Genomic DNA, 225156 nt, shown 5'->3' with positions numbered 1-225156 from the left:
ACGGCAGCGCCAGCCCGAAGCCGGCCGTCAGCAGCGCGTACAGCACGGCGCCGGTCGCGTTGCCGGACCACGCCCCCGCGACCATGACCGGCAGCACGACGACGCCCTCGGCGAGCACGAGGAACCCGACCGCGGTCCGCCGGCCCAGCCGGGTCGCCGCGTAGTACGCCGCGACGGGTAGCGGCACCCAGACGCTCAGCGCCCACCAGAGCACGGCCGCGCACAGGTAGAGCTGCCCGAGCCGGCGCCGGGCGCGGTGGGTGGACCACGTCACCCAGCAGGCGGCGGCGATCATCACCCCGGCGACCAGCCAGCCGGCGGCGGCGTTGCGGTCCTCCCCCCACGGCGTGTCCTGGAACCAGCGCAGCGGCGACACCGCCACGGTCAGGAAGGTCGAGAAGAACACCGCCGGCAGGGTTACCCACATCGCCAGGCGCCGCGACCAGCGGGCGACGGCCGGGTAGATCGGCGGGTAGATCACCTCGCTCCCGGCGCGCGTCCCCGTCATGGCCCGAGCGTACGGCGCGGGCTCCCGGTGCCGGTGCGACGTTCGGCGGCCGGACCACCGACGAAAGTCGGGGGTGGCGATCGACTCCGGCCGGATCCCGGCCGGCGCCGCGGCCCCCAGCATCGTCGGCATGGAGATCACCGTACGAGGCACCGGCCTCACCAAGACCTACGGCAGCGGGGACGCGACGGTCACCGCGCTGGCCGGCGTGGACGTGGCGATCAGCCGCGGCGAGTTCTGCGCCGTCATGGGGCCGTCGGGCTCCGGCAAGTCGACCCTGATGCACTGCCTGGCCGGCCTGGACACCCCGTCCGGCGGCGAGGTGCACATCGGCGGCACCAGCCTGGCGGGCCTGCGCGACGACGCGCTGACCGCGCTGCGCCGGGACCGCGTCGGCTTCGTGTTCCAGGCGTTCAACCTGCTGCCCACCCTGACGGCCGCCGAGAACATCACCCTCCCGCTGGACCTGGCGGGCCGCCGCCCCGACCCGCGCCACTTCGACACGATCGTCGACGCCGTCGGGCTGCGCGACCGGCTCGGCCACCGGCCCTCCCAGCTCTCCGGGGGGCAGCAGCAGCGCGTCGCCTGCGCGCGGGCGCTGATCACCCGGCCCGCGGTCGTGTTCGCCGACGAGCCGACCGGCGCGCTGGACTCGCGCGCCTCCGGCGAGGTCCTGGACCTGCTGCGGCGCAGCGTGGACGAGCTGGGGCAGACGGTGGTCATGGTCACCCACGAGCCGTCCGCCGCCGCGTACGCCGACCGGGTGCTGTTCCTGGCCGACGGCCGGCTGGTCGCCGCGCGCACCGGGGCGAGCGCCGAGGACATCCTCGACGCGCTCAAGTCGCTGGACGGCGTCCCGTGCTGAGGTCGATGCTGCGCGACCTGCGCGCGCACCCCGGGCGCCTGGCCATGACCCTGCTGGCGGTCGTCCTGTCGGTGGCGTTCGTGGTGGCGAGCTGGGTCTTCGCCGACTCCCTGGGCCGGACCGCCGCCGAGGGCCGCGCCCGCGACGACGTCGCCGTGCTCGTGTCCGCGCCGGACCGGCCGTTCACCCCCGCCCAGCGCGACCGGCTCGCCGCGCTGCCCGGGGTCACCGCCGCCCGCGGCGTCGTCACGGGCCGGGCCGGGTTCGTCCAGGACAACGGCAAGATCGGCGAGATCTACGACATGCACCGCGGCGGCACCGACTGGGACGACACCCGCCGGTTCAGCCTCGTCGCCGGGCGGGCGCCGGCCGGCGACGGCCAGGTCGCGCTGGAGGAGGAGGCCGCCAGGCTCGGCGGCAAGCGCGTCGGCGACCGGGTGCGGGTCCACCTGGCCGGCGGCCGGACCCGGGACCTGACCGTCACCGGGCTGTTCACCTACCGCATGTTGACCGGCGGCGTCCCCGCGCTCGCCCTGCCGGAGCCGGCCGCGCTGACGCTGCTCGGCGGCGGCTTCGCCGAGGTCGAGCTGGACGGGCCGGACGCGGCCGCGATCGCCGCCGCGGTCCGCGCGGCGGTGCCCGGCCTGCCCGCCGCCGCGGTCGCCCGGGGCGCCGACCTCGCCGCCGCGCAGCGGGCCTCCGCCCGGGAGGGCGCCGAGGACATCCGGCTGCTGCTGCTGGCCTTCGCCGCCGTGGCGGTCCTGGTCGGAACCCTCGTCATCGCCAACACGTTCACCATCCTCGTCGCGCAGCGCACCCGGCAGTTCGCGCTGCTGCGGGCCGTCGGCGCCGGCCGCCGCCAGATCCGCCGCGCGATCCTCGCCGAGGCCGGCGTCGTGGGCCTGCTCGGCGCCACGCTCGGGACGGCCGGCGGCATCGGCCTCGCCCACGGCGGCCTGGTCCTGCTGCGCCACGCGGGCGAGGCGATGACCTTCGAGCTGACGCCGGAGGCCGTCGCCGCGGGGTACGCCATCGGGGTGCTCGTCACCGTCCTCGCCGCCTACGGCTCGGCCCGCCGCGCGGCCACCGTCGCGCCCGTCGCGGCGCTGCGCACCGACGCCGCCGTGCGCCGCCGCTCGCTCGTCCTGCGCGGTACCGCCGGGGCGCTGGCCGCCGCGGCCGGCGCCGGGGCGGTCCTGGCCACGGTCGGCGACCACCCCACGAACACCGACCGCGTGCTCGGCATCGGCGGGGTCCTCGCCGTCTGGCTGGGGGTCATGCTCGCCGCCCCGCTGCTGGTCGGGCTGGTCCTGCGCCCGCTCGCGGCGCTGACCCGGCACGTCGGCGGCACCGGGCTGCGGCTGGCGGTCCGCAACGCGGCCCGCGACCCGCGCCGGACCGCCGCCACGGCCTCGGCGCTGATGATCGGCGTCGCGCTGGTCTGCGCGTACGCCACCATCGGCGCCAGCGCCGAGCAGCGGCTCGTCGGCGACATCGCCCGGACCGTGCCGGCCGGGACGACCATCCTGCGGGCGCCCGGCTTCGCCGGCAGCCTGGACCCGGGCGTCACGGCGGCCGCCCGCGCGACCGCCGGGGTCACCCGGACGGCCGTCCTGCGCCCCGTGCCCGGCACCCTCGACGGCGCGCCCGCGCACCTGCGCGCCGTCGACCCCGGGACCCTGGGCGGGCTGGTGCACCTGGACGTCGCGGCCGGTGCGGCCGACCCCCGCGGCGGCGCCCTGACGACGTACGACCCGCTGGCCGCCGACCGGCACCGCGTCGGCGACACCCTGCCGGTCACCCTGGCGGACGGCACGCGCCTGTCCGTGCCGGTGGTCGGCCGGTACCGCGCCAACCAGGCCGTGTCCGGCATCCTGCTGGACGCCACGCTGGTCCCCGGCGCCGCCGCGCTGGCGCCGAACCTCATCCTGGCCACCGGCGACGACCCCGGAGCCGCCCGGGCGGGCCTGCGGACCGCCTTCGCGGCCCGGCCCGACGTCCTCGTCGAGGACCGCGAGGTGAACATGAAGATCCTGCGCCAGGCGTTCGCCCTGACCCTCCAGATCCTCGTCGTCCTGCTCGGCATGGGCGTGATCATCGCCGTCTTCGGGGTGGTCAACACGCTGGCGCTGTCAGTGCTGGAGCGGACCCGGGAAATCGGCGTGGCCCGGGCGGTCGGGGCCAGCCGGCGGCTCGTGCGAAGGACGGTCCGCGGCGAGAGCACCGTCATCGCCGGCTACGGCGCGGTGCTGGGCGTCGCCGTGGGGCTGGGCGTGGGCGCGGTGATCCAGCACCTGATCCTGGAGGTGCCGGTCACCGACGCGGTGGTTCCGGTCGGTACCGTCGCCGCCGCGCTGGGCGGGCTGGTGCTCGCCGGGGTGCTGGCCGCCTGGTGGCCGGCCCGCCGCGCCGCCCGCACGGAGGTGCTGGCCGCCATCGCGGCGCAGTGACCGGCCGCGACGGCGGCGCGGTGCCCGGTACCGGCCGGCGGCCCGGTACCACGCGACATTGACGGCCGTCGCTTGCTCACCGACACTGGCGGTGCCCGCGCCCACCCGCGGGCACCGCCGGTCGAAGGGACCTCCCGTGACGTACCGCTCCCGCGCGGCCGCCGCCGCGGCCGTCGGCGCGCTGACCGCATCCGCGCTGACCGCCCCTGCCGCGGCCGCACCCCGGATCATCGACGGCCGGGTCGCCGACACGAACCCCGGCGCCGTCGCGCTGCTCGACCAGACCGGCGACCAGTACTGCACCGCCACGCAGATCAGCGCCGAGTGGGTCCTCACCGCCTGGCACTGCATCTACCGCAGGAACCCCGACGACGCGAACGGCCCCCGCGTCCCCCGCCCGCCGACCAGCCTGCGCGTCGGCAGCCTCCAGTTCGGCAGCGGCGGCAGGCAGGTCACCCACGCCTCGTACGTCGTCCACGACCAGGCCGACCTGGCCCTGATCAGACTCGCCGCGCCGAGCGCCGACACGCCCCTGATGAAGCTGGCCGCCGCCGAGGTGGCCGAGAAGGACCAGCCGCTGGTGTGGGGCTGGGGCCGGACCGCGGCCGGCAACGGACCGTCCTCGCCCGACCTCAAGCTCGCCACCACGAAGGTCCACGGGGTGACCGGCACCGACGGGCACGGCGGCCAGGCGGTGCGCCTGTCCAGGGGCGACGGCAAGCCCGCCCCCGGCGACTCGGGCGGGCCGGCGACGGTGAACGGCCAGCAGGTGGGCGTGTGCTCGCAGTCGCTCATGCTCGGCCGCCTGTTCACCTACACGAAGATCTCGGCGTACCGCGACTGGATCCGCCAGAAGTCCGGCGTCTGACCCGCCCGCGCCCGCCTGGACCACAACCCGGTCGAGGCGGGACGGCCCCGCCGCTACCGTGGGGCCGTGGACGACACCCGGCTCAGCAAGCGGCTCTCCTACGTCCTGCGACACGCGCCGCAGACCGTGGGCCTGACCCTCGGCCCCGGCGGATGGGTCGACGTCGACGCCCTCGTGTCCGCCTTCCGCGCCCACGGCGTGCCGATCGACCGGGACCGGCTCGCGCGCGTGGTCGAGGGCAACGACAAGCGGCGGTTCGCCGTGGACGGCGACCGGATCCGCGCCAGCCAGGGCCACTCCGTGGCTGTGGACCTCGACCTCCCCGCGGTCGCGCCGCCGCCGGTGCTCCACCACGGCACCGCGGCGCGGCACCTGCCCTCCATCACGCGCGACGGACTGGTGCGGGGGCGCCGGCACCACGTGCACCTCAGCGCCGACCCCGACACGGCCCGCGCCGTCGGCGCCCGGCACGGCCCCCCGGTGGTCCTCCGGGTGGACGCCGCCGGGATGGCCGCCGACGGGCACGCGTTCTTCCGCAGCGCCAACGGCGTCTGGCTCACGGCCGCCGTCCCGCCGCGCTATCTCGGCGCGACCACGGGCGCCTGAGGCCCCAGGCGTACCCCTGATTCCGCGGGGCCGGATGGCGGATGGCTGACGGATGCTCCACCGTTGGCGGCTCGGTCGACGCGGACCGGACGCCCGCCGCGCAACCGCTCAGAGGCCGGCCGCGTCGTCGACCGCGAGTACTGCTCGCAACGGGATCCTGGTCCGCCAACCCGCCGGAAGGCGGTCGTAGTTGTGGAGCACTAGGTCGACGAGTTCCTCACCATTGACGAGCCGCAGCCCCTGACGGCTTCGCTCGATCGAGAGCGCCTCCCGCGAATACGCGCCCAAGGTTAGGAGAAGGCTCAGCTCCTCGGCCGCCTGCGTGCCGATCAACTGCTGTACGACCGGTGCGCCGACCGTGGCTGTCGTGTGTTTGCACTGAACCTTGATCAGGGGAGGCTCTATACCAAGCGGATCACGGTGGGCGACGACATCGACGCCGCCATCCCCGGCGTAAGCAGTGACACGCGCCTCGTACCCCATCGCACGCAGAAGGTCGGCGCTGAACTCCTCGAACTCCCGGTGGCTCAGGTCGTGCTTCAACCGCTCCAGGAGGAAGTCCCTCGTGTGCCGTTCGATCCGCGAGGCGCGCGGCTCGTCAACCACCGCCGCCTCGTCGACCTCGGTGGTCTCGGCAGGCGCCTGGGCGGCGGTCGACTCGTCGCTCTCGTCGCTGGCGCGGAGTGCGGCGAGGAATTCGGAAGCGTACTTGCGAATTCCGAAAACCGTGAGCAGCGAACCGATCTCGTACAAGGCGGCCTGCGAAAACAAGGTCCGGGAGAGACCGAGCTTCTGCCACTGCACCGACCGCCGGTGTCGGTGATTCGGGGCGTCGAGCGCGATCTCGTACGGACCGGTGACAACGCCGATGTTGATCGTGCTGTCAGGCCGGTACGGAGCCACGACGACGTCGCCTACGCTGATTTCCTTCGCGAAGCGCAGGAGAATGCCCGCCCAGCCCGCGACAGCGCGCGGTTTGGCGTCGGGATATGCCTCGGTCAGGGCAGCCTTCAGCTTCTCGCGGGTGAGGCCGATGTCACGGAGGTCGCCCAGCCTGTTCCAGCCGATACTGACGAACCCGCCGTCGACGAGTTCGGTGGAAAGTGAATCGTTGCGTATGCCCCAAACAGCCATGACGGTTACTTTGGCAGAGGATCGCTACTGGGTGGGCTCTTCTCAGCCGAGGCCCTTGAGGAGTTGGCGGGCCATGACGATGCGCTGGACCTGGTTGGTCCCCTCGTAGATCTGGGTGATCTTCGCGTCGCGCATCATCCGCTCGACCGGGTAGTCCTTCGTGTAGCCGTACCCGCCCAGCACCTGCACCGCGTCGGTGGTGATCTCCATGGCCACGTCCGAGGCGAAGCACTTGGCGGCCGCGCCGAAGTACGTCAGGTCCGCGTCCGACCGCTCCGACTTCGCCGCCGCCGCGTAGGTGAGCTGCCGGGCGGCCTCCAGCTTCATCCCCATGTCGGCGAGCATGAACTGGATGCCCTGGAAGTCGGCGATGGCCTTGCCGAACTGCTGCCGCTCCTTGGCGTACCCGAGCGCGTAGTCCAGCGCCCCCTGGGCGATGCCGAGCGCCTGCGCGGCGATCGTCACCCGGGTGTGGTCCAGGGTCCGCATGGCGGTGGCGAAGCCGGTACCGGGCTCGCCGATGATCCGGTCGGCGGGGATGCGGACGTTGTCGAGGTACACCTCGCGGGTGGGTGAACCCTTGATGCCCAGCTTGCGCTCCGGCGCGCCGAAGCTGACACCCTCGTCGGCCCGCTCGACCACGAACGCCGAGATGCCGCGGGAGCGGGCGCCGGGGTCGGTGACCGCGAAGACCGTGTAGTACGCCGACTCGCCCGCGTTGGTGATCCACCGCTTCACGCCGTTGAGGACGTAGTGGTCGCCGTCGAGGGTGGCCTTGGTGGTCATCGAGACCGCGTCGCTGCCGGCCTCGGGCTCGGAGAGGCAGTACGAGAACATCGCGTCGCCGCGGGCGACCGGGGGCAGGTACTTCGCCTTCAGGTCGGCGGAGCCGGCCAGCAGCAGCGGCATGGTGCCGAGCTTGTTGACGGCGGGGATGAGCGAGGACGCCGCGCAGGCGCGGGCCACCTCCTCGATGACGATGGCCGTGGCCAGGGCGTCGGCCCCGGCGCCGCCGTACTCCTCGGGGACGTGCGGGGCGTGGAAGTCCGCGGCGCGGAGGGCGTCGTACGACGCCTGGGGGAATTGACTGTTTTCATCCGCTTCGGCAGCATGAGGGGCGACTTTGGCGTCACAGACAGCCCGCACCGCCTGCCGGATCTCCTGATGCTCTTCCGGCAATTGGTACAGACTCTCACCCTGAACCGCCGTCATCGCCAGCCCTCACTTTCCTCCGCCGTACGCCGGATGTGAGGATACCCAGCAGCCAACCAGCGGCGACGCGCCGCGGCCCCACGGCAGCGCCCGGGCCGACCGGCGCGGCGCGCGGCACGACACGTGAGTGGAGTACAAGCGTGACGATCCCGTACCCGAGCAGCCAGTCGATGCCGCCCATCCCCCCGGTCTCGCCACCGTCGGGCAGCGCCCGGCCGCGGCTGACGTTCCTCGGTACGGGCTACCTCGGCGCCACCTACGCCATCTGCTTCGCCGAGCTGGGCTACGAGGTGGTCGGGTACGACGTCGACGCCGACAAGATCAGTCGGCTCGCCGCGGGCGAGGTGCCGTTCCACGAGCCCGGCCTGCCCGAGCTGCTGCGCCGCAACCTGGCCGCCGGGCGGCTGCGCTTCACCACCGACATGGGCACCGTGGCCGAGCACGGCGACGTGCACTTCATCTGCGTGGGTACCCCGCAGCAGGCCGACGGCCTCGGCGCCGACCTCACCTACGTCGAGCAGTCCGTCACCGACCTGGCCCGGGAGCTGCGGCGCAAGGCCCTGATCGTGGGCAAGTCCACCGTCCCGGTGGGCACCGCGGAGTGGGTCGAGCAGCTCGTCTCCCGCAACGCCGACCCGGCGCTGGACGTCGAGGTGGCGTGGAGCCCCGAGTTCCTCCAGGAGGGCTTCGCCGTCGAGGACGTGCTGCGCCCCAACCGGATCGTCGTCGGCGTGAAGAGCGACTGGGCCAACGCGATGCTGTACGCCGCGCACAAGGGCGTCTTCGACCTCGCCGCCACCGAGGACCGCGAGGTCCCCGTCGTCGTCACCGACTTCGCCACCGCGGAGCTGGTCAAGGTCGCGGCCAACGCGTTCCTCGCCACCAAGATCTCCTTCATCAACGCGATGGCCGAGGTGTGCGAGGTGGCCGGCGGCGACGTCACGCAGCTCGCCCGCGCGATCGGGTACGACCCGCGGATCGGCAACCGCTTCCTCCAGGCCGGCGTCGGCTTCGGCGGCGGCTGCCTGCCCAAGGACATCCGGGCGTTCCAGGCCCGGGCCGGGGAGCTGGGGGCCGGCGAGGCGCTGCGGTTCCTGCACGAGGTCGACCTGATCAACCTGCGCCGCCGCACCCGGGTCCTCCAGCTCGCCGCCGAACTCCTCGACCGCCGCGTCGGGCCGGCCGGGCCGGACCTGTTCAACACCCGCATCGCGGTACTCGGGGCCACCTTCAAGCCGAACTCCGACGACGTCCGCGACGCGCCCGCCCTGGCCGTCGCCGCGATGCTGGCCAAGGCCGGCGCCGAGGTGCACGTGTACGACCCGCAGGGCACCGACAACGCCCGCGCGGTCCAGCCGGAGCTGGCGTACGCCAAGAGCGTCAACGAGGCCGTCGAGCGCGCCGACCTGGTCTGCGTCCTGACCGAGTGGGCCGACTTCCGCAACGCCGACCCCGCGGCACTGGGCGAACTGGTCGCCGCGCGCCGCGTGATCGACGGCCGGAACTGCCTCGACCCGGCACTGTGGACCCAGGCCGGCTGGAAGTACCGCGGGATGGGCCGCCCCTGACCTGCGCCTTCCCGCGGGTGAGCTACCGCACCGCGGCTGGGGGCTGTTCATTGTCGTACCGGTTGGGCATGCTCATGGGGTGACGCGAACCCGCGTCGCCCCAGGGAGCGCGTCGACCCCCACCGGCGGCGCGGCCGGCCGGGGCGTCCGGGCGCGCGCCCGCGAGATGCGACACGACAGACCCATCCGCCGCTGCGCCCAGCGGCACCCGCGCGACGGACCGGCTGCCACCCCGGCACCGCCACCTCGGGGACGCCGCCTCCCGGGCGCCGGCCAGGAACGAGGTGCGATGCGTACCGGGACCTGCCCCACCTGCGGCGGTGCCGCCGACCCCACGCGCGCGTGCCCGCACTGCGGCGCGGTGCCGGGCACCGTCGCCACCGCGCTGGCCGACCTGGAGCGGGAGATCGCCGAACTCGCCGCCCGCGACGTGTCCATCCAGGAGCAGCGCACCGCGCTGAGCCAGCGGATGCAGGCGGCGATGCACCGGCGCGCGCTGCTCGCCAACGCCCAGGACCTGCGCCGGCGGCACCCGGTCGCGCCCACGCAGGTCAGCCGCCGCCGGCGGCTGGTCGTCCCGGCCCCCGGCGCGCGCCCGGCCCCCGGCGACCCCGGGGCCGCCCCGACGCCGTCGTGGACGACGCGAGCCGCGCCGCGGGTCGCCCCGCTGGGCGGGCGGCCGGGCCGGTCCCCCGCCCCCGCCGCGCCGCCGGAGGCGTCCTCCGGCTCTGTGCAGAACGTCCTGCTGGTCATCGGCGCGCTGCTGCTCGGGGTCTCCGCGACGGTGTACGCCGGGCTGGCGATCGACAGCCTCGGCGGTGCCGCCCGCGCGGTCGTCCTCGCCGCCGTGTCGGCGCTGACGCTCACCCTGCCGCCCCGGCTCGCCGCGCGCGGCCTGGTCGCCACCGCCGAGACCGTGGCCGGGGTCGGCCTGCTGCTGGTACCGCTGGTCGGCGCGGCGCTGTGGGGCGTCGACGGGCCGTGGACCGGGATCGTGTCCGGCCACGTGTACGCCGCCGCGGTGTTCGCCGTCAGCGCCGCGGTCGCCGCCGCCTACGCCGCCGCGGGCGGGCTCGCCGCGCCGCGGTTCGCCACGCTGCTGGCGGTCCAGCCGGTGCTGCCGCTGGCCGCGTACCCCGTGGTCACCGGCGACGCCGGCTGGGCGCTCGTGCTGGCGGCCGTCGCCGCGCTGGACCTGCTCCTGGCCCGCGCGCTGCCGACCCGCCTGGCCGGCTGGGCGCGGGTGCACCACCGGCCGCGCGCCCAGCAGCCGGCCGGGCCGGCCGCCCGCGACGTTGCCCGCCCCGGAGCACCGCGGCCGGAAGCGGCCGCCGAAGAGCCGGACGCCGTCCTCGGCGACCCCCCGCCGCGCCCGGCCGACGCGGCGGCCCGGCCCCGCCCGGCGCCGCGGCCCGACGCCGCCCGGCCGGTGGCCAACCGGCTGCTGTGCCGGCTCGGCTGGCTGCTCGTACTGGTGGCCCTCGGCGCCGCGCTCGCCAGCGCCGTCTCCGCCCTGGTCCTCGCCAGCACCGTCCTCGCCGCGGGCGGGGCGCTGCTCGCCGGTACCGCCGCCGCCCTCGTGGCGGTGGTCGGCGCGCACGTGACCCGCCCGCGCTCCAGCCTGCCGGACCTCGCGCACGGGCTGCTCACCCTCGTCCTGGTCGGCGGCGCCGCGCGGACGGCCGCGGTCGCCCGGCCGGACGCCGCGCTGGTCGCGGCGGCCGCGATCCTGGCGGTCGCCGCGGTGGCGCTCGCGTTCGTGCCCGCCCGGCGGCGGCGCGGTCCGCGATACGGGGCCGCCGTGGCGCTGGTCGCCGTCGGCGGGCCGGTCGCCGCGGCTGCCCTGCGCGCCGCCGCCGCGGCCCTGGCCGCCGCGCGCCCGGCCTGGCACGCCGACCTGGACGCCTACGCCGCGCGGCTGGCGGCCGGGGCGCCGCTGGGCTCGGGCCTGCTGGTGGCCGCCCTGCTCCTCGTGGTGGCCACCGTCCTGGTCGCGCCGGCCGGGTGGCGCCGGGAGTGGAGCACGGTGCCGGTGGTGCTGGCGGCGTTCGCCGCGCCGGCCGCGCTCGGCCTGCCGTGGCCGGTGACGCCGTGGCCCGCGGCGGTGGCGGCGGTGCTGCTCGCCGCGGCGGCCCGCGTGGCGCCGCGGCCCCGCGCCGCGTACGCGCAGGTGGGCGGCGCCGGGCTGGCGGCCGCCTTCGCGGCGGGCACGGCGCTGGCCCGGCCGGACCTGTCGACGGCGGTCCTCGGCACGCTGGCCTGCGCGGGGATCGTCCTGCTGGCCACCGCCCGCCCGCTGCGCGCCGGGGAGCACCCGGTCGGCGCCGCGCTGCGGCGGGCCGCGCCCGGCGACGCGGCGGAGTGGATCGCCGGGGCGACCGTCCTGTGCGTCGTCGGCGCGGTCGCCTCGATCCTCACGGCCGGCGGCGCCAGCGCCCCGGCCCGGCTGGCGGGGGCGGCCCTGGCGGTGTGCGGCGGCCTGGTCCTGGCGGCGTTCCGGCAGGTGCGGCGGCGCACCGTCAGCGTGCCGTTCAGCGTGGCCGGCGCGGTCGGCGGCCTCGGGGTGACGGTGGCGGCGTTCCGGCTCGACGGCGCCGGCGGCGTCGACATCGCCCTGGGCGTGCTGCTCGTCGCCGCGGCCGCGGCGCTGCCGCTCGCGCCGGCCATGGACGAGCGGATCCGCAGCGACCGCAGCTACGACGGCGCCGACCTCGCGGCGGCCGCCGCGATCGCCGCCACGGTCGCGGTCCTGGCCCGGACCGCCGCCCTGGCGGCGCCGCACGCCCCGCTGCTCGCCGCGGCCGGGTTCGTGCTGCTGCTGGCCTGCCTCGTGCGGACCGTCCCGCAGCGGTGGCGGCGCGGCCCGGCGCTCGGGCTGGGGATCGCCGGCGGCGTCATCGCACTCTGGGTGGCGGCAGCGACGCTCTACAGCGGACTGCGGGTGCTCGCCGCACCGGGGCCGGTCTGGCACAGCGACCTCGGCGCGTGGCCCCAGCCCGGCCCGGACCACTGGCAGGCGCCGCTGGCGGCGGTCCTGCTGGCCGCCGCGGCCGCGCTGGCGCTGCCCACGCCCGCGCGGTACGACGCCGCGGCGGGGCTGGTCGGCCTCGCCACGATCGCCACCCCGGCGGCGTTCGGTCTGGTGTGGTGGTCCCCGATCGTCATCGACGGCCTCGTCGCCGTTGCCTACGCCCTCGCCGCCGTGGTCGCCCGCGACCCGCGGGCGGGCCGCGCCCGCGCCGTCGTCGGTACCGCCGTCGCCCTGCACGCGGTGGCCGCGGGCCTGGTCCGGCCGTGGACGACCGCGGCGGCGCTCGCACTGGTGGTGGTCCTCGGCCTGGTGGTGGCCGTACTCAGCCGCGACGACCCGCGCCGCCGCCTGCTGGCCGGCGGCGGCCTGGCCGCCGCGCTGCTGGCCGCGCCCGGGGCGGTCGCGTGCGCCGCGGCGAGCGCCCGGCTGCCCGTACCCGCGACGCTGGGGCTGGGCCTGGCCGCCTCCGCGTGCTGCCTGCTGGCCGTCGCCGCCGCGCGGCGCCCGGTGGCGCACCTCCTGCCGTACGCCTCGGCCGGCGTCGCCGGGGGTGCCACGGCGCTGGCGCTCGCCGCCCTGCCGACCGGCCGCGTCGCCCTGTACGCCGCGTGTGCCGTCCTGCTCGGCGTGGCCGCCGAACTGCTGCGCCACCGCACCCCGGCCCTGCCCACCGGGGTGTACCGGTCGTCCCGGCGCTGGCTGCTGCGGCCGCCGATGGGGGCGCTCGCCGCCGCGGCGCTGCCCGGGCTCCTCGTCGTCGCCGCCCTGGCCCCGCCGCTGTGGGCGGCGCTCGCCGGCCCCGTCGCCGTCCTCGACGGCGTCTGGCAGGGTCCGCCGCCCGCCCTGCTCGCGCTGGCCGACCGCCCGGACGTGGGCCCCGCCGACGTCCTGGCGATGCTGATCGTGACGGCGACGGCCGCCGCCGCGGCGGTCGGGTTCAGCGACGGCCACCCGGCCCAGGCCGCGCCCGTGGTCCTGCCCGGCCTCGGCCTGACGCTGCTGGTCGCGCCCCTGGGCCTGCACCTGGCCTGGCCCGCGACGACCCTGGCCGCGCTGGCGGTCTTCGCGCTGCTGATGCTCGGGGTCGCGCTGCTGCCCCCGCCCCCGCCGGTGGCGGCGGCGCAGCCGGTCCGGGCCAGCCGGGTGGCCGCGTTCGTGCTCGGGCTGGCGGCCGGCGGCGCGGGCCTGGCCGGCAGCCTCGCCACCCGGCCGCTCACCCTGACCACGCTCGTCGGGGCGGTGGCGGTCGGGGCGGCCGCCGGCTTCGGCGGCCGCACGTCGCTGGCCCGGATCCTCGGCTGGCTGTTCGCGGCGGCGGCGGCGCAGGCGCTGGCGCTCACGGCCGGGCTGGCGGCCGGGTGGCCGCCGCACTGGTCGGCGTTCGGGGTGCTGGCCGCCGGTGCCGGGCTCCTGGTCGTCGCGGCGACGCTGCCGCGGCTGGCCCGGCCGCAGGCGCGCGCCGAGGCGGCGACCGTCGAGTGGTCGGCGTACGTCGCCGCCGTCCTGGCCTTCGCGCTCGCCGCGGGGGCGACCGGGCACCTGGCCGCGCTGCTGGCGGCGTGGGGCGCGGTCCTGGGCCTGGCCGCCACGCGCCGCGGGCGCCCCGAGAGCGAGCGCCGCACCCTGTTCTGGCTCGCCATCGGCTGCGAGGTCGTGGCGTGGTGGCTGCTGATGTGGGTCGGCGGCGTCGCGGCGGTGGAGGCGTACACGCTGCCGTTCGCCGCGGTGGCGCTGCTGGTCGGCGCCCTGGAGGCGCGCCAGCGCCCCGACCTGGATAGCTGGCTCGCCTACGGGCCGGCCCTGGTCGCGGCGTTCGTCCCGTCGCTGGTCCTGGTGCTGACGACCACGAGCCCGATCCGCCAGGTGCTGCTGCTGCTGGCGGCGGTGGCGACGCTGATCCTCGGCTCGGTCCGGCAGAAGAAGGCGCCGGTCGTGGTGGGCGCCGTGGTGACCACCGTCGCCGCGCTGCACGCGCTGGTCCAGATCGGGCCGTGGCTGGTGCTGCTGCCGGTCGGGGTGCTGCTGCTGTGGTTCGGCGCGGCGAACGAGAAGCGGCGCCGCGACATCCGCCGGCTGCGCGGCGCCGTCCGCCGGATGTCGTGAGGCGCGGCCGGTGGGGAGGTCAGCCGGCGAGGGAGGCGTGCAGGGCCGCCTCCTTGGCGGCGACCAGGTCGACGAGTTCCCGCTGGTAGGCCGCCATGGCCTCGCGCAGCCGCGCCGCCTCCGGGCCCTCGCCCGAGGCGAGCATCCTGACCGCGAGCAGGCCGGCGTTGCGGGCGCCGCCGATCGACACCGTCGCCACCGGGATCCCGGCGGGCATCTGGACGATGGACATCAGCGAGTCCATGCCGTCGAGGTGCTTGAGCGGCACCGGTACGCCCACCACCGGCAGGGGGGTGCAGCTTGCGACCATGCCCGGCAGGGCCGCCGCGCCGCCGGCCCCGGCGATGAGGACCCGCAGCCCCCGGCCGGCCGCCGCGGTCGCGTACTCGACCATCAGGTTGGGCGTCCGGTGGGCCGAGACCACCCGCACCTCGTGCGGCACGCCGAACTCGTCCAGCGCCGCCGCGGCCGCCCGCATGGTGGCCCAGTCGGAGTCGCTACCCATGATCACGCCGACGACGGTCATGCCGTCCCCTCCTGAAGCCATCGGGCGGCCCGGGCGGCCCGCGCCCGGACCGTTGCCAGGTCGTCGCCGAGGACCGTCACGTGCCCGATCTTGCGACCGGGGCGGACCCCCTTGCCGTACAGGTGGACCTTCGCGCCCGGGTCCGCGGCGAACAGGTGGTGCAGCCGCTCGTCGATGGACCGGCCGCCGTCCGGGCCGCCGAGCACGTTGGCCATGACGACCACCGGCGCGGTCAGCGCGGTGTCGCCCATCGGGTAGTCGAGGACGGCGCGCAGGTGCTGCTCGAACTGCGAGGTGCGGGAGCCCTCGATCGACCAGTGGCCGGAGTTGTGCGGCCGCATCGCCAGCTCGTTGACGTACAGGCCGTCGGCCGTCTCGAACAGCTCCACCGCCAGCACCCCGACCACACCCAGCGCCCCGGCGACGTCGATCGCCAGCCGCTGCGCGGCGACCGCCCGCTCCTGCGGCAGGTCCGGCGCCGGGGCGACCACCTCGACGCAGACGCCGTCGCGCTGGACGGTCTCCACGACGGGGTACGCCGCCACCTGGCCGTGCGGGGACCGGGCCACCATGACCGCCAGCTCGCGGCGCAGCGGCATCCGCTCCTCGACGATCAGCGCCGTACCGGTGGCGACGAGCGCGCCGGCCGCCGCGGCGTCGGGCAGGACCCAGACGCCCTTGCCGTCGTACCCGCCGCGGGTGGCCTTGGCGACCACCGGCCAGCCGACCTCGGCGGCGAAGGCGGCCACGTCGGCGGCGGTGTGCACGGGCGCCCAGCGGGGCGCCGGTGCGCCGAGGTCGGCCAGGCGCTCGCGCATGGCCTGCTTGTCCTGGGCGAAGTGGAGGGCGTCGGCGGGCGGGTACACGGTGATGCCCTCGGCGGCCAGCGCGCGGATGTGCTCGCCCGGCACGTGCTCGTGGTCGAACGTCACGACGTCGCAGCCCTTGGCGAACGTCCGCAGCGCGGCGAGGTCGGTGTGCGCACCGATCTCCACGTCGGCCGCCACCCGGGCCGCCCCGTCCTCGGGTGACGCGGCGAGCACCTTGAGTGATTGTCCGAGGGCGATCGCCGCCTGGTGGGTCATCCGGGCGAGCTGCCCGCCGCCCACCATGCCGACCACGGGAAGTCCGGTACGCGTATCCATCTCACCGCACACCTTAGACGAGGCCCGACCGCGCTCCCGCCGACGGCCTGACCGCCCGCGACGGCCCGCCGCAGGCCAGGTCGCGGCCGCGCGCGGACCAGGTCGCAGCCGGGCACAGGTCAGGTCCCGGCCAGGCGCGGGTCAGGTCGCGGGCGGGGCGAGGCTGGCGGCGAGGGCGTCGGGGGTGGTCACCGGGGCGGCGCAGGTGAAGGCGCGGCAGACGTACGCCGTGGGGGCGCCGTCCACCAGCGGGCGCCCGGCCAGGAGGGGGACGCCGGGGGCGTCGGGCGGGCCGGCGACGACGACGGCGCCCGGCGGGGCGTGCCGGCGGGCCGCCGCCGCCAGTTCGGCGCCGGACCGGCCGGCCGGGGTAGGCAGGGCCACCGCGATCTCCACCGGCCCCGCGAGCAGGGCCTCGCCCGTCGCGGCGCTGTACCCGGTCGCGCGCGGGTGCCGCGCCACCGCCGGGGCGACCGTCGCCAGCGCCGCCTCGGCGGCCTCCCGGTAGCGGGTCCGGCCGGTCAGCGCCGCGTACGCCACGAGCGCCGCGCACAGCGACGACAGCCCCGACGGCGTGGCGTTGTCCGTCGGGTCGGCCGGGCGGGTGATGAGCGCATCGGCGTCGTCCGCGGTGTCGAAGTAGTGGCCGTCCTTGCCGGCGAAGTGGGTGAGCGCGGCGTCCAGCAGCGTGCCGGCGCGGGTCAGCCAGGCCCCGTCCGCGGTGAGCTGGTGCAGCGCGGCGAACCCCTCGGCGACGCAGCCGTAGTCCTCCAGCACCCCGGCGGGCGCGCCGACCACGCCGTCGCGCGACACCCGGCGCAGCCGCCCGTCGACCAGGTGCGTGCCGGCCAGCAGCCGGCCGGCCGCCACGGCGGCGTCCGCCGCGTCGGCCGCCTCGGGCAGCCCGAGCATCGCGTACTCGGCCAGCGCCGTCACGACGAGCCCGTTCCACGCGGCGACCACCTTGTCGTCGCGGGCCGGCTGCGGCCGGCGGGCGCGGACCGACAGCAGCCCGTCGCGCACCCGCGTCCACCGCCCGAGGAGGTCCGGGTGGGCGTCGTCGATGTCGCGGGCGAGCCGCAGGACGCTGGTACCGCCCTCGAAGGTGCCCTCCGCCGTCACCCCGAACAGGTCCGCCGCCCACGCGCCGTCGTCCTCGCCGAGGGCCTCGACGAGCTGCCGCGGCGTCCACGCGTACGTCAGGCCCTCGACGCCGTCGGTGTCGGCGTCCAGCGCGGAGGCGAACCCGCCGGCCGCGGTCCCCAGGTCGCGGCGCAGGAAGGTGGCCGTCTCGTGGGCGACCCGGGCGGCCAGCGGGTCGCCGCCGACCCGCCAGAGCTGGGTGTACGCCCGCAGCAGCAGCGCGTTGTCGTACAGCATCTTCTCGAAGTGCGGCACCGTCCACGCGGCGTCGACGCTGTACCGGGCGAACCCGCCGCCGAGCTGGTCGTACAGCCCCCCGCGGGCCATCGACTCGGCGGTGTGCCGGACCATCTCCAGCGCCTCGGCGCTGCCCGTGCGCTGGTGGTGCCGGATCAGGAACGGGAGGTCCATGGAGGGCGGGAACTTCGGCGCGCCGCCGAACCCGCCGCGCACCCGGTCGTACTGGCCGGCGAGCGTGGCCACGGCCCCGTCCAGCAGGTCGGCGGTCAGCGGCTGCGGCCGGCCGGCGACCGCCTGGGCGCCCGCGACGGCCTCGACCAGCGCGGCGCCCTGGGCGAGGACCGCCTCCCGCTGGTCCTGCCACGCCTGGCCGATCGCGGTGAGGAGCTGGGCGAACTGCTCCCGCGGGAGGTACGTGCCGCAGAAGAACGGCTGCCCGTCCGGGGTGGCGAACACCGTCATCGGCCAGCCGCCCTGGCCGGTCATCGCCTGGGTGGCGGTCATGTACACGGCGTCGACGTCCGGGTGCTCCTCGCGGTCGACCTTGACCGCCACGAACCCGCCGTCGAGCAGCGCGCCGATCCCGTCGTCCTCGAACGACTCGTGCGCCATCACGTGGCACCAGTGGCAGGCCGCGTACCCGATCGAGATCAGCACCGGGACGTCGCGCCGGCGGGCCTCCGCGAACGCCTCGGCGCCCCAGGGCCACCAGGCGACCGGGTTGTCCGCGTGCTGGAGCAGGTACGGGGAGGTCGCCGCGCCGAGCCGGTTCATACTCCGAGCCTAGCCCCCGGACCCCCGCCGCGGTGCCGCGCTCAGGAGGCGCCGGCGTCGCGCAGGGGCAGGATCCGGGCCTGGGCCCGGTCGCGCAGCGACCGCAGGACGGTCAGCACCTTGTCCGGCGGCATCGGGCGGAAGAAGTGGTACCCCTGCGCCGTCGTACAGCCCAGCTCCACCAGCGCCGCCCGCTGGTCGGCGGTCTCCACGCCCTCGGCGACCACCCGCAGCCCGAGCTGCCGCGCCAGCTCGACGGTGGCCCGGACGATCGCGGCGGCCTCCGGCGAGTCGACCATTCCGGCCACGAACTCGCGGTCCACCTTCAGCTCGTCCACGGCGATCCGGGTGAGGAAGGTCAGCGACGAGAACCCGGTGCCGAAGTCGTCCACGGCCAGGCCCACGCCGAGCGCCCGCAGCCCGCCCAGCACCTCGTCGATGATCTCCAGCTCGCTCATCACCACGGTCTCGGTGATCTCCAGGACCAGCCGCCGGGCGGGCATGGCGTGCCGGCGCAGCAGCTCGGCGACGTCGGCGGGCAGGCCGGGGTCGAGCAGGCTGCGGGCGGAGATGTTGACCGAGATGGGCAGGTGTACGCCGTGGCAGGCCCACTCCGCGGCGGTGACCAGCGCCCGGTCGACGACGTACCGGGTGAAGTCGGCGAGCAGGTCACTGCCCTCGACCACCGGCACGAACTCGTCGGGCGGCAGCATCCCCCGCCGCGGGTGCCGCCAGCGGATCAGCGCCTCGACCCCGGTGGCGGCGCCGGTGGACAGGTCGACGGCCGGCTGGAGCGCCAGGACGAGCTGGTCGTCGACCTGGAGCGCATCGCGCAGCTCGGCCAGCAGGGCGAGCTGGTCGGTGCTGGCGGCGTCGCGGGCACTGTCGTACCAGGCGATCCCGCCCCCGGCCGCCTTGGCCTGGTGCATCGCCCGGTCGGCCCGCCGGACCAGCTCGCACATCGTCGCGGTACCGGCCGGGGCCAGCACCACCCCGACGGCCGCCTCGACCGACAGCGTCACCCCGGCCACCTCCAGCGGCACGGCGAGCTGCTCGGCGATCTGGCGCGCCCGCTCCAGGGTCGCCGCCCGCGGCGCGCCCCGCTCGCCGTCGGCGGCGCGGCGGCGCAGCGCCGTCGGCGGCACGCCGGGTCCCGGGGCGACCAGCAGGGCGAACTCGTCCCCGCCGAGCCGGGCGACCAGCTCGCCGGGGCGGGTCAGGTCCCGCAGCCGGCTGGCGACCAGGCGCAGCAGCTCGTCGCCGGCCCGGTGGCCGAGGGCGTCGTTGACGTCGTGGAAGTCGTTGACGTCCAGCAGCAGCAGCCCGACCGACTGGTCGACCGGGAGGCGGCGCAGCGCGCTGTCGCCGTCGGCGAGCAGCGCGCTGCGGTTGATCAGACCGGTGAGCGGGTCGTGGTCGGCGGCGTAGCTCGACCGCTCCTCGGCCAGGCGTAGCTGCCGGTGGGTGGCGGCGTGCTGGAGGGCCGCGGCGAGCGCGTCGCCGTACGCCCGCAGCATCAGCTCCTCGCGGGCCGAGGGCGCCGGGCCGTCGCGGTGGATGCGGAGCTGGGCGATCTCGCCGCCGGCCCCGCCCAGCGGGCGGACGATGGCGGCGGTGCGGAACGGGTCCGGCGGCTGGTGGCCGGCGATGTACCGGCGCCGCAGCCCGTACGGCCGGGCGACGTCCAGCTCGACCCACCGGGCGCCGAACACGTCCCGGGCGCCGCGGACACCGGCGCGGGCCACGCTGGGCTCGTCGGCCGAGGTCAGCCGGCCGGCGGCCTCGGCCAGCGCCTGCCAGGACCGCCGCTCGTCGGCGGCCCGCAGCCGGTGGGCGTACGTCTGGTGCAGCAGGATCACCACCGGCGGCAGCAGCACCAGCCACTGCGGCTGCGCCGCCCCCACGGCCAGCGCGCCGACGGCCAGCGCGGTACCGCAGGTGGTCACCGGCCCGGTCGCCCGCCACGCCCGGCCGGTCAGGACGACCAGCCGCCGGCCCGTCCGCCCGGTGGTGCCGGCGACGGCGACGGCGGTGCCGGCGAGGTGCAGCAGGACGCCCGCGGCCAGCAGTACCGCCACGCGGGCGGGCGACCAGCCGCGGCCCAGGTGCGCGGCCACCAATGCGTAGCCGGCCGCGACGGCGGCGGTGGCCAGCACCAGCGCGGCGGCCGGCCGGCCGGCCGGGGATCCGCGCGGCCCGCCGAGCGTGCGCAGCCCGCTGCCGGCGGCCGCCCCGGCGGCGACGGCGAAGACGAGCCAGCCCCAGGGCAGCAGGTGCAGCCCGATGACGACGACGGCCTCGACCCAGCCCACGGTCACGGTCGCGGGGCCGACCCGCAGCCGCAGCGCGCTGGCCTGCGCGGCGCCGGTGAAGGCGAGTACCAGCGCCAGCTCCCACAGCGGCAGGGCGGCGCCGGCCGGATGCGTGAGGCACGCGGCAACGGCGGCGCACGCCGCTACGACCGCTCCGCCGATCAGCACCATCGCGACCGCCCGGCCCTACGGTGGCGGCGGCCGGCGTGGCGCCGGATGCCGCGGCCAGTGGCCGGTGCCTCCTTCCGAGTCCGGATCGGAGGACAGTTCCCTCCCCGCCGGAAGGCTAAGCCAATCAGGTTTCCGACAACAGAGGCACCCCGGAGTAACTCACTCCACAGTCGGCGGTGCGCCCGGGACGGGTCGGGCCTCGCCGAACTCGCGCGGCAGCCGGCGCAGCCGGCCGTTCATGTTGCGGACCAGCAGGACGGTGGCGACGGCGAGGAGGACGACGATGAGCAGGCCGATCGGGCCGGCCAGCCCGCCGGAGCGGGTGTCGCCGAAGTTGTTCACCTGCGGCCGCGGGGCCGGGGTGGCGACCGCGACGCCGACGGTCGCGGCGGCGGGGGCGGTCGCGGCGGCGGGGGCGATGCCGGGGGTACCGGTCATGGCGGCCCTCCTTCCTTCCGCCCCACCGTACGCCGACACCCCCGCGCGGCGGGCGCAGGGGCGTCGGGGCGGGCGCTCAGCGCAGGCCGGCGAACAGGTCGTCCTCCGGCAGCGGACTGTCGATCCGGGTGAGGGCCAGCTCGTAGTCCTCGGTCGCCCAGTAGCGGCGCTGCACCTCCATCGGCGCCCGGAACCACATGCCGTCCGGGTCGACCTGGGTGGCGTGGGCGCGCAGCGCGTCGTCGCGCACCTCGAAGTACTTGCCGCACTCGACCCGGGTGGTGATGCGGTGGCCCTTGTCCCGTTCGGGGGTCAGCCACTTCTCCAGCATCTCGCCGTACGGCGACTCCAGCCCCTCGGCGATCATGCCCTCGTGCAGGGCGGTGATCTTCACGCGGGTGAAGGTGTGGTGGTAGTACAGCTTCGACGGCTGCCAGACCGGCCCGGCCTCCGGGAACTGCTCCGGGTCGCCCGCCGCCTCGAACGCCACGTAGCTGATCTTGTGGGTCATGATGTGGTCCGGGTGCGGGTAGCCGCCCTCCTCGTCGTAGGTGAGGATGACGTGCGGCCGCTCGCGGCGGATCAGCTCGACCAGCCGGCCCGCGGCGGCCTGGGTGTCCACCAGCGCGAAGCAGCCGTCGGGCAGCGGCGGCAGCGGGTCGCCCTCGGGCAGGCCGGAGTCGACGAAGCCGAGCCACTCCTGCCGCACCCCGAGGATGTCGCGCGCGCGGTCCATCTCCGCGCGGCGGATCTCGGTGATGTTCGCGCGCACCTCGGGGGTGTCCAGCTTGGCGTTCAGGACGCTCCCGCGCTCCCCGCCGGTGCAGGTCACGACGAGGACGTCGACCCCTTCCTGGACATAGCGCGCCATGGTGGCGGCGCCCTTGCTGGATTCGTCGTCCGGGTGCGCGTGCACCGCCATCAGCCGTAGTCGCTCGGCCACCGGCTCTCCTTCGTCGCTGATCGTCTTCGGTGCCATCATGGTCGTCGGACCGGATCCGGGGACCCGCTTTCCGGCGGCTGGCCGCCGACCGGCAGGATCGGCCCCGATCCGTCCCGTACTCCGATCCGTCCCGTTTCCGATGCCGCGGAGGATAACCACGGTGACCGACACCACCGGCTCCAACGCCCCGCCCGCCCCGGTATTCCCACCCGGGCGGTACGGCCGCCGACGTGAGGCGCGCCACGTCCGCCGGTCGCCGTGGGTGGCCGCGGGGCTCGCCTGCGTGGTCGCGGCCGGGGTGGCGCTGGCGGTGCGGGGCTACCGGGAGTTCGGCGACCCGGCGTTCACCCCGCAGGTGATCTCGTACACCGACGCCACGGACACCAGCATCACCATCCACTACCGGGTCCACCTGCGCTCCGGTGCCGGGGCGGTCTGCGCGGTGCGCGCGCGGTCCCGCGACGGTACGGTCGTCGGGCGCGCCGACGCCGCGGTACCGGCCGGGGCGCCTGTGCAGCGGTACGTGCTGCGCACGACGGGGCGCCCGTTCGTCGGCGAAGTGCTCCGCTGCCGACCGGCGTGAATCGAAACCCGCTGGTAGACTCGGGGATTCTACGCCGTTAGTCCGAATTCCGTCGCCGGACACGTCGCATGACGCTTCCGGTCCGGCGACACACCCGGCCCGCGTGGACAGCCCGACCCCCGAGTCCCTGCCCGCCGATCAGAGGCTGCCCGCCGATCAGAGGAGACGTCCGTGACCAAGCCCGACAATGCTGCCTGGCTCTCGCAGGACGCCTACGACCGCCTCCAGGCCGAGCTGGACGAGCTCATCGCCAACCGGCCGGCCATCGCCGCGGAGATCAACGCCCGCCGCGAGGAGGGCGACCTGCGCGAGAACGGCGGGTACCACGCCGCGCGCGAGGAGCAGGGCAAGCAGGAGGGCCAGATCCGGTACCTCCAGGAGCTGCTGCGCACGGCCAGGGTCGGCGAGGTGCCGTCCGCCGACGCGGTCGGCCCGGGCATGTTGGTCACCATCCACTTCGACGAGGACAAGTCCGACACCGAGACGTTCGTCCTGGGGTCCCGCGAGATCAGCTCGTCCACGGAGCACACCGTCTACAGCCCGGAGTCCGCGCTCGGCCAGGCGATCGTCGGCGCCACCAAGGGCCAGACCGTGTCGTACACCGCGCCCAGCGGCGCCGCCGTCGCGGTGACCGTCCTGGAGTTCGCGCCCTTCAGCGGCTGAGCCCGGGGCCGCGCCGCGGCCCAGCTCCCGGCCGCCTCGCCGGCTGAGCTTCCGGTCCACCCGCCTCGGCGGCTCAGCTCACGGTCCCCCCGCGGCTCAGCTCGCGGTCGCCTCGGTGTGCGGCGTGACGTCGTAGCCGGCGGCGCGCAGCAGCGCGATCAGCTCCGCCGAGTGCTCGGCCCCGCGGGTCTCCACCGACAGCACCACCTCGACCTCGCCGAAGGACAGGCGCGGGTCGTGCCGGCGGTGCTCGATGTCGGCGACGTTGGCCCGGGTGCCGCAGACCAGGCCCAGCATCGAGGCGAGCTGGCCCGGCCGGTCGGCGCAGCGGATCGTGATCCGCAGGTACCGGCCCGCGGCCGTGAGGCCGTGCTCGATCAGCTTCACCATGAGCAGCGGGTCGATGTTGCCGCCGGACAGGACCGCCACGGTCGGGGAGTCCACGCGCACCCGGCCGGTCAGCAGTGCCGCCGCGGCGGCCGCGCCGGCCGGCTCCGCGGCCAGCTTCGCCCGCTCCAGCAGCATCAGCAGCGCGCGGGAGATGTCCTCGTCGCTGACCGTCACGATGTCGTCGACCAGTTCGTCGACGTGCGCGTACGTCAGCCGGCCCGGCTGGCCGACGGCGATGCCGTCGGCGATCGTGTGGATGCCGGGCAGCCGCACGGGGGCGCCCGCCTTCAGCGAGGGCGGGAACGCCGCCGCCCCTTCGGCCTGGACGCCGATCACCGTGATGTCCGGCCGCAGCGCCTTGGCCGCCACCGCGACCCCGGAGACCAGCCCGCCGCCGCCGACGGAGGTGACGATCGTCCGGACCTCGGGCCGGGCGGCCAGGATCTCCAGGGCGACCGTGCCCTGGCCGGCGATCACGTCCCGGTGGTCGAAGGGGTGGATGAAGACCGCGCCGCGGCGGGCGGCGAACGACACCGCGGCGGCCAGCGCGTCGTCCACCGTGTCGCCGACCAGCTCCACCCGCGCGCCGTACGCCCGGGTGGCCGCGACCTTCGGCAGCGGCGCGCCCGTCGGCATGAACACCGTCGCCGTGGTACCCAGCAGGCCCGCGGCCAGCGCCACCCCCTGGGCGTGGTTGCCGGCGCTCGCCGCGACCACGCCGCGCTCCCGCTCGGCCGCGCTGAGCCCGGCGATCCGGTTGTACGCCCCGCGCACCTTGTAGGAGCCGGCGCGCTGCAGGTTCTCGCACTTGAGCCAGACTGGGCCGCCGACGGCCTCGGACAGCGGCGAGCTGTGCTCCAGCGGCGTGTCGCGCACCACGCCGACGAGCAACTTCGCCGCGGCCTCGACCTCCGCGAGCGTGACCAGATCTGACATGCGCCGAATCTTGCCACGACACGCCCGGTTGGCCCACCGGACGCCCGGCGCGCCCGCCGTGGGCCGAACGGCGGCGCGGTCAGGGGCCGGCCAGGCGGGCGTCCGTCCGCGGGAAGGTCGGGGCGTGCCGCCGCCAGGGCCGCAGCAGCTCCAACTGGCCGGCGACGGCGAGCAGGGTGCGCTCGCTGCCGGCCGGTCCGACGAGCTGGACGGCGCCCGGAATTCCGTCCGGGCGGATCCCGACGGGGACGCTGAGCGCCGGTAGGCCGGCGACGTTCCAGACCCCGGGGTACGGGGCCAGCCGCGCGCTCGCGGCCACGTTGGCCAGCCAGGACCGCCCGGCCCAGCCGGCGGCCGGGGGCGGGCTGCCGGCCAGCACCGGCGTCAGCAGGATGTCGAACCCGCCGCCGAAGAAGTCGGCGGCCCCGACCCGCCAGCGCCGCTGCGCGTCCTCCCCGGCCAGCCCCCAGCGCTCCAGCACCCCGCCGACGGCCGCGTGCCAGCGGCTGCGCGGCTGGAGGTGGGCGGGCGCGACGCCGAGCGCGGCGACGGCGCGGTGCGCGACGGCGGTCCACAGCGCGCCGGTGCGCAGGCTGCCGGGGTACGGCGGGTCGGCCAGCGCGGTGTCGTGGCCGGCATCGACCAGTGCCCGCGCGGCGTCGGCCAGGGCCGTCCGGTTGCCGGCGTCCGGCCACACCCCGACCGCCGGGGCGCGCATCGACACCGCCACCCGCAGCCGGCCGGGCTGGCGCAGCGGGGTCGGCCGGGCGCCGCTGAGCACGTCCAGCCCGAGGGCCGCGTCGGCGACCGTGGTGGCGAGCACGCCGTGCTCGACCAGGCCGTACCAGGCGTCGTCCTCCCGCGCGGGCAGCACCCCGTGGCCGGGCTTGACGCCCACGACGCCGCAGCAGGCGGCGGGGATCCGCACCGAGCCGAGCCCGTCGTTGCCCTGGGCCAGCGGCACGATCCCCGCGGCCACCGCCGCGGCGGCGCCGCCGGAGGAGCCGCCCGCGGTGCGGTCGGTGCGCCACGGATTGCGGACCGCGGCGTCGTCGGAGTCGGTGACCGCCCACAGCCCCAGCTCCGGCATCCGGGTGGTACCCACGATGACCGCCCCGGCGCCCCGCAGCCGCCGGACCACCTCGTCGTCGGCGTCGGCGACGCCCGCCGCGGCGGCCCGGGAGCCGTTGCCGGTGACCACCCCGGCCACGGCCGTGTTGTCCTTGACCGCCACCGGCACGCCGGCCAGCGGCAGGTTGCCCAGGTCGGGCTGCTGGTCGACCTTCTCCGCCTCCGCGGCGGCCGCGGCGGCCCGGACCACCCGGAACGCCGAGACCACGGAGTCGGCCCGGCCGAGGTGGTCGAGGTGGTCGGCGACGACCCGGGTGGCCGACGCGTCACCCCGCCGCACGGCGCGGGCGATCTCCTTGGCGGTCGCCCCCACCCGGGGTGACCCGAACTCCGCCATGCTGCCCTGCCTGTTCACTCGGGGGACGTCCGGGCGCGTCGGTCAGGAAAGCGCCTCGGCCAGATCGGCGACGAGATCGTCGATGTGCTCGATGCCGACCGACAGTCGCACGAGATCAGCCGGTACTTCAAGAGGCGACCCCGCCGTGCTCAGGTGGGTCATCCGACCGGGGTGCTCGATCAGCGACTCGATCCCGCCCAGGGACTCGGCCAGCAGGAAGACCTTGGTCCGCTCGCAGGCCGCGACCGCCCGCTCCTCGCTGCCGGTGCGGAAGGAGACCATCCCGCCGTACCGCCGCATCTGCTTGCCGGCCAGCTCGTGCCCGGCGTGGCTGGCCAGTCCGGGGTAGATCACCTCGGTGACGGCGGCGTGGCCGGCGAGGAACTCGGCGACCCGCTCGGCGTTGTCGCAGTGCCGGTCCATCCGCACGCCGAGGGTCTTGATCCCGCGCAGCGTCAGCCAGGCGTCGAAGGGGCCGTTGACCGCGCCCATCGCGTTCTGGTGGAACGCCACCTGCTCCCCCAGCTCGGCGTCGCCGAAGACCAGCGCGCCGCCGACGACGTCGGAGTGGCCGCCCAGGTACTTCGTCGTCGAGTGGACGACCACGTCGGCGCCGAGGGCCAGCGGCTGCTGGAGGTACGGCGAGGCGAAGGTGTTGTCCACGACGCACAGCGCCTCGCGCTCGTGGGCGAGCTGCGCCACCGCCCCGATGTCGGCGATGTTCAGCAGCGGGTTGGTCGGCGTCTCCAGCCAGACCACCCGGGTGTGCGCGGTGATGGCCGCGCGGACGGCCCCGACGTCGGTGATGTCGGCGGCGGTCCAGTCCAGTCCCCACTGCTCGCAGACGCGGGCGACCAGCCGGTAGGTGCCGCCGTAGGCGTCGTCGGGGATGACCACGTGGTCGCCGGGCCGGCAGACGCTGCGCAGCAGGGTGTCCTCGGCGGCGAGGCCGCTGGCGAAGGCCAGTGCCCGGGCGCCGCCCTCCAGCGCGGCGAGGCACTCCTGGAGCGCGTCGCGGGTGGGGTTCGCCGACCGGCTGTACTCGTACCCCTGGCGCGGGCGGCCGACGCCGTCCTGCACGTAGGTGGAGGTCTGGAAGATCGGCGGGATCACCGCCCCGGTGCGCGGGTCGGGCGCCTGGCCGGCGTGGATCGCGAGGGTCTCGAAGCCGTACGTCATGCGTCGAGGCTAGTCCCCGGGCCGGCCCGCCGTACACGATGCGGCCGCGGACCCGCCGCGCCGCGCGGCCGCGGGCGGCCGGCAGGGCTAGGGTGCGCGTTCGTGGGTGACTGTGTGTTCTGCGCCGTCGTCGCCGGGGCGGCGCCCGCCGACGTGGTGGCCGACGAGCCGGCCGGCGTGGCGTTCCTGGACGTGCGGCCGGTGTTCCCCGGGCACGTGCTCGTCGTACCCCGGCCGCACCTGGTGGTCCTCACCGACGTGCCGGTCGCCGACCTCGGCCCGTACTTCGCGCTCGTCCAGCGGGTCGCGGCGGCGGTGGAGTCGGGACTCGGCGCGGGCGGCACCTTCGTCGCCATGAACAACCGGGTCTCCCAGTCCGTGCCGCACCTGCACACCCACGTGGTACCCCGGACGAAGGGCGACGGCCTGCGCGGCTTCTTCTGGCCCCGCACCCGCTACCCCGACCCGGACGCCGCCCGCGCCTGCGCCGCACGCATCCGGCACGCCCTGGCCTGAGCCGCCAGAGCCGCCGGACCGGACCGGCGGTCGCGGGTCATCGGTCGATCTCGTCCCAGCCGCGGCCGACCAGCGGGGCGAGGGAGGCCAGGAGGTACGCCACCCCGACCGCCACCAGCACCGGCGTCGTTCCGAACGCGGTGACCGCCACCCCGGCGCCCAGCGCCCCCAGCGGCATCGCCGCCCAGCAGCCGGCCGTGGTCGCGCCGACGACGCGCGCCCGCAGCGCCGGCGGCACCCGCCGCAGCTCCGCCGTCTCCAGGATCGGGTTGATCAGCCCGGCCCCCAGGCCGCAGACCAGGTACACCCCGAGCAGGACCGGCAGCGGCCAGCCGGTGGCCAGCGCCAGCAGCGGCGCCGGTCCGCAGGTCAGGAACGCCGCCACGAGGGTCACCCGCCGGGGCAGCCGGTGCCCGACGGCGGCGAAGGCCAGCGACCCGACCAGCGCGCCGCCGCCCAGCGCGCCGACGAGCAGCCCGAAGGCCGCGGCGCCGCCCAGCCGGTCCTCGGCCACCACGGGCAGCAGCACACTGACCTTGGCGGCGTCGAAGACGTTGGTCACCACCACCATCAGGACGATCGCCCGCAGCAGCGGGTCCCGGGCCACGAACCGCAGCCCCGCGCGGAAGTCCTGCCAGTACCCCTGGCCGGGGGTGTGGTCCGCCTCGGCCGCCGGCCGCAGCGCCCGCGGGACGAGGAGCCCGACGATCAGCGCCGAGACGGCGAAGGTCGCCGCGTCCACGAACAGTGCGTTCACGCCGCCCAGGAGACCGACGAGCAGCCCGGCCAGCGGGGCGCCCACGAGCCGCGCGCCGCGCTCGACCGCGCCCATCAGGGCGACGCCGCGCTCCACCGGGACGCCGGCCAGCGCGGCGGCCTCGGGGACGAGCACCATCCGGGCGCTCTGGCCGGGGCTGTCCAGGACGCCGCTGGCGAAGACCAGCCCCAGCAGCAGCCACAGCGGCAGCGCGCCCGCCAGCGCGCACAGCGGGATGGCCAGCATGGTCGCCCCGGACACCGCGTCGGCGAGGACGCTGGCGCGGCGCGGCCCGATCCGGTCCACCACCACGCCGCCGAGGGCGCCGCCGATCACCATCGGGGCGAAGGCGAAGGCGCCGACCAGGCCGGTGCGGGCGGCCGAGCCGGTCTCGGTCAGGACATAGATCGGCAGCGCGACGAGGGTGACCATGTTGCCGGTGAGCGAGACGGCGCTGGCGGCGACCAGGGCGTACAGCGGCACCCGGCGCCGGGCGGCCGGCGGGGCGGCGACCGCGGCACTCACGGCGCCGTGCTCCCGTCCGCCGCGGGCGACGGGGTCGGCTCCCGCCGGACGGCCTGGTAGATGAACCAGACGGGCTCCGCCCCGGGCCGGCCGGCCGCGCCCCGGGCGTGCCAGCGGGCGGCCGTCGCCTCCAGCTCGGCGCGCAGCTCGGCGGCCTCCTCGACGGTGAGGTGCAGCAGCTCGTCGCCGCCGCCGGTCGCCGCGACCCACTCCGGGGGCAGGTGCCGCTCCTGGTCGAGCGCCCGCTCCAGGCCGCGGGCGTACCCGTGGATGATGCTGCGCCGCAGGGCGGCCATGGCCGCCTCCCCCTCGGGGTCGCCGCGCACGTCGGCCGGCGCGAAGCTGGTCGTCTCGTGCGCGGCCTGCCACCAGCGCTCCCGCCGGTCGCGGGCGTGGCCGGCGGCCTCGGTGACCAGACCGTGAGCGGCCAGGGTGCGCAGGTGGTAGCTGACGGAACCGACGGCCTGGCCGGTCCGGGTGGCGAGCCGGCCGACCGTCGCCGGCCCCCGGGCGCGCAGCTCGCCGAGCAGGCGCAGGCGGGTGGGGTGGGCGAGCGCCCACATGGTCGCGGAGTCGGTGAGTCGGATGTCGCTCATGGGTCGAGGCTAATTCAACAAGAGTTCTTGTGCAATGGCTCTTGTACGATACCGCCAGGGTGAGCGGCGACACTCTCCGACCCGTGCGGATCACGCCCGCGGTCGCGCAGAATGGAGCGCGACGGAGAGGAACGATCATGTTCGGACGCACGCCGCCCCCCAACCGGCAGACCCCCGTGCCCGTCGCCGGCCGCCACCTGGTTCTGGATGCCCCGATGGTGGGTCCGTGGCCCGCCGGGTACGGGGTCGCCGTCTTCGGCATGGGCTGCTTCTGGGGCGCCGAGGAGCTGTTCTGGCAGGTCCCCGGCGTGTACAGCACGGCTGTCGGCTACGCCGGGGGCGACGTGCCGCACCCGACGTACGAGCAGACCTGCACCGGGCGCACCGGGCACGCCGAGGTGGTCCAGGTTGTCCACGACCCCGCCGTCGTCCCGTACGAGGACCTGCTGCGGCTGTTCTGGGAGAACCACGACCCGACCCAGGGCGACCGGCAGGGCAACGACATCGGCTCGCAGTACCGGTCCGCGGTCTTCTGGACGACGGACGCCCAGGCCGCGGCGGCGGCGCGCACCCGGGACCGGTACGCGCCCGCGGTCCGCGCGGCCGGCTGGGGCGAGATCACCACGGAGATCGCGCCCCTGCGCGAGTTCTACTACGCCGAGGACTCCCACCAGCAGTACCTGTCGGCCGCGAAGAACCCGCACGGGTACCGCTGCCACGCCGCGACCGGCGTGGCCTACCCCCGCTGACCCGTCCCAGGTTGACGCACGGGCAGCGCGAAATGTGTCAGATTGCTGACACATTCCAGACGTAGCCAGCTTTTTGCCCCGCCCCCTATCGTTACGGCGGCGATCCACATCGGACGTCCGTGTACCGACCCATGGGGGACAACATGCGCATCACCTCCGCACTCATGTCAGGCGCGCTCGCCGCAGTGGCGGTGACCACCGCCCTCACCGCCGTCCCGGCCGCCGCCCAGGTCGCCGTACCCGGCCCGCCGACGGTCAAGGTGACCGACGTGAAGTTCGGCGGAAACGGCTGCCCCCGCAACGGGACGTCGGTCGTCATGTCCAACTCGAACCAGGCCGTCGACATCATCTTCAGCGACTTCGCGGCCAGCACCTCGGGCGTCCGGTCCAAGGACTGCCAGGTCAACTTCCTGCTGGAGTACCCCGCCGGCTGGAGCTACAGCCTCATCGGCGCGCAGTACCGCGGCTACACCGACGTCGGCGCGGGCTCCAGCGCCCAGATGGTGAACCAGTACTACTTCCAGGGCGACTCCCGGTACTCCGAGCTGAAGAAGACCTACTCCGGGCCGCGCGAGGGCACGTTCCAGGAGAACCACGAGGCCGATGTCACCCACGAGGCGCCCTGCAAGGAGAGGCGCTACCTCGCGACCCGGCACACGCTGGGCACGCAGGGCGCGTCCGCCACGATCAACCTCGACAGCATGAGCGTCGACGTATCGACCAAGGTCCTGCTCAACTGGAAGCCGTGCTGACAGTCATGCCGCCGTGCGCCGCGACCGCCGGAGTGCGGAGGTCGCGGCGCACGACTCATGACGACCCGCGCACCCCAGGACCGGAGTGAACGATGCGCACTGTCACCAGAACGGCGATCGTCCTGCTCGGCGCCAGCGCCGCGCTAGCCGGGGCCACCAGCTCCTCGGCCGCGACGCGCGCCCCGCGGGCCGACGAGATCGAGATCGATCTGGTCAACTTCGCGGGCAACGGCTGCAACCGCGGCAACACCACCGACTTCACCTCACCGGACAAGAAGGTCGTCAGCCTCCTCTTCGACGACTTCAAGGCGTACGCGCCCGCGGTCCCGGGGGAGCCGAACCACCGCTCGCGGGACTGCAAAATCATCTTCCGGGTCACCTACCCGAAAGGTCTCACCTTCGCCGTCGTCGACAGCATCTACCGCGGCTACCTCAACATGGAGCCGCAGAGCAGCGCGATGTTCAAGGCGACCTACCGCTTCACCGGCGAGCAGGACCACTCCTTCGTCGAGGAGACGTACAAGGGACCGCTCCTTGACCCTTTCCAGGTGGACAAACGCGTCGGTCGGGTGGTCTTTGCGCCGTGCGGCGGCCGGCAGACATTCGTGATCGACCAGGCGCTGCACATCACCCCGGGCCCCGCCCGCGAGCGCGGCGAGATATCGATGGTCTCCCAGGACCACCAGGCGAGCACGAAGTACCACCTGGAGTGGAAGACATGCTGAGCCTGCCAGGGACCGCGCGGCGCGCGGGCGGCGTCGGCACCAGCGCGGTGGCCCTGGCCGCCGCGCTGGGCGTTCTCGCCGCGGTTGCCGGCCCCGCCGCCGCGGCGCGGGCCGGCGACGGACTACGGTTCGGCACGGCGACCGTGGTGGGGGCGGACTGTACGCGCAACGGACCCCCGGCACCGGTCTACGACGTACCGAACAAGCGGTTCTCGGTGACGTTCAGCGGGTTCGAGGCGATCGCCGAGCGCCGGGGTGACATCGTCAACGCGGCGTGCGAGGTCATGGTGCCGGTGTTCCTCGCTCCCGGGTTCCGCCTGAAGGTCACCGACACCATCTTCGCGGGCAAGACCACGATGGGCCGCCTGGACACCGCCCACCTTCTCGGCGAGGTCCGCTTCCACGGCCTCTCGCGGGCGCCGGTGTACCGCGTGGACAAGAAGTTCGTCGACCACGCAGGGATCCTGAAGACCTTCGCCGAGAAAGGCGACGTCCAGACCGACTACAACACCTGCAAGGAGACCCAGGTCGTCGTCTCGATCCACACCCAGATCCAGAGCGAGAACTACGAGGGCGACGAGACCGCCATCCACCTCGACAGCATCGAGCACACCCTGCGCGGGGCGATCAACCTCGACCTCATGACGGAACGGTGCTGATCCGTGGGGATCAGACGGGCGCGAGCCCGGCGTCTGTGGTCAGCGCTGCTGATCGCCGCCGCGGTGGCCGCTAGCGCGCTGCCGGAGGCGGCCGCGGGCGCACCGCCCGCCCTCATCGGGACGGCCGCCCGGCCGACCAACGAGCGACCTGTCACCCTCGGGGCACCCCGGGTCTGGGGGGCCGACTGCACCGGGCGGACCCCCGAGGGCAAGGACCGCTCGGTCAGCGTGGTCCTGGAGGAGCCCAGGCAACTGCTCGCCATCGGCTTCGTGGGCTTCGAGGCCCTTTCCCGGACACCGGACGACTTCGTCACCGCCAGTTGCAACATCGATGTCCCGCTCCGCATCGCGCCCGGACACGACCTGGAGATCAGCAAGAGCTATCTGGTGGGCACTGCGCACCTGTGGGACGGCGACCAGGCCGTCGCGCTGGGGACGGTCAAGTATCTCGGTTTCCGGAACCCGGTGAAGATGGAGGCACGCAAAGTCCTGAACGGACCGCTGGACCTCAGCCGCTGGGACGTGGACGGAACCCTGAGGGACACGCTCCTCCCGTGCGCCCAGCGGGACCAGAGCCTGGTGATGCAGGTATCCATCGACCTACAGCTCACCCGCGGGGCCGGCACGAGGCCCAGTAGGGTCCGGATGGACAACTTCGTCAATGACGTGCAGGGCGCGACCCGGATCCAGATGATCGCCGAACCGTGTGGAGGTCGAAAGTAGATGGCAGGAGTGCGCTCCCTGGCGGCGCTGGCGGGCGTCGCGGTCGCGTTGGCGGGATCCCCGGCATCCGCCGGCCCCGTCCGCGCCGACCGGACCGGCATCACCCCCGCGCCCGCCGGCCCGGTCACGTTCCGGGTCCACGGTCTCAGTAACGACTGCGAGCAGGGTACGACCCACACGTCGAGCATGGGCGGCAGGAGGCTGGATTTCGACTTCACCACGATGACGTCGAAGACCGGTGACGGCGGGGCCGCGTGCACCGTGATCCTCCAGCTCCAGAATCGGCCGGACAAGATGAGGTTCGCGGTCGACCGGTTCGCCCTGGAGGGCACGACCAGGTTGGAGCGTGGCGACACGGCCACGGTGATGAGTGCGTACTTCTTCCAGTGGGGCGGAATGGCGCCGGTCGTGAAGACGACCTTCCACGGCAAGCGCCACGGGGACTGGACCGCGCGGCCCCGGTTCGGCACGGAGACCTCCTGGTCCAGGTGCGAGGCGACAGACGACAAGCTGTATCTGACCCTGACGGTGAACGCGGCGGACGACAACACCGCCCTCTCCTCCGTCGACATCGACGAACTTCGGTTCGACACCGGCGACCTGAACTGGACAGCCTGCTGAAGGGGTGGAATCGACCCGTGACGATACGCATACCTGGCGCCGCCCGCCGATCGGCCCATGCGTTGATGGCTCTTCCCGTACTGCTGATCGGGGCAGCCCCGGCCACGGCCGCCGGTGATCTGTCCGTCGGCCTCTCCGGCATGGCCGGATCGGGGTGCGGCAAGGACGACACCCGGGTGGTCATCTCACCGGACGGGCGCGAGGTCACCACGTTGTTCGACCGGCTGCGCGCCAGTCGCACACCGACATCCGACGCCGAACGCACGCGCGACTGCAAGCTGGCCTTGAAGGTCAGCTACCCGAAAGGCAACCGCCTCGCCGTCCGCGGGGGCCATTACCGCGGTTGGCACGCGTTGGGTCCGGGCGCCGTCGCCACGGTCAAGTTCAGTTTCCGATTCAGCGGTGACACCGAATTCACGGTCGCGGAGCGCACGATCAGCGGGCCCGACGACGGCCTGTGGGAGGTCGCCGACTCCACCGGGCGCCCCCTGCTGTCGCCGTGCGGCGGGGACGGGGCCACGCTGATGGTCGACCAGGCGCTGCATCTCGGCGGCAAGAACATCCAGCCATCCGACATCGCGATAACGGCCGAGGACCGGCTGTACCTCTCGCTGCAACCGTGCGCGGACAGCGACGGCTGAAGGAGGAGAAATGCTACTCAGGACCACGGTGGTCTCCGTTCTCGGCGCCTCGATCCTGACACCGGGAGCGGCCCACGCCGCACCGGTCGCTCCGGGCGGCCCGATCGCGTTCGCGGTACTGGCGCACGGCGGCAACGGCTGCCCTAAAGGATCCCTGAGCACCTCCACCGCGGACGACGGTGCGGTGCTGACCGCCGGCTTCACGAAACTGCGCGCGTCGGTCGCGGATCGTCGGACGGCAGACTGCCAGCTCGCACTCGAAGTGACCCACCCCGCCGGATGGACCTACGGCCTGCGCCGCGCAAGGGTCGAGGGCATCGCGGACGTGGACCAGGTCGGCGGCGGAAAAATCACCCTCCAGGCGTCACACCAGGGAGCCGGAACCGCGTCCCGGCTGTCGAGCGACGTGAAGAACACCATCGGCGCGTGGCGCGTCACCGACGAGTTCCCCAACGTCGTGTACGCGGAATGCGGCGCGGCCCGCGCTCTCCAGCTCAGGGTGACCCTCGCCGCGAGCAGCGGTGCCAGCGGCGGAGAGCCGACGCCCGTGGCCTATCTCGCCGCGGGTACGGCCACGGTGTCGGCCGCCGACCTTGTATGGAAGAAGTGTGACTGAAGCGGTAACGACCTCCCACCAAAAGGTGGATTTAGCCTAGTTTGATTGCTTTTGGTATGCCTGGTTGGCTGGGACCCACCACGTTCCCCGCCCGTCAGGAGCCTCCATGCGCCTCGCCCCCGTCACCGCCGTCGTCGTTGTCGGCGCCGCCGTGACCCTCACGCCCGTCGCCATGGCCGACGCCGCCGCCAACCAGGTACCGACGGTGACCCTCACGGGGGCGAGCTGCCGGCCCGACCGCCAGTCGGTCCTGATGCGGTTCGACGACGACCGCACCCACGGCTACGCCGTCCGTGCCCACATCTACCGCAACAGCGACCCGGCGCTGGTCACCGCGCAGATCATCGCCGCGCCGGCCTGGGAGCCGCGCGGCCGGTCGCTGGAGCTGCGCCCGGCCGCCGGGGCACGGGGCGTCGCCAAGCTGCTGATCCGGCTGACCGACGAGGACGGCGGGTCGACGTTCTTCCCGGTCAACTACCGCGTCGGGTACACCGGGATGACCGGCGACGCCGACACCGACGTCATCGTCGGCAACGCCAGCGCGAACACACTGCGCGGCCTGGGCGGCGCCGACGTCCTGTGCGGCCTCGGCGGCCACGACCAGATCCAGGGCGGGGAGGGCAATGACCTGGCGTACGGCGGCGACGGGCACGACAGCGTCGACGGCGGTACCGGCAACGACATCGTCTCCGGCGACCGCGACTCCGACCGGGTGATCGGCGGCGACGGTGACGACCGGCTGTTCGGCGGTACGGGCGGGGTGGAGAACGACATCGAGATGGGCGGCCCCGGCCGGGACACGATCGTGGATCCGGCCGGCGAGGACAGCGTCACCGGCGGCCCGGACCCGGACACGTTCGTGGTGTCCCGGCAGGCGCGGGTGGTCGACGGCGCCGCCGAGGACACGGTCGCGGTGATCCCGGTCCCGTAGTCCCTGAGCGCCCGCCCCGCCGGCCGGCTGCGACCGGGCGGCGGGGCGGGGCCAGGACTGGGTCACGGGACGGGGCCGGTCGTCGCGGGAGCGGGTGAAACCGGTTGCCGTCCCCGCGCCGGCCCGGTGGGATGGCCCGATGGAGATCCGTGAGGCCACCGCCGACGACTGGTCGCGCATCTGGCCGGTGCTGCGCGACATCGTGGCCGACGGCGAGTCGTACGCATTCCCCGCGGACGCGCCGGCCTGCGCGGCGATCTGGTACGAGGCGCCGCCCGGGCGCACCGTCGTCGCCGTCGACCGCGGCGGGGCGCTGCTGGGCTCGGCGAAGATGGGGCCGAACCGGCCCGGCCGCGGCGCGCACGTCGCCACCGCGAGTTTCCTGGTCGACCCCGCGGCCCGCGGCCGGGGGTGCGGTCGGGCGCTCGGCGAGTACGCGCTGGACTGGGCCCGCGCGGCCGGCTACCGCGGTATGCAGTTCAACGCGGTGGTCGAGACGAACACCGGCGCCGTGGCGCTGTGGCGGCGGCTGGGCTTCGCGGTGATCGGGACGGTGCCGGAGGCGTTCGACTCCCGCCGGTACGGCCTGGTGGGCCTGCACGTGATGTACCGCCGACTCGGGCCGGACGTCCCACCGCGGCCGTAGGCTGCGGCCATGGGCGCCTCCACGCCGGGCCGCGACCCGGACAAGACCACCCGCCGACCTGCCCCCCAGCCGACCACGCGCCGGCCGGCCGCCGGCCGGGCCGGCGGTGGCGCGACGCCGACGGTCACCCGGGCGCAGGTGCTGGCGTACCGCTGGCGGCGCCAGCAGCTCGCCGCCGACACCGCCGCCGCCGACCCGGACCTGCTCGACTTCGGGATCCAGGACACCGGGCCCGACGGCGCCGGCTGGGCCGTCCACCTGCGCGGCGGGACGGCGCCCGACGCCGCCGCGCACTTCCTGGCCTGGACGCTGCGCGGCGCCCCGCACCTGTACCGCCGCGCGGACGCCGCCGCCGTCACCACCGCCACCGCGCCGCTGTCGGAGCTGGACGCCGGCAAGCGCATCTTCGACGCGAACAGGGCGCTCAAAGCGGCGGGCATCCCCGCGCTGGAGGCCCTGGCCCGGGTCGCCGAGGCGGCGCGGGCGGTCGTCACGGCCGGTACGCCGAAGGGCCGGCTGTCGGCGACGCTGACCGACCGGCTGCCCGAGCCGTACCTGCGCGACTGCCGGCCCTGCCAGGCCGTGCACCCGGACGAGATGCTGTTCCGACTGGCCATGCTGCCGGCCGCGCTGGAGTTGACGGCCGACACCTCGCCGCCGGTCCTGCGGCGGATCCCGAAGCTGCGCGCCCGGCTGCTGGCCACCCTGGGCGACCAGGCGGCGCCGCGGGTCGACGTCATCCGCAACTACCTGCGCTTCTACGGGCCGGCGACGGCCAGGGAGGCGGCCGCCTTCACCGACTCCCCCGTCCGGGAGGTGCAGCGCTGCTGGCCGGCCGACGCCGTGGCGGTCCGCGTGCGCGACGATCCCCGCGCGGCGCTGTACGCCCTGGCCGGCGATCTGCCCGACCTGCTGGCGGCGGCGCCGACCCGCGGCGAGCTGCGCCTGGCCGGACCGTACGACGCGTTCCTCCAGGGCCGGGACCGCGACCTGCTCGTCCCCGACGGCAGCCGGCACCGGACGCTGTGGGCGGTGATCGGCCGGCCGGGCGGGATCCTGCTCGACGGCGAGGTGGCCGGCACGTGGCGGCCGCGGACCACCGGGCGGCGGCTGGCGCTGGCGGTCGACTGGTGGCGGCCGGCCACGCCGACGCTGCGCACCCTGCTGGCGGCCGAGGGCGAGCGGCTGGCGGCGTACCGCGGCGTGAGCTTCGCGGGCGCCGCGGGGTAGGGCGCCGGGGTGGGGTTCTGGCCGGGCGGGAGCGCACGCTGCGGAGTTTGCGGGGGAACCGCTGCGCGCACTCCCGCCCGCCGCTCCCGCCCGTGAACCGGGGAGAAACGCCTGGCCGGAGGCGTTGGATCGGCGGAGGCTTGCCGATCACCTGATCCTGGGCGGGTGTACGGGATGCCGGCGCTGGCGGGGCGCCGGGATCCCGCGGGAGGAGATGTCTGGAGTTGTCGTGTCCGTACCGTGGCGCCACCCGGACTAACGCGCGAGTGACGGCCCGAAAACGGACACCAGGTGCGACATCACCTCCCGTTCGTCACCTGATCAGGTGGCGGGGGTCGGATGGCCCAGGTGGGCGAGCAGGTCCTGCCGGGTCAGGACGCCCGCCGGCTTGCCCTCGACCAGCACCATCGCGGCGTCAGACTTTTCCAGCAGGGCCACCGCCTCGGCCACCGGCTGGCCGCCGCCGATCATCGGCAGCGCCTCGGCCATGTGCCGCTCCACCATGTCGTGGAGCTGCGCCTGTCCGGTGAACAGCGCGTCGAGCAGCGCCTTCTCCGACAGCGCGCCCGCGACCTCGCCGGTCACCACCGGCGGCTCGGCCTTGAGGACGGGGAGCTGGGAGACGCCGTACTCGCGCATGTAGTCGATCGCGTCCCGGACCGTCTCGGTCGGGTGCACGTGGACGAGCCGGGGCAGCCCGCCGTCCTTGCCGGCGAGGACGTCGGCGACCGTGGCGCCGCTGCCGCCGGTGGCGAGGAAGCCGTACCGGGCCATCCAGTCGTCGTTGAAGATCTTCGACAGGTAGCCGCGCCCGCCGTCGGGCAGCAGGACCACGACGACGGCCTCCGGCCCGCACTCCCGCGCCACCGCGACGGCCGCGGCGGCGGCCATGCCGCACGAGCCGCCGACGAGCAGGCCCTCCTCGCGGGCGAGCCGCCGGGTGACGTCGAAGGACTCGGTGTCGGAGACCTCGACGATCCGGTCGCAGACCGTCCGGTCGTACGTCTGGGGCCAGAAGTCCTCGCCGACGCCCTCGACCAGGTACGGCCGGCCCGTGCCGCCGGAGTACACCGAGCCCTCGGGGTCGGCGCCGATGATCTGTACGCGACCCTCGGAGACCTCCTTGAGGTACCGGCCGACGCCGGAGATCGTCCCGCCGGTGCCCACGCCCGCCACGAAGTGGGTGATCCGGCCCTCGGTCTGGGCCCAGATCTCCGGGCCGGTCGTCTCGTAGTGCGACTGCGGGTTGGCCGGGTTCGCGTACTGGTTCGGCTTCCAGGCGTCCGGGATCTCCCGCGCCAGCCGGTCGGAGACCTGGTAGTAGGACCGGGGGTCCTCCGGCGCGACCGCCGTCGGGCACACCACGACCTCGGCGCCGTACGCGCGCAGCACGTTGCGCTTGTCCTCGCTGACCTTGTCGGGGCAGACGAAGACGCACCGGTACCCGCGCTGCTGCGCCACCAGCGCCAGCCCGACGCCGGTGTTGCCGCTGGTCGGCTCCACGATGGTCCCGCCCGGGCGCAGCTCGCCGGACTTCTCGGCGGCGTCCACCATGCGGACGGCGATCCGGTCCTTGACCGACCCGCCGGGGTTGACGTACTCCACCTTCGCCAGGACGGTCGGCGCCGCCTCCCCGATGACATGGCGCAGCCGCACCAGCGGCGTGTTACCGATCGCGTCGACGATGTTCTCGAAGTAACGCACGACTCAGCTCCGTTCCGGCCCAGGACGGGCACCCACGACTACCGAGCGTCATCGTACGGCGATCACCCGAGCAGGTCCCCGTCGATGGTCGCCGCGCGTCGCCGCTCCCACTCCAGGAACCGCTCCGTCTCGGCCAGGACCGCCCCGGCCAGCCAGGTGACGACGAACGCGTCGTCGACCAGACCGACGACCATCAGCAGTGCCTCGGGGACCGCGTCGATGGGCGACACCACGTACGCCGCCGCGGCGGCCATCAGCAGGGTCCGGCCGCCGCCGTCGTACTCCCCGCGCATCGAGGCCCGCACCATCCGGGGCAGCGCCGCCAGCCGCGCCCCGATCGAGGGGCCGCCGCGGGATCCGGCGGTCAGCGCCCTCCACAGCGCCCGGAAGGCGGCCGTCCGCCGCAGAGCCCGACCTGTCGTACCCGCTGCCATCGCGCACCTCCGCCTCCATGGTGCCGCACGCGCGCCCGTACCGCCGCTCGGGCGTCGCCCGCCCGGCACCGGGACGCCCGGACGGGTCCGGCAGAAACGGCGCGGGACGCCCGGGCGGGGGTCCGGCAGGGCGGGGTGCCGAGACGGGCCGAACGGGGTCCGGCAGGGCCGGTCCCCCGTCCGGGCGATTCCGGCGTGGCGCCCGGCGGGCGGGGAACCGGGCACCCGGGCCGGGACGACGCGTCCGGGGCGACTCCGGGCGGGCCACCCAGCCAGCGGATTTCCCTGCTCACGACCGATTCCCCACCGGCTGTACGGCCCGTAGGCTGGACCTTCGTCAATGGAGATCCCCAGTGGAGTTCTAGGAACGGCAGACCTATGAAGCGGCAGTTGCCATGAAGCGGCTCGGACGGACCGTGGCCGTCACCATGATCGCCGGTACCGTCGGCGGGGCCGCCCTGCTGGGCGCGGAGGCCGTCCTGGCCCGCACCCGCCGGTACGCCCAGCCGGAGCTGGGCCTGACGCTGCGCGCGCAGCTCGGCGGGCCGGCCGCGCCGCCGCTGCGCCTGGTGCTGCTCGGCGACTCCACCGCGCTCGGCGTCGGCGTCGACCGGGTCGCCGACACCATCGGGGGCCAGCTCGCCCAGCTCCTGGCGGCCGGCGACCCGACCGCCGGCGGCGCCTGCGCCGCGCCCGGCGTGCCGACGCTGCCGCCGCGGCGGGTGCTGCTGTCCAGCGTGGGGGTCTCCGGCTCGCGGTCCACGGACCTGGCCACCCAGGTGGCCCGCGCCCTGCTGGGCGAGCGCCCCGACGTGGCGGTGATCCTCGTCGGCGCCAACGACGTGACCGGCCTGCGCCGCCGCGGCGAGTCCGCGACGTACCTCGGGGCGGCGGTACGGCGGCTGACCGACGCCGGTGTGCGCGTCGTGGTGGGGACCTGCCCGGACCTCGGGGCGGCCCGCGCGGTGGCGCCGCCGCTGCGTCAGGTCATCGGCTGGCAGGGCCGGCGGCTGGCCCGCGCGCAGGCCGGCGCGGTCCGCAAGGCCGGGGGTACGCCCGTCGACCTGGCCGCGCTGACCGGGCCGGTGTTCCGCGCCGACGCCGGGACGCTGTGCCGCGACGGCTACCACCCCTCCGCCGACGGGTACCGGGTGTGGGCCCACGCGATGGTGCCGGCGCTGTTCTCCGCGGTGGCACACCCCACGACCCCTCGGCACTGACGGCGTTTCCGTCCTACTGTTGACGGCATGGCAGAGGCTGTTGTCGTCGCGACCGCACGTACGCCGATCGGCCGGGCAGGGAAGGGGTCCCTGCGCGCGCTGAGACCGGACGACCTGGCCGTCGCCGCCGTCGAGGCGGCCCTGGCGAAGGTCCCGGAGCTGGACCCGGCCGCCATCGACGACCTGTACCTGGGCTGTGGGCTGCCCGGCGGGGAGCAGGGCTTCAACATGGCCCGCGTCGTCGCCACGCTGCTGGGCTACGACCGGCTGCCGGCGGCCACGGTGACCCGGTACTGCGCCTCGTCGCTGCAGACGACCCGGATGGCGTTCCACGCGATCCGGGCCGGCGAGGGCGACGTGTTCGTCTCGGCGGGGGTGGAGTGCGTGTCGCGGTACGCCCGCGGCAACTCCGACGCCCTGCCCCCGGAGGCGGCGGCGCTGGTCGGCGGCGGCTGGCAGAACCCAGCCTTCGGCGAGGCCCGCGCGCGCTCGGCCACCCGGGCGGCCGGCGCGGCGCCGACCTGGCGGGACCCCCGCGAGGACGGCGCCCTGCCCGACATCTACCTGGCCATGGGCCAGACGGCGGAGAACCTGGCCCAGGTCAAGGGCGTGACCCGCGAGGACATGGACGTGTTCGGGGTCCGCAGCCAGAACCTCGCCGAGAAGGCCATCGCCGACGGCTTCTGGGCGCGCGAGATCACCCCGGTGACCCTGCCCGACGGCACGGTCGTGCGCACCGACGACGGTCCGCGGGCGGGCGTGACGCTGGAGGGTACGGCCGCGCTCAAGCCGGTGTTCCGGCCCGACGGGCGGATCACCGCCGGCAACTGCTGCCCGCTCAACGACGGCGCGGCCGCGGTCGTGGTCATGAGCGACGTGCGCGCGCGGGAGCTGGGCATCGCGCCGCTGGCCCGGATCGTCAGCTCCGGGGTGACCGCCCTGTCCCCCGAGATCATGGGTCTGGGGCCGGTCGAGGCGTCGCGGCAGGCGCTGGCGCGGGCCGGGATGACCATCGACGACATCGACCTGGTGGAGATCAACGAGGCGTTCGCCGCGCAGGTCATCCCCTCGTACCGCGACCTGGGGATCCCGCTGGACAAGCTCAACGTCATGGGCGGCGCGATCGCGGTCGGGCACCCGTTCGGCATGACGGGCGCCCGGATCACGGGCACCCTGCTCAACGCGCTGGACTGGCACGACCGCAGCGTCGGCCTGGAGACGATGTGCGTCGGCGGCGGCCAGGGCATGGCGATGATCTTCGAACGGCTCTGACCGGTCCGGCGCCGGCCCGGTCGCGGGCGGCGCCGGTCAGAGGGTCGCGCGGACCTGGGCGACGTCGGCCGCCGCGGCGTGGGTGAGCCCGTCCGGGGCGCCCGCGGTGAGCAGGTCGCTGGCGACCACGCGGAGCTGGTCGGGCAGGGCGAGGTCGTTGGCCAGCCGGGGCAGGTCCCGCCGCGGTACGCCCTCGGTCTCCGCCGCGAGGTCCGCGAGCCGCTGCGCCAGCGCGTGCACCACCTCGGCCCGGGACGGCCCGCCCGGGGCGCTCGCGGCCGCCCAGCGGGCGGGCGTCCACTGTGCCACCTGGTTGACCAACAGATCGACGACCCGCGCCAGCTCCGCCCCACTCATGGCGGCAGCGTACTCCGGCGCGGCCGGCGCCGGGGCGACCCGGCCCGCCGACGGCGACAGGGGCGCCCGCGGTGCGCGGCGCCCCTGTCGAACGAACGGCGGGTCAGTCCCTGAAGTAGCTGATCAGGCGGAGGAACTCCAGGTACAGCCAGACCAGGCCGACGACGATGCCGAAGGCGCAGCTCCAGGCGAACTTGCGCGGCAGCCCGTACCGGACCGCCTCCTCCACCTGGTGGAAGTCCAGGACGAAGGTCAGCGCGGCGACCGCGATGCACACGACGCTGAACCCGATGGCGAGCGGGCCGCCGTCGCGCAGGCCGAGGTTGACCCCCGCGAAGCCGAGCAGCAGGTTGGCCAGCATGAGCCCGCAGACGCCGATGACAGCGCCAATCACGATCTTGGTGAAGCGCGGCGTCGCCCGCAGGAACCGCGCGCGGTACAGCGCGGCCATGAGGAAGAACGTGCCGAAGGTGCCGATCGCGGCCTGGACCACGATGCCGGGGTAGCTGGCCTCGAAGAGGCGGCTGACGACGCCGAGGAAGACGCCCTCACAGAGCGCGTACAGGCCGATCACCAGCGGATTGGTGATCCGTGCGAAGGAGATGACCAGGCCGAGTACCAGCCCGGCCACGGCGGCGCCGATCAGCCACGGCAGGGCACCGGCTCCGACGGGCACCGTCTGCCAGGCCACGCCGCCGGCCACGGCGACGAGCGCGAGCAGGCCGACGGTGCGGACCACCACGTCGTCGATCGACATCGGCGCGACCTGCGGCGGCGCGGCGCCGAAGCCCGCGCCGGTCGGGTACGCCTGACCGGCCTGCGGGGCGGTCCCGGCCAGCTCACGCTGCGCGGCCTCCCCCAGCCGGCTGAGCACCGGGTTACGACTCTCCACGTGCATCCTCCTCGACAGCGGGCCGGCTGCCCGGCCCTGGCGGCCCCCGGGCGCTGCGACGCCGGTGACGTGGGTCACGGCCGCCCGGCCGTGACCTCAAGGACAAGCGTAATGCCTGGTCGACACCCTGCCAGCGGCATAAATCCGACAGCACGCCGGGAATCGCCCGTTCCCCCGCCGCGCGCAGTGCCCGGAGCGGGGATCGAACCCGCACGCCTCTCGGCAGCCGCTTTTAAGGCGGCCGTGTCTGCCATTCCACCACCCGGGCCGGCGGTAGCCGGCACTCACCGTATCGGGCGCCGGCACCCCGCGCACACCCGCCGCGGGCGCCCCGGCGCCCCGGCCGCCGATCCGCCCCGCTGGACACCGGACCCCGCACCGTTAGGGTCTGTGGCGTGATGCAGCGCACCCCCCTCGACAGCGACGGAAATCCGCCCGGCGACGACGGCGCGACGCGCACCGCCGAGCCGGCCACCGCCGAGCCGGCCACCGCCCCGGTCGAGCCGGCCACCACTGCGGCCGAGCCGGCCACCGGTCCGGCCGGGCCGCCCGCGGACCCGCCGGCCGCGGACCCGCCCGACCGGCGGCCGCGGCGCCGGTCGGTGCTGGTCGACCTGGGGGTCTGCGTCGGCTACCTGCTGGCCGCCGCGGCCGTGCTCAGCCGGCTGTGGGTCGACCCGGCCGGCCGGATCCTGGCCCTCAACGCCGAGGACCAGACGCTGTACGAGTGGTTCCTGGCCAACGACACCCTGCTGTGGACCGGCGAGGTGGGCCTGCTCAGCGACCGCCTGAACGCCCCCGAGGGCTTCAACCTGATGGCCAACACCACGGTCATCGCGCTGGGGCTGATCGGTACCCCGGTCACGCTGGCCTTCGGGGCGGCCACGACGTTCGTGCTGTTCGCCACCCTCAACCTCGCGGGCACGGCGGCCGCCTGGTACTTCCTGCTCGCCCGGGGACTGCGGCTGCACCGACTCGCCGCGGCGGTCGCCGGGGCCTTCTGCGGCTTCGCGCCGGGGATGGTCTCGCAGAACATCTCCCACCTGCACATGAGCGCCCAGTGGCTCGTCCCCGCGATGGCCTGGTGCGTGATCCTGCTGGCCCGCGGCGGCGACCCGGCCGAGCCGCGCCGGGAGCGGACCTTCTGGCTGGCCTCGCTCGGCCTGGCCGCGCTCGTGTTCGTCCAGGTGTTCATCGGCGAGGAAGTGCTGTTCCTCACCACGTTCACGCTGCTGTTCGTGGCCCTCGGGTACGTGCTGGCGCGGCGCGGGTTCGCCCGGCGGGTGGCGCCCCGGTTCCTGGCCGCGATGGCCGTCACCGGCGTGGCGGCCGGGGCCGCGCTGGCGTACCCGCTGTGGTTCCAGTTCTTCGGCCCGCAGGGGGTCCGCGACGGCATCTTCCGGCCCGACGACTTCTCCGCCGACCTGGCGAGCTGGGTCGCCTTCTCGCCGCTGTCGCTGGCCGGCGGACCGGCCGCGGCGGAGCTGACCTCCGGGCCCTCGGAGTACAACACCTTCCTCGGCCTGCCGCTGCTGCTGGTGGCGCTCGGCTGCACGCTGTGGCTGATCCGCCGGCCCGCCGTCGTCGCGTGCGCGGTGGGGACGGTCACGATGGCGGCGCTGTCGATGGGGCCGCGCGTCGTCGTCGGCGGCGAGCGGACCGGGTTCTACGGCCCGTACATGGCGCTGAAGAACGTGCCGGTCGTGGACGGCGCGCTGCCGATGCGGTTCGCGCTCGCGGCGATCCCGCTGCTGGCGGTCATCCTGGCGCTGGCGATGGACCGGGCGCTGCGGCACGACCTGCGGGTACTGCGCTGGACGGTCGTCCCCCTCGTCGTCGCCGCCCTGGTGCCGGTGGCGCCGCTGCCGCTGCCGGTGAAGGAGCGGCCGCCGCTGCCGACGTTCATCGCCTCGGGGGCGTGGCGGCAGTGCGCGCCGCGGGGCGGGGTGCTGGTCACGCTGCCCCTGGCCACGCCGCCGCGGCCGGGGCCGATGCGGTACCCGACCGCGACCAACATCGACTTCGCGATCCCCGAGGGCTTCTTCATCGGGCCCTACGGCAAGGACGGCAGCGGGGCGATGGGCACCTCGCGGTTCCCCATCTCCCAGTGGCTGGACCGCGTCGGCCGCACCGGGGAGCTGGCGCCCGTGGCGCCGGGCGACCAGGAGGCGTGGCGGGTGGCGCTGGAGTTCTGGCGCGCGGACTGCGTCGCCGTCGCCGACATCGAGACCAACGCCGCGCCGCTCGCGCAGGCGCTGACCGACCTGTTCGGCCGCCCGGGGGTGCGGATCGCCGACGCGCTGGCGTGGCCGGTCACCCGGACCTAGCCGGGGCGCCGTCCGCCCGCGCGTCCGCGTGGTCGGCCGGGCAGGCGGCGGCCGGGCCGCCGCCGTGGGCGTCAGGCGCCGGTACGCGGGGCGTCGGCCTTCACCGGCACGGGCGGGGTGACCTCGGCGAAGCTGTCGCGCGGGTGCTCCAACTGGCCCAGGGCCACCACCTCGCGCCGGGTGAACAGCGCCAGGGTCCAGTCGACCACGACCCGGATCTTGCGGTTCAGCGACGGGATCCGGCTCATGTGGTACGTGCGGTGCATGAACCACGCCGGCAGGCCGGTGAGCTTGATGCCGTACACCTGGGCGACGCCCTTGTGCAGGCCCAGGCTGGCCACGCTGCCCACGTGCCGGTGCCGGTACTCCTTCGGCGGCCGGCCGCGCAGGACCGCGGCGATGTTGTCGGCGAGCTGCCGCGCCTGCCGCACGGCGTGCTGCGCGCTCGGCGAGCAGAGGGTGCCCGGCGCGCCGGTCAGGTCGGGGACGGCGGCGCAGTCCCCGGCGCTCCACGCGCCCGGCACGACCCGGCCGTCGGCGTCGACGACCTGGAGGGTGGCGGCGCAGGTGACCCGGCCCTTGTCGTCGCGCGGCAGGTCGGTCTGGTTCAGCATCGGCGACGGGCGCACGCCCGCGGTCCAGACGATCGTGTCGGCGGCGAAGCGCTCGCCGTCGCTGAGCACGACCTCGCCGTCGACGCAGGACTCCAGCCGGGTGCCGAGCCGGATGTCCAGGTTCCGCTTGAGCAGCTGCCGGACGGTGTACGCGCCCATGTCCCGGTCGACCTCGGGCAGCACCCGCTGGGTGGCCTCGACCAGCACCCACCGCATGTCCGCGGCGGTCAGCTCCGGGTAGTACCGCAGGGCGTCGCGGGCCATGTCCTCCATCTCCGCGAGCGCCTCGATGCCGGCGTACCCGCCGCCGACGAACACGAACGTCAGCGCGCGGGCGCGGACCCCGGGGTCGGCGGTGGCGGCGGCGACGTCGAGCCGTTCGAGGACCTGGTTGCGCAGGTAGATGGCCTCGCCGATGGTCTTGAAGCCGATGCCGTGCTCGCGCAGTCCGGGGATGGGCAGGGTGCGGGAGACCGAGCCGGGGGCGACGACGACGTGGTCGTAGGCGATCTCCATGGCCGGGCCGGAGATCGGCTCGACGGTGGCGGTCCGGGCGGCGTGCCGGATCCGGGCGACGTGGCCGTTGATCACCTTGCAGTGCCGCAGCTCGCGGCGCAGGGGCACGACGCTGTGCCGCGGGGAGATGTTGCCGGCCGCCGCCTCGGGCAGGAACGGCTGGTACGTCATGTGCGGCTGGGGGTCGACGACGATCACCTCGGCCTGACGCGCTCTCCTGGCCAGCCGCAGGGCCGCGTACAGCCCGACGTGGCCGGCTCCGACGACGAGGATCCGCTCGGCAGTCATGGGGTCATCGTGCCCCGCTGGGTCTGCGGCGGCCCCGGAATGTGACCCACGAGTCATGTGACGTACGAGTCAGGCGGCCCGGGTCAGGTGGCCGCGGGTCAAGTGGCCGCGGATCAGATGGCCGGAGGTCAGACGGTCGCGGGTCAGACGGTCGCGGGCGGGCCGGTCGGCGGGGGCGGGCCGAGACCGGCCCGGTCGCGGGCCTCCGCCAGGACGGCGTCCAGCATCGCCGGGGTCAGCCGGCCGGTGAAGGTGTTCTGCTGGCTGACGTGGTAGCAGCCGAGCAGGGCCGGCAGCGCCGGGTCGGCCGGCAGCCAGCGGGCGCCGTGGCCGAACGGCGGGCGCGGGGACGGGGGCCGGACGCCGTACACCGCCCGCAGCGCCGGCCAGAACGCCGCCCAGGCGAACGCGCCCAGCGCCACCACCACCCGGGCACTCGGCCGCAGCAGGGTCAGCTCGCGGTGCAGCCACGGGGCGCAGGTGTCGCGCTCGGCGGGCGTGGGGCGGTTGTCCGGCGGCGCGCACCGGACGGCGGCGGCGATCCGGGTGCCGGTCAGCGCGAGGCCGTCGGCGCGCCCGACGCTGGTCGGCTGGCTGGCCAGGCCGACCCGGTGCAGGGCGGCGAACAGGACGTCCCCGCTGCGGTCGCCGGTGAAGATGCGGCCGGTGCGGTTGCCGCCGTGCGCGGCCGGGGCGAGGCCGAGGATCACCAGCGGCGCGGCCTGGTCGCCGAAGCCGGGGACGGGGCGGCCCCAGTACACCTGGTCGCGGAAGGCCGCCCGCCGCTCGCGGGCGACCTGCGCCCGCCAGGCGACAAGCCGCGGGCAGGCGGCGCAGTCGACGACGGCCGCGTCGAGCGCGGCGAGGTCGGCGGCGGCCGGCGCCGCGGCCGGCGGGCCGGCGGGCCCGGACGGCACGGCCCGGGACTGCCGCACGCTGCCCTCCTGCCGCACGCTGCCCTCCCACCGGCCGGGGCCGGCGGCTACGGCGTGGCCGGCCCGAGGCAGAGAGCGTAGCCCTTGGCGTCCTTGCGGGCGGCGGCCTCCCAGAACGTGAACTCGGCCGTCGGGAAGGCGGCGCAGACGTTGCTGGCCTGGAACTGCCGCTCGGTGATCTGGTCGATCCGGCCCAGCACCCGCCACCGGGCGCCCGGCTCGGTGCAGCCCACCTTGCGCATGTGCTTGGGCTCGCCACCGTCGAGGCACTCGCCGATCGCGGCCCGCGCCGACGGCTCGTACGTCAGGTGGCGGGCCACCTGCCAGCCGACCGCCCCGGCCAGCGCCACGGCGGCCACGGCGATGAGCAGCATGATCTTGAAGAACGGACCTCGCGGCTTGGCGGCCGGCGCCGGGTCCGCGGCCGGCAGGCCCGGCGGCGGGTAGGTCGGCACCGGTGCGGGGGCCTGCGGTGGGTCGGCGGCCGGCGCCCGCTGGGCGGGCACGTGCGGCGCCTCCGGGCTGGCCGCGGGGGGCGGCGGGGCCGGGGTGCCGCGCCACTGCGCCGGGATGGGGGCGCTGTCGGTCGCGGCGTCGAACGGACCCGGTGACGGCGAATGAGGGGTGGTCACGGCCGGTTCCTTTCCGGGAGGTCTGCGGCAGTGTAGCGGTGCGGCCCGGCCGGCGGGGACGAGTGGACTGTCGGAAGCCCGACAGTCCACTCCCGCCGCCGCGGCGGCGGGAGTGGATCGACGTCGGTCAGCGCAGGCTGGCGGCGATGCCGTCGAGGATGTCGTGCTCGCTGACCGTCACCGCCGGGTGCCCGGTGCGCTCCAGCACCGTGCGCAGGACCAGCGCCCCGGCGGCGATGACGTCGGCGCGGCCGGGGTGCATCACCGGCCGCGCGCGGCGCGCGGCGACGGTACTGCCGAGCAGGTCCGCGGTCACCCGCGCCACGTCGTCCGCCGTCAGCACCGCGTGGTGGATCCGGTCCGGGTCGTACGCCGGCAGCCCCAGCGCCAGCGCCGCGACCGTGGTGACGCTGCCGGCCAGGCCCACGAAGGTCGCCGCCGTGCGCGCCGGTACCGCCGCCAGCGCCTCGTCCACGGCGGCGGCGATGTCGGCCTCGGCGGCAGCGACCTGCGCGGCCGTCGGCGGGTCGCCGTGCAGGTGCCGCTCGGTCATCCGGACGCAGCCGATGTCGACGGACCGGGCGTGCGTGACGCCGTCGGGTCCGCCGAGGACGAACTCGGTGGAGCCGCCGCCGATGTCGATGACCAGGTGCGGGCCGGGGGCGACCAGGCCGGCGACCGCGCCCGCGAAGGACAGCCGGGCCTCCTCGGTACCGGAGATCACCTCCGGCGGTACCCCGAGCGTGGCCGTCACCATGTCGCGGAAGTCGGCGGCGTTGCCGGCGTCGCGGGTGGCCGAGGTCGCGCACATCCGCACCCGGGCGCAGTCGTACTCACGGATCAGCGCCGCGTACCGGGCCAGCGCGGCGCGGGTGCGCTCCAGCGCCGCGGGGGCGAGCATCCCCGTCCGGTCGACACCCTGGCCCAGCCGGACGATCTCCATCTCCCGGACGAGCGGGCGGGCGCCGCCGGAGTGCAGGTCGGCGACGAGGAGCCGGATCGAGTTGGTGCCACAGTCCACCGCCGCCACCCGAGTCATCCGCCCACCCTAGTCGGCGGCCCCGGCCGGACCGGCGTCGGCGAGGCAGGGGCGGGACCAGTAGTCGCCGACCAGGTCGCGCACCTCGTCGCCGAACGGGTTGACCCCCGGGCCGGCGGCCAGCGCGTGGCCCAGGTGTACGTGCAGGCACTTGACCCGGCCCGGCATCCCGCCCGCCGAGATGCCGGCGATCTCCGGCACGTCGCCGATGGCCCCGCGGACCGCCAGGTAGTGGGCGTGGGCCTCCCGGTACCGGTCGGCCAGCTCCGGGTCCTGGGCGAGCCGCGCGGCCATCTCCTTCATCAGCCCGGCGGACTCCAGCCGGCTGCACGCCGCGGTCGCGTGCGGGCAGGTCAGGTAGAAGACGGTCGGGAACGGCGTGCCGTCGGCGAGCCGCGGCGTGGTCTCCACGACGTCGGGCCGGCCGCAGGGGCAGCGGTGCGCGACGGCGCGGGTGCCGCGGGGCGTGCGGCCGAGCTGCGCCGTCACCGACGCGAGGTCGGCCTCGGTGGCCGGCTCGCGGTGCGGCAGCGCGGGGGGTGCGGATTCCACTGTGTCGACACTCCGGTGCTCAGGGGTGGGGGGCGGCGTCGGCCGCGGTCACACTCGACCACAGCTTGTCCGACCAGCTCGGGGGGGCCGGGCGGCGCCCCGGGCCGGGCGTGGGCACCTCGCCGCGGTCGAAGACGACGTACGCCCTCTCCCCCGGCAGCACCATGTAGAAGCGGCGGCGGGCCTGGTTGACGACGTACGCGTCGTCGCTCCACAGCAGGTCCCGCTCGCGCAGTGCGCTGATGTTCTCCCGCTTGGCGGCGTTCGCCGCCTCCAGCCGCGCGATCTCGGCCTTCTGGTTGAGTAGCTGGCGGACCGGATAGGTGTACCCCAGCGCGAGCGCCAGCAGCAGCACCAGCAGCACCCCGGCCCGACCGGTGAGCCGCCGCGGGCGGCCGGCGGTGGTGCGGGTGGTGCCCGGTCGGGCGGCTGTCGCGCGGCGGGGACCGGCCGGGCGGGCGGTGCTGGCCCGCCGGGCCTCCGGGCGGGCGTCCCGCTCGCGGGCGGCACCGCGGGCGCCGTGGCGCCCCGCCCGGGCCGCGCCGCCGCGTCCCGGGCTCGACCTGCGGGCCGCGGCCGGACCGGACGGCTGACGACGCTGCATGGCACCGACTGTAGTGGGTCCGCCGCACCGATCGGGTGACCCGCCCCGCCCGGCGTCGCGCCACCGCCGGACCCCCGCGCGCGCCGCCGCCCGGCGCCCGTTCGCGGGTCACGCGTTCGGGTGCCGGGCGGATCGGCCGGCGGTCGCCCCGGCGGCCGCGGCGGGCGTCAGCCGCGCTGGTGGCGCGGGAAGGCGGCCGTGCCGGCGTACCGGGCGGCGTCGCCCAACTCCTCCTCGATGCGCAGGAGCTGGTTGTACTTGGCGACGCGGTCCGAGCGGGCCGGCGCGCCGGTCTTGATCTGGCCGCAGCCGGTGGCGACGGCCAGGTCGGCGATGGTGGTGTCCTCGGTCTCGCCCGAGCGGTGGCTCATCATGCACCGGAAGCCGCTGCGCTGGGCCAGCTCGACGGCGTCGAAGGTCTCGCTCAGCGAGCCGATCTGGTTGACCTTCACCAGGACCGCGTTGGCGCTGCGCTCGGCGATGCCGCGGGCGATCCGCTCGGGGTTGGTGACGAACAGGTCGTCGCCGACGAGCTGGGTCCGGTCGCCGAGGGCGGCGGTGATCGCGGCCCAGCCGGCCCAGTCGTCCTCGGCCAGCGGGTCCTCGATGGAGATGATCGGGTAGCTCTCCACGAGCTTGGCGTAGTAGGCGGCCATCTCGTCGGCGCTCTTGGCCGCGCCCTCGAACTGGTACGCGCCGTCGCGGTGGAACTCGGTGGCGGCCACGTCCAGCGCTAGCGCCACGTCGGTGCCCAGCGCGTAGCCGGCGTTGCCGACCGCCTCGGCGATGAGGTCCAGCGCGGCGGCGTTGGTGGGCAGGTCGGGGGCGAAGCCGCCCTCGTCGCCCAGGCCGGTGGACAGCCCCTGCCGGCGCAGGACGGCCTTGAGCGCGTGGTAGACCTCGGCGCCGCAGCGCAGCGCCTCGGCGAACGTCGGGGCGCCGATCGGGGCGACCATGAACTCCTGCACGTCGACGTTCGAGTCGGCGTGGGCGCCGCCGTTGAGGATGTTCATCATCGGCACGGGCAGCAGGTGGGCGTTGGGCCCGCCGAGGTACCGGAACAGGCTCAGCTCCGCCGAGCTGGCGGCGGCCTTGGCCACGGCGAGGGAGACGCCGAGAATGGCGTTGGCGCCCAGCTCCGACTTGTTCGGCGTACCGTCCAGGTCGATCATCACCTGGTCGATCGCCCGCTGGTCGCTGGCCTCGTACCCGACCAGCTCGTCGACGATCCGGTCCTCGATGTGGTCGACGGCGTCCCGCACGCCCCGGCCCAGGTACCGGCCGGTGTCGCCGTCGCGCAGCTCGACCGCCTCGAAGGCGCCGGTGGAGGCGCCGGAGGGGACCGCGGCGCGGCCGGTGGCGCCGTCGTCCAGGCCCACCTCGACCTCGACCGTCGGATTGCCTCGGGAGTCCAGGATCTCCCGAGCCACGATTGCCTCGATGGTGGCCATTGCTCCTCCTCGCGACGGTTCTGGGGCGGGTGTCCGGTCTGCGTCGGAGCACCCTCCGCGAGGGTAGCGAGCGCGGCCGGCCGCGGTACGCCGGGTCCGCCGGACTGGGGGCCGGCTCACCGGCCGCTCAGGTGGCGCGGCGCCCGTCCGATGGGACCGGCAGCAGTCCGTGGCGACCGGGAGGAGTACGCGTGAGCGCGAACCTGCCCGCCGTGGGCGCCCGCGTCCAGGTCGTCGTCGACGGGGACGCCCACCCCTGCCACGTGGAGGCCGCCGCCGGTGCCCGGCTGTCGGTCAACGCCCCGATCGGGCTGGCCGCGGCCCGGCTGCCGGCCCCCGGCGCCACCGTGCACCTGCGGTGGACCGACCGGCGCGGCCGCCACCACGTCGGGGCGCGGCTGGCCGGCCGGGACGCCCAGACCTGGGAGCTGGACGTCGTCGGCGACGTGGCGGTCAACCAGCAGCGGCTGTACGTGCGCGGCGGCGGCGGCGAGCCGATGCGGCTGCGCCGGCTGGACCCGGCCGGCCCGGCGCTCGACGGCGAGGTCGTGGACGTCGCCGAGCGCGGCCTGCGCGGGCGGTTCGCCCACGTGGACCTGGAGGCCGGCGACCGGGTGACGGTCGCGGTCACGCTCGACGGCGAGCCGGTCACCGTCCTGGGCACCGTACTGCGGGTGATCGAGCTGCGTGAGCTGCGCGGCCTGGAGGTGGTCGTGACCTTCGAGCCCTCGGAGACGCAGGCCACGCTGATCCGCCGGTACGTCCTGGCGGCACAGTTGCGCGCCCGCCAGCTCGCCGCGGCCGAAGGCCGGGCCGGGCACCGCTGACGGGGTACGGCGGTCAGCGCGGGCCGGCCGCCGCGGCGGTCTCGGCGGCGCGCAGGGTCGCCAGCCTGGCCAGCACCGCGCGCCGCAGGGCCGCCTCGGGATCCTGGCCGGCCGCGCGGGCGGCGGCCACCAGCGCCAGCAGGGCCGCGCCGAGCGCGTCCTCGTCGGGGTGCGCCGGAATGGGGCCGGCGGGGCCGGCGGGCAGCCCCGCGCGGGCGGCCCGGTCGTGGACCTGCGCGGCGAGCGCCAGGGCCGGCTGGCTGACCGCCACGCCGTCGAACGCCGACGTCCGCCCCTTCTCGGCGCGCTTGATCCGCTCCCACTGACCGGTGATCTCGGCCGGGTCGCTCACCCGCGCGTCGCCGAAGACGTGCGGACTGCGCCGGACCAGCTTGGCGGCCAGGTCGCCGGCCACGTCGTCCACCGTCCACGGCTGCGCCGCGGCCTCCGCCAGCCGGGCGTGCAGGACCACCTGGAGCAGCAGGTCGCCCAGCTCCTCGCGCAGCGCCGGCAGGTCGTCGGCCTCGATCGCGTCGTACGTCTCGTAGCACTCCTCGACCAGGTACGGCGCGAGGCTGCGGTGGGTCTGGCCGCGCTTCCACGGGTCGCCGCCGGGCGACAGCAGCCGGTCGACGACCGCGACCACGTCGAGCAGCCGCGCGCCGGGCGGGTCCCACGACCCCGGCAGCACCTCCAGCGTCGCCCGGCCGGGCTCGCGGGCGAGCAGCAGGCCGAGCCGGCGGGCCACCGCCTCGTCGCCGTCGGGGGCGGCCAGCCACACGGCGGTACCGGCCCGGTCGGCCGCCGCCAGCAGCGCGGCCACGGGCTCGCCCTCGGGTGACCCGACCGCCACGCCCTGCGCGCGTACCGCGGCGACCTGCGGCGACGGGGCGCCGGCCAGGACGGGGTGCGCACGCAGCAGGTCCCACGCCTGGGCGCTGAGCAGGCCGGCGGGCAGCCGGGGGGACGTGACGAGCAGGACGACGCGCGGCGCCACTAGTGGTCGTGCCCGCCGCCCGCCGCCGGCTCCTCGCGGGCCGGCGGGTCGGCCGGCGCGTCGGCCACGGCGACGCCCGCGCCGAGCGGGACCGTGAAGTACGACTGGGCACTCTGGATGTCGAAGGGCAGCCGGAACTCGCTGCCGTACTGCGGGTTGACGGTGACGTCGGCCTCGGCGACGGCCTCCGTGACCGCGGCACGGATCGCCAGCGGCTCGCCGATGCCCTTGGCGTCGAAGCTCTCCCGCAGGCGCGCGTACGGCTCGCTGACCGGGCGGCCCTGGACGGTCGTGTGCCGGTACGCCTCGCGGCGCTGCTCCTCGGTCGGGTCGACCGGCTTGACCGCCTGGCGCAGCGCGTCCTGGCCGGCCACGAACCGGGCGAACAGCGGCGTGAGCCTGATCTGCGGCGGCAGGTTCTGCGCGGTGGCGAACTCCGCCAGCGGCGTCTCCTTCACCGGGATCTGCCGCTTCTTCGCGTACGCGTCGACCGCCTCGCCGACGATCATCAGGCGGAGCACCTGGGCGCGCAGGTCGCCGCGGTTGATCTGGGCGCGGTTCTGCGGCGGCAGGCTGTTGACGTACTCGTCGGCGATGCGGGCCACCTCGGCGCCGGTGATCCGGTGCCCGCCGACGTACGCGGCGACGTCGGGGTCCGCGCGGCAGCCGGCCAGCCCGGTCAGTCCGATACCGACCACGGCGAACACTGCGACCATCCGAGCACGCTGCATGTCCCCCACCCTACCCACAGGCGCGCCCGCGCCGGCCGGCCCGCCCCGGACCAGGTGCCCGGGCGGCCGGTCCGCCCGGCGCCGCTACCGGGACACTCCCCCCGCAACGACCCGAACGGCGCGATCACGGCGTCGGCGGCTCCCCGAGGACGTCGCGCAGCAACTGGGCGACCCAGTCCAGCAGCGCCAGGTCCCGCAGCGGCGTGCCGCCGACCCGCCGGGTCTGCGGGTGCGGGACGCTGACCTGCCCGGCGGCGGCCTTGTACACCGAGTCGGGGTGGTACCGCTTGAGCCGCATCTGCCGGGAGTCCGGCAGCTCCAGCGGCGACAGCCGGACGTGCCGGCCCTGCAGCGACACGTCGGTCAGCCCGTAGGAGCGGACGCGCAGGCGGAACCGGGCCACCGCCAGCAGGTTGGCCACCTGGGCCGGCGGCTCGCCGTACCGGTCGGTCATCTCGGCCACGATCTCGTCGAGGGTGGCGGCGTCGCGGGCGTTGGCCAGCTTGCGGTACATCTCCAGGCGCAGCCGCTCGACCGCGATGTAGTCGTGCGGCAGGTGCGCGTCCACCGGGAGGTCGACCTTGACCTCGGGCTCCTCCTCGGCCCGCTCCCCCTTGAACTGCGACACCGCCTCGCCGACCATCCGCACGTACAGGTCGAACCCGACGCCCTCGACGTGCCCGGACTGCTCGCCGCCCAGCAGGTTGCCCGCGCCGCGGATCTCCAGGTCCTTCATGGCCACGTACATGCCGGCGCCCAGCTCGGTGTGCTGGGCGATGGTCGCCAGCCGCTCGTGCGCCTGCTCGGTCAGCGGCTTTCCCGGCGGGTACAGGAAGTAGGCGTAGGCCCGCTCCCGGCCGCGCCCGACCCGCCCGCGGATCTGGTGGAGCTGCGCCAGGCCCAGCAGGTCGGCCCGCTCGACGATCAGGGTGTTGGCGTTGGCGATGTCGATGCCGGACTCGACGATGGTGGTGCAGACCAGCACGTCGAACTCCTTCTCCCAGAAGCCGACCATCACCTGCTCCAGCGCGTCCTCGCCCATCTGGCCGTGCGCCACCGCCACCCGGGCCTCCGGGACGATCTCCCGGATCCGGCGGGCCGCCCGGTCGATCGACTCGACCCGGTTGTGCAGGTAGAAGACCTGGCCGTCGCGCAGCAGCTCCCGGTGGATGGCGGCGGCGACCTGCTTGTCGTCGTGCGCCCCCACGTAGGTCAGGACCGGGTGCCGCTCCTCCGGCGGCGTGGCGATCGTGGACATCTCCCGGATGCCGGTGATGGCCATCTCCAGCGTCCGCGGGATCGGGGTGGCCGACATGGTCAGCACGTCCACCGACGCCCGCAGCGTCTTGAGGTGCTCCTTGTGCTCGACGCCGAACCGCTGCTCCTCGTCGACGATCACCATGCCGAGCTGCTTGAACTGCGTCGCCCTCGACAGCAGCCGGTGGGTGCCGATGACGATGTCGGCGGTGCCGTCGCCGACCATCTCCATGGTCCGCTCGGCCTCCTTCGGCGTCTGGAACCGGGAGAGCTGGCGGATGGCGACGGGGAACTGGCCCATCCGCTCGGTGAACGTGTTGAAGTGCTGCTGGGCCAGCAGCGTGGTCGGCACGAGGACCGCGACCTGCTTGCCGTCCTGCACGGCCTTGAACGCCGCCCGGACCGCGATCTCGGTCTTGCCGTACCCGACGTCGCCGCAGATCAGCCTGTCCATCGGCGTCTGCTTCTCCATGTCGCCCTTGACCTCGTCGATCGCGGCGAGCTGGTCGGGCGTCTCGGTGTACGGGAAGGCGTCCTCCAGCTCGCGCTGCCAGGGCGTGTCCGCGCCGAACGCGTGCCCCTGGGACGCCTGGCGGGCGGCGTAGAGCTGGATGAGCTGGGCGGCGATCTCCTTGACCGCCTTGCGGGCGCGGGCCTTGGCCTTCTGCCAGTCGGCGCCGCCCATCTTGTGCAGGGTCGGCTGCTCGCCGCCGACGTACCGGGAGAGCTGGTCGAGCTGGTCGGTGGGCACGTACAGCCGGTCGCCGGGCTGGTTCTTCTTCGCCGCCGCGTACTCGATGACCAGGTACTCCCGGTCGGCGCCGTTGATCTTGCGCTGGACCAGCTCGACGTACCGGCCGATGCCGTGCTGCTCGTGCACCACGTGGTCGCCCGCGCGCAGCTCCAGCGGGTCGATGGTGTTGCGCCGCCGGCTGGGCATCCGGCGCATGTCGCGGGTGGTGGCGCCGCGGCCGCCGGTGATGTCCTCGCCCGTGACGACGACCAGCCGGTCGCCCAGCTCCAGGCCCTCGTGCAGCCCACCGCACGTCACGGTGATCTCGCCCGGCGGCGGCGCCGCGCGCAGGTCGTCGACGAGCGCGACGCCGAGGCCGGCGTCGCGCAGCACCTCGACGGCGCGCTGGGCGGGACCGTGCGCGGTGAACACCAGCACGACCGCCGCGCGCGCGGCCGTCCACCGGGTCAGGTCGGCGACGAGCTTCCCGGTCTCCCCGTGGTAACGCGGCGTGGCCGTGGCCGCGGGCGCCAGGCCGACCGCCGCGTCGGGCGTCACTCCGGCCTCGGGCAGCGGGTCCCGCCACGGCTCGTCGGCCGGCGCCGCCGCGGCGGCGCCGGCCAGGCCGAACGGCGCGAGCGTCCACCAGCCCAGGCCGAGCTTGTCGGCGTGCCCGCGGACCTCGGCGAGCGTGCGGAACGCCGCCGCGCCCAGGTCGACGGGCGCCCGGCCCTCGGCGCCGGCCGCGGCGGCCCAGCTCGCCTCCAGGAACTCGTCCGAGGTGCGGGTGAGGTCGTGGGCGCGGGCGCGGATGCGCTCGGGGTCGCAGAGCAGGACGTGGGTGTCGGGGGGTACGCAGTCGACGAGCAGTTCGAGCTGGTCGGCGCCGAGCAGCGCCGGAGCCAGCGACTCCATGCCCTCGACCGGGATGCCCTCGGCGACCTTGTCGAGCAGCTCGGCGAGCTGGGGCTGCTCGTGGGCGAGGGCCGCGGCCTTCGCGCGTACGTCCGGGGTGAGCAGCAGCTCGCGGCAGGGCGGCGCGTCGAGCCGGTCGACGGTGTCGATGGTGCGCTGGTCGGCGACGGCGAAGGTGCGGATCTCCTCGACGTCGTCGCCCCAGAACTCCACCCGCAGCGGGTGCTCGGCCGTCGGCGGGAAGACGTCCAGGATCCCGCCGCGCACCGCGAACTCGCCGCGCTTGGTGACCAGGTCGACGCGGGCGTACGCCAGGTCGCCCAGCCGGCGCGACACCGCCTCCAGGTCGGCCTCCGCGCCGCTGGTCAGCGTCACCGGCTCCAGGTCGCCCAGGCCCTTGAGCTGGGGTTGCAGCAGCGAGCGGACGGGCGCGACGACGACCCGCACCGGCCCGGCCGCGGCCGCCGCGGGGTGCGCCAGCCGGCGCAGCACCTCCAGCCGGCGGCCGACGGTGTCCGAGCGCGGCGACAGCCGCTCGTGCGGCAGGGTCTCCCACGCGGGGTACACGGCCACGCCCGCGGCCGGCAGCAGGCAGGCGGCGGCGTCGGCCAGGTCGTCGGCCTCGCGGGAGGTGGCGGTGACCGCGAGCACCGGGCGGCCGGCGCCCCCCTCGGCCGCCGCCAGCAACGCCACGAGGTACGGCCGCAGCGCCGCCGGGCCGGTCAGGTCCACGGCCTCGGGGCGCGCGGCGGCCACGTCGCGGGCGCGCGCCAGCGCGGCGTCGCCGAGGACGGCCGGCAGCAGACCGGCGAGCTTCATCGGTACCTCCGGGCGGTGGACGGACGACGGACCGGGCGGCGCCCGCCGACCGGGGACAGCCGGGTCCCGCGGTGCGGCGACGCGCGGGGTGGGCGGCCCTCCGACCCTAGCCGCCCCGTGACCGCTCCCCGGACCCTAGCCGCCGGCCGGGACGGCGCGGCGCTGCCGACCCGGCGCGGCGGCGGTGCCGTGCCAGGTCGGCCAGGCCGGTCCTCCCTCGCGCTGTAATCCGCGCCACACTGTCGGTTCCCCGACAGCCTCCTTGCCCCCGTCCGCGAACTGGCGTTCGATCGCAGGTCAGATGCGTCGCTCCGCGCGTCGGTGCGGCACGGGTCATCGACCACCCAGGTCCCGGGACATCGACCACCCAGGTCCCGGCGCATCGACCCGTAACCATTCGCCGCGACGGCGGGTTTCCCCCCACGACGGGCGGACATCGACCGACGGCCACCGCTCCCGCGGTCGCCGGACGGCACCGCTCCGCGACCGGCCGCCCCACACGGGCGCGCCGGCATTTCGCGTCGCACATTCTGTCCGTCGACACCGGACGAATCAGCGCGAGAATGCTCGGGCCTCATTATTCGTCCATTAAGGATTTACTCCACGTTCCGCCGGTCGGCCGCACTCCAGCGGCGGCCATCCCCGCGCGGCGGAGACGGCATCGTGGGCTGCCGTGATCACGGGACGCGAGGCGGCGAGAGGCCGACCATTCGCGGCCGGCCGTGGTGCTCAAAGGGGATGCAACATGCGACTGCTGCTGCTGGTTTCCGCGTTCAACGGACTCAGCCAACGGGTCTGGTGCGCGCTGCGGGAGGCCGGCCACGAAGTGGGCGTCCAGCTCGCCACCGGCGATCAGGCGATCATCGAGGCCGCGGGCGCGATGAACCCCGACCTGATCCTGTGCCCGTACCTGAAGGACCGGGTCCCCACCCAGGTCTGGCAGCGCTGGCGGACCGTGATCATCCATCCCGGCCCGGTGGGCGACCGCGGACCGTCGTCGCTGGACTGGGCGATCGCCGAGGCCCGCACGCGGTGGGGCGTGACGGCGCTCCAGGCGATCGACGAGCTGGACGCCGGACCGGTCTGGGCGGCGCGGACGTTCGACCTGCCGGCCGACCCGCCCCGCAAGTCGGCCCTCTACCACGGCCAGGTCGCCGACGCCGCGGTCGCCTGCGTCTTCGAGGTCGTGGAGAAGGCCGCGGACCCCGCCTTCCGGCCGGTGCCGCCGGGCCGGGCCGGTACGCCGCTGCCCGGCGCCCGCCTGCGGCCCGCGATGACCCAGGCCGACCGCGCCTTCGCCTGGGGCGAGGCCACCGCCCACGTCGTCCGGCGGATCCGCGCCGCCGACGGCTCCCCCGGCGTCCGGGCGACGCTGTCGGGGCGGCCGCTGCTGGTCTTCGACGCACACCCCGGCGCCCCCGCCGACGGCTACGCGCCCGGGACCGTGCTGGCGCAGCGCGACCACGCCGTACGGGTCGCCACCGGGGACGGCAGCGTGTGGCTGGGCCACCTCAAGCCGCCCGCGGGTGCCGTCGGGCCGCGGATCAAGCTGCCCGCGACCACGCTGCTCAGCCGCCGGCTGCGGGGCGTGCCGCGGACCCCCCGGGGCCTGGCCGAGCACGGCGACGGGCCGGCCGAGATCCGGTACCGGCGCGACGGCGCGGTGGGGTGGCTGCACTTCGACTTCTACAACGGCGCGATGTCCAGCGGGCACTGCCGCCGGATGCTGGCCGGGCTCCGGCACGCGGCGCAGCAGGAGACCCGGGTCCTGGTCCTGGTCAGCGGCCCGGAGGTGACCAGCAACGGCATCCACCTCAACGTCGTCGAGGCCGCCACCGACCCGGCCGCCACCGCGTGGACCAACATCAAGGCCCTCAACGCCGTGTGCCGGGCGATCACCGCGAACACCCGACAGGTGGTCATCGCCGGGTACGGCGGCCCCGCCGGTGCCGGCGGGGTGATGTTCGGCCTCGGCGCCGACGTCGTGGCCGCCCGCGCCGAGATCGTGCTCAACCCGTACTACGACATCGGGCTGTTCGGCTCGGAGCTGCACACCTACACGCTGCCGCGGCGGGTCGGCGCCACCCTGGCCCGGCAGCTTCTGGACGACCGGCTGCCGGTCAGCGCCACCGCGGCGCTGCGGATGGGCCTGGTCGACGAGGTCGGCCCCCGGGACTGGGCCGCCTACCTGGACTGGCTCGCGCAGTTGGCGGCGCGGGCCGCCGAGCCGGGGCGCGCCGAGGCCGTGCGCGCGGCCAAGACCGCGCGGCTGGCCGGCGAGCGGGTGCCGCTGGACGCCTACGAGGCGCGGGAGCTGGCCGAGATGACGATGGACATGTTCGACGACCGGAGCGACTTCGCGGGCGCGCGGTACGACTTCGTCCACAAGGTCCGGCCGCAGGTCACTCCAGCCCGGCTGACCTACCGGCCCCCGGCGGCGGTGCGGATCGTCCGGCCGCGCAAGCCGCTGCGGGCCGCCAGCCCCGCCTGAGCGGGCCGGTCGGCGGCACGTGCCGCGGCGACGCTGAAGGGCGGACCCCGACACGCGGTCCGCCCCCGAGCGGCACGCCGGGGCCCCGACGACCCGGCTGGCGTACAGGCCCCTCACCATGGAGCCACCACTGGCCCCCGAGGAGGTCACGCAGTCCCCCGTGGGGGCCGTATTCTCCCCGGTTCCCCCTTCAGGGGAGCCGGAATCAGTGAACACCAATCCGCGGAGTAATCGCAAGACATCGGTGTGTAACAGTAGCTACGACCTGAGGATTCCCCCGTCCGTGGACGGCGGTTCGGCCGGCGCCCCCCGTCGTTCGGGGGAGCGCCGGCGCGCCCGCGGCGCGGACCTAGATCTCGCCCCGCCAGGCGCCCGAGGCGGCGCCACGCTTCTCGATGTACTCCTTGAAGCGGGCCATGTCCGCCTTCACCCGGTGGTCGACCATGCCCAGCTTGTCCCCGACCTGCTCGACGGCACCCTCGGGCTCGAAGTCCATCTTCGCGGTCACCCGGGTGCGGTCCGCGCCCAGCGGCTCGAACGTCACCTCCCCGGCGTGCGTGACGCCCTGCGCCATCCAGGCCACCCGCTGGTCCGGCACCTGCTCCACGATCTCGGCGTCGAACTCGCGCTCGACCCCGGCGATCTTCGTCCGCCAGTGCGTGGTGCGGTCCGAGAGCTGCCGGACCTCCTCCACACCCGCCATGAACTCCGGGAACTCCTCGAACTGGGTCCACTGGTTGTAGGCCGTCCGCACCGGGACCGCCACCTCCACACTCTCCGTCACCGATGTCACGGCGCTCCCCTCTCCTGTACGACAGCCGACGCCGACCGGCGTCACTGAGCCGATTACCGGGCCGGTACCACCGCAAACCTCCGGGACAAACCTCCGACACGACGCGCGGCCGGGCATGGGTGGCGGCGGATCGGGTAACGGAGAGGGGGTCACATCCGCCACGACAACCGGAGGTCCGCATGGACGGCATCGTCCTGCTCCGCGAAGACCACAAGAAGGTCGAGACGCTGTTCAAGGAGTACGAGAAGAGCAGGGAGTCGGCGACCACCGCGCAGAAGCGGGCGCTGGTCGACCAGATCTGCGAGGCGCTGACGACCCACGCGTACATCGAGGAGCGGATCTTCTACCCGGCGGCGCGCGAGGCCGCGCCCGCGACCGGCGCGCACGTCCTGGAGTCCGTCGAGGAGCACCACGTGGTGGCCTGGCTGCTCTCCGAGGTGCGCACCCTCGACCCCGGCGACGAGACGTTCGACGCCAAGGTGGCGGTCCTCATGGAGAACGTGCGGCACCACGTCCAGGAGGAGGAGCAGGAGTGGTTCCCCGAGGTGCGCAAGGCGCTGGGCCGCAACGCGCTGGTCGAGCTGGGCGAGGAGATGGCCAAGGCCCGCTCCGACGCCCCCGCCGACCCGCTCGCGCTCCAGTCGGCCAGGAGCTGACCGCCGCGCGCCCACCCGGCCACCGCCGGGCGGGCCGCCGCGCGCACGGTCAGTAGCGGGCGCTGACGGTGCGGGCCGCGGGGTCGACCCGCACCGCCCCGCCGTAGGGCAGCACGAGCTGCGGACTGGTGTGTCCGAAGTCCACGTCGAGGACGACCGCCGACGACGGCGCGTACTCGCCCATCGCCCGCAGGACCGCCGCGTGCTGTGCGGCGACGTACTCGTGCCGCTGCGGCATCGCCCGGCGGTCGTGGACACTCCACGCCTTCGGACGCCCCATCAGCAGGGCGTCGCACCGCTGGAGCAGTCCGCGCTCGCCCATGGAGCGCATGATCCGGTACACCTCGCGCGCGGGGACCAGCTCCTCCGAGGTCTCCAGCAGCAGGACCGCGCCGTCGGGCAGCTCCGGCACCCGGCCCGCCATCAGCAGCCACGCCACGACCTCGACGCAGCCGCCCCAGGTCGGCCCCTCCACCGGCCCGGCGGCCGCGCCCGCCCACCGCCAGGGGGTCGCCGGGCGCACCGGCGGGGGCACCGCCGCGGGCTCGTGCCAGGGGGCGTCCTCGTCGGTGAACTCGGCCGGCGGCTCCAGCGTCCGCCACCCGGACTCGGACAGGGCGGTGCGCAGCCAGCGCATCGAGTACGGGTGCGGGCCGCCGACCCGCCCGAGGTGGGCCATGACGGACCCGCCGTACCAGCCGGCCACCCCGAGCCCGTGCAGGTGCTGCAGGAGGCAGGTGTTGTCGGAGTACCCGAAGAAGGGCTTGGGGTTGGCGGCCAGGACCTTGTCGTCCAGGTACGGCAGCACCGTGATCAGGTCCTCGCCGCCGACGGTGGCCATGACGGCGGCGACCGAGTCGTCGGCGAACGCCGCCATCAGGTCCGCCGCGCGCTCCGCGGGGGTACCGCCGGCCCGGGTGGTCGGGTACTCCACGGGGACGAGTCCCAGGTCCTCGCGCAGGACCCGCAGGCCGCGCTCGTACACGTGCGGGAAGGTTCCGGCGAGCGCCGCGGACGGGGACACGACCGCCACGCGGTCCCCGGGCGCCACCTTGCTGGGTGTGGTCATCGCCCCACGCTAGTCATCGCCCGGCGCCGCCGCACCGGCCTTTCCCCCGGGCCGCCGGGACGGCGTACCCCCGAGCCGCGCGACGGCGTCGGCGGCCGTGTCGGCGAACCACACGTGCCGGCCGCGGTTGGCCTCGCGGACGAAGTCGCGCAGCGCGCCGCTGGCCGCGGTGTGCGCGGAGATGTCGCCGACGACCAGCAGGCGCAGCCGGTAGTTGGCGCACTTCTGCACGATCTCGCCGGCCACGCCGGTGCGCAGCGCGAAGAAGTCGGCGCCCAGCCGCGCGACCGGCAGCACCACCCACTCCACGCCGACGCTGAACGCGGCGCCGACCAGGTCACCGGCCGCGCCGGCCCCGTCGAGCACCGCGCCGTCCCAGACCCCGACCGTCTCCGTCCCCCACCGCTCCACTCTCATTCCTGCACCTTGGTCGCGGCCCGGCCGCGGGGCAAGGCATTTCCCGACCGAAACCGTCGATCACGGTCGCGCGGACCGTGATCGACGCCGCAGTGCGGGCGGAGCGCGGCCGGGCATGGAAATGTAGCGGTCATGCGGAACGGTGGGGAGGCGCCGCGGTCCGGCGCCGCGGAAGCGGTCGGTGCGGAAGCGGCCAGCGCGGACGCAGTCGGTGCGGGCAGGGTCGGGGTGGTCGGCGCGGACGGGGCCGGGGCGGACGAGGTCGGGGCGGACGCGGGGCGGGCGGACGCGCTGCTGCGCGCCGACATCCGGCGGCTGGGCGAACTGCTGGGCGACACGCTCGCCCGGCAGGAGGGGCGCGGCCTGCTCACGCTGGTCGAGGAGGTGCGGGCGCTGGTGCGGGCCGACGACGAGGCCGCCGCCCACAAGCTCGCCGGGGTGGACGTCGGCACCGCCACGCTGCTGGCGCGGGCGTTCGCCACGTACTTCCACCTGGCCAACATCACCGAGCAGGCGCACCGCGCCCGGGCCCTGCGGCGGGCGCGCGCCGCGCGCGGCGGCTGGCTGGAGCGCGCCGGCAGCAGAATCGCGGCGGCCGGCGTGCCGACCGGGGCGGTGGCCGAGGCGGCGGCGCGGCTGGCCGTGCGCCCGGTCTTCACCGCCCACCCGACGGAGGCCGCGCGCCGGTCGATCCTGACCAAGCTGCGCGCGGTCGCCGACCACCTCGACGCCGAGGCGGCCGAGGCCGCGCTCACCGGCACCGCCCGCCGCGACGACGGCCGGCTGGCCGAGCTGATCGACCTGCTGTGGCTCACCGACGAACTGCGCGTGCACCGCCCCGAGCCGACCGACGAGGCGCGCAACGCGGTGTACTACCTGCGCGACCTCGCCCGCGGGCCGGTCGGCCTGGTCCTGGAGGACCTGCACGCGGCGCTGGGCGGGCTCGGCGTGGCGCTGCCGGCGACCGCGCGCCCGCTGACGTTCGGGAGCTGGATCGGCGGGGACCGCGACGGCAACCCGTACGTCACCCCCGAGGTCACCCGTGACGTCCTGCTGCTCCAGCACGAGTACGGCCTCCAGGCGGCGGAGGACCTGGTGGACGACCTGGTCGGGGCGCTGTCGGTCTCCGACCGGCTCCGCGAGGTCACGCCCGCCCTGCGGGCCAGCCTGGACGCGGACCTCGCGGCGCTGCCGGAGATCGAGGGCCGCCTGCGGCGCAACTACGACAGCGAGCCGTACCGGCTCAAGCTGCGCGCCGTGCGGGCCAAGCTCGCGCACACCCGCGACCGGCTGGCGGCCGGCCGCGCGCCGGCACCGGGGCGGGAGTACGCCGACGCCGCCGCGCTGTACGCCGACCTCGCCCTCGTCCGGGAGTCGCTGGCCGCCCACGGCGGCCGGCTGGCCGCCGACGGCCGGGTCGCCACGGCGCTGCGGACCGTGGCCGCCTGCGGTCTCGGTTTGGCCACCCTGGACATCCGCGAACACGCCGAGGCCCACCACGCGGTCCTCGCCCACCGGTACGCCGCGCTCGGCGAGGTGGACTACGCGGCGCTCGACCGGCCGGGGCGCACCGCGCTGCTGGGCGCGGAGCTGGCCGGGCGCCGGCCGCTGTGGGGGGCGGACCCGGACCTGCCGGCGGGGCCGGCGCGCACGCTGGCCACGTTCACCGCCGTGCGCCAGGCGCAGCGCCGGTTCGGGGCCGACGTCGTCGAGTCCTACATCGTCTCGATGACGCGCGGCGCCGACGACGTCCTCGCGGCGGCGGTCCTGGCCCGGGAGGCCGGCCTGGTGGACCCGCCGGCCGGCCGGGCGTCGATCGGGCTGGTGCCGCTGCTGGAGTCCTCGGCCGAGCTGGCCGCCGCCGGTCCGCTGCTGGACGAGCTGCTGTCGGTGCCGGCGTACCGGCGCGTGGTCGCCGCCCGGGGCGACGTGCAGGAGGTCATGCTCGGGTACTCCGACTCCAACAAGGACGCGGGGATCGCCAGCGCGCAGTGGGGCATCCACCGGGCGCAGCGGGCGCTGCGCGGCGCGGCGGCGCGGCACGGGGTGCGGCTGCGGCTGTTCCACGGGCGGGGCGGCACGATCGGCCGCGGCGGCGGCCCGACTCACGAGGCGATCCTGGCCCAGCCGTACGGGACGCTCGACGGTGCCATCAAGCTGACCGAGCAGGGCGAGGTGATCTCCGACAAGTACACGCTGCCGGGTCTCGCGCGGGAGAACCTGGAGCTGACGGTGGCCGCCGCGCTGGAGGCCACGGTCTTGCACCGGGAGCCGACGGTCCCGGCGGCGCAGGTGGCCCGCTGGGACGGGGCCATGGACGTCGTCGCGGCCGCCTCCTTCGAGGCGTACCGCGCGCTGGTCGACCACCCCGACCTGCCGGCGTACTTCTGGGCGACGACGCCGGCCTCGCTGCTGGGCGCCCTGAACATCGGCTCCCGGCCGGCGCGGCGGCCCGACGCGGGCGCGGGGCTGGGCGGGCTGCGGGCGATCCCGTGGGTGTTCGGCTGGACCCAGTCCCGGCAGGTGGTGCCCGGCTGGTTCGGGGTCGGGGCCGGGCTCGCCGCCGCGCGGGCCGCCGGGCTCGGGCCGGTCCTGCGGGAGATGTACGCCGACTGGCGCTTCTTCCGCACCTTCCTGTCCAACATGGAGATGACCCTGGCCAAAACCGACCTGACCATCGCCCGCCGGTACGTCGAGTCGCTGGCGCCGCCGTCGCTGTGGCCGGTCTTCGACACCGTCCGCGCCGAGTGCGAGCGGACGGTGGCCGAGGTGCTCGCGGTCACCGGCCAGGCGGCCCTGCTCGACGGGCAGCCGGCGCTGCGGCGGACCCTGGCGGTCCGCGACAGCTACCTGGAGCCGCTGCACCATCTTCAGGTGGCGCTGCTGAGCCAGCACCGGACGGTCGACCGCGCCGACGACGCGCGGGAACGCGCCCTGCTCACCACGGTCAACGGCATCGCGGCGGGCCTGCGCAACACCGGCTGAGCGCCGGGGAGCGCGCGGCCGCGGCCCGCGACCGGCGATCAGGCCGGCCGCAGAGCCGCGGGGCCGCTCAGGCGAGCGGGTCGGCGCTCCGGCGTCGCCGGGCCAGCACCCGCAGCAGGGCGCCGCCGACGACGATCACGGCGCCGCCGACGAGGATGCCGGCCAGGGAGCCGCCGGTCACCGGCAGGCCGGCGTCGTCCTGCTGTACCTGGGACACCGGGGTGGTGGGCGGCTGCGGGTCGGTCGGCCCGCCGCCGCCGGTACCGCCGCCGCCACCGCCGCTCCCCCCGCCCGGCAGGCCCGGAGCCTGGACCGTCACCCTGCGCGCCAGCAGCCGGGCGCGGCACCTGCGGTCCTCGCCGAAGGCCACGAGCACCTGGTCGCCCCGCAGCTCGGCCGGCAGGTCGACCTCCACCGAGATCCGGCCCCGGCCGTCGGCCCTGGCGGCCGCGACCAGCTTGTTGTCGGCCGGGTAGCGCAGGACGGCCACCTCGCTGCCCGGGCGGAAGCCCTCGCCGGTGACGGTGGTGGCCTTCGGCCCGGCCGTCAGCGCGTCGCCCTTGGCGCTGGCCAACTCCCCGGCGCGGACCGGGGCGCGACCCGGGATCGCCCACGCGTGCAGGATCTTCTCCGCGGTGGCCAGGCCCCGACGGCCGGGCTCGGGCGCGTCGGCGGCGCTGCGGACGGTCAGCTCGTGCAGGCCCAGCTCCCTGGCCCGGACCGTGAACCGGAACCTGCCCTCGCGGTCGGTCCTGGTCCGCTGGTCGAGGCCGCCCCTGCCGCGGCCGCCCGCGCCGGCCTTGCCGGACGCCTCTGCCACGCGGGCACCGTCCTGGCCGTCCACCCCGTCGACGCCGTCGCTCTTGCCCGGAGCGGCCCCGCCCTTGCCGTCAGACCCGCCGTCCTGGTCGCCGCGGCGGTCCTGACGGCCGCCGCGGCGGCAGCGGTCGGCGCAGCTCGTACCCAGCGCGACGGCGTGCCGGGCGACCGGCCTGCCCCGCTTGTCGGTGAGCTGGCCGCTGACCACGACTGTCCCGCCGGCGGAGACGACGGTCGGCGCGGCCTCGGCGGTCAGGGTGGGAGCCTCGCACGGCGCGGCGATCAGGGCGAAGCGGTTCCCGCCCGCGCTCCACTTCGGGTCGACCCAGGTCACGGCTCTGCCGCTGAGCTGCGCCTCGCCGGGTAGCCGGTAGACGCCCTGCCACTCGTCCGCCCGCACCGCGGCGACCGGCTGGCCGCGCAGCGACTTGGCGACGATGAACTTCGGCACCCGGACGCCGGTCCGCCCGCCGACGCCGTCGAGCCGGAACACCCAGCTCCCGTCGTCGCTGCAGTCCAGGTCGCGCGCGGGCGCGGCGAGAACCGCCCGGGCGCCGCGCAGGCCCCTGTCCTCGGCCAGCTCCGGGTGGTGCAGGTCCGGGTCCTTGACGGCCGGCCCGGCTCCGGCGACCGGCGGGGTCGCCGCGGCGGCGGCCGCGGGGGCCGCGACCGCGAGCGCGGCGGCGCCGACCGCCAGGCTGAGCCGGGTGGAGACGGCGCCGGCACGGCGACGCCCTGACTGACTACTCACGTGTGTGCACCTCGACATCGGATGGGTTCGCGACTGCACCCTGCGGAACGAGGTCGGCCGCGCCGCGGCTGTCGGTCGTCGGCCACTTCGGACCGAAGGCGCTGAACCGCTCACCGGTCGTCCACCGCCGCCCGGCCGCCAGCACCGACACACTCGAACCCGCGCCAAAGCGATGTTTCCGGCGATCCCCGTCCGGCGCCTCACCCGTCCCGGACCACCTCGACCGACCTCCCACGCGTCCGTCAGCCGGCAGTCGGACGGACCGGCGACCGCCCCGGACCGGCCCAGCCCTGCTCCTCATCCATCCTCATGACGCCCCCCAATTTTCGTCGTAGTGACGATAATTAGTCTCGTGATTGAATGTCAATGTGACGCAAAATGGTGCCGAGTTCCGGGTCGCGGTCGACCTCGTGGTCCTCACGGTGCGCGACGGCACGCTGGCCGTGCTCCTGGTCCGGCGGGGCATCCCCCCGTACCGCGGGCGGTGGGCGCTGCCCGGCGGCTTCGTCCTGCCGGACGAGGACCTGCCCGCCGCCGCCGCCCGCGAGCTGGCCGAGGAGACCGGGCTCGCCGGACCGGCGGGGCACCTGGAGCAGCTCGCCACCTACGGCCGCCCCGCCCGGGACCCGCGCGGGCGCGTGGTCAGCGTCGCCTACCTCGCGCTGCTGCCCGACCTGCCCGTCCCGGTCGCCGGCTCCGACGCGGCGGCGGCCCGCTGGGTACCGCGCGCGCGAATCGGTGCCCTGGCCTTCGATCACGCGCGGATCCTCGCCGACGGCGTGGAGCGCGCGCGGGCCAAATTGGAGTACACACCGCTGGCCACGGCCTTCTGCCCGCCGGAGTTCACCGTGGGCGCGCTGCGGGAGGTGTACGAGAGTGTGTGGGGCCGACCGCTGGACGCCCGCAACTTCCACCGCAAGGTCACCGGCACCCCGGGCTTCGTCGTACCCACCGGCGGCGCGGACGCCGGTGGGCGCGGCCGGCCGGCCCGGCGCTACCGGCGCGGCCCGGCCGCGCTCCTGCACCCGCCCATGCTCCGGGACCGCGGCGATCCGGCGGCGGACACAGTGTAGGGAGCTGCCCGATGCTGTCCGGGGCGACGCCGGAGTGGGATGGGGGCCACGTGCGGTCTGCTCGGCCCCGCAGGGTGCCGTCCGCACGCTGATCCGGAGGAAACCATGTCTCCTTTCGTCCGTCCACTGACCAGCGTCGTCGCGGCCCTGCTGGCCGCCGCGGCCGGCGGCGCCCCCGCCGCGGCCGCCTCGGCGCGGAGCTGGAAGTCGCTCAACGTCGTCGGCGTCAACGCCGCCGGCTGCCAGGAGTCCAGCGTGAAGCTGGGAAATCTCGGCGGCGGCCAGTTCGAGCTGGCCATGGCCGGCTACCAGATCAACACGTCCGCCTGGCCCGGCCTGTCCAAGGGCTGCAGCGCCGACATCAAGGTGGTGATGAACCCGAACTTCTCCCTCCAGCTCGACAAGCTGACAGCCCGGGCGCAGGTCCGGACCGGTCGCCAGGCCTCGGCGGAGGCCACCGTCGGGATCGTGAACCCCGTCGGGGCCGACGTCGAGCTGCACCGGAACTGGGGCGGCGGGGTCAACGTGCGCTGGGACGAGAGCCGGAGCCGGTCCACCGCGCTGGTCGGCTGCGGCGCCACCGACACGTTCACCCTGCGCACGAGCCTGAGCGCCATGCCCCAGGAGCAGGGCGACACCACCGTGACCATCGCGATGGGCGCGGCCGGCGTCCGGCCGGTCATCACCGTCAGGGCGGTCCCCTGCTGAGCCGCTGACCGTCGACCGGCGCACGGGCGACGGTCAGCGCCGCGGCTCCCGGCCGCCAACCACGCGCACGGCGAACACGGGGTCCTTGGCCAGGGCGCGGAAGGCGGCCAGGCCCGCCTTCGTCCGGGTCGGCCGGGAGTCGCGGGAGCGCTGGTCGGCGGGGGTGTCGAAGTAGACCATCGCCCGGATCCGCGGGAACCGCGGAAGCTGGCTGGCCACGCTGCGGAAGAACCGCTCGTGGTGGGCCGCGTTGCGCTCGGCGTGCCACACGCCCCATTCGGCGACCATCAGCGGCTTGCGGGGGTGCCGGCCGGCCGCCCAGGTGTAGAAGCCGGGCCAGGCGTACCGGCGGGACCGGCGGTTGACCAGCTCGGCGAAGTCGCCGTGGCCGTAGCCGGGTTCGCCGTACGCGTAGGTGTCGAAGCCGACCCAGTCGACCACGTCGTCGCCGGGGTACAGGTCGTCGAACCACGGCTGGCTGGTCAGCTTCGGGTACGCCAGGTGCACGACGACGCTGACCAGGTTGGCCACGCCCCGGGACCGGAGCCGGCGGACGACGTGCCGGTACATCGCCGCGTAGTCGGCGGCGGTGTGCCCCGAGCCCCTGCGGGGCCGGACGTCGTCCTCCGGTTCGTGGTGGACGGTGAAGAAGAACGGCGCCCGGTGGGTCCGGCGCAGGTGGGCGGCGAGGCGGTCGAGGTACGGGTCGCGCGCGCCGTCGGCGATGGCGGCCCAGGTGGCGCCGGTGGGCTTCCAGTTCAGGAACAGGACTCGGGGACGGCCCGGCTCGGTGGCGAGGCGGCGCTCGGCCGGGGTCGGGAAGAGGGCGCCCTGGCCGCGGTGGTACGCGTGGTAGATCGCCTGGGTCCGGCCCGTCGCGCGCTCGAAGGACGCGAGCGCCGTGGCGCCGCGCGCGGCGGTGAGCGCGCCGGGCGCCACTCCCCACAGGACGCCGCAGGTCGGCACGAGGCGCGGGCCGACCCGGCAGTCGGCGGGCCGGGCGCCGGGGCGGGGACCGGCGCCCGGCGCGGGCGCCTGGCCGATGCCGTCCTGGCCGGGCGCGCCGGTGGCCGGCCCGGCGGGGCTGGCCGGGGCCAGCGGCCGGCCGGCCTGGCGGGTGGGCTGCGGGCGGACGGCGTACCAGCCGGCCGCGGCGATGAGGGTCACCGTGACGGCGGCCGCCGCGACGCCGGTGCGCCACGGGATCGCGGACACCCGGCGGGACAGTTGTCGACCGGCGGGGCGCAGGCGCATCGGGATCCTCTCGCGCTGAACAAGAATATCGCCACAAAGTGGTTGAAAAGACTATAAACCTGTACAAGAGTCCAGCAACGGCGCAGGCACCTCGACCCCGCCCACGCCTCCTGACAGACTGGGCCGGTCGGTAGCGCCAACCGACGCCCGGGGGCGCCGAGGAGAGGCTCACGATGGGGAACGCACCGCTGCCCGAGAACGTCCTGCGCGACGCGCCCACCCACACGCCCCGCCCCCCCGAACTGGCCGACCTCGCACTCCTGCTGACCGGCGCCTACGCCCCGCTGACCGGGTTCCTCGGGCGGGCCGACCTCGACGCTGTCGCCCGCCGCGGGACGCTCGCCGACGGCACCCCGTGGCCCGTACCGGTGACCCTCGAACTGCCGGCGACCCTGACCGCCCACCTCGACGACACCCGGCGCACCGTCATCCTCACCGACCCCGAGGGCGCGCCCGTGGCGGCGCTGGCGGTGACCGACGTGTGGCCCGTGGCGCCCGGCGTGAGCGGCGTCGGCGGCACCGTCCGCCGGATCGGCGACGGGGACCACCGGCCGTTCCACCGGCTGCGGCGCACCCCGGCGCAGGTGCGCGCCGCGCTGCCGCTGGGCCGGGTGCTCGGCGTCCTGGCCGACCGGCCCCTGCACCGCCCGCAGCTCGCGCAGATCTCGCACGCCGCCCGGACCCTGTCGGCCCACGTGCTGGTGATGGTCCCGGCCGACGAGCCCGGGCCGGACGGCCTGGCCCCCGAGGTCCTCGTGCGCGCGGTCCTCGCCGCCGGGGACCGGCTGCCCGGCGCCACGGTCGTCGCGGTGCCGCTGAGCCGGCGGGGCGACGAGATCCGCACGGCCCTGCTGCGGGCGAAGGTGGCCGAGGCGTACGGCGTCACGCACCTGCTCTCGACCGGCGAGGCGATGATCTCCGGGGGCGGGCCGCGGGTCCTGGTCCCCCGCGAGCTGGCCTACGACAAGCGGGACGGCCAGTGGCGCTCGCAGGAGGACATCCCGCCGGGCGCCCGGCGGCAGGCCCTGCGGCCGGCGGAGATCGACGACACCCTGGAGCGCGGCTTCCCGCTGCCGGAGTGGCACACCCCGCCGGCCGTCGCCCGGGAGCTGGGGCGCGCCCGGCCGGCCCGCCGGCACCGCGGCCTGGTGCTGTTCCTCACCGGCCTGTCCGGCTCCGGCAAGTCGACCGTGGCCCGCGCGGTCGCCGACAGCCTGCGGGAGAGCGGGCAGCGGACGGTCACGCTGCTGGACGGCGACGTCGTGCGGCGCGAACTGTCCGCCGGCCTGGGCTTCGGCAAGGAGGACCGGGACACCAACATCCGCCGCATCGGCTGGGTCGCGGCCGAGGTGGCCCGGCACCGCGGGCTGGCGATCTGCTGCCCGATCGCGCCGTACGCGGCGGGGCGGGCGGGTGCCCGGCGGATGGCGGTCGAGGCCGGCGCCGGCTTCGTCCTGGTCTGGGTGGCCACGCCGCTGGAGGTGTGCGAGCGCCGGGACCGCAAGGGGATGTACGCCCGTGCCCGCGCGGGCCAACTTCCCCACTTCACAGGGATTGACGACCCGTACGAGGAGCCCGGTGACGCGGACGTGGTGCTCGACACGACCGGCCTGACGGTCGACGAGGCGGCCCAGACGCTGCTGGAGCACCTGATCGAGACCGGCTGGGTAGAACCCGCCTGAGGCGTCGTAGCGACACCCCGCGTTCACCCGGAAGCGGATCTCCCTCATATCCGCAAGGATGAAGCGGACAAATTAATAACTAACGGTGGTAAAGGGACGTTAGTTTCGAGGAAGCTGCCCGCCCGCCGCTGCCGCGCGGCGTCGCGGTCGATCCCGACCTCGGCCGTACGACGGGTACCCACCGAGCACGAAGGGGCCCGTATGCCCGCCTCCGCACCGGCACCCGCCACCGTGCCCGACTACATGGGACTGCTGCGCCGCCGCGGCTGGCTGGTCCTGCTGCTGACCTGCGCCGGGGTGCTCGGCGCCGACCTCGTCGCCCGCTCGGTCCCGGCCACGTACGCCGCCACCACCTCGGTCCTCGTCCAGCCTGCCGGCCAGGACGCCAATGTGGTCGGTGGCCGGACCAAGGACGCCATCAACCTGGACACCGAGGCGCAGGTGGTGCGCTCCGACGCGGTCGCCGTCGCGGCGACCGCGCTGCTCGGCGGTACCGTCGCCGCCGACCGGCTGGTGCCGGCCATCGCCGTCGAGGTGCCCGCCAACACCACCGTCCTGCGGATCACCGTCAGCGGGCCGACGCCGCAGCAGGCCCAGGCGCGCTCGCGCGCCATCGCCGCCGCGTACCTGACCAACCGGGAGGCCACCGCCCGCGCCGTGCTCGGCGGCCAGGGGCGCGCCTTCGGCGCCCGGCTGCACCAGCTCAACGTCGCGCTCAACCGGGTCAACCGGCGGCTGGCCGTCGTGCTCACCGGCGTCGGCCGGCCGCAGTTGGAGAGTCAGCGGCAGAGCCTGGTCAGCCAGATCAACGACCTCGCCGAGAAGAGCAACCAGCTCACCACCGCGACCGTCCGGGTCGGGCGGGTGATCAGCGACGCCGCGCTGCCGGGCCGGCCCACCGCGCCCGACCGGATGCTGTACCTGGCCTCGGGCGCCATGGCCGGCCTGCTCCTGGGCGCCGCGCTGGCCTTCGTCCGGGAGCGCTTCAGCCGGCGCATCCGGCGGCCTGGCGACCTGCTGCGCCGCAGCCCGCTCCCGCTGCTGGCGGTCCTGGACCGGCGCGCCGCCCCGGGCGGGATCCTGCCGCCGCAGGGTGCCGGCGCGCGCACCTTCCACCGGCTGCGCAACGAGGTCGTCGCCGGGCTCGACCCCGCCGCCCGCCTGATCGTGGTCACCAGCACCGTCGACGGCCGCGCCGGCGTCCTAGTCGCCGCGAACCTGGCCGCCGCGTTCGCCCGCAGCGGCGACGAGGTGGTGCTCGTCGCCGCCCACCAGGCCGCCAGCCGGGAGCTGACGGCGCTGCTCGGGCTGTCCGAGGGCCCCGGGATCGACGCGCTGGCCGCGGGCAAGGCGAGCCTGGCCGAGGCCGCCCGCGACTGCCCCGGCATCCCCGGCCTGCGGATCGTCACCGCGCCGGCCGGCAACGCCGACGCGCCGGCCGCGGCCACGCTGCGCGACGGGCTCGCCGCGGTCCGGGCCGGCGGCGGCTACGTCGTCGTCGCCGCGCCGTCGACCGCGGCCGGGGCGGAGGCGCAGGGCCTCGGCAGCCACGCCGACGCGGCGATCATCGCGGTACCCCTGCGGGTCACCCGGCACGCCCAGCTCGCCGACGCCGAGGAGCAGTTGCACCGCGTCGGCGTACCGCTGCTCGGGGCGGTGGTGCTGCCCCGGTCGGCGCGCCGCGCGCCCGCGCCGGCCCGGCCGGCCGGCGGCCCCCCGGCGCCGCGGCCGGCCGACGACGACGCGCCGGTCGCCGCCGCCGGCCGGCGATGACGCTGTCCGCGCCGGCCCCCGGCGCGGCCCCGCCGCCGACCCGCCGGCCCGTGGCGGTCCGGCGCCCGGCCCGGCGCGGGGCGCCCGCCCCGCTCCCGGCCTGGCCGGTCGTGGGACCGCTCGCGCTGCTGCCCCTGTGGTGGGCGCTGGGCCTGGGCGTCCTGGTCTTCTCGCTGGCCGCGGTCCCCATGCTGTACCTGCTGGTCCGCGCCCACCGCAGCGGCCGGGTCCTGCGCACCCCGCCGGGGTTCGGCCTCTGGCTGGTGTTCCTCGCGGCCGTCGTGCTCGGCGTGGCCATGCTGGACAGCGACCCCGCCGGCACCCTGCCCGGCGACTTCGCCGACCGGATGGTCGGCGCCGGCTTCCGGATCAGCCAGTACGGCGTCGCCACGGTGATCCTGCTGTACGCCGGCAACCTCACCGAGGCCGAACTGGCCCCGCGGCGGCTCGTCCGGCTGCTCGCCTGGCTGTTCGCCGTCACCGTCGCGGGCGGGTTCCTCGGGATGCTGGCCGGCGGGTTCGCGTTCACCTCCCCCGTCGAGCTGCTGCTGCCGGCGGGGGTGCGCGCGGACGCGTTCGTGCAGTCGCTGGTGCACCCGTACGCGGCGCAGATCATGGACCTGGTCGGCGGCGCGGCGCCGCGGCCCGCCGCGCCGTGGGGGTACACCAACACCTGGGGGCACAACTTCTGCCTGCTCGTCGGCTGGTTCGTCGCCGCCGCGTGGGGGTACCTGCGGCGGCCCGCCGCGCGGGTGTGCGCCGTCGCCGTCCTCGCCGCGAGCCTCGCCCCGGTGGTCGTCTCGCTCAACCGCGGCCTGTGGGTCGGGCTGGCGGCCGCCGCCGGGTACACCGCCCTGCGGCTGGCGCTGCGCGGCCGGCTCGGTGCCTTAGCCGCGCTGGGCGTCGCCGCGGCGCTGACCGCCGGGGTCGTCGCCAGCACCCCGCTCGGCCAGGTGGTCGAGGCCCGGCTGGACAACGGCAAGTCCAACGGGGTCCGCGGCTACCTCGCCGCCCGCGCCGTCGCCGGGGTGCTGGCCGCGCCGGCCGTCGGCTACGGCTCCACCCGCACCACCCTCGGCGGGCGCAACTCCATCGCCGTCGGCGAGAGCGCCGACTGCGCCCGCTGCGGCAACTTCACCATCGGCGGCACCGGCCAGCTCTGGCAGCTCCTGTACGCGCACGGGCTGGTCGGCACGGCCGGCTACCTCGGCTTCCTCGGCTACGGGCTGTGGCGGTTCCGCCGCGACCACTCCGCGGTCGGGCTGGCCGGCAGCGCCGCGCTGGTCGGCGCCCTGGTGGCCAGCCTCTGGTACAACGCGCTGGTCACGCCGCTGGTGTTCACGTTTCTCGGCTACGCGCTGCTCTGGCGCCGACACCTGCGAGGGGTACCCGCGTGAGTCCACTGTCCACCGCGCCGGCCGCGCTGACGGCCGGCGACCGCGAACGCCGCGCCGCCTACCTGGAGGAGGTCCTCGGGGTGCTCTACCCCGACACCCGGGCCACCGCCCGGGGCGGGGCGGGCGCCGTCGCCGCGTACGCGCTGGTGCCGCACGCCCGGCGTCCCGTACTGCTGGTGCCGCTGGCCTCCCGCCGGATCGCCGCCGCGGCCGTGCGCCGGTACGCCGAGCCCGGCTCGACGCTGGCCCGGCTGAAGCGGGAGGCCGTCGTCGCCGCCCTGCGCACCGGGGCCGACACGGTCCTGCTGCCCGACCGGCTCACGGTCACCGGCGACCCGGCCACCACGATCGACGGGTACCTGCGCGGCGCGCTGGGCACCGACCTGCACCTGAGCGTCCACCTCGGACCGGCCCGGGCCAACCGCAAGCCGGTCCTGCAACTGCTCACCCCGGCCGGCGACACCGTCGCCTACGCCAAGCTCGGGACCGGGCCGCTGACCCGCGCGCTGGTCCGGGACGAGGCAGCGGCGCTGACGGCGCTGTCCCGCGCCCCGCTGGCCGGGCTGCGGGTCCCCCGGGTGCTGCACCACGGCGTGTGGAACGGCCACGAGGTGCTCGTCCAGTCCGCGCTGCCGGTGTGGCTGCCGCGGGCGCCGCTGGCCGCGGGCCGGCTGGCCGCCGCGATGCGGGAGCTGGCCCACGCCGGCCCGGTGACCGCCGGGCCGCTGGGCGCCAGCGCCTACTGGCGCGAGCTGCGCGGCCGGCTCGCGCCGCTGGCCGGTACCGCCGACGGCCGGGCGCTCACCGACGCCGCCGCCGCCCTCGCGGCGCGGCACGCCGACCGGACCCTGCGCTACGGGGGTTGGCACGGCGACTGGGCGCCGTGGAACATGGCCAGCCTCGCCGACACCCTGCTCGTCTGGGACTGGGAGCGGTACCGCACCGGCGTCCCGGTCGGCTTCGACGCCGTGCACCACGCGCTCCAGGAGCGCGTCGCGGCGACCACCGACGCCGCCGCCGCGCTGCGCCGCACCCTCGACCGGGTGGACGCGCTGCTGGCGCCGTTCGACGTACCGCCGCCGGACCGGGAGCCCACCGCCCTGCTGTACCTGGTGGACCTCGCCGCGCGGTACCTCGCCGACCGGCAGGCCGAGGCCGGGGCGCGCCTGGGCGTACTCGGGACCTGGCTGCTGCCCGTGCTCGTGGACCGGGTGGCCGGCCGATGAGGATCACCGGCGCCCGCGTCCCGGCCCCGGTCAAGCGGGTCGCGCACGCCGGCTGGCGGACGTACGGGCGGCTGACGGCCGGGGACCGGATGCTGCCCTCGTTCCTCATCTGCGGCGGGCAGCGGTGCGGCACGACCTCGCTGTACCGGGCGCTCGCCGCCCACCCCGCCGTCCTCAAGGCGGTCCTGCACAAGGGCGTGCACTACTTCGACGTCGGCTACGACCGAGGGCCCGGCTGGTACCGCGGCCACTTCCCGTCCCAGCGCGCCGCCGCCCGCGTCGAGGCCGCCACCGGCGTGCCGGCGCAGACGTTCGAGTCCAGCCCGTACTACATGTACCACCCGCTGGCCGCCCGCCGGATCGCCGCGAGTCTGCCCCGGGTCCGGCTGCTCGTGCTCGTCCGCGACCCGGTCGAGCGCGCCTACTCCCAGCACGCCCACGAGGTCGCCCGCGGCTTCGAGACGCTGGAGTCGTTCCCCGACGCCCTCGCCGCCGAGCCCGCCCGGCTGGCCGGCGAGGAGGAGCGGCTGGCCACCGACCCGTCGCACTACAGCTTCAGCCACCAGCACCACGCGTACGTCAGCCGCGGCGAGTACGCGCCCCGGCTGGCCCGGCTCGCCGACGTGCTCGGCCGGGACCGGATCCACGTCGTGGAGAGCGAGCGCTTCTTCGCCACGCCGGAGAAGGTGTACGACGAGGTGCTCGGGTTCCTGGGCCTGCCCGCCCTGGGCCACCCGCCGTTCGCCCGGCACAACGCCCGGCCCCGGCCCGCGCCGATGGACCCCGGCCTGCGCGCGGCGCTGTGGGACTACTACGCGCCGTACGACGCGCACCTGGCGCAGTGGCTCGGGCGGCCGCCCATCTGGCGCCTGCGGTGACCAACCCGGCCGCCGCCGAGACCGCCGCCGTCGCGCGGGGCGGGGCGGCCAACCTGCTCGGCGGCGCCCTCGGCGCCGCGTGCGCCGTCGGGGTCACCTGGCTGGTCGCCCGCGGCCTGGGCCCGGCCGCGGCCGGCGGCTTCTTCGCCGCCACCGCCGCCTTCACCCTGGCCGGCGGCGTCGCCCGGCTCGGCACGGTGACCAGCCTGGTGTACTGGCCGGCCCGGCTGCGCGCCGCCGGCCGGCCGGCCCTGCTGGGCGCCTGCCTGCGCACCGGCCTGGCGCCGGTCGCCGCGGCGGCGGCGCTGCTGGCGGTCGCGCTGTGGTGCGGCGCCCCGGCGCTGGCCGCCGTCACCGCCGACGGGCACGACCCCGCCCTCGTCGTCGGCCCGCTGCGCGCGCTCGCCGTCTTCCTGCCCGGCCTCGCCCTGACCGAGGCGCTGCTCGCCGCCACCCGCGGCTACCGGGCGATGCGGCCGACCGTCCTGCTCGAACGGGTCGCCCGCCCCGCCCTGCAACTGGCCGGCGTCGGCGGCCTCGCGCTCGCGGCGCTGGCCCGGCCCGTGCCGGTGTGGGCGTACGCGGTGGCCTGGGCCGGGCCGTACCTGCCGACCGCGCTGGCCGCCGCGCACCAGCTCCGCCGGGTGCACCGGCGGGCGGCCGGCGGCGCGGTCCCGCCGGACCGGCCGGCGCTGCGGCGGCTGCGGCGCGACTTCTGGACCTTCGGCGGCCCGCGCGCGGTCGCCTCGGTCCTGCAGCTCGCGCTCCAGCGCGTGGACGTCCTGCTGGTCGCCGCCCTCGGCGGGCTCGGTACCGCCGCGGCCTACGCCGTGGCCGGCCGGTTCGTCATCGCCGGGCAGCTCGCCAACCAGGGCATCTCGGTCGCGGTCCAGCCGCGGCTGGCCGAGGCGCTCGCCGCGGGCGACCGGCCGCGGGCGCAGGCGCTGTACCGGACGGCGACCGGCTGGCTGGTCTTCACCACCTGGCCGCTGTACCTGCTGGTGGCCGTGTTCGCGCCGGTGTACCTGGGTCTGTTCGGCCCCGCCTACGCCGACGGGGGCGCCGTCGTCGCCGTCCTCGCCGCGGCGATGCTGCTGGCCACCGGCTGCGGGATGGTCGACATGGTCCTGGCCATGGGCGGGCGCACCCGGTGGAACCTGGTGAACGTCGCCGCCGCGCTGCTCGCGCTGCTGCTGGTCGGGACGCTGGCGATTCCCCGGCTGGGGGCGGTCGGGGCGGCGCTCGGGCTGGCCGCGGCCGTGGCTGTCAACAACCTGCTGCCGCTGGCGCAGGTCTGGCGCGAGCTGCGGATCCATCCGTTCGGACCCGGGACGCTGGCCGCGGCCGGCCTGGCGGCGGCGGCCTTCGGCGCGGTGCCCGCCGCGGCCGCCGCGACCCTGGGCCGCGGCCCGGCCGGCCTCGCCGCCGCGCTGCTGGCCGGCGGCGCGGCGTACGCGGCCGGCGGCTGGCTGCTGCGCGGCCCGCTGGGCTGGGCCGCGCTGCGCGCACTGCGACCGCGGCGCCGCCGCGGCCCCACCACCACAGAGGGGAACGAGGATGCCGACCGACTACGCCGAGGTGTTCCAGGACAGGCAGGCGGTGACCAAGTACGCCGAGGTGGTGTACGCGCCGGGTAGCTACGGCGCGATCGTCGGCGCGCGCCAGCGGCGCTACCTGCGCGCGCTCGTCGCCCGCGAGTTCCCGTACCGGCGGCCCGTGCAGCACGACTTCGCCTGCGGTACCGGGCGCGGGGTGCGGATGCTGGCCGGGCTGGTCCGCGGGGCGTTCGGGTACGACACGTCGGCGGCGATGCTGGCGCAGGCGCGCCGCGAGGGCACCGACGCCGACCTGCGGCTGGTCCCCGCCCACGGGCCGGCGCCCCTGCCGGCCGCCGCCGCCGGGCCGGCGCTGGTGACGGCGTTCCGGCTGCTGCTCAACGTGCCCGAGGCCGTCCGCGACCGCGCGGTGGCCTTCGCCGCCGCGGCCCTGCCGCACGCGCACGCCGGCCTGCTCGTCCTGGAGAACCACGGCAACCGCCACTCGCTGCGCCACCTGCGGCACCGCCGCCGCGCGGGCGACCGCTGGTACGCCGAGCTGTCCCACGCCGACGTCGCGGCGCTGCTGGACCGGCACGGCTTCGCGGTGGAGCGGCTGCGCGGCTGCGCGCTGTTCCCGCAGGGCTGGTACGGCCGCCGGTGGCTGCGGGCGCTGGTCCGGCCGGTGGACGCCGTGCTGACCCGGCTGTCGGTCGCCGACCGGTACGCCGCCACCGTCCTCTACGTCGCCCGCCGGACGCGGCCCGCGCCGCCGCCCGCTGTCCCGGTGCCGGCCGGCGAGGTCCTCGACGCCTCCCCACAGCCGGGTCGCGGGCGGGGCGGGCACGCCGGCTGACTAGGAGCGCGGGCGCGGGGCCGGGGCCGGCCGGTAGCGGGTGAGGGTGGCGCGGGCGAGCAGGCCGAGGGCGTACGGGGCGTCGTGGCCGAGGTACCGGCCGGCCAGCCGCCGGGGCTCCGCCGCCAGCCGGTGCGCCCACTCCAGCCCCGAGCGCTGCATCCAGGCCGGCGCCCGGTGCTGGTCGCCGGCCACGAAGTTGATCGCCGCGCCGCAGCCCAGGTACCACGCGCCCGGGCGGCGCCGGCGCAGGACCGAGATCACCGACTCCTGCTTCGGGAAGCCGACGCCGACGCAGACCAGGTCCGGCCGGGCCGCGGCGACGGCCGCGCAGACCGCGTCGAGGGCGGCGGGGTCCTTCTCGAACCCGTACGCCGGACTGTGCGCCCCCGCGATCCGCAGCCCCGGGTGGGCGTGGGCGAGGGTGGCCGCCGCGCGCAGCGCGCCGTCCGGGTCGCCGTCGGTGCCCGCGGTGGCGGGCGCGCCGCCGAGCAGGTACAGCGACCGCCGGTCGTGCGCCAGGCCCGCCGCCAGCGAGCGGACGAGGCTGGACCCGGCCACCCGCTCGGGCAGCGGCGTGCCGGCGAGCCGGCTGGCCCACACCAGCGGCATCCCGTCGGCGACGACCAGGCTCGCGTCGGCCAGGTACCCCCGGACCGCCGGGTCCCGCCGCGCCTGGCGCAGGATGTCGACGTTCGGGGTGATGATGCGGCCGCCGACGCCGCGCCGCAGCGCCGCCCGGACGGCGGACACGACCTCCACTTCCGTGCACGCGTGGAAGCGTCCCGCCCCGACCGCCACCTGCGCGAACGTGTCCTGCTGCGACAAAAACGCCCCCACTACTCTTTTCTGTCGTTGTATAGGCATAACGACTAGAAAAGGGTCAAAGTGGCTTCTGTCCTCTATTTAGGGGGCCTCGGGCGGAGCGGCACCACCCTGCTCGAACGCACCCTCGGCGAACTGCCCGGCGTCGTCGCCCTGGGCGAGGTCGTCCACCTGTGGCAGCGCGACGTCCGCGACAACGAGCGCTGCGGCTGCGGCACGCCGTTCGCCGACTGCGACTTCTGGGCCCGGGTGGGCGCCGAGGCGTTCGACGGCTGGGCGGGGGTGGACGTCGCGCGCGTCCTGCGGCTGCGCGCCGCCGTCGAGCGGACCCGGCACATTCCCGCCCTGGCCCGGCGCCGGCTCGGGGCGCGGCGCCAGGCCGACGTCCTGGCGTACGGCGCCTACTACGCGTCCGTCTACCGCGCGGCCGCCGCCGTCACCGGCGCCCGCGTGGTCGTGGACTCCTCCAAGCACAGCGCGCTGGCCCACTGCCTGCGCTGGATGCGGCCGGGCGCGATCGACCTGCGGGTCGTGCACATGGTCCGCGACCCGCGGGGCGTGGCCCACTCGTGGACCCGGCGCGTCGCCCGGCCGGAGGCCGCCGGGGAGGAGATGACGCGCTACTCCCCCGCCCGCAGCGCGCTGCTGTGGAGCGCGCACAACGCCGCCCTCGGCCTGCTGGCCCGGCGCGGCGTGCCGCTGACGCTGCTGCGGTACGAGGACTTCCTGGCCGACCCCGCGGCCGCCGTGGGGCGCATCGCCGACTTCGCCGGCCTCCCGCTGCGCGACGGGGACCTGGACTTCCTGGAGCCGGACGCCGTCCGGGTGGGCGTCGGCCACAGCGCCGCCGGCAACCCGATGCGTTTCGCCCTCGGACGGGTCGCGCTGCGCGGCGACGAGGCGTGGCGGACCGCGCTGCCGGCGGGGCAGCGCCGCCTGGTCACCGCGCTGAGCGCGCCGCTGCTGCGGCGGTACGGGTACCCGCTGCGGCCGGCCCCCGTCGCGCGACAGGCCCGCCACCGCGCCGACGCCCCACCGGCCCCGCGGCCGGCGGGCGACGCCACCGGTACCGGCCGCGGGGCCGCCGCGGCCGTGCGGGCGGGCCGGTGAGCGACGGCGGCGCCTGGCCCCCGGTCGGCGTCGTCGTGCCGACCCGGGACCGGCCGCTGCTGCTGCGCCGCACCCTGGCGGCGGTCGCCGCGCAGGACTACCCGGGCGCCCTGCGCACCGTAGTGGTGCACGACCGGACCGAGCCCGACCAGCGCGCGGCCGGCCCGGCGGTGCGGGTCCTGGCCAACACCCGCACGCCCGGCCTGGCCGGGGCGCGCAACACCGGCATCCTCGCCCTGGACACCGAACTGGTCGCCTTCTGCGACGACGACGACGTGTGGGCGCCGGACAAGCTGCGCCGGCAGGTCACGCTGCTGCGGCAGCGGCCGGCGGCGGAGTTCGCCACGTGCGCGATCGAGGTCGAGTTCCGGGACGCGGTCACCCCGCGGCTGGCCGGTACCGACCGGGTCACCGTCACCGACCTGGCCCGGTCGCGGATGGCGATGCTGCACGCGTCGACCTTCCTCGTCCGCCGAGACAGCCTGGTGGCCGGCCGCGGCCGCGGCATCGGCCTGGTGGCGGAGGACGCGCCGGGCTCCCAGAACGAGGACTGGGACCTGCTGCTGCGCGCCGCGCGCCGCGGGCCGGTGGCGCATGTGGACGCGCCGCTCGTGCGGGTCCTGTGGGGCCGGACGTCGCAGTTCGCGTACGAGTACGCCACCAAGATCTCGTCACTGGAGTGGATGATCGCGCGCCACCCCGAGATCCGGGCCAGCCGCCCTGGCGCGGCGCGGGTGTACGGGCAGCTCGCCTGCTGGTGCGCGGCGGCCGGGGACCGCCGCGGGGCGTGGCGGTGGACCCGGCGCACCCTGCGGCACAACTGGCGCGAGCCCCGGGCCGCCATCGCGGTCGCCGCCCTGTGCGCCGCGGTACCGGTCGAGAGGGTCCTGGCGGCCCTGCACCGGCGGGGCCACGGCATCTGACCGACACCCGAACCCGGGATTAATGTTTACCTTTGTACCATTTGCTCACTCCAGTGGCCCCCCGGCCGCCCTCCCCGTCGAAAGAAGCCGCTTCCCCATGCTCACGCACGACGCCGGCCCCGACGCCGACCGCTCCCCGCGCCGCGCCCTCCCGCTCGCCGCCCCGATCCTGTTCGCCGTCCCGATCCTGCTCGCGGCCCCGGCACTCCCGCTGTCGGCGGCCCCCGCCGTCGACCCGCCGCCGATCACCCTGACCGAGATCGGCGCCCTGCCGTGGGGCGCGCGCCCCACCGCCGTCGGCGACCTCGACCGCGACGGGCGCGCCGACCTGGTGACCGCCACCGGCGCCAACCGGCTGGACGTCGCCCGCGGCACCGGCGGCGGGGCGTTCGCCGCCGCCACCGCCGTCCCGCTCGGCCGCGGCGCCACCGAGGTCACCCTCGGCGACCTCAACGGCGACGGCGACCTCGACGCCGTGGTGTCGCACCGCGACGAGGCCAGCCTCACCGTCCTCTACGGCGGCGCCGGCGCGGCGCTGGGCGGCCCGGTCACACTCGCCGCGCACGCCGGTACCGGCAACAGCGTCGTCACCGACCTCAACCTCGACGGCCGCCCCGACATCGTCGCGCTGTCCGCGGGCACGGGCGGAATCTCGATCATCCTGGCCACCCCGACCGGTTTCGCCGCCGCCCGGCGGATGTTCATCGGCGCGTTCGGCGACGAGGTCGCCACCGCCGAACTCACCGGCGACAACCGGCCCGACCTCGTGGTGCGCAGCTCCGGCGGCCGGTTCGTGCGCATCCTGCGCGGCGACGGCGCGGGCGACTTCACGCCGGTCGGCGCGCTGGCCATCCAGGCCGGCGGTCCCGAGGGCATGGCACTGGCCGACTTCACCGGCGACGGCCGCACCGACATCGCCGTGGCCGCCATCCACGAGAACGAGGTCAGCGCCCTCGCGGTCCACGCGGGCGCCGGGGACGGCACGTTCGGGCCGGCGCAGGTCGTCAACCGCGGCGAGTTCACCTACGACGTACACGCGGGCGACTTCGACGGCGACGGCAGGGCCGACCTGCTGTACCTCAACAGCGGCTACCCCGATCCGGCCAACGCCGGCATCCGGATCACGTTCGGCACCGGCACCGGCCAGTTCGGCCGGACGCTGGTGCGCGCGGGCGACTACTCCGAGCCGCTGGTGGCCGGCGACCTGACCGGCGACGGCCGGCCGGACGTCCTGCTGCCCTCGCGGGGTAACACGACCGTCGTCCTGCGCAACGGCCCGGCCGGCGGCCCCACGCCGAGCCTGACGCTCACCGGCGGCACCTGCCTGGCCAACGACGGCGCGGTCCTGCGGCTGACGGTCGCCGACGCCGACACCCCGGTCGACCGGCTGACCGTGACGGCCGCCGCCGGCAACTCCGCCCTCATCCCCGCCGCGGGCCTCGCCGTCACCGGCACGGGGGCGCAGCGCGAGGTCGCCATCCGCGCCGCGGCCGGCCGCAAGGGCACCACCACGGTCCAGGTGGGGGTCGGCGACGGCGCCACGAGCATGGTCCTGGGCATCACCGTCCGGGTGGCCGGGGACAACGACGACACCGTCACCGGCGGGGCGGGCTACGACGTGCTGCTCGGCCAGCGCGGCAACGACGTCCTGACCGGCGGCGGGGCCGAGGACGTCCTGTGCGGCGGTACCGGCGACGACCGACTCGACGGCGGGGCGGGCGACGACGCGCTGGGCGGCGGCGTCGGCGGCGACCGGCTCACCGGCGGTCCCGGCGACGACCTGCTGGTCGGCGACACCGGCGACGACCGGCTCGACGGCGGTACCGGCGACGACCTGCTGTCGGCCGGCGAGGGCCGGGACCGGCTCACCGGCGGGCCGGGCCGCGACCGGTTCGACGGCGGCCCCGGGCCGGACACCGCCACCGACCACCGCCCCGCCGAGGGCGACAGCCTGGTGTCCGTCCCCTAGCCTGCCGCGACACACGTCGGGGGCCTCCCGCGCACCGAGCGGTGTCGCGGGAGGCCCCCGGTCGTCATCTCCGGCCCCGCGCGCCCCCGGATCCGGGGCGTCGCGGTCGCGGGGGGGGCGGTCAGGCCGACAGGCGGGCGGCCAGGTTGGTGTCGAGGGCGGCCATGAACTCGTCGGTCGTCAGCCACGGGGCGTCGCGCCCGATCAGCAGCGCGAGGTCCTTGGTCATCTGGCCGCCCTGGACGGTGTCGACGCACACCTGCTCCAGCGCCTCGGCGAAGCCGGTCACCGCGGGGGTGCCGTCGAGCTTGCCCCGGTGCGCCAGGCCGCGGGACCAGGCGAAGATCGAGGCGATCGGGTTCGTCGAGGTCTTCTCGCCCTTCTGCCACTGCCGGTAGTGCCGGGTGACGGTGCCGTGGGCGGCCTCGGCCTCGACGGTCCGGCCGTCCGGGGTCATCAGGACCGAGGTCATCAGGCCGAGCGAGCCGAAGCCCTGCGCCACGGTGTCGGACTGCACGTCGCCGTCGTAGTTCTTGCACGCCCAGACGTAGCCGCCCTCCCACTTCAGCGCGGCGGCGACCATGTCGTCGATCAGCCGGTGCTCGTAGGTGATGCCGGCGGCCTCGAACTGCGCGGCGAACTCCGCCTCGAAGACCTCGGCGAACAGGTCCTTGAACCGGCCGTCGTACGCCTTGAGGATCGTGTTCTTCGTCGACAGGTACACCGGGAAGTTGCGGGCCAGGCCGTAGCGGAACGAGGCGCGGGCGAAGTCCCGGATCGACTCGTCGTAGTTGTACATGCCCATCGCGATGCCGCCGCCGGGGAACTGCGCGACCTGGAACTCCATCGGCGCCGAGCCGTCCTCGGGCTGGAACGTCATGGTCAGCGTGCCCGGCCGGTCGACCACGAAGTCCGTGGCCTTGTACTGGTCGCCGTGGGCGTGCCGGCCGATGACGATCGGCCTGGTCCAGCCCGGCACCAGGCGCGGCACGTTCGCCATGATGATCGGCTCGCGGAAGATCACGCCGCCGAGGATGTTGCGGATGGTGCCGTTCGGCGAGCGCCACATCTTCTTCAGGCCGAACTCCTCGACCCGGGCCTCGTCCGGCGTGATGGTGGCGCACTTGACGCCGACGCCGTGCCGCCTGATCGCGTGCGCCGCGTCGACGGTGGCCTGGTCGTCGGTGGCGTCGCGGTGCTCGATGGAGAGGTCGTGGTACTCCAGCTCCACGTCGAGGTACGGCAGGATGAGCTGCTCCCGGATCTGCTTCCAGATGATCCGCGTCATCTCGTCGCCATCGAGTTCGACGACCGGGTTCTCGACCTTGATCTTCGCCATCCGCCGGCGCTCCCTTCATCCACGTCCTGTAAGCAGTACGAGCGTACTGTCCAGCCGGCGGCGCCGCGCCACGGGCCACCTCCGCCCCCGAGCCTAGGCGGACAATCCCGCTGATACCGGAACTCGCCCTCCGCCGACCCACCCGACCCGGCCCGGCCCGAGGCGCTCGGCTCGCGGGCCGACCGGGAGCACCCGCGCAGACTATCGTCCGGCCTCAGTGGAGCCGCGGGCGCGCCGCCCCGCCCGGTGCGCCCGGCCGGCACCGGGCCAATGCTCAGACATCCGCGGCGCGCGGCCCGGTCCGCGTAGCCGGCTGCCAAGCCACCGGCGCCCGTCTAGGCTCATCTTTGCCGCAATTCGGACACAGATGACGGGGGGCCGCCAGATGAGCGGACAGGTCGTGCACTTCGAGATCCCGGCCGACGACGTCGCGCGGGCGCGCAGCTTCTACGCGGACGTCTTCGGCTGGCAACTGGACACCATGCCGGACATGAACTACACCGTCGCCCGCACCACGCCCACGGACTCCGCCGGGATGCCGATCAGGCCGGGCGCGATCAACGGCGGCATCTTCACCCGCAGCGACCCGGTCCACCACCCGGTCATCACGATCGACGTCGCGGACGTCGACGCGGCGCTCGGCAAGGTCGAGCGGACCGGCGGCAAGACCGTCATGCCCAAGCAGGCCGTGGGCGAGATGGGGTACGTCGGGTACTTCGCCGACCCCGAGGGCAACATCGTCGGCCTCTGGCAGACCGCCACCTGAGCCCGGACGCGCGCAGGGGCCGGGTCCCGCGGACCCGGCCCCTGCCGCTGCGTCACATGTCGGCGACGTCGGCCTGCTTCGCGCGGACGGCCTCGGCGGCCTCCTTCAGCCCGGCCAGCTCCGGCGCCGTCAGGTCGGTCTCCACGACCCGGCGGACGCCGGCCGCGCCGATCTCCGCCTCGACCCCGAGGTAGACGCCCCCGATGCCGTACTCCCCGTCCACCCACGCGCAGACCGGCATGACCGCGCCCGAGTCCTCCGCGACCGCCCGGGCCATCCGGGCCGCGGCGGCCGACGGGGCGTAGAACGCCGACCCCGTCTTCAGCAGCGCCACCACCTCGGCGCCGCCGTTGCGCGTCCGCACCACCAGCTCCTCGACCTTCTCCGCGGGCAGCAGGTCGGCCAGCGGCTTGCCGTCGACCGTGCAGCGCGACGGGACCGGCACCATGGTGTCGCCGTGCGAGCCCAGCGTCAGCGTCCGCACGCTGGACACCGGCACCTTCAGCTCCTCGGCGACGAAGTTGGTGAACCGCGCCGTGTCGAGCATCCCCGCCTGGCCCATGACCCGGTTCTTCGGGAACTGGGTGGCGAGCTGCGCCAGCGCGGTCATCTCGTCCAGCGGGTTGGACACGACGATGACGACGGCGTGCGGCGCGTACTTGGCGACGTTCTCGGCCACGCCACGGACGATCTTGGCGTTGGTCTCCAGCAGGTCCATCCGGCTCATGCCCGGCTTGCGCGGCAGGCCGGCGGTGATGACCACGATGTCGGAGCCCTCGATGACCTCGTACCCGCTGCCGTCGACCCCGGTGGTCCGGCCGACGATCCGGGTCTCGAAGCCCTCGATCGGCCGCGACTGGCACAGGTCCAGCGCCAGGCCCTCGGGCTTGCCGTCGATGATGTCGGTCAGCACGACGGTCTCGAAGACGTCGTACTCGGCGAGGCGCTGCGCGGTGGTCGCCCCGTAGAAACCGGCGCCGACGACGGTGACCTTCTTGCCCATGACGTGACCTCACCTCTGACCAGGAGAATACGGATATCGAACATACGGATATCTGACACAGTGACCCGATGGCTCAGGGGAGAGCTTAGACCGCACCCGGGAGCCGCGGGACCGAGCACCGCGATCGCCGTCAGGGGCGTTCGGCGCGCTCCACGACGTTGGCCAGCAGCATCGCCCGGGTCATCGGCCCCACGCCGCCGGGCACCGGCGCCACGAAGCCGGCCACCTCGCGCACCTCCGGCGCGACGTCGCCGCTGTACACGCCCCTGCCGTCGGCGCCCACGACCCGGGTGATGCCCACGTCCACCACCGCCGCGCCCGGCCGCACCAGGTCGGCGGTGACCAGTCCGGGCACGCCGACCGCCGCGACCACGATGTCCGCGTCGCGGGTGTGCGCGGACAGGTCGCGGGTGCCGGTGTGGCACAGGGTGACCGTCGCGTTCTCGTCGCGCCGGGTCAGCAGCAGCCCCAGCGGGCGGCCGACGGTGGTGCCGCGGCCGATCACCACCACCCGCGCCCCCGCCAGCGGCACGCCGTACGCGCGCAGCAGGTGCACGATCCCGCGCGGCGTGCAGGGCAGCGGCCCCGGGTACCCCAGCACCAGCCGGCCCAGGTTGACGGGGTGCAGCCCGTCGGCGTCCTTGTCCGGGTCGATCGCCTCCAGCACCCGCTGCGTGTCCAGCCCGCGGGGCAGCGGCAACTGCACGATGTAGCCGTGGCAGGCCGGGTCGGCGTTCAGCTCCGCGACGGCGGCGTCCACGTCCGCCTGGGTCGCGGTGGCGGGCAGGTCGCGGCGCAGCGAGGCGATGCCGACCTCGGCGCAGTCGCGGTGCTTGCCGGCCACGTACGCGTGCGACCCCGGGTCGTCGCCGACCAGGACCGTGCCCAGGCCGGGGGTGATGCCCCGCGCGGCGAGCGCCTTCACCCGCTGCCGCAGGTCCTCCTTGACCGCCGCAGCCGTCGCCTTGCCGTCCAGCACCGTCGCCGTCACCGGGAACTCCCTTCGCCGCCGGACCGTACCGGCACGCCGCGGCGAGACCTCCGCCCGGCGCGCCGATTTTTCCATGCCCGCGCCGCGGCCCCGCCACCCGTACCGGCGGTCGGCGGCGTCAGTGGAAGAAGTGCCGGGTACCGGTCAGGTACATCGTCGCGCCGGCCTCCTTCGCGGCGGCGACGACCTCCTCGTCCCGGACCGAGCCGCCCGGCTGCACGACGGCCCGCACCCCGGCGTCGAGGAGGATCCGCAGCCCGTCGGCGAACGGGAAGAACGCGTCCGAGGCGGCCACCGAGCCGTGCGCCCGCTCGCCGGCCCGCGCGACGGCAAGCCGGGCCGAGTCGACCCGGTTGACCTGCCCCATCCCGACCCCGACCGTGGCGCCGCCGCGGGCGAGGACGATGGCGTTGGACTTCACCGACCGGCAGGCCCGCCAGGCGAACGCCAGGTCGGCGAGCAGCGCCGGGCCGGCGGCGTCGCCGCAGGCCAGGCGCCACCGGGCCGGGTCGTCGCCGACCGCGTCGACGCGGTCGGCGGTCTGCATGAGCAGGCCCCCGTCGATCGGGCGGATCTCCACCGGGTCGCGGTGGCCGTCGCCGACCGCGAGGATCCGCAGGTTCTTCCGGGCGCGCAGCAGCGCCAGCGCGTCGTCGTCGTACCCCGGCGCCGCCACGACCTCGGTGAACACCTCGGCGATCTGGGCGGCCATGGCGGCGGTGACGGTGCGGTTGGCCGCGACGATCCCGCCGTACGCCGACACCGGGTCGCACGCGTGGGCCTTGCGGTGGGCGTCGGCGACGTCGGTACCCACGGCGATCCCGCACGGGTTCGCGTGCTTGATGATCGCCACCGCGGGCGCGGCGAAGTCGTGCGCGGCCCGCCACGCGGCGTCGGTGTCGACGTAGTTGTTGTAGGACATCTCCTTGCCGTGTAGCTGGGTGGCGGCGGCCAGGCCGCCGCGCCAGTGCCGGTACAGGGCGGCCCGCTGGTGCGGGTTCTCGCCGTACCGGAGCACGGCCGCCCGCTCCCACGTGCCCGCGGTCCAGGCCGGGAAGCCCCCGTCGTCGCCCGCGACGACGTCGCCGAGCCAGGAGGCGACCGCCACGTCGTACTCGGCGGTGTGCCGGAAGGCGTCCACCGCGAGCGCCTGCCGCTGCGCCAGCGTGAAGCCGCCCCCGCCGAGCGCCGCGACGACGTCGGGGTACCGGTCGGGCGAGACGACGACGGCGACGCTCGCGTGGTTCTTGGCGGCACCGCGGACCATCGACGGACCGCCGATGTCGATCTGCTCGACGCACTCGTCCGGGGCGGCGCCGGAGGCGACGGTGGCCCGGAACGGGTACAGGTTGGCCACCAGCAGGTCGAACGGCGCGATGCCCCGCGCGTCGAGCTGGGCGGCGTGCGCCGCCAGCCGCAGGTCGGCGAGCAGGCCCGCGTGGACCGCCGGGTGCAGGGTCTTGACCCGGCCGTCGAGCATCTCGGGGAACCCGGTGAGCTGCTCCACCGCGGTCACCGGCACCCCGGCGGCGGCGATCGTCGCGGCCGTCGAACCCGTCGAGACGATCTCCACGCCGGCGGCGTGCAGCGCCTGGGCCAGCGCGGTCAGCCCCGTCTTGTCGTACACGCTGACCAGCGCGCGGCGGATCGGACGGCGGGCCTGCGCGGCGTCGCTCATGTGTGTGGTGCCCTTTCCTACGGTGTGGTGACCTTGCGGTCGCGGATCGTCCAGCCGCCCCGGACGAGCCGGCCGACGTACTCGACCAGTTGCGCCCGCTCGGCCACCTTGATGCGCTCGGTGAGCGCGGCCTCGTCGTCGCCGTCGCGGACCTCGACGGCGACCTGGGCGATGATCGGGCCGGTGTCGACCCCGGCGTCGACGAAGAACAGCGTGGCGCCGGCCACCTTCACCCCGTAGGCCAGGGCGTCGCGCGGGCCGTGGATGCCGGGGAAGGCGGGCAGCAGCGCGTTGTGGGTGTTGACGTACCGGTCGCCGAACGCGGCGAGGAAGTCGGGCCCGACGAGCTTGAGGAAGCCCGCCGAGATCACCAGGTCGGGGGTGTGCGCCCGGACCCGCGCGGTCAGCGCGGCGTCCCAGGCGGCCCGGTCCGGGTGGTCGGCGACCTTCTCCACGAACGTGGGAACCCCCGCCGCGGCGGCCCGGTCCAGGCCCGCCGCGGCGTCGCGGTCGGCGCCGACGGCGACCACCCGCGCGCCGTACCCGGGGTCGGCGCAGGCGTCGAGCAGGGCCGCCAGGTTGCTGCCGCCGCCCGAGACGAGGACGACCAGCCGGGCGCCGGGAACGGGCGGCCGGTGCGTGGCGGGGGCGGGGCCGGGGGCGGTCACCCGTGCACCCTACCGCCCGCCCGCGGGGCCGCCCGGAGGTGCCCGCGGGGCGGCCCCGGCGGGCGTTTACCGCACGCCGCGCCGCGCCGCGCCGCTTAGCCGGATTACCGGACCCCGGTCCGCCGCGAGGCGCTACGCTCCCGTCCGGTGGGCCGCCCGCGGCCGACCGTCAGCAGGGCGGGCACCCGCGCCCGCCCAGTCGAACCGCCGCTGCGACCGCCGCGGCGAACGGGAGGAACACGTGACCGCTCCGTACCCGCCGAGCGCTGCCGGCGCCAACGACAAGACCACGCTGTGGGGGGTGCTCGGCATCGTCTTCAGTCTCTGCTGCCCGCTGCTGGGGATCGTCTTCTCGGTGCTGTCCATGATGGAGGCGAAGAAGGTCCAGAAGCAGCCGACCCTGGCGTACGTCGGCTTCGCGGTGGCCGCGGTGGTCATCATCGGCGGCATCATCCTCAACGTCACCGGCGCGATCGCCGGCTTCAACAGCAACTGACCGCAGCCCGTGGTCCCCGGCGCCGCGCGCGTGCCGGGGACGTGCGTCGGCCCTCGCGGGTGTCGACGGCGCGGTTCCGCGGCGCGGGCGTCAGCGGCGGCGGCGCAGGAGCGCGCACGCCGCGGCGACGACGATCGCCCCGACCAGGCCGCCGCCGGCCGCCACGAGGGTGACCTGGAGAACCGGCGGGCCGACGTCCGCCAGCCGGCCGTCCCCGACCGCCCCGCGCGAGGCCAGCGCCGCCGCGCCGAGCAGGACCCCGGCCACCGGGCCGCTGAGCGCCGCGGCGCCGCAGACCCGGGACCAGTCCGGGCCGTCGGCCCCCGCCCGCCGGGCGGCCGCCCGGGCGAGCAGCCCGCCGCCCAGTCCCCCCGCCAGTACCGGCGCGGCCGCGACGAACAGGCCGAGGCCGGTGAGCCCGTCGGGCGGCAGGCCCGCGAACAGCGGCAGCGCCGGCAGCGCCCCCACGCTCACGTCGCCGACCGTGACCCCCGTGCCGGTGCCGAGCGCGAACCCGGGCCCGAGCAGGTACGCCGCCGCCCAGACGGCGACGTTGGGCGCGTACGCCACCGACAGCGCCGTGAGGCCGAGCTGCCCGGCGACGCCGGTGTCGTAGGCCGCGAGCATCGTGGACGCGTCGTGCCAGGACAGCGCCAGGCTCAGCCCCGCCGCCGCGGCGCCGGCGGCCAGCAGGGTCGCCGCGCCCAGCGCCCCGGCCCGCAGCGCGGCGCGGACCGGCTCGGGCAGCCAGCGGGCCACCCGGTCCAGGACGCCGCTGGCCCGCGCCGCGCCCAGTCCCCCGGCGACGGCGCCGAAGACCACCATCGTGGCGACGGCCCGCGGCGCCGTGACCCCGGGCACCCCGGCACCGACCACCAGCGCGGCGAAACCGCCGAGCAGGCCGTACACCAGAGCCAGCGCGCCGGTGACGGCCAGCGTGCGCCCGATCGCGCCGGTCCGGCGGGCGCCGACCGCCCGGACCGCGTGCAGCCCCGCCCGCTCCATCCGCCAGGCGGCGAGCAGGCCCACGGCCAGCGGAGCGAGGGTCAGCGCGCCGACCGGCGTCCGCACCGGTACGCCGTGCCCGAGCAGCCAGGCCGCCAGGCCGAGCCGCAGGCCGGCGCCGGCCCCTCCGGGCGCGGCCACGAGCGCGGCGGCCAGCGGCGGGGCGAGCGACGCGGCGGCCGCGAGGCCGACGGCGACGCACGCGGCGACGGCCAGCGGCGCCCGGCGCCGCCGCGGCCCGCGCCGCTGCCGGGGCAGTACGACGGTGGGGTGGTCCGCGGGCGCGTCCAGGTCCAGCAGGACCGTCTCCTGGGTACCGTCGACCTCCCGGGTACCGCCGTCCTCGCCGGCCCGCGCGCCGCCACCCGCGCGCAGGTCGCCGCCCGCCCGCGCGCGCTCCCGCCGCCCCGCGGCGGCGCGGCCCGGGTCGGTCTCGTCCCGCGTGGCTGCCATCTTCCCCACCTTGTCAGATGTGGTCCGCCGGTGGGGAGTGGACGCGGCAGGACCAACGGACCGGGGTGGACGCGACCGCGCCCACCCCGGTGTCGTACGGGTCCTGCTCAGCCCAGCCCGCGCATGACCTCGCGCATGAGGTTGGCCGTCTCCGTCGGCGTCTTGCCGACCTTCACGCCCGCCGCCTCCAGGGCCGTCTTCTTCGCCTCCGCGGTCCCCGAGGAGCCGGAGATGATCGCGCCCGCATGCCCCATGGTCTTGCCGGGGGGCGCGGTGAACCCGGCGATGTAGCCGACGACGGGCTTCGTCACGTACTGCTTGATGAAGTCCGCGGCCCGCTCCTCCGCGTCGCCGCCGATCTCACCGATCATGACGACGGCCTCGGTCTCCGGGTCGTCCTGGAACGCCGCCAGCGCGTCGATGTGCGTCGTGCCGATCACCGGGTCGCCGCCGATGCCCACGGCGGAGGAGAAGCCGAAGTCCCGCAGCTCGTACATGAGCTGGTAGGTCAGCGTGCCGCTCTTGGAGACCAGGCCGATCCGGCCGGCGCCGGTGATGTCGGCCGGGATGATGCCGGCGTTGGCGGCGCCGGGCGAGATGATGCCCGGGCAGTTCGGCCCGATGATCCGGGTCCGGTTGCCGGCGGCGTTGTTGTGCGCCCAGAACGCGGCGGTGTCGTGCACCGGGATGCCCTCGGTGATGACCACGCACAGCCCGATGCCCGCGTCGATGGCCTCGACGACCGCGCCCTTGCAGAAGGCCGGCGGCACGAAGACGACCGACACGTCGGCGCCGGTCTCCTTCATCGCCTCGGCGACCGAGCCGAAGACCGGCACGTCGGTACCGTCGACGTCGACCCTCGTACCGGCCTTGCGCGGGTTGACGCCGCCCACGATCTGCGTGCCCGAGGCCAGCATCCGCCGGGTGTGCTTCATGCCCTCGGAGCCGGTCATGCCCTGGACGACGACCTTGGAGTCCTTGGTGAGCCAGATAGCCATGTGTTCAGTCCTCCCGGCTCAGCGCGCGGCCAGCTCGGCGGCCCGGCGGGCCGCGCCGTCCATGGTGTCCACCCGCTGGACCAGCGGGTTGGCCGCGCCGTCGAGGATCGCCCGACCGGCCTCGGCGTTGTTGCCGTCCAGCCGGACGACCAGCGGCTTGCTGACGTCCTCGCCGCGCTCCTTCAGCAGGGCCAGCGCCTGGACGACGCCGTTGGCGACCTCGTCGCAGGCGGTGATGCCGCCGAAGACGTTGACGAAGACGCTCCGGACGGCCGGGTCGGACAGGACGATCTCCAGCCCGTTGGCCATCACGTCGGCGCTGGCGCCGCCGCCGATGTCGAGGAAGTTGGCCGGCTTGACGCCGCCGTACTCCTGCCCCGCGTAGGCGACGACGTCCAGGGTCGACATGACCAGGCCGGCGCCGTTGCCGATGATGCCGACCTCGCCGTCGAGCTTGACGTAGTTGAGGTCCTTGGCCTTGGCCGCCTGCTCCAGCGGGTCCACGGCGGCCTGGTCGACGTACGCCTCGTGCTCCGGCTGGCGGAAGTCGGCGTTGGCGTCGAAGGTGACCTTGGCGTCCAGGCACAGGACGGTGCCGTCGGCGGTCTTGGCCAGCGGGTTCACCTCGACCAGCGTGGCGTCCTCCTTGACGAAGGCCACCCAGAGCTGCCGCGCGATGGTCTCGATCTGGCCCGCCACGTCGACCGGGAACCTCGCCGCGGCGACGATCTCGCGGGCCTTGGCCTCGTCCACGCCCCGGTTGGCGTCGATCGAGATCTTGGCGACCTTCTCCGGGGTCTCGGCCGCGACGGCCTCGATGTCCATGCCGCCGGCGACACTGGCGATGCAGAGGAAGGTGCGGTTGGCGCGGTCGAGCAGGTAGGAGAGGTAGTACTCCTCGACGATGTCGGCGGTCACGGTGACCATGACCTTGTGGACCGTGTGGCCCTTGATGTCCATGCCGAGGATGTCGGTCGCGCGGGCCTGCGCCTCGTCGGCGCCCTCCGCGAGCTTGACGCCGCCGGCCTTGCCGCGACCGCCGACCTTGACCTGGGCCTTGACGACCACGCGCTCGCCGAGTCGCTCGGCGATGGCGCGGGCTTCGGTCGGGGTCGTCGCGACGCCGCCGGAAAGCACGGGCAGCCCGTGCTTTTCGAACAGGTCGCGCCCCTGGTACTCGTACAGGTCCACCTGCGCGTCCGTCCCGTTCTCTGGCGCGGCGCGCATCGGGAGCCCGCCGGCGAGGATGAGGTTGCCGCCCGCCGCTCCGGTCGGGGCGGGCCTACGGCCGCAGCCTATCCAGGATGGCGGCCCGGGTCCGGCGGCGGGGGCGGCGTGTGCGGTACCGCACAGCGCGGGTCCGGTGCGCCCCGCGCGCCACGCCCGACATTCACCCGTCCGGGGCCGACATCAGCCTCCGCCGGAGCGGCTCGAGAACCCGGGCAAATCGCCACAAACTTTCTGCGATCAGTACGTCACCTCGCCCGAGGGCCTTCGTTGAGCAGATTGTCGCGGGCGGCACACGCCGCGACACACCGGACCCGGGCGCCCACGGCGACAGCGGTCCGCGGAACGGCCGATGCCCTGTCGGTCGAGGGGTGGCGGCGGGGCGTCGTGCATGGAGGGGCCGGGCGTGTGAGGGGTGCGCCCGGTCCCTCATTTTTTGTGCCCTGACCGCACTACTCCCACGGCCGGGACCGCCCGCGGCGCGGCAGCACCGCCGGCCCACGCCGCGCGGGTGCCGGGTCCGCGGCGTCGGCACTCCCCGCCGGCCGGTGCCGGCACTCCCCCCGGGCTCAGGCGGCGGTGGCGACGTTCGCGCGGACCCACTCGACGATCGACGTCGTGGTCGCGCCCGGGGTGAACACCTTCGCCACGCCGATCCGGGTCAGCTCGGGCAGGTCGTCGTCGGGGATGATCCCGCCGCCGAACACCACGATGTCGCGGGCGTCCCGCTCGGTGAGCAGTTCCAGGACGCGGCGGAACAGCGTCATGTGGGCGCCGGAGAGGACCGAGAGGCCGACGGCGTCGGCGTCCTCCTGGATCGCCGTCTCCACGATCTGCTCCGGCGTCTGGTGCAGGCCCGTGTAGACGACCTCCATACCCGCGTCGCGCAGCGCGCGGGCGACCACCTTGGCGCCGCGGTCGTGCCCGTCGAGGCCGGGCTTGGCGACGACGACGCGAATCCGAGAGCTCATCGGTCTGTTCCTCTCCTGGCCCGTGCCGTGGCCGGCGCCGGAACCCCTGGTGGGCCGCCGCACCGTCCGGGCGCCCTGCCGCTGCCGGCGCCGGACCCGCCGGGCCGACACTCCGCTTGCCAGGCACGGTAACCGGTCGGGTGGATCCGCCGCGCGGCACCCCGGCCGCACCGGCGGCCCGCGCCCCCGGGCGGCCCGGTCGTGGTCAGCCGATCGGGTGACCACCCGACTCCTACCGGGCACACTACGTTCCGTAATGTGCTTGACTACCCAATGACGTGGGAGTTAATCGCCTTATATATTCCCAAAACTGGACGCTCCACAACGGACAACCACACCGCTGCGTCATTGTGACTCCGCAGTGACTTGTAACCGCCGGTAGGCGTTAGCTACGGTGTCGCGTGGCCAACTAACCGCTGGCCCCCCGGCATTTCCATCCGCGGCAGCACTTGCAGGGACGAAACTCCGGCAGCGCGCGGCGGATCGCTAACTGAAGAGCGCACGGACCTCACACCACCGCAACCCCCCGTGCGCACCCAAAGTACGTACGGCGCGATTGAACTGTTCAGCCGCTCCGGTGCGTACCCGTCCGTAGAACCGGTCCGCCACCGCACAGACGGCGGCCCGGCTCGGCCAGCGGGTCACTCCACCTTCGCCCGCCGACCACCATGGACACCGATTACGGAGGATATGCGTGCGTCAGCGTTTGTCGTCTGAGCCGGACAGGTACCGCGGCCGCCGCCGGGTGCCCACCCCACCGCGCAGCCGGTACGCCGCCGCGGTCACCGGTGCGTTCGTCGGCGCGGGCATGGTCGCCATGGGGGCCGGCGCGTTCCTGCCGGACGCCGGCAGCATCCCGGACGCCACCCTGGCCAAGGTCGCCGAGTCGTCCCAGATCGCCCAGAACCTGGCCGACCGCGACCAGAACACCCAGGTCGCCTCCCGGAACCGGGCCGCCCGCGAGGTCGCCCACTCGGTGGAGCAGCAGGCCGCCGACGCCTGGCTGCTCCCGGTCAAGGGGTACCGCTTCGTCGCCCCCTTCGGCGTCGTCGGCGACAAGCTGCACCCGGGCATCGACCTGGCCGCCCCCGAGGGCAGCGCCGTGCGCGCGGTCCACGCGGGTACGGTGAAGGTCGCCCGCTGGATGGGCGGCTACGGCTACACCGTGGTGATCGACCACGGCGACGGCCTGGAGACGATGTACGGCCACCAGGCCTCCCTGGAGGTCAGCGAGGGCCAGCAGGTCAAGGCCGGGGACAAGATCGGCCTGGTCGGCAACTCGGGCCTGGCCTACTCGCCGCAGCTCTACCTGGAGATCCGCTCGGCCGGCGAGGCCGTCGACCCCATCCCGTTCCTCGAAGCCAAGGGCGTCAACATCAAGCTTGAGGTCGAGGCGGTGTACGGCGGGATTGACTCCGCCGCGTAACCACCTGAATACGCATAGCTAACGGCAAATGCGTAGCGCGTGCTTCGTACCCGTTCGGCGGTTCTCGTCCGGCCATACGGACCATTTCCGACCGCCACATCGCCGAGCGGGCGCCCGCGGCGGACGACGCGCGCGAATCCCATCAACCCGGACTCTTGAGGGAGCCGCGTTGATGGGGAGGTCACGTGATCGAGCGTCCAGAGAACTACCAGGGTCGCCGCCGCGCCGAGCAGATGGGCGCCCACCGCGCCCCCGCGTTCGCCCGGGGCACCCACGGCGTACCGGCGTTCGCCCGCGGCGCCCACGCGGCACCCGTGAGCATCCAGGCCGGCCAGACCGCCACGGCCGCCGTCTTCGGCGTGGCGGCCGCGGCCGTCGCGCTCGGCTCCGCCGCCAGCGGCGCGGACAACATCGAGGCCACCGGCGAGCTGCCGCGCCTGGACAGCGCCGCCGACCACCAGGACGCCGCGCGCGCCGCCGACACTGCCCGGCAGGACCGGCACGCCGAGGACGTCGCCACCCGGCCGACCCCGCGCAACGAGGCCGTCCGCGCCCTCACCACCGCCGCGCCGCAGGTCACGGTCAAGAGCGCCCAGGCGCAGGCGGCCCGGCCGGTCGAGAAGGTCGTCGTCAAGACCGCCAGAGCCCAGGCCGCCAAGGTCGTCGCCGCCCGCAAGGCCGCCGCCCGGACCCGGACGTACAGCCACCCGATGCCCGGCGCGGCCGTCACCTCGTGCTTCGGCCAGCGCTGGGGCGCCCTGCACGCCGGCATCGACTTCGCCAAGCCCGCCGGTACCCACATCCGCGCCGTCCAGGCCGGCCGCGTCGTCGCCGCCGGCTGGAACTACGGCGGCTACGGCATCTCCGTCATGCTCCGGCACGCCGACGGCACCCTGACCCACTACGCCCACATGTCCAAGACGGCCGTCAAGGCCGGCGACCGCGTGGGCGCGGGCGACACCCTCGGCTACGAGGGCAGCACCGGCGACTCGACCGGGCCGCACCTGCACTTCGAGGTGCACAAGGGCATCTGGAACCAGGTCGACCCGGCCGGCTGGCTCGCCGCCCGCGGCGTCCGTACCTCCTGCTGAGCCGCCGCCCTACAGCTTGTCGATCGGCGCGTGCCGCAGGATCAGCCAGAGCGTCTGGTCGCCGAAGTCGATCTGCGCGCGGGCGCGCGGCCCCTCCCCCTCGACCGCGAGCACCCGGCCCAGCCCGTACCGCTGGTGGTTGACCCGGTCCCCGGCGGCCACGGCCGGCGCCGCGGTCAGCTCGCTCGCCGCGCGGAAGCGGCTGGCGTCCACCCCGATCCGCGCCGCCAGCTCCGCCGCCTTGGGGGTGCCGCCGACGAACGACGACCGCTCGGCCCGCCCGCCGTGCCCGCCCCCGCCGGACCAGCGCGTCACCGCCGCCTCGGTGCGCTCCCAGCGCACCAGCTCCGCGGGCAGCTCGTCGACGAACCGGGAGGCCGGCTGGTACTGCGGCTGCCCCCAGGCCGCCCGGGTGACCGCCCGGGAGACGTACAGCCGCTGCCGGGCGCGGGTGATCCCCACGTACGCCAGCCGCCGCTCCTCCTCCAGCTCCCGGGGGTCGCCGAGCGACCGCATGTGCGGGAAGGTGCCGTCCTCCAGGCCGGACAGGAAGACGACCGGGAACTCCAGGCCCTTCGCGGTGTGCAGGGTCATCAGCGTGACCACGCCGGTGTGCTCCGGGTCGTCGTCGGGGATCTGGTCGGCGTCGGCGACCAGCGACACCTGCTCCAGGAAGCCGTCGAGCGTACCGGCCGGCCGCGCGGCGGCCGCCCCCTCGGCGGCCTCGTCGCGGCGGGCCGCCCGCTCCGCCAGCGCCTCCTCCCCGTCCTCGCCGTCGGCCTCGGGGCCGGCCAGCAGCTCCGCCCGCTCCGAGTACTCGCGGGCGACGCTGACCAGCTCCTGCAGGTTGTCGACGCGGCCCTCGTCCTGCGGGTCCAGGCTCTCCTCCAGCAGTGCCAGGTACCCGGTGCGGCGCAGGACCTCCTCCAGCACCTGCTCGGGCGGGGCCGTCGCCGCCAGGTCGCGCAGCTCCTGCATGAGGCCGACGAACTCGGCGATCGCGTTCGCCGCCCGGGTGGAGATGCCCGGGGCGTCCGCCGCGCGGGCCAGGGCCGCCCCGAAGGAGAGCCGGTCCCGCGCGGCCAGCGCCTCGACGCACGCCTCGGCGCGCTCGCCGATGCCGCGCCGGGGGGTGTTCAGGACGCGGCGGACGCTGACGGTGTCGTCGGGGTTGGCCACCGCGCGCAGGTAGGCCAGCGCGTCGCGGACCTCGCGGCGCTCGTAGAAGCGCACCCCGCCGACGACCTTGTACGGCAGGCCGTGCCGGATGAACACCTCCTCGAACACCCGGGACTGCGCGTTGGTCCGGTAGAAGACCGCCACGTCGCCGTACCGCGCGTCGCCCGCGTCGACCAGCCGGTCGATCTCGCGGGCGGCCCAGTCGGCCTCGGCGTGCTCGGTGTCGGCGACGTACCCGGTGATCTGCTCACCGGCTCCGGCGTCGCTCCACAGCCGCTTGGGCTTGCGGCCGGCGTTGCGGTCGATGACGGCGTTGGCGGCGTTGAGGATGGTCTGGGTGGAGCGGTAGTTCTGCTCCAGCAGGACGGTCGTGGCGTCGGCGAAGTCGCGCTCGAACTCCAGGATGTTGCGGATCGTCGCCCCGCGGAAGGCGTAGATCGACTGGTCGGCGTCGCCGACCACGCACAGCTCCCCCGGCGGCAGGTCGGGGTCGTCGTCCGGACCCACCAGCTCCTTGATCAGCGTGTACTGGGCGTGGTTGGTGTCCTGGTACTCGTCGACCAGGACGTGCCGGAACCGCCGCCGGTAGACGCGGGCGACCTCGGGGTGGGACTGGAGCAGGTGCACCGTGCCCATGATCAGGTCGTCAAAGTCCAGGGCGTGCGCCTCGCGCAGGCGCCGCTGGTACAGCGCGTACGCCTCGGCCACCGCCCGCTCCTGCGGCCCCGTGGCGTCGGTACCGGCGCGGTCGGGGTCGACCAGCTCGTTCTTCAGGTTGGACACCTGGGCGCACAGTGCCCGGGCGCTGTACCGCTTCGGATCCAGGTCCAGCTCGCGGGCGACGAGCTGCATCAGCCGCCGGCTGTCGTCGGCGTCGTAGATGGTGAAGCTGGACTTCAGGCCCAGGGAGGCGTGCTCGCTGCGCAGGATCCGCACGCACGCGGAGTGGAACGTGGACACCCACATCATCCGGGCCCGCCGGCCGACCAGGGCGCCGACGCGCTCCTTCATCTCGGCGGCGGCCTTGTTCGTGAAGGTGATCGCCAGGATCTGGCCGGGGTGCACGTCGCGCGCCGCGAGCAGGTAGCCGATCCGGTGGGTGAGCACCCGGGTCTTGCCGGAGCCGGCCCCGGCCACGATCAGCAGGGGGGTGCCGGCGTGCGTGACGGCGGTCCGCTGGGCGTCGTTGAGCCCGTCCAGCAGGTCGGCGGGGTCCGGCCCGGAACCGTCCCGGCCACCCCCGCCGTCGCGGCGCTCCGGCTCGGGGCGCATTGGCGGGAGCGCGAACATCGGCGGTGTGGTCATCACGCGGGGCGCCCACTTCGGTAGGGGGTGGTCCGGGCCGCGACGACCGACGGCGGCCCGTGCGGCGGTGGCCCGGTGCGGCGGCGGCCCGGTGCGGGGCACGGGAGGGAGGGTCAACGGTGGCATCGCCGGTCAAGTGTAGGCGCCGCCTGTGACAGCGGCCCCGGTCGCCGGCTCAGTTGCCGCGGCGGCCGGGGCCGCTGTCCCGGTCCGCCCGCCGCCAGGTGGTGGCGGTCCGGCCGTCGCCGTGACGCGCCGCGGCGCCCGGGTTGTGCAGGGCCGCGTGCGCGTGCCCCCCGGGCTTGACGTCGACCTGGCGCAGGCTGCTCCAGTGGCCGCGCGACCGGTTCCACCCGGCGGCGAACCGGGTCTCCCGGTCATCGGCCGGGGCACTGCCCTCGCTCCGGCAGGTGCGCCCGGCCGCGGCGACGGCGGGCGCCGGGAACAGGACAGCGAACCCCAGCAGGCCGGCCGCCGCCAGCGCGAGCCGGGCGATGGACGTACGCGTTCCGGACAACGGATCCCCCGATCCCTCGGTGCCCGCGCCGGGAGGCGGGGCGGGCCGGTCGGCGTCGCGGCCCCTCGACCCGGCGCCGCGACCGGGCCGCCGGTACGGCCGCGCGCCGACGCGCGGCACCGCGCTCCCGCGCCGGCCGGACCTGGCCCACATTAGACGCGACCCGCCGGCAGATCGACGACCGTCAGGTAGATGCCCCGGTTGCCGTGACTTCGGTACGCTGCCGCCCCGGCCGCCGGTTCCGTCGACCGGCGGCGAAAACGACGTACCGCCGAAGCCTCGCCGCCCGGCCCGGCCGCGCGGCAGGATGGCGGCATGACGCGCCTCCCCGCCCCCGCGCCCCGACCCGCCCCCGCCGACCGCTCCCCGGGCCGCCGCGGCGCCCGCCGCCGCGGCGCGGCCGCGCTCGCGCTGGCCGCCCTCGCCGGGGCGGCGCTCCTCCTGGACCCGGCCGCGGCCGGCACGCCCGCCGCCGCCGCACCGGTGCTGTCCCGGGTCGCCGTCGACGGCCCGGCCGGCGCCGGCCGGGTGGCGTCCGGGCACCTGCTGGCGTACAACGACTTCCACGGCGCCATCGACCCGCCCGGCGGCAGCGGCGCGGCCGTGGCCGGCGTCCCGGCCGGCGGCGTCGAGTACCTGGCCACCTGGCTCCAGCGCCGCCGGTCCGCCGCCGCGGCGCAGGGCCAGCCCACGGTGACCGTCGGCGCTGGGGACCTCATCGGCGCCTCGCCCCTGGTGTCGGCGGCGTTCCACGACGAGCCGACGATCGCGTTGATGGACCTCGTCGGGCTGGACGTCAGCGCCGTCGGCAACCACGAGTTCGACGAGGGCGTCGCCGAGCTGCTCCGCATCGACCGCGGCGGCTGCCACCCGGTCGACGGGTGCGCCGACGGCGACGGGTACCCGGGCGCGCGCTTCCGGTACCTGGCGGCCAACACCGTCGACCGGCGGACCCGGCTGCCGATCCTGCCGCCGGTCAGCGTGCGGACGGTGCAGGGGGTGCCGGTCGGCTTCGTCGGCATGACGCTGAAGGGCACCCCGGGCATCGTCAACCCGGCCGGCGTCGCCGGGGTCGAGTTCCTGGACGAGGCGCGGACCGCCAACCGGTGGGCGGCGCGGCTGCGGCTGCTCGGCGTCCGGGCGCTCGTGCTGCTGCTGCACGAGGGCGGCGCCCAGCGCGGGCCGAACCCCTCCCCCTCCGGCTGCGCCGACTTCGCCGGGCCCGTCGTGGACATCGTGCGCAAGCTGGCGCCGGAGTTCGGCGCCGTGGTGTCGGGGCACACCCACCGGTACTACACCTGCACGCTGCCGAACGCCGCGGGCGCCCCGACGGTCGTCACCAGCGCCGGCAACAACGGGCAGCTCATCACCGACCTGGCGGTGCGGGTCGACCGGCGGACCGGCCGGTTCGCCGGGATCCGCGCCGAGAACCACGCCGTGGTCAACGGCGTCCCCGACGGCCAGGGCGGCTGGCAGCGGGACCCGGCCGGGGGGTACCTGCGCGACCCGGCCCTGGCGGACCCGGCCGCCCGGCGGCTGGCCGACTGGTACCGGGCCGCGGTCGCCCCGCTGGCCAACCGGGTCGTCGGCCGGATCACCGCGGACCTCGGCAACGTGGCCGGGCCCCACGGCGAGCAGCCGCTCGGCGACGTGATCGCCGACGCGCAGCTCGCCCGGACCCGGCCCGCCGGCGCGGAGCTGGCGCTGATGAACCCCGGCGGGGTGCGGGCGCCGCTGACCTTCGGCGCCTCGCCGGGCGGCGAGCCGCCCGGGCACGTGACCTACGGCGAGGCGTTCGCGGTCCAGCCGTTCAACAACCTCGTGGTCACCCAGACCCTCACCGGCGCGCAGGTGCGGGCCGTGCTGGAGCAGCAGTTCCCCGGCTTCGAGGGCCAGCAGGTCACCCGGATCCTCCAGCCCTCGGCGGGCCTGCGGTTCAGCTACGACACCCGGCGGGCCCCCGGCGACCGGATCGTCGCGGTCACCCTCGGCGGCGCCCCGCTGGACCCCGCGCGCGCCTACCGGGTCACGACCAACGACTTCCTGGCCAACGGCGGCGACGGGTTCACCGCCCTGACCCGGGGCACCGCCCGCGCGGTCGCGCCCGGCTTCGACCTCGACGCGCTGACCGCCTACCTGGGCGCCGGGGCGCCGGTCGCGCCCGGCCCGGGCGACCGGATCACCAAACTGGGGTGAGGTGCGCCGATGTGGTTGCCGGCCACCCGGGCGGGGCGCATACTGGCCCCGTGACCAGCGCACTGTTTACCGGCTTCCTCGGCTTTACCGGGCCGAGTCCGAAGCCGTGCCGCGCCTGATCCGCTCCGCCGCACAGAAGGCCCCGGGCTCGTCGAGCCCGGGGCCTTCTGCTGGTCCCGTGCCCGGCCGCCCGGCTCCCACGACCGCGCCGACCGAGGAGATTCGCGATGTCCGTACCGGCTACCGACACCCGCACCACGTCCCTGCGCGCCCGCATCGACGAGATCGACGACGCCATCCTGGACCTGTGGCGCGAACGGGCCGCGATCTCGCGCGAGGTCGGCCGCGCCCGCCTCGCCGACGGCGGTACCCGGCTGGTGCTCTCCCGGGAGCGGGAGATCCTCGCCCGGTTCTCCGCGGCACTGGGCGAGGACGGCGCGCAGCTCGCCCTGCTGCTGCTGCGCGCCGGCCGCGGACCGCTCTGAGCGCCCCTAGCGCAGCTCCACCGTCGCCAGGTCCAGCTCGCCCACCGGGGTCAGGCCGGCCCGGGCGATCCGGGGCGAGTACCCCGACTGCTGCATCGCGTAGAACACCGGGACCGTCGGCTGGTCGTCGCTGAGCAGCCGGCCCGCCTCGGCGAACCGGGCGTGCGCCGCGTCGATGTCCCGGCTGCGGACGCCCTCGCGGTACAGCGCGTCGACCCGCGGGTTGCTGTAGCCGGAGTCGTTGCCGGCGCCGCTGGTGGTGTAGTTCGGGCCGAGCCACAGCTCGACGTCGGGGTAGTCGGCCCGCCAGCCGGAGCGGTGCCCGCCGGTCATCTTCCGGTCGGTCACCAGCTTGCGCAGCGCCGCGAACGTCGGTACCGCCTCCGCGCGGGCGCGGATGCCCAGGGTCTGCTGGAGCTGTGCGGCCACGGCCTCCATCCAGTCCTTGTGGCCGGAGTCGGCGTTGTAGAACAGCGGCAGCTCGCCGGTGAAGCCGCCGGCCCGGGCCAGCGCCGCCTTCGCGGCCGCCGGGTCGTACCGGCAGTCGCGGCACTCCCCGGCGACGTACCCCCGCGCGGTGGGGTTGCTGAAGCTGTCGGCGGGCCTGCGGTGTCCGAAGAAGACCCGGTCGATCAGGAGCTGGCGGTCGATGGACAGCGAGACCGCCCGGCGCAGGTCCGCGCTGGCGAACCGCCGGTCGTACAGCGGAAACGTGATCATGTGGGTGGCCGGCAGGTCGAAGGTGATCCGCCGGTCGGCGAGGTCGGTCTCCCACTTGCGCCCCGCCAGGTTGGCGACGGGCACCTGCTCCATGAAGTCGAGGTTGCCCGAGAGCAGGTCGGCGTAGCCCGCGCTGTCCTGCTGGTACAGCCGGACGGTCACGTCCTTGACCTTGGAGCGGTCGACCAGGCGGTAGCCGTCGAAGCGGGTCAGCTTCACCGCCACGTCGGGCGCCCACGAGACGAACCGGACCGGCCCGTTGCCGACCGGGTTCCGGCCGAAGTCGTCCGGCCGGCCGCCGAAGAAGGCCCGCGGCAGCGGCATGAACGCCAGGTGCCCCAGCTTGACCGGCCAGATCGCCGACGGCGCGGCGAGGGTGGCCTCGAACGTCGTGTCGTCGACGACCCGCAGGCCCGACATCGCGCTGGCCCTGGGCGCGGGCGCCTTCTGCGGGCCGGCGCCGTCGGGGTCGGTGGGGTGCACGTCGGCAAAGCCGGCGATGTCGGCGTAGAAGGAGCTGTTGGCCGCGCCGTTGGGGGCGTGCGCGCCCCAGTTCCACGCGTCCACGAAGCTGGCCGCGGTCACCGGGCTGCCGTCGTGGAAGGTGGTGCCCGGGCGGATCCGCACCGTGTACTTCTGCGCGTCCGCCGACTCGATGGACTCGGCCAGCACGTTGCGGGGCGCCCCGCCGACGCCCTGGTAGTCCACGAGGCCGGTCCACAGCACGTTGACCAGCTTCCCGCCCCCGACCTCGGGAGTGTTGGCCGGGACGAGCGGGTTCTGCGGCTCCTGGCCGTAGATGGTGATGGCGCCGTCCGTGCCGGCACCGGGGCGGTCCCCGGCGCAGGCGGTCGCGGCCAGGGCGAGCGCGACCGTACCGACCCACGCCACGCCGCGCCGTGAGAGCTGTGACAACGGATTCTCCTCGCGAAGGGGGCGCCCCCGCCCGAGGCGGGCGGGGAACGGCACCACCCTCGCCGATCGGTCGCCGCCCGGGCAACCCCTTGCCGGCAGGACGGAAAACGCCGCGGCGGGAGGTCCCCGCCGCGGCGTGTCGTCCGGTGTGGACCGCGCTCAGCCCTCGTGCGTGGCGACGATCTCGCGGATCTCCGCGTAGTGGCACGCCGACGGGTGGTCGGTGCGCGCCCGCGTGGTCAGCAGCGGCTCCTGCTCGGCGCACAGGTCCTGCGCCTTCCAGCAGCGCGTGCGGAACCGGCAGCCCGAGGGCGGGTTGGCCGGCGACGGCACGTCGCCGGTGAGCCGGATGATCTGCTTGTGCTCGCGCACGGTCGGGTCCGGCACCGGCACCGCCGACAGCAGCGCCTGCGTGTACGGGTGGGTCGGCCGCTCGTAGATCTCCTCGTCGGTGCCCAGCTCCACCAGCTTGCCCAGGTACATGACGCCGACCCGGTCCGACAGGTGCCGGACCACGGACAGGTCGTGGGCGATGAAGATGTACGCCAGCCCCAGTTCGTTCTGGAGCTTCTCCAGCAGGTTCATCACCTGCGCCTGGATGGAGACGTCCAGCGCCGACACCGGCTCGTCGCAGACGACGATCTCCGGCTTGAGCGCCAGCGCCCGGGCGATGCCGATGCGCTGCCGCTGGCCGCCGGAGAACTGGTGCGGGTACCGGTTGAGGTGCTCCGGGTTGAGCCCGACCAGCTCCAGCAGCTCCTGGACCTTCCGCCGCCGGCTGCCCTTGGGCGCCACCTCGGTGTGGATCTCGAACGGCTCCCCGATCAGGTCGCCGACGGTCATCCGCGGGTTGAGCGAGGTGTACGGGTCCTGCATGACGAGCTGGATCTGGCGGCGCATCCGCTTGAGCCCCCGGCCGCGCAGGGTGGAGATGTCCCTGCCCCGGTACCGGACCAGGCCGGAGGTCGGGCGCTCCAGGTTCATCAGCACCCGCGACAGCGTGGACTTGCCGCAGCCCGACTCCCCCACGATGCCCAGGGTCTCGCCCGCCCGCAGCGCGAAGGAGACGCCGTCGACGGCCTTGACCTGGCCGATCGTCTTCTTGAACAGGACGCCCTGGGTCACCGGGTAGTGCTTGACGACGTTGTCGACCTCAAGGATGTTCTCAGCCACGACTCACCATCTCCTCCGCGAAGTGGCACGCGCTCGCCCTGGTCGGGCCGACCTGGAGCAGCGGCGGGAGCTGCTGCGTACAGACCTGCTCGGCCCGCGGGCAGCGGGGGTGGAACGGGCACCCCGACGGGATCCGCATCAGGTTCGGCGGCAGGCCCTTGATCGTGCGCAGCTCCTGGCCCTTCTCGTCGATCCGCGGGATCGAGTTGATCAGGCCGATGGTGTACGGGTGCCCCGGGTTGGCGTACAGCTCGTGGACGTTGGCCTGCTCCACGATCCGCCCCGCGTACATCACCGCGATCCGGTCCGCGACGTCGGCGACGACGCCGAGGTCGTGGGTGATCAGGATCATGCCCATCTGGCGGTCGCGCTGGAGCTCGGCGAGCAGGTCCATGATCTGGGCCTGCACCGTCACGTCGAGCGCCGTGGTGGGCTCGTCGGCGATCAGCACCTCGGGGTCCAGCGCCAGCGACATCGCGATCATCACGCGCTGCCGCATACCGCCGGAGAACTGGTGCGGGTACTCGGTGACCCGCTGCTTCGCGTTCGGGATCTTGACCTGGTCGAGGATCTCGATCGCGCGCCTCTTGGCCTCGCCGCGGCTCAGGCCGCGCCGGATCCGGTACTGCTCGGCGATCTGGAAGCCGACGGTGAAGGTCGGGTTGAGCGCCGACAGGGCGTCCTGGAACACCATGGCGATGCCCTCGCCGCGGATCTTGCGGCGCTCCTCGGCGGACATCGCGAGCATGTCCCGGCCGTGGAACCGGATCGAGCCACCGGCCACCCGCCCGGGCGGCATGTCCAGGATGCCCATGATCGTCTGCGCGGTCACGGACTTGCCGGAGCCGGACTCGCCGAGCACCGCCAGTGTCTCGCCGGCCCGCACGTCGTAGGTGACGCCGTTGATGACCTTGGCGACGCCCTCCCGCGTGTGGAACTCGACGAACAGGTTTTCGACCTCCAGCAGCGGTCGGGAGGCGCCGGCACCGGCGGTGTAGCCGGGCTCGGAGACGGAGAGATTCGACAACCTGATCACCTACCGCAGCTTCGGGTCGAGGGCTTCGCGGATGGACTCGCCGAGCATCACGAACGCGAGCACCGCCGTGACGAGGAAGGCCGCCGGGAAGAACAGCCACCCCGGGACGTCCCGCAGGAACTGCTGGGCCTCGTTGATCATGATGCCCCAGGACATGGCCGGCGACTTCAGGCCGACGCCGAGGTACGACAGGGTCGCCTCCGCGCCGATGAAGGAGCCGATCAGGATCGTGGAGTACACCAGCATCGAGGCCAGGCAGTTCGGGATCACGTGCCGCAGCACGATGCGGAACGGGCTGGCGCCCAGCGCGCGGGCGGCCACGATGTAGTCGGCCTCCTTCACGCTCAGGACCGCCGACCGCATGATCCGCATGGACACCGGCCAGGACAGGACCATCAGCGACACCGCCACCAGCGCCTCGACCTTCAGCTTGCTGGGCGCGGAGCCCGGCGGGTTGAAGGTGAACAGGATCAGCAGGGCGCCCAGCAGGAACGGCAGGCCGAAGAACACGTCCGCGATGCGGGACAGCAGCCCGTCCACCCAGCCGCCGATGTAGCCGGAGACCACGCCGATGAACCCGCCGATCAGCACCGTGCCGAGCGTGGCGATGACCGACACCACGATGGAGGCCTGGGCGCCGTAGATGGTCCGGGCGTAGATGTCGCGGCCCTGGATGTCCCGGCCGAACCACGCGTCCTTCGACGGCCCCTGCAGGTTGTCGCGCAGCGAGCCCTGGTCGGGGTCGATGCTGGTGAACAGGCTCGGGAACGCGGCCATCACCAGGAACACCAGGATCAGGAACGCCGAGATCCAGAACATCGGCTTGCGCCGCAGCTCCGCCCAGACGTCCGCGAACTGGCCGCGGGGCTTGCCGGTGGCGGGGGCGGGGACGGGCGTCTCGGCGGTGTGCAGGCCGCCGGGCGCGACGCCGGGCCGTACCGCGGCCTCGACGTTCTCACCAGGGTCACTCATAGCGAATCCTCGGGTCCAGCGCTGCGTACAGCAGGTCGATCAGCAGATTCATGAACAGATAGACGAGGACGAGGATCACCACGACGGAGACGACGGTACCGCCCTCTTTGGTGACGATTGCCCGGTACGCCGTCCGCCCGATTCCGTTGATTTGGAAGATGCCTTCGGTGACGATCGCGCCGCCCATCAGCGCACCCAGGTCGGTACCGAGGTAGGTGACGACGGGAATCAGCGAATTGCGCAGCAGGTGGATGCCGACGACCCGGCGCATCGGCAGGCCCTTGGCGATGGCGGTGCGGACGTAGTCGGAGCGGCGGTTCTCGGCGATGCTCGTGCGGGCGAGCCGGGCGACGTACGCCAGCGAGATGCTGCCCAGGACGAACCCGGGGACGATCAGTTCGGAGAAGTTCGCCTCCGCGGAGACCGTCGGCCGGATCACGCCCAGCTTGACGCCGAGGAACCACTGGAGCAGGAAGCCGGTCACGAAGGTGGGCAGCGCCAGCAGGAACAGCGTCGAGACCAGGACCAGGTTGTCCAGGAAACCGTTGCGGCGCAGGCCGCTGAGCACGCCGGCGGTGAGGCCGATGAGTGCCTCGACCAGCAGCGCGACCACGGCGAGCTTGGCGGTGTTCGGGTACGCGGCGGCGATCAGCGCGCCCACGTCCTGCCCGCCGAAGGTCGTGCCGAAATCGCCCTGGAGCAGGTTCGACATGTACTTGAAGTACTGGACCGGGAGCGGCTGGTCGAGGGAGTACAGCTCGGTCATCTTGTCGATGTAGGCGTCGGGGCAGCGGCGTTCGCCGCACTTTCCGGCGAACGGATCACCCGGAACCGCCCAGACGAGCCAATAAATCAGAAAAGTCGTGCCGACAAACACGGGGATGAGTTGTAGAAGCCGTCGCAGGACGTAACGGCCCATCGTTCCTCCAACTGACCAGAAGCGAATTCCGGTTCGGCGGATGCGGTCTGTTCACGCAATTCCACGCGCCGGGAGTGGGTGCACTGGGTCCGGCCCACCTTAGCGGTGGACCGGACCCAGTGCCTAGAGGGTGTTACTTGAGTTCGACCGCGGAGATGTCCAACTCGCCCACGTGGTCGACCTTCACGTTCGCCAGCCGCGTCCCGAAACCGGCCTGGCTCTTGTACACGTAGACCGGCACCGACGGCACGTCGGCGTCAACGATCTTCAGGGCCTCGGCGAACTTGGCGTGCGCGCCTTCGAGGTCCTTGGCCGAGGTGCCCTCCTTGTACAGGGCGTCGACCTGCTTGTTGCTGTAGTCGCCGTCGTTCGACGAGCCGCCGGTCACGTACAGCGGGCCGACCCAGTTCTCGACGTCCGGGTAGTCCTGCTGCCACGCGGCGCGGTACGGGCCCTTCATCTTGCGCTCGTCGATCATCTGGCGGAAGACGGCGAACGTCGGGACGCCCTCGGCGCGGGCCTTGATGCCCAGGCCGTCGCGGACCGAGTTGGCCACGGCCTCCATCCACTCCTTGTGGCTGGAGTCGGCGTTGTAGTAGAAGACCATCTCGTCGGAGAACCCGCCGGCCTTCTCCAGCAGCTTCTTCGCCTCGGCCGTGTCGTACTTGCAGACCGAGCAGCTAGCGGACGGGTTGCCCGGGGTGCTCGGGTTGGCCCAGCTATCGGCCGGCGGCCGGCTACCGAAGAAGATCTTGTCCGAGATGAGCTGCCGGTCGATGGCCAGCGAGACGGCCTTGCGCAGGTCGGCGTTCTGGAACCGCTTGTCGTACAGCGGGAACGCGATGATGCCGTTGGTCGGGATGTTGGTCTCGATCGCGCGGTCCGGCAGGTCCGACTTCCACTTCTGGCCGGCGAGCGCCGAGATCGGCACCTGCTCCATGAAGTCGAGGTTGCCGGCCTGCAGGTCGGCGTAGGCCGCGGAGTCCTGCTGGTACAGCTTGACCGTGACGTCCTTGACCTTGACCTTGTCGTCCAGGCTGTAGTCGGCGAACCGGGTCAGCTTGACCTCGACGTTGTCCTGCCAGCTCACGAAGCTGACCGGGCCGTTGCCGACCGGCTTCTTGCCGAAGGCCGCCGTGTCCTTGAAGAACGACTCGGGCAGCGGCATGAAGGCGGCGTAACCGGTCTTGGTCGGCCAGATCGAGAACGGCGCGGAGAGGGTGACCTCGAAGTTCAGGTCGTCGACGACCTTGAGGCCCTTCATCTCCTTGGCCGTGGGCGTCGGGGCCTTCTTGGGGCCCTCGCCGTCGGGGTCCTCGCCGTGGACGTCCTTGTAGCCGTCGATCTCGTTGAAGAATGTGCCGTTCGGGGCACCGTTCGGCGAGTACGCCGCCCAGTTCCACGCGTCGACGAAGCTCTTGGCGTTGACCGGCGTGCCGTCGTGGAACTTCATCCCCGACTTGAGCTTGATCTTGTAGACCTTGGAGTCGGTCGTCTCCATCGACTCCGCGGCGAGCTTCTCCGGGTTGCCGCCGCCGGCCGGGTAGCGCATGAGACCACTGAACATGTAGTCAATGATCTTGCCGCCGCCAGTCTCGGTGGTCATGCCCGGGATCAGCGGGTTCTGCGGCTGTACGCCGTGCATGCTGATCGCGCCGTCGGCGGTCTTGGCGCTGTCGCCACTGCCGCCGTCCTTGTTGTCGCCGCAGCCGGCAGCCGCCGCGACGATAGCTACTGCGGCCAGACCGGCCGCGACATTACGTGGGGTGCTCCCGCGCATGCGAATGCCTCCTCAGGGGCGCTCACGTGGGGATGTGAGGTTGGTGACACTGTGCACTGAAATGTGTGGAACGTGAAGATGCTGTTATCAAGCCGATACGCGTTGCGGCGGCACCCCACGAACACGATTCGGAGCAGCGGCGTCACCCTACCGGGGGACACCGCTGGTACGGACACCGCCTCGACGCCACACCGCACAGCGTGACACCGGGCGCGTACGCACCTTGCCCAAGCCTCCCGCGCCGAATCCACCACGCCGCGGGACGACGGCGAATGGTTATCCGACCGCAATGAAGGAGGTGTCCGAAAATCGATGAAACAACCCACGTGCGGCCGCTTCGGCCGCACCGGTCCTCCCCGTCCGGCCCCCGTCCGCCGAATATGCTGGACCGACCGCGGTCCGACGTGACCGGCCCGCCGTGCCCGCCGGTCCCCGCGCCCGTGGACCGCCCGGGGCCGGCGGCGGCGCACCGGCGCACCACCCGAACCCTAGGAGCCTCCATGACCCAGCAGCCCGGCCGCCGCCCCGCGGGGCCGCCCGCCGACGGCCCGCTCGGCGCGCCCGCCGCCGAGGTCCTCCTCTCCGAACTCAGCCGGCACGACGGGCCCAAGACCGGCCTGCTCGTGGACGCCGAGCCGGGCACCCCCGTCCTGGACGCGGCCCTCGACGCCGTCCGCCCCGGCGACACCCTGACCCTGGTCGCGGGGGTCGCCGGCGCCGAGACCCTGCGCGACCACCTCGCCGGCCTGGGCTCCTGGCTCACCGCGCAGGTGCGGGTGGTGGACACCCTGGCCGAGGCCGACCCCGTGGACGTCCTGGTCGTGGGCCGGCCGCTGACCGCCGCGGCCGACGACGTGCGGGCGCAGGTCGACGGGTACGCCAAGTACCTGCGCGACGGCGGCGTGCTCGTCGCCGCGGCGCCGCTGTTCGGCGCCGCGGCCGGCGACGAACTCCAGCGCCTGGCCGTCCTGTTCGGCGTCGGCTCCGACCTGGTCCTGCGCAACCGGCCGCCGGTGCGCGTGCACCGGCTGCGCTGGACCGCCGCCGACCCGGCCACCGCCGACCGGCTCACCGCCGCCCGGCGCTCGTCCAGCGTCGCGCTGACCCGGCACATGCACATCGACTCCAACGGCGTGGCTGCCGCCGGCATCGCCGTCGGCGCGGCGGCGCTGCTGCGCGCGGTCCACCCGCGGTCGCGGGGCTGGCTGGTGCCGGCGCTGGCCGCCCCGGCCGTCGCCGCCTTCTTCCGGGACCCCGAGCGGGACCTGCCCGGCGACGAGGCCGCGGTCGTGGCCCCGGCCGACGGCAAGGTGCTGTCGGTCGAGCGGATCGTCGACGAGCGCTTCGGCGAGGCCGCCGAGTGGCTGCGGGTGGCCGTCTTCCTGTCGGTCCTCGACGTGCACGTCAACCGGTCGCCGGTGGCCGGCCGGGTCGCCGACTACTTCGTGGTCGACGGCGGGTACGCCAACGCGATGACCGCGGCTGCCGAGCACAACGTCGCCGCGTACACGGTGCTGGACACCGCCCGCGGGCGGGTGGTGGTCGCCCAGCGCACCGGCCTCATCGCCCGCCGGATCGTGCACCGGGCGCCGGTCGGCGCGCTGCTGGCCCGCGGCGAGCGGTTCGGGCTGATCCGGTTCGGCTCCCGCACCGACGTCTACCTGCCGGTCGACGGCGCGGACGCCGCGGTCGCCCCGGGCGACCGGGTGATCGGCGGTACCACGCCGGTCGCCCGCTGGCGGTGACCCGCCGCCCGCGCGGCGCCTGACCGACGTGAGGCCCCGGACCTGGCGGTCCGGGGCCTCACGCGCACGATGCGTACCGGTCAGCCGGCGTAGACGTCGCGCCGCCCGTCGCGGTGGCGCCACCACAGCAGGGGCCCGCTGCCCAGGTACCCGACGACGATCAGCGCGAAGGTCAGCCGGGCGTCGACGAACGCGCCGGCCAGCGGTACCAGCCACAGCCACGGCGGCAGCGCCGCCAACCGGGCGAGCTTGGCGTACGGGAAGCTGGAGACCATCGCGAAGGCGAGCAGCGCCACCCCGCCGACCATGGCGATGCCGGGGACGGGCAGGCCGATGAGCACGGCGACCGCCAGGACCGCGGCGGCCATCGTCGTGGGTACGCCGCTGAAGAACCGGCCGTCGCGCGGCGAGACGTTGAACCGGGCCAGCCGGATCGCCGCGCAGCCGACCACCAGCGCGCAGGCCACGGCCGCGGCCGCGGGCGGGACGTCCCCGGCGAGCGAGGCGTAGACGACGACCGGGGTGGCCAGGCCGAACGAGCACATGTCGGCCAGCGAGTCCATCTGGGCGCCGAAGGGGCTGGCCACCCCGAGCCGGCGGGCGAGCGCCCCGTCGAGCCCGTCGAAGGCCACGCAGGCGACCAGGAGCGCCGCCGCGACGCGCGGCTCGCCGTTCATGGCCAGGAAGATCGCGCCGAGGCCCAGCGCGAGGCTGGCCAGGGTGCAGGCGTTGACCAGGGCGAACTTGACCCGGCGGGCGGGCGTGCGGTCGCCGGGCAGCAGCGGTACCGGGCGCGGCCCGGTCGAGCCCTCCGCCGGGGGGGCGGCGACCGGCGGCGCGGCGTGCGCGATCCGGGTGGCCGCCTGGCGGGGCAGCAGGCCCATCGCGCCGCGGGTGCGCAGCAGGGTGCCGTTGCTGCCGTCGCGGCGGTGGGGCACGCGGCTCAGCAGGACCCGGCGGGCGAGGCTGCCGCCGCGCCGCAGTCCGCCGGACCAGCGGCGGTGGCCGCCCGGCCGCGGACTGTCGCCGGCCCGACGCCGACGCCACAGGTTTCTGCGCACGTAGTCCTCCATTGGCCTGCCCATCGGCACGGCGGTGGGCGAGTTCACGGTTTCCGGTACCGCTCCCCCGTCGCCCGGATCTGGTTCCGCCGGCGCCATGCGCTCCCGGCCCTCTCCACCCAGTACCCCGTCGGGCCGATCGTGTCGGCCTGTTTGGCGGAGTGCTTTCCGTCTCTGTGTGTCCCGCGGAGTGCCGCTGCCGCTGGCCGGCGGGCCTTCCGTCCGTGTCTGCGCACGTCCGTCGGTCTCCGTGTGGGCCGACGCGGCGCGCCGGAGGGCTCCGGCGCGGCTTACACCATTGCACAGCGGCGCCAGCTTGGCGATACCGCGTTACGGCGATCGGCCTCGGAAATCCGCCCGCATCGGCACACCGCGGACTACCATGCGCCGGCATTCGTCAGCTTTTTCCGGTCTTCTCCCCGCTGTCCGACTCCGCGCTCACCGCCACCCGGCCAGGCCGGCCTCCGCGGCCGGCGTCAGCGGCAGGCCGGCGAGCTGCGGCCGGTCCCACCAGCGCGCCTCGGCGGTCGACCCGCCGCGGTCCCGGACGTGGGCCGGCGTGGGCGCGTCCACGGCGACCCGGTACAGGACCTGCACGACGTGCCAGTCCAGCGCCCGGCCCTCGGGGCCGTGGGCGCGCGGCGTGTGCCGGTGCCGGACGTCCAGCAGCGCGGTCACCCGCCCGTCCTGCCCGGTCTCCTCGGTCAGCTCGCGCAGCACCGCCGCCGCGGGCTGCTCGCCGAAGTCGGTGCCGCCGCCGGGCAGGTGCCACCGGCCGGCGTACGGGTAGCCCGGGGCGTTGCGGGTCAGCAGGACGCGCCCCCGCGGGTCCGTGGCCAGCGCGTACGCGCTGAACCGCTGGCCCCGGCCCCCCGCGCGCGGCCGCGCCTCGGCGAGCCCCCCGGAGTACCGGGGCGCCGCCGCCGGCGGCTCCAGCCCCAGCAGCGACCGGGCGTGCCGGTCCACCGGCGCGCCGGCCAGCGCCTCGTCGTCGTACCAGCACAGCCCCGCGGGCGCGGGCCCGCCGCCGGGAGCCGGTGGCGCGCACACGCGGTAGGCGATGCCGTCGACGTGGACGGCCACCCCGTCCCCGGCCGTCACGGACGAAGCCACGCCGGCCAGGCCCGTCACGGCGACGGCCAGGCCGGCCTGCGCGGCGAGGCCGCGGACGACGGCGTCCCGCGGGTCCTCGCCGTGCCGCAGGTCGGCGCCGGGCAGCACCCGGACGTCGGCGCCGGGCCGGCGGACCAGCAGCACGCGGCCCCGGTCGTCCCGGCACACGCCGTACGCCGCGATCCTGCGCAACCGCTCCACCGGGCCACCGTACCGACGGCCGCGCTAGCGCAGGCCGGCGGCGTGGATCGCCTCGGCGGTGACCTCGGTGAGGTCGTCGTCGGTCAGCGCCGCGAGGTCGCCGGGGGCGAACCAGCGCACGTCGCACGTCGAGCCGCCGATGTCGGTGACCTTCAGCGGGGTGGGGTGGTCGACCTCGACGCGGTAGAAGGCGCGCACGCCGTGCCAGTCGATCGGGTACCCCTCCGGGCCGAGCGAGGCGGCGTCGCGGTGGCTGGCCACGCCCAGCAGGTCGACGAGGCGGCCCTGCTGCCCGGTCTCCTCGACCAGTTCGCGGATCAGCGCGTTGCCGGGCTGCTCGCCGTAGTCGGTGCCGCCGCCGGGCAGGTGCCAGCGGCCGCCGCCGGGGTAGCGGGGCGAGATCTGGGTCAGCAGCAGCCGGCCGGCCGGGTCGGTGGCGACGGCGTACGCGGCGAACCGCTGCGCGCGGTGCAGGCCGTCGGGGCCCGGCGAGGCGTAGAACGACGGGAAGTCGGGCGCCTCCTCGGGGCGCAGGTCCACCGGCCCCGGCGGCAGGTTGATGGCCGAGGCGGTGAACGGGCGCAGCGGCAGCAGCTCGGCGTCGGCCGGGGCGAGCCAGCGGGCCAGGTCGGTCGGCTGGCCGACACGGTCGCAGAGGGTGCCGCCGCGCACGGTGCCGGTGTAGATGAGCCGGTCGGTGTGGATGGTGATCCCGCGGTGCGGGAGGGCGCGCATGTCGGCGAGGACGTGCCGCAGGCCGGTCACCGTGATGGAGAGCCCGGTCTCCGCCGCGGTCTCCCGGACGACGGTGTGGATCGGGTCCTCCCCGTGGTCGACGGCACCTCCCGGTAACGACCAGACGCCGGGCGTCCCGGCGCGGGCCGAGGCCCGGACGAGGAGGTACCGGCCGTTGACGTCGGTGCACACGGCGTAGGCGGCGATGCGGCGAAGTGGCTCAAGCGCGGGGGTCACGCCGTGAATCCTCGCGCAGGGCCCACCCGGCACTGCCAGAAAGTGTCAGATTCCTGACAGTTGGTTCACCCGTACGGGGTCGGTCGTGTATGCGAGATCATTCCCATTCGATCGTGCCGGGCGGCTTGCTCGTCACGTCGAGGGTCACGCGGTTGACCTCGGCGACCTCGTTGGTGATCCGGGTCGAGATGCGCGCGACGACGTCGTAGGGCAGCCGGGACCAGTCGGCGGTCATCGCGTCCTCGCTGGACACCGGCCGCAGGACCACCGGGTGCCCGTACGTGCGCCCGTCGCCCTGCACGCCGACGCTGCGCACGTCGGCCAGCAGGACGACCGGGAACTGCCACACCTCGCGGTCCAGGCCGGCGGCCGTCAGCTCCTCGCGGGCGATGAGGTCGGCCGCGCGCAGGGTCGCCAGCCGCTCCTCGTCCACCGCGCCGATGATCCGGATGGCCAGGCCCGGGCCGGGGAACGGGTGCCGCCACACCATCGCCTCGGGCAGGCCCAGCTCCAGGCCCAGCGCGCGGACCTCGTCCTTGAACAGCGTCCGCAGCGGCTCGACCAGGGCGAACCGGAGGTCGTCGGGCAGCCCGCCGACGTTGTGGTGGCTCTTGATGTTGGCGGTGCCGGTGCCGCCGCCGGACTCCACGACGTCGGGGTAGAGCGTGCCCTGCACCAGGAACTCGACGTCCCGCTCGGCGTCGACCTCGCGGGCCGCGGCCTCGAAGACCCGGATGAACTCCCGCCCGATGATCTTGCGCTTCTCCTCCGGGTCGGTCACCCCGGCCAGCGCCCCGAGGAACCGCTCCCGGGCATCGACGACCTTGAGCCGGATGCCGGTGGCGGCGACGTAGTCGTTCTCGACCTGCTCCGCCTCGCCGGCCCGCAGCAGCCCGTGGTCCACGAAGACGCAGGTGAGCTGGTCGCCGACGGCCCGGTGGACCAGTGCCGCCGCGACGGCCGAGTCCACGCCGCCGGACAGGCCGCAGATCACCTGCCGGTCGCCGACCAGCGCGCGGACCGCGGCGACCTGCTCCTCGATGATGTTCGCCGGGGTCCAGGTGGGGGCCAGGCCCGCGATGTCGTACAGGAACCGCGTCAGCACCGTCTGGCCGTGCACGGTGTGCAGGACCTCCGGGTGGAACTGCACCCCGGCCCGCCGGCCGGCGACGTCCTCGAACACCGCCACCGGGGCGGCCGAGGACGCGGTGACGGCGAAGCCGGCCGGGGCCGCGGCGCAGGCGTCGCCGTGGCTCATCCACACCTCGAACTCCGGCGCCAGCTCCCGCAGCAGGACGCCCGGGTCGGCGGCCACCCGCAGCGGGGTGCGGCCGTACTCGCGGGTGCCGGTGTGGGCGACCTCGCCGCCGAGCGCGCGGGCCATCGCCTGGAAGCCGTAGCAGATGCCGAAGACCGGCACGCCCGCGTCGAACAGCTTCGGGTCCACCTGGGGGGCGCCCTCGGCGTACACCGAGGAGGGCCCGCCGGACAGGATGATCGCGGCCGGGTCGCGGGCGAGCATCTCGGCCACCGGCATCGAGTGCGGCACGATCTCGGAGTACACCCGGGCCTCGCGGACGCGGCGCGCGATCAGTTGCGCGTACTGCGCGCCGAAGTCGACCACCAGCACCGGCCGGGCGGCCCCCGGTACCGGTCGGACAGGAACAGGCGGCGGCGTACTCATGCCGTGCAGCTTACCGAGCGGCGGCGGTCCGCCCGCCACCGCTGCCGCCCGCCCCGCGACACGCGCGCGGGACCTCCCGGGATCGCGGATGATGTCCAATTTGTCCTACCCCGGTCGGCCGTCCCGTCGAGCCGTTCCGGGGATGGGGCGCCGCCGCGCCCCCGGCCCAGGATGGGGACTTCGATCCTGGGAGGGACCCATGCCCGACGCGCCGCAGCCCGACGACACCACGGAGTTCCCGCGGATCGTCGACGGCCCGCCGCGCCCCGCCGGCCCGGCGCGCGGCGTCGCCGCGGTCCCCGGCCCGCCGGTCGCGTCCGCCCACCCAGCCGCGCCGCCGGCCGCCACCGCACCGGGGGCCGCCGCGCCCGCCCCGGAGCCGGCCGCTTCCGCTTCTGAGCCGGCCGCTCCCGCTACCGAGCCGACCGCCTCCGCTTCTGAGCCGGCCGTCCCGAAGCCGACCGGCTCGGCGCCCGGCACCGCCGCGCCCGACGTCGCGCGCCCGCGGCGCAGGACGCGGCGGGCGCTCGTCCTCGCCCTGGCCGGTGTCGCCGCCCTCGCGGTGGCCGTCGGCGGCACCGCCGCGGTGCGGGGTGTGTCGCGGGGCGTCCTGCCGCGCTCCGACCTGCTCGGCGGCACCTCCGGCGCCGACCCGTCCCCGCCCGCGGCGACCCCGGGGCTGACCGGCCGGCAACTGCGCGGCCCCCTCAACATCCTCATCGCGGGCGTCGACCCGCGGCAGGGCCAGCCGAACTGGCGCCCCAACGCCGACGCCGTCCTGCTGCTGCACGTACCGCGGACCCTCGACGCCGCCTACCTCTACTCCCTGCCCCGGGACCTCGTCGTCACCGTCCCGGCGTTCGGCAAGGCCGGCTTCGGGGGTACCCGGACCAAGCTCACCCACGCGATGAGCTTCGGCAGCGTGGTCCCCGGCACAGCGCGCCCCGACCGGGCACAGGGCTTCCAACTGCTCGCCCGCACGGTCAGTGCCTACTCCGGCATCCCCCGCTTCGACGCCGGTGCCGTGCTGGACTTCGGCGGGTTCGTCAAGCTCGTGGACGCCGTCGGCGGCGTCGACCTGCGGGTCGACCAGAAGGTCACCTCGATCCACCGCCAGCCCGACGGCGCGCACCGCAGGCCCGGCGCCAGCAGCACCGGCTACGTCGGGCCGCAGATGACCTACCTGCCCGGCGTCCGGCACTTCGCCGGCTGGCAGGCGCTGGACTACGGGCGCCAGCGGTACGTGGCCGGCTCCGACTACACCCGGCAGAAGCACCAGCAGCAGCTCGTCCGCGCGATCCTCGCCAAGCTGGCGAAGCTGGGCGCCCACCGCGACCCCGTCCGGCTCGCCCGGGTCCTGGCGGCCGTCCGCGAGTCGCTGACCTACGACGGGCGCGGCCACGAGGTCCAGGACTTCGCGTACACGCTGCGCCGAATCCCGCCCGCGAAGCTGACCCTGGTCAGCCTGCCGGGCGCGGCGCTGGGGCGCGGCAACGCGTACCAGGGGGAGGCGCTGACGCCGGTGGCGACCGGGTTCCTGCGGGCGGTCCGCGCCGGGGCGGTGGCCCCGTACCTGGCGAAGAACCCCTCCCTCGTCCACTCCCGGTAGCCGCCCGCCCGGCGCGGCGGCGGGCGGGCGCGGCGCCGTACCCTCTCGGCATGTCCGTTCCCCCCTCCCCCGCGGCGGCCGTCCTGCCCCCCGACGAATGGCGGGACCTGTTCGTCGCGGAGCTCCAGCAGCTCGGCGTCCGCAACGACCGGGTCAGCGCGGCGCTGGCCGAGGCCGACGCCCGCCGGGCCGACGGGACCGACGACGGGCCGTTCGGCGACCCCCGCGCCGTCGCGCGCGCCGTCCACGCCAGGCTCGGCCGGGACGCCCTCGTGCCCGCCGCCCGGCAGATCGCCGCGGCGACGGCGCTGGCCGCGGTCGCCGCGCCCGGGGTCCTGCTCACCCTCGGCGCCGTGCGCGCCCTCGGCAAGGACACGCTGGCGCTGGTGACGCTCGGCCTGCCGGTGGGCACGCTGGGCGCGGCGCTGGGCGCGGCGCTGGGCACCGCGGTCGTGCGCCGGCTCGGCGGCCGGTACGGGTACCTGCCCAGCGTCCTGGCCGTGCTGCTGGCCGTGCCGCCGTACCTGCTGCTGACCCGCCCGCTGGCCACCGTGGCGCCGCTGCGGCTGCTGCTGCTGGGCGCGCTGCCGTTCCTCGCGCTGGCCGCGGCGACGGTGGCCCCGCGGCTCGTCGCCGGCCCGGTGACCGACCCGCGCACCGGGGCGGCGCTGCGCGCCTCGGTCGCCACCCTGCGCCAGCGGTGGGCCGCGGTGGCGGCCCTGCTCCTGCTCGTCGGCCTGGCCTACGCCCTCGCGGCCCGCTGACGGCCCGCCCGGTCGGGTGGTCAGCCGCGGTCGTCAGCCCGCGGTCGGGCTCGGGGGCCGGGTGGTGCCGTACAGCCAGGCGTCGAACAGGGGGCGCAGGCTGCGGCCGGCGGTCCGCTCGGCCAGCGCGACGAAGTCGGCCGTCGTGGCGTTGCCGTCCTTCTTCGCGGCCGTCCACTCCCTGAGCAGGCGGAAGAAGGCGGCGTCGCCGACGGTCACCCGCAGCGCGTGCAGGGTCATGGCGCCACGCTGGTACACCGACTCGTCGAACAGCCGCTCGGCGCCCGGGCGCCCCGGCGGCAGCGACCACAGCGTGGCCGGCGCGCGGCGGTACCGGTCGGCGAACTCGGCGGCGGCGGTCCGCACGCCGCGCTCCTGCGACCACAGCCACTCGGCGTAGGTGGCGCAGCCCTCGTTCAGCCAGATGTCCTCCCAGCGGGCCAGGGAGACGCTGTCCCCGCACCACTGGTGCGCCAGCTCGTGGGCGACCACGTCCTCGGCCGGCTCGGTGGCGCCGAAGAACGTCGGCCCGTACACCGGCCGGCTCTGCGTCTCCAGCGCGTACCGGATCCGGTCGTCGGCGACCACCACCCCGCCGTACGCCGACACCGGGTACGGCCCGAGCACCGTCTCCAGGTAGTCGGCGATCCGGGTGGTCCGCGCCATCGCCCGGCTGGCGACCCCCTCGGCCGGCAGGGACGCCGCGACGGCCGTGACGACCGGGCGCCCCTTGTGCGTGCCGCGCGCCACCCGGTACCGGCCGATGACGGCGGTCGCCAGGTAGCTGGCCATCGGGGTGTCCTCGGCCCAGGTCCACGTCGTCCAGCCCCCGGCGGTCACCTCGGGCGCCGGTACGCCGTTGGCCAGCGCGACCAGCCCGGCCGGGACGGTCAGCGCGAACCGGTAGGTCGCCTTGTCCGACGGGTGGTCGTTGACGGGGAACCAGGTCGAGGCGGACTCCGGCTGCCCCATCGCCACGGCGCCGTCGGCGGTGTGCAGCCAGCCGCCGCTGCCCAGGGCCTGGTTCTCCTTCTGCCGGGGCCGGCCCCGGTACGTGGTCGCCACGGTGAACTCCGCGCCGGCGGCCAGGGGCGCCGCCGGGGTGACCACGAGTTCGTCGTCGGTGCGCGCGGCGCGGGCCGGGCGGCCGTCGACGGTGACCTTGTCGACGACGAGGCCGGCGAGGTCGAGGTGGAAGCTCAGCAGCGCCGACGTGGCGCGGGCGCGCATCGTCGTCGTCGCGGTGAGGGTGTCGTTCGTCGGCTGGAAGCGGGCGGTGACCGCGTAGCTCAGCGCGTCGTAGCCGCCGTTGCCGTAGCCGGGGAAGTACGGGTCGCCGATGCCGGCGGCGCCGGCCGCGGGCGCCCCGCCGCCGGACGCGCTCGGCGAGGGGGTGCCGAGCCACTTCGCCGGCCCCTCGCCGTCGCCGCACCCGCCGAGCAGCAGGCCGGCGGCGAGACAGGCCGCCGCGCTCCGCCACGCCGGGGCACCGCTTGCTCTCCGTACCGCTGCACTCACTCATCCACGATAGACCTCGGGCCCGGGTCCCCCGACCCCGGGCAGCGCCCTCAGCGGTCGAGGACCAGGCCGACCTTCTGGAACTCCTTGACGTCCTTGAACCCGCACTTGGCCATCGCCCGGCGCAGGCCGCCGAACAGGTTCAGCGCGCCGTCGGCCCGGTCGGCCGGGCCGTGCAGCAGCGCCTCCAGCGTGCCCAGCGGCGCCGCGGCGGCGGCGAAGCTGCCGCGGGGCAGCTTCGGGTGGCTGGCGGCGGAGTGCCACCACGCGCCGCCGGCCGGGGCGCCCTGGGCGCGGGCCAGGGCGCTGCCCAGCATCACGGCGTCGGCGCCGCAGGCGATGGCCTTGGCGATGTCGCCGGAGGTGTGGATGTCGCCGTCGGCGATGAGGTGGACGTACCGGCCGCCGGTCTCGTCCAGGTAGTCGCGGCGGGCGGCGGCCGCGTCGGCGACCGCCGTGGCCATCGGCACCCGGATGCCCAGCACGGTGTCCGTCGTGGACGAGCCGTCGGCGCCGGTGCCCACGATGACGCCGGCCGCGCCGGTCCGCATCAGGTGCAGCGCGGTCTTGTAGTCGATGCAGCCGCCGACGAGGACGGGCACGTCCAGGTCCGCGATGAAGTCCTTGAGGTTCAGCGGCTCGTCCGTGCTGGAGACGTGCTCGGCGGAGACGATCGTGCCCTGGATGACCAGCAGGTCCACGCCGGCGTCGAGGACCACGGGCGCCAGCGCGAGCGTGTGCTGCGGCGAGACCCGCACCGCCACGGTCACGCCCGCGTCGCGCATCGACTTGACCCGGGTGGCGATGAGGTCGGGCAGGATCGGCGCCGCGTACGCCGCCTGGAGCCGCCCGGTCGCCGCCGCGCCGGCCGGCTGCGCGGCGATCTCGGCCAGCAGGGCCTCCGGCTCGCTGTGCCGGGTCCACAGGCCCTCGGCGTTGAGGACCCCCAGGCCGCCGGCCGCCCCGAGGGCCACGGCGGTCTCCGGGCTCATCGTCGCGTCGGACGGGTGGGCCACGCACGGGATGCGGAACGGGTACGCGTCCAACTGCCAGGCCGTGGACACGTCGTCCACGTCGCGGGTGCGGCGGCTGGGGACGATCGCCACCTCGTCCAGGTGGTACCCCCGCCGGGCGGTCTTGCCCAGGCCGATCTCGACCACGTCACGCATCGCTTCTGTACTCCTTGCCGCCCCGCCTCAGCGGGAGTGGTAGTTCGGGGCCTCGACCGTCATCTGGATGTCGTGCGGGTGGCTCTCCTTGAGCCCGGCCGCGGTGATCCGCACCAGCCGGCCGCGCTCCTGGAGGGCGGCGACGGTGTCGGCGCCGCAGTAGAACATGGCCTGGCGGACGCCGCCGACGAGCTGGTGGGCGACCGCCGACAGCGGGCCGCGGTACGGCACCTGACCCTCGATGCCCTCGGGGATGATCTTGTCGGCGTCGGTGACGTCGGCCTGGAAGTACCGGTCCTTGGAGTAGGACTGGGCGGCGGCGCCGCGGGCGGCCATGGCGCCGAGCGAGCCCATGCCGCGGTACGACTTGAACTGCTTGCCGTTCATGAAGATCAGGTCGCCCGGGCTCTCCTCGCAGCCGGCGAACAGCCCGCCGAGCATGACGCTCTGCGCGCCCGCGACCAGCGCCTTGGCGATGTCGCCGGAGTACTGGATGCCGCCGTCGGCGATCACCGGCACGCCGGCCGGGCCGCAGGCGCGCGCCGCGTCCATGATCGCCGTGATCTGCGGTACCCCGACGCCCGCGACGATCCGGGTGGTGCAGATCGCGCCCGGGCCGACGCCGACCTTGACCGCGTCCGCGCCGGCCTCGACCAGTGCTCGCGCGCCCGCGTACGTGGCGACGTTGCCGCCGACGATGTCGACGCCCGACTCCTTCTTCAGCCGCGCGATCAGCTCCGGTACCGCCCGGTTGTGCCCGTGGGCGGTGTCGACCATGACCACGTCGACGCCGGCCTCGATCAACGCTCTGGCCCGCTTGTACCCGTCCTCGCCCACGCCGACCGCGGCCGCGACCCGCAGCCGGCCCGCGTCGTCCTTGGCGGCGAGCGGGAACTGCTCGCTCTTGGTGAAGTCCTTGACGGTGATCAGCCCGCGCAGGACCCCGGCGCCGTCGACGAGCGGCAGCTTCTCGATCTTGTGCTGGCGCAGCAGCGCCAGCGCGTCCTCCTTGCCGACGCCGACCGGCGCGGTGACCAGCGGCATCGCCGTCATCACGTCGCGCACGCAGGTCTCCATGTCGGTGACGAAGCGCATGTCCCGGTTGGTGACGATGCCCAGCAGCGTGCCGTCCGGGCCGGTCACCGGTACGCCGGAGATGCGGAACCGGCCGCACAGGGCGTCCACCGCGCGCAGGGTGTCGTCCGGGCTGCAGGTGATCGGGTTGGTGATCATGCCCGACTCGGACCGCTTCACCAGGTCGACCTGGTTGGCCTGCTCCTCCACCGACAGGTTGCGGTGCAGTACCCCGATGCCGCCCTGGCGGGCCATCGCGATCGCCATCCGCGCCTCGGTGACGGTGTCCATGGCGCTGGAGGCCAGCGGGATGTTCAGCGCGACGTGGCGGGTGAGGCGCGTCGCGGTCGTCACCTGGCTGGGGATCAGGTCCGACTCCGCCGGTACCAGCAGCACGTCGTCGAACGTCAGGCCGAGCGGCGGCACGGCGGCGGCGGGGACCTCGTTGGTCGGTGGCACAGGCGGTTCCTCCGGGGCGCGGAAATGGCCGGTGGACTGCCCGCCGCCGGCCGCCCCGGGCCGGCGGGTCCGGGAATCGGGCCGGGCGTGGCGGGCCGAGCGGGCGGGCCGAGCGTGGCGGGCCGGGCGTCCGGGGCGGGTCCCGGGCGCGGCCGGTCCGGTCCGGCGCGGCTGAGGGGCTCATGGTACCCGCGCCGCGGCACCGCCCGCGCAGCCGGTGACCCAGCCCACGCCCGGGGGCGACCGGCCGCCCGACCCGCCTCCCGACCTGCCCCGGGGGTGCCGGCCGGGGCCGCCCCCGCACCCGTCGGTGGTCCCCGCGAACGCCCGCGGCGGGCTACCGTGAGGACGTGCATGACGAGCCGATCGACCCGTTCAGCGGCGACCCTGCCGACCCGTCCGCGAGCCTGGACGAGCCGGCCGACGACGGCAGCGGCACCCCGCTGTCCGAGCCCGAGCGGCGCGACGTCCTGGAGGATCTGGCCGACCTGGAGATCTACCAGGCGCTGCTGGAGCCGGGCGGCATCCGCGGTCTCGTCATCGAGTGCGAGGACTGCCGGGAGCCCCACTACTTCGACTGGGACCTGCTGCGCGGCAACCTGCGCCACCTGCTCGACGCCGGCCGCCCCCGGGTCCACGAGCCGGCGTACGACCCTGACCCGGAGAACTACGTGACGTGGGAGTACGCCCGCGGCTACGCCGACGGCGTGCACGACGCCCTAGGCGACGCCGACGACGAACCGGAGGCCGCTCCCCCGGGCTGACCACCGGCCTGGCCGGCGCCGCGAGGCCGGCGCGGGGTAGGCGCAGAGACGGGAGGGCTCCCGGGGTCGTGACCCCGGGAGCCCTCCCGTCGTCGCATCCGGCGCGCCATCCCCTGCGGCCGGTACTCTCGCCCGCCCTCAGACCACCAGGCCCGCGCGGAAGCCGGCGGCGACGGCGTGGGCGCGGTCGCGCGCCCCCAGCTTGCGGAACAACCGCCGGGCGTGGGTCTTCACGGTGTCCTCGGACACGAACAGCTCCCGGCCGATCTCCGCGTTGCTCTTGCCGTCCGCCATCCCGCGCAGCACCTGCATCTCGCGCTCGGTGAGCACGACCCGCCGCGCCGCCGGCATCCCGGCGCCGTAGTCGCCGACCCCGCGGGCGGCCATCCGGGCCGCCTCCGCCGGGTCGCCGAAGTCCCGCTGGCTGGGTACCGGCGAACCGGGCACCCGCAGGCCGGCAGGGTCCGCCACCAGTTCGGCACCGGCCGCGCGGGCCTCCGCCGGACTCAGCGGCGCGCCCTTGCGACCGACCGGCGCGCCGAACCGCGAGGGCGCGTTCGCCCCGCGCATGGCGGCGGTGGCCGGCACCGGGGCCCCGGCGACGGGGCCGGCGGCGCGGGCGGGCATGCCGAGCAGCAGGACCGCCTTGGCGACGGTACTGACAAGATCTTCGGTGCCGCGGATCAGGGCCCGGGCCCCGGCCGCGACGGCTGCCGCGGCCACCCGCGGGTCTTCGGCGCCGAAGAGCACCAGCATCGCCCCGGGCGCGCGGGCTAGGACCCGCCGGGTGAAGCCGACGGTGTCGGATCTGGTGACGGCGACATCAGCCAGGATCACGTCGGCCGGCCGCTCGGCGAGCCGGGCGATGACCTCAGTCTCCGACATGGCGGTCCGTACCTGCGCCGAGAGCCCGAGGCGGGCGGCGCAGGTGGCCACCGCCTGAGCTGCGGGCGACGACCGGACGCACACGAGGACGCTACGCACTGATTTTTCCCCTCTCCTCTATGGAGGAGACCACGCGTTCGTTTGATCATTACGTGCTTTTGAGGGAAACAAGTGGAAAGTTCCGAAAGGTCTCCTATCGGACTTTCACTCGTTTACGGCGCTGCGCGCACACGGGTGTATGAACTTGCGCCCCCGGGTACATCAACGACGCTCAGGCCCAAACGCCTACGGGCGAGTTCGTCGTACCGCGGGTTCCGCGCGGAAGGAGTACCTAAATGTCTGATGTGCGCAGATTGCCCCGTCCAGTCACCGAGGTGTGGGACTGGCAGCGCAACGGACTGTGTCGCGGACGGGACAGCGCGCAGTTCTTCCATCCCGAGGGCGAGCGCGGCCACGCCCGCCGCCGCCGGGAGGAGAACGCGAAGGCGATCTGCGCCGGGTGTCCGGTCCGGCGGGAGTGCCTCCGGCACGCCCTCGCCGTCCGCGAGCCGTACGGCATCTGGGGCGGGCTCGGCGAGTCCGACCGCCACCGCCTCCAGGCCGTGGCCTCCTGACGTAGCCCTCAGACCCCGGCCTCCGGAGTCGGCCTCGACCCCCCTGTGGGTCCGCCGGCCCGCGGCCGGGGGCGCGGCGTCTCTCCGCCGTCGGGGGCTCGCACCGGCTGCGCACACGCGGAAGCCCCGCGGCGCGCGCCGCGGGGCTTCCGGCTTGCCAGGTCGGGCCAGGTGGTACCGGTCAGGCCCGGGAGGTGGAGCGGAGATCAGTGCGCGTGGCCGTGGCCCCCGTGGCCGTGGCCCGCCGCCGGGGCGGCCGGCGCGGCCGGCTTCTCGACGACCAGGCTCTCGGTGGTCAGCAGGAGGCCGGCGATCGACGCGGCGTTGCTGACCGCGTTGCGGGTCACCTTCACCGGGTCCACGATGCCCGCGGCCGCCAGGTCGACGTACTCGCCCGTAGCCGCGTCCAGCCCGTGACCCCAGTCGCCGCCGCGCACCCGCTCGACGACGACGTAGCCGTCGTGGCCGGCGTTCTGCGCGATCCACCGGACCGGCTCCACGAGGGACGACCGGACGATCGACGCGCCCACCGACTCCTCGCCGTCGAGCTTGAGGTCGTCCAGCACCGCGGTGACCTGCGCCAGCGCGACGCCGCCACCGGGTACGGTGCCCTCCTCGACGGCCGCCCGGGTCGCCGCGATGGCGTCCTCGATGCGGTGCTTGCGCTCCTTCATCTCGACCTCGGTGGCCGCGCCGACCTTGATCACGGCCACGCCGCCGGAGAGCTTGGCCAGGCGCTCGCCGAGCTTCTCGCGGTCCCAGTCCGAATCGGAGGACTCCATCTCCTTGCGGATCTGGGCCACCCGGTCGGCGACGGCGTCGGCGCCGCCGGCACCGTCCACGATGGTGGTGTTCTCCTTGTCGACCACGACGCGCCGGGCGCGGCCCAGCACCTCCAGGCCCACGGACTCCAGCTTGTAGCCCAGCTCGCCGGCCACGACCTCGCCGCCGGTGAGGATCGCCAGGTCCTGGAGCATCGCCTTGCGGCGGTCGCCGAAGCCCGGCGCCTTCACGGCGCAGACCTTGAAGGTCTTGCGCATCGCGTTGACCACCAGGGTGGCCAGCGCCTGGCCCTCCACGTCCTCGGCGACGACCAGCAGCGGCTTGCCGGCGTTGATGACCTTCTCCAGCAGCGGCAGGATCTCCTCCACCGACGAGATCTTCGAGGTGGTGATGAGGAGGTACGCGTCCTCCAGCACCGCCTCGCCGGCCTCGGCGTCGGTGGCGAACTGCGGCGAGATGAAGCCCTTGTCGAACTGCATGCCCTCGGTGACGGCCAGCTCCGTGGCCAGGGTCGAGCCCTCCTCGACGGTGATGACACCGTCGCGGCCGACCTTCTCCATCGCCTCGGCGATCAGCGCGCCGATCGTGGCGTCCTGCGCCGACACCGTCGCCACGCTGGCGATCCGGGCGGCGCTGTCCACCGGTACGGCCTTGTCGAGCAGGGCGGCCGAGACGGCCTCCACGGCCTGCTCCATGCCGCGCTTGAGGCCCATCGGGTTGGTGCCCGCGGCCACGTTGCGCAGGCCCTCGCGGACCATGGCCTGGGCCAGGACGGTCGCGGTGGTGGTGCCGTCGCCCGCCACGTCGTTGGTCTTGGTCGCCACCTCCTTGACGAGCTGGGCGCCGAGGTTGGCGTACGGGTTGTCGAGCTCGATCTCCTTGGCGATGGTCACGCCGTCGTTGGTGATCGTCGGGGCACCGAACTTCTTGTCCAGGACGACGTTGCGGCCCTTGGGGCCGAGCGTCACCTTGACGGCGTCGGCGAGCGCGTTCACGCCGTGTTCGAGCTGGTGCCGGGCGGCGTCGGAGAAGCTCAGGATCTTCGCCATGAATGTCCCTCTCTACGCAGTGAAGCCCCGGGCAGGCGCGAGCACACCCGGGGCGTCAGCTGGGTCGAACTACTTCTCGATGACCGCGAGGACGTCGCGCGCGGAGAGGACCAGGTACTCCTCGCCCGCGTACTTGACCTCGGTGCCGCCGTACTTCGAGTAGAGGACGGTCTCGCCGACCTTGACGTCGACGGGGATCCGGTTGCCCTTGTCGTCGACGCGCCCCGGACCGACAGCGAGGACGGTGCCCTCCTGCGGCTTCTCCTTGGCGGTGTCGGGGATGACGATGCCCGAGGCGGTGGTCGTCTCGGCCTCGTTCGCCTGGACCACGATGCGGTCCTCGAGCGGCTTGATCGCAACCTTCGTCGCGGTAGTCACAGGAATACCCTCCTGGGGCACATCGGTACGTCGCACATGATCGCCACACAGGCGGGGCCGTCGTCGCGGGTGCCGGCTCGCCTGGCGTCCGGTGAGCGGAACTGCTCGCGGAAAGTGCCCGCGGGAAGTCCAGCGTTGGCACCCTCAAGGTGAGAGTGCTAATCGCACGTTAGGCCGCCGGCTGGCACTCCGTCAAGGAGAGTGCCAATCCGCCACCCCCCTGAGTCACGGCCCGGAGGCCGACAAGGCCGGATTCCGGCGCGCCCGCCGGCCCGCTGAGGCACCCTGAACAGGTCAGCGACGGCGGAAGGGGCTGGTATGCACGCGACCATCGGTGACCGGATTCACGTACACAGCAACGCGGTCGGCGCCGCCGACCGGGTCGGCGAGATCGTCGAGGTGCGCGGGCGCGACGGCACCCCGCCGTACCGGGTGCGCTACTCCGACGGGCACGAGAGCCTGCTCTACCCCGGGCCGGACTGCGTGATCGAGCCGCCAGCCCGCGCCTGAGGCACCGGGCGGGGCCGGCCGACCGTGACGCCGCGGCCACAATAGGGCGATGGACCTCGAACTGGTCGACGCGCTGCGCGGCCCGGCGGGCGCCGACGCGCTCGCGGCCGCCGCGGCGCTGGCCGACCGCGACCCGCTGTCCGCCGCCGCCGCGATGCGGGCCGCCGGCCACCCGCCGGCCCTGGCCGCCGCCGCCCTGACCCAGGCGGACCTGCGCCGCCGCGCGGCCGGCAAGTTCGGCCCCGACGCCGGCCGGCTGCTGTACACCCGGGCCGGGCTCGAACAGGCCACCCGGCGGGTGGTGGCCGACCGGCGCGCCGCCCGGCTGGCCGCCGACGGCGTGCGGCGGCTCGCCGACCTCGGCTGCGGGCTCGGCGCCGACGCGCTCGCGGCCGCCCGCGCGGGAATCGCCGTCCTCGCCGTGGAGGCCGACCCCGCCACCGCCGCGCTGGCCCGCCACAACGCCGCCGCGCTCGGCCTCGCCGGCGCGGTGGAGGTGCGCTGCGCCGACGCCACGGCCGTCGACCTCGCCGGGTGCGACGCCGCCTTCTGCGACCCCGCGCGCCGGGCCGGCGGGCGGCGGGTGCACGACCCCCGGGCCGGCAGCCCGCCGTGGGGGTTCGTGACCGCGCTCGCCGACCGGGTGCCGCGGACCGTCCTCAAGCTCGCCCCCGGCGTGGACCACGACCTGCTGCCGCCGGGCGCGGAGGGCGAGTGGGTGAGCGTCGGCGGGGACCTGGTGGAGGCGGCGGTGTGGTGCGGCCCGCTGGCGCGGGTGCCGCGCCGGGCCACCCTGCTGCCCCGCGACGGCGGCGGGGCGGTGCCCGCCCTGACCGGCAGCGGCGCGCGGACGGCGCCGGTCGGGGCGGTGGGGCGGTACGTGTACGACCCGGACCCGGCCGTCGTCCGCGCGCACCTGGTGGCGGAGTTCGCCGACACGGTGGGCGGGCGGCTGGCCGACCCGCGGATCGCGTACGTGCACACCGACTCCGCCCGGCACACCCCGTACGCCCGCCGGATCGCCGTCACCGACGTGCTGCCGGTGGCGCTCAAGCGGCTGCGCGCGACGCTGCGCGACCGCGGGATCGGCCAGTTGGAGATCATGAAACGCGGCTCGCCGCTGGACCCGCACACGCTGCGCCGGCAGCTCCGCCTGGCCGGCCCGCACGCCGCGACCCTCATCCTGACCCGTGTCGACGAGGCCCCCACCGCCCTGCTCGGCCACCCGGGCTGACCGCCCGCGCCAGGCCGGCCCGGGCGCCGGTCAGCGGTCGATGGGCGTGAAGTCCCAGGAGTGCGGGGCGCGGGCGACCCACCCGGCGGGCGGGTCGGGCAGCCCGACCGGCTCCCCGTGCCAGCGGCTGAGGACCACGAACCGGTGGTCGGCGGAGGCGAAGACCTCGCTGCCGGCGTGCAGCGGCGCGCCCTCGACCGAGGGCAGCGCGGTGCCGGTGAGCCACTCCAGGACGGCGGCGGCGTGCATGGGGTACGCCCGCACCTCCCACATCCGCACGATCACGACTGCCTCCGCATGACGATCGCGTCGGTGTTGCTCGGCTGGTAGTAGCCGCGGCGCACGCCGACGGCGGCGAACCCGTACCGGTCGTAGAGCCGCTGGGCCGGGCCGTTGTCGGCGGCGACCTCCAGCATCACCACCGGCGCGCCGGCCGCCGCGGCGTGCGCGAGCAGCGCCTCCAGCAGCGCGCGCCCCGTCCCGCGACGCTGGCCCGCGCGCCCGACGGCGATGTTCTGCACCCACGCCTCGCCCGGGGACAGGGCCAGCCCGGCGTACCCGCGCAGCGCGCCGTCGGCGTCGAGCGCGGCGAGGTAGTGGTGGCCGGCGGCCAGCTCGCCCCAGAACATCGCGGCCGTCCAGCGCTCCGGCCCGAACAGGTCCGCCTCGATCGCCAGGACCGCGTCGAGGTGCCACCAGCGCAGCCGGGTCAGGCCCACGGCCGCGCCGGCACCGACCGGGTGCGGCGGCGCGGGCGCGTTCACCGGCGGACCGGCTTGCGGGCGGCCGCGGCCACGGCGTCGGGCCGGCGCAGGTACCGCGGGGTCAGCGCCTCCCCGGGCGCCCCGGCGCGGATCCGGTCCGCGGCGAGCGCCGCCAGCGACGCCACCGCGGGGTACGTCGGCTCCGCCGCCGGCAGGCCCAGCACCTCGGCGTACCGCGCGGCGCCCTCGCCGACGGCCACCGCCACGCCGTGCGCGGCGACCGCGTCGCGCACCTCGGCCGCGGCGGGCGCGGCGACGGCCGGCGGCGTCAGGGGCCGGCCGTCGGCGTAGGCCGCCCAGTAGATCTCGCGGCGGCGCGCGTCGGTGGCCGCCAGGACCCGGCCGAGGCCGGCGGCGGCGTGGCCCAGCGCGTCGAGCGTCCCGACGCCGTACGTGGGCAGGCCCAGCGCCTGGGCGAAGGCGGCGGCGGTCACCAGCCCCACGCGCAGGCTGGTGTACGGCCCTGGGCCGACCCCGGCGACCACGGCGGCCAGGTCGCCGCGCGCGACCCCGGCCTCGGCCAGCGCCGCGGCGACGTGCGGGGCGAGCAGCTCGCCGTGCGCGCGGGCGTCCACGGTGACCCGGGCGGCGCACACCTCGACCCCGGCGGCGGCGACCCGGACGATCCCGGCGGTGACGGCGGGCGTACCGGAGTCCAGGACTAGTGCGAACACGCCGCGAGCTTAGCCGGCCGCCGCGTGCCGGCCGCGCCGCCACCCGCCGCGCCGCGAGCCGGTCCGGCACCGGCGCGAACCGGGCCCCGGCCCGCCGGGGACCGCCCGGTCACCAGTCGATCGGCGGCAGCCCCGCGTCGGCCAGCGCCTTGTTGGCCTGGCTGAACGGGCGGGAGCCGGCGAAGCCGCGCGGGTTGAGCGGGCTCGGGTGGCCGGCCTCCAGGACCACGTGCGCGGGGTTGGCGACCAGCTCCGCCTTGCGCCGGGCGTACCCGCCCCAGAGCAGGAACACCACCCGGTGGTCGCGGGCGTCCAGCGCGCGGATGGTGGCGTCGGTGAAGACCTCCCAGCCGTGGCCGGCGTGTGAGCCGGCCTCGCCGGCCCGGACCGTGAGGACCGAGTTGAGCAGCAGGACGCCCTGGCGCGCCCAGTGCGTCAGGTCGCCGCTCGCGCGCGGGGGCAGCCGCGGCGGGGGCGGCGGGAGTCCCGGCAGCGTGGCCGACGGGTCCGGGGCGGCGGGGCCGACGCCGAGGTCCTCGGCCAGCTCCTTGAAGACGTTGCGCAGCGACGGCGGCACCCGCACACCCGGCGGCACGCTGAAGCTCAGGCCGTGCGCCTGGCCGGCGCCGTGGTACGGGTCCTGGCCCAGGATCACCGCCCGGCACTCGCGCAGCGGGCAGAGCCGGTACGCGGCGAACAGGTCGTCCAGGGGCGGGTACACCGTGTGCGTCGCGTACTCGGTGGTGACGAACCCCGCCAGCGCCGCCGTGGCGTCGGCGTCGATCAGGGGCGTGACCGCGCCGCGCCAGTCCTCGGGCAGCCGCCCGAGCAGGTCGATGCTCACGCCGCGGCCGCCCGCCGCGCCCAGTCCCCGCCCCGGGCGTACAGCGCCACCGCGCGGCTGTCGTCGGGCCGCCGCTCCAGCCGCACGTGCAGGTGCGCCTCGGCGAGCCGCTCGACCATCCCCTCACCCCATTCGACGACGGTCACCGACTCCTCCAGCGAGGCGTCCAGGTCCAGGGCGTCGATCTCGCCGACGGGGTCCGCGGTGCCGCCGAGCCGGTACGCGTCCACGTGGACCAGCGCGGGCGCGCCCGGGTGCACGCGCGCGATCACGAACGTCGGCGAGGTGACCGGCCCGGCCACGCCCAGCCCCGCCCCGATGCCCTGCGCCAGCGCCGTCTTGCCCGCGCCCAGCGGCCCGGACAGCAGGATCAGGTCGCCGGGCCGGGCCACGGCGGCCAGCCGCGCGCCGAACGCCCGGGTCTCCTCCACGGTCGCGCAGCGCACCTCGACCACCGGGCCCGCCGCGTCCGGCCGCGCCGCCGCGCCGGTCACGCGTCGCCGCCGGGCATGACGCGGTCCAGGAAGGCGAGCAGGGCCGCGTCGACCTCGTCGGGGTGCTCCAGCATGACGACGTGGCCGCTGTCGGGCACGGTGACCAGCGCGGCGTCGGGGAGGTGCTGCACGATCTCCTCGGAGTGCTCCGGTGGGGTGATCACGTCGCGGCCGCCGACGATGACCAGGGTGGGTACGTCGCGCAGCGCGGCCAGCGCGGGGTGCCGCGCGTGCGTGCCCAGGGTACGCAGGTAGCGGGCCACGGTCTCGGCGGAGGTCCGCGCGTTCATCCGCTCCACGTACGACACCAGGGCCGGGCTCGGCGCCGGCCCGCCGAAGCCGTACCGGCGGGTGAGCAGGTACGCGAGGTCGGCCGACGCGCGCCGGGCCTGGTCGATCACGGGACCGGTCAGCCGGGCGCCGTGGTGCACCAGCGGCAGCAGCGGCCGGGCGAACCGCGCCGCCAGCGTCGGCAGCCCGATCCGCGCGCCGCCCAGCACGCTGCCGGAGGTCGACATCAGCACGACCCCGGCGACCCGGCCGGTGAACAGGTCCGGGTGCCGCTCGGCGAGCGCCATCACCGCCATGCCGCCCATCGAGTGGCCGACCAGCACCACCGGCCCGTCGCCGGTGGTCTCGTCGATGACGGCGCGCAGGGCGTCGCCGAGCGCGGAGAGGCGGTACTCGCCCGAGGCCAGGCTCTTGGAGCGGCCGTGGCCGGGCTGGTCGTAGAAGACCATCCGGTGGTCGCCGCGGCGGGTGAGGGTCCGGCGCTGGAAGTGGAAGGTGCCCATGTCCAGGCAGAAGCCGTGCACGAAGACGATGGTCGGGTCGGCGGGCGGCAGCGCGACGCCGCCGACGGCGAAGTCCAGCTCGATTCCGTCGGTGGGCTCGACCACCTCGACGTACAGGTCGGTGCCGTCCGCGGCGGTCACCAGCCGCACCTCGTCGCTGGGCAGGTCCCCGAACGGCTCGTCGGCGTACGGGTCGGCGCCGCCGCGGCTGCGCCGCACCCACGCCCGCTGCGCGGCGTACCCGGCGGCCAGGCCCGCGGCCGCGAGCCCGACGGCGGCGCTGACGATGCCGGCCCGGCGCGGGATCCTCACCCGTCGAGCCCCTCGTACACCCGCGGCACCCGGGCGCTGCCGAACCGCGTCACGATCTCGTAGTTGATCGTGCCGGCCGCGGCGGCCCAGTCGTCGACGGTGGGCCGGTCCGGGCCGAACAGGGTCGCCACGTCGCCGGGCGCCACCGGGGCGTCGCCGCAGTCGACCACGATCTGATCCATGCTCACCCGCCCGGCGACGGGCCGGACCTCGCCGCCCAGCAGGACGGCACCGGCGTTGGACGCGGCCCGCGGCACCCCGTCGGCGTACCCGAGCGGCAGCAGCGCCAGGGTCGTCTCCCGGTCGGTGGTGTACGTGTGCCCGTACGCGACCGCGGTGCCCGCCGGCACCCGCTTGGTCAGCACCACCCGCGCGCGGACGGTCATGGCCGGCCGCAGCCCGTACCGCCGCCCCGCGATCGGCGACAGCCCATAGCAGGCCAGGCCGGGGCGGACCAGGTCGAAGTGCGCGTCAGGGCGGGCCAGCGTGGCCGCCGAGTTGGCGATGTGCCGTAGCTGCGGGGTGACGCCGATCCGCTCGGCGACGGCCAGGGCCTCCCGGAACACGCCGAGCTGCCGGTCGGTGGTGGGGTGCTCGGGCACGTCCGCGTACACGAAGTGGCTCCACACGCCGATCACCTCGACGGCGCCGGCGGCCGCGTGCTTGGCCGCCGCCTCGACCAGCGCGGGCCAGTCGGCCGGCGTCGCGCCGCCGCGGGCCAGTCCGGTGTCGACCTTGAGGTGCACCCGCGCGGCCCGGCCCACCCGGGCGGCCGCCGCGGCGATCTCGTCCAGGCCCCCGACCGCGGCGGCCGACAGGTCGACGTCGGTGCGCACGGCGGCGGCGTAGTCGTCGCCCGTCCCGGTCAGCCACGCCAGGACCGGCGCGTCGATGCCCGCGGCGCGCAGCTCGGCGGCCTCGCCCAGGGTGCAGACGCCCAGCCAGGTCGCCCCGCCGGCCAGCGCGGCCCGGGCGCTGGGCACGGCGCCGTGGCCGTACCCGTCCGCCTTCACCACGGCCATCAGGGCCGCGGGCGTACCGGCGCGGAGCCCGGCCACATTGTCACGGATCGTCGCTGTGTCGATGCGCATCTCGGCCTGCCACATGGCCGACAGCCTACTGAACGGTTTCCCGGATGAGGAGCAGCGGAATCGCGCCACGGCGGCGTGAAAGCCCCTACCCGGTGTACAGTTACCACTGCGCGAAGTGGTCTATATTGCCTGCTTGCGCTAGTTATGTCCGCACCATCAGGAAGGCCAGCAATGGCACAGGGAACCGTCAAGTGGTTCAACGCCGAAAAGGGCTACGGGTTCATCACCGTTGACGAGGGCGGTAACGACGTCTTCGTCCACTTCTCGGCCATCCAGACCAGCGGCTACCGGTCGCTGGAGGAGAACCAGCGGGTCGAGTTCGAGATCGGCAAGGGCCCCAAGGGCCCGCAGGCCGAAGAGGTCCGCCCGCTGTAAGCCTCCTCCGGCGAGGTATAGCCGGATACGTTCGAGCCCCGCGTCCTGCCCTGTACGCGGGGCTCGACCACGTCGGGCCGCTCGACCCCTCTCCCGCACCGGGCCGGTCGCGCACCGGGCCGCCGACGGCGCGGTCAGTCGCGGACAGGATCGGGTTCGCCCGTCCGGGGGACCACGCGGCGCAGCGCGGCCGCCACGTCCGGCGCCGTGACCGCGCCCGCCGCCGCGGCGGCGCGGCCCGCCCGGCCGTGCAGGTACGCGGCCGCGACCGCCGCCCGCAGCGGGGGCACCCGCGCCGCCAGCAGCGCGCCGAGCAGCCCGGCCAGGACGTCCCCGGTACCGGCGCTGGCCAGTGCCGCGGTACCGGTCGGGCTGACCCAGGTCTCGCCCGCCGGGTCGGCGACGACCGTCCGGTCCCCCTTGAGCAGCACGACGCACCGGGTCCAGGCGGCCAGCCGCTGGGCCGCGTCGACCCGGTCGGCGCCCGGATCGGCGCCCGCCAGCCGCCGGAACTCCCCGTCGTGCGGTGTCAGGACCACCCCCGCCGCCCGGTCCCGCAGCAGGTCCGCCATCCCGCCGTCGACCAGCAGGGTGAGGGCGTCGGCGTCCAGCACCGCCGGCACCGGCGCGGCCAGGACCGCCCGCAGCGTCGCCGCCGCGGCGGCGTCGGTCCCCAGCCCGCAGCCGCAGACCCACGCCTGGACCCGGCCGGCCTCCGCCACCGCGCCGGTCGCCACCACCTGCGGGTGCGCCGCGAGCACGGCCGCCCGCGCGGGACCGGCGTACCGGAGCATCCCCGCCGGCCCGGCCGACGCCCCCGCCGCGGACAGCACCGCGGCGCCCGGGTAGCCGGCCGACCCGGTGGCCAGCCCGACGACGCCCCGCCGGTACTTGTCCGTGACCCGGCCGGGGCGCGGCCACCAGCGCGCGACGTCGGCCTCGGTGGCGACGCGCAGCGCCGGGCCCGCCCGCAGCCACGGACCGAGCCCGATGTCCACCACCTCGACCCGCCCCGCACACCTCGCCCCGGCGCCGACCACCAGTCCCGGCTTGAGGCAGCCGAACGCCACGGTCACGTCGGCGGGCACGGCCGCGCCCGGCACGTCCCCGGTGTCGGGCGCGACGCCGCTGGGCAGGTCGGCGGCGACGACCACCGGCCGGGTGCCCGCCCGCGGCCGGGCGGCTCTCGCGGCCGCGGCGGCCGCGGCGGCCGCGGGCCGCAGTCCCCCCGCCGACCCCAGCCCGACGATCCCGTCGACCACGAGGTCCACCCGGTCGGGTACCGCGTCCACCACGCGGCCGCCCGCCGCGCGCAGCGCCGCCAGGCCCGCCGCGTGGGTGCGGGCCGGGTCCAGGGGCAGCGCGCCGACCGCCACCCCCTGCCGGGCAAGCCGGGCACCGGCGAGCAGCGCGTCGCCGCCGTTGTCGCCGACCCCCACCAGCAGCAGCACCCGGGCGCCGTACCGGCCGCCCGATTCCCCCAGCAGGGTGCCGCAGCGGCGGGCGAGCCCGGCGGCGGCCCGGGCCATCAACGTGCCGCCGGGCACGGTGGCCGCCAACCCGGCCTCGGCCGCCCGCACATCCGCCACCCGGTACGCCGCCCGCAGACTGTCCATGACCGCCAGTGATAGCACTCCCGCCCCACCCCCGCCGCCCTTCCACCGACATCCCGCTCCCCCGCAACCGCCGTCCGAGGCCGCGCACGGCGCGACATGCAGGAGGGGGTGGGTCAGGACTCGGCGACGACCAGGGCCGTGGCCAGGCCGCCGTCGTGGGAGAGCGACAGGTGCCAGCGGCGGATGCCGCGCTCGTCGGCCGCCGCCGCCACGGTTCCCGACACTGTCAGCCAGGGGCGGCCGTCGGGGTCCGCGACGACCTCGCAGTCGTGCCAGTGCAGGCCGCGCGGGGCGCCGAGCGCCTTGGCGACCGCCTCCTTGGCGGCGAACCGCGCGGCCAGCGACTCCGCGGTGCGCTCGTTGCCGGCCGGCGTCCGGCGCTCGGCCTCGGTGAACAGCCGGTCGGCGAGCAGCGGCGTGCGGCCGAGCGCCTGCGCGAAGCGCGCCACCCGGACCACATCGATACCCACTCCGACGACCACGCCGCCAGGATAGCCACCCGCGCGCCGACGGCCGTCGCTACTCGACGGTGACGGACTTGGCGAGGTTGCGCGGCTGGTCGACGTCGTTGCCGCGGGCGGCCGCGATGCCGCAGGCCAGCACCTGCAACGGCACGGTGGTCATGAGCGGGGCCAGCAGGGTCGGCGTGCGCGGTACCCGGATCAGGTGGTCGGCGTACGCGGCCACCGCCTCGTCGCCCTCCTCGGCGATCACGATGGTCCGGGCGCCGCGGGCGCGCACCTCCTGGATGTTGCTCACGACCTTGTCGTGCAGCACGCCGCGGCCCACCGGGGACGGGACGACGCAGACCACCGGCGTGCCCTGGTCGATGAGGGCGATCGAGCCGTGCTTGAGTTCGCCGGCAGCGAAGCCCTCGGCATGCATGTACGCCAGCTCCTTGAGCTTCAGCGCGCCCTCCAGGGCGACCGGGTAGCCGACGTGCCGGCCGATGAACAGCACGGTGGAGGCGTCCCGCAGGTCGTTGGCGAGCTGCCGGACCGGGCCCATCTCGGCCAGCAGCGCGGTGAGCTGGTCGGGGGTCCGCTGGAGCCGCTCCACGACGGCCGCGACCTCGTCGGCGAACATCACGCCGCGGACCTGGGCCAGGTGCAGGCCGACCAGGTAGCAGGCGGTGAGCTGGGTGAGGAACGCCTTCGTCGAGGCCACGGCGATCTCGGGGCCGCCGTGGGTGTACAGGACCGCGTCGGACTCCCGCGGGATCGTCGACCCGTTGGTGTTGCAGACCGCCAGCACCCGGGCCTTCTGCTCCTTGGCGTGGCGCAGCGCCATGAGCGTGTCCATCGTCTCGCCGGACTGCGAGATGGCGACGACGAGGGTGGACCGGTCCAGCACCGGGTCGCGGTACCGGAACTCGCTGGCCAGCTCCACCTCGCAGGGGATGCGGGTCCAGTGCTCGATGGCGTACTTGGTGACCAGGCCCGCGTGGTAGGCGGTGCCGCAGGCGACGATGAAGATCTTGTCGACGTCGCGCAGGTCCTGGTCGGTGAGCCGGACCTCGTCCAGGACGATCTGGCCCGCGTCGTTGAGCCGGCCCAGCAGGGTCTCGGCGACGGCGCGCGGCTGCTCGTCAATCTCCTTGAGCATGAAGTAGTCGTAGCCGCCCTTCTCGGCGGCCGCGGCGTCCCAGTCGACGTGGTAGTCCTGGCCGGTGGCCGGCGTACCCCCGAAGTCGGTGATCGCCACCCCGCCGGGGGTGATGAGGACGACCTGGTCCTGGCCCAGCTCGATGGCGCTGCGGGTGTGCTCGATGAACGCCGACACGTCGCTGGCCATGAAGTACTCGCCCTCGCCCCGGCCGACGACCAGCGGCGAGTTGCGGCGGGCGCCGACGACGGCGTCGGGGGTCAGGGTGTCCACGGCGAGCAGGGTGAACGCGCCCTCCAGCCGCCGGCAGACCCGGCGCATCGCCTCGGCGAGCGCCTCCGGGCCGGTACCCCCGTCGGCGGTCACGGAGGCCAGCTCCGCGGCGAGCAGGTGGGCGGCGCACTCGGTGTCGGTGTCGCTGGCGAACTCGGTGCCGGTCGACTCCAGCTCGGCGCGCAGCTTGGCGAAGTTCTCGATGATGCCGTTGTGGATCACGGCGACGCGGCCGTCGGCGGAGACGTGCGGGTGCGCGTTGCGGTCCGTGGGGCCGCCGTGGGTGGCCCAGCGGGTGTGGCCGATGCCGGTGGCGCCCGCCTCGATGCCGTCGGCGGCGCGCTCACCGAGGGCCTTCTCCAGGTTGGCGAGCTTGCCAGCGTGCTTCTCGGTCAGCAGCGACGCCGCGTCGGCGGACCGGCGGGCGATGACGGCGACGCCGGCCGAGTCGTAGCCGCGGTACTCCAGCCGCCGCAGGCCGTCCAGGACGATGCTGAGTGCCGGGCGCGCGCCGACGTATCCCACGATTCCACACATGGCCAGCAGCGTAACGCACGAACGCGCAGGACACCTGCGCGGATCACCTTGTTTCGAGCAGGCCGGTTGATTGATTTACCGATCCGATCAGTTGCGGGCGGATAGCCGAGAGTTCGGACATCTCTGACAATCGGTGTAGCTGCGGAGTGGACTACCCCGCGGTACTCCGCCGACCGGGGTACCCCGGCGGACGGACCGTGTCCGACGGGCGCTGCCCCACGGCCCGGCCGGCGGACCGCTCCGGCCGGCTGCCCATCGGCCCGCCGGCCGCCGGTTTCGCCACGACCAGGCCCCCGGCCGGCGGTAGCGTGGGACGACGGCCGCATCCGCCCGGGAGGTACCGCGTGTCTGCACCACCGCCGGATCCCGGTCCGCCGGATCCCCCCGACGCGGACGCGCCCCCTCCCCGGACAGCACCACCGGCCGAGCCGGCCCCGCCGGCCACCGCGACGCCGCCGGCCGCCGTGGAACCGGCCGCCGTGGAACCGGCCACCGCGACGCCGCCGGCCGCGGCCGAGCCGGCCACCGCGGCGCCACCGGCCGCCGCCGAACCGACCAGCATCCCCGCCGCGCCAGCGCCCGCACCTGACCAGCCGGCGGCCGTTCCGATCTCCCCGACAGCCGCCCCCGCCACCGACCAGCGGCCGGCGCTGCCGGCCGGGCAGCCAGCCTTGCCGGTCGGGCAGCCGGACCCACCTGTCGACGAGCAGCCGGCCGGGCAACCGGCCCTGCCGAGCGGCGGGCAGCCGGCCGGGCAGCCGGCCCTGCCGGGCGGCGGGCTGCCGGCGACCGTGCCGGCGGCGGGGCCGCCGCCGACCCCGTTCGTGCCCGGTCGGCCGCCGGCGGCGCCGGGCGCCGCCGGCGGGGGGCGCCGGCAGCGGCTCCTGCCGGTCGCCGTCCTCGTCCTGTCCGCCCTGCTGCTGCTCACCTGCGGGGTCGTCGTGGTGCGGCTGCGGAGCGCGGACGCCCCGACCGCCGCGCCGACGCTGTCGCCGGGCGCGGCCGCCCCGGGCGAGGTCCCGTCGCCGGCCCCCGACGTGCCGACGCCCAGGGCCAGGCCCACCGTCGGGTCGCCCCCCGCCGCCAGGGCGACCCCCGGCCGCACGGGACGCCAGCGGACGGCCGGCTCGGCGGCGGCGCGCACCAGCGCGGCCCCGCGCGCCGACCAGGTGGTGGTGGAGGTGGGCGGGGACGGCCCGGCGAAGATCGCGCTGTTCCGCAGCGACGGCGGGGTGGAGCGGTTCACGCAGGCGCGGCTGCCGTGGCGGTTCACCTTCCTGCCCGGGCAGGAGTCCGTCGCAGTGCGCGTCGAGGCGTCGCGGTCGGCCCGCGGATCCGGCCGGCTAAGCTGCCGGATCCTCCGGGGCGGCGTCGCCCGCGTGGAGCGCAGGGTGACCGGCGGCAACGCCAAGGTGAGCTGCTTCGACCTCATCCGCCGCTGACCCACACCCCGCCCGGCGGCGACCGGTTCCGCTCTCGACCCCGGCGCGGTGCGGCTACTCCGCGGGGCTCGCCAGGCGGACCTGTACGGCCACCCGCTCGGCGACCTCGCGGGCCACGTCCCCGGTCGCCGCCTCCACCATGACCCGGACCAGCAGTTCGGTGCCGGAGGGCCGCAGCAGAACTCGGCCGGTGCCGGCGAGCTGCGCCTCGGCCTCGGCGACCGCGGCCTGGACCGCCGGGGCGCCCGCCCCGCGCGCGCGGTCCCCCACCGGCACGTTCAGCAGCACCTGCGGCAGCGGCGTCACCACCGACGCCAGGGCGGCCAGCGACGCACCGGTGGCGGCCATGCGGGCCATGAGCTGGAGGCCGGTGAGTACGCCGTCGCCGGTCGTGGCGTGCGCGGGGAGCACGAGGTGCCCGCTCTGCTCGCCGCCGAGGGCGTAGCCGCCGTGCCGCAGCGCCTCCAGCACGTACCGGTCACCGACCTTGGTCTCCACCAGGTGGATGCCGGCGCCCGTCATGGCGATCTTGAGGCCGAGGTTGCTCATCACGGTGGTGACCAGCGTGTCGCCGGTCAGGGTGCCGGCCTCGCGCATCGCCAGGGCGAGGATCGCCATGATCTGGTCGCCGTCGACGGTGCTGCCGTCGGCGGCCACCGCCAGGCAGCGGTCGGCGTCGCCGTCGTGGGCGAGCCCGAGGTCGGCGCCGTGCTCGCGGACGGCCGCGGCGACCTGGTCGAGGTGGGTCGACCCGCAGTTGTCGTTGATGTTGTACCCGTCGGGCGCGGCGTGGATCGCCACCACCTCGGCGCCGGCCTCGCGGTACGCGACCGGGGCGATGTCGGCCGCGGCGCCGTTGGCGCAGTCGACGACGACCTTCACCCCGGCCAGCGGGGCGGCGACGCTGCCGAGCAGGTGCTTGACGTAGTGGTCGGCGCCGTCGAGCAGGTCGTTGACGCGGCCGACCCGGGCGCCGAGGGGGCGCTGCCACGCCGTCGCCGGATCGCCGCTGGCGGCTGCCTCGATGGCGCTCTCGATCTCCCGCTCCACGTCGTCGGGCAGCTTGTGGCCGCCGGCGGCGAACAGCTTGATCCCGTTGTCGGGCATCGGGTTGTGCGAGGCCGACAGCATGACGCCGAGATCGGCGTTGGTCTCCGCGGTCAGGTACGCCACGCCGGGAGTGGGCAGCACGCCGACGCGCACCACGTTCGCCCCGGCACTGGTCAGGCCGGCGACGACGGCCGCCTCCAGCATCTCGCCGCTGGCCCGCGGGTCGCGGCCGACGACGGCGAGGGGCGGATGGCTGCGGTCGCTCTCGGCGAGCACGTGCGCCGCCGCGAGCGCGACGGAGAGTGCCAGTTCGGGGGTCAGGTCGGCGTTGGCCCGCCCGCGCACCCCGTCGGTACCGAAGAGTCGACCCATGTGCGAGACCTCCACCGTTGTCGATGAGCAGAGCGAAAAAGGCCGGTGGCCGGACACGCCCCCTGCTGAGGACGCGCCCGGCCACCCGTGCCGTGCTGGCGGTTAGCGCTTGGAGTACTGCGGCGCCTTGCGGGCCTTCTTGAGACCGTACTTCTTGCTCTCCTTGACGCGGGCGTCCCGGGTCAGGAAGCCGGCCTTCTTCAGGGCCGGGCGGTCCTCGGTGTCGTTGACGATCAGCGCGCGGGCGATCGCCAGCCGCAGCGCGCCGGCCTGGCCGGTGATGCCGCCGCCGCGCAGGTTGGCCAGGACGTCGAACATCTCCGGCTTCTCCGCGGTCACCAGCGGCTCGCGGATGAGCTGCTGGTGCACCTTGCTGGGGAAGTAGTTCTCCAGCTCGCGGCCGTTACAGATGATCTTGCCGGAGCCCGGCACGATGCGCACCCGGACGATGGCCTCCTTGCGGCGGCCCACGGTCTGGATCGGGCGGTCGCCGCGCGGCATCCGCGGGGTCGCCGTGGCGACCGGCGCGGCCTCCACCGGCGCGACGTCGACCGGGGTCGGTACGGAAAGGTCGTCGGTCATCGTGGTTCCCTCGTCGCTCATCGTCACTGCGCGATCTGCTTGATCTCGAACGGCACCGGCTGCTGGGCGCCGTGCGGGTGGTCCGTCCCGGCGTAGACCTTGAGCTTCTTGATCAGCTTCCGACCGAGCTTGTTGTGCGGGAGCATCCCCTTGACGGCCATTTCGACGGCCCGCTCGGGACGCTTGTCCAGCAGGTCGCCGTAGGCCACCTGCTTCAGACCGCCCGGGTAGCCGGAGTGCCGGTAGGCGACCTTGGTCTCCCGCTTGTTGCCCGTCAGCGCGACCTTGCCGGCATTGACGATGATCACGAAGTCGCCGGTGTCCACGTGCGGGGCGAAGGTCGGCTTGTGCTTGCCGCGCAGCAATGTCGCGGCGTGCGTGGCCAGGCGACCAAGGACGACGTCGGCGGCGTCGATGACGTGCCACTGACGGTCGATCTCACCCGGCTTCGGGCTGTACGTACGCACAGGTAAACCTTGTCTCGTAGTCGGGGTCGGTCCGCCCTTGGTGCTGGTAGACGCTCCATGCTCAGCCAGGGCTCAGCGAGGGCTGAGGCGTCTCGCCGCGGCCCACGGGTGCGGCGTCCGCGCGGTCGCACACCAGCGGGTAACGGTACCGGGCAGCGGCGCGGCGGGTCAAAGCGGGGTACGGGTGTCGCCGGCCCGGGTTGAGGAGCGCCGGGGCGGGTAACCCCTGGGGAGCGAGTTCACCTGCGGACAAGGAGGTACCCCATGGCTTCGACGGTACGCGACGTGATGACGTCCGACCCGATCTGCCTCACCCCGGACGCCACACTGACCGAGGCCGCCCGGCACATGCGGGACAGCGACATCGGTGACGTGCTCGTGGTGGAGAAGGGCCGGCTCCAGGGCATCATCACGGACCGCGACATCGCGGTCCGCGCCGTCGCCGACGGCCTCGACCCCCGGTCCGCCAAGATCAGTCAGATCGTCAGCGGGCCGGTCCACACCATCGCCAGCACCGACCAGATCAGCGACGCGGTGTCGATGATGCGCAAGCACGCCCTGCGCCGGCTGCCCGTGTGCGAGGGCGACCGCCCCGTCGGCATCGTCTCCATCGGCGACCTGGCACTGGAGCAGGACCGCACCTCCGCCCTCGCCGACATCTCCGGGGCCCCGCCCTCGCGCTGAGCCGCCCGCCAGAGGAGAGCGTGATGAACCAGCAGCAGGACCAGCCCGGCCCCGTCTACCGGACCGGGGCCGACCAGCCCTGGGACCCGGAGGACGTGACGAAGGCCAAGGGCCAGGACCCGACGCCCGAGAACGTGGAGCGGGCACGCCGGGAGCTGGCCGAGCAGGGCGCCGCCACCATCGAGAAGCTGGTGCCCTGACCACCCCGGTCGACCCTGCCACCCGACGGAAACGGGCCGCGGCGCTGACGCTCCGCGGCCCGTCCGCGGCACCGGACCGCCGCTATACTCCCCTGTGGACATGACGTCCAGGGTTCGCTGTCGCCATTGCTCTGCCGCCACAACGTCACACTCGCCGATGTTCCGCGGTGCGGACGTCTGCGGGCGACCCCTGTGTCGCGGACGGGGGGCCGGTCGACGGCCGGCCTTCGACCACGACCGACGGGGGTCCACCATGCTGCTACATGCCGTCACATCCGCCGTCGCGGCGATCCTCGCCGTCGCCGGCCCGGCCTGGCCGGTGCATCCGGCTGCCGACCCGCCCGCCGGTCTCCAGGTGACCGATGTCCAGTTCGCGGGCGAGGGTTGTCTGCCGTGGACCGCCAGTGTCGTGCCGGCGCTCGACGGGCGGAGCGTGGAGGTGGTCTACGGATCGTTCTTCGCCCAGGCGGGTGCCGTGCCGCAGGTGGACGGTACGACCTCGTGGGTGCCGCGGCAGGAGGTCGGCTGCCGCGCGTCCTTCACCCTCACCTACGACCCGGGTTGGCGGGTCGCCCTGCGGGGCGGCGACTCGTACACCTTCGCGGACATCGCCCGCGGCGCGCGGGGCACGGTCCGCGCCGGCCACCGCTGGGGGACCGCCCCGCCGGCGGACGCCGCCCGGACCGTGGCCGGCCCCCTCAGCGACGGAGTCGTGCTGCGGCACGACACGGGCGGTCCGCTCACCGACTGCGGCGCACCCGTGCCGGTGGTCATGCGCAAGGACCTCATCGTCGAAGCGGGCACCGCGGCGGCGAACTCGCTCAGCGAACTGGCCGCGGACGTCAAGAGCCTCGCGTCACACGACCGTGTGCACCTGCGCTGGGAGCGCTGCTGAGAGTCACGACCTCCCGACCGGTCCCCGTGCAGAGTTGCGGCGTGGTGCCGGGCGAAAGAGGCGCGCGGTTGCACATCGGACAGCGGGCGCCGTACTCCACGGCGTCGGGCCGCCGGGCGGAATTCTGCGGCTCGTCAGGTGGCCCGGCTTCACATAGCATCCCCTGTGGACGACACCACGGGGGTGACGGCCACCCGCGGCGAAGCTGACAAGCCGCACGGTCGGCGCGAGTCGGGCGGAACCTCCATCGACTGACGGGGGCCCACCATGTTCACGCACGCCGCAGGTCATGTCCTGGCCGCAGTTCTGGCCATCCCGGGAGCGCCCGCACCGGCGCCGGCGCCCGACGACCCGCCGGACGGGATCGCCGCGACCGACATCAGCTCCGAGGGCGACGGCTGCCGCAGCAGCGGCGTCGCCCTGACGGACGGCAACCGCCGCCTTGAGTTCCGGTACGGCGCTCTTGAGGCCCAGGCAGGCATGGTGCTGCAGGACAACGGTTCGGTGACGTGGGTGCAGTCGCAACGCCGGTCGTGCCGGATCTCCCTGACCCTGACCTACCCCGCAGGCTGGCGGCTGACCACGTACCGGAGCGCGTTCCAGACCTGGGCCGACCTCGCCGCCGGCGCGCGCGGCACCGTGCGGGGCGAACACAGGCGGGGCGCCTGGCCCATGGAGGTCGTCACCGGAAATGTCGGCGGGCCGGTCGGCAGCACGATCACGCACCAGCAGTCGGTGAAGCGCCACCACGCCTGCGGTGTCCCCACCCCGATCACCTTCGCCAAGGAGCTGATCGTCGACGGCGGCTCGGTCAGCGCCGCCGACACGAGCGAACTCGCGGCGGACATCGGCGAGAAGTACGACCAGCTGGACCTGTCCTGGTCCCGCTGCTGACCCGTCCGCCCGTGGATCCCGGCGCCGCGGCCGGGATCCACGGGCGCGGCCCCTACGGGGCGACGGGCAGGTAGACCCGGCCGCCCGCGTCGACGAACTCCGCCGACTTGGCCGCCATCCCGCTGGCGGCGTACTCCTTCAGTTCCTGGCTGATCTTCATCGAGCAGAACTTCGGCCCGCACATCGAGCAGAAGTGCGCCGTCTTCGCCGGCTCCGCGGGCAGCGTCTCGTCGTGGTACTCACGGGCGGTGTCCGGGTCCAGGGACAGGTTGAACTGGTCCTGCCAGCGGAACTCGAACCGGGCCTTGCTCAGCGCGTCGTCCCACTCGTGCGCCGTGGGGTGCCCCTTGGCCAGGTCGGCGGCATGCGCCGCGATCTTGTACGCGATCACGCCCGCCTTCACGTCGTCCCGGTTCGGCAGGCCCAGGTGCTCCTTCGGGGTGACGTAGCAGAGCATCGCCGTACCCCACCAGCCGATCATCGCCGCGCCGATCGCCGAGGTGATGTGGTCGTACGCGGGCGCGACGTCGGTGGTGAGCGGGCCGAGCGTGTAGAACGGCGCGCCGGCGCACTTCTCCCGCTGGAGGTCCACGTTCTCCTTGATCTTGTGCATCGGCACATGGCCCGGCCCCTCGACCATGACCTGCACGTCGTACTCCCACGCGATGTGGGTCAGCTCGCCGAGGGTGTCCAGCTCCGCGAACTGCGCCGCGTCGTTGGCGTCCGCGATCGAGCCCGGCCGCAGCCCGTCGCCGAGCGAGAAGGCGATGTCGTACTCGGCGAAGATCTCGCACAGCTCGCGGAAGTGGGTGTAGAGGAAGTTCTCCTGGTGGTACGCCAGGCACCACGCCGCCATGATCGAACCGCCGCGCGAGACGATGCCGGTGACCCGGTCGGCGGCCAGCGGCACGTACGCCAGCCGCACGCCCGCGTGCACCGTCATGTAGTCGACGCCCTGCTCGGCCTGCTCGATGATGGTGTCCCGGTACACCTCCCAGTTCAGCGCCTTCGGGTCGCCGTTGACCTTCTCCAGCGCCTGGTACAGCGGCACTGTGCCGATCGGGACGGCACTGTTGCGCATGATGTTCTCGCGGGTGGCGTGGATGTGCTTGCCGGTGGACAGGTCCATCACCGTGTCGGCGCCCCACCTGGTGGCCCAGGTGAGCTTGTCCACCTCCTCGGCGATCGAGGACGAGACGGCGCTGGTGCCGATGTTCGCGTTGATCTTCACGAGGAACCGCTCGCCGATCAGCATCGGCTCGCTCTCGGGGTGGTTGATGTTGTTGGGCAGGATGGCCCGGCCCGCGGCGATCTCCTCGCGCACGACCTCCGGCGCCAGGCCCTCCCGGATCGCGGCGAACTCCATCTCCGGCGTGACGGTGCCCTGCCGGGCGTAGTGGAGCTGGGTCGGGCGCCGCCCCGGCCGGGCGTGCCGGACCGTCTGGCCCTGCGTCGCCGGCCCGAGGGCGGGGCCCGCCTCGGTGTCGCCGCGCTCCTCGATCCAGTGCGCGCGGAGCTGCGGCAGGCCGACCTCCGGGTCGCCGCCGGGCCCCGACGTGTCGTACAGCCGCACCGCCGGGTCGTCGTTGCTCAGGTCGACCTCGGCGAACGGCACCCGGATGTCCGGTCGCGAACCCTCCACGTAGACCTTGCGTCGCATTACTCGCTCCTCCCCTGGCTGTCCCAGCCGAAATGGTCGACCGGGCCGTGACCGGCGCCGATGCTCCACCCGCGCGCGCCGGCCAGCGCCCGAGCCACGTACTCCTTGGCCGCGGCCACCGCCGTCGCCACGCCCTCCCCCGGGTCCCGGGCGAACCGCGCGGCGAGCGCCGCCGCGAACGTGCAGCCCGTCCCGTGGGTGTTGCGGGTGTCCACCCGGGGCCCCGGGAACTCCCGCGCGCCGCCGTCGGCGGTCCACAGGCAGTCGACCGGGTCGCCGTCGAGGTCGCCGCCGGTCACCACGACGGCGCGGGGGCCGCGCGCGGCCAGCTCCCGGGCCGCCTCGGCCGCGTCGGCGGCGGTCCGCACCGGGCGCCCGCACAGGGCGCCGGCCTCGGCGGCGTTCGGCGTCAGGACGCGGGCGTACGGCAGCAGCGGCGTCACCGCGTCGACGGCGCCGAGCGGGTCCCCGCTGGTGGCCACCAGCACCGGGTCGACGACGAGGTGCGGCAGCCGGCCGGCTGCCGCCCGCGCGGCGACGAGCGCGGCGACCGCGCGATCGCCGATCATGCCGACCTTGACGGCGGCCACGGGCAGATCCGCCAGTACGGCGTCGAGCTGCGCCGCGACGACCTCGACCGGGACGGGGTGCACGGCGGTGACCCCGCGGGTGTTCTGGGCGGTGACTGCTGTCAGGACGCTGGCGCCGTAGCAGCGGTGTGCCGCGAACGTCTTGAGGTCGGCCTGGATGCCCGCCCCGCCGCCGGAGTCCGAGCCCGCGATGGTCAACACGACCGGCGGCGTCACCGACCGCCCTCCGGGCCGGCGGCGGCCGGCTCCGCGCCGGGGCCGTCGGCCGCGGCGGCGGACCGGCACCCGGTCGCGGCGGGCGGCCCGACCGGCCCCGCCGTCGTGTGGGCCGCCGCGGTGGGCGGCGCGGGCTCCGGCGCGCGGGCGGCCGGGATCGGGCGGGCCGGGGTGGCCCGCCGGGCCGGGCGCCCGGGCGGCGGCGCCCAGTCCACCGCCGGGGCCGGGGCCGCCGCCCGGACCAGCGTCGCCGCCAGGGCGGCCGGGTCGTCGGCGCGCATCAGCGCACCCATGACCGCCACCGCGTGGGCACCGGCGGCCAGGCAGTCGCGCACCTGCCCGGCGGTGGAAACGCCGCCGAGGGCGACGACCGGTACCGACGCGCCCAGCCGGCGCACACCCGCGGCGAGGCCGGCGGCCCCCAGCGCCGGCCCGTGGCCGGGCTTGGAGCGGGTCGCGTACACCGGCGAGAGCGTCACGTAGTCGACGCCGTCGGGCGGCGGCGCCCCGCCGTGCCAGGACCAGCCGAACAGCGCCCCCGGCGCCCGGGCCCCGTCCGGGCCGAGGGCGTAGTCGGCCGGCACCGTCGCGCCGCCGTACGGCGTGTCGGCCCCCGCGGCCGGCGTGTCGGCGGCCGCGGCGGAGCTGCCGCCGGCCGGGGTGTCGGGCAGGTGCCGGGCCGTCCCGCCCAGCGGGTCGGAGCCGGCGACGACCAGCAGGCCGCCGACCGGGTCGAGCAGGCCCCGCAGCGCGTCGGCGAGGTCGCGGCGCGGTCCGTACGGCAGGTCCTTCTCCCGCAGCACGACGGTGCGCACGCCACCGGCGACCGCCGCGGCGACCTGCGCGACCAGCGGCCGCGGCGCCTGGCCGCGGTCGGTCAGCAGCCACAGGCCGCGCGGCACCGGGCCGGCCGGGGGCGTGCCGGGTGCGGGTGCGGGAGTGCGCCACCAGGTGCTCACAGGTCGGGTCGCCCTTCGTCGGGGGTGGAGGCCAGCGCGTGGAACCGGCGCGGGATCCGGCCCGCGCCGTAGGCCAGCCGGCCCGCGGCCACCGCGTGCCGCATCGCCGCGGCCATCGCCGCCGGGTCCTGGGCACGGGTGACGGCCGAGGCCAGGAGTACGCCGTCGCAGCCCAGCTCCATCGCCAGGGCCGCGTCGGAGGCGGTGCCGATCCCGGCGTCGAGGATCACCGGTACGTCCACCGCCTGCCGCAGCAGCCGGACGTGGTGCGGGTTGTTGATCCCCAGGCCCGAGCCGATCGGCGACCCGGCCGGCATCACGGCCGCGCACCCGACGTCGGCGAGCCGCCGGGCGAGCACCGGGTCGTCGGTGGTGTACGGCAGGACCGTGAAGCCGTCGGCGACCAGCTCGTCGGCCGCGGCGACCAGCTCCACGGCGTCGGGCAGCAGCGTCCGGTCGTCGCCGATGACCTCCAGCTTCACCCACGACGTGCCGAACGCCTCCCGGGCGAGCCGGGCCACCGTCACGGCCTCCCGGGCGGTGTAGCAGCCGGCGGTGTTCGGCAGCAGCTTCACGCCGCGCCGCTCCAGCAGGTCCAGCAGCCCGCCCGGCTGGCCGGCGGCGGCGTCGACCCGGCGCAGCGCGACGGTCACCATCGCGGTACCGGACGCCGTGACCGCCTCGTCCAGCGCGGCGAGGCTGGCGGCGCCGCCGGTGCCGAGGATGAGCCGCGAGCCGATCTTCTCCCCGGCGATCACCAGGTCGCCGACGGCGCTGTCGGGGTACCCGCCCACGGTCACCCTCCCTGCGCCGCGGACAGGACCTCGACCCGGTCCCCGGCCGCCAGCGCCGTCGCCGGCCACGCCCCGCGGGGCACGACGGCCCCGTTGACCGCCACCGCCACGCCGCGCGGCGGCGCCGCCGCGGCCGCCACGGCGTCGGCGACGGTGGCGTCGGCGGGCAGGTCCCGCGGAACCCCGTTGATCGTCAACTGCATCTCAGCCCTTCCCGAAGCGCTGGGGGGTGAACGGCGCCCAGACCGCCGCGGGCGCGCGCCCGTCGACCAGGTCGGCGGCGGCGGTACCGGCCAGCGGGGCCAGCACGACGCCGTGCCGGTGGAACCCGCCGGCCACCACGACCCGCGCGTCCAGCCGGCCCAGGATCGGCCCGTTGTCCGGCGTACCGGCCCGGTGGCCCACGCCGACCTCGGCGAGCGCGTACTCGGCCAGGTCCGGGATGAGGTCCACGGCGGCCCGCAGCAGGTCCAGCGCCGCGCCCGCCGTCGCCACGTCGTCGCCGCGCTCCTCGACGGTCGCCCCCACGACGACCTCGCCGTCGGGGCGCGGGACGCAGTACACCCGCCGTCCGTCCACCACGCCGCGGACGACGTGCCGGAATCCCGGCGGGCCGCCGTCGGGCGTGCGCAGGCGCAGCACCTGCCCCTTGACCGGCCGGACCGGCAGCCCGGTCAGCGCCGCGACCCCGAGGCCGGCGGCGACCACGACCGCGTCGGCGGACAGCGCCGCCAGGTCGGCCACCCGGGAGGGGTCGCACACGGCCCCGGCGGCGACCGCCGCCGCGCGCAGCGCGCCGACGAGCCGGCGCGGGTCCACGGCGTGGTCCCCGGGCGCGTGGGCGCCGCCGCGCACCCGGGGCGAGAGCAGCGGCTCCCGCGCGCGCACCCCGGCGCCGCGCAGCGCCTCGACCGGGAGCCCCAGCTCCTCCTGGTAGGCCCGCAGCCGGGCGACCTCCGCCAGGTCGTCGCTGGTCCAGCCGACCATCAGCGTCCCGTCCACCCGGTAGCCCAGGAGGTCGGCGGCGCCGCGGTCGGCCCCGCCGAGGGTGGTGGCGAAGTCCGGCCAGGCCGCGGCCCCCGCGACCAGGAGCGCGGTCAGCGCGCGCTCGCCGAAGTACGCCTCGGCGACCGGCGCGAGCATCCCGGCGGCCACCCGCCAGGCGCCGTCGCCGCCGTCGCCGTACACCCGCACCTCGTGCCCGCGCGCCGCGCAGCGCCAGGCCGCGGCCAGGCCCACCGGCCCGGCGCCGACGACGGCGACCCTCACCGGGACGCCCCGGCGCCGACCGCGGCGAACGCGGCGTAGAAGGCGGCCACCGCGGCGGCCGGGTCGGCCGCCGCCGTCACCGCCGACACCGCGGCGACGCCGTACGCGCCGGCCGCGCACAGCTCCGCGACGCGGTCGGGCGTGACGCCGCCGATGGCGATGACCGGGGTACCGGGGACCGCCGCCGCCACGGCGGCGACACCCGCCGGTCCGATCGCGGCGGGCAGGCCCTCCTTGGTGCCGGTGGCGAAGGCCGGCCCGACGCCCAGGTAGTCGGCACCGGCGGCGGCGTGGTCCCGGGCGGCGGCGGCACTGCGGCAGGTGGCGCCCAGCACACCGGCGCCGAGCACCCGGCGGGCCGCGTCGACCGGCAGGTCCTCGGCCCCGACGTGGCCGCCGTCGGCGCCCGCGGCGAGCGCGACGTCGAGCCGGTCGTTGACCAGGCAGGCGGCACCGGCGGCCCGGCACAGGGGCAGGGCGGCGGCGACCAGCCCGTACGCGTCCCGGTCGGTCCAGGCGTCCTCGACCCGGACCTGGACGACCAGCCCGACGGCGGGCGGCACGGGTACGGCGAGCGCGGCCCGCAGCACCGCCAGCGGGCGGGTACCGGGCCGGGTGTCGGTGAGCAGGTGTAGTCGACCGGGCTGCGACATCGTGACTCCTCCCTGCGCCGGCATTACCCGGATCAGGTGCGACGGTCGGGGGCGCCAGCCCCCCTCTCAGCCCGGTGCGCCGGGCTCCCGCGGATGTACCTGCGTCGCACACTACGGCGACACGCGGCGGCCTGCCAACCGTCCCGGCTCCGCCGCTCGCGCCCAGAGCCGGCAAATGGTACGGACTCCCCGGTGACGCCTACCGCACGTCCCAGACCGGCTCCGGGGTCTCGACGACCTCGCCGTCGCCACCGAAAAGGACGAAACGGTCGAACGACCGACTGAACCAGCGGTCGTGCGTCACCGCCACCACCGTGCCCGCGAACGCCGCCAGGCCGTCCTCCAGCGCCTGGGCGCTGGCCAGGTCTAGATTGTCCGTCGGCTCGTCCAGCAGCAGCAGGGTGGCGCCGGACAGCTCCAGCAGCAGGACGAGGAACCGCGCCTGCTGCCCGCCCGAGAGCGTCCCGAACCGCTGGTCGCCCTGCCCGGCCAGCTCGTACCGGTTCAGCGCGGCCATCGCCCCGTGCCGGTCCAGCCCGGACCGCCGCTCGTCGCCGCGCCACAGCACGTCCACCAGGGACCGGTCGGCCAGCTCGGGCCGGTCGTGGGTCTGCGAGAAGTGCCCCGGCACCACGCGGGCGCCCAGGCGCGCGACCCCGCCGTGCGCCACCGGCGCCAGCGCCCGCCCGTCCGGCGGGACCGCGGCCGGGTCGGGGTCCGTGCCGCCGCGGGCCAGCAGCCGCAGGAAGTGCGACTTGCCGGTACCGTTCGCGCCCAGCACCGCCACGCGGTCGCCGTACCAGACCTCCAGGTCGAAGGGGTACGTCAGACCGTCCAGTTCGAGCTGTTCGCAGACAATGGACCGCTTGCCGGTGCGGCCGCCCGACAGCCGCACGCGGATGTCCTGCTCCCGCGGCGGCAGCGGCGGCGGGCCGGCCTCCTCGAACCGGCGCAGGCGCGTCTGCGCCGCCTGGTACCGCGACGCCATGTCCGAGTTGTAGGCCGCCTTCTGCTTGTACATCAGCATCTGCTGGCGCAGCTTCTCGCGCTCCTCGTCCCAGCGCCGCCGCCGCTCCTGCATCCGGTCGTGCCGGTGGGCCCGCGCCGCGTGCCAGGACGCGAACCCGCCCGGGTGCACCCAGGCGCTGCCGCCCTCCACGGCCACCACCCGGTCGGCGGTCCGGGCCAGCAGCTCCCGGTCGTGCGAGACGTAGAGCACCGACTTGGCCGACGCCGCGAGGCGCTCCTCCAGCCACCGCTTGCCGGGTACGTCGAGGAAGTTGTCCGGCTCGTCGAGCAGCAGGACCTCCTCGGGGCCGCGCAGCAGCAGCTCCAGGGCGAACCGCTTCTGCTCCCCGCCGGACAGCGTGCGCACCAGGCGCCCCCGGGTGGCGTCCCAGGTCTGGCCGAGGACGACGGTCGAGACCGTGTCCCACAGCACCTCGGCGTCGTACCCGCCGGACTCGCCCCACGCGGCCAGCGCCTCGGCGTACGCGAGCTGCGCCTTCTGCGCCGCCCGCGACAGCCGGCCGGCGGCCTCGGTGGCGTGCAGCGTGCGCTCGGCGGCGGCGAGCCGCGCGCCGGCCGCGCGGACGGCCGGCGGCGCGAGCGAGAGCGCCAGGTCGGCGAGCGCCGTGTCGTCGCCGACCATGCCGATGAACTGCCGCATCACGCCGAGCCCGCCGACCCGCGCCACCCCGCCGGTCCGCACCGGCAGGTCGCCGGCCACCATCCGCAGCAGCGTGGTCTTGCCCGCGCCGTTCGGCCCGACCAGAGCGATCTTGGCGCCGTCGGCGACCCGGAACGACACGTCGGCGAACAGTTCGCGCCCGTCCGGCAGCACATGCGCGACCCCGGCCACGTCCACGTATCCCATCGGGCCATCGTCGCCGGTGGGCCGCGGGCGGTCACCCGAGTTTCGCCGCGACGCGCGGGCGGCCGGCGACGGGTGCCGCGGGCAGGCGCCTGCGCGGGCGCCCCGCCTGTCCCCCGTCGCCGGCCATCCCGGACCGACTCCGCCCCCGTTCCCATGGCCCGGCCGGCGACGCCGACCCGGCCACACGCGGAGCCGATCACGCCCCCGCCGCCCGTTCGGGCCGGTGTCAGCCCGGCCCGCCCCATCCCGTCATGCCGCTCCCGTCCGGCCCGTGCCGCCGCCCGCACCCGGCGCGAAGTCGACCCGGGCAGGTCCACCACCTGCCCGGCCCGCGGTCGGCGCGGGCCACCTCGCCACGCATCCGCGGCCGGCGGACCCGGAACGGGCGCGGATGCGTGGCAGGCGCGGACCGTCGGCAGGCGTGGATCTGTAGCGGCAAATCAACTGACAGTTGAAACGCCTTCATCCTGTCGACGCGCGGCGGCGAATGTCAACTGTCCGTTGAGACAGTTCGCCCGAGTGAGCTGCCGCGGGAGGCGAAATCGGCGGTATCCTCAAGCCCGCCGCCCACGCAATCAACTGACCGTTGAGGTCCGCCGCGTTCCGCGCGGGACCTGACGGAAGGACCTGGTGATGACGACCAACGAGGACCGCCCCGCACTGGCCCGGCGGCTCGACCTCCTCTTCCGCCAGGCCCGCCCGGACGGGCGGCGCTGGACGAACGACGAGGTGGCCCGGGAGCTGAAGGCGCGCCACCCGAGCCTGCGGGTCACCGGCGCGTACCTCTCGGCCCTGCGCACCGGCCGGCGCACCGAACCGTCCTCGGCGCTGCTCCAGGCGCTGGCGGCGTTCTTCGGCGTCTCCCCGGCGTACTTCGTGGACGAGGCCCACGCTGAGCGGGTCGCCGCCCAGCTCGCCGCGCTGGAGGCGCTGAAGGAGACCGGCGTGCGCGGGGTGGCGCTGCGGGCGGCCGGGCTCCCCCAGGCCAGCCTGGACACGATCGTGGCGGTCCTGGACCAGATCCGGCGGACCCACGGCCTGCCCCCCGTACCGGCGGACTAGGCGCGGCCGGCAGCAGCGGCCGGAGGTTCGGGGCTAGGCCGCGGGCCGGCGACCCACCCGCAGCACCCGGAAGCCCTTCTGGCTCGCGTGCCGGTGCACCGCCCAGCCCTGCGCCACCAGCCACTCCTGGAGCGAGTCGCCGCCCAGGTGCCGCGCCACCACGAGCCACGCCACCCCGTCCGCGGCCAGCCGCGGCAGCCACCGCCCCAGCAGCGCGTGCAGGTCGGCCTTGCCCACCCGGATCGGGGGGTTGCTCCAGATCTGCGCGAACGCCACGCCCGGGGGCACGCCGTCCGGGTCGCTCACCCGGGCGCGCCCGCCGTGGGGGGCGAGGTTGGCCGCCGTCAGCTCGCGCGCGCGGGCGTTCACGTCGACGGCGTACACGGTGGCGGCCCGCGCCCGGTCGGCGAGGACCGCGGCGATCGGGCCGTACCCGCAGCCGAGGTCGAGCAGCGGGCCGGGCTCGTCGGCGGCCGGCAGCGGCGCCTTGCGCAGCAGGACCGCGGTACCGGGGTCCAGCCGCGTCGCCGAGAAGACCCCGCGGCCGGCGGCGACCGTGTACTCGTGGCCCGCGACGGCGAAGGTCACCGGGCGGGTCCGGGCGGCGCTGCCGGGTACGGCGGTGAAGTAGTGGTCGCCGTCCAGGGTCGCCGCGGGCCCCTCGGCGGCCGGCGGCGCGGCCGGGGAGGGTTCGGGGTGGGGGTCGGTCACGACGGTGCCTCCGGGAGGGTGCGCAGGCGGCGGGTCCGCCGGTCCTGGGCGGCGTACCCGGCCGGGTCCGCCGGGTAGCCGACCGCGACGAGGGTCAGGCCGTGGGCGGGGGCGACCGTGACCTCGCTGGCCCGGGCCCCGCGGGTCAGCAGCGCCGCCGGCCACCCGGGCTCGCGGCGGCCGTCGCCCACGTGCAGCAGGGCACCCACGAGGCTGCGGACCATCGCCTGGCAGAACGCGTCCGCCTGGACGGTCGCCACCAGCACCCCGTCGGGGTCCCGCCGCCAGTCCAGGCGGGTCACCGCGCGGATGGTGGTGGCGTTCTCCTTGCGCCGGCAGTAGGCGGCGTAGTCGTGCTCACCCACCAGTCCGGCCGAGGCGGCGCTGAGCCGGTCGGCGTCCAGCGGGCGCGGCCACGCGAGGGTGTCGCGGCGGCGCAGCGGCTCGGCGCCGTGCGGCGCGTCGGCGACCCGGTACTCGTACCGCCGGAACGTCGCCGAGAAGCGCGCGTCGAAGTCCCCGGGCACCACAGCCGCCGCCCGCACCCGCACGTCCGCCGGCAGGATGCTGGCCAGCCGGTGCAGGGTGTTCGCCGGCAGCGCCGGGAGGTCGAGGTCGACGTGGCAGACCTGGCCGGTCGCGTGCACCCCGGCGTCGGTGCGGCCGGCGACGGTCACCCGCGGCGCTCCCCCGTACACCCTGCCCAGCGCGTCCTCCAGCACCCCGGCGACGGTCCGCCGCTGCGGCTGCACCGCCCACCCGGAGAAGTCGGTGCCGTCGTAGCTGACGTCGAGCCGTACCCGCACCCGGACCTCCTCGCCCGCCGCCCTGCCGTGCCCGGATGCGCCGCGAGGCGCCCCGCCGGCAGCGGGACGCCTCGCGGCGGACGTACGTGGTTACTTGTCGCCCTCGGCGCCGGTGTCGCCCGACGCGGAGGCCTCGCCGGCCTCGGTGTCCGCGGCGACCGGCGCGGCGGTCTCCTCGACCACGGGGTCCTCGGACTTCGGCGCCGCCGCCTTGGCCGGGGCCTTCTTCGCCGGTGCCCTCTTGGCCGGCTTGGCGGCGACCTGCTCCTCGACCAGCTCGATGACCGCCATCGGGGCGTTGTCGCCCTTGCGCGGGCCGGTCTTGGTGATCCGGGTGTAGCCGCCGTCCCGGTCGGCGAACCGCGGGGCCAGCTCGTCGAACAGCTTGAAGACCACGTCCTTGTCGCGGACGACGCCGAGCACCCGGCGGCGGGCGTGCAGGTCGCCGCGCTTGGCCTTGGTGATGAGCTGCTCCGCGAACGGGCGCAGCCGCTTGGCCTTGGTCTCGGTGGTCTTGATCTTGCCGTGCGCGAAGAGCGACGTGGCCAGGTTCGCCAGCATCAGCCGCTCGTGCGCGGGGCTGCCGCCGAGGCGCGGACCCTTGGTGGGCGTGGGCATTGGTGCTCCTGTCTCAGGTGGCGGCAGCCGGCTTAGAGCTGCTCGGTCTCGCGGTAGTCGTCACTGTCGTAGTCCACCTCGCCGAAGGAGTCCACGACATGCGCCGGGTCGAAGGTCGGGGCGGAGTCCTTGAGGCCCAGGCCCATCCCGGCGAGCTTCATCTTGACCTCGTCGATGCTCTTCTGACCGAAATTCCTTATATCCAGAAGATCGGCTTCCGTGCGTCCGATGAGTTCACCAACGGTGTTGATGCCCTCACGCTTGAGGCAGTTGTACGAGCGGACGGTCAGGTCCAGCTCCTCGATCGGCAGCGCCAGGTCCGCGGCGAGCTGCGCGTCCTGCGGCGACGGGCCGATGTCGATGCCCTCGGCCGACTCGTCCAGCTCCCGGCAGAGCCCGAACAGCTCGACCAGCGTCGAACCGGCCGAGGCCAGCGCGGTCCGCGGCGAGAGGGACGCCTTGCTCTCGACGTCGATGATCAGGCGGTCGAAGTCCGTCCGCTGCTCGACGCGGGTGGCCTCGACCCGGTAGGTCACTTTCATGACCGGCGAGTAGATCGAGTCGATCGGGATCCGGCCGATCTCGGCGGACGCGCTCTTGTTCTGCGCCGCCGTGACGTAGCCGCGGCCCCGCTCGACCGTCAGCTCCATGTCCAGCCGGCCCTTGCCGTTGAGCGTGGCCAGCTTCAGGTCCGGGTTGTGCACCGAGACGCCGGCCGGGGGCTGGATGTCGCCCGCGGTGACGTCGCCGGGGCCCTGCTTGCGCAGGTACATGCTGACCGGCTCGTCGTGCTCGGAGCTGACGGACAGCTCCTTGATGTTCATGACCAGCTCGACCACGTCCTCCTTGACCCCGGGGATCGTGGTGAACTCGTGCAGCACGCCGTCGATCTTGATGCTGGTGACCGCCGCGCCCGGGATGGAGCTGAGCAGCGTGCGCCGCAGCGAGTTGCCGAGCGTGTAGCCGAAGCCCGGCTCCAGCGGCTCGATGGTGAACTTCGACCGGGTCTCGCTGATCGCCTCTTCGGAGAGGGTCGGTCGCTGGGTGATGAGCATGGAGGTCTCTTCTCGTCCGGGACGTCCGCTATTTGACGCCCAAACCAATGGTGATCACTTGCTGCGGCGAGGGGCACGGCGGCGCCGTACCCCTCGGCACACGTTCCTCAGACCCGGCGGCGCTTCGGCGGCCGGCAGCCGTTGTGCGGCTGCGGCGTCACGTCCTGGATCTGGCCGACCTCAAGGCCCGCCGCCTGGAGCGAGCGGATCGCCGTCTCCCGGCCCGAGCCCGGGCCCTTGACGAAGACGTCGACCTTCTTCATGCCGTGTTCCATCGCGCGCCGGGCGGCCGCCTCGGCGGCGAGCTGCGCGGCGAACGGGGTCGACTTGCGCGAACCCTTGAACCCGACCTGCCCGGACGAGGCCCACGAGATCACCGCACCGGTCGGGTCGGTGATCGACACGATGGTGTTGTTGAAGGTGCTCTTGATGTGGGCCTGACCGTGCGTGACGTTCTTGCGTTCCTTGCGCCGGACCTTCTTGACCGCGGCTCCGGTACGTGCCTTAGCTGGCATAACTACGTGAGCTCCTTGATCCCGATTACTTCTTGCCGGCCTTCTTCTTGCCAGCCACGGTCCGCTTCGGTCCCTTGCGGGTACGAGCGTTGGTACGCGTGCGCTGGCCCCGGACAGGCAGGCCACGGCGGTGGCGGATGCCCTGGTACGTGCCGATCTCCACCTTGCGGCGGATGTCGGCGGCGACCTCGCGGCGCAGGTCGCCCTCGACCTTGAAGTGGGCCTCGATGTAATCGCGGAGCTGGACGACCTCTTCGTCGCTGAGGTCCTTGGCCCGCTTGTTGTTGTCGATGCCGGTGGCGGCGAGCGTCTCAAGCGCCCGGGTGCGACCGACGCCGAAGATGTAGGTGAGCGCGATCTCCATCCGCTTCTCGCGGGGGAGGTCGACGCCGACTAGACGTGCCATCTGTGGGCGTACTTCCTTACTGTGCTCGGAGGTCTGTGCCCACCCTCCCCACCCGGCGTGAACCGGTGCCCGTAGGGCCCCGGCCTCCGACCGGGGGTGAGCGGGAGGCGGCGCCTGGTGCGCCGCGGTCATGGCCTGTCGGCCACGGCCTCCCACTGGGGCGAGCTTGTCTTCAACTGTCCGCGTCGTCGAACCGGGGCTCAGCCCTGGCGCTGCTTGTGGCGCGGGTCGTCACAAATGATCATGACCCGGCCGTGCCGACGGATGACGCGGCACTTGTTGCAGATCTTCTTGACGCTCGGCTTGACCTTCACGGTGTGCCTTCTCGGTCCATGCCCGTCGCCGCGAGGCCCGCGGCGGGGGCGTGTTGGGGTTTCCCGGCTACTTGTAGCGGTAGACGATGCGCCCGCGGGTCAGATCGTACGGGGAAAGCTCCACGACGACCCGGTCCTCGGGCAGGATGCGGATGTAGTGCTGCCGCATTTTGCCGCTGATGTGGGCCAGGACCTTGTGCCCGTTGGCGAGCTCAACCCGGAACATTGCGTTCGGGAGTGGCTCGATCACCCGGCCCTCGATCTCGATGGCCCCGTCCTTTTTCGGCATGTCCTCCGCTACCTACGTCGGGATCTGGGAACCGGCGCCGCCGGTCCCACCTCGGCCTGCCCGATCGGGCAGCGGGTCCTCGCTGTCGATGAGTCGTCACCGTCAATGAGTCGTCGCTGTCGATCTTGCACATGCCAGATGGGACGCGGAGCGCCAAGGGGTCAGTCTACGCCGCCCGTTCGAGCGACACCAACCGGGGTACCGGTCCACCCCCGTCAATGCGGGGCGGGCTCCCGGGCGGTCACCAGGTCGCCCAGCCGGGCCCGGCCGCCATCGACGGCCGTGAGCACCCAGACACCGTCCGGGAGCAGGGCCATCGTGTGCTCGACGTGCACCGCCATGGAGCCGTCCCGGGTGACGACCGTCCAGCCGTCGTCCAGTTCGGCGGTCTTCGGCGAGCCGAAAGTGATCATCGGCTCGATCGCCAGCGCCATCCCGGGCACCAGGGCCGGGCCGCGGCCCGGGCGGCCGTAGTTGAGCACGTGCGGGTCCTGGTGCATCTCCGTGCCGATGCCGTGCCCGCCGTACCCCTGCACGATCCCGTACCGGCCGCCCTTGCGGACCGCCTTCTCCACCGCGGCGGAGATGTCCGTCAGCCGTCCCCGGCCGCTGGCGCACCCGCGTGCCGCCGCGGCGATACCGGCCCACATCGCGTCCTCGGCGACCTCGGTCATCCGGCGCAGCTTCGGGTCGACCTCGCCCACCGGTACCGTGACGGCCGCGTCGCCGTGCCAGCCCTCCAGCACCGCGCCGCAGTCGATCGAGATGAGGTCGCCCTCGCGCAGCACCTGGTCGCGGCTGGGGATGGCGTGCACGATCTGGTCGTTGACCGAGGCGCAGATCGAGGCGGGGAAGCCGTGGTAGCCCTGGAACGAGGGCACGGCGCCGGCCGCGCGGATCGTCTCCTCGGCGACGGCGTCCAGGTCGCCGGTGCTGACGCCGGGGGCGACGGCCGCCCGGGTCCGGGCCAGCGCGTCGGCGACCACCAGGCCGGCGGCGCGCATCAGCGCGATCTGCTCGGGCGTCTTGATCTGGATGTCGAGATCCTGGGCGCGCACGCGTCAGACCCCGTACGAGCGCAGCGCGTCGATCGCCCGGTTGGTCACGTCCTCGACCGGGCCGGTCGCGTCGATGCCGACGAGCTTGCCCTGCGCGCCGTAGTAGTCGACCAGGGGCGCGGTGTCGCGGGCGTACACCCGCAGCCGCTCGGCGATCGTCTCGGCCTTGTCGTCGTCGCGCTGGTACAGCTCGCCGCCGCAGCGGTCGCAGACGTTCTCCCGGCTCGGCGCGTCGTACTCCAGGTGCCAGATCTTCTGGCAGCCGCGGCAGTTCCGCCGGCCCGAGAGCCGGCGGATCACCTCGTCGTCGTCGACGACCAGCTCCAGCACGAGGTCGATCTGGGTGCCCAGGTCGGCGAGCAGCTTGTCCAGCGCGACGGCCTGCGGTGTAGTGCGGGGGAAGCCGTCCAGCAGGAAGCCGTCCGCCGCGTCCGCCTCGGAGAGCCGGTCGGCGACCATGTTGATGGTCACCTCGTCCGGCACGAGCTGGCCGGAGTCCATGTACCGCTTGGCCTGGATCCCCAGCGGGGTCCCCTGCGCCACGTTGCCCCGGAAGATGTCGCCGGTCGAGATCTTCGGGACCGCCAGGTGGGCGGCCACAAACTCGGCCTGGGTGCCCTTGCCGGCCCCGGGCGGGCCGACCAGCACCAGGCGCATCATCGCGCCGCCCCGGCGGCCTTGTCCCTACCCGGGCCCACTAGCGCAGGAACCCTTCGTAGTTGCGCTGCATCAGTTGGCTCTCGATCTGCTTCACCGTCTCCAGGCCCACGCCCACCATGATGAGGACCGCGGTGCCGCCGAACGGGAAGTTCTGGAACTGCTGCTTGTCGAGCCAGATGAACATGAAGTTCGGCAGTACCGAGATCAGGCCCAGGTACAGCGACCCCGGCAGCGTGATGCGGCTGAGGATAAAGTCGAGGTAGTCCGCGGTCGGCCGGCCCGGGCGGATGCCCGGGATGAAGCCGCCGTACTTCTTCATGTTGTCGGCCACCTCGGTCGGGTTGAAGGTGATCGACACGTAGAAGTAGGTGAAGAAGATGATCATCAGGAAGTAGATGACGATGTGTTCCCACGCGGTCGCCGACACGATGTGGTCGTTCACCCACCGCTGCCAGCCGTTGAGGTTGTTCTGGTCGAAGAACTGGAGCAGGAGCTGCGGCAGGTACAGCAGCGACGAGGCGAAGATGACCGGGACGACGCCGGCCTGGTTGACCTTCAGCGGGATGTAGGTCGAGGTGCCGCCGTACATCCGCCGGCCGACCATCCGCTTGGCGTACTGGACCGGGATCCGCCGCTGCGCCTGCTCGATGAAGACCACGAGGGCGATGACCAGCAGCACCATGATGATGACCAGGGAGAACTTGCCCCAGCCCTGCTCACGGATCTTCCAACCTTCAGCGGGAAGGCGGGCGGCGATCGAGGTGAAGATCAGGACCGACATGCCGTTGCCGACGCCGCGGTCGGTGATCAGCTCGCCCAGCCACATGATGACGCCGGTGCCGGCCGTCATCGTGATCACGAGCGTCGTGAGGGTCAGCCAGTAGGGCATCCCCTCGCTGCTCATGTTGGGGATGATCGTGAACTGCGCGTCCGACTGCGGGCACTGATTGCCGAAGATGGTGCCGGAGCGGGCCAGCGCGATGAACGAGGCCGACTGGAGCACCGCCAGACCCAGCGTCAGGTACCGCGTGTACTGCGTGATCTTGGCCTGGCCGGACTGCCCCTCCTTGCGGAGCTGCTCGAACCGCGGCACGACCACGGTGAGGAGCTGCAGGATGATCGACGCGGTGATGTACGGCATGATGCCGAGCGCGAAGACCGACAGGGACAGCAGCGCGCCGCCGGAGAACAGGTTCAGCAGCGTGAAGACCCCGCTGGTGTCGTTCTCGGCGACCTTCAGGCAGTTCTGGAGGTTGACGTAGGAGACACCGGGGCCGGGCAGGGTGGCGCCCAACCGGTAGACGGCGATCATCCCGACTGTGAACAGCAGCTTCTTACGCAGGTCAGGCGTGCGAAACGCACTGAGAAAGGCGGAGAGCAAGTCTTTCCTCCTGCGCGAACGGCCGCGGGTGATGCGGCGTCGGGGTGAGTGGGCGGCGTCGCCGAGCGGCGGCGCGTGGGTGCCCGTCTATGGGTATCGAGCGTTGCTGGCAACGGACTCTAACAGTCCGACACGTACCCGGTGTGCACCACCTCGACAGAGATGCGCCCGCCGGTCGTCGTAAAGGGTCAGGTGACCGGTTTTATTCCCCCGACCCCGACGCGCGTGCGGCGAAGCTGCCCCGGCTCCTCGCGGACCCGGCGCACCTCCGCCGCAGCGCTACCCTCCGTGTCCGGCCGCCCGGGGGCGGGCGGCCGGCATCCTGCCTGTCTACAGCGTGGTGACCGAGCCGCCGGCCGCGCTGATCTTCTCCTTGGCGGAGGCGCTGAAGGCGTGCGCGCTGAGCTGGAGGGCGACCCCGTCCAGGTCCCCGTCGCCGAGGATCTTGACCGGGTGCCCGGCGCGGACGGCGCCGCGCTCGGCCAGCTCCAGCGGCCCGACCTCGCCGCCCTCCGGGAAGAGGGCCGCCAGGCGCTCCAGGTTCACCACCTGGAACGTGACCTTGAACCGGTTCTTGAAGCCCTTGAGCTTCGGCAGCCGCATGTGGATGGGCATCTGCCCACCCTCGAACGCCGCGGGGACGTTCTTGCGGGCCTTGGTGCCCTTGGTACCGCGCCCGGCCGTCTTGCCTTTGGAGCCCTCACCGCGACCCACGCGGGTCTTGGCGGTCTTGGCTCCCGGGGCGGGCCGGAGGTGGTGGACCTTGATCGTCATTACTCGACCTCCTCGACCTTCACGAGGTGGTTGACCTTGAAGATCATGCCCCGAATCTCGGGCCGGTCCTCCTTGACCACCACGTCGTTGATCCGCTTCAGGCCGAGCGAACGCAGGCTCTCGCGCTGGTTGTGCTTGGCACCGATGTCGGAGCGCAGTTGCGTGACCTTGAGACGTGCCATTACGCACCTGCCCCGGCGGCCTCGGCCCGGCGCCGCAGCATGGCGGCGGGGGCGACATCCTCGACCGGCAGGCCGCGACGCGACGCGACCGCCTCGGGCGACTCCAGGCCCCGCAGCGCGGCGACCGTGGCGTGCACGATGTTGATCGGGTTCGAGGAGCCGAGGCTCTTCGACAGGATGTCGTGGATGCCGGCGCACTCCAGCACCGCGCGCACCGGGCCACCGGCGATGACGCCGGTACCGGCCGAGGCGGGCTTGAGCAGCACGACACCGGCGGCGTCCTCACCCTGGATCGGGTGCGGAATCGTCGCGCCGATGCGCGGGACCTTGAAGAAGTGCTTCTTGGCCACCTCGACGCCCTTGGCGATCGCCGCGGGCACCTCCTTGGCCTTGCCGTACCCGACGCCGACGGTGCCGTCACCGTCGCCGACGATCACCAGAGCGGTGAAGCTGAACCGACGACCGCCCTTGACGACCTTCGCGACCCGGTTGATCGCGACGACCCGCTCAAGGTGCGGGGTCTTCTCGGCGGACGCGTTCCCGCGACCGCCCTCACGGCGGTTGTCGCGGCGACCACCCTCGCTGCCACCGGACCCGCCGCCACGGCGCTGTTGACCTGGCATCAGCAGCCTTCCTTCCTTCTCGTGACGGACTTAGTTGCGATCCTCGTCTGACTCACCGCACGCCCCGCTCAGAACTCGAGCCCGGCTTCGCGGGCGGCGTCCGCCAGCGCGGCGATCCGACCGGCGTACCGGTCACCGCCGCGGTCGAAGACGACGCGGTCGATGCCCGCGGCCTTCGCCCGCTCGGCGACCAGCGCGCCGACCTTCTTCGCCAGGTCGCTCTTGCTGCCCTCGGTGGAGCGCAGCGAGGCGTCGAGCGAGGAGGCGGAGACCAGGGTGCGGCCGACGGTGTCGTCCACGACCTGGGCCGTGATCTGCCGCAGCGACCGGGTGACGACCAGGCGCGGGCGGCCGGCGGTGCCGTTGACCCGCTTGCGGACGCGGAAGTGCCGCCGGGCCTTGCCGACCAGGCGCTTGGCCGCGACCCCGCCGCCACTGCGGCGCTTGAGGAGCGTGGCGCTCACTTCTTACCTGCCTTTCCGGCCTTGCGGCGGATGACCTCGCCCTGGTACTTGACGCCTTTGCCCTTGTAGGGCTCCGGCGGGCGGATCTTGCGGATGTTCGCCGCGATCTCGCCGACCAGCTGCTTGTCGATGCCGGAGATGTGGAACAGGGTCGGCTTCTCCACCGCGAAGGTGATGCCGTCCGGGGGGTTCACGACGACCGGGTGCGAGAAGCCCAGAGCGAACTCCAGGTCCTTGCCCTTGGCGACGACGCGGTACCCCGTTCCGTTGATCTCCAGCGTCTTCTTGTAGCCCTCGGTGACGCCGACGATCATGTTGCTGATCAGCGTACGGCTCAGGCCGTGGCGCTCCTTGGCCCGACGCTCGTCGTTGGGCCGGTTGACCTCGATCGTGCCGTCCTCGGCCCGGGCGACGGTGATCGGCTCGACGACCTCGTGGGAGAGTTCGCCCTTGGGTCCCTTGACCTTGACGGTCGACCCGTTGATGGTGACCTCGACGCCCGAGGGGACCGAGATCGGCTTACGTCCGATTCGCGACATTGCTCTTCCTCACCAGACGTAGGCGAGGACTTCCCCGCCCACCCCTCGCTTGCGGGCCTGCCGGTCGGTGAGCAGCCCCTGGGACGTGGAAATGATCGCCACGCCCAGGCCGCCCAGCACGCGCGGGAGCTCCTGCGACTTGGCGTACACCCGCAGGCCGGGCTTCGAGACGCGCCGGATGCCGGCGAGGCTCCGCTCGCGGCTGGAGCCGAACTTGAGGTCCACCACCAGCTTCTTGCCGACGACGCCCTCCTCGGGCTCCTCGACGGACCAGGCGGCGATGTACCCCTCGGCCTGGAGGACCTCGGCCACATTGGCCTTGATCTTCGAGTAGGGCATCACCACCCGGTCGTGGTACGCCTGGTTGGCGTTGCGCAGACGCGTCAGCATGTCTGCGATCGGGTCGGTCATCGTCATGGGAATGTCAGCCTTTCTCGCCGCGGTTCCCGCCGGTCAGCGGTGGGCCTTCGGCGAAGAGCAATAGCCAATTCCGGCAGCGCCGGCGTGACGCGCCGGCGTGCGGAAACTACCAGGAAGCCTTCGACACGCCGGGGAGCTCGCCGCGGTGGGCCATCTCCCGGACGCAGACCCGGCACAGTCCGAACTTGCGGAACACGGCCTTCGGACGCCCGCAGCGCTGGCAGCGGGTGTACGCACGCACGGCGAACTTCGGCTTCGCGGCGGCCTTGATGATCAGCGCCTTCTTCGCCATCTCGCTCAGTTCTCCTTGAACGGGAAGCCCAGGAGCTTCAGCAGCGCCCGGCCCTCGTCGTCGGTCTTGGCGGTCGTCACGACCGTGATGTCCATGCCCCGGGTCCGGTCGATCTTGTCCTGATCGATCTCGTGGAACACCGACTGCTCGGTCAGGCCGAACGTGTAGTTGCCGTTGCCGTCCAGCTTGCGCCCGTCCAGGCCGCGGAAGTCGCGGATACGCGGCAGCGCGATCGACAGCAGCCGGTCCAGGAACTCCCACATCCGGTCGCCGCGGAGGGTGACCTTCGCGCCGATCGGCATGCCCTCGCGCAGCTTGAACTGCGCGATCGACTTGGTCGCCCGGCGGAGCTGCGGCTTCTGACCGGTGATCGTGGTCAGGTCGCGCAGCGCGCCCTCGATGAGCTTGGAGTCCTTGGCGGCGTCGCCGACACCCATGTTGACCACGATCTTGACCAGACCGGGGATCTGCATGGGGTTGCCGTAGTCGAACTGCTCGCGCATCTTGCCGGTGATCTCGGCGCGGTAGCGCTCCTTGAGCCGCGGCATGGTCTTGGTTTCGGTCGCTGCCGTCATCACAGGTCCTTACCGGTACGACGCGAGACGCGGACCTTCTGGCCGTCGTCATCCACGCGGTAGCCGACCCGGCTGGCCTTGCCGTCCTCGCAGAAGGCCACGTTCGACACGTGGATCGGGGCCTCCTGGGTGACGATGCCGCCGGTCTGGCTGCCGCGCTGCGTCTGGCTGATCCGGGTGTGCTTCTTGACGCGGTTCACGCCCTCGACCAGGACCTTGTCCAGACGCGGGTAGGCGGCGAGCACCTTGCCCTGGCGTCCCTTGTCCCGGCCGGCGATGACGATGACCGTGTCGCCCTTCTTGATCTTCACGGTTTACAGCACCTCCGGCGCCAGCGAGATGATCTTCATGAACCGCTTGTCCCGCAGCTCGCGGCCGACCGGGCCGAAGATACGCGTACCACGCGGGTCGCCGCCGTCCTTGATGATCACGGCTGCATTCTCGTCGAACCGGATGTACGAACCGTCCGGGCGACGCTTCTCCTTGGCGGTGCGGACGATGACCGCCTTGATGACGTCACCCTTCTTCACACCGGCCCCGGGGATGGCCTCCTTGACGGTGGCCACGATGACGTCACCGATGCCCGCGTAGCGCCGACCGGAACCGCCGAGCACCCGGATGCACAGGATCTCCCGTGCACCGGTGTTGTCGGCGACCCGCAGTCGCGACTCCTGCTGAATCACGTCTCTCTCCTATGTCTGCCAGTCCTCCGGCACCGCCGGAGCTTGGAAGAACTCATCAGCGTGGCGGTGCCCGGTCGGGTCGACCGGGCACACACCGTGCGACTACTTGGCCTTCTCGATGACCTCGACCAGCCGCCACCGCTTCGTCGCGGACAGCGGGCGGGTCTCCATGATCAGGACGCGGTCGCCGATGCCGCACGCGTTCTGCTCGTCGTGGACCTTGAGCTTTCTCATCCGGCGCAGAACCTTGCCGTAGAGCGGGTGCTTGACCCGGTCCTCGACCTCGACGGTGATGGTCTTGTCCATCTTGTCGCTGATCACGAGGCCCTCGCGGACCTTGCGGCGGTTCCGCACCTCGGTCGTTGCCTCAGTCATTACGCAGTCACCTCAGTCGGCGCGACCGAGAGTCCCAGCTCGCGCTCACGCATGATCGTGTAGATCCGGGCGATGTCCCGACGGATGACCTGCAACCGACGGTTGTTGTCCAGCTGACCGGTCGCGGATTGCACCCGGAGGTTGAACAGCTCCGCCTTGGCCTCCTTCAACTGCGAGACCAGCTCCTCCTCGGAGAGTTCCCGCAGCTCGGCGGCCTTTACGCCCGCTGCCATCAGCTGTCACCCACTTCGCGCGTCACGATGCGGCACTTCATCGGGAGCTTGTGGATCGCGCGGCGCATCGCCTCACGCGCAATCGCCTCGTTGGGGAAGGACATCTCGAAGAGCACCCGACCCGGCTTGACGTTGGCGACCCACCACTCCGGCGAGCCCTTGCCGGAACCCATGCGGGTCTCGGCCGGCTTCTTGGTCAGCGCCTGGTCGGGGAAGATGTTGATCCACACCTTACCGCCACGCTTGATGTGCCGGGTCATCGCGATACGGGCCGACTCGATCTGCCGGTTGGTCACGTACGCGGGCTCCAGCGCCTGGATACCGAACTCACCGAAGACCACCCGGTTGCCGCCCTTGGACGCGCCGCTGCGGTCCGGGTGGTGCGGCTTGCGGAAGCCCTTCGGGGGCTTACGCGGCATCAGCATCGGTCAGCCCTCCTGCTGCTGGTCGGTGGCGGCTGGCGCCGCAGTGGGCTGCGCGCCAGCCTCGGCCGGGGCGGGGGCCGCCTCGACCGGAGCGGTGTTCGCGGTCGGCGCCGGGGCGTCGGACTGCGCCGCCGCGGCGCGACCGGCCTCGGTCCCGCCGGCGGTGGTGCCCGACGCGCCCGACCGGGTGCGGCGCGGGCGCTCGGCCCGCTCGCGGCGCGGCCGGCCGCCCGGCGCCTGCTCGGCCGGCTGCTCCCGGCCGGGCACCGCGTCGCCCTTGTAGATCCACACCTTGACGCCGATGCGGCCGAAGGTCGTGCGGGCCTCGAAGAAGCCGTACTCGATGTTCGCCCGCAGCGTGTGCGCCGGGACCCGGCCCTCGCGGTAGAACTCGGTCCGGCTCATCTCGGCGCCGCCGAGGCGGCCCGAGACCTGCACCCGGATGCCCTTGCAGAGCGGGTTCTTCATCGCCGACTGCATGGACTTGCGCATGGCGCGGCGGAAGCTGACCCGGCTGGAGAGCTGCTCGGCGACGGCCTGCGCGACGAGCTGCGCGTCCGACTCCGGGTTCTTGACCTCCAGGATGTTCAACTGGACCTGCTTGCCGGTCAACTTCTCCAGCTCGCCGCGGATCCGGTCGGCCTCGGCGCCCTTGCGGCCGATGACGATGCCCGGGCGGGCGGTGTGGATGTCGACGCGGACCCGGTCCCGGGTGCGCTCGATCTCCACCTTGGAGATGCCGGCCCGCTCCAGGCCCTTGGACATCATCTTGCGGATCTTGACGTCTTCGCCGACGTAGTCCTTGTAGAGCTTGTCGGACGCGTACCAGCGGGACTTCCAGTCGGTCGAGATGCCGAGCCGGAACCCGTGCGGGTGAACCTTCTGACCCATTACTCGGTCTCCTCCTCGGCCTTCTTGGCCGCCGGCTTGGCCTTCGGCCGCGGCGTCGCCGCGGCGATGGCCACCACGCCGATGGTGATGTGGCAGGTGCGCTTGCGGATGCGGTACGCGCGACCCTGTGCCCGCGGCCGGAACCGCTTCAGCGTCGGACCCTCGTCCACGAACGCCTCGCTCACCAGCAGGGCGTCCGGGTCGAGCTGCTCGTTGTTCTCCGCGTTGGCGATCGCGCTGGCCAGGACCTTGTACACCGGCTCACTGGCGGACTGCGGCGCGAACTGGAGCACCGTCAGCGCCTCCTTCGCGGGCAGACCGCGGACGAGGTTGATCACCCGGCGCGCCTTGGTCGGCGAGAGGCGCACGTGGCGCGCGCTCGCCCGAGCGCCCGGCAGCACCGGAGCGTCGTTGGTTGGCATCGCTGTAACCCCTTGATCCTCTACTCGGTCTTACCTACGCCGGCTCTTACGGTCGTCCTTCTCGTGACCCTTGAACGTGCGGGTCAGCGCGAACTCGCCGAGCTTGTGCCCGACCATCGACTCGCTCACGAAGACGGGGACGTGCTTGCGTCCGTCGTGCACGGCGATCGTGTGGCCGAGCATCTCGGGGATGATCGTCGAACGCCGCGACCAGGTCTTGATGACGTTCTTGGAGCCCTTCTCGTTCTGAACTTCCACCTTCTTGAGCAGGTGGTCGTCGATGAAGGGGCCCTTCTTCAGACTGCGTGGCATGGCGGACTAACCCCGCTTCCGGGTTGCGTAACGACGACGGACGATCAGCTTGTCGCTCGCCTGTCCCTTGCGGCGGGTGCGACCCTCGGGCTTGCCCTGCGGGTTCACCGGGTGGCGACCGCCGGAGGTCTTGCCCTCACCACCACCGTGCGGGTGGTCGACCGGGTTCATGGCGACACCGCGGACGGTCGGGCGCTTGCCCTTCCACCGCATCCGGCCGGCCTTGCCCCAGTTGATGTTCGACTGGTCGGCGTTGCCGATCTCGCCGACCGAGGCGCGGCAGCGCACGTCCACCCGCCGGATCTCGCCCGAGGGCATCCGCAGCGTCGCGTACGCGCCCTCGCGGCCCAGGAGCTGGATGCCGGTGCCGGCCGAGCGGGCCATCTTGGCCCCGCCGCCCGGGCGCATCTCCACGCAGTGGACGGTGGTGCCGACGGGGATGTTACGCAGCGGCAGGTTCGCGCCGGGCTTGATGTCAGCCCCGACGCCCTGCTCGACGCGGTCGCCCTGCTTCAGGTCCTTCGGCGCCAGGATGTAGCGCTTCTCGCCGTCGGCGAAGTGCAGCAGCGCGATGCGCGCGGTCCGGTTCGGGTCGTACTCGATGTGCGCGACCTTGGCCGGCACGCCGTCCTTGTCCGACCGCTTGAAGTCGATCAGGCGGTACTGCCGCTTGTGGCCGCCGCCGTGGTGCCGCGCGGTGATCTTGCCGTGCGCGTTGCGGCCGCCCTTCTTCGGGAGCGGACGCAGGAGCGACTTCTCGGGGGTGGAGCGGGTGATCTCAGCGAAGTCGGCGACGCTCGAACCACGACGGCCCGGCGTTGTCGGCTTGTACTTACGGATAGGCATTTTTTGTCACATCCTCAGCTGACCGGGCCGCCGAAGGCCTCGATGCGGTCGCCGTCGGCCAGCTTCACGATGGCGCGCTTGGTGCTCTTGCGCTGTCCGAAGCCGGTCTTGGTCCGCTTGCGCTTGCCCTCGCGGTTGGCCGTGTTCACGGTCAGCACGCGGACGTTGAAGATCTGCTGGATAGCGATCTTGATCTGGGTCTTGTTCGCGTCCGGGTGGACGAGGAACGTGTACCAGTTACCGTCCAGCAGCCCGTAGCTCTTCTCCGAGATGACGGGGGTCTGGATGATGTCCCGCGGGTCGGCGATCGTGCTCACTTGCCGGCCTCCTCGCTCTTCTCGGCCGGAACGCCCAGGAACTCCTCCAGGGCGTCCGTGGTGAAGACCACGTCGTCGGCCACCAGCACGTCGTACGTGTTGAGCTGGCCCGACTCGATCAGGTGCACGCCCTCGCGGGCGAGGTTGCGCAGCGACATCCAGTTGACCTCGTCCTCGACGCCGAGGACGACCAGGACCCTCCGGGCCTGGGTCACCGCGCGCAGGGTGGTCAGCGCCGCCTTCGTCGACGGCGTCTCGCCGCTGACGAAAGCCTCGACCACGTGCACCTGGCCGGCGCGCGCCCGGTCGGAGAGGGCACCGCGCAGGGCGGCGGCCTTCATCTTCTTGGGGGTGCGCTGGCTGTAGTCGCGCGGCACCGGGCCGTGGACCACGCCGCCGCCGGCGAACTGCGGGGCGCGGATCGATCCCTGGCGGGCGCGGCCGGTGCCCTTCTGCTTGTACGGCTTCTTGCCGCCGCCGGAGACCTCGGCGCGGGTCTTCACCTTGTGCGTGCCCTGGCGGGCCGCGGCGAGCTGGGCCACGACCACCTGGTGCATCAGCGGGATGCTCGCCTGGGCGTCGAAGATGTCGCCGGGCAGCTCGACGGAGCCGTTCTTCTTTCCGGTCGCGTCGATGACGTCTACCGCGCTCATGCCTTCGCACCACCCTTCGCTGCGGTACGGATCAGGACGAGCGCGCCGGCCGGGCCGGGTACGGCGCCCTTGATCAGGATCAGGTTCTTCTCGGTGTCGACCGCCTGCACCGTCAGGTTCTGCACGGTGAAGCGGCGGCCGCCCATGCGGCCGGCCATGCGCAGTCCCTTGAAGACGCGGCCCGGGGTCGCGCAGCCGCCGATGGAGCCGGGCGAGCGGTGCTTGCGCTCGACGCCGTGGCTGGCCTTCAGACCGTGGAAGCCGTGCCGCTTCATGACACCGGCGAAGCCCTTGCCCTTGGTCTTGCCGGTGACGTCGATGACCGCCCCCGCGGGGAAGGTCTCGGCGTTCACCTCCTGACCGAGGGCGTACTCGCCGGCGTCAGCGGTCCGCAGCTCCACCAGGTGGCGGCGCGGCGCGACGTCGGCCTTGGCGTAGTGGCCCTGAACCGGCTTGTTGACCTTGCGCGGGTCGATGTCGCCGTAGGCGAGCTGCACCGCCGAGTAGCCGTCCTTGTCCGCCGTGCGGACCTGGGTCACGACGCACGGGCCGGCCTGCACCACGGTCACGGGGACAACACGGTTGTTGTCCCAGACCTGGGTCATGCCGAGCTTGGCGCCCAGGATGCCCTTCACTTGCCTGTCCATGAGTTCGCAGTCCCTACAGCTTGATCTCGATGTCGACGCCGGCAGGCAGGTCGAGCCGCATCAGCGAGTCGACCGTCTTCGGGGTCGGGTCCAGGATGTCGATGAGGCGCTTGTGCGTGCGCATCTCGAAGTGCTCCCGCGAGTCCTTGTACTTGTGCGGCGAGCGGATCACGCAGTAGCGGTTGATCTCCGTCGGCAGCGGCACCGGGCCCGCGACGTGAGCACCGGTCCGCGTGACCGTCTCGACGATCTTGCGCGCCGAGGAGTCGACGACCTCGTGGTCGTACGCCTTGAGCCGGATGCGGATCTTCTGTCCCGCCATGATGGCTTCCGTTCCTTCTCTTCTGCGATCCCTCGCCGGCTCGAACGCCGACGCACCGACCTTTTCTCCGACCCCCGCGGTCGGGCGTGTCGCGTTGGCGGGCAGTCCCCGACACTGACGTGGAGCCAGTATCCGGACCCGCCCGGCGCGCCACACCGCCGGGCGGAAACTGCCCGGCGTGGACCTGACCTGCGGAAGTGGGGCGACGTGAAGGCCGGTGGCCTCCGGTCGCCGCGTGTGAGGGCCGGACCCTGGCATTCTCAGCTTCCCGTCAGCGTGCCTTGCACACCGTCAGGAACCTGAGACCCAGGGGCGACCGCCCGCTACGCAACCTGTTCATTATGCCGTACGCGTTACGGCATCCGAAATCGGGGGTGCCACCCCCTGGGGGCGGCCCGGTGCCCGCCCTCCGTAGCGCCGGAGGGCGGGCACCGTCCCACTACTTGATGATCTTCGTGACCCGACCGGCGCCGACGGTGCGGCCACCCTCGCGGATCGCGAAACGGAGGTTGTCCTCCATGGCGATCGGCTGGATCAGCGCGACCGTCATGTTGGTGTTGTCGCCCGGCATGACCATCTCGGTGCCCTCGGGCAGCGTGACGACGCCGGTGACGTCCGTGGTGCGGAAGTAGAACTGCGGGCGGTAGTTCTGGAAGAACGGCGTGTGGCGGCCGCCCTCCTCCTTCGAGAGGATGTAGACCGTGGCCTCGAAGTCGGTGTGGGGGGTGTTGGTGCCCGGCTTCACACAGACCATGCCGCGCTCGACGTCCTCGCGCTTGATGCCACGCAGGAGCAGGCCGACGTTCTCGCCCGCGCGGGCCTCGTCGAGGACCTTGCGGAACATCTCGATGGCGGTGACGGTCGTCTTCATCGACTTCTCGCGGATGCCGACGATCTCCACCTCCTCGTTCGGCTTCAGGATGCCGCGCTCGGCGCGACCGGTCACCACGGTGCCGCGGCCGGTGATCGTGAAGACGTCCTCGATGGGCATGAGGAACGGCTTCTCGATCTCCCGCTCGGGCTCCGGGATCGACTCGTCCACGGCGTCCATCAGCCCCATCAGGGCCTCCGACCACTGCGGGTCGCCCTCCAGGGCCTTGAGCGCCGAGACGCGCACGACCGGCAGGTCGTCGCCCGGGTACTCCTGGTTCGACAGCAGCTCGCGGACCTCCAGCTCGACCAGGTCCAGCAGCTCCTCGTCGTCGACCATGTCGCTCTTGTTGAGCGCCACGACGATGTAGGGAACGCCGACCTGGCGGGCCAGCAGCACGTGCTCGCGGGTCTGCGGCATCGGGCCGTCGGTCGCCGCGACCACCAGGATCGCGCCGTCCATCTGGGCGGCACCGGTGATCATGTTCTTCACGTAGTCGGCGTGACCGGGGCAGTCGACGTGCGCGTAGTGCCGCTTCTCGGTCTGGTACTCGACGTGCGCGATCGCGATCGTGATACCGCGGGCCTTCTCCTCCGGCGCCTTGTCGATCTCGTCGAACGGCGTGTAGGGGTTCAGGCTCGGGTACTTGTCGTGCAGCACCTTCGTGATGGCCGCGGTCAGCGTCGTCTTGCCATGGTCGATGTGACCGATCGTGCCGATGTTCAGGTGCGGCTTAGTCCGCTCGAACTTGGCCTTCGCCACTGGTGTCCTCCTGTGGACTTCGTACGTACGCCCCGCGTGCGGTGGTGCGCGCTAGGGACTCTGTCGACGGTCTCCCCGGGTGGCCCCGGGGAAGCCTGGTTGCGGCCGTCAGGCCCGGTGGGGCGCAATCCCGCCCCGACGTCCCGCGATCACTCGCCGGTCGCCTTGGCGATGATCTCCTTTGCCACGTTCTGCGGTACCTCGGCGTAGGAGTCGAACTGCATGCTGTAGCTGGCCCGGCCGGCCGTCTTCGACCGCAGGTCGCCGACGTAGCCGAACATCTCCGACAGCGGCACCAGGGCCCGGACGACGCGCGCACCGGCGCGCTCCTCCATAGCCTGGATGATGCCACGGCGGGAGTTCAGGTCGCCGATGACGTCACCCATGTTCTCCTCAGGAGTGGTGACCTCAACGGCCATCATCGGTTCGAGCAGCGCCGGGTCGGCCTTGCGGGCCGCGTCCTTCAGCGCCATCGAACCGGCGATCTTGAACGCCATCTCGGACGAGTCGACCTCGTGGTAGGCGCCGTCCATCAGCGTCAGCTTCACGCCGACCAGCGGGTAGCCCGCCAGGATGCCGAACTGCATGGCGTCCTGCGCACCGGCGTCGACCGAGGGGATGTACTCCCGCGGCACGCGGCCGCCGGTCACCGCGTTGGCGAACTCGTACGTCGGGGCGTCGTTGTCCAGCGGCAGCGGCTCCAGCGAGATGATGACGCGGGCGTACTGGCCCGAGCCGCCGGTCTGCTTCTTGTGCGTGTACTCGACCTTGTCCACCTTGCGGCGGATGGTCTCGCGGTACGCGACCTGGGGCTTGCCGATGTTGGCCTCGACGCCAAACTCGCGGCGCATCCGGTCGACCAGGATGTCCAGGTGCAGCTCGCCCATGCCGGCGATGATGGTCTGGCCGGTCTCCTCGTCGTTGTTGACCCGGAAGGTCGGGTCCTCCTCGGCGAGGCGCTGGATGGCGGTGGAGAGCTTCTCCTGGTCGGCCTTGGTCTTCGGCTCGATGGCGACCTGGATGACCGGCTCCGGGAACGTCATCGACTCCAGGATGACCGGGTTGGCCGGGTCGCAGAGCGTGTCACCGGTGGTGGTCTGCTTCAGACCCTGGACGGCGATGATGTCGCCGGCCTGCGCGGTGGCGCGCTCCTCACGCTTGTTGGCGTGCATCTGGTAGATCTTGCCGATGCGCTCCTTGCGGTCCTTGGTCGAGTTGACGACCTGGGACCCGGACTCCAGGGTCCCGGAGTACACCCGCACGTAGGTCAGCTTGCCCAGGTGCTTGTCCGTCTGGATCTTGAACGCCAGCGCGGCGTACGGACCCTTCGGGTCGGGCTGGCGCTGCATCGGCGTCTCGCCGTCCACCGCGGTGCCCTCGATCGCCGGCACGTCCAGCGGCGAGGGCAGGTACTCCACGACCGCGTCGAGCATGGGCTGCACGCCTTTGTTCTTGAACGCCGAACCGGTGAGGACCGGGTTGGCCCTGCCGGCGATCGTGGCGCGCCGGATGGCCGCCTTGATGTCGGCGACCGGGATGTCCTCGCCCTCCAGGTAGCGCTCCATGATGCCGTCGTCGACCTCGGAGAGGGTCTCCATCAGCTTCTCGCGCCACTCGGCGGCCTGCTCGGCGAGATCCGCGGGGATCTCCTCGACCGCGTAGTCCTCGCCCTTCTGCGTCTCGCCGCGCCAGGTCAGCGCCCGCATCTCGACCAGGTCGACGACGCCGATGTGCTCGCCCTCGGTACCGATCGGGATCTGGAGCACCAGCGGGGTGGCGTGCAGACGGTCGATCATCATCTGGACGCAGCGGAAGAAGTCCGCGCCCGTGCGGTCCAGCTTGTTGACGAAGCACATGCGCGGGACGTTGTACTTGTCGGCCTGCCGCCAGACGTTCTCCGTCTGCGGCTCCACGCCCGCCACGCCGTCGTAGACCGCGACCGCGCCGTCGAGCACCCGCAGGGAGCGCTCCACCTCGACCGTGAAGTCGACGTGTCCGGGCGTGTCGATGATCTGGATCGTGTGGCCCTTCCACTCGCACTTCGTGGCGGCGGAGGTGATGGTGATCCCCCGCTCCTGCTCCTGCTCCATCCAGTCCATGACCGCGGCGCCCTCGTGGACCTCGCCGATCTTGTACGTGATGCCGGTGTAGAACAGGATCCGCTCAGTGGTGGTGGTCTTACCGGCGTCGATGTGCGCCATGATGCCGATGTTGCGAACCTTGGCGAGCGCGTCTGCGGCGGCCACTGCTTCGTCCCTACTTCGTCGTCGTCAGAAAGGGGCTGGTTACCAGCGGTAGTGCGCGAAGGCCTTGTTGGACTCCGCCATCTTGTGCGTGTCCTCGCGCCGCTTGACGGCGGCACCGAGGCCGTTGCTGGCGTCGAGCAGTTCGTTCATCAGGCGCTCGACCATGGTCTTCTCGCGGCGGGCGCGGGAGTACTGCACCAGCCAGCGCAGCCCCAGCGTCATGGCCCGGGCCGGGCGCACCTCGACCGGCACCTGGTAGGTGGCGCCGCCGACGCGCCGGCTGCGGACCTCCAGGGTCGGCTTCACGTTGTCCATCGCCCGCTTCAGGACGACGACCGGGTCGGTGCCCGACTTCTCGCGGGCGCCCTCCAGTGCCTCGTACACGATCTTCTCGGCGAGGCCGCGCTTGCCGCGGAGCAGGATCTTGTTCACCAACTGGGTGACCAGCGGCGAGTGGTGCACGGGGTCCGGCGTCAGCGGACGACGCGGTGCTGGGCCCTTACGCGGCATGTCAGCTCTTCTCCTTCTTCGCACCGTAGCGGCTACGGGCCTGCTTGCGGTTGCGAACGCCCTGGGTGTCCAGCGAACCGCGAACGATCTTGTACCGCACGCCGGGGAGGTCCTTCACCCGGCCGCCGCGGACGAGCACGATCGAGTGCTCCTGGAGGTTGTGGCCGACGCCGGGGATGTACGCCGTGACCTCAATCTGGCTGCTGAGCTTGACGCGGGCGACCTTGCGCAGCGCCGAGTTCGGCTTCTTGGGGGTGGTCGTGTAGACGCGGGTGCACACCCCACGCCGCTGGGGGCTCCCCTTCAGCGCCGGCGTCTTGGACTTGCTCAACTTCGCCTGGCGGCCCTTGCGGACCAGCTGCTGGATCGTGGGCACCGGGTCTCTCCGCTCCCTTACTGTTGACGCGCCTTCGCCTCGCGGCGCGACGGGCCTTTCGGCCGTCGTGGTACGGCCGCGCCGACTGCTGTGCCGACCCCGCCGGTAGGCCGGGCCGTGGTGCGCGGGCCGTTGCCGACCCCCGCGGTCGGGCGTGTCGCCCGACCTGCCGGACACCGGCCCTGCTCACGCGTACGCCGGTGTCTGGCGCGGACCCGCTCGCGCGGGACCACATGTCCCGGACCGCCCGCGGGCCGTCCGGGGTGCGCGCGAAAGCGCGCAGATCTGTCATTGTCACCCGTGCGCTCCGCGGGCCCGACACCGGGTGGGGTGTTGCGTTCCCACAGGCGGTGCCAGGGCGGTCGGACGACTGGCATCCGCACCGCGGGCCGCGCACACGAGTGCGCCCGGGCAGGCCCCGGGCACGATCGCAAAGAGTACCCACCCCCGGGACGGAGGTCAAAACCGGGTCCCCGCCGCCGCGGGCGGCCGGGCACGCGCGCCAGTCTACCGAGGAGCCGCGGCCGCCGCCGGCCGTTCCCCTGCGGGCCGGGCGGCGGCGTCAGCCGAACTGGATGAGCGCGGCGCCGCCGACCGCGCAGAGCGCGAGGACCACGCCCAGTCCCCCCGCCACGACGCCCGTCAGGGCCAGGCCGCGGCCGCGGACCGCCCCCGGCGCCCGGCGGACCTGCCGCAGCGCGAAGGCGCCCAGGCCCATCGCCCCGCCGCCGAGGAGCACCGTCAGGATCGCCACGGCACCGGCGACGAGCGTGCCCCACCCCGCGGACGCGCCGCCGATGCCGAACAGGACGGCCAGCGCGCTCACCAGCGTCGCGCCGACACCGGCGACCAGCGCGCCGACCGCCAGCCCGGAGACCGCGCTGGGCGCCGGGAGGTAGCCGAGCACGTAGCCGGTGTCCGGCACCGGCAGGAACCGCACGGGGGCCGGCCAGTGCGGCGTGTGCGGACCGGGGTGGTGGGTGGCCCGGCTGGGATAGGCGCCGTGCGCCCGGCCCGCCGGCGGTGGCGGCTGGCGGTGGTGGTGGTGTGGGGACGGCTGCTGGCCCGGACCGGTCATGGCTCCCCCGCTTCCCCCGGCGCCTCGGCGCGCCCCTGCCTGCACGGTAGCCCCGCCGCGTCCTGCCTGCTTGCCTGCCGCCTAGCGGTACGACCCGAAGTCGAAGTCGTCCAGCGGGACCGCCTGGCCCGAGGCCGGGCCGAAGCCGTAGTCGGCCTCCGGGTACCCGGTCATCGAGTACACCTTGGCCTTGGCCTCCTCGGTCGGCTCGACCCGGACGTTGCGGTACTTGGCGATGCCCGTACCGGCCGGGATGAGCTTACCGATGATGACGTTCTCCTTGAGACCGATCAGCGAGTCGCTGCGGGCGTGGATCGCCGCGTCCGTCAGCACCCGGGTCGTCTCCTGGAACGACGCCGCCGACAGCCACGAGTCCGTGGCCAGCGACGCCTTGGTGATACCCATGAGGATCGGCCGACCGGCCGCCGGCTCGGCGCCCTCGGCGACGGCCCGGCGGTTCTCCGACTCGAACAGCGCCCGGTCCACGAGCACACCCGGCAGGAACTCCGTGGAGCCCGAGTCGATGACCGTCACCCGCTTGAGCATCTGGCGGATGATGATCTCGATGTGCTTGTCGTGGATGAGCACGCCCTGCGACCGGTAGACCTCCTGGACCTCCTGGGTCAGGTGGACCTGGACCGCCCGGGGGCCGAGGATGCGCAGCAGCTCGTGCGGGTCGATAGTGCCCTCGGTGAGCTTGTCGCCGACCCCGACGTGCGAGCCGTCGTGCGAGCGCAGCCGCACCCGCTTGGAGATCTTGTCGTGGACGATCTCGTCGCTGCCGTCGTCCGGCACGATGATGATCTTCCGCGACCGCTCGCCGTCCTCGATCCGGATCCGGCCCGGGGTCTCGGCGATCGGCGCCTTGCCCTTGGGCACCCGCGCCTCGAAGATCTCCTGGACCCGGGGCAGGCCCTGGGTGATGTCCTCACCCGCGACGCCGCCGGTGTGGAACGTCCGCATCGTGAGCTGGGTGCCCGGCTCGCCGATGGACTGGGCGGCGATGATGCCGACCGCCTCGCCGACGTCGACCGTCTTGCCCGTGGGCAGCGAGCGGCCGTAGCAGGCGCCGCAGACGCCGAGCTTGGACTCGCAGGTCAGGACCGAGCGGACCCGGACGTCGCCGATGCCGGCGGCGACCAGCTTGTCGATGAGGATCGAGTTCAGGTCCGACCCGCGCGCGACGACCAGGTTGCCGGCGGCGTCGGACATGTCGTCGGCCAGCGTCCGGGCGTGGGCGCCCGTCTCGGCGAACTCGTGGACGACCAGCGTGCCGTCGTCCAGCTTCTCGCCGATCTGCATCGGGATCGCGCGGTCGGTGCCGCAGTCCTCCTCGCGGATGATGACGTCCTGCGAGACGTCCACCAGACGCCGGGTCAGGTACCCGGAGTCGGCGGTCCGCAGCGCGGTGTCGGCCAGACCCTTGCGGGCGCCGTGGGTGGAGATGAAGTACTCCAGCACCGACAGGCCCTCGCGGTACGAGGACTTGATCGGCCGCGGGATGATCTCACCCTTGGGGTTGGCCACCAAGCCGCGGATCGCGGCGATCTGCCGGAGCTGCAGCAGGTTGCCGCGGGCGCCCGAGTTGATCATCTTCCAGAGCGGGTTCTCCTGCGGGAGTGCCGTCTCCATCTCCTTGGCGACCTCACCGGTCGCCTTGGTCCAGATGTCGATCAGGTCGGCCGAGCGCTCGCCGGCGGTCATGAGGCCGCGCTGGTACTGCTTGTCGATCCGCTCGGCCTCCTTCTCGTACCGCTCCAGGATCTCCCGCTTGCGCGGCGGGGCGATGACGTCGCCGATGCCGATCGTCACGCCCGACCAGGTGGCCCAGTGGAAGCCGGCCTCCTTGAGCGCGTCCAGCGTGGCGGCCAGGGCCACCTTCGGGAACCGCTCGGCGAGGTCGTTGACGATCGCCGAGAGCTGGCCCTTGCGGACCTCGTAGTTGACGAACCGGTACCCCGGCGGGAGCGTCTCGTTGAACAGCACCCGACCCAGCGTGGTCTTGACCAGGAGCTGCTCGCCCGGCACCCAGTCCTCCGGCGCGGTCCAGCTCTCGCCGCCCGGGCCGTTGTCCACCTCGATCACGCCGGCCAGGCGGATCGTGACAGGGGCCTGGAGGTCCAGCTCGCCGTTGTCGAACGCCATCCGCGCCTCGGCGTCCGAGCTGAACAGCCGGCCCTCGCCCTTGCCGCCGGCCGGCGGGAGGTGGGTGAGGTGGTACAGCCCGATGACCATGTCCTGCGTCGGCATCGTCACCGGCTTGCCGTCGGCCGGCTTGAGGATGTTGTTGCTCGACAGCATGAGGATGCGGGCCTCGGCCTGTGCCTCGGAGGACAGCGGCACGTGCACCGCCATCTGGTCGCCGTCGAAGTCCGCGTTGAACGCGGTGCACACCAGCGGGTGGATCTGGATCGCCTTGCCCTCGACGAGCTGGGGCTCGAACGCCTGGATGCCGAGGCGGTGCAGGGTCGGCGCGCGGTTGAGCAGCACCGGGTGCTCCCCGATGACCTCCTCCAGCACGTCCCACACGACCGGGCGCTGCCGCTCGACCATCCGCTTCGCGCTCTTGATGTTCTGCGCGTGGTTCAGGTCGACCAGCCGCTTCATCACGAACGGCTTGAACAGCTCCAGCGCCATCTGCTTGGGCAGGCCGCACTGGTGCAGCTTGAGCCGGGGGCCGACGACGATGACGGAGCGGCCGGAGTAGTCGACGCGCTTGCCGAGCAGGTTCTGCCGGAACCGGCCCTGCTTGCCCTTGAGCATGTCCGACAGCGACTTGAGCGGGCGGTTACCGGGACCGGTGACCGGGCGGCCGCGGCGGCCGTTGTCGAACAGCGCGTCGACGGCCTCCTGCAGCATCCGCTTCTCGTTGTTGACGATGATCTCCGGAGCGCCCAAGTCGATCAGGCGCTTGAGCCGGTTGTTCCGGTTGATGACGCGGCGGTACAGGTCGTTCAGGTCGCTGGTGGCGAACCGGCCGCCGTCGAGCTGCACCATCGGCCGCAGGTCCGGCGGGATCACCGGCACGCAGTCCAGGACCATGCCGCCGGGCGAGTTGTTGGTGTTCAGGAACGCCGCGACGACCTTGAGCCGCTTGAGGGCGCGGATCTTGCGCTGGCCCTTGCCGCTGCGGATGGTCTCGCGCAGGTTCTCCGCCTCGGCGGTGAGGTCCATGGTGTCGAGCAGGGCCTTGATCGCCTCGGCGCCCATGCCGCCGGTGAAGTAGTCGCCGAACCTGTCGCGCAGCTCGCGGTACAGCAGCTCGTCGGTCACGAGCTGCTTGACGTCCAGCTTGCGGAAGGTGTCCAGCACCTCGTCCAGCCGGTCGATCTCGCGCTGCGACTTGTCCCGCATCTGGCGCATCTCGCGCTCGCCGGACTCCTTGACCTTGCGGCGGACGTCGGCCTTGGCGCCCTCGGCCTCCAGCTCGGCCAGGTCCGCCTCCAGCTTGGCGGCCCGCTTCTCGATCTCGGCGTCGCGCGCGTTCTCCAGCTGGCGCTTCTCGGCGAAGATCTCGTTCTCGATCGTCGACAGGTCGCGGTGGCGGGCCTCGGCGTCGACGGTGGTGATCACGTACGACGCGAAGTAGATGATCTTCTCAAGGTCCTTGGGAGCCAGGTCCAGCAGGTAGCCCAGCCGGCTCGGGACGCCCTTGAAGTACCAGATGTGCGTGACGGGGGCGGCCAGCTCGATGTGGCCCATCCGCTCGCGGCGCACCTTGGCCCGGGTCACCTCGACGCCGCAGCGCTCGCAGATGATGCCCTTGAACCGGACCCGCTTGTACTTGCCGCAGTAGCACTCCCAGTCCCGGGTGGGACCGAAGATCTTCTCGCAGAACAGGCCGTCCTTTTCCGGCTTCAGGGTCCGGTAGTTGATGGTCTCCGGCTTCTTCACCTCACCGTGCGACCACTGCCGAATGTCCTCGGCGGCCGCGAGTCCGATCCGCAGCTCATCAAAGAAGTTGACGTCGAGCATCCGCTATCCCTCGAGTCGGGTGTTGCCTGTTTTCACGTCTCGTATTTCGTGGTCCGGAATGTGGGGCCGCCCCGCCTGCTCCGGGCGGTCAGGCTCATCCCTGCGCAGTCGGGACGGCCCCACATTCCTTTTCACTCGCGCTTGTCGGACCGGCAGGCGGCGAAAGCCTGTGAAACTGGCTGACTCGCGCCCGCCGGTCCTGTGCTCTTTGTCAGACTTCGTCGACGGTGATGGCGCCTTCGTTCGGCCGCCGGGAGAGGTCGATGCCGAGTTCCTCCGCCGCGCGGAACACCTCGTCGTCGGTCTCCCGCATCTCCAGGGCCACGCCGTCGCTGGAGAGCACCTCGACGTTGAGGCACAGCGACTGGAGTTCCTTCAGCAGTACCTTGAAGGACTCCGGGATGCCCGGCTCCGGGATGTTCTCGCCCTTGACGATGGCCTCGTAGACCTTGACCCGGCCCACCACGTCGTCGGACTTGATCGTGAGCAGCTCCTGCAGGGCGTACGCGGCGCCGTACGCCTGCATCGCCCAGCACTCCATCTCACCGAAGCGCTGCCCGCCGAACTGTGCTTTACCACCCAGCGGCTGCTGCGTGATCATGCTGTACGGGCCGGTCGACCGTGCGTGGATCTTGTCGTCGACCAGGTGGTTCAACTTCAGGATGTAGATGTAGCCGACCGCGATGTGGTCGGGCAGCGGCTCGCCGGAGCGGCCGTCGAAGAGCTGGGCCTTACCGGTGGAGTTGACGAGCTGGACCCCGTCCCGCGTCGGCAGCGTGCTGTCGAGCAGACCGGTGATCTCCTCCTCCCGGGCGCCGTCGAAGACCGGCGTCGCGAGGTTGGTGTCCGGCGCGGACTCGCTGGCGCCGATGGCGTGCAGCGACTTCTTCCACTGCGCGTCGTCGCCCTCGACCTTCCAGCCCGTCTTGGCCAGCCAGCCGAGGTGCGTCTCCAGCACCTGCCCGATGTTCATCCGGGACGGGACACCCAGCGGGTTGAGCACGATGTCGACGGGCGTGCCGTCGCTCAGGAACGGCATGTCCTCGACCGGGAGGATCTTGGAGATGACGCCCTTGTTGCCGTGCCGGCCGGCGAGCTTGTCGCCGTCCTGGATCTTCCGCTTCTGGGCCACGTACACCCGGACCAGCTCGTTGACGCCCGGGGACAGCTCGTCGCCGTCCTCGCGCGAGAACGTCCGCACCCCGATGACCGTGCCGGTCTCGCCGTGCGGCACCTTCAGCGACGTGTCCCGGACCTCGCGCGCCTTCTCGCCGAAGATCGCGCGGAGCAGCCGTTCCTCCGGGGTCAGCTCGGTCTCGCCCTTCGGCGTGACCTTGCCGACCAGGATGTCGCCGGGGACGACCTCGGCGCCGATCCGGATGATGCCCCGCTCGTCCAGGTCCGCCAGCATCTCCTCGGAGACGTTGGGGATGTCGCGGGTGATCTCCTCCGGGCCGAGCTTGGTGTCCCGGGCGTCGACCTCGTGCTCCTCGATGTGGATCGACGTGAGGACGTCCTCCTGCACGAGGCGCTGCGACAGGATGATCGCGTCCTCGTAGTTGTGGCCCTCCCAGCACATGAACGCCACCAGCAGGTTGCGCCCGAGCGCCATCTCGCCCTCGTCGGTGCAGGGGCCGTCGGCGACGACCTGACCGGCCTCGACGCGGTCGCCCTCGAAGACGACCGGCTTCTGGTTGACGCAGGAGCCGGCGTTGGAGCGGCGGAACTTGTGCAGCAGGTACGTGCGGCGGAAGCCGTCGTCCTGCAGCACCGTGATGTAGTCGGCGCACAGGTCCTCGACCACGCCCGCGACCTCGGCGACGACGACGTCACCGGCGTCGACCGCGGCGCGGTACTCCATGCCCGTACCCACGAACGGCGCCTCGGCCTTGACCAGCGGCACCGCCTGCCGCTGCATGTTCGCGCCCATCAGGGCGCGGTTGGCGTCGTCGTGCTCCAGGAACGGGATCATCGCGGTGGCGACCGAGGTCATCTGCCGCGGCGACACGTCCATGTAGTCGACGGCCGTGGGCGGCACGAAGTCGACCTCACCGCCCTTGCGGCGGACCAGGACGCGGTCCTCGGCGAAGGCGCCGTCGCTCTTGAGCGGCGAGTTGGCCTGCGCCTTGACGAACCGGTCCTCCTCGTCCGCCGTCAGGTAGTCGATCTGGTCGGTGACGACACCCTCGACGACCTTGCGGTACGGCGTCTCGATGAAGCCGAACGGGTTGACCCGCGCGAACGTCGAGAGCGCGCCGATCAGCCCGATGTTCGGGCCTTCGGGCGTCTCGATCGGGCACATCCGGCCGTAGTGGGACGGGTGCACGTCGCGGACCTCGAAGCCGGCCCGCTCGCGCGACAGGCCGCCCGGGCCGAGGGCGCTCAGGCGCCGCCGGTGGGTCAGGCCCGCGAGCGGGTTGGTCTGGTCCATGAACTGGGAGAGCTGCGACGTGCCGAAGAACTCCTTGATCGCCGCCACGACGGGGCGGATGTTGATCAGGGTCTGCGGCGTGATCGCCTCGACGTCCTGCGTCGTCATCCGCTCGCGGACGACGCGCTCCATCCGGGACAGGCCCACGCGGACCTGGTTCTGGATCAGCTCGCCGACCGTGCGCAGGCGCCGGTTGCCGAAGTGGTCGATGTCGTCGGCCTCGTAGACCTGACGCTCGTCCGGCTCCTCGCCCGTGTGCAGCTTGCACAGGTACTCGACCGTGGCGACGATGTCGTCCTCGGTCAGCACACCCGTGGTCATCGGCACCTCGACCAGGAGCTTCTTGTTGAACTTGTACCGCCCGACCTTGGCGACGTCGTACCGCTTCGGGTTGAAGAAGAGGTTGTCGAGCAGGGTCTGGGCGTTCTCGCGCGTCGGGGGCTCACCCGGGCGCAGCTTGCGGTAGATGTCGAGCAGCGCCTCGTCCTGGCCGCCGACGTGGTCCTTCTCCAGGGTGGTCATCATCAGTTCGGACCAGCCGAACTTCTCGCGGATGCGCTCCGCGGACCAACCGACGGCCTTGAGCAGGACCGTGACGGCCTGGCGCCGCTTGCGGTCGATGCGCACGCCGACGGTGTCGCGCTTGTCGATGTCGAACTCAAGCCACGCACCCCGGCTCGGGATGACCTTGACGCTGGTCAGGTCCCGGTCCGAGGTCTTGTCGGGCTGTTTGTCGAAGTACACGCCCGGGGACCGGACGAGCTGGGAGACCACGACGCGCTCGGTGCCGTTGATGATGAACGTGCCCTTGGGCGTCATCATCGGGAAGTCACCCATGAAGACGGTCTGGCTCTTGATCTCACCAGTCGTGTTATTCGTGAACTCCGCGGTCACGAACAGCGGCGCGCAGTACGTCAGATCCTTCTCCTTGCACTCCTCGATCGAGGCCTTGACCTCGTCGAAGCGCGGGGCGGAGAAGGACAGCGACATCGTGCCGGAGAAGTCCTCGATGGGACTGATCTCCTCAAGGATCTCGGCGAGACCGGAGCGGGCGTACTCGACGTCCGCGTTCCGGTTCTGCCACGCCTCGTTGCCCACCAGCCAGTCGAACGACTCGGTCTGGATGGCGAGGAGATTGGGAACCTCAAGATGTTCGGTGATCCTGCCGAAGGAGATCCGGCGGGGAGCTAGCGAATTACGACTGGTCTTCGCAGGGCGGGAAGCTGCCAAGATGCGTCCTTCCGAGGACCGGTGCTGCAACGGCCGTTTCACGCGCACTCCGAGGGACCCGCTCCAAGATCAACCGCTTGACGCAGCAGATTCTGGGCAGGAAAACTTTCGGAAGGCAGCGCAAACTAGCAGTGTAGCCGAGCGGCCAACCGCTGTCCAGCCACCACCGCGCGGCGCCAGCACGTGGCACCACGATACGAGCGGCAGGCGCCGCCCGCACCCGGAAAGCCCGGGTCGTAACCCGGAACTCCGAGCGCAGCAGCCGCAGGACAGACGATGGGCCGGGGCGAGCACGGCGACGGCGCCCGGCATCGGTCGGCCGCCGAGTCTCAGAGCTCGGTCCGGGGCCGCCGGAACAGGCCCGTCGCGGGTGCTCCCGCCCGCTCTCGCGGGTGGCTCACGTCGCGCCGAAGGCTGTGCTGATGCCAGCGTGCCTGGCCCGGCAGGTCCAGTCAAGAGCCGGATTGCTGGTTGCGACCGAGAGATCGCGCTCCGCCCGCACCCGCCACCGCGGATCCGGACAAATGTCCCTTGTCGCCTACGCCGCGCGGGCGGGCACCCGGTGTGGGTACCCGCCCGCGACGGACGTGTGGAGCGTCAGCTCACTTGAGGGTGACCTTGGCGCCCTCGGCCTCGAGCTTCTCCTTGGCCTTCTCCGCGGCCTCCTTGTTGACCTTCTCCAGGATGGCCTTGGGCGCGGCCTCGACAGCGTCCTTGGCCTCCTTCAGGCCGAGGCCGGTCAGCTCGCGCACGACCTTGATGACCTGGATCTTCTTGCCGCCGTCGGACTCCAGGACGACGTCGAACTCGTCCTTCTCCTCCTCGACGACGGCGGCGCCGCCGCCACCGCCGGCAACGGCGGCCATGGCCACCGGCGCGGCCGCGGTGACCTCGAAGACCTCTTCGAACTGCTTCACGAACTCGGAGAGCTCGATCAGCGTCATCTCCTTGAACGCGTCGAGCAGTTCGTCGGTGCTGAGCTTCGCCATGTCAGGCGTCCTTTCCTAGCTTCTGCGGTGGGGTAGATCGGGGGCGGGTGGGCGTCAGCCCTCGCCGCCTTCGTCCTGACGCTTGTCGCGCAGCGCGGCAGCCGCGCGCGCGGCCTTGGCCAGCGGGGCCTGGAACAGGGCCGCGGCCTTGCTCAGGTTGCCCTTCATGGCGCCGGCCAGCTTGGCCAGCAGCACCTCGCGGGACTCAAGGTCGGCCAGCTTCTTGACCTCGTCGGCCGAGATCGCCCTGCACTCGAAGACGCCGCCCTTGATCACCAGGGCGGGGTAGGTCTTCGCGAAGTCACGCAGGCCCTTGGCCGCCTCGACGGGGTCGCCGGAGACGAAGGCGAGCGCGGTAGGACCGGTGAACAGCTCCTCCAGGCCCGCGATGCCGGCGTCGGTGGCTGCCCGCTTCGCCAGGGTGTTCTTGGCGACGGAGTACTTGGTGTCCTGGCCGAGCGAACGCCGCAGCGCGGTCATCTGCGAGACCGTCAGGCCGCGGTACTCGGTCAGCACGGTGGCCGGCGAGTTCCTGAAGCTGTCGCTCAGTTCGGCGACCGCGGCGGCCTTGTCGGACCGTACAGGCTTGTCCGCCATGTCCCTCCTCTCTCGTTGCTCATGGCTGGTGGTGCGGCCCGGAAACGAGAGACGCCCCGGCGCACGGGGCGCACGGGGCGGGACCCGGCGCGCGAGGGCGCCGGACAACGCTGCCGTCCTCCCCTGCGCGGGCCGCCCGCCGTGGCGGGCCCTTCAGCCATCGGTCTCCCGACGGCAACCAGCGGTCTATGGGTGGAACTACGAACGGGGATCCTACCCGGTCCCGCCTGGGTGCTTCCGGCGGGGTGCCGTCCAGCCGGGCAATCCGGCGGGGTTCCGGGAGACGGCGAAGGACGCCCCCCGTCGGGGACGTCCTTCGCCGTGCTGCCGGGAGGCCTAGACCTCGGCGGTCTCACGCATGTTCTTGACGACCTTCGGGTCGACGGGGACGCCCGGGCCCATCGTCGTGGTGAGCGTGACCTTCTGGAGGTACGTGCCCTTGGCCGAGGACGGCTTGGCGCGCAGCACCTCGTCGAGTACCGCGGCGTAGTTGTCCACGAGCTGGTCGGCCGTGAACGACGCCTTGCCGATGATCAGGTGCAGGTTCGAGTGCTTGTCCACCCGGAAACTGATCTTGCCGCCCTTGATGTCGGCGACCGCCTTGGCCACGTCCATGGTGACCGTGCCCGTCTTCGGGTTCGGCATCAGGCCGCGCGGGCCCAGAATCCGCGCAATCCGGCCGATCTTGGCCATCTGGTCCGGCGTCGCGATCGCGGCGTCGAAGTCCAGCCAGCCGCCCTGGATCCGGGCCACCAGCTCGTCGGTGCCGACGACGTCGGCCCCGGCGGCGGTCGCCTCCTCCGCCTTGGCGCCGGTGGCGAAGACCACGACACGCGCGGTCTTGCCGGTGCCGTGGGGCAGGCTGACGGTGCCGCGGACCATCTGGTCGGCCTTGCGCGGGTCCACGCCCAGGCGCATGGCGACCTCGACGGTCGGGTCGAACTTCACGGACGTGCTTTTCTTCGCCAGCTCGACGGCCTCGGCGGGCGTGTACAGCTTGTTCCGGTCGATCAGCTCCGCGGCCTTGCGGTAGCTCTTGCCATGCTGCATCGGTAACTCCTGTGGTCAATGGCGGACGCGCACCGCGCGGGGCGCGCCCTCCCACATGTCGGGAAGGTCAGTCGGTGACGGTCAGGCCCATCGACCGGGCGGTGCCGGCGATGATCTTCTCGGCCTGGTCGACGTCGTTGGCGTTCAGGTCGGCCTTCTTGCGCTCGGCGATCTCGCGGAGCTGGGCGCGGGTGACCGAACCGACCTTGTCGGTGTGCGGCACGCCGGAGCCCTTGGGCACGCCGGCGGCCTTGAGCAGCAGCCGGGCGGCGGGCGGGGTCTTCAGCGCGAAGGTGAAGGAGCGGTCCTCGTACACGCTGATCTCGGCCGGGACGATGTCGCCCCGCTGGCCTTCGGTCTGCGCGTTGTAGGCCTTGCAGAACTCCATGATGTTCACGCCGTGCTGACCCAGCGCCGGGCCGACCGGCGGAGCCGGGGTGGCCTGACCCGCCGGGAGCTGGAGCGTGAAGGTCTTGACCAGCTTCTTCTTCGGAGGCATGTCCTCGTCCTGATCTGGGCAGTCGATGAGCTGCGGTGACGGTGCTCGGGATGGTGCGGCGCGCGACGACGCCCCGGTTGACGGGCAGCGGCGCCTGCGTGCGGTGATGGAGCGTGCGTGCGGTGGAGCGTGTTCACGCCGGCCGTACGGAGCGCAGACCGACGTTCCAATCTACCGCGCCCGCCGCACGGGCCCGCACCCGGCCCCCGAGACGAGGAGAGGATTCCCCGCGCTCTGGTCGAAACCGCGGGAAATCCTCGCTCGGGTACGGGCCGGTGTCAGATCTTGGCCACCTGGTTGAAGTTCAGCTCGACCGGCGTCTCGCGGCCGAAGATCGAGACCAGGACCTTGAGCTTCTGCTGGTCGGCGTTGATCTCGCTGATCGTCGCCGGCAGGCTCGCGAAGGCGCCGTCGGTGACCGTGACCGAGTCGCCCTCCTCGAAGTCCAGGACCTTGACCTCGGGCTTGCTCTTCTTGGTCTCGGTCTCGACCGCCGGGGCCAGCCACTTCATGACCTCGTCGAGGCTCAGCGGGGCGGGGCGGTCGGCCCGGTCCGTCGCGCCGACGAAGCCGGTGACGCCCGGGGTGTTGCGGACGCAGGAGTACGACTCCGGGGACAGCTCCATCCGCACCAGCAGGTAGCCCGGGAAGACCTTGTTCTGGACCTGGAGGCGCTTGCCGTTCTTGACCTCGATCTCGTCGCGGGTCGGCACCTCGACCTGGTAGATGAACTCCTCCATGTCGAGGGAGGTGATCCGGGTCTCCAGGTTGGTCTTGACCTTGTTCTCGTAGCCGGCGTAGGAGTGCACGACGTACCACTCGCCCGGGGCGAACCGCAGCTTCGCGCGCAGCGCCGCGACAGGGTCGAAGTCCTCCTCGACGGCCGGGGCGGCATCGCCGTCCGCAGCCTCCGCGGCATCGCCGTCCGCCACACCGGCGGCGTCGGCGTGGGGGTCACCGTCCGCCGAGGCGTCGATGTCCGTGTCCGTGTCCGCTTCGGCGGGCTCGACTTCGGCGGGCTCGGTCCCGTCGGCGGGTTCCGTCCCGTCGGCGGAGTCCTCGGCCAGAGCGGCCGCGGCGGGGTCCCCGACCTGGTCGACCTGGTCGGCGACACTCTCGGCGGACGCCTCGTCGACCGGCAGCTCCGTGGCGGGCGTCGAGTCCGCGTCCGCGCGGGTGGGCTCCACCTCGGCGGCTTCCGACTGCCCCGCGGCAGACGGAGCGTCAGCGGTCACCGACGCTCCGTCGTCGACCTGGGCGGTCTCGTCGTACTCAGGCACGCTCGCTCACTTCCGTCCGGGTTGCTACTTGCCGAAGAGGGCCAGGACGCCCTTGGCGAAGCCGTAGTCCAGTCCGACGACGATGGCGGTCATGATCGACAGGAAGACGATCACCACGCCGGTGTACGTCACGAGCTCCTTGCGCGTAGGCCAGATGACCTTACGCAGCTCGGCGACGATCTCACGGACGAACCTGCCGAGGCGGCCGAACAGACCCACCCGACCGGTGTCCTTCTTCGACTCCTTGGAGTCGGCGGGCTCCGCGACGGCCTCGACCTTGTCGTCGTCGGCAGCCGGGTCGGCGCCCTCAAGATCGTCGAACTGCTCGTCCGCGGGCTCCTCGCCGCGCCGCTTGTTCTCGGCCACTTCGCCCTCTTCCATCGCGGGGTGTCTGTCGCGCCGTCACGCCGGCCGCCCGCCATAACCCCGGCGGGCCGTGACGCGCGTCGGAACCGCGGCGACCCGCGGTCCCGCGACGGCTCCCGTGCCGTCCGCCCCGCCGTGACCGGCGGTGCGGACGCCCGGAGGCCGTCCGGCCCTAGGCGCAGGGGCGACAGGACTCGAACCTGCAACCTGCGGTTTTGGAGACCGCTGCGCTGCCAATTGCGCCACACCCCTAGGTGGGAGTGAACCTACACCGCGCAGACCGGACGGCGGTACGCGACCCGTCCCTCAGACATGCCGGAGCAGGGGTATCAGCCCCACGGCGGACCAGTGTACGGGTTGCGCCAGGAGTTTCCCAACCGGGCGGATGTTACCCCTGATCGCCCGTCTCCACGGGCCACCGGACCAGCGCCCGGGCCTGCGCCAGGACCTTCTCGCCCGCGCAGGAGACCGTCAGGTCGACCCGGGTGAGCCCCGCGGCGTCCGCCGGGCGGCGGACGCCGTCCACGGTCAGGACGGCTCCCTCGGGGTCGTCCGGGACGACCACGGGCCGGGCGAAGCGCACCCCGTACTCGGCGACGGCGTCGGCGCGGCCGACCCACGCGGTCACCGCGCGGCCGGCCAGCGCCATCGTCAGCATCCCGTGGGCGATGACGCCGGGCAGGCCCACGGACGCGGCCACCCGGTCGCTCCAGTGGATGGGGTTGAAGTCGCCGGCGGCCCCGGCGTACCGGACCAGGTCGGCCCGGGTCACCCGGAACGTCCGGGTGGGCAGGTGCTCCATCTCAGTCCTCCCCGCGGACGACGAGCTTGGCGTACGCGTCGGCGACCGGCTCGCCGGACGCCGTGCGCAGGGCCGAGCGGGTGGTCAGGAAACTGTGCCCGCCGCGCACCGTGATCTCCTCGACGTGGTGCACGCAGACGATCTCGTCGCCGGCGTGGATCGGGCGGGTGTGGACGAAACGCTGGTCGCCGTGGACGACGCGGCTGAAGTCCAGGGCCAGCTCGGGGTCGCCGTACACCTGGTGCAGGGAGGCGCCGGAGATCACGATGGCGAACGTCGGCGGGGCGACCAGGTCCAGGTGCCCGAGCGCGCGCGCGGCGTCGACGTCGTGGTGGACGGGGTCGGCGGCGCCGATCGCGGTGGCGAACTCGCGGATCTTCTCGCGGCCGACCTGGTACGGCGGGGCCGGCGGATAGCTGCGGCCGGCGAGCGCGGGGTCCAGTGGCATGGCTGCCCACCCTACCGGCACGCCGGGCGACCGACCGGGAGGGCCGCCCCGGTCGCGGCACGCCCACGTCGGCCTGCCGCGACCCGCGAGGCGGCAAGGTGGCGATGAGGCTCTGGCCCGACAGTCCCGCAGCTCCGGCGGACAGACGGACGCCCCCGGCTCTTGTTTCGACCGGGGGCGTCCGTGGTGCGTCCGGGGCGCGCTCAGCGGGTTTCGCGGTGCGCCTGGTGCTTGCCGCAGCGGGGGCAGAACTTCTTCAGCTCGATGCGGTCCGGGTCGTTGCGGCGGTTCTTACGCGTGATGTAGTTGCGCTCCTTGCACTCCACACACGCCATAGTGATCTTGGGACGGACGTCGGTCGCCTTGGCCACGGCGGGGTGCCTTCCTCGCGCAGTCTTATCTAACGGCGTACCAGACTAGACCCTGGCGACGCTGCGGTGCAAAACCGGGGTCCACAGAACCCCGTCGACGTCCGGGACGTCGCCGTAGCGGTGGCCGGACTTGAACCGGCGACACAACGATTATGAGCCGTTTGCTCTACCATCTGAGCTACACCGCCGCGAACCAGGACGCCGTAGAAACTAGCCGTAGGAACTACGAGCGGCGACCTGGATTTGGAGCCCCCTTACGGAATCGAACCGTAGACCTTCTCCTTACCATGGAGACGCTCTGCCGACTGAGCTAAGGGGGCGCAGCGCCGGACTGTCTCAACGCGGCCCCGAACATGGGGCCGCCCCGGCGTGCAGTGGTAAGCGTACACAACCGTACACGGACACGGAAACCAGATCCCCCGGTCGCGCAGAACCGGCCTCCGACCAGGGGAAACGCTAAGGCACCGCGCGCAGACGGCGGACCTCGCCGGCCGGCGTACGCTCCGGCTCCGTCTGCTGCCCCAGCCACGCCTCCAGCCGCTCGTACGGCAGCGGCCGGCTGAACAGGAAGCCCTGGCCGACGTCGCAGCCGATCTCGCGCAGCAGGTCCAGGGTGAGCTCGCTCTCCACGCCCTCGGCCACCACGGTCAGGCCGAAGTGCCGGGCCAGGTCGACCACCGCGCGGACGATCGCCAGGTCGCCGGGGTCGGTGGCCATGCCCTGGACGAAGTTGCGGTCGATCTTCACCTCCTGCACCGGCAGGCGGCGCAGGTAGGACAGGGAGGAGTAGCCGGTGCCGAAGTCGTCCACCGAGAGCTGTACGCCGATCTCGTGCAGCCGCTGGAGCATCGGCATGGGGCGGTCCGGCGCGCCGGAGTCCTCGGCCACCTCGAACGTCACGCGCGCGGGGTCCACGCCGAACTCCCGGATGAGCGCCTCGACCCGGTCCGGGAAGGTGGCGTCCACCAGGGTCCGCGAGGACAGGTTCACGGCCACCTGGAGTGGGCGGCCGGCGTCCGCCCACTGGCGACACCGCCGCAGCCCCTCCTTGAGTACCGCCTCGGTGAGCCGGCTGAGCTGGCCGGTGTGCTCGGCGACGGCCACGAAGTCCTCGGGGTCCACCGAGCCGTGCGTGGGGTGCTCCCAGCGGGCCAGGCACTCGACGCCCACGAGGTGCCGGTCGCGCAGCGAGACCTGCGGCTGGAAGTAGATCTCCAGCTCGTCCTGGTCGATGGCGCGGCGCAGGTCGTTGGCCAGCCCGAGGCGGCGCGCCGAGCGCGACTCCAGTGCCGGGTTGAACGTCTGGACGCCGGCCGGGATCAGCTCGGCCGCCCGCGCGGCCACGTCCGCCCGCTGGATCAGGGTGGCGGGGTCGCTGCCGTGGTCCGGGTGCACGACCACGCCGACCGCGGTGTCGACGTCGAGGGTGAGGGCGCCGAAGTCCATCGGCACCCGTAGCTGCCCGCGCAGCTCACCGGCGAGCGCGGCGGCCGCCTCCACGTTCTCCACCCGCAGCGTCACCACGAACTCGTCGCTGCCGAGGCGCCCCACCAGGGCCGCGGGCGGCGCCAGCTCGCGCAGCCGCCGGGAGACCTCCACGAGCAGCTTGTCACCGGCGGCGTGGCCCAGGGAGTCGTTGACGTCGCGCAGGCCGTCGACGTCGAACAGCAGGACCGCCACGACCTCGCCGGGCGCGCGGAACTTCACCGACTCCTCCAGCGCCTGGAGGATCCGGCGGCGGTTGGGCAGCCCGGTGAGGGCGTCGTGGTAGGCGTCGAAGCGCAGCCGGTCGACGAGCCGGGAGTTCTCCACGGCGACGCCGACGTGCGCGGCGAGGGTCTCCAGCAGCCGGACGTCCTCGGGGTGGAACGAGTTGACCTCGCCGATCCGCCCGGCCACCTCGATGCAGCCGATGACGACGGGTCCCGAGCGCAGCGGTACCAGGATCGCGTCGGTGGAGACCCGCAGGCCCAGGTCGGCGGGCGCCTCGAAGTTGGCGCCGACCGCCACGGTGCTCCCCCGCCCGACCGCGTACCGGCGCAGGGCGTCGGGGGTACCGGGCAGGTCGATGAGGCCCGGTACGTCGATCTTGGAGGTGAGCAGGACCTCCGGGTGCCGGCGGTCGGCCGGCAGCCACAGGGTGGCGTACTGGGCGCGCAGCATCTGGCGGGTGCCGTGCAGCAGGCGGTCGTAGAGGGTCGCTTCGAGGCGGGTCTCGCGGACGTGGGCGGTGAGGTCGTACAGCTCCTGCAACCGGTGGTGCTGGCGCATGAACCGCGAGTACGACCGGTAGGCCAGGACGAACGACACCACCAGGACGACGAGCAGGATCGTCGCCCACGCGCTCTGCTCAAGAACCAGCAGGACGACGAGGCCGAGGGTGGTGTTCACGGCCCCGACGGCCAGCGCCGGCACGGCCATGGCGGTGATGTCGCGGCGGGCGCGCCGGCCGTGGGCGATGGCCAGTACCGCGGAGTTGCTCGCGATCATCAGCACGATGTGCACGAGCACCGCGCCGACCAGCACGAGCCAGCTCCGCACCTCGGCGACCTTCAGCGGCTGGTACGCGGCGACGATCACCGCCGCGGCGCTGGTGCAGGCGGCCTTGGTGAAGAAGTTGAACCACTGCTTGATCGCCGTGGCGCCCAGCCGCCCGCGGAACAGGTAGATCAGCGCGGCGGCGGCCAGCCGGATGACGATGACCGGCACCGGGGGCAGCATGGCGAGCGCGAGGACGAGCGGCAGCTCGGAGATGTTGATGCTGAAGACCTGGCGCCGGAAGTCGACCCGCAGGTAGGCGGCGTCGGCGGCGACGAACAGGACGAGCAGGGCGGCGGCCTCCTGCCAGTGGCGGAGAGCGGGTACGCCGTCATACCCGGTGGCGACCGCCGTGAGGATGGCCGCGATGACGGCGAGCGTGCCCGTGACCAGCCAGATGAGCTGTGGCGGACGCGACTCAGCGACGACGGGTCTGGACACGGGCAGCCCCCACGCTTCGCGTCGTACCGGTCGGCCGGCAGTGGCCGGTCGGGGTCACATCCAGTCAATGTCGCGGAACGGGTTCCGCGAGTCGGTGACCGGGCGGTCCTGCTTCTCGCCGCGCTCGTCGGTGCTGCTGGTGCCGCGGTCTCCGGACTGGGCCGACGCAACGGCCACACCCACGACGGAGAGGCCCAGCACGGCGGCGGCGATGAGGGCGGCGCGCCCGGCCTTGCGACCGATCCTGCTGTCGCGCATCGTGAACTCCTGTCGTGCGTTGCGGCTGGTGCGCCGAGGACCGGGGCTCCGCGGAACACGGCCGGCGGAGAGCTGTATTGCGGGGGATCGGCGCCGGCCAGGTGGCCGGTTCTCTAGCAGGCTCGATCGTGCCACATGCTCCCTGAGGGCCGTAGTGTCCGAGGCGCCGTCCGACACCGCGGAGTGCCAAGTCTGGCCGATCGGTGGACCCTGCACAGCGGTCACCCGCCCCCCGTACGGACATTTCGGGCGGGAGCCCCGTGGACAGCCGTACCCCACACAAGGCACATCCGTCGCGGAAGGGCGGATCCGTTCGGGTACGGCGTGCGTCTATGGACCGGGGGCCACGGTCCCGCTCACCGACGCGCGTCCGGCCGCCCGGCGCGTCCCACCGTCGAACCAGGAAGGTGCAGTCCGCACGTGTCAGCGCTTGAGTCGTACCGCGCGATGCTCCGCGACGTCATCGGCCCCGCCCTGCGGGAGGCGGGCCTGCGCGGCTCCCGCGGGCGGTGGTCGCTGCGCACCCCGGCCGGCGACCACGGCATCGTCGAGCTGCGCACCTCGCCCGCGAGCAGCCGGATCGAGGTCCAGTTCCAGGTCACGCTCGCCGTCGCCCCCGCCGCCTGGCTCGACTTCCGCGCGACGCGCGGGATGCGCGCCCCGCGCGGCGGACCCCGCGCCGCCGACGGCGTGTGGCGCGAGCACCTGTCCCTGGACTCGCCGCTGGTGGCGCGGTTCCGGGCCGCCGACCGCGGCTGGTGGGTCATCACCGACTCGCCGTACGCCGAAGGGGTCGGCCCGGTCGTCGCCGACCTGCTGGTCGAGGTCGCCCTGCCCCGGCTGCGCGCCCTGCTCGACCGCGAGGCGCTGTGCCGCGAACTGCGCGGGCGCACCGACCTCACGGCCCGCCAGGGCTCCGCGGCCCTCTGCGCGGACACCACCCGCACCGCCACCCACGCCCCCCAGCGCCGGGAGGCGCGCCGCGGTCCACGGGGCGGGGAGTCCGTCGGAAGGGTGCGCTAGGGACCGGGGCACAGGCGGGCGAGGGCGGCGAAGCCGTCGTCGGTACCGGGCCAGTGCCCGCGGAGGGCCGCCAGCCCCGCCCGGCGGACCACGGCCAGCAGGACGACGACGATGACGTCGTCGAGGTGACCCAGGACCGGGATGAAATCCGGCACCAGGTCGACCGGCGACGCGAGGTAGGCCAGTAGCAGGACCAGTCGCAGGCGGATCGACGCGGGCAGCGACCGGTCGGCGGCGAGGCGCGCGAGCAGGCGGAGCAGGTCGGGCAGGATGCGGGCGGCGTCGCGGAGCGTGCGCGCGGAGGGGCGGAGAATGGCCAGGGCCGCGGCCGACGCGAGCCAGATCGCGGACAGGGCGAGGAGCAGGCCGGCAGCGGCGCGCCACCACCAGCAGCAGCCCGCGGTCCACCATCCCGGGTCGAACGCCATGGTTTCCGTCCCGTCGCCGGCTGGCTGCACAGGCGCCGTGCACTGCACCCGGGTGATCGCCGGTTCCCGGGCCCCCGCCGTGGTCTCAGCCACCCGGCGCTCCGACATGGTAGCGACGCAGCCGGCGGCCGAGGACCGCTCACGGATGGAATCAGAGGCGTACGACAAAACGCCCCCACCGGCTGTTTCAGCAGGTAGAGGCGCTCTGTGCTGGTGGTGGCGGGTAGAGGATTCGAACCTCTGTAGCTTTCGCGACGGATTTACAGTCCGGTTGGGGCGAGGCTGTGACCAGGCAAAACGCCCCAGTAGCGCCCGACGCGGACAGAGCCGGGTCTTGGATCAGTCAGGCGGGTCCTGCCACAGGTGTTCGAGGATCAGGCGGCTCCGCTCCTCCATCCGCTGCCGATCCTCCCCGTCCACCTCTCGGACCACAACGACCACGTTGACGCGGCCCTCCTCGTCGGGCTCTGACTGAACCGTCAAGACCTTGCGACCAAGAAGCCGGCCCGCCGCCCGACCGGCCGCACGGGCTTGCGCGATGCCGGCGCTATCCCAGGACTCGAAGCGCTTCACGTACTGGAAGTCGATTTCCAGGTGTCGGGCGATCTTCAAGGTCAACTCGTCAGGCTCCAGCATCCGTCCTTCCTACCTGCCGGCGTCAGCGAGTCGACCGCCAGGCGACATGTTCCTGCCGCTGACGCCAAGGTGGCGTCATGAACTGCCCCCTGACCTGGTCATATGGCGGTCGAAGGCAACGCGACCCCGCCACCAGGTCGCTTCGCTGTTGACGGGAATGAAAGGATCGCGGGGTGGTGCGCCGGGAGGTTCTACGCCAACAGGCTCAGCAACGAGCCTCGGTCATGGTCGACAGGTTGTTCGAGCTCGTAACATGCGAGTCGCCCTCCGGCGAGGTCGCGGCATTGGAACGATGCGCCGGCCTCCTGGCGGAGTGGGGTGAGGCGGCACTCGACCGCTCCGTTCGAAGGGTGGTGCGAGGGAACGATCCGCATCTGCTGTGGCGCGCCCCTGATCCGGCCGTGCTGTTGCTGGGGCACTTCGACACGGTGTGGCCGCTGGGCACGGTGGTGGACTGGCCGATGTCGGTAGCCGATGGGGTGGCGAGCGGGCCTGGAGTGTTCGACATGAAGGCCGGCATCGTCCAGATGCTTACGGCGGTGGAACTCCTCAGGGACCGTCAGCGAGTCAGTGTGCTACTGACCTGCGATGAGGAGACCGGCTCAGCCACGTCCCGCGACTTGATCGAGGAGGAGGCGCGTCGAGTCGGCGCTGTGCTGGTATGCGAGCCGAGCGCCGACGGCGGGGCGGTAAAGGTAGCCCGCAAGGGCACGGCGGGCTACCGGCTCAGCATCGTGGGCCGCGCCGCGCACGCCGGCCTTGAGCCGGAGCTAGGTGTGAACGCCGGGGTGGAGCTGGCTCATCAAGTCCTGGCGTCGCAAGCCTTGGCGGCGCCGCAGGCGGGCACATCAGTGACTCCGACCGTTTTGGCGGCGGGTACGACGACGAATACGGTGCCGGCCAGTGCGGTGATTCATGTCGACGTGCGCAGTTGGACCGGCGAGGAACTGGACCGGGTAGACGCCGCGATCCGGCTGGTTCGCCCACGGCTCGCTGGCGCCGAGCTAACCGTTGATGGCGGCGTCAACCGATACCCGCTTGAGCGGGCGGTCGCTCTGCCACTGCTCCAGGTTGCACAGGATGCGGCCCGAGACGTAGGGCTTGCGCCGCCGGATGGGGTGTCATCGGGCGGTGGGTCCGACGGCAACATCACGGCCGCGCTCGGCGTGGCAACCCTCGACGGGTTGGGCGCTGTGGGCGGGCACCCGCACGCACGCAGCGAGTGGGTTGACGTCAACGCCATGCCAGAACGCGCGGCACTCCTCGCCGCCCTGGTCGATCGACTGTGCAGCCGCTAACCGCCCCTTGATGCCGACATTGCGGTGACCGTCCCAGCTTCCCTTGCGCCGCTTGCGTTGGGCAGGATCGGGCCATGCGGATACTGATTCTCGGTGGGGGATGGTTCCTCGGCCGCACGCTGGCCTCGGACGCGCTCGCTCGCGGCTGGGAGGTCACCTTGTTCAACCGTGGACGAAGCGGGATGCCGGTACCCGGCGCGGCTCGGGTTACGGGTGACCGGACTCGCCAGGACGACCTCAAGGCCCTGGCCGGGTACGGTCCGTGGGACGCGACGATCGACACCAGCGCGTACGAGCCAGCAGACGTGTCCCGGGTGCTGACGGCGCTCGGCTCGGCCGCCGGGCGGTACGCCCTGGTCTCGACAGTCTCGGCATACCGGGACTGGCCGGAGAAGCCCGTCAACGAACAGTCGGCGGTGTGGCCCTCGCGCGCTGACATCCGGGAGACCGACGACGACATCAAGGACATGCCGGAGCGGTTTCAATATGGCGTGCTAAAGGCCGGTTGCGAGCTGGCGGCGCGGCGCGCTGAGGCTGGGTCATTGATCGTGCGCCCCGGAGTGATCTTGGGTCCGGGTGAGTACGTAGGACGGATGAGCACGCTACTTGCCCGCGCCAAGCGTGGCGGGCGGTGGCTCGTACCTGGCCCACCGCAGCAGCCGATCCAACCGGTGGATGTGAGGGATGTGAGTGCGTTCATCCTCGACAGGGTCGAGGCCGACGACGGCGCGACGTACAACCTGACCGCGCCGGAGGGATTCGCGACCTACCGTGACCTTGTCAACGCCTGCCTGAGCGCCACGGGCGGGACTGCTGACCTGGTATGGGTCGATCCGCGATGGCTCACGGAGCAAGGGGTCGGGCAGTGGACCGAGATCCCACTATGGCGTACGGCCGCCGGGACATGGTGCGTCGACGGCGGCCAAGCGGCGGTGGCTGGCTTCCACTGCCGGCCTCTAGCCGTAACGGTGCTGGACGCCTGGTCAGCCGCTCAGGAGCAGCCCCCGGTGCCGCATCCACGCCAAGCTGAGCATGGCCTGAATGCGGCACATGAACAGGAGCTGCTGCGTCGGTGGGACGCCGCCGTGTTGTCAGGACGCGGTTAGCGCCCGTATCTGGCTCGCCTCGGCGTTGAATATCTCGATGCGGTCTCGCAGATCGATGGCAGGCCGTTCGCCGGCAACGGGCGACGTGGTGAGCGTCCGGGCGAGGTCGGTTAGGCGGCCGGTGAGTGCCTGCCGCCGATGCGGTATGGGCGTGCCCCAGACAGGCTCCAGTGCATCGATGGTTGCGTCAAGGTGGCCGGTGCCGAGCCGCCCCAGGGCGATATCGATGTGTGCTCGTTCGGGGACGAGGGTGGCGTACGGATCATCGGGGATGGCGTCTAGCGCGGTGGTCGAGCGCGCGGCGGCGGCCCCGAAGTCGCCGATGCGCAGCAGCGAGGTGGCGGCGCACGCTTCGTGGAGGCTGCGCCCCCAGCCGAAATCGCCGCTCAGGTCGTCCACGCATTCGCCTGTCGGCGCGCTGTCGATCTCGGTGTCGGCGGCCCGGAGGGAGCTGGTGACTTCCCGTCGGTCACCGAGGTGAGACCAGGCGCGGGCACGGATTCCGTGAAGCCTCGCCGCGCTGGCTCCCGGCGTGGCGTAGTCCAGGCCAGCCTCCACGAGGTCGACCGCACGGCGAGGCTGGTCAGTCCAGTAGGCGATTAACGCCTGGGTTCCCCGCGACCAGGCGCGAAGTCCTGCATGGTCGACAAGGTCCGCGTAGGTGTGGGCAGCCCGCGCCTGGTCTTCGGCGGCCTCCCAGATTCCAAGGTCGAACGAGGCCGACGCCATGAGCCCGCACGCCTGGCCAGCAGCTAGATAGAGGTCCGAGGTCTGCGCAGGACGGCGGGTGCGTTCCAGTAGCCGGTATGCGCTGTCGCGGGCCAGCCGTGCGGCGGCCAACACGTGGATCGGTGGTGTCTCAGCGAACCGCGCCGCGAGACGACGGATGTCGGCGTGAACCTGCTCGATGCTGACCTCGTCCACAGCGCCGCCTGCCGTCGCAGCGTGCCGGGCACTCTCATGTGCTGCCATCGTGATCGCTGCCTCCAATGCGTCCGGCACGGCCAGTCCAGTGACCGGCAAAGTCGAGATCTCCGCCGTGCCGAGGCACGGGTCGGCGATCAAGGCTGAGAACGGCATACCCCAATGCCGCTCGGCGACCCGCCGCATCACAGGACGGGCGGTGGACACCTCACCGGTCATCCAACGGCTGAGCTGCCGCGGAGACAGTGACGCACGCTCGCCCATCTGCTCAGCCGTGCGGTTGAACATCGTGCAGTTCTCTTCAATGGTCCGCTGGCTACGTCGGACGAGGTCCTCAAGCCGTGTGCGTGGTCGCGGCCGTTCCATTCCGCCACGATAGGCGGCCACTGGTCCATCGGCGACGGTTCCTGCTCGTCTTCGCCGATACGGCATCCCGACGGCCAGCGAACGGCATCTGGCCGTCATGGAGCTGATCTTGCGAACTGGCGACGATAGATCCAACGCCCAGCACGACTTGCCTTCCGCTTCGTGAGGCTGCGTCACGCAGTGAGGCTGATTCCAGACCAGGGTGCTCAACCATCAGCGATTGGAGGGCGAGGGGTGAGGTTGCAGACATGCGATGCTCCCAACACGGGACCCGCCCACGAGGTACCGCTTGCCGAGCGCGCCGTCCGTCAGCACTGTCCGATCGAGTGGCCCCAGGGCCGCTTGTGCCTGAGCTGCCGCGAGCCATATCCCTGCCGAACTCGCATCTGGGCCACTGACGTGCTCGTCGAGGCTGGCTGGACGGACGACGCCGTCCTCGCACTCGATCGCCGCACCGGGCCGTGGTCGTGACCGCCACCGTGCGCGGCGTCGCGCGCGTGTGCCACCCCGCTGAGCACAAGATCGGCGAGGTGATGGCGATGCTGCTGGCTCATGGAGAGGACCCCTACAGGGGCGTCTGCCGTTGTGAACGCGAGCTCCCCTGCTCCCATGCGGAGACCCTCAAACGCGCCCTGGCGCGGCTCGGTGCTTGCGGCGCTCCTAGCCACGGGACACCCCATCGTCCTCCAGAGGACTCCAGGACGATACGCCTCAGCTTGCCGATGACCAGCGCGAACCACGCCGACCGCGAGTGGCGATGAGGTCATGCCGATGAGTCAACACGAGTTTCAAGCGTTCGCTGTTGAACAGGTCAGGCTCGCCGAAGAAGCGCTCGCCAGGCACATGCCGGGCGGCGGCGCGTGCTGCGCCTGCGGCCGGGAAACACCGTGCTGTGAGGCGGCGAACCTGTTCACAAGACGCGAACACTTCGCGGCACACTTGGCGCCCGGCACCGCCCAGCCGATGCGGCTGGGCGTTTCGCTCCCCCACAACCCAGGAGGTCACCTTGACCCACGAAGCCGATGATCTTCGCACTGCTCTCGTTCACTCGCTGCGGGGTAAGGGCATCATTCGCACCGATCGGGTGGCCGCTGCCTTCGCCGCTGTGCCCCGCCATCTCTTCACCCCTGACGCAAGTCTGGACGACGCCTACGCAGACGCCATCGTGGCGACCAAGCGTGATGACGATGGCGTCGTGATCAGCTCCGTGTCGGCACCAAACATCATCGCCCTGATGCTGGAGCAGGCGGAGATCGAGCCCGACATGCGCGTGCTGGAGATCGGGTCCGGTGGCTACAACGCCAGTTTGATCAGCGAGCTGGTCGGCCCGGGTGGCGAGGTGACCACGATCGACATCGATCAGGATGTGGTGGACCGTGCCCGCGACTGCCTGGCGGCGGCCGGCTACACCAACGTCAACGTCGAGCAGGGCGACGGCGAGTTCGGTGTGGCGCGGTACGCGCCCTACGACCGGATCATCGTCACTGCCGGCGCGTGGGACATCCCACCGGCGTGGACTGAACAGCTAGCGCTCGGCGGGCGGATCATCGTCCCTGTGCGGATCAGCGGCCTGACTCGCTCAGTGGTCTTCGAGCGCGACGGCGATCGGTTGGTGTCCCGGTCGGTTGAGCTGTGCGGTTTCGTGCGAATGCAGGGCGCCAGTGAGCGCAAGGAGGACCTGGTCCTGTTGCACGGTGAGGATGTCGGCCTGCGGGTGGACGACAAGCCGTTCGACCGTGACGCGCTGCGCGCGGCGATGAGCGAACCGCCGACAACGGTGTGGTCCGGGGTGACCGTCGGCTCGCAGGAGCCGTTCGACGGCCTGGACCTGTGGCTGGCGACTGCGTTGCCGGGCTTCTGCCGGTTGCATGTGCAGCGTCCGGCGATCGAGGCGAAGGTTGTCACGCCCGCGCTGCCGTGGGGTGCCTCTGCGGTGTTCGACGGTGGCTCGTTCGCGTACCTCACGCTGCGGCCGGCGTCGGAGGACGACACGTTCGAGTTCGGTGCGATCGGTCACGGCCCAGATGGGGAGAAGTTGGCCACGCAGGTCGCCGCTCAGGTTTGTGCTTGGAATTCCGGTTACCGGTACGGGTCGACTCCACACATCTCCGCTTACCCCGTCGGCACGGCGGACGAGCAGCTCCCCGACGGGCTCGTGGTCGACAAGAAGCACGTCCGGATCACAGTCTCCTGGTCTTGAACGGGCTGGGTGGAAGTATCCCTCGAAAGGAAACAACATGATCAATCTTAAACACGAAGGTCTCGTCGCGTCGGACTTCGAGCTCGACATCAACGTCGTCAACGGAGCTCCGTTCGTTGCGGCACTCATGCGGGACACCAGTGATAACTGCGGTAGCACCTGTCCGAGCGCCTGCGCGTCGGGTGGCGGCAAGGTCGGCTGACCCTTCGACCTAACAGCTCCGGTCCCGGGTTCGGCGTGGTCCCCAAACCGCCGAGTCCGGGACCGGCTCATTTTCAAGGGAATGAGGTGACGGAATGTATATGCACTCGAACGCGGTGATGCTGCGCGCCGCAGTTCTATCCGGCGGTTACCCGCTGCCGACAGTTCCTAAGGCAGACGACTTGGTCGGATTTCGAGTGTGGCTGGGCAAGGTGTGGGGTGACAGCCAGGTCGCGGACGCCGTAGAGGTCGCCAGCCCTGCCCTCGCTGAACGAGTGCGCGCCGTCCAGAGCGGGTATGACCTGACCGTCCGGCAAAGGACTCGCATGGTCAGGTCCGTTTCGCAGTACGTGCTGCGTATGAACAGCCGCGCCACGCCCTTCGGGCTGTTCGCCGGCGTCGCACCGGTGACGCTGTCCTCGACCAGCGCTGTGCGATGGGGCAGCGACCATCGGGTCAGCTCCCAGGTGGACGCTGAATGGCTATCGGGAATCGTCCGCATGTTAGAGCAAGACACGAAGCTCCTGCGGAACCTCAGGGTCGTCCGCAACAACTTGTGCTTCCTCCGCGGAGACCGCCTCGTGGTGCCTTGTACCGAACACGACTCTTCCGAGTCGACGACGCGGCCCGAGGAGATTTCGGTGCGGCTCACCAAAGCCGTCGAGGTGGTACTCGACGCCGTGGATATGCCTGTCCCCGTAGGCGAGCTGGCCGCGAAGCTAAGCGCCCTAGCACCAGCCATTCCACAAGACTCGATCATCGCTATGCTCGCCAGCCTCGTCCGGCAGCGGGTGCTCATTACCGAGCTTCGCGCCCCGACTACGTGCGTTGACCCACTGGGCCACCTCATTGCACGAGTGGGTCAGGTTCCAGTGCCTTCACACCTGGCATCGGTCGTCGCGGGCTTGCAGGCGACGCAGGATGCGCTGGCCGACCACCCTGCTGAAGTTGAGGCCGGCAGACGCCGCGAATTGCGGACGACGGCCGTCGCCGCCATGGCCGCAATTGGGCCACCACGCCAGGCGTTGATGCTGGACCTGAGGCTGGACGTCACCGTTGCGGTCCCGACCGAGGTCGCCAAGGAAGCTGAGAGCAGCGTGGCGGTCCTGACGCGACTGAGCGCGCATCCGTGTGGCTTCGACATTTGGATCGACTACCACAACCGCTTCATCGAGCGGTACGGTATCGGCAGCCTCGTCCCGGTGCTGGAACTGGTCAATCCCGACACCGGCTTGGGGTTGCCCGCCCGCTATCACGGCTCCGTGTTGAAACCTCCGCCAGCCGCTTCGCTCACCGGCCGCGATACCGCCCTCCTCGAACTGGTGCAATGCGCCACCCTTGCGGGCGTTCACGAGGTGGTCTTGGACGATGAGGCTGTGGAAAGGCTCACTGCCCCTGGTTGGGAGCGAGCCCAAGTGGCTGGCCACACCGAGCTTCGCTTCCACCTCAGCGCCATCGACCGTGAATCGTTGAGTGCTGGAGACTTCCGACTCACCATCGTGGGCGCATCTCGGGCGGCTGGAACGACAACGGGCCGGTTTCTGCACCTGTTTGATGCCAACGACGCCGACCAGTTTAGAGACGCCTACCGGGATTTGGCTCGCGTGGACCGCGATGGTCTTCCGGTTCAGGTATCGGCTCCCCCGCTGTTCGCCCGGACGCGGAACGTCGTAAGAAATGACGAGGTTCTGCCCGATATTCTCGCTCTGAGCGAGTATGACGATAACCCTTCATCGGCGCTCAAGCTGGCCGACCTTGCGGTTAGTGGTGATGTAAACCGGCTCTGGTTGTGGTCGCTATCGCGGTCGCGATCCGTCGAGCCGACGATGTTCAACGCCCTAGACTTCCGCCACCGCGCCCAGCCCTTGGCACGGTTTCTGTGCGAGATCAGCCAGGCTCACACAGTCCCGGTCGGCAAGTTCTACTGGGGCGCCGCAGCCTCCATGCCCTATCTGCCCCGCATCCGATACGGCAGGACAATCATCAGTCCTGCTCGCTGGCGGCTTGCGCCACGTGACCTGGATGGCACCTTCGATATCGATCCGGCCAGGTGGCGTGAGGAGCGGCGCCTGAGCCGCTACGTGTGGCTCGGCAACGATGACGAAGTGATCCGCATCGACCTCCACGACGCAGACCAACGCGCCATCCTCCGCTGGCACGTCGACCGGCTCGGCGACACCTCCGTAACCGAAGCGCCATCGCCGCAGGATGCCGGCTGGCTCGACGGGCACGCACACGAAATCGTCGTACCCCTCTCCGCCACGAACGGCCACTCATGGCCGAAGCCGACCCACCGGCCCGGATGCGCGCTCATTCACCGCGACCACGCACACCTCCCCGGCATCAGCCGATACCTGTCCTTAAAGCTCATCGCCACGCCGGCCCGCCACGCCACCATCGTCTGCGACCACCTGGCCGAGCTGACCGACGCGATCGACTCCGTCGCCTGGTGGTTGCCGTACCGAGACACAGAATCACACCTACGCATCCGGCTCCGCCTACCCAGCTCAGCGGATTACGCGCAGGCGCTGGAGGCGGCCGGCGCATGGACCGATCGACTGAGCCGAGCCGGCCTGGCACAGTTCATGCAGGTGGACTCCTACCATCCGGAGACCGGCCGATACGGACACGGCAGCGCGATGCTGGCAGCCGAGCAGTTCTTCGCCGCCGACTCGCAGGTCGCCGCAGCCCAGCTCCGCTCCGGGGTCGACCCGACTGCACTCGGTGCCGCGAGCATGGTGGACATGGCTCGAACCATGCTCGGCTTCCGCGACGGCGTCCACTGGCTCGTCGACACCATCGACCGTGACCGCGGACGCAGCACCGACCGCGCAATTCAGAGTCAGGCAATCAAGATCGCGTCATCGGGCGGTGACCTCAGCGGGCTAACCGAGGCCACCGGCAGCGGACACGCAGCTCGGGCCTGGCGGCATCGCCGAGCGGCACTGGTTGCCTACCGCGCCCGCCTCACCGGCACCGGAATCACACCCCGAGAAGTCCTGCCCTCACTCCTGCACCTGCACCACGTACGGATGGCCGGACTCAACCCCGAGGCGGAGCAGACCACCCACAGACTCGCGCGCGCAGTGGCGTTGAGCCACCACGCCCGACGCCAGAGGAGACCACGGTGACCCACCAGGACGCCGCCGCCTTGGCCGACGCCATCGCCAACAAAGTCGCCACCCCCGCCCAAGCGGTACCGACCTGGAAGCACCAAAGCCTAGCCAAGGGACACGCCGGCATCGCACTACTGCACATTCAACGGGCACGATCGGGCCGGGGCACATGGGCTACCGCCCATGCCTGGCTCACCAGCGCAGCGTCCGTCGACCTCTCGGTTGCAGAGAACGCCTCTCTATACATAGGCGCTCCAGCCGTCGCCTATGCGGTTCATGCGGCAGGCGATGACAGCGAACGGTACGAGGCCACCCGACGCAAGCTGGCGGGCCTCGTCGCCCGACTCGCCTACCAACGAGTCGACCAAGCCCATGCCCGCATGGACCGGCGCGAACTGCCCGAGCTACGCGAGTTCGACCTTCTGGGAGGACTGACCGGTCTCGGAGCACTCCTCCTGCAATCCCAACCCGAAGGCGAGGCTCTCGCCGCCATCCTGAGCTACCTCGTACGACTCGCCAGACCAATACGGGCCGACGGAGTCGACCTACCCGGTTGGTGGACCCCCACCGGTCCGGACTTCGAGATTACGCCGACCTTCCCCGGCGGCCACGCCAACTTCGGCATCGCGCACGGGATCACCGGACCACTGGCACTCCTCGCCTTGGCTGCCAACCAGGGCCTCACTGTCGAGGGTCACCACGACGCAATGCATGAGATCTGCCGGTGGCTCGATGCCTGGCGCCAAGACCATCAACGCGGGTCATGGTGGCCACAATGGATCGGGCGAGAAGAACTGAGCACCGGCATCGTCCGCCAACCCAGTCCGCTCCGCCCATCCTGGTGTTACGGCACACCTGGCCAGGCCCGTGCCCAACAGCTCGCCGGCCTCGCCCTCGGCGACACCACCCGCCAGCTCGCCGCCGAATGCGCCCTGGCCCGCTGCATTCAAGACACGATACAACTAAGGCAGATCACCGACGATTCCCTTTGCCATGGCTGGGCCGGCGTCTACCAGACCGTCGCCAGGGCCGCCGCGGACGCCTCCGAGCCGACCCTGAACGAGCTGCTCCCGCTCGTCGCTCGGGAACTCGTCGCCTTCGGCGGAAAGTCCGAAACCATCGGCCTCCTCGAAGGCGACGCTGGCGCAGCCCTGGCGCTGCACACCGCCGCGACCGGCAACCCGGCCTTCGGCTGGGACCGCTGCCTCCTGCTCACATGACACCTGACGACGTACGGCTCGGCGCTGCCGGGCAGGTAACCGAACCGATAGTTCTGGCAGCCATCAGCGGCGGGGACCTCACCGAGCTAGCCGCCGAGGCTGGAGTAGGCCCCGACACAATCAGAGCTGCCGTCAAGCGGTACCGCTCCGCCGGCCGGACCGCGCTCCAGGACCTGGAAGGTACCGCGTGGCGGCAAGTAGACATCACCTTCACCGACCGCGCCGGCGCCGAACGCACTGCCGCCGACGTACCCGCCCCGGCGCTCGCCCGCGAAATCGAGGCGGGAACGGTGACAGCGTGGTGGTTCATACGCAAAGGCGACTGGCGACTCCGCATCAAGCCGGCCGATCCTGCCGACCCATACGGCTGCACCGAATTCCTGGATGCGCTGCTTGGCGAACTCGTTGCCGGTGGCGGCGTACGGGCTTGGCGGGAGAGCAACTACGAGCCAGAGACCTTCGCCTTCGGCGGGCCGCCAGCGATGACCGTGGCGCACAACCTGTTCTTCGCTGACAGCCGCCACCTTCTCGCCTACCTGCGCGGCCCACACCAGCAACCGATAGGGCGCCCGGAGTTGACGATGTTGATGTGCAGCTACTTGTTGCGGTCCGCTGGACTGGAGTGGCACGAGCAGGGCGACGTATGGTCCCGCGTTGCCAGCTACCGCGACGGCGGATTTCCAGAAATCATCGATCACAACTTCTGCCTCGCGGTCCGCCGACTTATCACCGTCGATGCTGGCCCGGCAAGTTCCCTCGCCCGCTGCGGCCCCCTTGCCCCCATCGCCAACTGGCTGGTCGAGTTTGGCCAAGCTGGAGCCCGGCTCCGGACCATGACCAATCACGGATCGCTCGGCCGTGGCCTACGAGCGGTGCTATCAACTCACATTCTTTTCCACTGGAACCGGCTCGGCATCCCGTTCGCGATACAACATCGCCTCGCCACGTCTGCCGCTTACTGCATACTTGGAGTCCGGTCGCGTCAACCTGCAATTGGCGAGTAGGCGTAAACGACGAATGGAGCCCCGACCGCGCAAGATGCACGCGGTCGGGGCTCTTTGATCTTGGTTATCACGCGGCGGTGCCGTTGAGGCAGTCGACGATCCGGCCGACACCGCGGTCGACCCGTTCGCCGACGGTTTGCCGGGTGACGCCCTGGACGTGGGCGATGTGGCGTTGGTCTTGGTCGAGGCCGTAGTACAGCAGGACTGCTTGGCGTTCCTCGGGTCGTAGGGGTGCGCGTTGCCAACCGGTCTTGATGTCGGCGAGGTGGGCGTAGAGGGTGCCGCGGATGGCGGGGTCGACTCGTGCTCTGGGCATGTCGGGGTCGGGTGCGGTGCTGTCGGTGATCCCGTATGCGGCGTATGGGTCCCAGACGGTGGGCAGGAGGCGTTCGACGAGCCGGCGGTCGTAGTTGGTCATGCAGCCTGCCGGCGGAGTTGCTCGATCGACGCTTCGGCGGTTCGGTGTCGTGCGTGGGTCTTGTACTGGTCGGTGAGTCGGCACCAGAGCCAGCGGTGGAGCAGGCCGAGCTGGTCTTGGTCGAGGTATCTGCGAACCGTGTCGTGGTTGGTGGCCAGCAGCAGGTTGGCGTCTTGGCGTACGTCGTCGTACTCGGTGACGCCGGTGTACCGGCGGGCGACCTTGTGGGCAGCGGCCTCCGCTACGTCGCCCACGCCTGGTGCGGTAAGGACTGACCAGTCCGTGGTCATCGAACTACCTCCTTGATGTTGGTGATGCCGTCTCGGGTGACGGCGACGATCAGGCCGGGGGCGCCGGTGGTGCCGCGGGCGTGCCGGTACCAGGTGCTGTCGCTTTCCAGCGCGGGGACTTGGATGAAGGTGCGCGGTCCGTCGGTGTCGACGAACTCGTGGTGCAGGTGGCCGGCGACGAGCAGGTCCGCGCGGTGCAGCGCGGAAGCGCGGTTGAAGGCTTGGCCGCGCCACCAGTCCATGTGCTTGCCGGGCCGCCACTGGTGGCCGTGGGCGTGGGCGACCACGGTCCCGGCGACTTCGGCGACGACGGTCAGCTCGTCGGTTTGCGGGACGAGGAACTCGACGTGCCCGAACGCCTCGGGGTTGAGCTGTGCGGCGTCGTGGACGGCGATGAGCGCCTCGGTGTCGTGCGAGTCGTCATACCGAGTCACACCGTGGCCAGCGATCCGGACGGCTTCCCCGTGGTTGCCGGGCACGGCCGCCATCGAAACCCGCTGCGCCAGTGGGGCGAACAGGGCCAGGGCGTGGAGCATGACCCGGCGGGTGAGCCGGACCTGCTCGGTCAGCGTCAGCGTGGTGCGCCAGGTGTTCGCCCCGCCTTGGGAGACGAAGCCCTCGATGTGGTCGCCGAGCCAGCCGACGTGGACGTGGCCGATGTCGAACCGCTCCCGGTACCCGAGCAGCAGGTCCGCGGCCCGGTTGAGGCAGCCGATGGTGCGATGAAGTGTCCCGGCGGGGCCGTCCCCGTCGCTCTTGCCGAACTGCATGTCGCCGAGCAGGACGAGGTAGCCGTGCTCGCCGCCGGGCCGCTCGGCGCTGGGCTGGTGTGCTCGGATCTCGGCGAGGAGCTCGTCGAGGTCCAAGCCGGTGTCGGCGGGTTGGGTGCGGGTGAAGGAGTAGCGGGTGGCCACGCCGGTACCGCCGCCGGGCATGGTCCACTCCGAAGACCGCATCCCGGTGACGGTCCACTGACCGGGGTCGTGGCCATGGGCACGCAAGTGATCGGCTGCCGCCTCGGGGTCCGCTTCTGGTTGCGCCGCACGGACGGTGACCTCGGCGCTGTCCCCGCTGATCTGGATGCGTCGGGTGAACCCACGGTCGGAGTCGGTGGCGCGGGCGATGGCGGGGCCGACTGGTTTGGCGAGCAGCTCGGCGAGCAACAGGTCTTCGGTCATGGGCTCACTCGGTCCTGGGGGTGCAGGGACCTGCGGTAGGTCCGGATCGTGGAGGCGGACACCTGGTGGCCGGCGCGGGCCAGCCAGCCGGCGACGTAGTCGGCGCTGGTGGTACCGAGCAGGTGCGGCGCCAGCGCCGCCCGCCGGGCCGGGGTCAGCGCCATCCACGCGGCGGCCAGGCGTGGTCCAGGGTGGCCGGGCAGACCGGCGATCGGTTGGCCGCTCATGCGATCAGGGCCAGCAGGGCGTTGCCGCCGCCGTGCAGGTAGGTGTCGGTCACGTCGCCGTGGCGCAGCCGCACGCCTTTGGCGGCGCGGTGGGCGCGCACGATCCGGGCGATGAAGTCGGCGCCGGCGTCGTCGGGGTCGCCCCATACCCAGACCCTGCTGAACCCGGCGAGCATCCGACGGTGCCGGGGCTGCCACGCCAACGCGCCGGGCAGGGCCACGGCGTGTAGGCCGAGCTTGGCGAGGATGATCGCGTCGAGTTCGCCTTCGCAGACGTGGATCACGTCGCCGGCCTGGTGGACGGCGCGCACGTTGAACATCCGGCCGGTATCGCCGGTCTCGCTCATGTACTTGCCGTGCCCGCCGGCCCGGTGGTCGTGCTCGGCAAGGCACCGGAACCGCAGAGCCAGCGGCTGGTCGCGGTGGTCGAGGTACGGGATGGCGAGGAAGCCGCGGAAGCGGTCGTGGCCGGGCATCGGGTCAACGACGACGCCAAGCCGGAACATAGCCGCGCTTGCCGGGTCGATCCCGCGCCGGGCCAGGTAGGTGCCGGCGTGCCCCGTAACGGCTGCCTGATAGCTGCTCGTCGCTTCCTCCAGGGTCTCGCGTTGCGAGTCCGATAGAGGCCGCAAGGGCTCGGGCTCTTGGGAAGTCGACACCTTCCACCTCCATGATCAAGCTGTAGGAGTCGCCGGCCTTGCCGCAGGAATGGCAGCGCCACAGACCCTTGTTCAGGTCGATCGACATCGACGGCGTCCGGTCGGGGTGCAGCGGGCAGCTCGCCATCGTGGTCGGCCGCCCGCTGATGCGCCGCACCTGGTAGTGGTCGAGGGTGGCCTCCAGGTCCGGACGCGCCTCTTCGCTCATCCGAGCGCCTCGCCGAGCAGCGCTTCCTCCAACGCTCGGATCTGGTCGACGCCGTGGGCGTCGCCTTCGGTGTGCTGGTCGAGGCCGAAGTCCGCGGCGGCCAGCTCGTTGGCCTGGTCGTCGGTCACTGGTCCTCCAGGTCGAAGAAGGTGCCGACGGTGGTCAGCACGTAGGCGTCGCGCCACGCGGCGCTGCGGCGTTTGACCACGGCGATCCCGGCGACCCGGCTGGGGTGCAGGCCGCGGTGCGCGGCGAAGTGGGCGGCCTCGGTGGCGGCCTCGGCGACGAACGCCGCCGGGTGCATGGCGCCGGCCTTGGCCTCCAGGACCAGGAACTCCGGCAGACGCAGGCGGGGCCGGCGGATGACGTGGTCGCCCTCGTCGCGTACGCCGGTGAGCACGAGGCGTTCCACGTCCATGCCGGCGCCGCGCAGCTCGTCGCGCAGTTTGCTCTGCCACGCCGCGCCCGCCCTGCGGTTGCGTCGGTTCCGCGCGATCACGTCACTCATCGGTCGATGTCCTTCCGGGGCGCAGGCGGGGGGCGGTGGCGTGGAAGCGGGTCCGCTCCGGCTCGCACCACATGACGGCGTACCGGCGGGCCGTCGGGTCGGACGGCCCCATCCGCTGCTTGATCACCGCAACGCGGTACTCCATGCAGGTTGGGTCCAGCGCGACGGACAGGCTCAGCTCGGGCTTCTCCGACAGGCCGCCCTTGACCTGGTCGCGCGAGGGTGGCGCCCACGGGTCGCTCTTGGCTTCCCAGGTCTTGTCCGAGGCATGGTGCAGGATGATCACCGTCGCGCCCGTAGCGCGGGCGAGTTCGCTGACGCCGGACATCACCGCCATCTGCTGCACGTAGTCGCTCTCGGCGCCGTCGAAGTCCATGAGGTTGTCGAACACGATCACCGCCGGATAGCGGTCCCACAGCTCGACGTACGCCTCCAGCTCCTCGTCGACCGCCCGCCACGTGATCGGCGCACCGAAGCTGAACGTGATCCGGCTTGCGGCCAGCGCGTCCAGGAACCGGGCGCTGCTCGCCCCGCCAGCGACCATGCCCGCTTCCACCTGCTCCGTCGTCGAGTCGGTGAGCATCGACGCCAACCGCGCCGAGGCGGTGAACGGTGACATGTCCGCGGAGAAGTACAGGGTCGGCAGGTTCATCTGCGCGACCCAGAACAGCGCAAAGCCCGACTTCTGGGTGCCGGAGCGGCCGGCGACCATGACGACCTCCCCGTGCCGGGGCCGGCACCCGCGCGCATACAGCGCAGCGAATGCCGGCACCCGAGGGAGCTCGCGGCCGGACTCGGCGTGAAGGGTCAACGATCTGCCGGGAGTCAGCACGAGCTACCGCCGCTCAATCGAACGACGGCATCGCCGCGGCCACAGCCGCAGCCGCAGCCGGGGCCGGGGCCGGAGCCGAGGTCGGCGTCCGGGACGTGGCGGGGGTGGCGGGGCGCTGGTCGAAGTACGCGCCGACCTGCGCCTCGACCGCCGGCTCCACATCCCGGAAGACGTATCCGGCGCCGGACTTGGTCGGGATCTTGCGGACGATGGCGACCATCGCCTCCCCGAGGATGCGCTCCAGGGTCGAGGTAAGCATCCCGTGAACCACCCGCACATCGGTCATGACCGCGGTCGGGGTGCGCTGCTCCAGCGCCTCGGAGGTACCGAACACCGAGATCGTCGCGGTGACCTCATCCCGGACGCGGGACTGCCCGTTGTAGTTGTTCGGCACGTCACGGTCGATGCGCTTGGGCTCGATCAGCAGCGCCACGTCGTGCATGTGATCAGCGGGCTTGAAGTACGTGCCGCCGGCGTGATCCGACGGCTTGGCGAACGACGACAATCCAACTCCTCGTTAGTACAACTTACATATCAATGGAAATTGGGGGGCGGGGTTAGTCGGCTGCGGCCTGAACTGCCTGTAGCGCACGGCCGCGGGCCTTCCACGCGGCCATGATCTGCGGATCGGCGAACGCGGCCTGGTTGTCGACCCAGAGCCGCTGGAGTACCGCCACGTCCGGCGCGCCGGTGATGCGGTCCAGCAGCGACGCCGGCTGCGCGGCCGACTCAGCAGCCTTCTGCGGTGCGGCGTCGGGTTCGGCGACCAGGCGTCCACCTAGCTTGCGGGCGACCAGATCCAGGCTGACGGCGACGCTGGTGGCCTCCAGAACGATGTCCGACAGCGGTGTATCGGCGAACCGCTCGGCGTCCAGGCCGAAGCACTCGATGATGTCTTCGCTGACCTGCGCCGGTGTGCCGGTGAAGGTCGCTCGGCTGGCCTGCGGGGTTGTGCCGTAGCCGATCGTCACTGTGATGCCGCGCGGCGGCGAGCTTCTCTGGGTCATGGTGAGGTCAGCTCCTCTCAATGCTCTGGGAACAACTTACAGACCATGCCCGGGATCGACAAGGTCATTCAGGACACAGTTGCTGCCTGCGCCTAGCGGCTTGAGGCGGAAACGGCGGGCGCGGATGGCGCGAACCTGCGTGGCCACCTGGACCGCCTCCCAACCAAGGCGCAGGTCGATCCAGTACACGGTGCACTCCCCTGTGCCGGCGGGCAGGTGGATGATCAGCCCCCAGTCCCGACGCACGTCGGGCAGCGGGCTGCGCTGTCCCGTCGCTGGGTCGTAAAACTGGCCGTGAGCGTAGACGGCGAGCTGCATCGCCATCTTCAGCACTCCGTACTCGACGCTGCCGGTCTTAAGGTCGGCTATGAAGTTGCCCTCGACCGCCTTGCCCGCGGGACCGGGGCCGCTGTAGTGCGCGATGCGGTCCGGCGTACCGGCGACCTTCAAAGCATCCACGACGACGAGCTGCTCGATGGTAGTGAAGTTCAGCGCCACCGTGGCCAACTTGTACGCGCCCATGTCGGCCAGGTCCGCGCCGGTGCAGGTGGGTAGCGGTTCACCGCAGTCGACGTGTTCGGACAGGTGGTGCAGGTGCGTTCCTCGACGCTGTTTGGCATGGGCACCGGCGGCCTCGACGCATTGATCGGCCAGGGCGTTCAGGCCGTCGCGGTCCTCAAGCCGGCTCAGGTCGACGCTGGCGGCCTCCGGTAGTAAGTGTCGGAGGTGGGCGGCACCAAGCAGCACCATCCGCCGATCCCACTTAGCGAGTCCGGACTTGTCCTCTATGCAATCTACGTACGTCGTGCATCGGGTGTAGGGAACCGGCTTGGTAGCGCCGGGCACCTTGATCAGCGGCCGTTTCCACCGGTCTCGCGGGACCCGCGCCGGGCTGGGCTTGGTGCTCGGGGCCGCTGCGCTTGGTCGAGTGATGGTCATCTAGCCGCCTCCCTCACCAGCTCGGCGGGTACAAGCCAGATTCGCACCATGTCGTCGTCCAGGCAATCACCGTCGCAATACTCAGGTTCCTCTGGCACCCACCCTAATGCTCTCGCTTCGTCGAAGACGGCCTCCAATTCGCCCGTTCGATAATCCATTGGAGCGTCGATGTAGGACGCGCCGTCTTTGTCAACGTGAAGGCTCGGTGAGCGCTGGGACGCTACACCGGATTCGTTCTGGAAGGTGCCTCCCCCGTCGGAAGTCCTCCGTAGCACCAGTCATGCCTCCTCTGGCGGCGGGGCGATTAATCTTGTTCCGTCAGTTGTAGCTGACGTAACGGTTTAGATCTTGTCCTCAGTGGGTAAGAACTCACCGGCAGTGTCGGGTTTGCGACACATGTTTGCCGATACAGTCGAGGCAGCCGATAGGCTGATCGGTTAACTTCTCGCACAAACGACGATGTGCCGGCAGGATCATCCTGCCGGCACATCGATGAACAGGCGCGGTCAGTCGACCGAACGTCCTGTTCGGACAGTAGTCTTGGCGTCGGGCACGCGGATGAGGTCGGTGTCGATGTTGGGTCGGCGGGGCACCAGACTGAAGCCTTGCTCGGTGGCCGGGTCGTAGTGAACGACCAAGCCGTCGGCCTCTCGTAGACTCAGCCATGAATTTAGCTTCGTCTCCACCGATTTCGCCAAATTCTCCCCGGCCCGCCGTCGCGCTTCAGCGCGAAGCATCACAATCGCGTGACGCCATTTATGCCGTGGCTCTACGCGCCACGGAATGAGTTCATGATTGCGGACCGAACGCGGCGGTAGCTCCAGTCGACGGACGAACTCCGAGAAGGTGGTCGGCGATACTTCGATGTTGTACTTGCGCCGGTACTCCTCAACCATCCACTGGAAGGTCCGACCTTGCTCGTACCAGCGAACGACCTCTTGGTCATTCGTGATCTTTTTGGCTGGCACCTGGCGCTCCTGATGAGGTCACTGGCACGCGTACGAGCGTTGGCGCATCCTGCCGGCGCCGTCTGCAAGTTGTACCGGTGGTGACAACCGGTTGTCAAGAGTCCGGATTTGCTCGATTACGTTGAGTTACCGGTGGAGGTCGGTCGGTTCGCGGTCGGGTCCATGTTCCTGTGATAGCCAGGGGAGGAAGCGGTCGATGAAGTTGGTGACCGCTGGTAGCGCCATGACGCGGGTGATGGCGGAGGCCACTGCGGTGATGGCCAGCACGCATCCGCTGAGGATGGCGTATGCCTTGGCAGGAAGCACCTGCTCAAAGGTTTGAGCCAGGACCGGCAGGGCGACCAGCAGAACGGCGCAACCCGCGAGGAACGTCTGGAATCGCGTCCTGATGCGTCGCCTGCGGGCATCGCGGCTAGGTGGGGTACTAGACAAGGGTGTCTCCTTCTGTGGGGCCAGTGGTGGTGATCCGCTGCTGGTGGGCGGTCTAGGGAAGGCGAAGTACCTGACCGGGGTAGATCTTGTTCGGGTTGCTGAGGCGGTTGAGTCGGGCAAGGACGGTCACGGTGGTGTGGAACCGCTCGGCGATGCCGGAGAGGGTGTCGCCCCGCTTGACGGTGTAGGTGCGGGGCTTGGGCTTGTTCTGGGCCTTCCAGTCGGCCAGGCTCTGACCGCAGACGACCGACAGCACGGCGCGGCAGGTGAACGTGTCGCCCACCAGTTCGCGGTTGAGCGCGAAGTGGATGTGCCACAGATGGCTGCTGTCGGAGCTCGCGGGGCGACCGTGCAGGCGACCCGTGACAGTGCGGCCGTTGGTGGTGCCGTAGATCTCCGCGGTGTTGTGGGCGCCGATGCGCGGGTCGGCTGGGTTGTCGTAGGCGGACAGAATCCGCTTGGTGATCTTGATGATGTGGGCGAAGTCGCCGCGCTGCGCCGAGGCGAACGTCCAGTCGATCGCGGCGGCCTTGTCGGCGGGTCCGCGCTTGTCTACGGCGCGGGTGACCGAGTAGTTCGCGGGGTGGTTGCCGGTGCGGGTGCCGTGGTAGCCGGCCTTGTTGGCGAAGATGCCGCCGAGTCGCAGGTCGCTGCCGAGCTTGGCGCGTGCGCCCTCCCACAGGATGGTCCAGTAGGGCGCGGTGACGCGGGTCGGGTTGGGGTTGGCTGCCATGGCGTTGGGCCTCCGGGCATACGAAAAGCCCCGCCGACTGGCGGGGCTCGGGTGATGGGATCTCCGGTAGGTGCGACCGGTGTCTAGCGGTGCAGCAGCTCGCGGACGCAGGCTTCAAGCGCATCGATGCGGGCTGCCTGGTCCTTGAGGACCGTCAGCATGGCCACCGGCAACAGGTCGTAGCGCAGTGCTTCGATCTGCGCTCCTGCTCCATCGCCTCTATCGAGCCACTGCACGAGCTGGGGCAGGTGCTCGTGAACCTCTTCGGCGATTAGGCCGATTTCGCCCTTGGGGCCGTCTTGCCACTGACCGGTCTCGTCGTCGCGGGTGGGCTTGCGGTCGTAGGCGACCGGGCGCAGTGCCAGCACGTTCGCCGGGTCTAGGTGCAGCTCCCGGATGTTGGTCTTGTACCGGCGGGAGGAGGTGTTGTGGCAGAAGTTCTTGTTGCCGTCAACCCAGACAGCGAACCAGCCGCTTCCCTGTGGGGTGTTGCCGTGCACTCGGTCGGAGCCGTTGGCCCGGGTCACCGTGCGCGGTGGGTCGTGGTCGTGATCGGTCGGTGGGAATTTTGCCGGCTTGCCGCTGATCGAGGTCCACGTCGGGGCAGGGTGGGTGTGGTTGCCTAATGCGACGGTCGTGTCGGTGGTGCCGGTCGGTAGCCGGGCGATAGGCAGAGTTCCGGCGGTGATATCGGTCGCGGCGTGAGTGTGCGCACCGGGAGTGCCAGTGATGTCAGACCACTCGGCGCCAGTCCACCACTCCCACCGGCCGCTCGTGATATTGAGCCCGAACCGGCTACGGCGAGGCGCTACCGGTCTGGTGAGGGTGGTCCAGACCCCGACGCGGGAGCCGAGAAAGTTGCGGTCATCGACGACATTCTCCGGGGCGATGCTGGCCGCGGTTGGACCGACGTTGATTCGGGCGAGCGGCTCCTCAAAGATGCCGGTGTCGCTCTGCGTCAGCGCGGGCAGCCCGCCGCCGGGTGTGCCCTCGACGACAGCCGGACGGATCGAGTTTTCGGCCGGGTCCAGGCGCAGCACCACCCGGTCCACGCGGGCAGCACCGGTACCGGCGGATAGCTCCACGCTCTCAATGTCGGTGGAGCGCACCGCGTGGCCACGCAGCAACCCGAAGCCGGGCTGGATGTTGGCCTTGAGGCCAGCGGAGTCGGCACTGACGGCGAAGCCAGGTCCGCCGATGGAGTCGGCGATGCCGGAGTCTTGCAGCTCGCGGAACAGCCGCGAGTAGTCGGTCTCGTTGGTCTCTACGTCCTCGAACGGGTACGCGGTGATCGGCAAACGTGGCTCCCTTCGCTAGCGGGGCTCGGCGGTGCGCTCCAGCGCCGACAGCCGGGCTTCCAGAGCGCGGACGCGCTTGTGTAGCGCGGCAGCGAGGCTGAAGCCGTGCGGGTCGCCGAGCAGGGCACCGATGCGGAGCCCCTCGGAATCGATCTTGAGGCGGTAGCCGGTCACGACCGCGGTCAGTTCCTGGTCCTCGACCACCACGGCGACGCGGTCGCCCGGTCCCCAGTCGATGCCGAACGGCATCGCGGAGTCCTCCATTGGCACCGCCTGCACCGCGACCGCGGTGAAGCCTTCCTGGCTGAGCACCTCTAGTCCGGCCTGGCGCAGTTCGTCGACATCGTTGGTGTTGCGCTGGTCGACGAACCGCTCGATGCGCCGTTGCCACTGCACCTCGGCGGCCAGCGATGCTGGCGTGGTGACCTCCAGGAACTTGCGGGCGGTCAGTTCGCCCTGCCCGGCTACCACGATGCGGGTGGCGCCTGGTGGGGAGATGGTGACTCGGTGGCCGGACAGGGTGCCGTTGTAGACGTCGAGGCGGATCAGGTCGGTGCGGTCGGTGACCGGCTTGGTCTCGAACACCAGCCGGCCGCCGCGTTGCACGACCCGGAAGCCCAGGTCGGCGACGGCGGCGATTTCGGCCAGCAGCACGCCGAGGGTGGGGAACCGGGCCGATTTGGTGACCTTTGGTCCTCGGCCGCGGTCGGGTCCGTTGTCGAGGAACCGGTTGCGGCGGGCTGTTGGTGCGGTCGGGCCGATGTTGGCGGCCACGAACTGGTGCATCACAGTCTCGGCCGGGCCGGTGCGGGTGTCGTGGGCGCGCTTTTGCGTCTGCGGGTCCGGGTTACTCGGGTCTGGGAAGGCCAACGAGTCGGCGAGGATGACCGAGTCGTCGACCCCCTGGAACGTCAGTGTCCCTCCGGGATCAGAGGCGGTGGCCGCCCGGTCCGGCGTCGTGGTCGGCCCAGACAGCCAGACCCCGTCGGGGCCGGTGACGATGATCCCCGACCCCGGCTGCCGCAGCTCCTGCGCCAGCCGGTGTTGCGCGGAAAGGCGTAGCGACCATTCGGAGAGGTTGTTGTGCGCTCCGACGATCTCCATGTGCATTTCCTCGGGCCTGATCACCCCGACGCGCGTGAGCGTCCGGTCCCGGATTTCGACGGTGAGGTCTTGCGGACGCACTCAGATCACCAGCCAGCGGCGCGGACGCCAGGTGCAGGTGATCAGCGACCCGACTCCTAGTGACGGTGGTTTGCGCAGCACAGCGGCGTCCTCCAGCGATGCGGTGGCCGTGGTGGTGCCGGTCGGGACGGTCCAGAACCGGGGGGCTGGGGCGAGCTCGGCGTATCGGTTGCGGCCCTGCCCGTCGATGACGGTGCCGTGGCGGGTGTCGATGACCAGCCGCTCCCCCGGCTGGAGGCGGCCAGTCCAGTGCAGCCGTTCCCCACGTGGGGAGATCGCCCGAAAATCCCTGCCCGGACCGCGTAGTTCCCACAGCGGGTAGGCGACCGCGTCCCCGACGTTCTCGAAGGTGATCGTCCCGATCGCCTGGCTACTTGAGACCGGCATCCGGGCCAGGTGGCGCAGGAACCCCGGCTTGGTGTTACCGCGAGAGATGGACTTGCGGATCGCCCGCGACGAGGTCCAGTACGGATCACCGGCGCGGAGCGTGACCACGGTGAACAGGTCGTCTTCGCCGATGGTGTCCTGGCCGTAGACGTAGCTGCCGCCACCGACGCGGTGCACGATGGTGGACCAGTCGGTGCCGTCGTCCTCGACCAGCCGCATCACGCACTCGCCGGCCATGAGCAGCGCGAACCGGCTCAACAAGGTCTTGAGGTGCTCCCGGTTGCGGCCTTGGAACAGCAACGGCAGGTCGATCTCGCGAGGCAGGACCCGCCGGCCGCGGAAGGTCGCCCCGTCGCCGGCGCCTTCGACCCACTGCACCGCGACGTTGGGCAGCCCCAGCCCGGTCACTCCGGACAGGGCCTGGATGCCCAACCCGCGGTGCAGCACCTCGTCGAGGTTGAACACGTCCCCGCCAGCAGCCGTGGATTCCAGTTGCAGTCGCGGCATCTACCAGCCCACCATCCTCGCCCGACCCGCTGCCTCGAACAGGTCTTCCTCGGCCGACAGCGACGTGCCAGGCGCGGCGTAGTAGTTGAGAACCCGACCGGGCGGGGCCTGACCCGAAGCGGCGTCGGCCGCGCAGCGCAACCGAGCGGCGAGGCGAGCCTCGGCGATGCGGCCGATCGTTGGCGTGGGGATGTCCAGACCGCCGATGTCGGCGGTCAGCCCCGCCAGGGACCGCCTGACCGCGTCGTACCGGGACTCCAGGCCGTCGATCAGCCCGTCGATGAGGAGCTGCCCGGCGCCGACCAGCAGCGTGCGGTCAGTGGCCGGCGGCCCTTTCCAGTCTTTGAGCTTGCTGGTCAGGTCACCCAGGACGCCCTTGAGGTGGCCGAACATCTGCCGGATGCCGTTGATCAGACCGGCGATGAGCTGGCGGCCGGCGTTGATCAGCACCGAGCCGATGTTGCCCAGGACCGCACGTGCCCGGCCCGGCAGTTCCCGGATCGTGGCAATCGCGTTGCCGGCGCCCGTGATGAACGCCGTACGTACCGCGCTCCACGCCATCGCGGCGCCGGATTTCAGCGCCCCCCACAGGCCGGTGAACAGGCCCTTGATGTGCGCCACTGCCGCACCAGGTGCGGCCTTAAGTGCCTCCAAGAATCCGCTCCAGGCGCCGCGGATCGCCGCCCAGGTGGTGGTGGCGGCGACTTTGATGCCGTCCCACGCCGCGGTCCAGATGCCCTTGAT

General features: G+C 73.6%; 220 protein-coding genes, 5 tRNA genes, 1 pseudogene and 1 riboswitch (2 of these 227 only partly in view). Of the genes and pseudogenes, 67 read left to right on the top strand and 159 right to left on the bottom strand.

Annotated features, from left to right (window positions below):
• Positions 1-508, bottom strand: the beginning of a protein-coding gene (locus IEY75_RS02215) for a histidine kinase (protein ID WP_189112436.1). The gene continues 740 nt to the left of window position 1, outside the view; the window shows 508 of its 1248 coding nt (coding positions 1-508); it begins with the start codon at positions 506-508; the stop codon falls past the left edge of the window.
• Positions 509-638: 130 nt separating this feature from the next.
• Between IEY75_RS02215 and IEY75_RS02210 the strand changes: the two genes are divergently transcribed.
• From IEY75_RS02210 to IEY75_RS02195, 4 genes are all read left to right on the top strand, one after another.
• Positions 639-1373: an ABC transporter ATP-binding protein gene (locus tag IEY75_RS02210; RefSeq protein ID WP_189112607.1), complete on the top strand. Its 735-nt coding sequence runs from the start codon at positions 639-641 to the stop codon at positions 1371-1373.
• The gene (locus IEY75_RS02205) at positions 1367-3823 is read left to right on the top strand and encodes an ABC transporter permease (RefSeq protein WP_189112435.1); all 2457 of its coding nucleotides are present in this window, start codon (positions 1367-1369) and stop codon (positions 3821-3823) included. Before IEY75_RS02210 ends, IEY75_RS02205 begins: the two co-directional genes overlap by 7 nt.
• 136 nt (positions 3824-3959) lie before the next feature.
• Positions 3960-4691, top strand: a complete 732-nt coding sequence (locus IEY75_RS02200) for a S1 family peptidase (protein WP_189112434.1) — start codon at positions 3960-3962, stop codon at positions 4689-4691.
• 66 nt (positions 4692-4757) lie between these two features.
• Positions 4758-5297 carry an RNA 2'-phosphotransferase gene (locus IEY75_RS02195; protein WP_189112433.1) on the top strand — a complete coding sequence of 180 codons (540 nt, stop codon included), beginning with the start codon at positions 4758-4760 and terminating at the stop codon, positions 5295-5297.
• 108 nt (positions 5298-5405) lie between these two features.
• On the opposite strand, the gene IEY75_RS02190 is transcribed toward IEY75_RS02195, so the two are convergent.
• Together IEY75_RS02190 and IEY75_RS02185 are read right to left on the bottom strand one after the other, a co-directional pair.
• Positions 5406-6431 (bottom strand): restriction endonuclease, encoded by a 1026-nt coding sequence (locus tag IEY75_RS02190; RefSeq protein ID WP_189112432.1) that lies wholly within the window; start codon positions 6429-6431, stop codon positions 5406-5408.
• 42 nt (positions 6432-6473) lie between these two features.
• Positions 6474-7643 carry an acyl-CoA dehydrogenase family protein gene (locus IEY75_RS02185; protein WP_189112431.1) on the bottom strand — a complete coding sequence of 390 codons (1170 nt, stop codon included), beginning with the start codon at positions 7641-7643 and terminating at the stop codon, positions 6474-6476.
• A 140-nt stretch (positions 7644-7783) separates the two neighbouring features.
• Between IEY75_RS02185 and IEY75_RS02180 the strand changes: the two genes are divergently transcribed.
• Entirely contained in the window at positions 7784-9211 is a 1428-nt protein-coding gene (locus IEY75_RS02180) for a UDP-glucose dehydrogenase family protein (RefSeq protein ID WP_189112430.1), read from the top strand.
• A gap of 289 nt (positions 9212-9500) precedes the next feature.
• The gene (locus IEY75_RS02175; RefSeq protein ID WP_189112429.1) at positions 9501-14345 is read left to right on the top strand and encodes an SCO7613 C-terminal domain-containing membrane protein; all 4845 of its coding nucleotides are present in this window, start codon (positions 9501-9503) and stop codon (positions 14343-14345) included.
• A gap of 19 nt (positions 14346-14364) precedes the next feature.
• Here the strand turns inward: IEY75_RS02175 and purE are convergent, their stop codons facing one another.
• The 6 genes from purE to mca all read right to left on the bottom strand — a co-directional run bounded on the left by purE (position 14365) and on the right by mca (position 22037).
• Positions 14365-14871, bottom strand: coding sequence for a 5-(carboxyamino)imidazole ribonucleotide mutase (gene purE, locus IEY75_RS02170; protein WP_189112428.1), 507 nt, complete (start codon positions 14869-14871; stop codon positions 14365-14367).
• Positions 14868-16016: a 5-(carboxyamino)imidazole ribonucleotide synthase gene (locus IEY75_RS02165; protein WP_189112427.1), complete on the bottom strand. Its 1149-nt coding sequence runs from the start codon at positions 16014-16016 to the stop codon at positions 14868-14870. Before IEY75_RS02165 ends, purE begins: the two co-directional genes overlap by 4 nt.
• Before the next feature lie 141 nt (positions 16017-16157).
• Complete coding sequence (locus tag IEY75_RS02160; RefSeq protein ID WP_189112426.1) at positions 16158-18173, bottom strand: thioredoxin domain-containing protein; 2016 nt, start codon at positions 18171-18173, stop codon at positions 16158-16160.
• 41 nt (positions 18174-18214) lie between these two features.
• Positions 18215-20656, bottom strand: coding sequence for a putative bifunctional diguanylate cyclase/phosphodiesterase (locus IEY75_RS02155; RefSeq protein ID WP_189112425.1), 2442 nt, complete (start codon positions 20654-20656; stop codon positions 18215-18217).
• A gap of 159 nt (positions 20657-20815) precedes the next feature.
• Positions 20816-21094 carry a hypothetical protein gene (locus IEY75_RS02150; protein ID WP_229789305.1) on the bottom strand — a complete coding sequence of 93 codons (279 nt, stop codon included), beginning with the start codon at positions 21092-21094 and terminating at the stop codon, positions 20816-20818.
• A 76-nt stretch (positions 21095-21170) separates the two neighbouring features.
• Complete coding sequence (gene mca / locus IEY75_RS02145) at positions 21171-22037, bottom strand: mycothiol conjugate amidase Mca (protein ID WP_189112424.1); 867 nt, start codon at positions 22035-22037, stop codon at positions 21171-21173.
• 160 nt (positions 22038-22197) lie between these two features.
• Between mca and IEY75_RS02140 the strand changes: the two genes are divergently transcribed.
• Positions 22198-22620 carry a DUF4307 domain-containing protein gene (locus IEY75_RS02140; RefSeq protein WP_189112423.1) on the top strand — a complete coding sequence of 141 codons (423 nt, stop codon included), beginning with the start codon at positions 22198-22200 and terminating at the stop codon, positions 22618-22620.
• A gap of 171 nt (positions 22621-22791) precedes the next feature.
• Positions 22792-23283, top strand: coding sequence for a transcription elongation factor GreA (gene greA / locus IEY75_RS02135; protein ID WP_189112422.1), 492 nt, complete (start codon positions 22792-22794; stop codon positions 23281-23283).
• Positions 23284-23379: 96 nt separating this feature from the next.
• Here the strand turns inward: greA and ilvA are convergent, their stop codons facing one another.
• The 3 genes from ilvA to IEY75_RS02120 form a co-directional block, all read right to left on the bottom strand.
• Positions 23380-24609, bottom strand: a complete 1230-nt coding sequence (gene ilvA / locus IEY75_RS02130; protein ID WP_189112421.1) for a threonine ammonia-lyase — start codon at positions 24607-24609, stop codon at positions 23380-23382.
• A gap of 79 nt (positions 24610-24688) precedes the next feature.
• On the bottom strand, positions 24689-26077 hold the full coding sequence (locus IEY75_RS02125; RefSeq protein ID WP_189112420.1) for an amidase: 1389 nt from the start codon (positions 26075-26077) through the stop codon (positions 24689-24691).
• A gap of 42 nt (positions 26078-26119) precedes the next feature.
• Positions 26120-27256, bottom strand: coding sequence for a cystathionine gamma-synthase (locus IEY75_RS02120; RefSeq protein ID WP_189112419.1), 1137 nt, complete (start codon positions 27254-27256; stop codon positions 26120-26122).
• A gap of 102 nt (positions 27257-27358) precedes the next feature.
• On the opposite strand from IEY75_RS02120, the gene IEY75_RS02115 reads away from it, so the two are divergent.
• Positions 27359-27772: an HIT family protein gene (locus IEY75_RS02115; RefSeq protein WP_189112418.1), complete on the top strand. Its 414-nt coding sequence runs from the start codon at positions 27359-27361 to the stop codon at positions 27770-27772.
• Between the two features lie 37 nt (positions 27773-27809).
• Here IEY75_RS02115 and IEY75_RS02110 read toward each other — a convergent pair whose 3' ends face one another.
• On the bottom strand, positions 27810-29054 hold the full coding sequence (locus IEY75_RS02110) for an MFS transporter (protein ID WP_229789272.1): 1245 nt from the start codon (positions 29052-29054) through the stop codon (positions 27810-27812).
• Positions 29051-29650 carry an ArsR/SmtB family transcription factor gene (locus tag IEY75_RS02105; protein WP_189112417.1) on the bottom strand — a complete coding sequence of 200 codons (600 nt, stop codon included), beginning with the start codon at positions 29648-29650 and terminating at the stop codon, positions 29051-29053. Before IEY75_RS02105 ends, IEY75_RS02110 begins: the two co-directional genes overlap by 4 nt.
• Before the next feature lie 137 nt (positions 29651-29787).
• Here IEY75_RS02105 and msrA point away from each other — a divergent pair, with 137 nt between their 5' ends.
• The 11 genes from msrA (at position 29788) to IEY75_RS02050 (ending at position 37943) form a co-directional block, all read left to right on the top strand.
• Positions 29788-30399 carry a peptide-methionine (S)-S-oxide reductase MsrA gene (gene msrA / locus IEY75_RS02100; RefSeq protein ID WP_189112416.1) on the top strand — a complete coding sequence of 204 codons (612 nt, stop codon included), beginning with the start codon at positions 29788-29790 and terminating at the stop codon, positions 30397-30399.
• A gap of 143 nt (positions 30400-30542) precedes the next feature.
• On the top strand, positions 30543-31151 hold the full coding sequence (locus IEY75_RS02095) for a DUF4360 domain-containing protein (protein WP_189112415.1): 609 nt from the start codon (positions 30543-30545) through the stop codon (positions 31149-31151).
• A gap of 92 nt (positions 31152-31243) precedes the next feature.
• A complete protein-coding gene (locus tag IEY75_RS02090; RefSeq protein WP_189112414.1) occupies positions 31244-31876 on the top strand; it encodes a DUF4360 domain-containing protein in 633 nt (210 codons plus the stop codon).
• Entirely contained in the window at positions 31870-32535 is a 666-nt protein-coding gene (locus tag IEY75_RS02085; RefSeq protein WP_189112413.1) for a hypothetical protein, read from the top strand. The genes IEY75_RS02090 and IEY75_RS02085 overlap by 7 nt, the downstream gene beginning before the upstream one ends.
• Before the next feature lie 3 nt (positions 32536-32538).
• A complete protein-coding gene (locus IEY75_RS02080) occupies positions 32539-33258 on the top strand; it encodes a DUF4360 domain-containing protein (RefSeq protein WP_189112412.1) in 720 nt (239 codons plus the stop codon).
• Positions 33259-33879 carry a DUF4360 domain-containing protein gene (locus tag IEY75_RS02075; RefSeq protein ID WP_189112411.1) on the top strand — a complete coding sequence of 207 codons (621 nt, stop codon included), beginning with the start codon at positions 33259-33261 and terminating at the stop codon, positions 33877-33879. It begins immediately after the preceding gene.
• Between the two features lie 65 nt (positions 33880-33944).
• Positions 33945-34520, top strand: a complete 576-nt coding sequence (locus IEY75_RS02070) for a DUF4360 domain-containing protein (RefSeq protein ID WP_189112410.1) — start codon at positions 33945-33947, stop codon at positions 34518-34520.
• 10 nt (positions 34521-34530) lie between these two features.
• The gene (locus IEY75_RS02065) at positions 34531-35136 is read left to right on the top strand and encodes a DUF4360 domain-containing protein (RefSeq protein WP_189112409.1); all 606 of its coding nucleotides are present in this window, start codon (positions 34531-34533) and stop codon (positions 35134-35136) included.
• A 106-nt stretch (positions 35137-35242) separates the two neighbouring features.
• On the top strand, positions 35243-36067 hold the full coding sequence (locus IEY75_RS21385; RefSeq protein WP_189112408.1) for a calcium-binding protein: 825 nt from the start codon (positions 35243-35245) through the stop codon (positions 36065-36067).
• Between the two features lie 139 nt (positions 36068-36206).
• Positions 36207-36713, top strand: coding sequence for a GNAT family N-acetyltransferase (locus IEY75_RS02055; protein WP_189112407.1), 507 nt, complete (start codon positions 36207-36209; stop codon positions 36711-36713).
• A gap of 9 nt (positions 36714-36722) precedes the next feature.
• Complete coding sequence (locus tag IEY75_RS02050; RefSeq protein ID WP_189112406.1) at positions 36723-37943, top strand: DNA glycosylase AlkZ-like family protein; 1221 nt, start codon at positions 36723-36725, stop codon at positions 37941-37943.
• 321 nt (positions 37944-38264) lie between these two features.
• Here the strand turns inward: IEY75_RS02050 and IEY75_RS02045 are convergent, their stop codons facing one another.
• Both IEY75_RS02045 and IEY75_RS02040 read right to left on the bottom strand, forming a co-directional pair.
• Positions 38265-39647, bottom strand: a complete 1383-nt coding sequence (locus tag IEY75_RS02045; RefSeq protein ID WP_189112405.1) for a cystathionine beta-synthase — start codon at positions 39645-39647, stop codon at positions 38265-38267.
• Positions 39648-39709: 62 nt separating this feature from the next.
• Positions 39710-40081, bottom strand: a complete 372-nt coding sequence (locus IEY75_RS02040) for a YkvA family protein (protein WP_189112404.1) — start codon at positions 40079-40081, stop codon at positions 39710-39712.
• 395 nt (positions 40082-40476) lie between these two features.
• Here IEY75_RS02040 and IEY75_RS02035 point away from each other — a divergent pair, with 395 nt between their 5' ends.
• Together IEY75_RS02035 and IEY75_RS02030 are read left to right on the top strand one after the other, a co-directional pair.
• Positions 40477-41301 (top strand): SGNH/GDSL hydrolase family protein, encoded by an 825-nt coding sequence (locus tag IEY75_RS02035; RefSeq protein ID WP_189112403.1) that lies wholly within the window; start codon positions 40477-40479, stop codon positions 41299-41301.
• Positions 41302-41328: 27 nt separating this feature from the next.
• A complete protein-coding gene (locus tag IEY75_RS02030; protein WP_189112402.1) occupies positions 41329-42573 on the top strand; it encodes an acetyl-CoA C-acetyltransferase in 1245 nt (414 codons plus the stop codon).
• A 36-nt stretch (positions 42574-42609) separates the two neighbouring features.
• On the opposite strand, the gene IEY75_RS02025 is transcribed toward IEY75_RS02030, so the two are convergent.
• The 3 genes from IEY75_RS02025 to IEY75_RS02015 form a co-directional block, all read right to left on the bottom strand.
• Complete coding sequence (locus IEY75_RS02025) at positions 42610-42930, bottom strand: hypothetical protein (RefSeq protein WP_189112401.1); 321 nt, start codon at positions 42928-42930, stop codon at positions 42610-42612.
• Positions 42931-43033: 103 nt separating this feature from the next.
• Positions 43034-43822, bottom strand: coding sequence for a Bax inhibitor-1/YccA family protein (locus IEY75_RS02020; protein ID WP_189112400.1), 789 nt, complete (start codon positions 43820-43822; stop codon positions 43034-43036).
• A gap of 187 nt (positions 43823-44009) precedes the next feature.
• Positions 44010-44090: transfer RNA gene (locus tag IEY75_RS02015), tRNA-Leu, on the bottom strand.
• 130 nt (positions 44091-44220) lie between these two features.
• Here IEY75_RS02015 and IEY75_RS02010 point away from each other — a divergent pair.
• Positions 44221-46149: a hypothetical protein gene (locus IEY75_RS02010; RefSeq protein WP_189112399.1), complete on the top strand. Its 1929-nt coding sequence runs from the start codon at positions 44221-44223 to the stop codon at positions 46147-46149.
• 71 nt (positions 46150-46220) lie between these two features.
• Here the strand turns inward: IEY75_RS02010 and IEY75_RS02005 are convergent, their stop codons facing one another.
• The 7 genes from IEY75_RS02005 to eno all read right to left on the bottom strand — a co-directional run bounded on the left by IEY75_RS02005 (position 46221) and on the right by eno (position 52780).
• On the bottom strand, positions 46221-47567 hold the full coding sequence (locus IEY75_RS02005; protein WP_189112398.1) for an NAD(P)/FAD-dependent oxidoreductase: 1347 nt from the start codon (positions 47565-47567) through the stop codon (positions 46221-46223).
• Positions 47568-47710: 143 nt separating this feature from the next.
• The gene (locus IEY75_RS02000; RefSeq protein WP_189112604.1) at positions 47711-48484 is read right to left on the bottom strand and encodes a uracil-DNA glycosylase; all 774 of its coding nucleotides are present in this window, start codon (positions 48482-48484) and stop codon (positions 47711-47713) included.
• A 65-nt stretch (positions 48485-48549) separates the two neighbouring features.
• Positions 48550-49134 carry an LppU/SCO3897 family protein gene (locus tag IEY75_RS01995; protein WP_189112397.1) on the bottom strand — a complete coding sequence of 195 codons (585 nt, stop codon included), beginning with the start codon at positions 49132-49134 and terminating at the stop codon, positions 48550-48552.
• 127 nt (positions 49135-49261) lie between these two features.
• Complete coding sequence (locus IEY75_RS01990; RefSeq protein WP_189112396.1) at positions 49262-50173, bottom strand: Ppx/GppA phosphatase family protein; 912 nt, start codon at positions 50171-50173, stop codon at positions 49262-49264.
• A 9-nt stretch (positions 50174-50182) separates the two neighbouring features.
• A complete protein-coding gene (locus tag IEY75_RS01985) occupies positions 50183-50725 on the bottom strand; it encodes a DUF501 domain-containing protein (RefSeq protein ID WP_189112395.1) in 543 nt (180 codons plus the stop codon).
• 19 nt (positions 50726-50744) lie between these two features.
• Complete coding sequence (locus tag IEY75_RS01980; protein WP_189112394.1) at positions 50745-51329, bottom strand: septum formation initiator family protein; 585 nt, start codon at positions 51327-51329, stop codon at positions 50745-50747.
• Positions 51330-51496: 167 nt separating this feature from the next.
• A complete protein-coding gene (gene eno, locus IEY75_RS01975) occupies positions 51497-52780 on the bottom strand; it encodes a phosphopyruvate hydratase (RefSeq protein WP_189112393.1) in 1284 nt (427 codons plus the stop codon).
• Between the two features lie 191 nt (positions 52781-52971).
• Between eno and IEY75_RS01970 the strand changes: the two genes are divergently transcribed.
• Entirely contained in the window at positions 52972-53607 is a 636-nt protein-coding gene (locus IEY75_RS01970; RefSeq protein ID WP_189112392.1) for a PilZ domain-containing protein, read from the top strand.
• 13 nt (positions 53608-53620) lie between these two features.
• Here IEY75_RS01970 and IEY75_RS01965 read toward each other — a convergent pair whose 3' ends face one another.
• From IEY75_RS01965 to mfd, 3 genes are all read right to left on the bottom strand, one after another.
• The gene (locus IEY75_RS01965; protein ID WP_189112391.1) at positions 53621-54604 is read right to left on the bottom strand and encodes a nucleoside triphosphate pyrophosphohydrolase; all 984 of its coding nucleotides are present in this window, start codon (positions 54602-54604) and stop codon (positions 53621-53623) included.
• Positions 54604-55320 (bottom strand): SurA N-terminal domain-containing protein, encoded by a 717-nt coding sequence (locus IEY75_RS01960; protein WP_189112390.1) that lies wholly within the window; start codon positions 55318-55320, stop codon positions 54604-54606. The genes IEY75_RS01965 and IEY75_RS01960 overlap by 1 nt, the downstream gene beginning before the upstream one ends.
• Before the next feature lie 139 nt (positions 55321-55459).
• Complete coding sequence (gene mfd / locus IEY75_RS01955; RefSeq protein WP_189112389.1) at positions 55460-59059, bottom strand: transcription-repair coupling factor; 3600 nt, start codon at positions 59057-59059, stop codon at positions 55460-55462.
• Between the two features lie 745 nt (positions 59060-59804).
• Between mfd and IEY75_RS01950 the strand changes: the two genes are divergently transcribed.
• Positions 59805-61550: an enoyl-CoA hydratase-related protein gene (locus IEY75_RS01950; RefSeq protein WP_189112388.1), complete on the top strand. Its 1746-nt coding sequence runs from the start codon at positions 59805-59807 to the stop codon at positions 61548-61550.
• Between the two features lie 349 nt (positions 61551-61899).
• On the opposite strand, the gene IEY75_RS01945 is transcribed toward IEY75_RS01950, so the two are convergent.
• The gene (locus tag IEY75_RS01945) at positions 61900-62343 is read right to left on the bottom strand and encodes an SRPBCC family protein (protein ID WP_189112387.1); all 444 of its coding nucleotides are present in this window, start codon (positions 62341-62343) and stop codon (positions 61900-61902) included.
• Positions 62344-62522: 179 nt separating this feature from the next.
• On the opposite strand from IEY75_RS01945, the gene IEY75_RS01940 reads away from it, so the two are divergent.
• Positions 62523-62999, top strand: coding sequence for a hemerythrin domain-containing protein (locus IEY75_RS01940; protein ID WP_189112386.1), 477 nt, complete (start codon positions 62523-62525; stop codon positions 62997-62999).
• Between the two features lie 49 nt (positions 63000-63048).
• On the opposite strand, the gene IEY75_RS01935 is transcribed toward IEY75_RS01940, so the two are convergent.
• Both IEY75_RS01935 and IEY75_RS01930 read right to left on the bottom strand, forming a co-directional pair.
• Entirely contained in the window at positions 63049-64068 is a 1020-nt protein-coding gene (locus IEY75_RS01935) for a S66 family peptidase (protein ID WP_189112385.1), read from the bottom strand.
• Between the two features lie 9 nt (positions 64069-64077).
• Entirely contained in the window at positions 64078-64485 is a 408-nt protein-coding gene (locus tag IEY75_RS01930; protein WP_189112384.1) for a DUF4180 domain-containing protein, read from the bottom strand.
• Between the two features lie 228 nt (positions 64486-64713).
• On the opposite strand from IEY75_RS01930, the gene ppc reads away from it, so the two are divergent.
• A complete protein-coding gene (gene ppc, locus IEY75_RS01925) occupies positions 64714-67470 on the top strand; it encodes a phosphoenolpyruvate carboxylase (protein WP_229789271.1) in 2757 nt (918 codons plus the stop codon).
• A gap of 67 nt (positions 67471-67537) precedes the next feature.
• Here the strand turns inward: ppc and IEY75_RS01920 are convergent, their stop codons facing one another.
• Positions 67538-69040, bottom strand: coding sequence for a hypothetical protein (locus IEY75_RS01920; RefSeq protein WP_189112382.1), 1503 nt, complete (start codon positions 69038-69040; stop codon positions 67538-67540).
• A gap of 368 nt (positions 69041-69408) precedes the next feature.
• Here IEY75_RS01920 and IEY75_RS01915 point away from each other — a divergent pair, with 368 nt between their 5' ends.
• Both IEY75_RS01915 and IEY75_RS01910 read left to right on the top strand, forming a co-directional pair.
• Positions 69409-70113, top strand: coding sequence for an NUDIX hydrolase (locus IEY75_RS01915; RefSeq protein WP_189112381.1), 705 nt, complete (start codon positions 69409-69411; stop codon positions 70111-70113).
• A 105-nt stretch (positions 70114-70218) separates the two neighbouring features.
• Entirely contained in the window at positions 70219-70821 is a 603-nt protein-coding gene (locus tag IEY75_RS01910; protein ID WP_189112380.1) for a hypothetical protein, read from the top strand.
• A gap of 33 nt (positions 70822-70854) precedes the next feature.
• On the opposite strand, the gene IEY75_RS01905 is transcribed toward IEY75_RS01910, so the two are convergent.
• The gene (locus IEY75_RS01905; RefSeq protein WP_189112379.1) at positions 70855-72075 is read right to left on the bottom strand and encodes a glycoside hydrolase family 26 protein; all 1221 of its coding nucleotides are present in this window, start codon (positions 72073-72075) and stop codon (positions 70855-70857) included.
• A 173-nt stretch (positions 72076-72248) separates the two neighbouring features.
• Between IEY75_RS01905 and cysC the strand changes: the two genes are divergently transcribed.
• The 7 genes from cysC (at position 72249) to IEY75_RS01870 (ending at position 81422) form a co-directional block, all read left to right on the top strand.
• The gene (gene cysC, locus IEY75_RS01900) at positions 72249-73757 is read left to right on the top strand and encodes an adenylyl-sulfate kinase (RefSeq protein ID WP_189112378.1); all 1509 of its coding nucleotides are present in this window, start codon (positions 72249-72251) and stop codon (positions 73755-73757) included.
• A 201-nt stretch (positions 73758-73958) separates the two neighbouring features.
• Positions 73959-75530, top strand: a complete 1572-nt coding sequence (locus IEY75_RS01895) for a lipopolysaccharide biosynthesis protein (protein ID WP_189112377.1) — start codon at positions 73959-73961, stop codon at positions 75528-75530.
• The gene (locus tag IEY75_RS01890; RefSeq protein ID WP_189112376.1) at positions 75527-76927 is read left to right on the top strand and encodes an O-antigen ligase family protein; all 1401 of its coding nucleotides are present in this window, start codon (positions 75527-75529) and stop codon (positions 76925-76927) included. Before IEY75_RS01895 ends, IEY75_RS01890 begins: the two co-directional genes overlap by 4 nt.
• A complete protein-coding gene (locus IEY75_RS01885) occupies positions 76924-78153 on the top strand; it encodes a protein kinase family protein (RefSeq protein WP_189112375.1) in 1230 nt (409 codons plus the stop codon). The genes IEY75_RS01890 and IEY75_RS01885 overlap by 4 nt, the downstream gene beginning before the upstream one ends.
• A complete protein-coding gene (locus IEY75_RS01880) occupies positions 78150-79031 on the top strand; it encodes a sulfotransferase domain-containing protein (protein ID WP_189112374.1) in 882 nt (293 codons plus the stop codon). The genes IEY75_RS01885 and IEY75_RS01880 overlap by 4 nt, the downstream gene beginning before the upstream one ends.
• Complete coding sequence (locus IEY75_RS01875) at positions 79028-80668, top strand: lipopolysaccharide biosynthesis protein (protein ID WP_189112373.1); 1641 nt, start codon at positions 79028-79030, stop codon at positions 80666-80668. Before IEY75_RS01880 ends, IEY75_RS01875 begins: the two co-directional genes overlap by 4 nt.
• Positions 80589-81422 carry a class I SAM-dependent methyltransferase gene (locus IEY75_RS01870; RefSeq protein WP_189112372.1) on the top strand — a complete coding sequence of 278 codons (834 nt, stop codon included), beginning with the start codon at positions 80589-80591 and terminating at the stop codon, positions 81420-81422. Before IEY75_RS01875 ends, IEY75_RS01870 begins: the two co-directional genes overlap by 80 nt.
• Here IEY75_RS01870 and IEY75_RS01865 read toward each other — a convergent pair whose 3' ends face one another.
• Positions 81423-82250, bottom strand: coding sequence for a WecB/TagA/CpsF family glycosyltransferase (locus tag IEY75_RS01865; RefSeq protein ID WP_229789270.1), 828 nt, complete (start codon positions 82248-82250; stop codon positions 81423-81425).
• A gap of 60 nt (positions 82251-82310) precedes the next feature.
• Between IEY75_RS01865 and IEY75_RS01860 the strand changes: the two genes are divergently transcribed.
• The 3 genes from IEY75_RS01860 (at position 82311) to IEY75_RS01850 (ending at position 86249) form a co-directional block, all read left to right on the top strand.
• Positions 82311-83357, top strand: coding sequence for a sulfotransferase (locus IEY75_RS01860; RefSeq protein ID WP_189112370.1), 1047 nt, complete (start codon positions 82311-82313; stop codon positions 83355-83357).
• Positions 83354-84280: a glycosyltransferase gene (locus IEY75_RS01855; protein ID WP_189112369.1), complete on the top strand. Its 927-nt coding sequence runs from the start codon at positions 83354-83356 to the stop codon at positions 84278-84280. Before IEY75_RS01860 ends, IEY75_RS01855 begins: the two co-directional genes overlap by 4 nt.
• A gap of 97 nt (positions 84281-84377) precedes the next feature.
• The gene (locus IEY75_RS01850) at positions 84378-86249 is read left to right on the top strand and encodes an FG-GAP-like repeat-containing protein (RefSeq protein WP_189112368.1); all 1872 of its coding nucleotides are present in this window, start codon (positions 84378-84380) and stop codon (positions 86247-86249) included.
• A gap of 121 nt (positions 86250-86370) precedes the next feature.
• On the opposite strand, the gene IEY75_RS01845 is transcribed toward IEY75_RS01850, so the two are convergent.
• Entirely contained in the window at positions 86371-87588 is a 1218-nt protein-coding gene (locus IEY75_RS01845; RefSeq protein WP_189112367.1) for an NADP-dependent isocitrate dehydrogenase, read from the bottom strand.
• A gap of 385 nt (positions 87589-87973) precedes the next feature.
• Between IEY75_RS01845 and IEY75_RS01840 the strand changes: the two genes are divergently transcribed.
• On the top strand, positions 87974-88354 hold the full coding sequence (locus tag IEY75_RS01840; protein WP_189112366.1) for a VOC family protein: 381 nt from the start codon (positions 87974-87976) through the stop codon (positions 88352-88354).
• A 52-nt stretch (positions 88355-88406) separates the two neighbouring features.
• Here IEY75_RS01840 and mdh read toward each other — a convergent pair whose 3' ends face one another.
• The 4 genes from mdh to purN all read right to left on the bottom strand — a co-directional run bounded on the left by mdh (position 88407) and on the right by purN (position 92694).
• Positions 88407-89357 carry a malate dehydrogenase gene (mdh, locus tag IEY75_RS01835; protein ID WP_189112365.1) on the bottom strand — a complete coding sequence of 317 codons (951 nt, stop codon included), beginning with the start codon at positions 89355-89357 and terminating at the stop codon, positions 88407-88409.
• A 130-nt stretch (positions 89358-89487) separates the two neighbouring features.
• Positions 89488-90348 carry a bifunctional methylenetetrahydrofolate dehydrogenase/methenyltetrahydrofolate cyclohydrolase gene (locus IEY75_RS01830; protein ID WP_189112364.1) on the bottom strand — a complete coding sequence of 287 codons (861 nt, stop codon included), beginning with the start codon at positions 90346-90348 and terminating at the stop codon, positions 89488-89490.
• 118 nt (positions 90349-90466) lie between these two features.
• Positions 90467-92026, bottom strand: a complete 1560-nt coding sequence (gene purH / locus IEY75_RS01825; protein ID WP_189112363.1) for a bifunctional phosphoribosylaminoimidazolecarboxamide formyltransferase/IMP cyclohydrolase — start codon at positions 92024-92026, stop codon at positions 90467-90469.
• Positions 92027-92043: 17 nt separating this feature from the next.
• The gene (gene purN / locus IEY75_RS01820) at positions 92044-92694 is read right to left on the bottom strand and encodes a phosphoribosylglycinamide formyltransferase (RefSeq protein WP_189112362.1); all 651 of its coding nucleotides are present in this window, start codon (positions 92692-92694) and stop codon (positions 92044-92046) included.
• 241 nt (positions 92695-92935) lie between these two features.
• Between purN and IEY75_RS01815 the strand changes: the two genes are divergently transcribed.
• Positions 92936-93190 (top strand): hypothetical protein, encoded by a 255-nt coding sequence (locus IEY75_RS01815; RefSeq protein ID WP_189112361.1) that lies wholly within the window; start codon positions 92936-92938, stop codon positions 93188-93190.
• Between the two features lie 90 nt (positions 93191-93280).
• Here IEY75_RS01815 and IEY75_RS01810 read toward each other — a convergent pair whose 3' ends face one another.
• The 4 genes from IEY75_RS01810 to icmB form a co-directional block, all read right to left on the bottom strand.
• Positions 93281-94648 (bottom strand): cell division protein PerM, encoded by a 1368-nt coding sequence (locus IEY75_RS01810; protein WP_189112360.1) that lies wholly within the window; start codon positions 94646-94648, stop codon positions 93281-93283.
• Positions 94649-94755: 107 nt separating this feature from the next.
• Positions 94756-95646, bottom strand: coding sequence for a succinate--CoA ligase subunit alpha (gene sucD, locus IEY75_RS01805; protein WP_189112359.1), 891 nt, complete (start codon positions 95644-95646; stop codon positions 94756-94758).
• An 18-nt stretch (positions 95647-95664) separates the two neighbouring features.
• Positions 95665-96837 (bottom strand): ADP-forming succinate--CoA ligase subunit beta, encoded by a 1173-nt coding sequence (gene sucC / locus IEY75_RS01800; protein ID WP_189112603.1) that lies wholly within the window; start codon positions 96835-96837, stop codon positions 95665-95667.
• Between the two features lie 605 nt (positions 96838-97442).
• The gene (gene icmB / locus IEY75_RS01795; RefSeq protein WP_189112358.1) at positions 97443-97844 is read right to left on the bottom strand and encodes a coenzyme B12-dependent isobutyryl CoA mutase small subunit; all 402 of its coding nucleotides are present in this window, start codon (positions 97842-97844) and stop codon (positions 97443-97445) included.
• Positions 97845-98538: 694 nt separating this feature from the next.
• Between icmB and IEY75_RS01790 the strand changes: the two genes are divergently transcribed.
• Positions 98539-99270: a M23 family metallopeptidase gene (locus tag IEY75_RS01790; RefSeq protein WP_189112357.1), complete on the top strand. Its 732-nt coding sequence runs from the start codon at positions 98539-98541 to the stop codon at positions 99268-99270.
• Positions 99271-99455: 185 nt separating this feature from the next.
• Positions 99456-100361, top strand: a complete 906-nt coding sequence (locus IEY75_RS21380; protein ID WP_229789269.1) for a M23 family metallopeptidase — start codon at positions 99456-99458, stop codon at positions 100359-100361.
• Positions 100362-100370: 9 nt separating this feature from the next.
• Here IEY75_RS21380 and IEY75_RS01780 read toward each other — a convergent pair whose 3' ends face one another.
• A complete protein-coding gene (locus tag IEY75_RS01780; RefSeq protein ID WP_373290183.1) occupies positions 100371-102830 on the bottom strand; it encodes a UvrD-helicase domain-containing protein in 2460 nt (819 codons plus the stop codon).
• 190 nt (positions 102831-103020) lie between these two features.
• The gene (locus IEY75_RS01775) at positions 103021-103362 is read right to left on the bottom strand and encodes a hypothetical protein (RefSeq protein WP_189112355.1); all 342 of its coding nucleotides are present in this window, start codon (positions 103360-103362) and stop codon (positions 103021-103023) included.
• 315 nt (positions 103363-103677) lie between these two features.
• Here IEY75_RS01775 and IEY75_RS01770 point away from each other — a divergent pair, with 315 nt between their 5' ends.
• On the top strand, positions 103678-105558 hold the full coding sequence (locus tag IEY75_RS01770; RefSeq protein WP_189112354.1) for a bifunctional metallophosphatase/5'-nucleotidase: 1881 nt from the start codon (positions 103678-103680) through the stop codon (positions 105556-105558).
• 227 nt (positions 105559-105785) lie between these two features.
• The gene (locus IEY75_RS01765; protein ID WP_189112353.1) at positions 105786-106043 is read left to right on the top strand and encodes a chorismate mutase; all 258 of its coding nucleotides are present in this window, start codon (positions 105786-105788) and stop codon (positions 106041-106043) included.
• Positions 106044-106049: 6 nt separating this feature from the next.
• Here IEY75_RS01765 and IEY75_RS01760 read toward each other — a convergent pair whose 3' ends face one another.
• The 6 genes from IEY75_RS01760 to IEY75_RS01735 form a co-directional block, all read right to left on the bottom strand.
• Positions 106050-107678: a peptide ABC transporter substrate-binding protein gene (locus IEY75_RS01760; RefSeq protein WP_189112352.1), complete on the bottom strand. Its 1629-nt coding sequence runs from the start codon at positions 107676-107678 to the stop codon at positions 106050-106052.
• Between the two features lie 159 nt (positions 107679-107837).
• A complete protein-coding gene (locus tag IEY75_RS01755) occupies positions 107838-108851 on the bottom strand; it encodes an ABC transporter ATP-binding protein (RefSeq protein ID WP_189112351.1) in 1014 nt (337 codons plus the stop codon).
• Positions 108844-109878, bottom strand: a complete 1035-nt coding sequence (locus tag IEY75_RS01750; RefSeq protein WP_189112350.1) for an ABC transporter ATP-binding protein — start codon at positions 109876-109878, stop codon at positions 108844-108846. Before IEY75_RS01750 ends, IEY75_RS01755 begins: the two co-directional genes overlap by 8 nt.
• A gap of 9 nt (positions 109879-109887) precedes the next feature.
• Positions 109888-110859 carry an ABC transporter permease gene (locus tag IEY75_RS01745; protein WP_189112349.1) on the bottom strand — a complete coding sequence of 324 codons (972 nt, stop codon included), beginning with the start codon at positions 110857-110859 and terminating at the stop codon, positions 109888-109890.
• Positions 110852-111778, bottom strand: a complete 927-nt coding sequence (locus IEY75_RS01740) for an ABC transporter permease (protein WP_189112348.1) — start codon at positions 111776-111778, stop codon at positions 110852-110854. The genes IEY75_RS01745 and IEY75_RS01740 overlap by 8 nt, the downstream gene beginning before the upstream one ends.
• Before the next feature lie 133 nt (positions 111779-111911).
• Entirely contained in the window at positions 111912-113558 is a 1647-nt protein-coding gene (locus IEY75_RS01735; RefSeq protein ID WP_189112347.1) for a peptide ABC transporter substrate-binding protein, read from the bottom strand.
• 500 nt (positions 113559-114058) lie between these two features.
• Here IEY75_RS01735 and IEY75_RS01730 point away from each other — a divergent pair, with 500 nt between their 5' ends.
• Positions 114059-115303: a phosphatidylserine decarboxylase gene (locus IEY75_RS01730; RefSeq protein WP_189112346.1), complete on the top strand. Its 1245-nt coding sequence runs from the start codon at positions 114059-114061 to the stop codon at positions 115301-115303.
• An 80-nt stretch (positions 115304-115383) separates the two neighbouring features.
• On the opposite strand, the gene IEY75_RS01725 is transcribed toward IEY75_RS01730, so the two are convergent.
• From IEY75_RS01725 to guaA, 4 genes are all read right to left on the bottom strand, one after another.
• Complete coding sequence (locus tag IEY75_RS01725) at positions 115384-116286, bottom strand: CDP-alcohol phosphatidyltransferase family protein (protein ID WP_189112601.1); 903 nt, start codon at positions 116284-116286, stop codon at positions 115384-115386.
• Positions 116287-116802: 516 nt separating this feature from the next.
• Entirely contained in the window at positions 116803-117678 is an 876-nt protein-coding gene (locus IEY75_RS01720; RefSeq protein WP_189112345.1) for an NUDIX hydrolase, read from the bottom strand.
• Positions 117679-117702: 24 nt separating this feature from the next.
• Positions 117703-118650, bottom strand: coding sequence for an NUDIX domain-containing protein (locus tag IEY75_RS01715; RefSeq protein WP_189112344.1), 948 nt, complete (start codon positions 118648-118650; stop codon positions 117703-117705).
• A 97-nt stretch (positions 118651-118747) separates the two neighbouring features.
• Positions 118748-120334: a glutamine-hydrolyzing GMP synthase gene (gene guaA, locus IEY75_RS01710; protein WP_189112343.1), complete on the bottom strand. Its 1587-nt coding sequence runs from the start codon at positions 120332-120334 to the stop codon at positions 118748-118750.
• A 199-nt stretch (positions 120335-120533) separates the two neighbouring features.
• On the opposite strand from guaA, the gene IEY75_RS01705 reads away from it, so the two are divergent.
• Both IEY75_RS01705 and IEY75_RS01700 read left to right on the top strand, forming a co-directional pair.
• The gene (locus IEY75_RS01705; RefSeq protein WP_189112342.1) at positions 120534-121943 is read left to right on the top strand and encodes an LCP family protein; all 1410 of its coding nucleotides are present in this window, start codon (positions 120534-120536) and stop codon (positions 121941-121943) included.
• A 50-nt stretch (positions 121944-121993) separates the two neighbouring features.
• On the top strand, positions 121994-122707 hold the full coding sequence (locus IEY75_RS01700) for a hypothetical protein (RefSeq protein WP_189112341.1): 714 nt from the start codon (positions 121994-121996) through the stop codon (positions 122705-122707).
• Positions 122708-122740: 33 nt separating this feature from the next.
• On the opposite strand, the gene IEY75_RS01695 is transcribed toward IEY75_RS01700, so the two are convergent.
• The 3 genes from IEY75_RS01695 to guaB are packed head-to-tail and all read right to left on the bottom strand — an operon-like array spanning position 122741 to position 126927.
• Entirely contained in the window at positions 122741-124225 is a 1485-nt protein-coding gene (locus tag IEY75_RS01695; protein ID WP_189112340.1) for a M1 family metallopeptidase, read from the bottom strand.
• A 50-nt stretch (positions 124226-124275) separates the two neighbouring features.
• Complete coding sequence (locus IEY75_RS01690; RefSeq protein WP_189112339.1) at positions 124276-125394, bottom strand: GuaB3 family IMP dehydrogenase-related protein; 1119 nt, start codon at positions 125392-125394, stop codon at positions 124276-124278.
• A gap of 27 nt (positions 125395-125421) precedes the next feature.
• Positions 125422-126927 carry an IMP dehydrogenase gene (guaB, locus tag IEY75_RS01685; RefSeq protein WP_189112338.1) on the bottom strand — a complete coding sequence of 502 codons (1506 nt, stop codon included), beginning with the start codon at positions 126925-126927 and terminating at the stop codon, positions 125422-125424.
• Positions 126928-127277: 350 nt separating this feature from the next.
• Between guaB and IEY75_RS01680 the strand changes: the two genes are divergently transcribed.
• On the top strand, positions 127278-127691 hold the full coding sequence (locus IEY75_RS01680) for a DUF5319 domain-containing protein (protein ID WP_189112337.1): 414 nt from the start codon (positions 127278-127280) through the stop codon (positions 127689-127691).
• A gap of 138 nt (positions 127692-127829) precedes the next feature.
• Here IEY75_RS01680 and IEY75_RS01675 read toward each other — a convergent pair whose 3' ends face one another.
• Positions 127830-128675 (bottom strand): helix-turn-helix transcriptional regulator, encoded by an 846-nt coding sequence (locus tag IEY75_RS01675; RefSeq protein ID WP_229789267.1) that lies wholly within the window; start codon positions 128673-128675, stop codon positions 127830-127832.
• A gap of 236 nt (positions 128676-128911) precedes the next feature.
• Here IEY75_RS01675 and IEY75_RS01670 point away from each other — a divergent pair, with 236 nt between their 5' ends.
• Positions 128912-129190, top strand: a complete 279-nt coding sequence (locus tag IEY75_RS01670; RefSeq protein WP_189112335.1) for a WhiB family transcriptional regulator — start codon at positions 128912-128914, stop codon at positions 129188-129190.
• Between the two features lie 206 nt (positions 129191-129396).
• Here the strand turns inward: IEY75_RS01670 and groL are convergent, their stop codons facing one another.
• Together groL and groES are read right to left on the bottom strand one after the other, a co-directional pair.
• Positions 129397-131022 carry a chaperonin GroEL gene (gene groL / locus IEY75_RS01665; RefSeq protein WP_189112334.1) on the bottom strand — a complete coding sequence of 542 codons (1626 nt, stop codon included), beginning with the start codon at positions 131020-131022 and terminating at the stop codon, positions 129397-129399.
• Positions 131023-131091: 69 nt separating this feature from the next.
• Entirely contained in the window at positions 131092-131400 is a 309-nt protein-coding gene (gene groES, locus IEY75_RS01660) for a co-chaperone GroES (RefSeq protein ID WP_505847162.1), read from the bottom strand.
• A gap of 318 nt (positions 131401-131718) precedes the next feature.
• On the opposite strand from groES, the gene IEY75_RS01655 reads away from it, so the two are divergent.
• Both IEY75_RS01655 and IEY75_RS01650 read left to right on the top strand, forming a co-directional pair.
• A complete protein-coding gene (locus IEY75_RS01655; protein ID WP_189112333.1) occupies positions 131719-131910 on the top strand; it encodes a DUF1918 domain-containing protein in 192 nt (63 codons plus the stop codon).
• 49 nt (positions 131911-131959) lie between these two features.
• Positions 131960-133144, top strand: a complete 1185-nt coding sequence (locus tag IEY75_RS01650; protein WP_189112332.1) for a THUMP-like domain-containing protein — start codon at positions 131960-131962, stop codon at positions 133142-133144.
• A 30-nt stretch (positions 133145-133174) separates the two neighbouring features.
• Here the strand turns inward: IEY75_RS01650 and IEY75_RS01645 are convergent, their stop codons facing one another.
• The 7 genes from IEY75_RS01645 to alr all read right to left on the bottom strand — a co-directional run bounded on the left by IEY75_RS01645 (position 133175) and on the right by alr (position 138132).
• A complete protein-coding gene (locus IEY75_RS01645; protein ID WP_189112331.1) occupies positions 133175-133429 on the bottom strand; it encodes a hypothetical protein in 255 nt (84 codons plus the stop codon).
• Entirely contained in the window at positions 133426-133863 is a 438-nt protein-coding gene (rimI, locus tag IEY75_RS01640) for a ribosomal protein S18-alanine N-acetyltransferase (protein ID WP_189112599.1), read from the bottom strand. The genes IEY75_RS01645 and rimI overlap by 4 nt, the downstream gene beginning before the upstream one ends.
• Positions 133864-133904: 41 nt before the next feature.
• A complete protein-coding gene (gene tsaB, locus IEY75_RS01635) occupies positions 133905-134582 on the bottom strand; it encodes a tRNA (adenosine(37)-N6)-threonylcarbamoyltransferase complex dimerization subunit type 1 TsaB (protein WP_189112330.1) in 678 nt (225 codons plus the stop codon).
• A gap of 109 nt (positions 134583-134691) precedes the next feature.
• On the bottom strand, positions 134692-135426 hold the full coding sequence (locus IEY75_RS01630; protein WP_229789266.1) for a uracil-DNA glycosylase: 735 nt from the start codon (positions 135424-135426) through the stop codon (positions 134692-134694).
• A complete protein-coding gene (tsaE, locus tag IEY75_RS01625; RefSeq protein ID WP_189112597.1) occupies positions 135423-135872 on the bottom strand; it encodes a tRNA (adenosine(37)-N6)-threonylcarbamoyltransferase complex ATPase subunit type 1 TsaE in 450 nt (149 codons plus the stop codon). The genes IEY75_RS01630 and tsaE overlap by 4 nt, the downstream gene beginning before the upstream one ends.
• A gap of 44 nt (positions 135873-135916) precedes the next feature.
• Positions 135917-137026, bottom strand: coding sequence for an alpha/beta fold hydrolase (locus tag IEY75_RS01620; RefSeq protein ID WP_189112329.1), 1110 nt, complete (start codon positions 137024-137026; stop codon positions 135917-135919).
• The gene (alr, locus tag IEY75_RS01615) at positions 137023-138132 is read right to left on the bottom strand and encodes an alanine racemase (RefSeq protein WP_189112328.1); all 1110 of its coding nucleotides are present in this window, start codon (positions 138130-138132) and stop codon (positions 137023-137025) included. Before alr ends, IEY75_RS01620 begins: the two co-directional genes overlap by 4 nt.
• Before the next feature lie 156 nt (positions 138133-138288).
• Here alr and IEY75_RS01610 point away from each other — a divergent pair, with 156 nt between their 5' ends.
• Positions 138289-138492 carry a cold-shock protein gene (locus tag IEY75_RS01610; protein ID WP_189112327.1) on the top strand — a complete coding sequence of 68 codons (204 nt, stop codon included), beginning with the start codon at positions 138289-138291 and terminating at the stop codon, positions 138490-138492.
• A gap of 134 nt (positions 138493-138626) precedes the next feature.
• Here IEY75_RS01610 and IEY75_RS01605 read toward each other — a convergent pair whose 3' ends face one another.
• The 3 genes from IEY75_RS01605 to glmS all read right to left on the bottom strand — a co-directional run bounded on the left by IEY75_RS01605 (position 138627) and on the right by glmS (position 142523).
• Positions 138627-140099: an NAD(P)H-hydrate dehydratase gene (locus tag IEY75_RS01605; RefSeq protein WP_189112596.1), complete on the bottom strand. Its 1473-nt coding sequence runs from the start codon at positions 140097-140099 to the stop codon at positions 138627-138629.
• A gap of 122 nt (positions 140100-140221) precedes the next feature.
• A complete protein-coding gene (locus IEY75_RS01600) occupies positions 140222-140590 on the bottom strand; it encodes a holo-ACP synthase (protein WP_189112326.1) in 369 nt (122 codons plus the stop codon).
• 37 nt (positions 140591-140627) lie between these two features.
• Positions 140628-142523 carry a glutamine--fructose-6-phosphate transaminase (isomerizing) gene (glmS, locus tag IEY75_RS01595; RefSeq protein WP_189112325.1) on the bottom strand — a complete coding sequence of 632 codons (1896 nt, stop codon included), beginning with the start codon at positions 142521-142523 and terminating at the stop codon, positions 140628-140630.
• A 479-nt stretch (positions 142524-143002) separates the two neighbouring features.
• On the opposite strand from glmS, the gene IEY75_RS01590 reads away from it, so the two are divergent.
• A complete protein-coding gene (locus IEY75_RS01590) occupies positions 143003-143965 on the top strand; it encodes an MmpS family transport accessory protein (RefSeq protein ID WP_189112324.1) in 963 nt (320 codons plus the stop codon).
• A 54-nt stretch (positions 143966-144019) separates the two neighbouring features.
• Here the strand turns inward: IEY75_RS01590 and glmM are convergent, their stop codons facing one another.
• From glmM to rplM, 3 genes are all read right to left on the bottom strand, one after another.
• Positions 144020-145387, bottom strand: a complete 1368-nt coding sequence (gene glmM / locus IEY75_RS01585; RefSeq protein WP_189112323.1) for a phosphoglucosamine mutase — start codon at positions 145385-145387, stop codon at positions 144020-144022.
• A gap of 102 nt (positions 145388-145489) precedes the next feature.
• The gene (gene rpsI, locus IEY75_RS01580) at positions 145490-145969 is read right to left on the bottom strand and encodes a 30S ribosomal protein S9 (protein ID WP_308425654.1); all 480 of its coding nucleotides are present in this window, start codon (positions 145967-145969) and stop codon (positions 145490-145492) included.
• 23 nt (positions 145970-145992) lie between these two features.
• Complete coding sequence (gene rplM, locus IEY75_RS01575) at positions 145993-146436, bottom strand: 50S ribosomal protein L13 (protein ID WP_189112322.1); 444 nt, start codon at positions 146434-146436, stop codon at positions 145993-145995.
• Between the two features lie 264 nt (positions 146437-146700).
• Here rplM and IEY75_RS01570 point away from each other — a divergent pair, with 264 nt between their 5' ends.
• The 4 genes from IEY75_RS01570 (at position 146701) to IEY75_RS01555 (ending at position 149109) form a co-directional block, all read left to right on the top strand.
• Positions 146701-147120 carry a CBS domain-containing protein gene (locus IEY75_RS01570; RefSeq protein WP_189112321.1) on the top strand — a complete coding sequence of 140 codons (420 nt, stop codon included), beginning with the start codon at positions 146701-146703 and terminating at the stop codon, positions 147118-147120.
• 23 nt (positions 147121-147143) lie between these two features.
• A complete protein-coding gene (locus IEY75_RS01565) occupies positions 147144-147320 on the top strand; it encodes a hypothetical protein (RefSeq protein ID WP_189112320.1) in 177 nt (58 codons plus the stop codon).
• A gap of 253 nt (positions 147321-147573) precedes the next feature.
• The gene (locus IEY75_RS01560) at positions 147574-148215 is read left to right on the top strand and encodes a DUF4360 domain-containing protein (protein ID WP_189112319.1); all 642 of its coding nucleotides are present in this window, start codon (positions 147574-147576) and stop codon (positions 148213-148215) included.
• Between the two features lie 267 nt (positions 148216-148482).
• The gene (locus IEY75_RS01555; protein ID WP_189112318.1) at positions 148483-149109 is read left to right on the top strand and encodes a DUF4360 domain-containing protein; all 627 of its coding nucleotides are present in this window, start codon (positions 148483-148485) and stop codon (positions 149107-149109) included.
• Positions 149110-149161: 52 nt separating this feature from the next.
• On the opposite strand, the gene thiC is transcribed toward IEY75_RS01555, so the two are convergent.
• The 8 genes and pseudogenes from thiC to IEY75_RS01515 form a co-directional block, all read right to left on the bottom strand.
• Positions 149162-150769 carry a phosphomethylpyrimidine synthase ThiC gene (thiC, locus tag IEY75_RS01550; RefSeq protein WP_189112317.1) on the bottom strand — a complete coding sequence of 536 codons (1608 nt, stop codon included), beginning with the start codon at positions 150767-150769 and terminating at the stop codon, positions 149162-149164.
• Positions 150769-151575, bottom strand: coding sequence for a bifunctional hydroxymethylpyrimidine kinase/phosphomethylpyrimidine kinase (thiD, locus tag IEY75_RS01545; RefSeq protein WP_189112316.1), 807 nt, complete (start codon positions 151573-151575; stop codon positions 150769-150771). The genes thiC and thiD overlap by 1 nt, the downstream gene beginning before the upstream one ends.
• Before the next feature lie 242 nt (positions 151576-151817).
• Positions 151818-152477: pseudogene (locus tag IEY75_RS01540) on the bottom strand (thiamine phosphate synthase); the annotation flags it as partial.
• 53 nt (positions 152478-152530) lie between these two features.
• The gene (locus IEY75_RS01535) at positions 152531-153295 is read right to left on the bottom strand and encodes a thiazole synthase (protein WP_189112593.1); all 765 of its coding nucleotides are present in this window, start codon (positions 153293-153295) and stop codon (positions 152531-152533) included.
• Between the two features lie 35 nt (positions 153296-153330).
• Entirely contained in the window at positions 153331-153531 is a 201-nt protein-coding gene (thiS, locus tag IEY75_RS01530) for a sulfur carrier protein ThiS (RefSeq protein ID WP_189112315.1), read from the bottom strand.
• Between the two features lies 1 nt (position 153532).
• Positions 153533-154597: a glycine oxidase ThiO gene (thiO, locus tag IEY75_RS01525; RefSeq protein ID WP_189112314.1), complete on the bottom strand. Its 1065-nt coding sequence runs from the start codon at positions 154595-154597 to the stop codon at positions 153533-153535.
• Positions 154594-155250, bottom strand: coding sequence for a thiamine phosphate synthase (locus IEY75_RS01520; protein ID WP_189112313.1), 657 nt, complete (start codon positions 155248-155250; stop codon positions 154594-154596). Before IEY75_RS01520 ends, thiO begins: the two co-directional genes overlap by 4 nt.
• Positions 155243-155351: riboswitch (TPP riboswitch) on the bottom strand. (Overlaps the previous gene by 8 nt.)
• A 98-nt stretch (positions 155352-155449) precedes the next feature.
• Complete coding sequence (locus IEY75_RS01515) at positions 155450-157126, bottom strand: ATP-binding cassette domain-containing protein (RefSeq protein WP_189112312.1); 1677 nt, start codon at positions 157124-157126, stop codon at positions 155450-155452.
• 633 nt (positions 157127-157759) lie between these two features.
• On the opposite strand from IEY75_RS01515, the gene IEY75_RS01510 reads away from it, so the two are divergent.
• Positions 157760-158188: a helix-turn-helix domain-containing protein gene (locus IEY75_RS01510; RefSeq protein WP_189112311.1), complete on the top strand. Its 429-nt coding sequence runs from the start codon at positions 157760-157762 to the stop codon at positions 158186-158188.
• A 33-nt stretch (positions 158189-158221) separates the two neighbouring features.
• Here IEY75_RS01510 and IEY75_RS01505 read toward each other — a convergent pair whose 3' ends face one another.
• The 53 genes from IEY75_RS01505 to IEY75_RS01245 form a co-directional block, all read right to left on the bottom strand.
• Complete coding sequence (locus IEY75_RS01505; RefSeq protein ID WP_189112592.1) at positions 158222-158833, bottom strand: class I SAM-dependent methyltransferase; 612 nt, start codon at positions 158831-158833, stop codon at positions 158222-158224.
• Between the two features lie 62 nt (positions 158834-158895).
• A complete protein-coding gene (gene truA, locus IEY75_RS01500) occupies positions 158896-159705 on the bottom strand; it encodes a tRNA pseudouridine(38-40) synthase TruA (RefSeq protein ID WP_189112310.1) in 810 nt (269 codons plus the stop codon).
• A 90-nt stretch (positions 159706-159795) separates the two neighbouring features.
• Entirely contained in the window at positions 159796-160323 is a 528-nt protein-coding gene (gene rplQ / locus IEY75_RS01495) for a 50S ribosomal protein L17 (protein ID WP_189112309.1), read from the bottom strand.
• Positions 160324-160355: 32 nt separating this feature from the next.
• The gene (locus IEY75_RS01490; RefSeq protein ID WP_189112308.1) at positions 160356-161378 is read right to left on the bottom strand and encodes a DNA-directed RNA polymerase subunit alpha; all 1023 of its coding nucleotides are present in this window, start codon (positions 161376-161378) and stop codon (positions 160356-160358) included.
• A gap of 107 nt (positions 161379-161485) precedes the next feature.
• Entirely contained in the window at positions 161486-161893 is a 408-nt protein-coding gene (gene rpsK / locus IEY75_RS01485) for a 30S ribosomal protein S11 (protein ID WP_189112307.1), read from the bottom strand.
• 25 nt (positions 161894-161918) lie between these two features.
• The gene (gene rpsM / locus IEY75_RS01480; protein WP_189112306.1) at positions 161919-162299 is read right to left on the bottom strand and encodes a 30S ribosomal protein S13; all 381 of its coding nucleotides are present in this window, start codon (positions 162297-162299) and stop codon (positions 161919-161921) included.
• Positions 162300-162499: 200 nt separating this feature from the next.
• Positions 162500-162613, bottom strand: coding sequence for a 50S ribosomal protein L36 (gene rpmJ / locus IEY75_RS01475; RefSeq protein WP_020520458.1), 114 nt, complete (start codon positions 162611-162613; stop codon positions 162500-162502).
• Positions 162614-162680: 67 nt separating this feature from the next.
• Positions 162681-162902, bottom strand: a complete 222-nt coding sequence (infA, locus tag IEY75_RS01470) for a translation initiation factor IF-1 (protein ID WP_007073013.1) — start codon at positions 162900-162902, stop codon at positions 162681-162683.
• A 215-nt stretch (positions 162903-163117) separates the two neighbouring features.
• On the bottom strand, positions 163118-163960 hold the full coding sequence (gene map, locus IEY75_RS01465; RefSeq protein WP_189112305.1) for a type I methionyl aminopeptidase: 843 nt from the start codon (positions 163958-163960) through the stop codon (positions 163118-163120).
• Positions 163961-163963: 3 nt separating this feature from the next.
• The gene (locus tag IEY75_RS01460; protein WP_189112591.1) at positions 163964-164617 is read right to left on the bottom strand and encodes an adenylate kinase; all 654 of its coding nucleotides are present in this window, start codon (positions 164615-164617) and stop codon (positions 163964-163966) included.
• 40 nt (positions 164618-164657) lie between these two features.
• Positions 164658-166001, bottom strand: coding sequence for a preprotein translocase subunit SecY (gene secY / locus IEY75_RS01455; protein WP_189112304.1), 1344 nt, complete (start codon positions 165999-166001; stop codon positions 164658-164660).
• 330 nt (positions 166002-166331) lie between these two features.
• Complete coding sequence (gene rplO / locus IEY75_RS01450; RefSeq protein ID WP_189112303.1) at positions 166332-166775, bottom strand: 50S ribosomal protein L15; 444 nt, start codon at positions 166773-166775, stop codon at positions 166332-166334.
• On the bottom strand, positions 166775-166957 hold the full coding sequence (gene rpmD, locus IEY75_RS01445) for a 50S ribosomal protein L30 (protein WP_189112302.1): 183 nt from the start codon (positions 166955-166957) through the stop codon (positions 166775-166777). Before rpmD ends, rplO begins: the two co-directional genes overlap by 1 nt.
• A complete protein-coding gene (gene rpsE / locus IEY75_RS01440; protein WP_189112301.1) occupies positions 166957-167580 on the bottom strand; it encodes a 30S ribosomal protein S5 in 624 nt (207 codons plus the stop codon). Before rpsE ends, rpmD begins: the two co-directional genes overlap by 1 nt.
• A 68-nt stretch (positions 167581-167648) precedes the next feature.
• Complete coding sequence (rplR, locus tag IEY75_RS01435) at positions 167649-168044, bottom strand: 50S ribosomal protein L18 (protein ID WP_189112300.1); 396 nt, start codon at positions 168042-168044, stop codon at positions 167649-167651.
• On the bottom strand, positions 168041-168583 hold the full coding sequence (gene rplF, locus IEY75_RS01430; protein ID WP_189112299.1) for a 50S ribosomal protein L6: 543 nt from the start codon (positions 168581-168583) through the stop codon (positions 168041-168043). The genes rplR and rplF overlap by 4 nt, the downstream gene beginning before the upstream one ends.
• A 9-nt stretch (positions 168584-168592) precedes the next feature.
• Positions 168593-169000, bottom strand: a complete 408-nt coding sequence (rpsH, locus tag IEY75_RS01425; protein ID WP_189112298.1) for a 30S ribosomal protein S8 — start codon at positions 168998-169000, stop codon at positions 168593-168595.
• A 109-nt stretch (positions 169001-169109) separates the two neighbouring features.
• A complete protein-coding gene (locus tag IEY75_RS01420; protein WP_189112297.1) occupies positions 169110-169295 on the bottom strand; it encodes a type Z 30S ribosomal protein S14 in 186 nt (61 codons plus the stop codon).
• Positions 169296-169300: 5 nt separating this feature from the next.
• Positions 169301-169870, bottom strand: coding sequence for a 50S ribosomal protein L5 (rplE, locus tag IEY75_RS01415; RefSeq protein ID WP_189112296.1), 570 nt, complete (start codon positions 169868-169870; stop codon positions 169301-169303).
• A complete protein-coding gene (gene rplX / locus IEY75_RS01410) occupies positions 169870-170181 on the bottom strand; it encodes a 50S ribosomal protein L24 (RefSeq protein ID WP_189112295.1) in 312 nt (103 codons plus the stop codon). Before rplX ends, rplE begins: the two co-directional genes overlap by 1 nt.
• Before the next feature lie 3 nt (positions 170182-170184).
• Positions 170185-170553 (bottom strand): 50S ribosomal protein L14, encoded by a 369-nt coding sequence (rplN, locus tag IEY75_RS01405; protein ID WP_189112294.1) that lies wholly within the window; start codon positions 170551-170553, stop codon positions 170185-170187.
• Between the two features lie 102 nt (positions 170554-170655).
• Entirely contained in the window at positions 170656-170928 is a 273-nt protein-coding gene (rpsQ, locus tag IEY75_RS01400; RefSeq protein ID WP_189112293.1) for a 30S ribosomal protein S17, read from the bottom strand.
• Positions 170928-171161 (bottom strand): 50S ribosomal protein L29, encoded by a 234-nt coding sequence (gene rpmC / locus IEY75_RS01395; protein WP_189112292.1) that lies wholly within the window; start codon positions 171159-171161, stop codon positions 170928-170930. Before rpmC ends, rpsQ begins: the two co-directional genes overlap by 1 nt.
• Positions 171161-171586, bottom strand: coding sequence for a 50S ribosomal protein L16 (rplP, locus tag IEY75_RS01390; protein WP_189112291.1), 426 nt, complete (start codon positions 171584-171586; stop codon positions 171161-171163). The genes rpmC and rplP overlap by 1 nt, the downstream gene beginning before the upstream one ends.
• Positions 171587-171589: 3 nt before the next feature.
• Positions 171590-172477 carry a 30S ribosomal protein S3 gene (gene rpsC, locus IEY75_RS01385; protein ID WP_189112290.1) on the bottom strand — a complete coding sequence of 296 codons (888 nt, stop codon included), beginning with the start codon at positions 172475-172477 and terminating at the stop codon, positions 171590-171592.
• On the bottom strand, positions 172477-172899 hold the full coding sequence (gene rplV / locus IEY75_RS01380; RefSeq protein ID WP_189112289.1) for a 50S ribosomal protein L22: 423 nt from the start codon (positions 172897-172899) through the stop codon (positions 172477-172479). The genes rpsC and rplV overlap by 1 nt, the downstream gene beginning before the upstream one ends.
• Positions 172900-172929: 30 nt before the next feature.
• Positions 172930-173211: a 30S ribosomal protein S19 gene (gene rpsS, locus IEY75_RS01375; protein WP_189112288.1), complete on the bottom strand. Its 282-nt coding sequence runs from the start codon at positions 173209-173211 to the stop codon at positions 172930-172932.
• Positions 173212-173217: 6 nt separating this feature from the next.
• Positions 173218-174057 (bottom strand): 50S ribosomal protein L2, encoded by an 840-nt coding sequence (rplB, locus tag IEY75_RS01370; protein WP_189112287.1) that lies wholly within the window; start codon positions 174055-174057, stop codon positions 173218-173220.
• Positions 174058-174071: 14 nt separating this feature from the next.
• On the bottom strand, positions 174072-174374 hold the full coding sequence (gene rplW, locus IEY75_RS01365) for a 50S ribosomal protein L23 (protein WP_189112286.1): 303 nt from the start codon (positions 174372-174374) through the stop codon (positions 174072-174074).
• Positions 174371-175027: a 50S ribosomal protein L4 gene (rplD, locus tag IEY75_RS01360; protein WP_189112285.1), complete on the bottom strand. Its 657-nt coding sequence runs from the start codon at positions 175025-175027 to the stop codon at positions 174371-174373. The genes rplW and rplD overlap by 4 nt, the downstream gene beginning before the upstream one ends.
• Entirely contained in the window at positions 175024-175674 is a 651-nt protein-coding gene (gene rplC / locus IEY75_RS01355) for a 50S ribosomal protein L3 (protein ID WP_189112284.1), read from the bottom strand. The genes rplD and rplC overlap by 4 nt, the downstream gene beginning before the upstream one ends.
• A 13-nt stretch (positions 175675-175687) precedes the next feature.
• Positions 175688-175996 (bottom strand): 30S ribosomal protein S10, encoded by a 309-nt coding sequence (rpsJ, locus tag IEY75_RS01350; protein ID WP_189112283.1) that lies wholly within the window; start codon positions 175994-175996, stop codon positions 175688-175690.
• Positions 175997-176435: 439 nt separating this feature from the next.
• Positions 176436-177629: an elongation factor Tu gene (gene tuf, locus IEY75_RS01345; RefSeq protein ID WP_189112282.1), complete on the bottom strand. Its 1194-nt coding sequence runs from the start codon at positions 177627-177629 to the stop codon at positions 176436-176438.
• A gap of 149 nt (positions 177630-177778) precedes the next feature.
• On the bottom strand, positions 177779-179875 hold the full coding sequence (gene fusA / locus IEY75_RS01340) for an elongation factor G (protein WP_189112281.1): 2097 nt from the start codon (positions 179873-179875) through the stop codon (positions 177779-177781).
• A gap of 39 nt (positions 179876-179914) precedes the next feature.
• A complete protein-coding gene (gene rpsG / locus IEY75_RS01335) occupies positions 179915-180385 on the bottom strand; it encodes a 30S ribosomal protein S7 (RefSeq protein ID WP_189112280.1) in 471 nt (156 codons plus the stop codon).
• A 1-nt stretch (position 180386) separates the two neighbouring features.
• Positions 180387-180761 (bottom strand): 30S ribosomal protein S12, encoded by a 375-nt coding sequence (gene rpsL / locus IEY75_RS01330; RefSeq protein ID WP_189112279.1) that lies wholly within the window; start codon positions 180759-180761, stop codon positions 180387-180389.
• A gap of 562 nt (positions 180762-181323) precedes the next feature.
• Entirely contained in the window at positions 181324-181839 is a 516-nt protein-coding gene (locus tag IEY75_RS01325; protein ID WP_229789265.1) for a hypothetical protein, read from the bottom strand.
• Positions 181840-181920: 81 nt separating this feature from the next.
• Positions 181921-185814: a DNA-directed RNA polymerase subunit beta' gene (locus IEY75_RS01320; RefSeq protein ID WP_189112278.1), complete on the bottom strand. Its 3894-nt coding sequence runs from the start codon at positions 185812-185814 to the stop codon at positions 181921-181923.
• 211 nt (positions 185815-186025) lie between these two features.
• Positions 186026-189475, bottom strand: a complete 3450-nt coding sequence (gene rpoB / locus IEY75_RS01315; protein ID WP_189112277.1) for a DNA-directed RNA polymerase subunit beta — start codon at positions 189473-189475, stop codon at positions 186026-186028.
• A 602-nt stretch (positions 189476-190077) separates the two neighbouring features.
• Positions 190078-190464: a 50S ribosomal protein L7/L12 gene (rplL, locus tag IEY75_RS01310; protein ID WP_189112276.1), complete on the bottom strand. Its 387-nt coding sequence runs from the start codon at positions 190462-190464 to the stop codon at positions 190078-190080.
• Positions 190465-190518: 54 nt separating this feature from the next.
• Positions 190519-191061, bottom strand: a complete 543-nt coding sequence (gene rplJ / locus IEY75_RS01305; protein ID WP_189112275.1) for a 50S ribosomal protein L10 — start codon at positions 191059-191061, stop codon at positions 190519-190521.
• Between the two features lie 336 nt (positions 191062-191397).
• Positions 191398-192111, bottom strand: coding sequence for a 50S ribosomal protein L1 (gene rplA / locus IEY75_RS01300; RefSeq protein ID WP_189112274.1), 714 nt, complete (start codon positions 192109-192111; stop codon positions 191398-191400).
• A gap of 67 nt (positions 192112-192178) precedes the next feature.
• On the bottom strand, positions 192179-192610 hold the full coding sequence (rplK, locus tag IEY75_RS01295) for a 50S ribosomal protein L11 (RefSeq protein ID WP_189112273.1): 432 nt from the start codon (positions 192608-192610) through the stop codon (positions 192179-192181).
• 278 nt (positions 192611-192888) lie between these two features.
• Positions 192889-193677, bottom strand: coding sequence for a transcription termination/antitermination protein NusG (gene nusG / locus IEY75_RS01290; protein ID WP_373290191.1), 789 nt, complete (start codon positions 193675-193677; stop codon positions 192889-192891).
• A 237-nt stretch (positions 193678-193914) separates the two neighbouring features.
• Complete coding sequence (gene secE / locus IEY75_RS01285) at positions 193915-194256, bottom strand: preprotein translocase subunit SecE (RefSeq protein ID WP_189112588.1); 342 nt, start codon at positions 194254-194256, stop codon at positions 193915-193917.
• 179 nt (positions 194257-194435) lie between these two features.
• A tRNA-Trp gene (locus tag IEY75_RS01280) sits at positions 194436-194508 on the bottom strand.
• 136 nt (positions 194509-194644) lie between these two features.
• Entirely contained in the window at positions 194645-195058 is a 414-nt protein-coding gene (locus tag IEY75_RS01275; RefSeq protein WP_189112272.1) for a MaoC/PaaZ C-terminal domain-containing protein, read from the bottom strand.
• 1 nt (position 195059) lies between these two features.
• Entirely contained in the window at positions 195060-195506 is a 447-nt protein-coding gene (locus tag IEY75_RS01270; RefSeq protein WP_189112271.1) for an FAS1-like dehydratase domain-containing protein, read from the bottom strand.
• 203 nt (positions 195507-195709) lie between these two features.
• A complete protein-coding gene (gene rpmG / locus IEY75_RS01265; RefSeq protein WP_184838029.1) occupies positions 195710-195877 on the bottom strand; it encodes a 50S ribosomal protein L33 in 168 nt (55 codons plus the stop codon).
• A gap of 115 nt (positions 195878-195992) precedes the next feature.
• Positions 195993-196065 (bottom strand) — tRNA-Met (locus IEY75_RS01260).
• Positions 196066-196121: 56 nt separating this feature from the next.
• Positions 196122-196197, bottom strand: a tRNA-Thr gene (locus IEY75_RS01255).
• A 136-nt stretch (positions 196198-196333) separates the two neighbouring features.
• On the bottom strand, positions 196334-198856 hold the full coding sequence (locus tag IEY75_RS01250; protein ID WP_229789264.1) for a putative bifunctional diguanylate cyclase/phosphodiesterase: 2523 nt from the start codon (positions 198854-198856) through the stop codon (positions 196334-196336).
• Positions 198857-198910: 54 nt separating this feature from the next.
• Positions 198911-199114 (bottom strand): hypothetical protein, encoded by a 204-nt coding sequence (locus IEY75_RS01245; protein ID WP_189112270.1) that lies wholly within the window; start codon positions 199112-199114, stop codon positions 198911-198913.
• Positions 199115-199534: 420 nt separating this feature from the next.
• Here IEY75_RS01245 and IEY75_RS01240 point away from each other — a divergent pair, with 420 nt between their 5' ends.
• Positions 199535-200137, top strand: coding sequence for a hypothetical protein (locus tag IEY75_RS01240; protein WP_189112269.1), 603 nt, complete (start codon positions 199535-199537; stop codon positions 200135-200137).
• Here the strand turns inward: IEY75_RS01240 and IEY75_RS01235 are convergent.
• The 3 genes from IEY75_RS01235 to IEY75_RS01225 form a co-directional block, all read right to left on the bottom strand.
• Positions 200134-200658, bottom strand: coding sequence for a DUF1232 domain-containing protein (locus tag IEY75_RS01235; protein ID WP_229789263.1), 525 nt, complete (start codon positions 200656-200658; stop codon positions 200134-200136). The two genes, IEY75_RS01240 and IEY75_RS01235, sit on opposite strands and share 4 nt — an antisense overlap.
• A 121-nt stretch (positions 200659-200779) precedes the next feature.
• Positions 200780-200867: transfer RNA gene (locus IEY75_RS01230), tRNA-OTHER, on the bottom strand.
• A gap of 37 nt (positions 200868-200904) precedes the next feature.
• The gene (locus IEY75_RS01225) at positions 200905-201201 is read right to left on the bottom strand and encodes a hypothetical protein (RefSeq protein WP_189112268.1); all 297 of its coding nucleotides are present in this window, start codon (positions 201199-201201) and stop codon (positions 200905-200907) included.
• 224 nt (positions 201202-201425) lie between these two features.
• Between IEY75_RS01225 and IEY75_RS01220 the strand changes: the two genes are divergently transcribed.
• The gene (locus IEY75_RS01220; RefSeq protein WP_189112585.1) at positions 201426-202499 is read left to right on the top strand and encodes a M20 family metallopeptidase; all 1074 of its coding nucleotides are present in this window, start codon (positions 201426-201428) and stop codon (positions 202497-202499) included.
• A gap of 74 nt (positions 202500-202573) precedes the next feature.
• Positions 202574-203605, top strand: a complete 1032-nt coding sequence (locus IEY75_RS01215; protein ID WP_189112267.1) for an NAD-dependent epimerase/dehydratase family protein — start codon at positions 202574-202576, stop codon at positions 203603-203605.
• Here IEY75_RS01215 and IEY75_RS01210 read toward each other — a convergent pair.
• On the bottom strand, positions 203591-204895 hold the full coding sequence (locus IEY75_RS01210) for an NsdA family TPR-like regulatory protein (protein ID WP_189112266.1): 1305 nt from the start codon (positions 204893-204895) through the stop codon (positions 203591-203593). The genes IEY75_RS01215 and IEY75_RS01210 overlap by 15 nt on opposite strands.
• 1006 nt (positions 204896-205901) lie before the next feature.
• On the opposite strand from IEY75_RS01210, the gene fxlM reads away from it, so the two are divergent.
• The 5 genes from fxlM (at position 205902) to IEY75_RS01185 (ending at position 212636) form a co-directional block, all read left to right on the top strand.
• Positions 205902-207095, top strand: a complete 1194-nt coding sequence (gene fxlM / locus IEY75_RS01205) for a methyltransferase, FxLD system (protein WP_189112265.1) — start codon at positions 205902-205904, stop codon at positions 207093-207095.
• 37 nt (positions 207096-207132) lie between these two features.
• A complete protein-coding gene (locus tag IEY75_RS01200) occupies positions 207133-207297 on the top strand; it encodes an FxLD family lanthipeptide (protein WP_189112264.1) in 165 nt (54 codons plus the stop codon).
• A gap of 100 nt (positions 207298-207397) precedes the next feature.
• Positions 207398-210427, top strand: a complete 3030-nt coding sequence (locus tag IEY75_RS01195) for a lantibiotic dehydratase (protein WP_189112263.1) — start codon at positions 207398-207400, stop codon at positions 210425-210427.
• Positions 210424-211632, top strand: a complete 1209-nt coding sequence (locus IEY75_RS01190; protein WP_189112262.1) for a lanthionine synthetase C family protein — start codon at positions 210424-210426, stop codon at positions 211630-211632. Before IEY75_RS01195 ends, IEY75_RS01190 begins: the two co-directional genes overlap by 4 nt.
• On the top strand, positions 211629-212636 hold the full coding sequence (locus tag IEY75_RS01185) for a thiopeptide-type bacteriocin biosynthesis protein (protein ID WP_189112261.1): 1008 nt from the start codon (positions 211629-211631) through the stop codon (positions 212634-212636). The genes IEY75_RS01190 and IEY75_RS01185 overlap by 4 nt, the downstream gene beginning before the upstream one ends.
• A 67-nt stretch (positions 212637-212703) precedes the next feature.
• Here IEY75_RS01185 and IEY75_RS01180 read toward each other — a convergent pair whose 3' ends face one another.
• From IEY75_RS01180 to IEY75_RS20675, 19 genes are all read right to left on the bottom strand, one after another.
• Positions 212704-213054, bottom strand: a complete 351-nt coding sequence (locus IEY75_RS01180; RefSeq protein ID WP_189112260.1) for a sigma-70 RNA polymerase sigma factor region 4 domain-containing protein — start codon at positions 213052-213054, stop codon at positions 212704-212706.
• Positions 213051-213308, bottom strand: coding sequence for a hypothetical protein (locus tag IEY75_RS01175; RefSeq protein WP_189112259.1), 258 nt, complete (start codon positions 213306-213308; stop codon positions 213051-213053). The genes IEY75_RS01180 and IEY75_RS01175 overlap by 4 nt, the downstream gene beginning before the upstream one ends.
• Before the next feature lie 32 nt (positions 213309-213340).
• Positions 213341-214522, bottom strand: a complete 1182-nt coding sequence (locus tag IEY75_RS01170) for a hypothetical protein (RefSeq protein ID WP_189112258.1) — start codon at positions 214520-214522, stop codon at positions 213341-213343.
• Positions 214519-214749, bottom strand: a complete 231-nt coding sequence (locus IEY75_RS01165) for a hypothetical protein (RefSeq protein ID WP_189112257.1) — start codon at positions 214747-214749, stop codon at positions 214519-214521. The genes IEY75_RS01170 and IEY75_RS01165 overlap by 4 nt, the downstream gene beginning before the upstream one ends.
• Entirely contained in the window at positions 214746-215225 is a 480-nt protein-coding gene (locus IEY75_RS01160) for a toprim domain-containing protein (RefSeq protein WP_229789262.1), read from the bottom strand. The genes IEY75_RS01165 and IEY75_RS01160 overlap by 4 nt, the downstream gene beginning before the upstream one ends.
• Positions 215226-215229: 4 nt before the next feature.
• Positions 215230-215616, bottom strand: coding sequence for a CHC2 zinc finger domain-containing protein (locus tag IEY75_RS20680; protein ID WP_229789261.1), 387 nt, complete (start codon positions 215614-215616; stop codon positions 215230-215232).
• A complete protein-coding gene (locus IEY75_RS21185; protein ID WP_268244316.1) occupies positions 215613-215744 on the bottom strand; it encodes a hypothetical protein in 132 nt (43 codons plus the stop codon). Before IEY75_RS21185 ends, IEY75_RS20680 begins: the two co-directional genes overlap by 4 nt.
• Positions 215741-216124, bottom strand: coding sequence for a hypothetical protein (locus IEY75_RS01155; RefSeq protein WP_189112255.1), 384 nt, complete (start codon positions 216122-216124; stop codon positions 215741-215743). The genes IEY75_RS21185 and IEY75_RS01155 overlap by 4 nt, the downstream gene beginning before the upstream one ends.
• Positions 216117-216896, bottom strand: coding sequence for an AAA family ATPase (locus IEY75_RS01150; RefSeq protein ID WP_268244315.1), 780 nt, complete (start codon positions 216894-216896; stop codon positions 216117-216119). Before IEY75_RS01150 ends, IEY75_RS01155 begins: the two co-directional genes overlap by 8 nt.
• Positions 216897-216969: 73 nt before the next feature.
• On the bottom strand, positions 216970-217461 hold the full coding sequence (locus tag IEY75_RS01145) for a hypothetical protein (protein WP_189112253.1): 492 nt from the start codon (positions 217459-217461) through the stop codon (positions 216970-216972).
• Between the two features lie 52 nt (positions 217462-217513).
• On the bottom strand, positions 217514-217927 hold the full coding sequence (locus IEY75_RS01140) for a hypothetical protein (protein ID WP_189112252.1): 414 nt from the start codon (positions 217925-217927) through the stop codon (positions 217514-217516).
• Positions 217928-217999: 72 nt separating this feature from the next.
• Positions 218000-218713, bottom strand: a complete 714-nt coding sequence (locus IEY75_RS01135; RefSeq protein ID WP_189112251.1) for a hypothetical protein — start codon at positions 218711-218713, stop codon at positions 218000-218002.
• A 695-nt stretch (positions 218714-219408) separates the two neighbouring features.
• A complete protein-coding gene (locus tag IEY75_RS01130; protein WP_189112250.1) occupies positions 219409-219870 on the bottom strand; it encodes a hypothetical protein in 462 nt (153 codons plus the stop codon).
• 126 nt (positions 219871-219996) lie between these two features.
• A complete protein-coding gene (locus IEY75_RS01125) occupies positions 219997-220302 on the bottom strand; it encodes a hypothetical protein (RefSeq protein WP_189112249.1) in 306 nt (101 codons plus the stop codon).
• Between the two features lie 52 nt (positions 220303-220354).
• Positions 220355-221035 carry a LysM peptidoglycan-binding domain-containing protein gene (locus tag IEY75_RS01120; RefSeq protein ID WP_189112248.1) on the bottom strand — a complete coding sequence of 227 codons (681 nt, stop codon included), beginning with the start codon at positions 221033-221035 and terminating at the stop codon, positions 220355-220357.
• A gap of 83 nt (positions 221036-221118) precedes the next feature.
• A complete protein-coding gene (locus IEY75_RS01115) occupies positions 221119-222333 on the bottom strand; it encodes a tail fiber domain-containing protein (RefSeq protein ID WP_189112247.1) in 1215 nt (404 codons plus the stop codon).
• A 15-nt stretch (positions 222334-222348) separates the two neighbouring features.
• On the bottom strand, positions 222349-223518 hold the full coding sequence (locus tag IEY75_RS01110) for a siphovirus ReqiPepy6 Gp37-like family protein (RefSeq protein WP_189112246.1): 1170 nt from the start codon (positions 223516-223518) through the stop codon (positions 222349-222351).
• On the bottom strand, positions 223519-224412 hold the full coding sequence (locus IEY75_RS01105) for a phage tail family protein (RefSeq protein ID WP_189112245.1): 894 nt from the start codon (positions 224410-224412) through the stop codon (positions 223519-223521). It lies immediately after the preceding gene.
• A protein-coding gene (locus tag IEY75_RS20675) for a phage tail protein (RefSeq protein ID WP_229789258.1) crosses the window boundary here: on the bottom strand, positions 224413-225156 show its final stretch. 2805 nt of this gene lie beyond the right edge of the window; the window shows 744 of its 3549 coding nt (coding positions 2806-3549); its start codon lies off the right edge, out of view — the gene reads right to left on this strand; its stop codon occupies positions 224413-224415.

The sequence above is a fragment of the Pilimelia terevasa genome, from assembly GCF_014647915.1.
Taxonomy (GTDB): Bacteria; Actinomycetota; Actinomycetes; order Mycobacteriales; family Micromonosporaceae; genus Pilimelia; species Pilimelia terevasa.
The sequence above is the reverse complement of the archived record's forward strand: the minus strand, read 5'-3'. Positions and strand labels throughout refer to the sequence as shown.

Excerpts from the sequence above, each read along its gene's own strand:
- IEY75_RS02210 (WP_189112607.1), top strand. The coding sequence starts at position 639 with ATGGAGATCACCGTACGAGGCACCGGCCTCACCAAGACCTACGGCAGC.
- IEY75_RS02190 (WP_189112432.1), bottom strand. The coding sequence starts at position 6,431 with ATGGCTGTTTGGGGCATACGCAACGATTCACTTTCCACCGAACTCGTC.
- IEY75_RS02185 (WP_189112431.1), bottom strand. The coding sequence starts at position 7,643 with ATGACGGCGGTTCAGGGTGAGAGTCTGTACCAATTGCCGGAAGAGCAT.
- IEY75_RS02175 (WP_189112429.1), top strand. The coding sequence starts at position 9,501 with ATGCGTACCGGGACCTGCCCCACCTGCGGCGGTGCCGCCGACCCCACG.
- purE (WP_189112428.1), bottom strand. The coding sequence starts at position 14,871 with ATGACCGTCGTCGGCGTGATCATGGGTAGCGACTCCGACTGGGCCACC.
- IEY75_RS02165 (WP_189112427.1), bottom strand. The coding sequence starts at position 16,016 with ATGGATACGCGTACCGGACTTCCCGTGGTCGGCATGGTGGGCGGCGGG.
- IEY75_RS02160 (WP_189112426.1), bottom strand. The coding sequence starts at position 18,173 with ATGAACCGGCTCGGCGCGGCGACCTCCCCGTACCTGCTCCAGCACGCG.
- IEY75_RS02155 (WP_189112425.1), bottom strand. The coding sequence starts at position 20,656 with ATGGTGCTGATCGGCGGAGCGGTCGTAGCGGCGTGCGCCGCCGTTGCC.
- IEY75_RS02150 (WP_229789305.1), bottom strand. The coding sequence starts at position 21,094 with ATGACCGGTACCCCCGGCATCGCCCCCGCCGCCGCGACCGCCCCCGCC.
- ilvA (WP_189112421.1), bottom strand. The coding sequence starts at position 24,609 with ATGTCAGATCTGGTCACGCTCGCGGAGGTCGAGGCCGCGGCGAAGTTG.
- IEY75_RS02125 (WP_189112420.1), bottom strand. The coding sequence starts at position 26,077 with ATGGCGGAGTTCGGGTCACCCCGGGTGGGGGCGACCGCCAAGGAGATC.
- IEY75_RS02120 (WP_189112419.1), bottom strand. The coding sequence starts at position 27,256 with ATGACGTACGGCTTCGAGACCCTCGCGATCCACGCCGGCCAGGCGCCC.
- IEY75_RS02105 (WP_189112417.1), bottom strand. The coding sequence starts at position 29,650 with ATGAGCGACATCCGACTCACCGACTCCGCGACCATGTGGGCGCTCGCC.
- msrA (WP_189112416.1), top strand. The coding sequence starts at position 29,788 with ATGTTCGGACGCACGCCGCCCCCCAACCGGCAGACCCCCGTGCCCGTC.
- IEY75_RS02095 (WP_189112415.1), top strand. The coding sequence starts at position 30,543 with ATGCGCATCACCTCCGCACTCATGTCAGGCGCGCTCGCCGCAGTGGCG.
- IEY75_RS02090 (WP_189112414.1), top strand. The coding sequence starts at position 31,244 with ATGCGCACTGTCACCAGAACGGCGATCGTCCTGCTCGGCGCCAGCGCC.
- IEY75_RS02085 (WP_189112413.1), top strand. The coding sequence starts at position 31,870 with ATGCTGAGCCTGCCAGGGACCGCGCGGCGCGCGGGCGGCGTCGGCACC.
- IEY75_RS02075 (WP_189112411.1), top strand. The coding sequence starts at position 33,259 with ATGGCAGGAGTGCGCTCCCTGGCGGCGCTGGCGGGCGTCGCGGTCGCG.
- IEY75_RS02070 (WP_189112410.1), top strand. The coding sequence starts at position 33,945 with ATGGCTCTTCCCGTACTGCTGATCGGGGCAGCCCCGGCCACGGCCGCC.
- IEY75_RS02065 (WP_189112409.1), top strand. The coding sequence starts at position 34,531 with ATGCTACTCAGGACCACGGTGGTCTCCGTTCTCGGCGCCTCGATCCTG.
- IEY75_RS21385 (WP_189112408.1), top strand. The coding sequence starts at position 35,243 with ATGCGCCTCGCCCCCGTCACCGCCGTCGTCGTTGTCGGCGCCGCCGTG.
- IEY75_RS02055 (WP_189112407.1), top strand. The coding sequence starts at position 36,207 with ATGGAGATCCGTGAGGCCACCGCCGACGACTGGTCGCGCATCTGGCCG.
- IEY75_RS02050 (WP_189112406.1), top strand. The coding sequence starts at position 36,723 with ATGGGCGCCTCCACGCCGGGCCGCGACCCGGACAAGACCACCCGCCGA.
- IEY75_RS02040 (WP_189112404.1), bottom strand. The coding sequence starts at position 40,081 with ATGGCAGCGGGTACGACAGGTCGGGCTCTGCGGCGGACGGCCGCCTTC.
- IEY75_RS02035 (WP_189112403.1), top strand. The coding sequence starts at position 40,477 with ATGAAGCGGCTCGGACGGACCGTGGCCGTCACCATGATCGCCGGTACC.
- IEY75_RS02030 (WP_189112402.1), top strand. The coding sequence starts at position 41,329 with ATGGCAGAGGCTGTTGTCGTCGCGACCGCACGTACGCCGATCGGCCGG.
- IEY75_RS02025 (WP_189112401.1), bottom strand. The coding sequence starts at position 42,930 with ATGAGTGGGGCGGAGCTGGCGCGGGTCGTCGATCTGTTGGTCAACCAG.
- IEY75_RS02010 (WP_189112399.1), top strand. The coding sequence starts at position 44,221 with ATGCAGCGCACCCCCCTCGACAGCGACGGAAATCCGCCCGGCGACGAC.
- IEY75_RS02005 (WP_189112398.1), bottom strand. The coding sequence starts at position 47,567 with ATGACTGCCGAGCGGATCCTCGTCGTCGGAGCCGGCCACGTCGGGCTG.
- IEY75_RS01990 (WP_189112396.1), bottom strand. The coding sequence starts at position 50,173 with ATGACTCGGGTGGCGGCGGTGGACTGTGGCACCAACTCGATCCGGCTC.
- IEY75_RS01980 (WP_189112394.1), bottom strand. The coding sequence starts at position 51,329 with ATGCAGCGTCGTCAGCCGTCCGGTCCGGCCGCGGCCCGCAGGTCGAGC.
- eno (WP_189112393.1), bottom strand. The coding sequence starts at position 52,780 with ATGGCCACCATCGAGGCAATCGTGGCTCGGGAGATCCTGGACTCCCGA.
- IEY75_RS01960 (WP_189112390.1), bottom strand. The coding sequence starts at position 55,320 with ATGGTCGCAGTGTTCGCCGTGGTCGGTATCGGACTGACCGGGCTGGCC.
- mfd (WP_189112389.1), bottom strand. The coding sequence starts at position 59,059 with ATGAAGCTCGCCGGTCTGCTGCCGGCCGTCCTCGGCGACGCCGCGCTG.
- IEY75_RS01950 (WP_189112388.1), top strand. The coding sequence starts at position 59,805 with ATGCGACTGCTGCTGCTGGTTTCCGCGTTCAACGGACTCAGCCAACGG.
- IEY75_RS01940 (WP_189112386.1), top strand. The coding sequence starts at position 62,523 with ATGGACGGCATCGTCCTGCTCCGCGAAGACCACAAGAAGGTCGAGACG.
- IEY75_RS01935 (WP_189112385.1), bottom strand. The coding sequence starts at position 64,068 with ATGACCACACCCAGCAAGGTGGCGCCCGGGGACCGCGTGGCGGTCGTG.
- IEY75_RS01930 (WP_189112384.1), bottom strand. The coding sequence starts at position 64,485 with ATGAGAGTGGAGCGGTGGGGGACGGAGACGGTCGGGGTCTGGGACGGC.
- IEY75_RS01910 (WP_189112380.1), top strand. The coding sequence starts at position 70,219 with ATGTCTCCTTTCGTCCGTCCACTGACCAGCGTCGTCGCGGCCCTGCTG.
- IEY75_RS01905 (WP_189112379.1), bottom strand. The coding sequence starts at position 72,075 with ATGCGCCTGCGCCCCGCCGGTCGACAACTGTCCCGCCGGGTGTCCGCG.
- cysC (WP_189112378.1), top strand. The coding sequence starts at position 72,249 with ATGGGGAACGCACCGCTGCCCGAGAACGTCCTGCGCGACGCGCCCACC.
- IEY75_RS01895 (WP_189112377.1), top strand. The coding sequence starts at position 73,959 with ATGCCCGCCTCCGCACCGGCACCCGCCACCGTGCCCGACTACATGGGA.
- IEY75_RS01890 (WP_189112376.1), top strand. The coding sequence starts at position 75,527 with ATGACGCTGTCCGCGCCGGCCCCCGGCGCGGCCCCGCCGCCGACCCGC.
- IEY75_RS01880 (WP_189112374.1), top strand. The coding sequence starts at position 78,150 with ATGAGGATCACCGGCGCCCGCGTCCCGGCCCCGGTCAAGCGGGTCGCG.
- IEY75_RS01870 (WP_189112372.1), top strand. The coding sequence starts at position 80,589 with ATGCCGACCGACTACGCCGAGGTGTTCCAGGACAGGCAGGCGGTGACC.
- IEY75_RS01850 (WP_189112368.1), top strand. The coding sequence starts at position 84,378 with ATGCTCACGCACGACGCCGGCCCCGACGCCGACCGCTCCCCGCGCCGC.
- IEY75_RS01845 (WP_189112367.1), bottom strand. The coding sequence starts at position 87,588 with ATGGCGAAGATCAAGGTCGAGAACCCGGTCGTCGAACTCGATGGCGAC.
- IEY75_RS01840 (WP_189112366.1), top strand. The coding sequence starts at position 87,974 with ATGAGCGGACAGGTCGTGCACTTCGAGATCCCGGCCGACGACGTCGCG.
- mdh (WP_189112365.1), bottom strand. The coding sequence starts at position 89,357 with ATGGGCAAGAAGGTCACCGTCGTCGGCGCCGGTTTCTACGGGGCGACC.
- purH (WP_189112363.1), bottom strand. The coding sequence starts at position 92,026 with ATGAGCGACGCCGCGCAGGCCCGCCGTCCGATCCGCCGCGCGCTGGTC.
- IEY75_RS01810 (WP_189112360.1), bottom strand. The coding sequence starts at position 94,648 with ATGGCAGCCACGCGGGACGAGACCGACCCGGGCCGCGCCGCCGCGGGG.
- sucD (WP_189112359.1), bottom strand. The coding sequence starts at position 95,646 with ATGGCTATCTGGCTCACCAAGGACTCCAAGGTCGTCGTCCAGGGCATG.
- icmB (WP_189112358.1), bottom strand. The coding sequence starts at position 97,844 with ATGAGCTCTCGGATTCGCGTCGTCGTCGCCAAGCCCGGCCTCGACGGG.
- IEY75_RS01780 (WP_373290183.1), bottom strand. The coding sequence starts at position 102,830 with ATGTTCGCGCTCCCGCCAATGCGCCCCGAGCCGGAGCGCCGCGACGGC.
- IEY75_RS01770 (WP_189112354.1), top strand. The coding sequence starts at position 103,678 with ATGACGCGCCTCCCCGCCCCCGCGCCCCGACCCGCCCCCGCCGACCGC.
- IEY75_RS01765 (WP_189112353.1), top strand. The coding sequence starts at position 105,786 with ATGTCCGTACCGGCTACCGACACCCGCACCACGTCCCTGCGCGCCCGC.
- IEY75_RS01745 (WP_189112349.1), bottom strand. The coding sequence starts at position 110,859 with ATGAGTGACCCTGGTGAGAACGTCGAGGCCGCGGTACGGCCCGGCGTC.
- IEY75_RS01740 (WP_189112348.1), bottom strand. The coding sequence starts at position 111,778 with ATGGGCCGTTACGTCCTGCGACGGCTTCTACAACTCATCCCCGTGTTT.
- IEY75_RS01735 (WP_189112347.1), bottom strand. The coding sequence starts at position 113,558 with ATGCGCGGGAGCACCCCACGTAATGTCGCGGCCGGTCTGGCCGCAGTA.
- IEY75_RS01730 (WP_189112346.1), top strand. The coding sequence starts at position 114,059 with ATGACCCAGCAGCCCGGCCGCCGCCCCGCGGGGCCGCCCGCCGACGGC.
- guaA (WP_189112343.1), bottom strand. The coding sequence starts at position 120,334 with ATGAGTACGCCGCCGCCTGTTCCTGTCCGACCGGTACCGGGGGCCGCC.
- IEY75_RS01705 (WP_189112342.1), top strand. The coding sequence starts at position 120,534 with ATGCCCGACGCGCCGCAGCCCGACGACACCACGGAGTTCCCGCGGATC.
- IEY75_RS01700 (WP_189112341.1), top strand. The coding sequence starts at position 121,994 with ATGTCCGTTCCCCCCTCCCCCGCGGCGGCCGTCCTGCCCCCCGACGAA.
- IEY75_RS01690 (WP_189112339.1), bottom strand. The coding sequence starts at position 125,394 with ATGCGTGACGTGGTCGAGATCGGCCTGGGCAAGACCGCCCGGCGGGGG.
- IEY75_RS01670 (WP_189112335.1), top strand. The coding sequence starts at position 128,912 with ATGTCTGATGTGCGCAGATTGCCCCGTCCAGTCACCGAGGTGTGGGAC.
- groL (WP_189112334.1), bottom strand. The coding sequence starts at position 131,022 with ATGGCGAAGATCCTGAGCTTCTCCGACGCCGCCCGGCACCAGCTCGAA.
- IEY75_RS01655 (WP_189112333.1), top strand. The coding sequence starts at position 131,719 with ATGCACGCGACCATCGGTGACCGGATTCACGTACACAGCAACGCGGTC.
- IEY75_RS01650 (WP_189112332.1), top strand. The coding sequence starts at position 131,960 with ATGGACCTCGAACTGGTCGACGCGCTGCGCGGCCCGGCGGGCGCCGAC.
- alr (WP_189112328.1), bottom strand. The coding sequence starts at position 138,132 with ATGTGGCAGGCCGAGATGCGCATCGACACAGCGACGATCCGTGACAAT.
- IEY75_RS01610 (WP_189112327.1), top strand. The coding sequence starts at position 138,289 with ATGGCACAGGGAACCGTCAAGTGGTTCAACGCCGAAAAGGGCTACGGG.
- glmS (WP_189112325.1), bottom strand. The coding sequence starts at position 142,523 with ATGTGTGGAATCGTGGGATACGTCGGCGCGCGCCCGGCACTCAGCATC.
- glmM (WP_189112323.1), bottom strand. The coding sequence starts at position 145,387 with ATGGGTCGACTCTTCGGTACCGACGGGGTGCGCGGGCGGGCCAACGCC.
- rpsI (WP_308425654.1), bottom strand. The coding sequence starts at position 145,969 with ATGACCGACGACCTTTCCGTACCGACCCCGGTCGACGTCGCGCCGGTG.
- IEY75_RS01570 (WP_189112321.1), top strand. The coding sequence starts at position 146,701 with ATGGCTTCGACGGTACGCGACGTGATGACGTCCGACCCGATCTGCCTC.
- IEY75_RS01565 (WP_189112320.1), top strand. The coding sequence starts at position 147,144 with ATGAACCAGCAGCAGGACCAGCCCGGCCCCGTCTACCGGACCGGGGCC.
- IEY75_RS01560 (WP_189112319.1), top strand. The coding sequence starts at position 147,574 with ATGCTGCTACATGCCGTCACATCCGCCGTCGCGGCGATCCTCGCCGTC.
- IEY75_RS01555 (WP_189112318.1), top strand. The coding sequence starts at position 148,483 with ATGTTCACGCACGCCGCAGGTCATGTCCTGGCCGCAGTTCTGGCCATC.
- thiC (WP_189112317.1), bottom strand. The coding sequence starts at position 150,769 with ATGCGACGCAAGGTCTACGTGGAGGGTTCGCGACCGGACATCCGGGTG.
- thiS (WP_189112315.1), bottom strand. The coding sequence starts at position 153,531 with ATGCAGTTGACGATCAACGGGGTTCCGCGGGACCTGCCCGCCGACGCC.
- IEY75_RS01520 (WP_189112313.1), bottom strand. The coding sequence starts at position 155,250 with ATGTCGCAGCCCGGTCGACTACACCTGCTCACCGACACCCGGCCCGGT.
- IEY75_RS01515 (WP_189112312.1), bottom strand. The coding sequence starts at position 157,126 with ATGGGATACGTGGACGTGGCCGGGGTCGCGCATGTGCTGCCGGACGGG.
- IEY75_RS01510 (WP_189112311.1), top strand. The coding sequence starts at position 157,760 with ATGACGACCAACGAGGACCGCCCCGCACTGGCCCGGCGGCTCGACCTC.
- rplQ (WP_189112309.1), bottom strand. The coding sequence starts at position 160,323 with ATGCCCACGCCCACCAAGGGTCCGCGCCTCGGCGGCAGCCCCGCGCAC.
- IEY75_RS01490 (WP_189112308.1), bottom strand. The coding sequence starts at position 161,378 with ATGCTCATCACCCAGCGACCGACCCTCTCCGAAGAGGCGATCAGCGAG.
- rpsK (WP_189112307.1), bottom strand. The coding sequence starts at position 161,893 with ATGCCAGCTAAGGCACGTACCGGAGCCGCGGTCAAGAAGGTCCGGCGC.
- rpsM (WP_189112306.1), bottom strand. The coding sequence starts at position 162,299 with ATGGCACGTCTAGTCGGCGTCGACCTCCCCCGCGAGAAGCGGATGGAG.
- infA (WP_007073013.1), bottom strand. The coding sequence starts at position 162,902 with ATGCCGAAAAAGGACGGGGCCATCGAGATCGAGGGCCGGGTGATCGAG.
- IEY75_RS01460 (WP_189112591.1), bottom strand. The coding sequence starts at position 164,617 with ATGCGCCTGGTGCTGGTCGGCCCGCCCGGGGCCGGCAAGGGCACCCAG.
- rplO (WP_189112303.1), bottom strand. The coding sequence starts at position 166,775 with ATGACGATCAAGGTCCACCACCTCCGGCCCGCCCCGGGAGCCAAGACC.
- rpmD (WP_189112302.1), bottom strand. The coding sequence starts at position 166,957 with ATGGCACGTCTCAAGGTCACGCAACTGCGCTCCGACATCGGTGCCAAG.
- rpsE (WP_189112301.1), bottom strand. The coding sequence starts at position 167,580 with ATGCCAGGTCAACAGCGCCGTGGCGGCGGGTCCGGTGGCAGCGAGGGT.
- rplF (WP_189112299.1), bottom strand. The coding sequence starts at position 168,583 with ATGTCGCGAATCGGACGTAAGCCGATCTCGGTCCCCTCGGGCGTCGAG.
- rpsH (WP_189112298.1), bottom strand. The coding sequence starts at position 169,000 with ATGACGATGACCGACCCGATCGCAGACATGCTGACGCGTCTGCGCAAC.
- IEY75_RS01420 (WP_189112297.1), bottom strand. The coding sequence starts at position 169,295 with ATGGCGAAGAAGGCGCTGATCATCAAGGCCGCCGCGAAGCCGAAGTTC.
- rplE (WP_189112296.1), bottom strand. The coding sequence starts at position 169,870 with ATGACGGCAGCGACCGAAACCAAGACCATGCCGCGGCTCAAGGAGCGC.
- rpsQ (WP_189112293.1), bottom strand. The coding sequence starts at position 170,928 with ATGACTGAGGCAACGACCGAGGTGCGGAACCGCCGCAAGGTCCGCGAG.
- rpmC (WP_189112292.1), bottom strand. The coding sequence starts at position 171,161 with ATGGCAGCGGGCGTAAAGGCCGCCGAGCTGCGGGAACTCTCCGAGGAG.
- rplP (WP_189112291.1), bottom strand. The coding sequence starts at position 171,586 with ATGCTGATGCCGCGTAAGCCCCCGAAGGGCTTCCGCAAGCCGCACCAC.
- rpsC (WP_189112290.1), bottom strand. The coding sequence starts at position 172,477 with ATGGGTCAGAAGGTTCACCCGCACGGGTTCCGGCTCGGCATCTCGACC.
- rplV (WP_189112289.1), bottom strand. The coding sequence starts at position 172,899 with ATGCCAACCAACGACGCTCCGGTGCTGCCGGGCGCTCGGGCGAGCGCG.
- rpsS (WP_189112288.1), bottom strand. The coding sequence starts at position 173,211 with ATGCCACGCAGTCTGAAGAAGGGCCCCTTCATCGACGACCACCTGCTC.
- rplB (WP_189112287.1), bottom strand. The coding sequence starts at position 174,057 with ATGCCTATCCGTAAGTACAAGCCGACAACGCCGGGCCGTCGTGGTTCG.
- rplD (WP_189112285.1), bottom strand. The coding sequence starts at position 175,027 with ATGAGCGCGGTAGACGTCATCGACGCGACCGGAAAGAAGAACGGCTCC.
- rplC (WP_189112284.1), bottom strand. The coding sequence starts at position 175,674 with ATGGACAGGCAAGTGAAGGGCATCCTGGGCGCCAAGCTCGGCATGACC.
- rpsJ (WP_189112283.1), bottom strand. The coding sequence starts at position 175,996 with ATGGCGGGACAGAAGATCCGCATCCGGCTCAAGGCGTACGACCACGAG.
- rpsG (WP_189112280.1), bottom strand. The coding sequence starts at position 180,385 with ATGCCGCGTAAGGGCCCAGCACCGCGTCGTCCGCTGACGCCGGACCCC.
- IEY75_RS01325 (WP_229789265.1), bottom strand. The coding sequence starts at position 181,839 with ATGACCGGTCCGGGCCAGCAGCCGTCCCCACACCACCACCACCGCCAG.
- IEY75_RS01320 (WP_189112278.1), bottom strand. The coding sequence starts at position 185,814 with ATGCTCGACGTCAACTTCTTTGATGAGCTGCGGATCGGACTCGCGGCC.
- rplL (WP_189112276.1), bottom strand. The coding sequence starts at position 190,464 with ATGGCGAAGCTCAGCACCGACGAACTGCTCGACGCGTTCAAGGAGATG.
- rplJ (WP_189112275.1), bottom strand. The coding sequence starts at position 191,061 with ATGGCGGACAAGCCTGTACGGTCCGACAAGGCCGCCGCGGTCGCCGAA.
- rplA (WP_189112274.1), bottom strand. The coding sequence starts at position 192,111 with ATGCAGCATGGCAAGAGCTACCGCAAGGCCGCGGAGCTGATCGACCGG.
- rplK (WP_189112273.1), bottom strand. The coding sequence starts at position 192,610 with ATGCCTCCGAAGAAGAAGCTGGTCAAGACCTTCACGCTCCAGCTCCCG.
- IEY75_RS01275 (WP_189112272.1), bottom strand. The coding sequence starts at position 195,058 with ATGGAGCACCTGCCCACCCGGACGTTCCGGGTGACCCGGGCCGACCTG.
- IEY75_RS01270 (WP_189112271.1), bottom strand. The coding sequence starts at position 195,506 with ATGCCACTGGACCCCGCGCTCGCCGGCCGCAGCTATCCGCCGGCCCCG.
- IEY75_RS01245 (WP_189112270.1), bottom strand. The coding sequence starts at position 199,114 with ATGCGCGACAGCAGGATCGGTCGCAAGGCCGGGCGCGCCGCCCTCATC.
- IEY75_RS01225 (WP_189112268.1), bottom strand. The coding sequence starts at position 201,201 with ATGCTGGAGCCTGACGAGTTGACCTTGAAGATCGCCCGACACCTGGAA.
- IEY75_RS01220 (WP_189112585.1), top strand. The coding sequence starts at position 201,426 with ATGGTCGACAGGTTGTTCGAGCTCGTAACATGCGAGTCGCCCTCCGGC.
- IEY75_RS01215 (WP_189112267.1), top strand. The coding sequence starts at position 202,574 with ATGCGGATACTGATTCTCGGTGGGGGATGGTTCCTCGGCCGCACGCTG.
- IEY75_RS01210 (WP_189112266.1), bottom strand. The coding sequence starts at position 204,895 with ATGGAACGGCCGCGACCACGCACACGGCTTGAGGACCTCGTCCGACGT.
- IEY75_RS01200 (WP_189112264.1), top strand. The coding sequence starts at position 207,133 with ATGATCAATCTTAAACACGAAGGTCTCGTCGCGTCGGACTTCGAGCTC.
- IEY75_RS01195 (WP_189112263.1), top strand. The coding sequence starts at position 207,398 with ATGCACTCGAACGCGGTGATGCTGCGCGCCGCAGTTCTATCCGGCGGT.
- IEY75_RS01185 (WP_189112261.1), top strand. The coding sequence starts at position 211,629 with ATGACACCTGACGACGTACGGCTCGGCGCTGCCGGGCAGGTAACCGAA.
- IEY75_RS01180 (WP_189112260.1), bottom strand. The coding sequence starts at position 213,054 with ATGACCAACTACGACCGCCGGCTCGTCGAACGCCTCCTGCCCACCGTC.
- IEY75_RS01170 (WP_189112258.1), bottom strand. The coding sequence starts at position 214,522 with ATGACCGAAGACCTGTTGCTCGCCGAGCTGCTCGCCAAACCAGTCGGC.
- IEY75_RS01165 (WP_189112257.1), bottom strand. The coding sequence starts at position 214,749 with ATGAGCGGCCAACCGATCGCCGGTCTGCCCGGCCACCCTGGACCACGC.
- IEY75_RS01160 (WP_229789262.1), bottom strand. The coding sequence starts at position 215,225 with ATGCCCGGCCACGACCGCTTCCGCGGCTTCCTCGCCATCCCGTACCTC.
- IEY75_RS20680 (WP_229789261.1), bottom strand. The coding sequence starts at position 215,616 with ATGAGCGAAGAGGCGCGTCCGGACCTGGAGGCCACCCTCGACCACTAC.
- IEY75_RS01155 (WP_189112255.1), bottom strand. The coding sequence starts at position 216,124 with ATGAGTGACGTGATCGCGCGGAACCGACGCAACCGCAGGGCGGGCGCG.
- IEY75_RS01135 (WP_189112251.1), bottom strand. The coding sequence starts at position 218,713 with ATGGTGCTGCTTGGTGCCGCCCACCTCCGACACTTACTACCGGAGGCC.
- IEY75_RS01120 (WP_189112248.1), bottom strand. The coding sequence starts at position 221,035 with ATGGCAGCCAACCCCAACCCGACCCGCGTCACCGCGCCCTACTGGACC.
- IEY75_RS01105 (WP_189112245.1), bottom strand. The coding sequence starts at position 224,412 with ATGCCGCGACTGCAACTGGAATCCACGGCTGCTGGCGGGGACGTGTTC.